Below are 230,686 nucleotides of genomic sequence, written 5' to 3'. Positions count from 1 at the left end.
GAGGCTAGAATAATATCCTCCTGTTTCACTTCCAATATTTCCGCCATTTCTGAAATGGAAGGTGAACGTCCGTTTCTCTTAAAGAAGTCATCGGTTGCGTGACGAATTTTATAGCTTAACTCACGAATGGTGCGACCTACTTTCACCATTCCATCATCACGTAAATAACGTTGAATTTCTCCGACGATCATTGGCACTGCATACGTTGAAAACTTCACCTCATAGGATAAATCGAACTTATCTATTGATTTCATCAAGCCAATGCAGCCTATTTGAAATAAATCTTCTAAATCTGCACCACGCGAAGCGAAGCGTTGAACGATGGACCACACGAGTCTTGTATTGCCTTCTACCATCATTCGTCTAGCTTCTTTGTCACCCGCTTGTGATTCTTTGATGAGTTCTCGCATTTTTTCTTGTGACAATAGAGCGTGTTGCTTCTCAACAGATGCTTCCATACGTCACCTCATTCTACTTACTTCTGTGACCGGAGAAAAATTCTTCTCAAATGTCACGATTGTCCCATTTCCAAGGGTAGAATCTACACGGATACCGTCCGAGAAACTTTCCATGATTGTAAAGCCCATACCGGAGCGCTCCATTTGTGGTTTAGTTGTGAACATCGGCTCCATCGCTTGCTCTATGTCGAAGATTCCCATTCCTTCATCTGTTACCGTCATTTTTACCGAGCGGTCATCAATCGTCGCATGGACCTTCACCATACTTTTACCGTCGCATTCGTAACCGTGGATAATGGCATTAGTGACAGCTTCCGAAACAATTGTTTTAAATTCCGAAAGTTCATCCAATGTCGGATCCAATGGTGCGATAAAACAGGTGAGCGCCATTCTGGCAAGTGCTTCATTTTGTTCTATCGCTAGAAACGACAAGGTCATTTCATTTTTCATGTACAACCCCTCCGATTTCGTCGATTGCTTCTTCGACTGTACATATTCTGACGACATCACCAAGACCCGAAAATTGGAATAGCTTCTGCATTGTCGGAGATGGATTCAATATGAGTGTTTCTCCGTTTACAGGGACTAGATCGCGCATTCTGCCGAGTATAAGTCCGATTCCTGCGCTGTCCATGAAGCCTAGTTGGTAGAGGTCCCAGATAATTGCACGCGTCTTTCCTGTAAATATAGCGGTAGATACTTCTTCTCTAATTTGATTGGCTTCGTGGTTGTCGAGTTCTCCTGCTAGCGTGATTAGGACTATGCCATTTTCCAGTTGTGTAATAGTTGCCATGTGTGGATACGCCTCCTTCATGAAGGCATTGTCGCACATTTAGAACCACTATCCTTTAGTTTTGACAAAACTAGTCAACTGTCCCTAAAACTTCTTAAGTTGTGACAGGGTTTAAAGGTGACGAAATGGTACTGTTAATCTGCATTCCAGGCGAACGCTTTCCTACAGGCACGGCTTGAGCCACTTCGCTCTAACTATCAAAGAATTGCTAATTCCGCGGGAGTCGCTGCTTGTGCCAAAGATCAATCACTTTAATGTTCTAACATGACAAATGGTAGGCAGGGCAATGAGACAGTTATGCGCACTTCCTATCTGGCTCATTGTGCTAGCCAACCATACATGCAGCAGAATAAAATACCGATACCTCTGTCGCTCTTCACTCGAGCTACACAAGAGTATGTACAGTTGAATTTGTTTTTACACATCAACAACAAAAAAGCCATGTGCTCTGAAGGAGACCAATTTCTTGGAGTACTTCAGGCACACGGCTTTTATAGATTATTAGGCAAGTATAAGCGGTGGTGCTGCTGTTTTTTCTTTTGCGATATGCATATGAGATTGTAATAGTTTAATCGAGTCGTCAACTTGTTCAGTGTTTGCATGGAGTATCGCGAGCGCTTCTCCTTTTTCTACAAAGTCACCTATTTTCTTGCGCAAGACAATCCCGACTGCAAGATCAATAACGTCTTCTTTTGTTGCACGGCCTGCGCCCAGAAGCATGGCGGCTAGACCTATTTCGTCGGCGTCGATCATGGATACATAGCCACTTTCGATAGAAGGAACTTCAATTTCATACTGTGCTTGCGGCAATAGATTTGTATTCTCTATAACTTTTTCGTTGCCGTCTTGTGCTTTGATCAACTCACCGAACAAGCGCAGTGCCTCACCGTTATCTATGACGTTCTGCAGTTGTTTACGTGCATCTTCTTCAGTTTCTGCTTTGTTTGCCGCTAACAACATCTTGCTACCAAGAACAAAGCATAACTCTGTTAAATCGGCCGGTCCTTTTCCTTGCAGCGTATCAATGGCTTCTTTTACTTCAAGAGCATTTCCAATCGCAAATCCGAGTGGTTGGCTCATATCTGAAATAACGGCACTTGTGTTTCTTCCAACTTCATTTCCAATCGCAGTCATGGCGTCTGCCAATCGCTTGGAATCTTCCAATGTTTTCATGAAGGCTCCTGCGCCTGTCTTGACGTCCAATACGATAGCGTCTGCGCCTGCCGCAAGCTTTTTACTCATAATAGAGCTTGCGATTAGTGGAATGCTATTGACTGTCGCCGTGACGTCTCGTAACGCATACAGTTTTTTATCAGCAGGCGTCAAATTACCGCTTTGACCGATTACAGCGATTTTCAAATCATTGACCTGTTGAATAAATTTTTCCGTAGAAATCTCTACGTGGAAGCCGTCAATTGCTTCAAGTTTATCCAGTGTACCGCCTGTGTGACCTAGTCCTCGACCACTCATTTTAGCAACCGGTACACCGCATGCTGCGACAAGCGGAGCTAAGATGAGTGTCGTAGTATCTCCTACTCCACCTGTTGAGTGCTTATCTACCTTCACTCCTTCAATGGCAGATAAATCAATTTGATCACCAGATTCCGCCATTGCCATTGTTAAATACCCTTGTTCTTCTGTTGTCATACCCTTAAAATAAATGGCCATTAGGAAAGCACTAGCCTGATAGTCAGGGATTGAGCCATCCGTATAACCCGTCACGAAAAACTCTATCTCTTCTTTATTTAGCTCTATTCCGTCTCGCTTATTTTCAATAATATCCACCATGCGCAACATAGAATTAATCCTCCTTAACCAATGCAGACAAGAAACTTTCACCATGTTCCGGCTGATCTACTTGGAAATTATCAGCAATTGTCGCACCGACATCAGAAAATGTTTTACGGATCGGCAACTCGCCAGCTCCTTTATTCGAAGGTGAATAGACGAGTAATGGCACATATTCTCTTGTGTGATCCGTTCCTTCATGAGTCGGGTCATTCCCGTGATCTGCTGTGATAATTAGTAAATCATCCGGTCGCAGTGCTTCCATAATCTCAGGCAAGCGTGCATCAAATTCTTCAAGTGCATTACCGTAACCAATCGGATCACGACGGTGACCATATAATGCATCAAAGTCTACTAGATTAACGAAACTGATGCCTTCAAAATCTTTTTTCATAACCGTGACAAGCTGATCCACACCGTCCATGTTCCCTGTTGTACGGACTGCTTCTGTCACGCCTTCGCCATTGTAAATATCTGCAATTTTACCGATTGCAATTACGTCATAGCCTTTATCCTGCAATTCATTCATCACTGTTTTACCAAATGGCTTCAATGCGTAATCGTGACGATTGGTTGTGCGTGTGAACGTACCGGGTTTTCCAACAAATGGACGTGCAATCACGCGCCCCACTAAAAATTCAGGTTGCAACGTAAGTTCTCGTGCGATTTCACAAATACGATATTGCTCTTCAATAGGAATGATTTCCTCATGCGCTGCAATTTGCAGTACAGGGTCTCCCGACGTGTAGACGATCAGAGCACCTGTCTTCATATGCTCTTCGCCGAGCTCTTCAATAATTTCCGTCCCACTTGCCGGCTTATTTCCGATAACTTTTCTACCCGTTTTTAATTCCAATTGTTCTATTAATTCTTTTGGAAAACCATTCGGATATACTTTAAATGCATCATCGATACGCAAGCCCATGATTTCCCAGTGGCCTGTCATCGTATCTTTACCAACAGACGCCTCTTGCATCTTTGTGTAATATCCTTGCGCTTCTTTTTGAGCTACAAGACCTTTAATTGGTGCAATATTCGCAAGACCTAGACGTTCCAAGTTTGGTAGTTTCAATCCATCCATCTCTTCGGCGATATGTCCAAGTGTATTAGATCCTACATCACCAAATGCTTCAGCGTCCGGCGCTTCGCCGATCCCTACTGAATCAAGTACGATTAAATGAATACGATTATAACGAAATTTCTCCATATGAAAACCTCCAGTAATAGTAGTTACGCTCTAGGATGAAATTGACTATAGACATCTTTCAAGCGTTTTTTGCTGACATGCGTGTAAAGTTGCGTCGTGGAAATATCAGCATGGCCGAGCATTTCCTGAACTGCGCGCAAGTCGGCTCCATTTTCGATCAAATGTGTGGCGAATGAGTGACGTAATAAATGCGGTGAAATGACTTTTGGAATTTCCGCCTTCACGCCTGCCTCTTTTAGGATCTTCCAACACCCTTGTCTTGTCAGACGTCTACCATGCATGTTGAGGAATAAGGCCTCGGTATCCCTAATGAATTTAGGACGCCCCTCATTTAAATACACAGTACAGGCATCGATCGCGGAACGTCCAAGTGGTACGATCCGTTCCTTACTGCCTTTTCCGAACACACGCACAAAACCCATAGTCAAATGAAGATCAGCCAAATCAATCGCTATTAACTCACTTACCCTCATTCCCGTGCCATATAACAATTCTAGCAGCGCAATATCACGCATTCCTTGTGAAGTATTGCCATCCACGGCATGAATCAGTCGTTCTATTTCAGGTATAGAGAGCACATCCGGCAACTGTTGTTCGATTTTAGGCAATTCGATGTGAATCGTGCAATCATGTGTCGTGACTTGCTCTCTCACTAAAAATTGATGAAACGAACGAATGGAGGAAATATGCCGAGAAAGTGTACGACTGGATTTACCACTATCTTTCAACTTCTGCAAATATTGAAGAACCATCGCACGTTCAATCGAATTAACTGTTTCCAAATTCAAACTTTCTATGAAACGTAAATAGGCAGTTAGGTCGCGTTGATACGATTTCACCGTGTTTTGAGCTAATTGTCTTTCAACTGTTAAAAAGTGCACATAATCTTCTAACGCAAATTGCGCATCTTTCATAGACTTTCCTCCTTTCTTATGTAAAAAGTAAAAAAGGACAGCGCTTAGGCCATCCCATTGTCTTTCTGTTCTTTCTCTTCGTCTTTCACCTTACAACGTTTACAAACACCATGGAACGTTAGCCAATGATCTTTGACTGTAAATCCATAACGACCTTCTACGACTTTTTCTACTTCGCCGAGTAGGTCTTCCTGAATTTCATCAACCGTTCCACATTCTAGACAAATTAAGTGATGGTGGAACCGCGCAGCGCCTTCTTCTCGCAAGTCATAGCGTGCTACACCATCGCCAAAGTTAATTTTATCGACAACTTTTAGTTCAGTTAATAATTCTAATGTACGATATACAGTCGCCAGACCAATATCTGGCGCTTTTTCTTTTACTAATAAAAATACATCTTCTGCACTTAAATGGTCTTCTTCATTTTCCAGAAGAACTGCTACAGTCGCTTCACGCTGAGGCGTCAACTTGTAGCTGGCCCCGTGCAATTGCTTCTTGATTCGTTCAATACGGCTTTCCATACGACGCCCCCCTCAAATTGTTTCCATTATACCAAACTGTCGTTCCAGATGACAATAGAAAGGAAAGGTTCATTTCATTATAGTGTGTAGTAAACATTATTTTATAAAATAGAAGATCGATAGTTCCAGTATCTGCGTGATCAACAACAGAGCAATCAATGGTGGCACAGCAGTTAGTGGACGATCTTTCTTACTAGCCGGTGTAGCGAAAAATGGCGGGCTTAACACCGAACATAAAATCAGGAACAACAAACAGCTGATTAATTGAAATGGGAACCACCAAATCGTATAGGATACCAATTTTAATCCTGTCGATAATAAATAGGTGGATGACAAACCAAAAAAAGCACATTTAATTGCGCCGAGAAACATAGTGATAAAACGGACTCTTTTATATTTAGACAGTATGATGGCTAATAGAATAAAGCTCAACATCACCACAATAGGCGACCACAGAGCCGCTTCAGATCCTTTCACTACGCGTTGGTCATATAAGCCGATAATTTGCTCTAGCGACGTGACCGGCCACTCCCTGAATAATAAAGCCCCTCCTATGTAACTGATTGCGAGTATAACGAATAAATAGACAAAAGACAATGATCGAGCCATAAATAGGACACCTCCGCATCGTTTTTATAACATATGCTTGTCCGTCCAGAAATAGCTCAATCCTTTATAGGTTTTTTACATACCAGACAGCAGCAACCGTCTTGGCATCATAAATCCTTTCATTCGCAATGAATTCCTCTGCCTCTTCAACAGTTACTTCCAGCACTTCAATGAATTCATCTTCATCCCCTACAGCAGGCTGTTCCACTTTCTCAAGCTCTTTAGCTACATATAAGTGAATGATTTCATCCGCGAAGCCTGGTGAAGTTGAGAAAGTCTGCAAATATTCGAATGAACGTGCACGGTACCCTGTCTCTTCTTCCAGTTCACGAATTGCCGTCAGTTTAGGTTCTTCGCCCAGCTCGATCTTGCCCGCAGGTATTTCTAGCATCGTTCGTTCCAAAGGCTTTCTGTACTGTTCAACTAACACGATTTTTTTATCTTCAGTCAAGGCGATAATCGCCACAGCTCCTGGATGTTTTACTAATTCTCTTTTTGCTAGTTTTCCATCAGGCAATTCTACTTCGTCGACTTGCACCGAAATGATTTTACCTGTAAAGATCCGTTCTGTCGAGAGGGTTCTTTCTTCAAACTTCATCCAGCACTCAACCCTTTCCATTGGTTTTATATCCCGTTTTCATTGTACCATGAAACGAAAGGAGTGAGGCACATGAAGAAGCGTACAATAGGTTCTAGTAATTTGCTTGTTTCCGAACTTGGATTGGGTTGCATGTCATTACCGACTGAACTGGAAGCGGCTCGTTCTGTACTCGACGAAGCGGTTGATCATGGCATTAACTATTTCGATACAGCAGATCTTTATGATAAAGGAACTAATGAAGAACTCATAGGAAAAGTGCTGAAAGAAAAACGACAAGACTTGATCATTGCGACGAAAGCCGGTAACAAGTGGGTGTCAGGAGAAGAGTCCTGGACATGGGATCCTTCCAAAGCGCATATTATGGACGCTGTCAAACAGAGTTTACGACGTTTACAACTCGATTATATCGACTTGTATCAACTTCACGGCGGTACGATGGAAGATGATACAGATGAAACGATCGAAGCTTTTGAAACATTAAAAACTGAAGGGGTCATACGTGAATACGGTATATCTAGTATTCGACCTACTGTTATTGAACGTTTCCTGAGTACTAGCAACGCGGTTTCAGTCATGATGCAGTATAACTTGCTTGATCGACGTCCTGAAGAATACTTTTCTATGATTGCAAAAAAAGGTGCATCTGTCGTCACTAGAGGTACACTGGCAAAAGGCTTACTCACGAATGAAGGTGTGGAGCGAGCGAAGAAATTGAATGGCTTCGTTTCTTATACACCTTCTGAGTTGCAGCAAACAATTCAGGTGCTTTCAAAGGAAACGGACAACTTACATGCATACGCTCTTGCTTTCGCACTTAAAGAGCCTGTAGTGGCCTCAGCTTTGATTGGTTCAAGAACACAAGAGCAACTTCGTGAATCATTGAATGCTTATGATACAAAAATCGATCCACAATTGCTTACGGCATTAACAAACAAAACAGAGCGTCATCAGTATGAACAACATCGAGTGTAAAATATAGAAAAAGAGCAACTTTTTAGCAGTTGCTCTTTTTCTTATTTATGATCAGCTGTAGCACTTACCAAGACAGAAGATGGTCCTTCTTTGATGCTAAGCGGCATAGCTTTTGCTTCATCAGCATGCTGGGCTGCTTGCTTCTTTTTTGACGGAATCATATTGAAAATGATATTCAAGAAAATGGCGGTGATACTTCCGAGCACAATGCCATTACTTGTTAAAATCTGTACACTTTCCGGCAATTCTTTAAACAGATCCGGTACAACTGAAACACCAAGACCGATACCGATGGAACACGCTACGATCATCGCGTTATCTTGAGTTTTTGAAATAACAGGACTTAACATTTTAATTCCTTGTGAAACAACCATGCCGAACATGGCAACCATCGCGCCACCAAGTACTGCTGGAGGGATAATCGTTGCAAGAGCTGCTATTTTCGGCAAGAAACCTAATGAAATTAGCATAATCGCAGTAACGAATATTACCCGACGTGACTTCACACCAGACAATTGCATCAAGCCGACGTTTTGTGAAAATGTCGTATAAGGAAATGCGTTGAAAATACCTCCAATAACAGAAGCTAACCCCTCTGCCCGATATCCTTTTTCCAGCATTTTCTGATCAATTTCTTCCTCACAAATATCACCGAGTGCAAAGTATACCCCCGTAGATTCTACGAGCGATACCATTGCCACCAATGTCATAATCGCAATCGGCAGAATATGGAATGTAGGAGTAGCTAAATAAAACGGCATGACCATATGAACATAAGAAGCATCATGTACATTCGAAAAATCTACTATACCTAGGAATATTGCTGCAATTGTACCACCCACTAATCCTAATAAAATAGCGATAGACTGCATAAAACCTGAGGTGAATCGGAACATCAAGATAATAAATAACAACGTTCCAAATGAAAGTAAAATATTAGTCAACGAACCGAAATCTTCTGCACCTTGTCCGCCACCCATATTATTGATCGCTACAGGAATCAATGTGATTCCAATAATTGTTACGACAGAACCGGTAACGATTGGCGGGAAAAACTTCACGAGACTTCCGAAGAAGTGGCTAATGAAGAAAATGATTACGCCTGAAGCAATAACCGCTCCGTAAATAGCTGAAATTCCATAATCATTACCTATCAAAATCATTGGGCCTACAGCCGTGAACGTACAACCGAGAACTACGGGCAAACCAATACCGAAATATTTATTACGTGAAATTTGTAAGATCGTTGCGACACCACACATCAAAATATCAATCGAAACAAGATAAGTTAACTGTGTGGGTGTTAACCCAATGGCATTCCCCACAATTAGCGGTACCAATACTGCGCCGGCATACATAGCTAGTAAATGCTGAAAACCTAGCAGCGTTGTTTTCATCGTTCCGTTTCCTCCCCAACAAACTGGACTTGACCATTATGTAACGACTGAAGCTCAGCTAACGATTCCAAACGGACACCCTCTTTACGGATTAATTCCCCGCCTGGCTGGAAGCATTTTTCAATAACAATTCCAACACCTGCGATAGTTGCGCCTGCTTGTTTTGCGATATCTATGAGTCCAAGTGCGGCTTGTCCATTCGCAAGGAAATCATCAATGAGTAATACCGTATCTTCATTTGAAATGAAATCTTTTGAAACCGAAATATCATTCGATTCTTTCTTAGTGAAAGAATACACTTTTGCGGAGTAAAGATGATCCGTCAATGTAAGAGATTTACGCTTTCTGGCAAATACTACCGGAACGCCTAATATCATTCCTGCCATCGTAGCTGGAGCAATACCTGAAGATTCAATCGTGACGATTTTCGTAATGTTTTGATCGCTAAATCGTCTAACAAACTCTTTTCCGATTTCTTGCATCAATAACGGATCGATTTGATGATTCAAAAATGAATCTACCTTCAGTACCTCTTCCGATAATACTTTACCTTCTTGTCGAATCTTGTTTTTTAGCAACTCCACGCTGTGATGCTCCCTTCATTTTTTCGAATAAAAAAAGCGTATATGCCATACTCCCATATAACAACTATGAGAGAGCGGCATGTACGCTTTTAAAAATGAAAAAGCATTCTCTTGTCGAACGACAAAGAAAGCTGCTTTCCATTCTCCCCATAGGCAGTCTATTTTCGGTAGACCGGTAGAAACTTACGGGCCATATCCCCGTGATTATATGAGTCTTATTTAACTGAATGGTAACAGTATAGCACGATTCGACAAATTATCAATGTGAAAATTCGCCAATTAGTTTGATAGCTTTACGCTAGGAAGCATATGGACATATTCTTGACAAGAAGTTGCGATAGATTGGGATTAAACGTAGCTTCATGGGTGTGTAGAGGGGGGCCAGGACTTAGGTCTCTTACTATAGTTAGTGTGTTAACTATTGTTGTCTTTAATCTTGTTTCAGTTCAAACGCACAACAGAATATATCATCCACTCACATTGTAGGGATTGGCGCGTAGGAGCGGCGACTCCCATAGTGCCTCCGCAAGCCCTCAGAAAAGCGTCCCCTCCGTAGCGCCAATCCCTTATCCAGCACCCATGCCAACTTCTCTGTAATCAACTGTTCGTTTCTTTATTACTTACCCGAACAATAGTGAAGAAAGATAAATTACTACGCCTACTGTAAAACTGCTAGCTACGGTGTTGAACAGGACAATTTGGGCTGCTAGCTCAGACTCGACATCGTATTCCAGTGCTAACGTGGAGCTGTTTCTTGACGTTGGGAATGAGCTGGCGATCCAGAGTGATTGAGCCGTAATCCCGTCTATCCCAAGCAGTAAAATCAACAGCAACGCCACGGTTGGTGAGATAATGAGACGGCCAATAGCGCTTAAATAGATCAAACGGTTCCAAAGTGCCTTCACCTTAATCTGCGCTAACTGTGCGCCAAGCGTAATGAGGGCGATAGCGATGAAAGCATCCGATAAATGACTGATCGGCAACTCGATAAACTGTGGCAACTGGATATTTGCTAAGTTAAGCAAAGCACCTAGCCACAAAGCATGAATAATTGGCATCCGAAGAAACTGTTTCGCAATGTCTTTTCCCGACTGAGTGGAAGATACGAGATTATACAATCCATATGAGTACGTCAGTAAATTCTGATAGATGATCAAAACAATCTGAATAGACACACCGAGCGGATTTGCATGAAAGACTAGCTGACTGACAGGTAATCCATAGTTTCCTGAGTTGATTAGAACAATACTGTTTTTCATAACAGCGGTCTGCTGGCGATTCAGACGCAAGAGTTTACTAAATAAATGTCCAGTAATTATTAAAGTGGTCGTAAATAATACGACAAACATTAATACATCGAGTAGGACTTCTATATCGATGACGGTATGGTATAAGTTCATGAACACGGCGGCAGGTATTAAACAGTATGTTAGTATATTCCCTAACGCCTTAACATTAAATGTAAACTTTATTTGTAAAACTACGCCAATTGCTAATAAAATAAGCATGGGTGTGATAACATTTATAAAGACTATGAGTAAGTACTCCACAAAGGAATCTCCTTTCTGCTGCTTCAGCTACATACTTCTCAGAACAATCTTCAAGTAATACAGGAGGCTTCACAATGGAAAAAGAACGACCAAGTAAACATTTACATTTCCCTAAGAGTCAGTGGGTATTATTAGCGGGTATTTTATTTTTAGCCGCTACTATCCGTTCCCCACTAACTTCTGTCGGACCTATTATCGGAAACATTCGTGATCAACTGCAAATCTCTAACTCGTTGGCTGGATTTCTAACAACCATCCCACTACTGGCTTTTGCTATTGTATCACCTTTTACACCACGTCTTGCGAAACGTTTCGGTATGTCGCGAACACTTTTCTATGCGATGATTATTTTATTGCTAGGAATCATCATGCGTTCTGTGGGCAATAGTCCATTGCTATTGATCGGTACATTTTTAATTGGGGTAGGAATTGCTTTTGCAAACGTCCTATTACCAAGTCTTCTTAAACTGAGCTTTCCCTTACATATTGGATTGATGACAGGACTGTATTCTGTATCTATGAGCATATCTGCAACACTTGCTTCTGGTATAGCTTCTCCAATTGCGAATGAAACAGTATATGGCTGGCAAGGGGCGCTAGGAATTTGGGGAGTCATTACATTGTTAGCTATTATTGTATGGATTCCTCAGATACGCAAAAAGAAAGAAGTCATCAAATCGGTGCAGAACAACAAGAAGACGAAACCTGCTCTGCCTATTTGGCGGTCACCACTAGCCTGGAGCATCACGGTATTCATGGGACTACAATCGTTCCTATTTTATACGACAGCATCATGGATTCCCATTGTGTTGCAAACAAATGGCATGACGGCTGATGCTGCTGGATGGATGCTAGCGCTAGTCCAGCTCGCACAATTACCTATGATGTTTATTATACCAGTGGTCGCTGATAAAGTACGTGATCAACGTGTCCTGGTCGGAGCTGTTTTCGCTTGTTATTTAATTGGCTATGGCGGCGTTCAGTTTGGAAGCGAAAGCCTGACTGCACTTTGGATGATTTTCATTGGTCTAGGAGGCGGATCGGCATTTGGACTCGCTATGATGTTCTTCACTTTACGAACCAATACACCAGACCAAGCGGCTTCAATTTCCGGAATGGCGCAGTCGATCGGCTACTTACTCGCTGCTATCGGTCCAGTGTTGTTCGGTATTCTTCATGACTATACCGGTTCATGGACGGCACCACTTTATACCTTCATAGTTGTCGCAACTATACTATTTATCAGTGGTATGTACGCAGGGAAAAAGCGTTATATTTCGCTTGAACCCAAATAGAATGCATCATAAAAAAGTGCAAATGCGTTTGGGGTTAACCTCTTTGGTTCACTGATTTGAAAATCGAATTTCAACAATTAAACGAAGAACCCCAATTCATACGAATTGGGGTTCTTCGTTTATCCAGTGTATAAACCTAGAGTATAAAAAGCCTGCAGTTTTAGGAAGAATAGCTGGAGAGATTTTACACGGTTAATTGAATTTTATTTCCTGATGGATCTTCAATTACAAACAAATCATCTTCAACCACATACGAAGAGCCTAGATTCTGTAATTGTTCAATTACTTTTGCTATCGCTTCTTCATTTGGGAAAACAAGTGTATACCAGTTTATACCGACACTGTTTTTCTGCGGTTTCGGGGCACCCACTCCTTGCCATGTATTTAAGGCAATATGATGATGATAGTCGCCGGTTGAAATAAAAATAGCTTGAGGATAATGATTCACAACCGTAAAACCAAGTCCCTTCGTGTAAAATTCTTCTGCTTTCTGAAGATCGGCCACATGCAAATGAACATGCCCCATAATTGTGTCAACAGGCAACCCATCCCATTCCATATCGCTTACCCCTAAAAGACTTTCTACATCTAATGGGTCAGAAACCATCTTGACTTCCCCATTAGACCAGGTCCATTCAATAGCTGGTCGATCTATATACACTTCAATGCCGTTTCCGTCTGGATCTGTAATGTAGAGTGCTTCACTTACAAGATGATCTGATGCTCCGAATCGAAAGCCTGTCTCAGATAAATGGCGTAAAAAGACAGATAAGTCAGCCCGTGTTGGTAACAAAAGTGCAAAGTGAAATAAACCGGATTTCCTTTCCTCTTTTGGTAATACATCCACAGGTTGTTCAATCGTTAATAATCCTATTTTACCATCCGCTGTTAAAACGGCTTTTCGATCTGTTTGCTCCAATACTTGAAATCCTATTACCTTTTGGTAAAATTCAAGCGATGAATTAAGATTTGTTACATTTATATTAACCTGTCCAACAAATATATTAGGTCTTTGATGAAAGTTTCTCATTTTTGCAATCAGCCTCACTTATAATTTGTATTTTTTTACTGTCCGTGATATGAGTTTTCTTATTTTTATTAAATATAACTTGGTCAACTGCCCAAATCTTACTTCCATTTACCGTTAAAAATATGGCGATTACTAAAAGTACAAGGTCTAGTTCGTAGCCAACCTTGTCCGCTGTCCCTAAGAATCCTGCGGAGAGTTTAACCTTTAGTATCGCACCAACCATGATTATAGCGAGCAATGCAGAAACAACTCTCGTCCCTAGGCCTAAAATGAGTGCTATACCGCCTATTACTTCCACAGCTCCTACAAAGTATGCTAAAAATCCTGGAATTCCGATACTCTCAAACCAACCTGCGGTATTTTCTATTCTATCTTGAAATTTCACGAACCCGTGTACAAAAAAACTAATCCCTAACATTATTCTTAATAAAAATATGCTTATCTCTATTTTCTTCATCTTCATTTCCTCCTAGTTTTTATTACTTTATTCAGTTACATTATTTCACAACGTGTTCACATCAATATAATTCCCGTTAGAAACATGTCGATCTGATAATTTTCAATCGAATATTCAATTGAGCTTACTAATCCCTTTATAGCTCCGTCATCCATATCGCGATGGGATTTAGCGTATCCTACCACCATAAACAAATAAGCAGCTGTTCTAAAGTTCATCTTATACTTATAACAAACAGTTATTTTCTGATTAATAATAAAGGAAACATATTCTATTTATTAAGTAAATCACTGCTTCATTCTTTCCACATTCATTGAGTTCCGGGCTTCGAAGATCAAAAAAGCTGTTCTGTCATCATTTCAATCTTGTATATCCCAGAAAGGATATTATTTCTATATAGGTGAACATTGGTTGTAAAAAAATAATTAACCTTTGCTTTTCAATTGATTCCCAGTAGAATATACAGTTTTCCGGAAACTAATAAACCAAAATATGGATAGACTTCTAATGGAATGTTCAATTATTTTAACAGCTCTGTCTATCTGCATCGTTAAATATCTGACTAATCAATTTCTCCTCCTTTCTCAAACACTAATATATCCCTAGGATTATTTTTGCTTTCTAAAACTTAATTTATCTTCGTGAAAAACATCAATAGATTTATTGTTATTATATAATTCAACATTAAGTATCTCTAGGTGAATATTAATTCTCTATAGAATAACATTTAATGAAAGATAACGTCAATATATTTGTGTTATTATATAATCAAACAACTATATTCTTGGAGGGATTAAAGTGGAAATCGGATCAAAAATACGAGATATTCGGAAAAGAAAGAAAATAACAATTGCACAGATGAGCGAACAAATAGGACTCTCAAAAGGGTTCATAAGCAACATCGAAAACGATAACACATCCCCCTCCCTAAATACGTTGCAAGAAATCGCCAGCTTTCTGGACGTTCCACTACCCTATTTGCTGCTAGAAAAAAAGAAGCATATGAAAGTTATTAGGAAAGCTGAACGGGTATATACAACGTTTAACGGCATAAAAATTGAACATATTACTACTCAAAGCGGCCTTCGGATGATGCACGTTGAATTACCCCCAGGTACATCCACTGGCCAAGCGATTGCCCACGAAGGTGAAGAGAGCCATGTCGTACTTAAAGGCACGGTCCTTGCTGAACAAGGTGAAGATTCTGTCATTGCAAAAGAAGGCGATTCATTCAGTTGGAATGCTAGTGTGCCCCACTTTGTAAAAAACATCGGAGAAGATGAGGCTGTCTTACTTATCGCCGTCTACTCCGAGGATAAAAACGTATGACGCCTCCCTGTTCCCTCTCCAACACAATTCTCTTCATTCAGTATTTTTCAGGCAACTAGAATTGATTCAATTAAAAAACCGCAACACAAGTCAAACTTGTGTTGCGATTTTTACTTTTCAGCTTTAGTATCACTCAACTAAACAGATTAAATTCAGGTGTACTTGCTCTTATTATTATATTTCTAACTCTGCAGAAATCGGGCAATGATCACTGCCCATAATTTCTGAATGAATAGCTGTTGTTTTCAGGGCTGACTGGAGACGCGTTGAAATAATAACGTAATCGATACGCCAGCCGATATTTCGTGCACGTACGTCGCGCATATAAGACCACCACGTATAGCTTTCTTTTAGATCCGGATTCATAAAGCGAAATGTATCAATGAACCCAGTGTCTAATAACCGCGTCATTTTGCCGCGTTCTTCATTCGTAAATCCTGAATTGCCAATATTGGATTTAACGTTACGAATATCAATTTCTTCATGTGCTACGTTCAGGTCACCGCAATAGATGACTGGCTTGATAGCATCTAAAGACTGTAAGTGCTTGAGTAATTCATCTTCCCATGCCAGTCGAAATGATAATCGCGCTAAGTCCCGTTGTGAATTGGGCGTATAACAATTGACGAGAAAGAACTCTTCAAATTCCAGCGTCAGCACTCGACCTTCTGATTCGTGATCTAGATCATTCAATCCATAGCGTACAGAAAGAGGTGTTTTCTTCGTAAACACGGCCGTACCGGAATAGCCTTTTTTCTCAGCATAGTTCCAATAGGATTCATACCCATCGAAAGAAAGATCGATTTGTCCTTCTTGACATTTGATCTCCTGGACACAGAAAATATCTGCCTGTACTTGTTCAAAAAAGTCACTGAAACCTTTTTTCACACATGCTCTAATACCGTTCACGTTCCAAGATACTACTTTCAATTCTACACAACCTATCTCTATTAATTACCGTTAAAACTCACTGCCAATTTTGCGGCAAGTTCAGCGTTTGACTTTACCAGCGCAATATTGGCTTTCAAACTTTTGCCGCCTGTCATTTCCTGAACTCTTTTTAACATATGTGGCGTGAGATTCTTTCCACTAATGCCCATTTTTTCAGCTTCTTTAAGTGCATCTGAAACCAATCCATCCATATACTCTTGATCCATGGCATATTCTTCAGGGATTGGATTGGCAATAATCGCACTGCCTTCCAAGCCTAGATTCCATTTAACGCGTAACATTTCTGCCATCATGTCGATTTCATCTACTCGATAATCTACATGATGTGCACTGTTTCTTGTATAAAAGGCAGGGAATATATCTGTCTGATACCCTAACACCGGCACACCTTTCGTTTCCAAATACTCGAGTGTTTTTCCGAGATCCAAAATGGATTTCGCTCCCGAACAAACAACCGCTACACTTGTGCGTGCGAATTCTTCCAGATCGGCAGAAATATCCATCGTCTGTTCCACGCCCCTGTGCACACCGCCAATGGCCCCAGTCGTGAACACGCGGATTCTCGCCAAGTCGGCAAAGAACATCGATGCAGCAACCGTCGTGGCACCCGGTTTTTTAGTAGCAATTAAATAACTGATATCGCGTCTAGATGCTTTAATAACACCCTTGCTGTCTCCAAATCGTTCCAACTCATCATCAGTTAGCCCGATTTTTATTTTACCGTCCATAATCGCAATAGTTGCTGGAACAGCTCCATGATCCCGCACAATCTGCTGAACTTCACGTGCGGCTTTCACATTTTCAGGATACGGCATGCCATACGTAATAATTGTAGATTCCAATGCGACTAGCGGCTTGCCGTATTTCATCGCTTCTTTAACTTCTTCTGAATACGAAACATATCTTCTCATTATGAATCTTCCCCTTTACCGTTCAATCGCTATATATTCATAATAGTCATTATACGCACTTTATTCAATGTTCACAGGCAATTATTTGATCAATAGAGTAGCTTTCCAAATCCCATCCAGTCTCATGGTCAAGCACTAACTGGGATAATAGCTTGCCGAGAAGAGGTCCTACTGTTAAACCAGATGAACCAAGACCATTGGCAATCCAAACCTGCGGGTGATCAGGCAGCTGACCAATTACGGGCATAAAATTCGGTGTATGTGGACGGATGCCCACACGAACCTCAGCCAATTCCGCCTTATTCAGTGCAGGTGCAACGGGTAGAACATTTGATAATACTTCCAATATCCCACCAGCTGTCGGTTGAATATCAAAATCATCTGTATCTTCGTGTGTTGCACCCGCCACGAATCTGCCATCTTGGAACGGTACCAGGTACTGAGTGCTCGGTGGCATGATGACAGGCCACTCACCTGACGTAATATGCTTGGATTGTAAATGAAGTATTTGCGCTTTCTGTCCTGCTACTTGTAGCTTCTTACCTAATGGTTCTGTAAAATCACTAGCCCATGCACCTGCCGCTACGACGATTTGATCACCTTCAATAATTTGTCCATCAACAACAACACCACAGACTTTTCCTTCTTTTATATACGGTGTAGCGGAGCCATTAATACTTTGCACACCACGTGTAACTGCCACACGTTTCAACGCATCGAGTAGTTGTTCGCCTTCGACTTTGGCTGCGCCAGAAATACGGACAGCTGAGTATTCATCAGATAACTCTGGAAAATAACTAGCCACCTGCTCTGGAGATAGTAATTCCACTTCTCCGATCTCGGGAGCGTGTTCTTTTCTTTTATTCAATAACTCGACTTTCTTCTCTAAACGAATTAAATCGGTATGAATCGCCAAGGCACCGACTTTCTTGTATCCTGTTTCCAGCTCGCCCTGCTCTTCCAATGAACGAATGAATTCGGGATAATAGGCAGCTCCAGCTGACGCTAATGCATACCAAGCTTTATTACGGCGCTGAGATGCCCATGGACAAATAATGCCTGCTGCAGCTTTTGTGGCCTGTCCCGGCTCCTGTCTATCGATTAGCACGACTTCTGCATATTTCGTAGACAAATGATAAGCAGCGGAAGCACCAACGATTCCAGCGCCTACAATCACTATTTTTTTCATGAAAATCTGCTCCTTTATACAATAGTTTTGAATATCGACAAACTTTCTACTTTATTTTTTCTGAAAAAGCAGTATAATTACATTATTCGGAATTAAAGTTTCGGAATATTCTATATCTTAAGGGGTTTGATGATTATGACGAGATTACCTATGCAAATTCAACTTGCACAAAATAAAAAAGAAAAGCCAGATCCTAGCACTTTAGTTTTCGGGAAATCATTTACAGACCACATGCTCATTATAGACTATGAGGAAGGCAAAGGTTGGCATAATCATCGCATTACTCCTTACGCTCCTTTAACACTCGATCCCGCTGCAATCGTTTTGCATTACGGACAAACGGTTTTTGAAGGAATGAAGGCGTATCGATCTGAAGATGGAACGATTCGTTTGTTCCGACCCGATCAAAATATGAAGCGCCTGAATTACTCACTTGACCGTCTATGTATGCCACGGATTGATGAAGAGAACGCATTGTACGCACTGAATCAGTTGCTGCAAATTGAGCAGGATTGGATTCCTACACTAGAAGGAACCTCATTATATATCCGCCCATTTGTCATTGCAACAGAAGCATTCCTAGGTGTAGCACCAGCAAAGAGTTATCAGTTTTACATGATCCTGTCCCCTGTTGGCTCGTACTACAAGGAGGGAATTCATCCAGTAAAGATTCTCGTAGAAAATGAATTCGTCCGCGCTGCAAAAGGCGGAACGGGTAGCGCTAAAACTGCCGGTAACTACGCATCCGCTTTAAAGGCGCAAGAGACAGCAGACAAACAAGGCTACTCCCAAGTTTTATGGCTCGATAGCGTCGAGCGTAAATATGTCGAAGAAGTTGGTAGTATGAATATCTTCTTCAAAATCAATGGTGAAGTCGTGACACCCGCAATCAACGGTAGCATTCTCGAAGGTATTACACGAAAATCAATCTTGCAGTTGCTACGACACTGGAATATGCCAGTAGCAGAGCGTCAAATCTCGATGGATGAAATTCGATCTGCCTATGAAAGCGGAGAACTGGAAGAAGTATTCGGCACAGGTACAGCTGCTGTTATTTCCCCCGTCGGTGAACTAAATTGGGATGGTTATAAAATGATTATCGCTAACGGCGAAACAGGCGAACTATCCACTCGTCTTTATAACACGTTAACGAATATCCAAACAGGTAAAGAAGAAGATCCATTTGATTGGGTATATGAAATCAAGAAACATATAGCAAAGCTTGCCTAAGACGACGAAAAATCCCCTGTTTTCCATAACCGGAAAACAGGGGATTTTGTTTATACAGAAAGTAAAGCTGCATCGCTAGTAAGTTGTTCTCCACGAATGCGTTGGAATTCATCCATCAATTTTGCAATCGTCAAGTGCTGTTTCTGCTCTTCTTCCACCTCTAGAATGATTTGTCCTTTATCCATCATGATCAAGCGATTACCAAGATCGAGCGCCTGTTGCATGTTATGCGTTACCATCAACGTCGTCAGTTGATCTTTCTCAACTAAACGTTTTGTTAAATTGGTGATCAGCTCCGCGCGAGACGGATCAAGTGCAGCCGTATGCTCGTCCAGCAATAATATAGAAGGCTGCGTAAAAGTTGCCATCAACAATGACAACGCTTGACGCTCACCACCTGACAGCAATCCTACATTCGCTGTCATACGATTTTCGAGATTTAAGTGCAATGTTTCAAGCGATGTGCGGAATAAATCTTTCCGTTTCTTATCTACTCCGCGATGCAATGAACGACGACGGTTGCGAGAATACGCCATCGCCAAATTCTCCTCAATTGTCATAGTAGGTGCTGTACCTGACATTGGATCTTGGAATACTCGCCCGATCATTTTAGAACGTTTGAATTCTGCTAAACGTGTGACGTCCTTGTTATCGATATAAATTGAACCAAAATCCGGTGTCAATGCGCCTGATATCATATTCATCATAGTGGATTTTCCTGCACCGTTACTACCGATTACTGTTACAAAATCACCCGGTTGTAAATGCAAGTTAATCTGGTCGAGCGCTACTTTTTCATCGGGAGTCGATTCATTAAATATTTTATTGACTTGATCCAGCTTCAACAACGCTATGACCTCCTTGTGATGACTTCATCGCCATTCGTTTAGCTTGTCTTTTCGCTTTACGTGTCTTTTCCCGTCTCTTTTCGAGAATCTGCGGAATAATCAATGCCGCGATGACGATGACTGCAGTGATCAATTTCATATCCCCTGAATCGAGAATTTTCACGCGTAGCGATAGACCGAGTACGATACGATAGATGACTGCACCGATAACTACTGCTAATGTGGTGCGGAAAATAGTTTTCGTTCCGAAGATTGCTTCACCGATAATAACAGAAGCCAACCCGATAATGATCATACCAATTCCCATGCCGTTATCTGCGAATTTTCCATACTGTGCAATCAAAGAACCTGCGAAAGCTACCAGCGCGTTAGAAATTCCTAGTCCAAGGATGACAAGAGTATCTGTATTGGCAGAGAAACTGCGAATCATTTTTTTATTATCGCCAGTTGCACGGATAGCCAAACCAACTTCGGTTTGCAAGAACCAGTCCGCAATGAATTTAATGATCACCACAACTAGAATCATCAAAACTACTGTTCCCCAAGTCGATGGTAAATGCTCTAAGCCTAGTCCTGCTAAGAAGCCATTTATTGTTTCATCAATTCCAAGATTACTCCAGAAACCTTGGAACTTACTGAAAATCGTTTCTGAATTTAAAAGCGGAATATTTGGACGGCCTACTGAGTTTTCAGAAGTCAGTCCCATTATCCGAAGGTTTATCGAGTAAAGAGCTATCATCATGAGAATTCCGGATAGAAGTGGATTGATTTTTCCTTTGGTATGTAATAAACCCGTTATACACCCAGCAAAAAAGCCGACCAAGATCGCGGTAAGTGTTGCAACAAGTGGATGATAGTCAAATACAATCATCGTAGCCGCTACTGCTGCACCTGTTACAAAACTGCCGTCCACTGTTAAATCTGGAAAATCAAGCACCCGGAATGTTAGATACACTCCGAGTGCCATAATCGCATAGATGATACCCTGCTCAACTGAGCCAAATACAGCTGAAAACATGCAAGATCATCTCCTAGTTTTATTTATTCTGCAATCTCTGCATTCCAATCATCTTGAATCTTTAAGCCGATTGCGTTAGCAGTCTCTTCATTCATCACTAACTTTAAGTTCTGTGGTAATTGAACAGGTAAAGATTCAGGCGTTTCTTCACCCTTTAGAATCTTTACTGCCATTTCACCCGCTTCATAGCCGATATCGTAGTACTCAAAGCCGTATGCTCCAAGTCCACCACGTTTCACAGAATCGAATTCACCAACCATCATTGGAATCTTATTGTCGTTCGCAACAGAGATGACTGATTCCAGTGCGGATACTACTGTGTTATCCGTAATGATATAGAATGAATCTACTGAACCGATTAATGATTCAGCTGCTTGTTTTACATCGGCTGAAGTCGCAACTGATGCTTCTACCACTTCCATATCCATATCTGCTAAAATTTCTTTCACATGATCCACTTGTAAGCGAGAGTTTTGCTCTCCTGAGTTGAAGATCATTCCAACTTTTTTCGCACCTACATTTTCTTTCAAGAATTTCATTGTGTTCGGAATCGCATCCGGATGATTGTCGGTTGTTCCAGTAACATTCCCACCTGGCTCTTCATTAGATGCAACAAGTTCTGCAGCTACTGCATCTGTAACAGACGTAAAGATGATTGGAATATCTTGTGTCGCGCTAGCTGCTGCCTGTGCGCTTGGTGTAGAGTTAGCAAATATTAAATCTACGCCTGCGCCTGCCAAGTTGTTCGCAATTGTTGAGTTGGAGCTATTATCATTTTGTGCATTTTGTTCATCATATTCTACATTCAATCCTGCATCTTCAATCGCCTTTTGGAACCCTTCAAACGCCGCATCCAAAGACGGGTGTTCAACAATTTGTGTAACACCAATTGTATAATTTTCATCAGTGCTTGCTTTGTCATCATTTTTATCATCTGCTGCCGGATCAGATGACTCCTCTTTTCCACTACACGCAGCTAGAATGAGCACGATACTGAATAGTGCAGCTACATAAGTCACCCAATGTTTCTTCATGTAAATCCCCCTCAACTATTATCTATTACCCGTTCCATATATTCAGAAAGGATAAGAATTATACGTAATCGTACCCTTTACTAAGTTATTCGTCAATGCATTATTCAATATTTTGCGTGAATTCTCACAAGTTAATGAACTATTAGATGGAATATTTCATATATTACAACAATTTAGTTGAAAATTGTGCAATCTATATAAAAAAATAGCGATGCGAGTATTACATTCGCATCACTATTTTTAGTTATTTACTTAACTCGTAATTCAGGAATCTTTTTGTGCGTATTTCTTTCGGTGATTTGATTACTTCATCTGGAGTACCTGATTCGACGATCATTCCATCGTCCATGAAGATCACATGATTTGCGACATTACTTGCAAATTCCATTTCATGCGTCACGACAATCATCGTCATATGCTCTTCCGCAAGATTTCTCATTACTTGTAATACTTCTTTCGTCAATTGCGGATCCAAAGCGGAAGTCGGTTCATCGAATAATAATATATCTGGATCCATCATCAACGCTCTCGCAATTGCTACACGTTGTTTCTGGCCACCCGATAGTCTAGAAGGTAATTCATCTGCTTTTGAAGCCAATCCGACCTTTTCAAGTAACTCGATACTTCTATGCCCATAATCGCCAGCTTTTTCTTTCTTCACAAGTTTCGGTGCTAGTTCCAAGTTCTGCTTTACCGTTAAATGAGGAAATAGGTTAAATTGTTGAAATACCATTCCCATCTTAGAATTGATTATTTTACTATCGGTAGGGTTTGTATATATACCATCTTTCACAAGGTAATCCCCGTCAACTCTAATACTTCCGCCACCAACTTGCTCCAATTGAATCAAACTTCTTAACATCGTACTTTTTCCAGAACCCGAAGGTCCGATAATTGCCATTACATCATTTTTTTGAACATCAAACGATATATCCTTTAATACTTCCAATGGACCGAATGATTTCTGTAAGTTGCGTACTTCAATGAAAGACATAGTTTTCTCTCCTCAATCGTATTGCAGCTTTCTCTCTAAATACTTGAACACTACAGTCAATCCGAACGCTATTAGCAGGTAGATTCCCGCTGCAATGAAGAACGGAATGATTGTAAAGTCCCTGTTCACGACTGTTTGCGCATAGTGCAACAGTTCAGGAACAGCTACCGCATATAAAAGCGCCGTATCTTTTACTAAAGATACCGATTCATTTGCAATAGGTGGTAGCGTTACACGAAACATCTGCGGCAAGATAACTCGCACAGTCGTTTGCCATTTCGATAAGCCGAGGACTTGAGATGCCTCATATTGCCCTTTATCGATAGAGAGCAATCCACCACGGAATATTTCAGCAAAATACGCAGAATAGTTCAAAATGAATGCTATTGTAGCGGCGACAAAACGGTCAAAAACTAAATACTCACCAATTACCGGCAGAAGTGGTAAACCAAATACAAAGAACAATAGCTGTAATAACAAAGGGGTCCCACGCATGACGTATATAAAGGTCTGCGCCAAATAAGAAATTGGTTTAATACTACTTCTTACGGCAAGTGTCAGCAAAAATCCGAGTGGAATGGATGAGACAATCGCTATTACAAATAATAGGACAGTCGCTTTAGCTCCTTCCAACATGGGAATCAGCATGGACATAAAATATTCATAACTCATTAGTAAATTCCTCCAAAAAACCATCCAAGGTTTTATGTACTTCTCTTACAATACAAATACCAACGGAAGTCACAATAGCAACTTCCGTTGACATCATTTATTCTACTACTCAGCGAAGAACTTTGTCTTCTCCGAACCATTCTGTGGAGATTTCAGCGGAAGTACCATCTTCATTCATAGTATCCAACGCCTTTTGAAGTTTTTCAAGTAATTTTTCATTGCCTTTCTTCACTCCAACGCCATACTCTTCGACTGCCAATGATCCGTCAAGTTTCGTAAAGACGCCTTCTTCAGTTGTCATATAGTAATCAATGACGACTTCATCCAGTACAACTGCATCTAGACGACCTGTTTTTAAATCTGTTAACGCTAGAACATTGTCCGCGAATTCTGTAATATTTTTTATTTTTTCATGGATCGGGTGGCTCTCTAGTGCTGGTCCAGCAGATGATAATGCTTGCACGCCAACCGTTTTTCCATCTAGATCTTCAATTGCTTTCACATCAGAATCTACTAACGTCACGACGACTTGATTATTATCCAAATAAGGCTTCGTGAATAACACTTTCTCTTGACGCTCTTTTGTGATTGTATAGCCATTCCAAATTAAATCGATTCGTCCACTGCTAAGTTCTGTTTCTTTCGTCTTCCAATCGATCGGTTGAAATTTTGCCGTAGCACCCATATGCTCAGCCGCTGCTGTTGCCATGTCAATATCGAAACCGACTAAATTGTTTTTATCGTCACGAAATCCCATGGGTGCAAATTTGTCATCTACACCGATAATGATTTCCTTCGTTACTTCTTTACCTGTGTCCGCTGTAGATTTTCCCCCGTCAGAAGACTTGTCTGAACAGCCGGTCAACACTAGGAATAATGCTGCAAATAATAAAGCAATAGTCGTCTTTTTCATTGATTTTCCTCTTTTCTCTACTCTTTAGTACGTTAATGAGTTAGTATACTATAAAAATAACATTAGATGCACGAAATGAAAAGTAGCAAAATGAAAAAACTGAAGGCAATCTCCATATTACTGGAGTTGTCTTCAGTCCAAAAATAAGCTGTGTCTATTGTCTTTCGTTATTTACTTCTCCTAAACACTTTGTGTCCATCGTATGAAAAGACTAGAGGTTTATTCTCGAGTACCGTTTCGATATGCACAATACGTCCCCAGAGTTGATGGATATGGGGTAAAACATGTTCCAAATACAGCAAATCAAGTTCAGTGTCTTCGTAGCGGTGAATAAGATACAGTTCACCATTACGCATGTAGTCACCATCGTCTACTACTATATAAGGAAAGCCACCGTTCACTCGCTGTCCAATTAGTTGATTCCGAACAGCGTCGGTCTGTTTGTCAGAAACTTTGTATTGGTCTTCCTGCTTTTGAAATACGTACAGATCCTCTTGTTTGATCAGATCATCCGTCAAGTAATTGCGGATGAAGGATGTGTCATTTTCAATTTCACGTGCTTCGAATATTTTTTCCCGTCCGGTCATCGCTTCCTCGCCACGTCCACTAGCTTCTTTAGCCAGTATGTCATAACGTTTCTCTATATCTTCATACATTTTAACACCGAGATAATATGGATTAATTGAGGTCTTGGAAGGCTGCAGCACGCTGGCATTAAGTTTTGCGAACTCAATTGTCTCAGAAGGTGTTAAATCCATTTGGCGGAGGATAGTTTGATGCCAATAAGATGCCCAACCTTCATTCATAATTTTTGTCTCTAGCTGCGGCCAGAAATAGAGCATTTCCTCACGCAACATCGTCAAGATGTCTGCTTGCCATTCCGTTAGATTGCGACTGTTTTCAAGAATAAACAATAAGATATCTTTTTCCGGTTCTTTCGGATTCTTTTGGTGCATTTCAATCGCTTGCTGCCCAGGAATTGTTCGTTGATCTAGATCCCATAAATCTTCGTATGCGGATCTTCGAGGTGGTCGGACAATAGAAGGTGATGGAATAATGTCCCGCATCATACTAGGATCCACATGTTCTTGAATGGCTAATACCGCATCAAGAAATGTTTCCACACATTTCTTACCATAGCGTACCTCATAGTCTACAATCCGTTCCGCTGTAGCTGCCATGCTTTCCACCATGTCTTTACGCGTCTTGGAGAAATAGATATTATTTTTGAAGAAATCACAATGCGCCAACACATGCGCGATGATTAATTTATTTTGAATCAAACTATTTGTATTCAATAAAAATGCATAACACGGATTTGAATTTATCACTAACTCATAAATCTTGCTCAATCCGATATCATATTGCAGCTTCATCTTATGAAATTGTTTCCCAAAACTCCAATGTGTGAAGCGTGTAGGCATTCCATAGGCACCAAACGTATACAGTATGTCTGCCGGGCAAATCTCATAACGCATCTGATAAAAATCGAGTCCAAATCCACTGGCAATCTCCGTAATCTCATCAATTGCATAAGATAGTGCCTGTTGATCAGTCAGCGTAATCCCTCCGTTCGCTTTTCGAAGAACTTCTTGAGAGCAAAGTAGACATCGCGATTTTTTTGCAAAATATAATAATTGAATTTGGGATGTTCAATTGATTTATACGCAGACATCAACGTAGACATTCTACGATGTTCATTGACTTCGGCATATCCAAACATGTTCGATATCGCCAATAATTCATCCACGTGTTCTAAGCATTTCTTATTATCACTCGTCATATTCTCTCCGTCCGAAAAATGTACTGGATAGATATTATAACTAGTTGGTGGATAGAATTCTTTAATAACTTCGAGCGCTTTACTGTAAGCAGATGAACACCTAGTTCCACCACTTTCTCCTTTGTTGAAGAAATTTTCCTCTGACACTACTTTCGCTTCCGTATGATGCGCAATGAACTCAATTTCTACCGTTTCATACTTTGTCCGTAAAAACTTCGTCATCCAAAAGAAGAAACTTCGTGCCATATACTTCTCAAATTTCCCCATCGAACCACTCGTGTCCATCATGGCGATGACAACGGCTTTTGATTGTGGTTTTTCCACAGGATTCCATGTTTTAAAGCGTAGATCATCTTCCAGAATCGGTGCGACCTCGGCTTTCCCATTCATCGCATTACGTTTAATCGCAGATAATAGAGTTCGTTTTTTATCAATATTACCGATTAACCCCTTTTTACGGATGTCCGTGAAATCAATGTTTTCAATCGTTGTTACGGATTGCTCTTTTTGTTCCAAGTCTGGTAGTTCCAATTCTTTAAAGAACATCTCTTCCAACTCTTCAATCGAGACTTCAGTTTCATAGATATCCTGCCCTGGCTGATCACCTGCTTCTTTTCCTTTGCCTGGTTGCGCCTTCTTTTCTCCTTGCGCCACAACGTCTCCTACCGCACTATCCCCTTCACCTTGACCAACGTGCTTGGACTTTTCATGGTTGTAGCGAATTTTAAATTCATCTAATGAGCGAATCGGTATTTTGACCATGTCTTTTCCATTTGAAAGTATAATGTTTTCTTCACTAATTAAGTCGGGTAAGTTACTTTTTAACACTTCGTTTATTTTGTCTAAGTGGCGTTGCTGGTCCTGGTGGCCTTTGCGATGGAGAGACCAATTTTCTTCAGTGACAACGAATCGACTTTTCTGGTTTTCTTCCACTCGTATCCCCGCCTATCTTTCGAACAATTTGTTTCCTTATCATATGCGATAGCTGATTGAATATTGACAAAACGGCAACAAAACTAAAAAGAGACCTCGTGATTTGAGGTCTCTTAGTATTAAATTTGATCTAAAATACATTAAATCACAATACTAGTGCACATTGCATAACTACGTAGAAAATGCGTTAGCTAGGCGGGAGTCGCCATCCCATCGTAGACACCAATTCTATTCACATTTCTAATCTGATTTAACGATTTAACAAACTTCCTACGTAACGCAGCAGGTCGTTTGCCGAGACGGAGTTGTAGCCATGTTCGTCTACTAGCCGTGCTACGACTTCATTCATTTTCTTCAGTTGTGTCTCGTCTGGTGTGGTAGAAGTTGTAGTGATCTTCACAACGTCTTTTAGATCGGTGAATAGTTTTTTCTGGATTGCTTCACGCAAGCGGTCGTGGGAACGATAGTCGAAGCGTTGATGTTTTCTTGCGTATGCGGAAATGCGGATTAGGATTTCTTCTCGGAATGCCTTTTTCGCATTCTCTGAAATTCCTATCTGTTCTTCTAGCGAACGCATCAATTTTTCATCAGGATTGACTTCTTCCCCTGTTAGCGCGTCGCGTAATTTATTTTTATTGCAGTACGCTTCAACGTTATCCAAGTAATTATCCATTAATGTTTTTGCAGACTCTTCATAGGAATAGACGAAAGCTTTCTGGACTTCTTTTTTCGCAATTTCATCATACTCTTTTCGCGCCATAGAAATATAGTTCATATACGTATCACGGTCTTCACTCGAAATGGAAGCGTGTTGATCAAAGCCGTCTTTTAACGAACGCAATACATCCAGTGCATTGATGCTTGGTACTTCTTTTCGAATAATTGCAGAAGAAATACGGTTGATGACGTAGCGTGGATCGATTCCGTCCATACCTTCATCTATAAATTCGTTCTTCAGTTCTTCTGCATCTGCATCGTTAAACCCTTCAACATTCTGTCCATCATACAAGCGTAATTTCTTCAAGCGATCGACACCCTGTTTTTTGGATGCTTTCAAGCGTGTCAAAACAGAAAAAATAGCGGCCACTCGCAATGCATGCGGCGCAATGTGGACATGAGCCATATCACTGTCACGAATCATTTTTTCATAGATCTTTTCTTCCGCACTTACTTTCAGATTATATGGAACTGGAATAACAATTAATCTTGAGTGAAGCGCTTCGTTCTTTTTATTACTAATAAATGATCGATATTCCGTTTCATTCGTATGTGCAACAATTAGTTCATCTGCACTAATTAGCGCAAACCTTCCTGCTTTGAAATTTCCTTCTTGTGTCAAAGACAACAAATGCCAAAGAAACTTTTCGTCAAGCTTCAGCATTTCTTGGAATTCCATCATGCCACGATTGGCCTTATTCAATTCCCCATCAAACCGGTATGCACGTGGATCGGACTCTGAACCATATTCAGCAATAGTGGAGAAGTCTATGCTTCCTGTCAAATCAGCAATGTCTTGTGACTTCGGATCGGATGGTGTAAATGTTCCAATCCCAACACGGCGGTCTTCTGAGAACAGAATGCGTTCCACTACTACATCTTCAATCTTCCCTTCAAATTCTTCTTCAAGACGCAATTGATTTAGAGGCGATAAGCTACCTTCAATTCGTATTCCATACTCTTCAAAGAATGACTTCCTTAATGATTCCGGAATCAAGTGCAATGGGTCCTCATGCATTGGACACCCCTTGATAGCATACACCGCTCCTTCATCCGTACGAGAATAAGCTTCTAGCCCACGTTTCAACATTGTAACGATAGTAGATTTACCACCACTAACAGGTCCCATCAATAGTAATACGCGCTTCTTTACATCCAAACGCTTTGCTGCTGGATGAAAATACTCTTCTACTAAACGTTCTATAGACTCTTCCAGACCAAATAACTCTTCATCAAAGAAATTATAGATTTTCTTGCCGTCTTTCTTTTCAATTCCTGCGCTTTTTATCATCTCATAAATACGGGAATGAGCGGTTTGTGCCACTTCTTTACGCTCTTTTATTAATTCTAGATACTCCAAAAATGTACCTTCCCACTTCAACTCGTTTTCTTCTTTGCGATAATTATGCAACTGACGAATGATATCCAACATATCTCCTCCAATTAGGCTATGATGTTTTATTTTATGTTAGTGAAGAGTAAAAGATTCATCACGCACTTCCGAAGAAAAATTGAAAACCTTACATTCCTACTACTTTCTTTTTTAAAATTCCGTTAAGATAGAATAAATATGTTTTCAAAAGGGGAGTTTTATGAGAAAACAACATAAAAAAGAAACCGTAGGGCATTTACTAAGACGCTATTTATTCATTTCAATTGGTGTTGTCATTACAGCAGTTGCGTTAGATTTATTTCTAATCCCTAACTCCGTAATTGATGGAGGCATCATCGGGATTGCACTTATATTAAATTTCATTTCAGGAGTACCTTTTGGGATTTTAATTTTGATGTTAAACTTGCCGTTCCTGTTCTTTGGGTATAAACATATCGGCAAGAACTTCTTTTTCTCCTCTTCTTATGCGATTGCTTTGCTGGCCATTGTGGAATTCCCACTAAAAAAACTAGGTCCATTTGTAACAGACTCGTTGCTAGCTACAGTCTTCGGGGGATTGTTATTAGGGGCGGGGGTCGGAACCATCATACGTAATGGCGGGGCGCTGGATGGGACGGAGATTCTTGGTATTTTACTGACAAAAAAAATCCCATACAGTGTCGGAGAATTCGTCATGTTCTTCAACCTCTTCATCTTCGGATGGGCAGGCTTTGTTCTAGGACCTGAAAAAGCGATGTACTCGATTATTACATACTATATCGCCTCAAAAGCGATCGACATTGTGATTCAAGGCCTAGACGAGACCAAGGCCGTCTTTATTATCTCCGATGAATACGAAGAACTTGGTGAAGCGATTCGTCTGCGGCTCGGCCGGAGTATTACGAAGTTGCACGGCCGCGGTGGGTACACAGATAACGAAAAAGACGTCATTTATGTAGTCGTGACAAGGCTGGAAATTTCAAAGCTAAAGCAAATCACTACCGACATAGATCCGTCTGCATTTTTGACCATCATGAACACACAAGAAACACACGGAGCGACTTTCAAATCACCTATACATTAAAAAAACCGCCACTCATTCGGGTGGCGGTTTCGTGTCTCTTATTGGAAGACAATGGTTTTATTATTCTCTACAATAACTCGATCCTCAAGATGCCACTTCACTGCACGTGCAAGAACACGTCGTTCGATAGTGCGACCAATCTTCTTCAATTGAACAATATCGTCACGGTGATCCACGCGCTCGATGTCCTGTTCAATGATCGGACCTTCATCCAAATCGTTCGTTACATAGTGTGACGTTGCACCAATCAATTTAACACCGCGTCCAAATGCTCTTTCGTAAGGACGCGCACCGATGAAGGCCGGTAAGAATGAATGATGAATATTAATGATTTGATTCGGGAAGTGACTGACGAATTCAGGTGTCAGTATTTGCATATACCGTGCCAACACAAGTACATCCACATCGTATTCTTCCATTAACTTCACCTGCTGCTTCTCCACTTCTTGGCGAATATCTTTGTTCGCCGGAATGTAGTGGAAAGGAATACCGAGTGCTTCGACCATTCCGCGGGCATCTTCATGGTTACTGATAACCACAACGATGTCAGTATTTAAATCACCATTCTGCCACTCCCATAGCAATTCCATTAAGCAATACGGTTCTTTGGAAACAAAGATCGCCGTACGTTTTAGTTCTACTGCGTAGGAAAAGTGATAGTCCATTTCATATTGTTCCGCAATGTCATTAAAATCTTGTTCCATTTCTTCTTTTTTATCCAATAGGTTGTCTAAATGGAATGCGATACGTAAATAGAACATGCCACCTTCTGGATCAGTTGAGTATTGGCTAGATTCAACGATATTTGCTTCATATTGCAGCAAAAATGTTGAAACTGCCGATACGATTCCCGGTTTATCCGAGCATTTCACAAGTAGTCTTCCGATGTTTCTCTGTGCTGTAGATTGTTCTTCTAGATGTGTTGCGATTTTACTTTGGGCCGACATGTTTTCATCTCCTACAAATAATGTTTCTTCATGAATAAGTTCCCCAGCCAGTAAGGCTAGGGAACGTGTGAACTCTTCTCATACAGTATGAAGCAAAGTGACGTTTTTCGCAAAAATCTTACTCCGCGGGTTTTTCTAAACCTCTCCCCATCCCTTTCAGGAAGTTCATACCGAATGTTAACGCACGATTGATATCAGGATCATTAATGGATTTCATCAGTTGAAGAAGGCCTGTTTTCTGCCCTTCTTCATTCCCTTGCTCCGCTTCAGATAATCCTGTTTGAACACTTTTTGAGAGCTGCTGAATCGTTGCTGGGTCTAATGCGGTTAGAATTCCAGCTCCTGCCATTAAATTATTGAGCAGATTGGTAACAGGTTCTCTTGATACTTGACCTAACGCTATGCCGGTAATCTTTTCTTTTGAATGAAGCATTGCTTGTAATGCGTCTAACGCGCCAATCTTATGCAATTCACCTGTGATCTCCATGATTTTTTGCAAAGACTCTTCCTGTTCAGCAATTTGTTTCTGTAGTTCAGCCAACTTATCCTGCTGAATTTCCAGTTCGGATCGTTCTGTTCTTTTAATAGAAGTTATCGGTGCCGCCATTGATATTCACCTCACTAATTATTGATCTGTTAATTGGACATATCCTGGTCGATTCCATTTACGCTCTACTTCTACACCATTTTGAGGGTGGCGTTTCTTGTCTCGGTGGTTGCTCCTAGGTAGTGGATTATCTCCTTGCTTCTCGAGCACTTCCATGCGAACCTTCGTCTGCTTGTAAGCGGGTGTATTCGTTCGTTCATCAGTAGCAGGTCCTGTCAGGAAGTTGATAGCAGTTTGCTTATCAACTGAATTCATTGGTAAAAATAATTCATTTTTCCGTACTCTATCTGTTACCAGTGCAGGTAGTTTTAATGCTCCATATGGAGAAATGAGTCTTACATAAGTACCTGTGACTACACCACGTTCTTTTGCCAACTCAGGTGAAATCTCTACAAATATATTGGGAACTTTTTCTTGGATACCTTCAGATTTATTCGTCATATTTCCTTCATGGAAATGTTCAAGCATACGGCCATTGTTGATATGAAGATCAAATTCATCAGGGAACTTTACTGGTTCAACCCAATCCGATAATGCAAAGCGTGCTTTCTTGTCTGGGAAGTTAAATCCATCTGTATACAGAAGTGGTGTATTTTTCCCTTCTAGACTTCCCCAAAGGAAACTACCCCAACCTTCCAACATCTCGTAAGAAGCTTCTCCGAACATAGGACTTAAACTTGTCATCTCAGCGAATATGTCACCTGGATGTGTGTAATTCCAGTTAGCGCCTAATCGATTGGCAACTTCTTGAATGATCCACCAATCTTGGCGGGAGTTACCTTTATTCGGCAACGCTTTATAAAGTCGTTGTACTCGGCGCTCCGTATTTGTGAATGTACCGTCTTTTTCAAGTGATGGCACTGCAGGTAAAATGACGTCTGCGTATTGTGCTGTGCGTGAGAAGAAGATATCTTGTACAACAAGGAAGTCGAGCTTTGACAGTACGTCATGAACATAGTTTGCATTGGAATCCACCAGTGCCATATCTTCCCCTACAATGTACATCCCCTTCATAACACCTTCATCAATCGAATGAAGCATTTGAATATTATCAAGACCCGGTTTACCTTCTATCTCTACACCATAAGCACGTTCAAATTTCTCTCGTGCTGCGTCGTCTGTAATGTGCTGATAGCCAGGCAGCCAACCAGGCAAACTTCCCATGTCACAGGCACCTTGTACGTTGTTATGCCCGCGTAATGGATAAGCACCTGCGCCTGGACGACGGTAATTTCCTGATGCTAGCAACAGATTGGAAATTGCCGCTGATGTATCGGAACCACCTGTATTTTGCGTAACACCCATTCCCCATAAGATACATGTACCATCTGCATCACGGATCATTTCAGCTGTTTGAATCAGCACTTCTTTTGAAACACCTGTTACTTTTTCTGCATATTCAAGTGTATAGCGATTTAATACTTCATTAAAATCATCAAAGTGAAGAACATTTTCGTCAATGAACTGCTGATCATGCCAGCCTCGGTCGATTAAGTATTTTGTCACCGCCATTAGCCATACTTGGTCCGTTCCTTGCTGAGGTGTCATAAAGATATCTGCGCGTTCAGCCATTTCATGCTTTCTGAGGTCAGCTACAATTAACTTTTGACCGTGTAGCTTATGTGCGCGCTTTACACGTGTCGCAAGAACTGGATGACCTTCTGCAGGATTTGCACCTACAATGATGACCAAGCCTGCTTCGGCAATATCTTTAATCGTTCCAGCGTCGCCACCCATTCCTACCGTACGGAATAATCCGTCTGTCGCGGGAGACTGGCAGTAACGAGAACAATTATCTACGTTATTTGTACCAAATACTTGTCGAGCAAATTTTTGAATGACATAGTTCTCTTCATTCGTGATTTTTGACGAAGAGATGACGCCAATTCCGTCTTTGCCATGCTCGTCACGGATTTGACCTAGATTTTTCGCAACTAAATCCAACGCTTCTTCCCATGATGCTTCAACAAAGTCGTCACCTTTACGAATAAGAGGCGTTGTGATTCGTTCTTCACTATTCACAAAGTCCCAACCAAATTTCCCTTTGACACAAGTAGAAATCTGGTTGACAGGTGCATCGGAAACCGGTTGAATTTTTAATATGGTACGATCTTTTGTCCATACTTCGAATGAACAACCTACTCCACAAAATGTGCAGACAGTTTTCGTTTTATCGATTGTGGATTCTCTCATCGCGGATTCTACATCGGATATTGCCATGATACTGCTGTAACCTGGTTCTACATCCTTGATCAAATCAACCATAGGCTCCATCAGCTCGTCACTCATATTCGTCATAAATCCAGCTTCACCCAGCATCGTTTTTTCCATCAGGGCATTACATGGACAAACCGTAATACAATGGCCACAGCCTACACAAGATGAATCATTAATCTTCGCTCCGCCATCCCATAGAACAATTGGACGATCACGTTCCCAGTCGATTGAAAGAGTTTCATTAACTTGTAAGTTTTGACACACTTCCACGCACTGACCGCAAGCTATACATTGATTCGGATCGTAACGATAGAACGGATGAGTGAAATCCACCGCATCTTTTGAACATTTCGGCTCGTATGGATATTTTTGTTCTTCCACTTCCATAAGTGCCACGGTATTATGTACTTTACAGTTTCCGTTATTGTTATCACAAACGGTACAATATAGTAAATGATTTTCTAAAATTCGATCCATTGCTTCCGTTTGTGCTTCCTTTGCACGCGGGGACGCTAATTTTACATCCATGCCGTCGACAGCTTGTGTTGAACAAGCACGTGTTAATTCACCATTTACTTCGACAATACATGTATCACATGTCTGTATCGGATCGACTTCTGGCAAATAACATATTTGTGGGTGCTCAATCTTATTTGCATTGATGATTTGAATGAGTGTCGACCCTGGTTCGAAGTTAAAAATCTTATCATTAATTGAAATTGACATACAGGCGTCCTCCTTCTCAAATAAAAAATCCACCATAAAAAAACCGTCATGACGGTATTTTTTTATGGTGGAATAGCTTCTTAACAGGACTTGCTAAAGAACCAATCCATACTTACTATTACATGTAGGTGGATGAACTCCTAGCAATCACATACTAGATTTTCATCTGTTATGTATTTAGTATAAAGTAATAAAGCGTATAATACAATGCCTATTCTTAAATAATTAGACTATTCTGTAAATAATTAAAGGAAGTGTCCTATGAAGAAAATTCATGAATTTAATGATATCATCCGTAAATTACGAAAAGACTTATTTGGCAAAGGTCCCGAACGAATTCATACACTATTTATTGATAATATGGTGGTCTCTACACTCTATGGCAATTTGACTCCGACAGAAAAGTTCATAGCAAGAACACCAGAGGGAAAAGAAATGGTACATCGCGCACGAACTAGCATGATTCAGGCAGTCTATGCAAAAGAGCCGCCGGAAGGGTTGGAACAATTAGTCGATGCGAAGTTTCTGCATTTATTCAGCGATTTTAAAATCGATGATGATATTGCGGTTTCAGTATTTTTATTCGATCGACCGATTGACTAAAAGGGAGGAAGAATTATGAAACAGCAACACCAACGTTCCATTATTCGATATCAGGATGGGACAGCCTTTGAAAAAGAAGATCCGGTCGCAGTTGAATATGCAATCACAATTAAACTAAACAATAAAGAATTTGCGACGATTGTATGTACACCAGAATATATCGAGGATATGACAGTAGGATTCTTGGCTTCAGAAGGAATCGTACCGAAGTGGGAACAAATCAAAGACATTCGACTTGATCTGGAAAATGGCTTCATTTACGTCGATACTGACAAAGCCTATCCTTTCTTTGAACAATTGCAAAATAAGCGGTATATCACATCTTGTTGCGGCATGAGCAGACAAGGATTTATCTTTGCAAACGATGCACTGACAGCGAAAAAGATGGATAGTATTTCTGTTGAACTGACACCCGTACAAATATTTTGCTTGATGAATCAAATGGAAGATCAGGCAGAAATGTTCCGACATACTGGTGGCGTTCACAATGCTGCTTTATGCGCGCCTAATCAATTGCTATTATCTCGAATGGATATCGGCCGTCATAATGCATTAGATAAAATTTATGGTCACTGTTTGAAAAACAATATTTCTGTGCGAGATAAGATCATTGTATTTAGCGGACGGATCTCCTCCGAAATTTTGCTTAAAGTCGCTAAGATCGGTTGTGAAATTGTATTATCAAAATCTGCACCTACTGAATTAGCTTTGAGCTTAGCAGACGATTTAGGAATAACGACGGTCGGTTTCATACGCGGAGGATCTTTTAACGTGTACACACATCCTGAAAGAATCGTTATGGGTGACACTACTCTTTTTCCGACTACAGGAAAAAATAATATTGACAATTCTGTGAATTGATAATACTATACTCCTTAATCCTATGTTGCATTCCAGTAATTGCATAATTACATTCCTTTTCTTGCCACTTTATGGCTTAGTGATGTGTCAACTATCCATTTACGATACCGACTAGTCATGGGGTTAATTACTGGAATTAGAGCTGTGAAAGGGTTTGGTTAAAAAGGAGGGCTACGAATGAAAAAAACGAAGAACAGATGGCTGATCGCGTTATCTGCAGTAGGTATCCACATTTCCATCGGATCTGTTTATGCCTGGAGTAATTTCACTAATCCACTCATTGAAGAGTTTGGATGGACCACAAGCCAAGTACAGCTGACGTTTAGTATAGCCATTTTATTTCTTGGTTTATCAGCTGCTTTTTTAGGTCATTTTGTAGAAAAATACGGTCCAAGAAAAGCAGGATTACTTGCGGCTGTGTTCTTCGGAGTGGGAGTGACGGGTTCCGGACTCGCAGTAGGAATGTCTTCATTACCTATGCTGTATGTCTTTTACGGTATGCTCGGTGGAATTGGCTTAGGTGTAGGATATATTGCACCTGTTTCTACACTCGTCAAATGGTTCCCTGACCGCAGAGGTCTGGCTACGGGACTGGCTATCATGGGCTTTGGATTCGCGGCAGCTATCAGTAGTCCAATCATGGAATACTTGATCGTCAACGTAGGATTACAAAACACTTTTTATATTCTTGGTGTATCGTATTTCCTTATCATGTTGCTTTCTTCTCTTTATCTAGAAAAGCCGGAAGAAGGGTGGGCACCGCCTGGATTTATTGAAAAAGTTCGTTCAGGTAAAACTGATGTTAAAGAAGATCTTGCTCAATTAACAGCAAATCAAGCAGTCAAAACGAAACGTTTTTATTATTTATGGCTAATGCTCTTTATTAACGTCACGTGCGGTATTGCGATTCTATCTGCCGCCAAACCTATGGCGATTGACAGTATTGGTATGACGACTATTCAAGCAGCTGCACTAGTTGGTGTACTAGGTATCTTTAACGGGGCCGGAAGACTTGGCTGGGCTGCGATTTCGGATTATATCGGGCGCCCGAATACGTATACCACCTTCTTCGTCGTTCAGCTTATTCTGTTCGCTGTTTTACCGTTCACTACAAACGCAATTATTTTCCAAGTCATACTAGCCGTAATCTATACATGCTATGGAGGAGGTTTCGCTTCTATACCAGCGTATATTGGTGATATTTTTGGAACGAGACAACTTGGGGCTATCCACGGCTACATTTTGACAGCTTGGTCTGCTGCTGGTGTGGCAGGGCCGATGTTTGCCGCTTGGATGAAAGATACTACAGGTAGTTATGAAAGCAGCTTACTGTTCTTCGCTGGCTTATTCGCAGTCGCTCTAGTAATTTCCTTACTCATTCGTGTGGACATTAAAAGACTACGCAATGAAAAAGAAGAAATTATTCCAGCAGAACCTGCTATAGCCGCAACAAAATAAAAGATCGCGAACGTCATTTTAAAAACAAAATGATGTTCGCGACCTTTATTTTTCGGTTTGCTTAAATGTGTCTCCACCATCAATCGTACCTAATTCAAAGCCATGTTCAAACCAATAAATTCGTTGTTTTGCTGTACCGTGTGTGAAACTCTCTGGAACAACATACCCTCTTGCACGTTTTTGGATCGTGTCGTCACCAACCGCACCCGCGGCAGTAATCGCTTCTTGCAAATCTCCTTGCTCCAAGTAGCCCCGTCCTTTCGCGTGATGTGCCCATACTCCTGCAAAATAATCTGCCTGCAACTCAAATCTCACTAAATATTTATTAAATTCCTCTTCACTCATTTTTTGACGTAACGGCATCACTTGATCCGAAATACCAAGTAGCGTCTGCACATGGTGTCCTACTTCGTGCGCTACTACATAGGCCATAGCAAAATCACCGGGTGCTTTAAATGTACTCTTTAACTCATTATAAAATGCTAAGTCAATATACAATTTTTGATCGCCCGGACAATAAAATGGCCCTGCAGCAGCACTTCCGTATCCACAGGCTGTATTCACTTGTCCTGAATAAAGAACTAGTGTAGGATTCTCATACTGAATTCCTTGTTGAGCAAATAACTCGGACCAAATATCTTCTGTATCCGCGAGCACAACCGAAACAAAATCCGCCAATTCTTTGTCTTGTTCGGTTTCCACGTACGGCTGATCGGGTACTGCTGAACTATTATCTAATAAATCAGTTGGATTTCCACCTAAAATGAGAAATAATATAATACCGACAATTCCAAGACCACCACCGCCTAATGCGATCGCACCTCCGCCTCTACCACTCCTCCCTCTTTGATCCTCTACATTTGAACTTTTTCTGCGTCCATCTGTTTTCATACTATCTCCCTCGTTTCGACTTTATCTGAGCTGATCTTTACATAATTATGTACATACTGCTTGATTACAATTTACCCATTTTCTTAACGAAACAAACAAGACGAACATCTTATTGGTTGAGCGATTTATTGCGAATTGGCAGATAGCTATTCCCCATGTAGAGTTTTTCCTATATACTTTACTTTAGGTTTGTAAACTAATGAAGGAGTGATTTTGTTGAGTAATCAAAAGTCTGTCTATAATTTTAACGCAGGGCCATCCGCTCTTCCACGCGAAGTTCTAGAAAAAGCACAATCTGAACTAGTAGATTTCAAAGAATCAGGAATGTCTATTATGGAAATGAGTCACCGCAGTGCTACTTATGAACAAGTACATAATCAAGCAATTGAACGTTTGCGTTCGTTATTCGCAATTCCTGAAAACTATGAAGTACTATTCTTGCAAGGTGGAGCCAGTTTACAATTTGCAATGGTACCGATGAACTTCTTAGCAGAAGGTAAAAAAGCGAGCTATATCATGTCAGGCGCATGGTCAGACAAAGCAATTAAAGAAGCAAAAGCAATCGGTGAAGTATACGAAGCAGCTTCTACAAAAGATGTGAATTATAATCGCGTCCCATCTTCCGAAGAAATTACATTTGAGGAAACGGATGCATACGTGCATATTACATCAAATAACACAATTTTCGGCACACAATTCCACGATTTCCCTTCCACTGAAAATGTTCCGTTGATCGCGGATATGTCAAGTGATATTCTGTCAAGACCAATCGATGTAAGTAAATTCGGAATGATCTATGCTGGCGCACAAAAAAACCTTGGGCCTTCAGGTGTTACAGTTGCAATTATTCGCAAAGACTTGTTGGAACATGCGAATAGCGGAATTCCGGCTATTTTGAAATATAGTACACATTCGTCAAGTAACTCTTTATATAACACACCACCGTCTTTCGGTATTTATATGTTGGGTGAAGTTCTTGGTTGGATGCAACAACAAGGCGGCTTGGAAAAGATCGCAAAGCGCAATGAAGAAAAAGCGAACTTAATCTATGACGTGATTGACAACAGCAATGGTTTCTATACAGGACATGCTGAAAAAGGCAGTCGTTCATTGATGAACATCACGTTCCGTGTAGCAGATGAAGAATTGGAAAAACAATTCTTACAAGAAGCCAAAGAGGCAGGATTCGTCGGGCTGAACGGCCACCGTTCCGTAGGCGGATGTCGTGCCTCAGCTTACAATGCAGTACCAGTTGAAGCATGTCAGGCCTTGCAGAAATTCATGCTCGATTTCCAAGAAAAATGTAAATAAATCATAAAAACCAAGTCACCTCATAAGTGACTTGGTTTTTACTGTTCCATAATTAGAAATTCTTTCGTGAATGCTAATTGCAAGGAACTAAATGTTTGGATATTCGTGAAATCTAAACCAAGCTCTGTCGAAGCTTGAGCAATTGCTGGCAAGATACCTGTGATCGTGCATTTTGTTCCTAATAAAGATAACACTTTTGTCACCTGAAAAATTTGTTGGGCTACCAGTGTATCAATTACGGTCACTCCCGATAAATCAATGAATAAATGTTCAATGTCAGCCTCTAAACTTTTTTCGGGAATACTTTCCAACAAAATGCGTGCTCGCAGTTCATCCATTTCTCCAATTAGCGGTACTACTCCAATTTTATCGGTAATTTTGATGACTGGTGAGCTCAATTCATTAATCAAACTTTGTTGAACATCGAACTTGCTATTGATATATTCATTATAGGTTTCTGCAAAACTGATATAAATCTGATCAAATGCATTATTAAGCGTTTCACTCCACCGCATATAATCTTCGAGTTTAATCTCATCTGCATTCACTAACTGAAATTTCTTTATTAAGCGCCAGTAAGTTATACGAAGCTTACTCAAAGCCTTTATTACTTCTTCTATGGGTGTATTGCTGTTCACTCTACTTAGAGCGACAACGGCTGCCCATTCTATTTTATTTTTTTCAAAGATTTCAGGATCATCAAGCAAACTACTAATGACTGTCAAATTCGTGAATTTATTTTGTTCCCGAAGTGTTTCTTCCATTTCAGGATGGGCACTAAGCGAATAAATTGAATCTTTTTCCACTTTTCTCATCGCTAGCCAGGAAGTAGTAATTTCAGGGAGTTTTCCTAGTAAATACTCATAAAGTTTAACATCGAGCTTTTTCATTTTATATCCTCCTGAACACGTTCTTCATTTCTATTGAATAAATACAATTAATTGTTTATCTTGAAAGTCAAAGATATTTAATATGACCCCAAAAACCGTTATGTACTTGTATAAAGATTCGTAATACGTGATACCATATTCTTTTTCATAGTGCGCAATTGGATAAATATACTGTTCTTCTGTTGGGATGGGCAAGTATTTCCAAGGTCTTGGAGAGGTCTTGGATTTTTCTGCATGTGCATCTAATAAAGTACTATAAAAATTCTCTACCTTTTCTTTTGATAGATCATAATATATAACAGAATCCAGTATTTGAATCGTTTCTAGATTCCTTTGCACCCAATGAACAATTGGATGCTCAATGGGTGCTAAATGAACACGTTTTAAATTATTTTGGGATGTAAGTTCGTTTTGAATATTTAGCTTCTCACGATACATAATATACAAAAACTTCATTAATTCCTCTCCTTTATAAAAGGTCTTTTAATAAAGCACTTACTTAATTAGTATACGTAACCCCACACCTATTTATATAGTCTTCTTAATACTTTGTTCCATCATACCCATACTCATCTAGTAATTCTTCAAAACTTTTATTTTTTTCACGTTCTTTTCGCTCTTGAATACGCTTTTCTTTTTCCTGTTCCAATTTTATTTCTTCTTCCGCCTTCATTTCTTGTTTCATTCCTTTTAATTTAGCTAACACATCATCGCTCATTAGATCCGAAAGTGAAGTTGCAGAATCATCTACTGTATTGCTCTTTTGGTTAGTTGATGCTTTTCGTTGTTTTTTTGACATATTTTCACTACTTTCTATTTAATAAATAATTTGCATTTCATTGTTATTATCCAGTTAATTGTCAAGGGTTTTACATTGCCCTTACTCGCTTACATTACGTACAATAGATGGAGGGGGATGTTTATGTATAGTTTACCAAAAAACGTGACGTTAATCGAGGTTGGACCGCGCGATGGTTTACAAAATGAAAAAAACAGTATTCCTACTGATCAAAAATTAGCTTTTATACATTCTTTACAGCAAGCCGGCATACAAGAAATGGAAGTGACTTCTTTCGTATCGGCTAAGTGGGTTCCGCAAATGTCTGATTCTAAAGAAATTATGGACCGGGTATGTAAAACAGGCAGGCAACTTGTCCTCACACCGAACGCACATGGTGTTGAGAATGCCTTAAAAGCTGGCGCAGATAGTGTGGCGGTCTTTGTGGGTGTAAGTGACACATTCAATCGACATAATATTAATCGCTCCACTGCGGGAAGCGTGGAGACGCTACGACCTATTGTCAATCAGCTCAAAATAGATCATCACTTTGTTAGAGCCTGTATCTCCACAGCATTTCACTGTCCGTATGAAGGAGTTATTCCACCTGAACAAACTCTGGCCCTTTGCGAAAAATTTGTCGATATGGGTGTAGATGAATTAAGTGTGACCGACACTGACGGTATGGCAAACCCTTTGGGAAGTTTTACTTTATTTAAAACACTAAAGACAAAGTTCCCAAATATTTTGATTACAGCACATTTCCATGATACGCGTAAATTAGGATTGGCTAATATTTATGCCTCTTTACAAGCAGGGGTTGATCGATTCGATACTTCTGCAGGTGGTCTTGGTGGCTGTCCTTTTGCGCCTGGTGCTACAGGCAATGTTGCAACGGAAGATGTGTTATATCTATTGCAGTCTGTCGGGATAGAAACAGGGGTTGATATGGATAAAATATGTGCTTCAGTAGATGAAGTTGCACCTTATTTGTCACGTCCTATCGATACCGCAATGTATAACTTATATAAAAGACAATAGAAAATAGAAGGGAGGATTTTGGTGAAACGTAGAGTAATGTATATTGTCGGTATTGCATCAAGTATTATTACAGCGTTTTTAACAATTTTCGGGATTCTTGTCACGAATCGACTGATGTATTTAAAAATAAAGGACTCTGAATTTATTTTGCAGCGCGAGATGATTGCTAAACGTTTTGATCATCAGTGGTTTGAAACTGTAAGAAAAGATGATATTTGGATTCCATCACCTAACGGCTATAACTTACGTGCAATTTTCTTGCGACCTTTAGATACAACGCGAACGGTTGTTATTTGCCATGGTGTAACGGAAAACAAAGTAAATTCCATCAAATATGCACGTTTGTTTGAACGCTTAGGATTTAATTCCGTTATTTTTGACCATCGGCGGCATGGTGATTCGGGTGGAAAAACAACGAGTTTTGGATTTTATGAAAAAATGGATTTGAAAGAAATCGTGACAGCTGTTCGTAAACGTGTAGGTAAGCGCGCTTTGATTGGCATTCACGGAGAATCTATGGGTGCTGCCACTACGCTGTTATACGCAGGTACGTATGAGGATGAAGCAGATTTCTATATATCAGATTGTCCATTTTCGGATTTCTCAGAGCAACTATTGCATATCATTCGTACAGAGATGCCATTTAAGACTTCCATGAGCTTGCGAATCGCCAATTTATTTTTAAAGATACGTGATGGCTATACTTCTGCAGCTGTGTCTCCCCGCGAAGTGATGAAGTTTATCGATAAACCCGTATTATTCATACACAGTATGGAAGATACTTTCATTTTGCCTCATATGACGGAAGAGTTATACGAATTAAAAGAAGGCGATAAAATGATGAAGCTTTTCACAAAAGGGGCACATGCCAAATCTTACAATGATAATCCCGATGAATATCTACAAACGGTTCATAGGTTTTTAAATCGATTCCGTTTATATTAATGACAATATTAGACAGTAAAAAATAAAAAAGCTCCGTGTTAGCAAATTTGCTGATCACGGAGTTTTACTTATTTTTTTTTAGCAGGCTTATCTTGAACTTTGTTCATCTGAGCCATCATTTGATTAATTTTCTTTTGAGAAGGTTTCTGTCCCATTTGCATCATCATCATACGTAACATTTGTTCATTAATTGGCGGATTTTCCTTCAAATAATTCATCATATATTTACGTGCTATGAAAAAGCCGAGTGCTACTCCGCCGATCAAAGCGACGACGATCAATAAAATTGCTATCCATAAAGTCATTACTGCCAAACCTCCCTCATAAAAATAGTTCGATTACATACTACCAAGAAGGATTATACAACATAGCAGCAGTGAATAGCAATGACTGTACGCAAATTGTGCGGAAGTTTTTACATCATTGTATTTTCTAGAATCATGCGTTCAGAGTGTTTAAGTGGTTTGAGCCACCCACATTCTTCCTGTTCATTCATGACTGCAAAAAAACGATCTGTAGAAGATGATAGTGCTACAAATAAATCTAAGTCTAACATTCTTGAACCTTGGCAGTACACTTCTATACTGTGTGTACCCATTTTGATGAAGACCTCTCCCTTGATTAAGTGTGTCAATCGATATTCATTATGATATGAATCCAGTTCATCAAAATTTTTCCTTAAGGTATTCTGAATGATGCTATCCAGTTCCCTTTGATTCAACCGATCACATAAATATTCAATTTCTTGATAGCTTGTAGAAGGGCCTACTGTTAGCATCTCAAATAATAAACGTTCACGCCCCATTATGAAGGATTGATACGCTGACTTGATTTTAAAAATTTCATACTTCCTCATAACGAACACCTCCTACTATCTATCATAGAACTTGTCCTAAGTAAATCGTGTCAGTTTGCGGAAAACTTCATCACTATTATTGTCGTAAAGCTGCGCAAAAAAATACACGGCTCTTTAATAATAAGAGCCGTGCGTTGTGTATACTTATTTATTTAATAGATTTGTCATTTCTTTTACAACATTTTCTACAGTAAAGCCATACTTTTCAATGACTAACTCGCCTGGAGCACTTGCACCGAAAGTATCAATTGCCATGACAGTTCCTTCATCACCTGAGTATTTATGCCACCCAAGTGAAGCTCCCATCTCAATCGCTACTCTCTTCTTAATGTTCTTTGGAAGAACAGAATCTTTATACGCTTGATCCTGCTTCTCAAATAGGTCCCATGAAGGCATTGAGACGACACTGACGTCGATATCATGCTCTTTTAGAGCTTTCTGTGCTTCAACCGCTAGACTTACTTCCGAGCCACTTGCAAGCAGTAAACCGTCCGCTTGTTCTTTAGTAGCAGGTGATACGACATAAGCACCTTTTGGTACATATTCCATCGCAAGTTCTTGTGATTTAGGCAATACTTCAAGATTTTGTCTAGACAATACTAAGACAGTTGGCGTGTCTTTTGAAGTGGCAGCTATATGCCATGCTGCTGATGTTTCGTTTCCATCAGCTGGACGGATGATAGACAATCCAGGCATTGCACGTAAAGAAGCCAATTGCTCAACAGGTTCATGTGTAGGTCCGTCTTCTCCGACCGCTACGCTATCATGTGTGAAGACATATGTTACAGGTAGGCCCATTAATGCAGACAATCGAATAGCAGGACGTACATAGTCACTAAACACGAAGAAAGTCCCACCAAATACTTTCACTCCACCGTGAAGAGACATGCCGTTTAGAGCAGTCCCCATTGCGAATTCACGTACACCAAACCATATATTACGTCCAGCATAGTCATCAGCAGTGAAATCGCCCGCGTTCTTGATCGTCGTCTTGTTTGAACCCGCAAGGTCCGCACTACCGCCGAATAAAGCTGGAACTGCATTCGCTAACGCATTGATTGACTCACCAGATGCTGAACGAGTCGCTACAGAAGCACCTGCTTCATAAACCGGCATTTGTTCTTTTAAATCGCCAGGAAGTTCATTTGCAATTGCTTGTTTAAACTGTGCAGCCAATTCTTTATGTTCATTTTCATAGCTTGCGAACAAATCATTCCATTGTTGCTCTGATTGAACACCAAGTTTGTCCGTTGCCGAATTAAAACGGTCATAGACTTCTTCAGGAACGTGGAAGTCCTCTTCGAATGTCCACTTATAATACTCTTTCGTAAGTGCCATTTCATCTTCACCTAATGGTGCACCGTGTGCATCTGCTTTACCAGACTTGTTTGGTGAACCATAGCCGATCACAGTTTTCACTTCAATGATTGTCGGTCCGCCTGTATTGCCTTTTGCTTTTTCAATTGCATCAGAAACGGATCTTGTATCATTTCCATCTTCAACACGGGCATAGTTCCAGCCATATGATTCAAAGCGCTTTCTAATGTTTTCAGAGAATGACATATCCAAATCGCCATCTAAAGAGATGTCGTTACTGTCATATAGCACGATTAGTTTATTTAATTGAAGGTGGCCAGCCATGGAAATTGCCTCTGCTGCTACACCTTCCATCAAATCTCCATCTCCGCACAGTGCATATGTGTAGTGATCGACAATATCGAAACCGGGTTTGTTATATGTTGCTGCAAGATGTTTTTCAGCCATTGCCATACCTACAGACATACCAATTCCTTGTCCAAGCGGCCCTGTCGTTGCTTCAACTCCTACTGTATGTCCATACTCTGGATGTCCAGGGGTCTTGGAATCCCATTGTCTGAAATTCTTTATGTCCTCAATAGTCAAGCCGTAACCGCTTAGATGCAACAAGCTGTAGAGTAACATCGAGCCGTGTCCTGCTGAAAGTACAAAACGGTCACGATTGAACCATTGAGGGTTTGATGGATTATGGTGTAAATGTTGCGTCCATAGTGTGTAAGCCATCGGTGCTGCACCCATCGGTAATCCCGGGTGACCAGAATTCGCTTTTTCAATTGCATCGATTGATAATGTTCGGATTGTCGTTATTGCCAGTTGATCGATTTTTTCGGTCATGCTGTACATCCTTTCCATCCTGTCTCATATGAGTGTTTTATAGTACATATTCCTTCTCTAGTGTAGTCAATTCTAGAGTTAATTACAATGTTAATCCTTTACCTATCATCAATTTAACGGTTTTTGATTCGCTCTTGCTTGTTTAACTTTATCTGGTGTTACATCATTTCCTTCTGGATCTACTACTTTGACCGATTCGATCGTTTCACGCATGCTTGTACGGAATGATTCCAAGTATTCCTTTCTCAACCGCGTCTGTTCTTTTGCCTCTTCAATCGATAATCCTGTTGTTTTCTTTTTATTTGCCAATTCATTAATACGTTTTATTTTCTTTTCTGATAGCATCTTTAAAACCCTCCAAAAGTTAGTCGTTTAATAAAATGTAAACAACCTGAAGGAAAAGTGCAACCTATTAGTGTTCTTGCGCTATAAACTCTTTATATCTTCTATGAACTGTAGCTTTACTGACCGCATGGCCTAATCCATTTAATACTGTTGCAATTTCTTCATATGTGAGACCTTTGTTACGAAGTGAGACAATTTCTTCTATTGGAAGTTCAAGTCTTTCACGCCCCGGTCCCTGGTCAATATTTCGCAGATTCTTTGATGGATCATAACCTCTGTCAACAGCACGCTTCATTCCTCTACGTATTTTTGCATTATGTAGTTTTCGTTGATATTCTTCTACGATTGCGAGAATTTCTAGTAACATGGAATCCATTTCATTCAGTTCAATCGTACCGTTTGAATGATTGGTAATCACAGTCGTTTCACTTTTAGCAATTACATGCAAAATCGCAACCCTAGCATTCCCACGTCCTAATCGTGTTTCATCTTGAATAAATACTGCATCCACTGTATCGTTTTGGATTTGATCCAACATGGATAGAAGACCTTCACGATCCATATCATATCCACTCTGCCGATCCGTATAGATTCCAACACAATCATAGGTTAGCTCAGCAGCTAATTTTTCAAGCTCCTCTTGCTGTCTCACAATAGATTGTTCTTGTGTTTCTTTTTCCGTACTCACACGGCAGTATATTACACATTTCTTTTCTGTCATTTAGATCCTACTCCTATTTCAGCTACCCGGATATCTGTTTGTTTATTAATTTTAACAGGCACACGGAGTAATTCACCTGAAACGATTTGGTCAGTAGGTAATTCATTTAGTGAACGCACCTGTTCAATCCATTGGTTTGTGGGTATATCTTCTGAGTAGTTAGAAGCCAGCTGCCAAAGTGTATCCCCTTCATTAATAACAATTTCTATGTAGTGATCTTCCTCGGCTATTTTATCAAATTGAACCCAGGCAAAAGATACACAAATTGCCAATAATACTGCGAAATAATAATTATTTTTGATAAATTCTTTAATAAAATCCATTATAACTCCTCCTCGAATTTGCGCATTTAGAATGCATGTTCGGAATACTTGTTCTTAATTATAAGAGAACATATGATTCCATGTCAAGCAAAATTAGAACCTTTGTTTGATTAGTAATCGAACACATGTTATACTATATTCAAAATAATGGTTGAGTATACCATTGCTCGCAAACTAGTAGAAGAGGTGAATCTGTTGAAGAAAATATCAAAGAGACAAGAAGAAATACTTGCTTTCATAAAAGATGAAGTGCGTTTAAAAGGTTATCCCCCTTCCGTTCGTGAAATTGGAGAAGCTGTAGGTCTTGCATCAAGTTCCACGGTTCACGGTCACTTATCACGACTCGAAAGTAAAGGTTTCATACGCAGGGACCCGACAAAACCCCGAGCTATTGAAATTTTAGATCCAGAAGGACTAGATGAACTAAAAAATGGCGTTATGCATGTGCCGTTGATTGGTAAAGTTACAGCAGGCAATCCAATTACGACGATTGAAAATATTGAAGAGTACTTCCCATTGCCGGATACATTTGGTTCCTCAGAGGATGAAATCTTTATGTTGGAGATTGTAGGAGACAGCATGATTGAAGCCGGCATCCTAAACGGAGACCGTGTAATTGTCAGACAAACGCACTCTGCAAGCAATGGTGAAATTGTGGTAGCTATGACAGAAGAAGATGAAGCAACCGTTAAACGTTTCTTTAAAGAAAAAGATTATTTTCGACTCCAACCAGAAAACTCTTCCATGGAGCCGATCATTGTAGATCAAGTTTCCATTCTTGGAAAAGTGATCGGTGTATTTCGGATGATTCATTAATGATAAAAAAAGTGTATCGAGAAACCTCAAGAGGTTTTCGATACACTTTTTTCTTTATACCAACTTCTTTTCAAGCAATTGTTCCATCGAATCTAGTATTGCAGATTTTACATGTTCATAAGTCAATCCACCTTGAATATATGCTGTGTATGGCGGTCTGATCGGACCGTCAGCTGTCAACTCAATACTGGAACCTTGAATGAACGTACCCGCGGCCATGATGACGTCATCAGCATAACCTGGCATGTAAGATGGCTCTGGGGCATATTGAGCATTAATCGGTGAGTTTTGCTGGATCATCTGACAAAACGCAATCATTTGTTCAGCGTTCAAAAAGTTTACCGATTGAATTAAATCCGTTCGAAGCTCACTGTAATGCGGTGTTGTATCCATACCGAAGCTTGCGAAAAATGCCGATGTGAATAACGCGCCTTTAACCGCCTGACTGACTACGTGTGGCGCTAAGAAGAATCCTTGGTACATCTCAAGTAACGTATCGAGTGAAGCCCCTGCTTCAGCTCCAAGGCCTGGAGAAGTCATACGATAAGCACACTTCTCAACCAAGTCTTTTCTGCCTGCAATGTAACCACCTGTTCTAGCAAGTCCACCGCCTGGATTTTTTATGAGCGAGCCTGCCATTAGATCTGCTCCAACTTCTACAGGCTCTTTCATTTCCACAAATTCTCCATAGCAATTATCTACAAAGACCACGACATCTTCTTTCATTTTGCGGATTTCTTTAATAATCGCTTCAATTTCATGGATTCTGAATGATGGATTACTTGAATAGCCTTTCGAACGTTGGATCGCTACGATTTTCGTCTTCTCTGAAATCGTCTCTTTTGCTTTCTCATAATCAACAGAACCATCCTCGTTCAAATCAATATGCTGATAAGAAATCTGAAAGTCCTCAAGTGAACCCGTATCTTTGCCGTTGCCGGAAATGATAGATTCCAACGTGTCGTATGGTTTACCTGTAATATAAAGAAGTTCGTCACCTGGGCGCAATATCCCGAACAAGCTGATTGTAATGGCATGCGTGCCCGAGATAATTTGATTTCTTACAAGACAGTCTTCCGATCCGAATACATCCGAATACACTTGTTCCAATACATCACGGCCACTGTCGTCATAGCCATAACCTGTTGAGCCTGATAAATGAAAGTCGCTTACTTGATTTTTCTTGAATGCCTGTAAGACTTTTCTTTGGTTAAAAAACGCAATTTCTTCTACTTTCTTCACATGCGGAGCGATTAGTTCTTCCGCTTCTTGTGATTTTGTTAGTAATTCTTCATTAATGGGTGTAATTTGCATATGTAGTACCTCATTTCATTTGATCATATTCTATTTTACCAGATGAAGTCTATATACCAAATGAAAGACAACAAAAAAACAGGCAAGCGCCTGTTTATTGTTCGTCTTTTAAAATAACTGGTTTTGCAGGAGCATACGTAGAAATAGCATGCTTATAAATAAGCTGTTGTTTACCATCTGTTTCTAATAGAACCGTATAATTATCATATGACTTGATGAGACCTTTCAATTGAAAACCATTTAGTAAAAAAATTGTAACGAATGTGTTGTTCTTACGTAAGGAATTTAAAAATGTATCTTGCATATTTCCTTGTGCCATTCAATTGCCTCCTTGTCCCTGTTATTTAGTTATTCCATACTCACTTCTGAAATTCCTTTATTATCTTACAAGTTGTTTGAAAAACTTCTTCCCCCGACTGATTCGCATCTACCCACTGGACAGGCAATTTATTGCGGAAGTAGGTCAGCTGTCTTTTTGCATAATTGCGTGTGTTTTTCATTACCGCTTCTATTGCCTGCTCTTTTGTCAATAGTCCATCAAAATAGGAGATCAGTTCTTTATAGCCTATTGCTTGTACTGATTGATTTTGACGAATTCCTTTATTCCAGAGTTGCTGTACCTCATTAAATAATCCCGCTTGAACCATTTGTTCTACACGCAGATTGATTCGCTCATATAGTAATTCTCTAGGAAGATCTAATCCAATAATTAAGGAATGATACATAGGCTGATTCCCTTGTTGTTGTTCATGGTCTTGCTTTGTTTGACCCGTCACTTCGAGGATCTCAAGCGCACGCACTAGACGTCTATAATTATTTGGATGAATTTTCTCTGCACTTTTCGGATCCAATTTTGCTAGTCTTGCGTGCAATACATCTGCGCCTTCTGATTCAAGCTCTCGCTCTAAACGCGCTCGCACTTTCGGATCAGCTGCTTGTTCTGTAAATCGATAATCGAATAATACCGACTGAACATACATTCCACTGCCACCGACAATAATAGGTAATTTTCCGCGAGATTGAATATCGGCAATCCATTGCCTGACTGCTAGTTGATATTCCGCTACAGAAAATGATTCTGTTGGTTCTTTTACATCAAAGAAATGATGTGGAATCCCTTGCATCTCAGAGCAATGAATCTTTGCCGTACCGATATCCAATTCTTTATATACTTGCATCGCATCACCATTAATGATTTCCCCATTTAATAGTTTTGCAAGTGCCACGCTAAGCGCTGTTTTCCCTGAAGCAGTCGGCCCTACTACTGCTAGTACCTCAACGGGTAGGTTCATGTCGCTTCATCCATTCCACGATAGTTGTATACACTTGTTTATAGTTAGTTTCCTGAAGCATCTCATGTCTTCCACCTTCATAGAGCTGAACAGTGACTCGCTGTTGATTAGCTTTATCGAATTGTTTGGCTACTTTCCACACACCTTTAGCACGGTCTCCTACTAAGTCATCTGTACCTGAAAGTAATAAAATTGGTAATTCATTCGGAATATTCAACAAGAATTCAGGCACTTCCAATGAATTCATTCCTTCAATTAAGACACGAAACAGTTGAGCAGTCGGCACAAATCCACATGCCTCATCCTCTTTGTAATCAACTACACTTTCTACATCGCGTGATAGCCAAGCAAATTCACCTTCCCCAGGAAATTGTTTTGAATATTCGCCAAACACCAAACCGTTTAAAATTTTATCCGGTTGCTCTTTAGGGAATTTATTTTCTCTATACGCGGCGAATGTAATCGCAGCATGTGCAGTGAGCTTAGAATTGGTTCCAGTACCCGATAGAATGACTTTGCTTAGCGTAGAACTGTATAGCTGGATATAGCGCCTTGCAACGAAGGAACCCATACTATGTCCGAATAGTACTGCCGGCAGCTCTTTGTATTGTAGTTGATATGCTTGATTCACTTCAAACGCATCATCCACCAATTGGTCAAATGTGGCAGACCTACCTATATAGCCGTATACATGACCGTTTTCTGTAGCCGTCTTACCGTGCCCCCTTTGGTCATGCAACGTAACGACATACCCTTGTGACTGTAAGTACTCTGCGAATCGTTTATAACGACCGCTATGTTCAGCCAATCCGTGAATGATATGCACACGAGCAACTGGCTTAGTTTCAGGTGTATAACTTGTACTATACACTTTAGTACCGTCACGCATTTCTATCCACTGGTCTGTCATGAACTTGCACTTCCTTTCGCTTCCGCAATCGCATTTTTCAAGTCATTTTCATGAATAGATTTCTCACTGTCCGTGTAACGCAACAACTTTGCCATATAGTCGGTTACTTTTGTTGCCAATGACTCCACCACATCGATTTGGAAATATAAATCCCCTTTTCTACGAATAAAGAAATCACTTGGTGATGTGACCATTTCATGATGTATTCCGTATAAGATTTCTGCACGTAAACTAATTGGCAAATTGTTCTCCTCTGCTGAAATCGCGTGGGCGAATTGGAAAATCTCATCACTATTTCTTCCATAAAACGCAGCAAGACGCGCTCCTTGCTGTGGAGTTAAGCCGAACTGAGGTGCTCGTTCCGCCTGTAGATCAATAAATTGCTTCAACGCTGCATCGTCTATAAAGTCACTTCCTGAAACGGCGATATTCTTCGTTTCACATTGCTTGATAGATGGCTTTTCTAGCTGTTCATTAATTCGATCCACTACGATTTCCGCCATCTGCCGGTAGCCTGTTAACTTCCCTCCTGCAATCGTCAGCAATCCAGGAACTGTTTCCCACACTTCATCTCTTCTTGAAATTTCAGATGCATCCTTACCTTCTTGCGCAATCAATGGACGAATTCCTGCCCACGTAGATTCCACATGTTTTCGTTGAAGATGAATGCTTGGGAATATTTCGCGTACCGCATCAATGATGTAGTGTATATCATCTTCTGTCGCTGTAGGATGCTGTTTATTATCCGAATAAAATGTATCAGTCGTACCAATATACGTTTTATTATCTCGTGGAATGGCGAATAACATTCTCCCATCCGAGTTATCAAAATAAATTGCTTGCTGCAACGGGAAGATAGATTGATCTACTACGATATGGACACCTTTCGTAATATGCAATTGTTTTTTGGGTTTGCTGCTGATTCTCTTCTGCAACTCGTCAACCCACGGACCTGACGCGTTGATCACCATAGAAGCCCCTACGGAAAATCGGTCGCCGGTTAGTTGATCACTTAAGACTGCCCCAACGATACGATCTTTCTCAAAGTTGAATTGTTCGCACTTCATATAATTTAGGCAAAGCGCACCTTTTTCTGCTGCTTTCTTCAGTACTTCAATCGTCAAACGTGCATCATCGGTCTGATACTCCACATAATGCCCGCCACCTTGTAACCGTTCCTTTTTCAGTAATGGTTCAAGTTCAACCGTTTCTTCTTTCGTCAACATCTCACGTCGTTCTGCAGGCTTTACACCTGCTAGTAAATCATAGATGAGAAGTCCAGCCGAAGTAGAGTACTTGCCATACGTTCCTTTTTGATAGATCGGCAATAGCATAGGTCTTGATTTCGTGATATTTCGAGAATTACGGAAAACGATTTCTCGTTCCTTTCCCGTTTCTGCCACTATTTTCACTTCCAATTGTTTTAAATAGCGCAAGCCACCATGTATCAGTTTTGTTGAACGGCTAGATGTTCCCGCCGCAAAATCTTGCATATCAATAAGGGCAACCGAAAATCCTCTCGCAGCCGCATCCAATGCGATACCCGCACCTGTAATCCCTCCACCGACAACTAAAACATCGAATGAAAAGTTTCTCAAGTCCTGAATTCTGCTTGATCTTTCTAATGTAGAAAACATATAATCGCTCCTTTCTGATGTGCTCTGTTACATCACTCGTTTAAACATTTTCTCTAATTCATACGTTGTAAAATGGATCAATACCGGACGACCATGCGGACATGTATAAGGATTATGACAAGCCCCTAGATCAGTTAGTAATCGTTCCATATCTTCTTGCCTTAAGTAATAGTTTGCTTTAATAGATTTTTTACAACTCATCATAATGGCGCTTTCTTCACGCAATTTCTCGACATCGACTTTGCGTTTCTCAAGTACTTGCTCAATCATCTCTTCTATAATCGAGGTAGCTTGTCCTTCAGGAAACCATGAAGGATACTCTTTCACGGTATACGTCGCTGGCCCGAACGCTTCTAAAAATACACCAACTTCTTCCAATGCGTCTTTACACTCTTCAATCTTTACTTGCTCATCAGCTGAGTAATGAAAAACCAAGGGTAAAAGCAATTGCTGACGTTCACCTGCATCCACCTGACCAAGTTTCACTTTAAAATATTCATATTTAATTCGTTCTTGCGCTGCGTGCTGATCAATCAAATAAAAGCCATCTTCATTTTGGGCCACTATATATGTCCCGTGAACTTGTCCAATCGGTGCAATTGAAGGGAAATGATTTATTTCCTGCTTTTCCTGCTCATAGATACAAGGCTCTTGCGGCACGGGTTCTTCCTGCGTTTCAAAAATAGCTTCTGGGAAGACCGGTGTTGCTTGCTCTATAATAGGCTCTTCCACGTGTGCAATGGATGGCTGTATTTCTTGTCCTTCTAACGGGACCGTCACTTCCGGCCGGCGATAAGAAGGTGTCCAAATCGTCTGTTGTTCTGAGTCTCTTTTAACAGGCTTCTCTTTCTTTACAGCGTCGGGGATAATAGTGACTCCTTGAATAGCCTCTCTGATTGCTCCCTTTATTAAAGAGAGTAACTCCCCTTCTTTACTGATACGGATATGTCGCTTCGCAGGATGGACGTTGACATCTGTCAAAATGGGATCTGCTGTAATATCAATGACCGCAATGGGAAACCTACCAATAGGTAAGTACGTATGCAACGCATCGATAGCTGCTTGCGTTCCCGCATAGCTTTTAATCCAACGACCATTCATTAGAAGTGAAATATAATTTTTAGATGCGCGTGTCATCTCAGGAAGTGTAATAAAACCCTTCACCTTGAAATCAGCATCTTCTTTTTGAAACGGTATCATTTTCCGCGCAACTCCGACACCGTATATATCTGATAATACCCGTAATATGTCTCCCGAACCCGATGTTCTAAGAACTTCATGATGATCGTGAGTTAGTGTAAAGGAAATGTCAGGATGACTCAGCGCTAATCGATTCAATAAATCTATCGTATGTCCGAGTTCCGTCTGAATGGTTTTCATATATTTTAAACGTGCTGGCGTATTGAAGAATAGATGTTGTATGAGAAAGTCTGTACCTTTTCGTAAAGCCCCCGCTTGATGTTTCAGTACTTTACCGCCCTCAATCTCTACAACTGCACCTTCTACGCCATCTGAAGTCCATAATGATACTTTTGATACTGCCGCGATACTTGCTAATGCCTCTCCGCGAAACCCGAGCGTACGTATTCGAAACAAGTCATACTCATTAGTTATTTTACTAGTAGCATGCCTTTCGAAACAGCGGATTGCATCCTCTTCGGACATACCCTTGCCGTTATCGGTCACCCGAATCGAAGACAAACCTGCCTCTACTAGAGTTACTTCGATTTTAGTACTTTGCGCATCAATCGCATTTTCCACTAGTTCCTTGACGATGGAAGCAGGACGTTCCACCACTTCTCCCGCCGCAATTTTATTGGCTAGTGTGTCTTCCATGATGTGAATTTGATTCATCCGCTTCACCCCTTCTTATCTACCGTCAGGCGTTCTTTCCATTCCATCATTTTTTGCATCGTTTGCATCGGTGTCATATTCATCAAATCTATCGCTTCAATTTCGTCGAGCAATTTTTGTGTATCTACTGAAACAATCGGTTCGCTATCCGTATCAAACAAAGCGAGCTGCTCCGAAACAGAAGAAACGCCTTTCGTTGTACTATCCTCTTCAAATCGCTGTAATAAGGTTTTCGCACGTCCCACTACGTCTGCAGGAAGACCTGCTAGTTCAGCTACATGAATCCCGTAGCTTCGATCGGCTGCACCGGGTAATACTTTGTGTAGGAATACGACTTTACCATTTTGCTCCTTGGCAGCGACATGGACATTAAGTAAGCGATCTAATACATCCTCCAATTGTGTTAATTCATGATAATGGGTAGAAAATAGTGTGTTGGCTCCGATTTCCTCATGAATATACTCCATCATCGCTTGTGCGAGTGCCATCCCGTCATATGTTGAAGTTCCGCGCCCGATTTCGTCAAACAACAATAGGCTGTGGGACGACGCATGAGCCAATGCATATTGAGACTCCATCATTTCCATCATGAATGTACTCTGTCCAGAGGCTACGTCATCTGCGGCTCCTATTCGTGTAAAGATTTGATCTGTAATAGGCAGTGTAGCCTCTTCACAAGGGACGAAACAACCGATTTGAGCCATCACTACAGTCAAAGCTACTTGACGCATATACGTACTTTTACCGGACATGTTCGGACCTGTAATCAGCAACATATTTTCTTCTTCAGCAAGCGTACAAGAATTTGGGATATATAGTGAATGATTCATCATTTTTTCAACGACTGGATGTCGGCCGTTTTGAATGTCGACAGCCTTCCCTGTATGGAATTCTGGTCGGACATATTGATTCTTTTCGGATACCTTAGCAAATGAAAGTAAGACGTCCAGTTCACTGATCACTGAAGCTAATTGTTGAATCCGTTGTACATCGTCCTTCACTTGATCGCGAATCGACTGGAATAAGTCCAGTTCCAATGTCTGGCTGTCCGCTTCCGCGTTTAGGATTAGTTCTTCTTTTTCTTTCAGTTCCGTCGTTATATATCGCTCCGCATTTGCGAGTGTCTGTTTACGTTCGTAGCGAGACAAGTCGGCTAAATGAATATTGGATTTAGTAATTTCAATATAATAGCCAAAGATCCGATTATAGCCGATTTTCAATGTTTTTATCCCTGTCAGTTGCCGCTCTTTCTGCTCAAGCTGTGCTAGCCATGTCTTTCCGTTACGGGATGCACTTCGAAGCTCATCTAGTTTTTCATGATAGCCATCCAAAATCAATCCACCGTCTTTACTAGATATCGGTGGGTTTTCTGCAATAGCATCCGTTAACAGTTGGAATGTTTCCCCGCAAGGATCCATTCGATCAGCAAAACGCTGTAACATAGGACGTTTCGATTCTTCAAGCAACTGTTTTAATTTCGGTATATGTGACAAGGAATTTCGTAGCTGCGCAAGATCACGTGCACTAGCACTGCCCATAGAAATTCTTCCTGCAAGGCGTTCCACATCATAAACGTCATGTAACTCCTCTAATAATTCTTCACGCAAGAAATACTCATCAACTAAGTTATTTACAGTTTCCAGACGTTCTTCAATCGCTTGGCGCTGTGCCAGAGGTTGATGAATCCACATCCGTAACTTCCTCGCGCCCATCGCCGTAACGGTTTCATCAAGTACCCAGAATAATGTTCCTTCCTTTTTGCCGGTACGAATAGTTTGTACGAGCTCTAAATTCCGCATCGAGTTCGCATCAATTGATAACTTTGCATCTTTCTCTAAATAGATGAAAGGTCGAATATGACCAAACACCATTTTTTGCATACGGAGTAGATACGATTGCAATTTACGGCAAGCTTCTTGCAACTCATCTGGGAGATGGTCATATGTATCATGACCAATTGATCCTGAATGCTCCGTATCTTCAATTGAAAGCATAATCTCGCGACTTTCAAACAGTTCTGCCAAAATAACATGAAGTTGTTGATCAACGACAATTTCCTTCATGCTAAGAGCTTCGATTTCTGCAAGTAGCGTTCGCTCACTTCCTTCAATCAGCTCTACTTTTCCTTCTCCAGTACCTACATCAAGATACGCTAATGCATAACATTGATTTCCTAAGCTATCGATGGCACCGATGAAATGATTGGCTTCGACATCAATTGTTTTACCTTCCGTTAATGTGCCAGGTGTAATAACTTTAACGACTTCACGTTTAACAATTCCCTTAACGTTTCGCGGGTCTTCCATTTGTTCACAGATCGCTACTTTATGACCTTTATGGATTAATGTTTCAATATATCCGGTCGCGGAATGATAAGGTATGCCGCACATTGGTATACGTTCCCGTGCACCTGAATCCCTGCTCGTTAACGTGATTTCTAATAAAGCAGATGCGTTAACGGCATCCTCAAAAAACATTTCATAGAAGTCCCCCAAACGGAAGAATAGAAATGCGTCTGTATATTGCTCTTTAATTTTCAAATATTGTTGCATCATTGGTGTATGTTCAGACATGGTAAACCCTCTTTTTCTCGCTCATTTTCTATTCATTATACCAAACACCTTAAGGGTTAACGAATCAAAAGGGGTTGATATAGTTCTAAAAGGAAGATAGACATAGATAATTAAATAAATAATTCTGTAGAAGACAAATCAAAACCATCCCCGCATTTGATTTGCTAGAATGGTTTATAACTTTGTTTCCATTATGCTAGCCCATGTTTAGAAGTCACTGTAAATGGAACAGTGAGTATTACTCTGTAATAAGGAGCTACAGGTGTCAAAAATATTTTCACTAAGCGATACTTGCCGGGTACGAGTATTATTACAAGAGTTTCTATAGAAAAAGATTGTTGTATATTTTTACCCAGTACGGAGAAATAACCCACATTGGTAAAATGTGGATTCTCATAAATCACGGTATCAGAATGCGTCAGAGTGTACCACTCGTCATTTTTGAATGCTTCTATTTATTAGTATTCACCATATCCATACATGGCTTGACTGTCATTCTTCAATATCGTGTGGAATATCGGCATACCTTCCTCGTATTATGTTAAGAGATCAAGAATTTAGACCTTGCTCATTCGATTCTACTTCCTGTTCGGGTGAGGGACTGTAAGAGTTTGTATTTCACTTCCTATCTCGTATGATGTCAGCAGTGTCAAGGCAAATAAAACGATAAGCCATTTTAACTTTACCATAGGTCTCTCCTATATATAGACTACATCTACTATTGGAAAATTAACTTGACCTGCATCATTTCTTCTACTTAATGCAAAAAATCAAACAAAAAAAGCCGGTGAATACCCGGCTTTTAAAATGGTGAATCTTTACGTTGTGGTGGCTGGTGAGGCCTCTCTTGATTCGGCACTTCTTTATTCTTTTTATCTTCCATCACAACAGAAGAAGATTCTGCTTCTAGTATCGGCCATTCTTCATCATATGGATCTGGATGAATGGTTACAGAAACTTTTGTTTCGCCAATCATCTCAACTAATAATTCTCTTTCAATGGAAATGGAGAAGTTTTGGCCACATTCAGAAATACTGGCCTCTGTGCAGTTGGGATGCTGCAGTACCGTGACAATCGTTTCTTCTTTAGCGGATGTCGGCTCATCTCGGTAATGCAATGAGATCTTATCCTTATAAGGAATCGATTCAGTAAAGACAGACGTTTTGGAATGATCATGATGCGAGTACCAAACATTCACGTCAAAACTACCTGTCACTTCTACATACGCGCCGACTTTCTTTGCTTGTTGCGTGTGATTGATCACCCAGCAACCCAATATGCTGGAAGGACGATTGGGTGGCTTCAGCAACTCAGTAGTTTCCGATCGATGCTTCCCTTTGGCAATAACAGCTTTCGTCACAATTTGTCGTAAGTTTTTCAGTTTTCTTCCTCCTTCTTTGGCTTCTATCCATCCTATGCAACAGCAGCCCAGAAATTGAAAAAAATCGGCAAGGAATTTTCTCCTTAGCCGATTTTTTATTTAAGAAAGGGATTTTTTTTGCGTATTCTCTACGTATGACCCTGTTTCACCGCGTAATAGATCGCCGCCAGTAGACTCAATAATTTCATCTGTCACACTGTTTGCAATTGTATTGGAAACTAATTGAAGTAAGTTATTCACTTCGTCTTGAGACTGTTTAAATTCTTGTACCAATGGAATCGCATCAATTTCACCTTGAACTTGCTCGATTTTCTTTTCGATTGCTTTTAATGCACGTTCTTTTTCGTAGTTTTGGAAATTCACTGCCTGTGTTTGAAGAGATTTCATACTAGCGATTTTTTCGCGTACTTTTTGATTTTCATTAATTTGTGCTTCTGCACGTTTATAAAATTCTACTTCTTCTGTGTTTGCCAACATATGTGCCAAATCGCGTGCTTTTTCTATGATTTCATCTTTCGTAAACTTCTTTTCCATTATCCCATCACCTTTTCTTGTTGGACTACTCCAATGAATTCACCATTGAGTGACCATGATTTTGCTTCTTTAATACGAACTTCTACGATCTCACCAATTACAGAACGTGGTGCTACAAAATTCACTAATTTACTTTTTTCTGTGTAGCCTGCCAGTACATCAGGATTTCTCTTACTTTCACCTTCAACTAGCACTTTAACAGTTTGTCCCTCGTATGGCTTCATTGCTTCTGCAGACATGTCGTTCACTAGTTTGAGCAGGCGTTGCAAGCGTTCTTTCTTCACTTCCATCGGTATATTGTCTTGCATTTTCGCAGCCGGTGTTCCTTCACGTGGCGAATAAATATATGTGAATGCCATATCAAACCCAACTTCACGATAGAGTGACAACGTTTCCTCGAATTGTTCTTCCGTTTCATTTGGGAATCCTACAATAATATCCGTTGTGAGCGATAGATTAGGAATTGCAGTTCTAATTTTATCAACTAGTTCCAAATAGCTTTCCCGTGTATATTTGCGAGCCATGATCTTCAGTATATCAGTTGAACCTGATTGTACCGGCAAATGAATATGGTCAACCAAGTTCCCACCTTTGGCAAGCACTTCTATCAAGTGATCATCAAAATCGCGAGGATGACTCGTAGTGAAACGTATTCTCGGTATATCAATTAATCGTAACTCATCCATCAAATCACCAAGACGGTACGTAATATCATCAAAATCTTTTCCGTACGCATTCACATTTTGCCCTAGTAAGGTGATTTCTTTATACCCTTGGGCAGCTAACTGGCGAACTTCTTGAATGATATCTGCTGGTCGTCTGCTGCGTTCTTTACCACGCGTATACGGCACGATACAGTACGTACAGAACTTATCACACCCATACATGATATTAACCCATGCTTTGATCTTACCATGCCGGACTTTTGGCAAGTCCTCAATTACGTCGCCTTCTTTGGACCATACTTCAATGACCATTTCTTTTGACATATATGCTTCATGTAAAATGTTTGGCAAGCGATGGATGTTATGTGTTCCGAAAATCATATCCACTTGATCATACGTTTTTAAAATTTTATTTACAACGGATTCCTCTTGTGACATGCATCCACATACTCCGATTAATAAATCAGGGTTCGTCAGTTTGAGTGGTTTATAATGACCTAATTCACCAAATACTTTATTCTCGGCATTTTCACGGATTGCGCATGTGTTGAGCAATATAACGTCTGCTTCTTTAACATTGTCAGTAGCATCATATCCCAATGCCATAAGAATCCCTGCAATCACTTCCGTATCATGTTCGTTCATTTGACAGCCAAATGTTCGAATAAAGAATTTCCGACCTTGTCCCATTCCTTTAAAGTGTTGTTCTATTTGAAAGTTATCGTGATATTCCACTTCTTCTTTCCCGCGTTTTTTTGCGTCTTTTAGAGAAGGCCCGCTATACACAGACTCGAAATATTTGCTATAGTCTTTTTCTATGATGTCTGGTTTCGATTGATCTTTCGTTGCGAGTCCAGCTTGCAAGCGCTGTTCTTCATTCATTGCAGAAGCCCCTTTCTATTACTTATCGGGAAATAAGCATACCTGATGTTATTATACTGAACTTTTGTCTGATATGACAGCAAAGCGGGAAAATGTCGCTGGTTTGTCATGAAAAAAAGACCACGAATAATCGTGGTCTTTTATATTCTACTTACGATCTTTTTTTTCAACGAAAAGTTTGAGCGCCGTTCTAGCTTCCCCGTTGATTTCGATATCGGTGAAGGCGGGCGCGCAAATTAGGTCGCCTCCGCTTGGTGCTACGAATCCTCTTGCGATTGCAATTGCTTTCACTGCTTGATTTAATGCTCCAGCACCGACTGCCTGGATCTCGGCATATCCTTGTTCACGAATAACTGCAACCAATGCTCCTGCTACTGAGTTCGGATTTGAGCGAGATGATACTTTTAAGGGACTCACGATATTTCCTCCTTATTTTGCAATGTCTATGGAACGTGTATATTCCATACAACATCCTATGATAGGCAAGGAGGATTTAGACACCTAGATAATTAGTTTTTGAACGGATGATCTTCATTAATTCGAATTCGCTCAATTTTGAGTGCCTTGCCGGTTTTGTCATCCAATTCTACGAACATACCGTTTAGCTGTGGTCTTCCACTTTTCGGTACCTCAAAGCGCGTTGGCAAATTAGTATAAAAACGATATAATACGTCTTCTTTTCTCATTCCTAATATTTCATCATATGGGCCTGTCATGCCTGCATCTGTTAAATATGCAGTGCCTCCTGGTAAAATTCGATCGTCAGCAGTTTGTACATGTGTATGTGTTCCTACGACAACGGATACTTTTCCGTCTAAGTGCCAGCCCATTGCAATCTTTTCACTTGTTGCTTCTGCATGGAAATCTACAAAGACTAACGGTGATGTTTGCAATGCTTCTTCCACTAATTCATCTGCTTTTGCGAATGGATCGTCATGTGGCGGCAAGAATGTGCGTCCATGTAAATTAATTACGGAAAGAGTAACACCATTTTTTGTTATTGATGTCATGCCTTTACCTGGTGCTTGTTCTGAGAAGTTAGCAGGACGAATCAAGTAATCTACCTCATCAATGAAATCATAAATTTCCCGTTGATCCCATGTATGGTTTCCCATCGTGATGACATCTACACCAGCATGCAATAAATCATGATAGATGGATTTTGTAATTCCTCTGCCTGAAGCAGCATTTTCACCATTGGCGATAATCACGTCTGCTTGATATTTGCGTTTCAAGCGCGATAAATAATCAATTACCATTTCTCTTCCCATCGATCCTACGATATCTCCAATAAATAGTACTTTCATTTGTAACAACCTCTTTCCAAAATGAAAACAGCTTCCAAACGAACCGGAAGCTGTTTTTTGTTAGGTATTATTTTGCATACTCTACTGCGCGGGTCTCCCGTATGACCGTCACTTTGATATGCCCTGGGTAGTTCAATTCTTCCTCGATTTGTTTTCGTATATCACGTGCTAAGCGATGTGCGGTAATATCATCGATCTGTTCGGGGCGAACAATGATTCGCACTTCCCGTCCTGCCTGAATGGCAAATGACTTCTCTACACCTTCGTATGATTCCGAAATTTCTTCGAGTTTTTGCAGACGTTTTATATAGTTTTCCAATGTTTCACTACGAGCACCTGGTCTCGCTGCAGATAATGCATCTGCCGCTGCTACAAGTACTGCTATAACAGAAGTAGCTTCTTCGTCACCGTGGTGGGAAGCAATACTGTTAATGACAACTGGATGTTCTTTATATTTCACTGCCAACTCTTTACCAATTTGCACGTGACTACCTTCTACCTCATGGTCGATCGCTTTACCAATATCATGAAGTAAACCGGCACGTCTAGCAAGTGTCACGTCTTCTCCAAGCTCTGCTGCCAGTAAGCCAGTTAAATAGGCTACTTCAATAGAGTGTTTCAAGACGTTCTGTCCGTAACTCGTACGGAAATGCAAACGACCAAGAATTTTAATCATATCCGGATGCAAGTTGTGAACACCTACATCGAATGTAGTTTGTTCTCCTTTTTCTCGGATTAACTCGTCCACTTCTCTTCTGGATTTGTCGACCATTTCTTCAATACGCGCAGGGTGGATTCGTCCATCCTGAACTAATTTCTCCAGAGCCAATCTTGCTGTCTCTCTTCGAACTGGATCAAAACCGGAAAGAATGACAGCTTCTGGCGTATCATCAATAATCAGATCAATCCCTGTAAGCGTCTCAAGTGTACGAATATTTCGTCCTTCACGACCAATGATGCGACCTTTCATCTCATCATTCGGTAAATTAACGACGGAAACTGTAGTTTCTGCCACATGATCTGCCGCAAACCGTTGCAATGCTAATGATAGGATCTCGCGTGCTTTACGCTCAGATTCCTCTTTAGCTCGTTGCTCGGATTCTTTTGTCATGACAGCAATGTCAGTAGAAAGCTCTTCTTCTACTTCTTCCAAGATAATGTGCTTTGCTTCATCTCTTGTTAACGAAGAGATTCTTTCCAATTCAGTCTTCTGTGTAGTAACGAGTTGTTCCGCTTTGCGTTCCATCTCTTCAATATGCTGTTGTCTTTCTAATAGCGCATCTTCTTTGCGCTCTAGACCTGCTTCTCTTTTATTGAGCGCATCATCCTTGCGATCAAGGTTTTCTTCACGTTGTAAGAGACGGTTTTCCTGTTTCTGTAATTCCGCCCTTCTCTCACGGACTTCTGTTTCTGCTTCAATCCGCAGTTCGTGAGTTTCATCTTTCGCTTCTAACAGTGCCTCTTTCTTCACTGACTCCGCTTCACGCTTCGCCTCTTCGACGAGTTGGTTGGCAGTATGCTTGGCACCAGTTACTTTTGAATCATTCACATTTTTCAATATAAAAAAGCTAACAACTGCACCGACGATGAGACTTAGCAAAACGGAGATGAGTATTTCAATACCCATTGAGGTCACCTCCTTCTGCTTATTCTTTTCTTTTCAGTCGGCTCGTATAATCAATTTTGCCACGGCGAATATATTCACTTTACTTGTTACCGGAGCTTCCCGGTAACGTCCCGACGATCTGTGAAAACGCCGAAGGCTTAACTTAATCCAACGGGTAGTAGAAAACCTGTTGTTTCGGGACTAAATTTCTATTGATGTCACTACTTTTTACTTAATTTTTCATATTGCTGAATTAAGTTAAAATCAATATACCGCCAAAAACAATTGATTGGTTTGTTAAATATAGGACGTATATAATACGCCACTTTAATTGTATAGTTGTATTTTTATTGTGTCAAGGAATGATAATGGAAAAATGATACTACTGAAGCTTTTTGTTTGGTTTGGTCGAGTATTCCCACTTTCTACTTCACATATTTATTTATTTGGAATTTTAGTTCCATGACAAGGCAAAGTACGTCATACTTATGCATGTTAATTACTTCAAAATAAAGCTCTTTTTATAAAAAAACCGCCAATCGAAAATTGGCGGTTTTACATGAATAGCTTACTTGTCTTCAGAAAGTGTTAGTAAGTCATCAAGCTCATCTTCTTCATCATGCGCTGCGATTACATAGTTTGTAGCATTTAAACCGTATGATTCACGAATCTTGGCTGCGATTTCATCACGCATTTTCAAGTTTTCCTTCAAGAATTGCTTCGCGTTTTCACGACCTTGTCCTAAACGCTCGCCTTCATAAGAATACCAAGCACCACTCTTTTGGACAACTTCTAACTCTGAGCCTAGATCCAGAATTTCACCCTCTTTTGAAATTCCTTCACCATACATGATATCTACTTCTGCTGTACGGAATGGAGGAGCTACCTTATTTTTCACGACACGAATTCTTGTTTTGTTACCCATAATATCATTAGCTTGTTTGATCGCTTCACCTCTTCGTACTTCAAGTCGAACAGAAGCATAGAACTTCAATGCACGTCCACCAGGCGTTACTTCTGGATTACCAAACATGACGCCTACTTTTTCACGAATCTGGTTAATGAATACAGCAATAGTATTTGATTTATTTATTGCACCAGAAAGTTTACGCAACGCTTGAGACATCAAACGAGCTTGCAAACCAACGTGTGCGTCTCCCATTTCGCCTTCGATTTCTGCTTTCGGAACAAGTGCTGCTACCGAGTCCACTACGACAATATCTACAGCGCCTGAACGAACAAGTGCTTCTGCGATTTCCAATGCTTGCTCACCCGTATCTGGCTGTGATAATAGTAAATCATCGATATTAACACCTAGTTTTTTTGCATAAACAGGGTCTAATGCGTGTTCCGCATCAATAAAAGCCGCAGTACCACCGCTTGCTTGCACTTCTGCAATTGCATGCAACGAAACAGTTGTTTTACCAGAACTCTCTGGTCCATATATTTCAATAACTCGTCCACGTGGATATCCGCCTATTCCTAATGCGGCATCCAAAGCCAGTGAACCGGATGAAGATGTATCAATTTGAAGATCTGTTTTTTCTCCCATTTTCATGACAGAACCTTTACCAAACTGTTTCTCTATTTGTTTTAATGCCATATCTAATGCCGCTTTACGATTGCTCAATTATAATTCCTCCTCAAACTCTTTTTCTACTCTTAGTATACCTTTTCTCAACGTAATACACAAGAATTAAACGAACGGGCATTCGATGAATTGGATATAGAAATTGAAAAACAAGCACAAAAAGCTGGGATGAATTGATTTTTGATAGCTAATTCAATAGCAAAATTCAATACTTCAGTTCTTTTTTCTCTTTTATTGTTTGAATGAGATAATGTAAAGCAAATTGAACGGAACGTTTACGATTTGAATTACGAGAACTTGATAGCTGTAGTTTGTAAGATGCTGTCTTCATACCTTCTGCTGCAATACCGATCCAAACTGTACCAGGTGGCTGTCCATCATGTGGTTCTGGGCCCGCTGCACCTGTCAGACTCACTCCAAATGTCGTGGTAAATCGTTCTCTAACACTTTCAGCCATAGCTTCAGCGCACTCTCCACTGACTATCCCATGGTAATCAAGCAATGAAGGTAAGATGCCTAATTGCTCGATTTTCATCTCTTTATTATACACCACAACGCCACCTTTTAGCGCGTTGCCGATTCCTGCTTCTGAACCAAGTTCCGCCATAAACATTCCGGTAGTTAGACTTTCTGCCGCAGAAATAGTCCAGTCATTTTGAAGCAAAAGTTCAGTTGTTTTGGAAGCAAGCGTATCCTCATCTACACCATAAATAAACTCCCCAACAATAGAGCGAATTTCTTGTTCTACAGGTAATATTAATTTCTGTGCTTCTTCTTCCGTTTTGGCTTTTGCGGTAATGCGTAGCTTGACCATGCCTGGTGAAGCCAGTGGTGCGATTGTAGGGTTCGTTTGCTTCTCAAGAACGGACTGGATACGGACTTCCAATTCCGATTCGCCAATTCCTTGCAACTTCAATACCTTAGAAGAAATTACATCCTGTTTTCCGTATACACCAAGTAAATATGGAATCGCTTCGTGTTCAAACATGGGCTCCATTTCATGAGGTGGGCCTGGCAATAAAATGTACTGTTTATCTTCTTTGCCTATTGCTATACCAGGTGCCATGCCATTTCGATTTGGCAATACCGTAGCTCCTTTTAATACAAGAGCTTGCTGTTTATTATTTTCTGTCATCACTTTGCCTACGTGAGTAAAATAATCTTCGATAGTCTTCATCGCCTCGTCATCAGTTACAAGCTCACAATCCAATTCACGAGCAATAGTTTGTTTTGTAAGGTCATCTTTTGTCGGTCCGAGGCCTCCACTAAAGATGAGAATATCTGCACGCTGCTGAGCTAATTGGATTGTTTGTGACAAACGTTTAGGATTATCCCCTACAACCGTGTGGCAATACACATCAATCCCAACTTCAGCCAATTTAGCCGATATGAATCTTGCGTTAGTATTGGTGATTTGCCCCAATAGAAGTTCAGATCCGACCGCAATTATTTCTGCTTTCATGAATACCGTTCCCCCTCACATTGACTCGACTAAAATTTTACGATTCTTAATGAAGTAATCAACACCTGACCAGATTGTAAACACTAGTGCTATGTATAACATAATCGTTCCGAATGGAATGCCAATCGCTTCGAAGAAAATATTATGCAATAAAAGAAATGTAATCGCTAGAATTTGCGCAACTGTTTTAATTTTACCTAATTGGTTGGCTGCTACTACTTCACCACCACCTGCTAAAATTAAACGTAATCCTGTAACCGCAAATTCTCTACTAATAATGATGATGACAATCCATGCAGGAGCCGTCCCTAATTCCACTAATAAGATAAATGCTGCTGAGACTAATAATTTATCGGCTAACGGATCCAAAAACTTCCCCATATTTGTCACTAAATTGTTTTTTCTGGCTAAGTAACCATCTAGCCAGTCAGTTGTAGAAGCTATGATGAAGATGATCGCACCCACCAAATGTTCAATAGGCATTTCTACTCCACCTAACTGAATCATGCCCCATCCAAAGTCCACTGTAAGAAACAGGATGAAAATAGGGATCATAAATACTCTAGAGAGCGTAATCTTATTTGGTAAATTCATTACATGTCCACCTTCCTAACGGTACATTCTATTTGTAAAGAATAAAATAGTCACCTTTTTAGATGACTATTTTTCTATGGCTTTTTTAACACGATGTTTTGTGGAATGAGTTCTGTTGGGTAATCTACGCGTTGACCGTTAACAGTCAGTTCTGCGTTTTCGTAATTACCAACTCGTATTCTCAAACTTTCTGCATCGTTTGCTTCAATTTCAATTGTTTCGCCTTCTTGTACTACCCGGGCACCGCTTGGTTCAGGCATCCGTTCTACGCCGTCTTGGTCTGTTACTGAAATCCACGATTTTCCTGTCGCCTTGACAATCAATGTGATTTTATCAGCATCAGTCAATTTAAATATAGATGTTTCACCCACAGTCGAAGCGTGTTCAAATGGCTGCTTAGGTTTATCGACTCCCACTGAACCTTGTTCATCAGTCACAACTGAAGAACCGGGTTCCGATGACTCCTGATCTATATCTGGTTCTGTCGCTTTGTCTCTTAATAAAGTATAAACAATAACAAAAATCATCAAGATAAATAGTGCAACAATTATTTTTGGCATTGCTTCTCTTAACTGGTTATTCTGCTTTGAACCTGCACTACGTTGCATAGTAGCTGGTACAACGCTTTCCTGTTTCTCCTGCACTGCAGGTTCATACTCATCTTGATACAGACTCAGTATTTCATCCGCGTCCAAGTCCACCGCTTCTGCATACTGTTTAATAAAAACACGAACGTAGAAAGCGCCAGGTATAACTTGAAACTCTTCATTTTCAATTGCCGACAGATAACGTTGTTGAATTTTCGTACTGTCTTGCAAGTCTTCTAACGTCAATCCTTTTGAAATCCTCGCTTCTTTTAAACGAGCGCCAATTCCGATCAAACTTAACACCCACCTAACTCATTTCAATCAATTAAACATATTAAAACCGCCCATAGAATTACGGTTGGTTATCGGATCATTCTTTTCTAGAATGTCGTAACTGATTTCTTGATCCACAGTTGTACGTAACTCTATGATAATATCAAAATCTTCAATTGTATATTCAGATTGCTTCACGAACATATCCGGATGCTCGACTACTTTAATTGTCGGCAAGCCCATGATTTCCCGTACTAATTGCATATGACGTTCGTCAGAGGTTTTTCGTGTCACGATCCCATCAAGTATAAAGATGTTATCGTCTGAGAACTCATCCCCCATCATACTCGTTCTGATCGTTTGTTTAATCATTGTAGAAGACAAAAAGACCCATTTTTTATTGGCACAAACACTTGCTGCTACTACGGATTCTGTTTTGCCAACTCGTGGCATCCCGCGAACACCAATTAGCTTATGACCATCTTGTTTAAAAATCTCGGCTAAAAAGTCCACTAAAATTCCAAGCTCACTTCTAATGAATTGATAGGTTCTTCGGTCATCAGTACCGCGCTGAATATAGTGTCCATGACGAACAGCCAATACATCACGCAATTTAGGTTCCCTGATCTTATGGATGACAATCGCATCCATAGTAGAAGCGATTAACTCGAAACGTTTAATTTGCTGATCATGATCGGTGTGAACGAGCATACCACGGTATCTGCCATCCACCCCATTAATGGTCACGATATCAACTCGTAACATACCAAGCAAGGAAGCAATATCGCCTAGCAACCCAGGCCGATTGACTTGCAACTCATATTCGACATACCATTCTCCCATTCAACACACTCCTTCATAAAACTACTTTTTTCCAGAATGCACAAGTATGCACTTAGTTCTATAATAGCGGATAGCGAAAGCGAATAAAAGAAAAAAAGAAAAGGACAACAGGCATTGTCCTTTTCCCAAGGCCTTAAATATACCAGCCACCATTGATTTGAATTATTTCACCAGTCATATAGTCTGCTTTGCCACTCAGCATAAATTCGACCATATTCGCTATTTCCTGGGGAGTTCCGACTGACAAAAGCGGAATCTGATCAAGTACCATTTGACGCTCCTCCGTAGAAAACTCCTGATTCATGCGGGTGTCAATCCAACCTGGCGCAATGGCATTGACCCGTATGCCTGAATAGGCAGATTCCTTTGCATAGGCTTTAACGAAGGCATGCTGGGCACCTTTCACTGCCGAATACATTACCTCACCCGCAGCTCCCGCACTGCCCCATATCGATCCTATAAATGTAATATAGGAAACATCATACTTGCGTAGATTTTCGGATAACAGCGCGATTAACCGGGCTGGATTCTGCATATGGACCTGCCACAATTCCGACATGTCCATTGCACTTGTATCCGATAATAGTTTTACGACTGCCTGACCGTTGGCTACCACAATTGCTTGAACGCTTTGAATGCTAGCCGCCAATTGTTCTGCTGCTTGCTCCACTCTAAAATCAGCTTGCACACTACGGAATTGCTGGGTAGGATACGTCTTTTCTAACTCCAAACGCAATAGATCAAGATGAGTTTTATTCGCATTATAATGCAAATACAAAGACCATCCTGCTTCCGCTAGTTGTTTACAGACTGCTTCCCCAATTCCTCCAGATGCCCCTAAAACAAGAGCAAAACGCGTCATACTCATTGTGTTTTCGGTGGCAGTACTTTGAAGATTGTATAGCTGCTGTCATCGGAGAACGTGGCAAATGCTTGTTTTAATTTATCCATTGATAATTTTTCCAAAGTCGGTACGACATCGAATAAATTCATATTGTTAAAATCATATCGTGTATATTGATTAGCGATAAATTCAATGGAGTTCAATGAACGCATAAATTGACCGATTTTCTTTCTACGCATTCTGTCTAAATCTTCTTCTTGCACCGGCCAATTGGTTTTTGCATCTTTAATCGTATGACGAATTAATTCTTCTAAGCGCTCCGGCTCATCAGTATCGGAACCAACCATCGCAAAACCGTAGCCTTCTTCCATGGAGAACTCATAAGAGAACGATTCATCAACTAAGCCTTCTGCATTCGCTTTTTCATAAAATGCAGATGTGCGACCGAATAGACTGTCTAGTACGAGGTTTGCTGACAACTCCGTTTCAAGCATTTCTTGGCCCTGTAGATCTGTCTCGGTACATTTCATACCGATATTCAATTTCGGTTTCGATACATCCATCGTCAATGTACGTCCAGGCACATCCACTTCTTTTGACTCAGACGGGAATTGGCGTTCGATCGCTTGAGGTTTATCGAATGATTTTTTTGCTTGATCTTCTTTAACAAATGCCATCATTTCCTCCGGCTTCACTGCTCCAACAATAAACAGTAGCATATTGGACGGATGATAGAACGTCTCATAGCATGTATATAAATGTTCAGCTGTAATATCTTGAATAGACTCTACTGTTCCCGCAATATCGATTTTCACTGGGTGGTTTTCATAAAGATTTTCAATTGTGCCGAAATATAGTCGCCAGTCGGGCTGGTCGTCATACATGGTAATTTCCTGGGCAATGATCCCTTTTTCTTTATCCACAGTTTGCTTTGTAAAATATGGCTGTTGAACGAAGTCGAGTAATACTTTTGTATTTTCTTTTAGTTTATTAGTTGCAGAAAAAAGATATGCCGTTCTACCAAATGTTGTATACGCATTTGCAGAAGCGCCATTTAAACTAAATTTCTGAAACACATCCCCGTCTTCTTTCTCGAACATTTTGTGCTCAAGAAAATGGGCAATACCGTCAGGCACTGTGATGAATTCATCTTTGCCGTGCGGTTTGAACGTACGATCAATGGAGCCGTATTTCGTTGTAAATGTTACAAATGTTTTAGAAAAACCACGTTTAGGCAAAATAACAACTTTCAGTCCGTTATCTAGTGTTTCAGTATAAATCTTCTCTTGTAGTTGATCAAAATTTATTTCTTTCATTTGGAAACATCCTCCTTACCTGACAGCAAATACACAATTTCCAATTGAATTGTATTCGCCATTTCCTTTATGTCTTCCAATGTGACCGATTCCCACTTTTCAATTAATCGTTCAGCAGTGAAGCTCTCGTCTAACTCTTTATATTGATCATATATTTCAATCTGACTACGCGCTGAATCATTTGCACTCAAAATACTGTTTTCTAGAAGTGCGATTGTCTGACTCAACTCGACCTCTGTACTCTCACCATTTTGTAATGCTGTCAGTTGTTCAAGAATTAGCTTAACAGCTTTCTCTTCTAAATCCGCATCGATACCCGCTGTCACGTAGACGATACCGTAATGCGAAGCAAACGCACTATTGGCATAGTATGCCATACTTTCTTTTTCTCGCACATTCATGAATAGTTTACTGTGGGCAAAACCACCGAAAACACCATTCGTTATTTGCATTTTATGGTAATCGGGATGACGGAATGATACCGGTGTATGGAAACCAAGATGAAGTTTACCTTGTTTCATGTCTTGTTTTTCTCTAACTGTATTCACAGAATCTGACACTTTTACATCCTGCAAGTCATTTTGTTTCGCTGCATCTCTTGCTTCAAACGGTAAGAACTGCTTGATTTGCTCAATGATTTCCTTTTCATCTACATCACCTACTACATAAATATCAATCAAATCATTATTGATCATATCTTCGTATGTAGCATAAAGACTTTCATTCGTAATTTCAGACACAGCAGCTTCTGTACCGTAAGCAGAAATGGATGCCGGATGATCTGGTCTCATAATTTCAAGCATACGTTTTTGTGCGAAACGTGTTTTATCGTCATAAATAGAACGTATTCGATCACGGACATTACGTTTTTCCCTTTCTGTAACATCTGGATCAAATGCTTTATTCGTTACATTGGGATCAAACACTACAGAACGAATCAATTGCCATAACTGTTTAAAAATATCTTCGCCTTCAAAAAACTCATCGTTCACACACTCCGTATATAGCGAAACCATATGTTGGGAGCTTCTTTTCGAAACGTCCGTAAATAATACCGTACCGTACAACTCGTCAAGCGCCTTGCGCATTGAACTTAATGTCGGATACTGCTTCGTTGAATTTTCCATCACGTTCGCCAACACCGTACGTTCAGAAGCTTTTTTCTGATCCAGTGGCGCTTTCCACTTAATTGTCACGTTCACTGTTTTAAACTGTTTCGTTTTCCGTATATACAAATGAACACCATTTTGTAATTTTGTTTTATTGAACATACAAACACCTCGTTTACCTTATTATATGTATTCCTAGTCTCACTATACATTTTAGCCTGTCATTTGGAAAATGATACAACTTTCAAGTGCTGAAGGTAGAGTTTAGCGGCGACTGATGCTAAATACGAACGAAAACCTCAACTTAGTATTGCTACAACCTTAGAAAAGCTACCTGAAGAGTATGTATCTCCAGATAGCTTTTATAACTTTTATCTATTTCCTTTAACGTAAGGTTTACCAAGTGCTTTTGGTGCTTTTGCTTTTCCAAGGAATCCGGCAAGGGCTAGGATAGTTAAAACGTAAGGGAAGATATGGAAATACACTGCTGGGATATCCTCTAAGAATTTAATACTAGAAGAACTAATTGCTAGCGCCTGTGCAAAACCGAAGAATAACGCGGCTCCCATAGCTCCTAATGGATGCCATTTACCAAAGATCATCGCCGCTAGCGCCATAAACCCTTGTCCATTAATGGTCGCATGTCCGAAATCATTTGTGATAGTTTGAGAATAAACTGCTCCACCTATTCCGGCAAGTCCTCCAGAAATAAGAACCGCGATATAACGGGTTTTTGTTACTTTAATTCCCATTGTGTCTGCCGCCATCGGATGTTCTCCTACTGAGCGAAGACGTAAACCAAATGGCGTCTTGTAAATAACAAACCATGCGATAAACGCAACGGCGATCGCCATAATAGAAGAGCCATAGACTAACTTAAAGAACATAGGGCCGATAACTGGAATATCCTCCAAAAAAGGTACATTGAATCTCGGAATTTTTTGTTGAATGAAATCGGTTTGACCTTTGCCGAAAATCATTTTTACCGAGAATAATGCAACAGCAAGACCTAACATGTTAATCGCGACACCTGATACTACTTGATCAGCTCGGAACGAGATAGATGCTATGGCGTGAAGTGTTGCAAACAATGCTGAAACGAGCATTGCCACAATTAATGCTATCCAAGGTGTCCAGGCCCCAAAGGTATCCGCGAAAAATAAATTGAATAGGATACCGATGAATGCACCCATAATCATGAGGCCTTCCAATCCGATATTAATGACTCCAGATCGTTCAGAGAACACACCGCCAATTGCTGTGAAAATAAGAGGAGCTGCAGAAGCAATTGTTATAGGTATGATGAAGTATAATACATCTAACATGTCACTTTGCCTCCTTCTTATTACGCAAACGTATGAGTCCTACACGGATGATGTATCCACAAGCAACGAAGAAAATAACCAACGCAATAATGATGGAAACAATTTCTACTGGAATTCCTGCTTCATTCGGCATATTATTCGCACCATATTTCAATGAGCCGAATAACGTTGCACCGAAGATCACCCCAAGTGGCGTATTCGCGCCAAGCAAGGCTACAGCGATTCCGTCAAAACCGATCCCTGTAAAGCCACCCATGGAAGACATGTTACCAAACGTACCAAGTGCCTCCATCGCGCCTCCAAGTCCAGCGAACGCACCTGAGATGACCATTGCGAGAATAATATTCTTGTTAGCGCTCATTCCTGCATAGCTAGCTGCATTATCGTTATACCCAACAGACTTCAATTCAAATCCTGTCTTCGTTTTCTCTAATATGAACCACATAACGACAACCATAGCTAATGCAACGAATATTCCGTAGTGCAATGTGGAGTAATCCGTTAGATTAGATAAGAACTCTGACCGAAGTGAGGCTGATTCATGGATACGCTCCAATTTGAATCCACCACCGGAAAGTGTTTTTATTAATGCGTTAACTACATGTAAGGCAATGTAGTTCATCATAATGGTGACTATAACTTCGTGTACTTTCAATGTTGCTTTTAAAATACCAGGTACGAGTCCCCATAGCGCCCCAGCTGCAGCAGCTGCTATGAGTGCGAAAGGCAAGTGAATAATTTTCGGAAGATCGAATGCCATCCCTACGTAAGCTGCAGCAAACCAGCCAACGATTAGTTGTCCCTCTACCCCAATATTGAAAAGTCCAGTTCTAAATGCGAATGCTACTGCAAGTCCCGCAAGTAAGTATGGACTGATTTGACGAATGGTTTCACCGATTGCATAAGAATCACCAAAAATACCATTCCATAATGCCATATAGCCTGTGATTGGATTATAGTCACTGATCAGCATCACAATCGCGCCTACTAAGAGCCCTAAAAAGATCGAAATCATCGGGACCAGTACATTGATCATTCTATTCGACATGCTGTTCATCACCATCCTTTTCAGCAGCTAGTACTTTTTTCTCAGCAACATCTTTTGAATGGCCTGCCATCATTAACCCTAGTGCTTGTTCAGTTGTTTCTTGCGGAATTACCGTACCTACAATAGTTCCATCATAAATAACTGCAATTCTATCTGAAACGTTCATGACTTCATCCAATTCAAACGTTATGAGTAAAACCGCTTTTCCACTGTCACGTTGTTCAATCAGACGCCGATGAATAAACTCGATTGCTCCGACGTCCAAACCACGTGTAGGTAATGCCGCAATCAGTAAATCCGGATTTCTCAAGATTTCTCTTCCGATGATCAGCTTTTGCTGATTTCCTCCGGATAATGCTCTCGCTAATTCATGCGTACCTTGTGTTCTAACATCGTATTCTTTGATCAGTTCTTCCGCTCTTTCATTGATTACTTTATAATTCATGATTCCACCTTTAGATAATGGTTCATGATAATACGATTGAAGAGCGGTATTATATGCAACTGAAAAATCTAGAATAAGTCCATGCTTATGGCGGTCTTGTGGAATATGTCCAATACCGGTTTCAGTAATCTTTCTCGGTTTTTTATTTGTAACATCTTCATCATTAATAAAAATCTTACCGCTCTTCACTTTAGTCAAACCAGTGATGGCTTCAATTAATTCGGATTGACCGTTACCATCGATGCCGGCAATTCCAACTATTTCACCGCGACGCACAGAAAGATTGAGTCCTTTTAATTTAGCAACGCCCCGATAGTCATTCACTTGTAGATTTTCTATCTTCAACACTTCTTCAGTCGGGTGTGATGGACCTTTTTCGGTTTTAAATGTGACTTGACGTCCAACCATCAACGTCGCCAATTCTTCGGGATTCGTTTCCGATGTGATAACAGTACCGATTCCTTTACCTTTGCGGATGACAGTTACTTTGTCTGAAACGTTCATAATTTCCGCCAGTTTATGGGTGATCAAGATGATTGATTTTCCTTCTGCAACGAGTTTTTTCATAATATTCAACAATTCATCAATTTCCTGAGGAGTTAAGGATGCAGTGGGTTCATCAAATATTAGGATATCTGCTCCACGATAAAGAGTCTTAAGAATCTCGACACGTTGTTGCATACCTACAGAAATATCTTCTATTTTCGCGTACGGATCTACATCTAGTCCATACATCTTTGATATTTCCGCAACTTTTTTCGCAGAATCTTTAATGTTAATCATTCCAGATTTCGTTGGCTCACTACCTAAAATAATATTCTCGGTAACCGTTAGATTCTCCACCAACATAAAATGCTGATGCACCATCCCAATTCCTAGATCATTTGCTACGTTCGGGTCAGTGATTGCTACATGTTCGCCTCGCACACGAATTTCTCCACCATCTGGTTGATATAAACCAAATAATACGTTCATTAAGGTAGATTTCCCAGCACCGTTTTCACCTAGCAGTGCGTGAATCTCGCCTTTCTTCAGTTGTAATGTAATATGATCATTCGCATAGAAATTTCCGAATTTTTTTGAAACATCTAGCATTTCAATTACATAATCCATCCCAATCACTTCCTTGCCCATAATTGAATTCCGTAGAATTAAGCAGTATAGCTTTCATCTTCAATAATACGTCATAAAGCTCCCGTATGAAAAGTTGAAAGCTTTTCCATTTCACTTTAAATAGCCTGCTAATACTTTTTATTATATTTAATTTATTAATCTTAGAAATTAATAAAATAAAAGTTCCAAATCAACCACCCAGGAACCTTTATTTTAGTAATTTAATGAAATAAAGGCCGGATATGAAAACCGGCCTCCAACTGTTTACCGACCTTATTTTTTCTTCTCTACAAACTCAGGTACTTCAATTTCGCCATTTGCAATTTTTTGTGCATATTCATCAATTTGATCCAATACATCTTGTGGAATTGCGCCACGTGAATCAGCAAGACCTAAACCATCATCTTGAAGACCATATACTTTTGTTTCCCCGCCAGGGAAGTTCCCATTCATTGACAAGTCAGCAATATCTTTAACTGCTACATCAACACGCTTCAACATAGATGTAAGCGTAACGTTGTCATCTCCAACTTTACCTTCTTCATATTGGTCAGAGTCAACACCAATTACCCAAACATATGCATCTTTATCTGCTTGCTTACGTTCTTTCGCTTCTGAGAATACACCGTTACCCGTACCGCCAGCAGCGTGGAAAATAATATCTACACCTGAAGAGTACATACGGCCTGCCTCAGCTTTACCAAGTTCTGCTTTATCAAATGCACCTACATATTTTGAGTCTACTTTGATTTCAGGCTTAACTGCCTTGACACCTTCAAGGAATCCAGCTTCAAAACGCTCGATGACAGGGTTGTCCATACCACCGATGAAACCAACCTTATCTGATTTTGTCATTAGCCCAGCTGCTACTCCGGCTAAATATCCGCCTTCTTGTTCTTTAAAGAGGATGCTAGCTACGTTTGGAGCATCTACTTCACCATCAATAATAGAGAATTGAGTGTCTTTTTGTTGTGCTGCAATATCTTCAATTGCATCTTCCATTAAGAAACCTACTCCGTATATTAAGTTGAAGTCACGACGAGCCAAGTTGTTAAGATTTGTTGTATAATCTTCCGGACCAGTTGACTGCAGGTAATCGTATCCGCCAGTTCCTTTTTCCCATCCTTGATCTTCTCCGAATTCTTTAACGCCTTTCCATGCAGATTGGTTGAATGATTTATCATCAATCCCTCCAACGTCAGTTACCATAGCAAGTGAGAATCCGCCTTTCTCACCGCTGTCACCTGTCGCTGGCTTTTCCCCTGCATTGTCTTTATTATCAGAGCCACATGCTGCTAACATCGTACCTGCGGCTAACACTAAAGACATTGCTAGTCCAAACTTTCTTTTCGTCATCGATAATGACCTCCCCTAATTAATTTTGGTATTATGTTAGGACGTTATACGTCTTATACCTTTACTCACACTACTTTACAGCTTGAATCTTTACTCTTAAAAAAGGTCACTGTTAATAGATTATTTGAAAATTCGTTACCTCGTACGTGATGACGTTCGTGATAACAGTGGATGTGTCGCTTTGCATGATAGCGCTTTCTGCTCTGCTAAATATTGGATGACACACTCAATTTCCATAGCCTGAAATGATAATTTCCTTCTACCTTCACTATAACATTTACTTAGGTAGAAGGAAATATCTAGCTGAAATCACGGATAACTTCGACTTATCAAAATAACAGCGAATAATGTTTTACATTTCTAGTTCTGATTTAGTGAGTAGTACGTGCCTTGGCTTACTACCTTCAGGTGGTCCAACCACGCCACGCGCTTCCATTTGATCTACTATACGTGCGGCTCTGGCATATCCAACGCGGAAACGACGCTGAATCATCGAAACGGAAGCAGTCTGCATGTCCACTACCATTTGTACCGCTTCATCGTATAATTCATCGGTTTCTTCATGCGGTGCTACTACCTCTACTTCAGTAGGAATCATTTCTTCTTGATATTGAGCTTTTTGCTGCTCGATAACAAAGTTCACTACCGCTTCCACTTCCTCATCTGAAACAAATGCCCCTTGAATACGTGTCGGTTTTGAAGCGCCAGCAGGAAGGAATAACATATCTCCTCGCCCCAATAATTTCTCTGCGCCGGCACCATCCAGAATAGTCCGCGAGTCAATTGCAGAAGATACGGCAAACGCAATTCGAGAAGGAATATTCGCCTTAATAATACCTGTGATCACGTCAACGCTTGGACGCTGTGTCGCGATAATTAGATGAATACCCGCAGCTCTCGCCATCTGTGCCAGACGTGTGATGGAATCTTCTACGTCACTTGATGCCACCATCATTAAGTCGGCCAGCTCATCGACAATGACAACTATATACGGCATGCGTGGATGCTTCTCATCATGATCTTCATTCCATTGTTCAATGTGGTTATTATATCCTTCAATATTCCGTGTGCCTGTATGGGAGAATAACTCATATCTGCGCTCCATCTCCGACACAACTCGTTGCAGTGCTTGCGCCGCTTTTCTCGGATCTGTGACAACAGGTGCCAATAAATGCGGGATGCCATTAAATACATTTAACTCTACCATTTTCGGATCGATCATCATCATTTTCACTTCGTGTGGTTTCGCCCGCATGATGATACTCATAATAATACCGTTAACACAGACACTTTTACCGCTACCCGTAGCACCCGCAATTAATACGTGGGGCATTTTATTGAGTTCTGTCATCATGGCTTGTCCAGTCACATCACGACCTAAACCTACTAGTAACTTGGCCTCGGGTGGATTGTTTTCCTTAGATTCAAGCACTTCACGTAAACTTACCATCGCCACCGCATTGTTCGGGACTTCGATTCCAACTGCCGATTTACCAGGAATCGGCGCTTCAATTCGAATCCCACTAGCTGCCAATGCCAATGCTATATCATCCGCCAAACTAACGATGCGACTTACTTTCACGCCCGTATCAGGCAGGATTTCATATTTAGTGACTGCTGGTCCCAAATGGACTTGTGTCACTCTCGTTTTAACTCCAAAACTCAGGAACGTTTTCTCTAGCTTCTTAGCGTTTGCCTGGATTAAATCATATTCTCCAGATTGATCACTTGCTACAGGTGGTTCCAATAGTTTGGCTGATGGCAAAACATACGATTCGTTTTCTTGTTCTCCGCCCATTACAGGATAATCAGTCACAGGATCTTTAGGATCGAGTGTTGAATCCTCTTGAGCCTTCGACTGCTTTTCCTGTACAATTTCTGGTTGCGTAGCCTGTTCAATTTTTGCCGTGAAGCTAGAAATAATCGGTTCACTAGCGGGCTCCGGATTTTCTTGTACCGCTTCCATTTCAGAAGTGTCTACAGGTTTCGGCTTACTCTTTCTATTACTGCGCGCACTTTCTTTACGTTTTTCTTCAGGAGACTTGACTGATTTCTTTTCCCTCGCTGCCCACTTCTTCTTTATATCATTCATCAAGATAGGTGTTTGCTCTACTAGGAACGGAATCAAAGCCTTACCTGTCAACAGGATGATACCAATGAGCAGTAACAGCACACCAGCTACTGTAGCGCCCGATGAATCAACTAATGAATAAAACATCGCGAACAACACAGCACCTAGCATACCGCCCCCCAGAGTCCCTGTTTGGTCATGTATTCCATCATTTGTGATGAGTACTTTCCACGTTTCCTTAAGTGCAGAATTTGACATCAAAACTTTGCTTTCATATAATGTTTGAAATAAATGAACATGACTGAACAGTAGCATACTGCCTAAAATGAATAAACAACCGATTACGATCCGGTGTTTATATCCGCCAATCTGTCTCTTAATCATGAAAATCAACGCTTGCACAATTATTAAAAATGGCAACGCAACATACCAGTTACCTAATAAGAATCGAGAGAATGCCGATAAACCCCGACCAATGATACCGAATTCAAAGATCATAATTATTGCGATACCGATTAAGACGACACCTAGAATTTCAAACCAGAGCGGTTGCATTTGACTTTGCTGTTTTTTCTGTTGTCTTTTCTTCGCTGGCGCTCTCTTTTTAGCACGTTTCTTTGCCATTTGCCAACCCCCTTTCTGAAAAAAAGATTTCCAGCCGTAAAGGCATGGAAATCCAATTGTTTTTTAATTCGCCAACAAACGGTATGGATCAGTATTCCATAATGATCGGAATAATCATCGGGCGACGTTTTGTTTGCTGATATAAATACGAACTCAATGTCTCACGGATCTCTTGTTTAATGTTTGTCCATTCAAACGTTTCTTTATTCACATACTTCTCGACAATTTTAGTAATCAGTTTTGTCGCTTCTTCAAACAGTTCCTCCGATTCGCGTACATAAACAAAGCCTCTTGAGACAACTTCAGGACCCGCCGCAATTCGTTTTTGCTTTCTGTTCAATGTCACAACGACTGTAAAGATTCCATCTTGGGATAATAGCTTACGGTCACGCAACACGATGTTTCCAACATCACCCACACCAATACCGTCGATCAAGACGTTACCAGCCTGTACTCTACCTGCCATACGAAGCTTTTCATTCTTGAATTCAACAATGTCGCCTTTGTCCGCAATGAAGATACGGTTTTTAGGCAGACCAACTTCTTGAGCGAGCTTGGAGTGTGCAATCAGCATACGATATTCCCCTTGAATCGGAATAAAGTATTTAGGTTGCATCAAGTTTAACATCATTTTCAAGTCTTCAGCGGAACCGTGACCGGATACGTGTACATTTCGTGTGGACGTCAGTACAGTTGCTCCAGCCTTTGCTAGTTCATTCATCATCTTGTACATGGAAATTTCCATAACAGGTGATGGTGTAAATGTTATCAATACTGTATCTGAACTTTTGATATTAATTTCTCTATGATGTTTACGGACGATTTTCTCCAATGCTTCTAGTGGCTCACCTTGGTTACCCGTTACAATAATTACGATATCTTGATCGTCATAGCGCTCCATGTCTTTTACTGGAATCACAATATCGTCTTCCACTTGTAAATAACCTAGTTTTAACCCGACTTCAAAGTAGCTCTCCAAACTTTTACCAACAACTGCGACTTTCTTTTTCTTTGCTGCTGCTTGGTCTAGTACTTGCTGAATTCGAATGAAGTTTGATGCATACAACGCTACTAGAATTCTTCCTTGTGCTTCGTGAAAAGTTTTAAAAAGACGTTTCTCGATTACAGACTCAGACGTCGTATAACCTGGACGCTCTGCTTCTGTAGAATCGGACATCAAGATAAAGACTCCCTCTTCACCAATTGTAGCCATTTTTGCAAAATCAGGGCGATATTTGCCTTTTGCTGCTTGGTCGAATTTGAACTCTCCTGTATTAACGATCGCACCTTCGCTTGTATGGAAGACAATTCCTAGAGAATCTGGAATACTGTGTGTCGTGTAAAAGAATGTCACATGCGTGCGCTTGAAGTTCATACGGCTTTTGCTTGTCACTTCAAAGAAGCGGACATTAGATGGTGCCGGCATTTTCTTCAAATGTTCTTTCGCTAACGCTAATGTCAACTTTGTACCATAGACAGGAGCTTGTACTTTCTGTAGTAAATAAGCGATTGCCCCAATTGCATCTTCATGACCATGCGTTAAGAAGATTCCTTTGATCCGATCTTTATTTTCTTCTAGATAGGTCATATCAGGTATTACAAAATCAATACCTAGCATTTCCGTTTCAGGGAACATTAAGCCTGAATCCATAACAAATAATTCATCATCGATTTCAACGACATACATAGACTTCCCGATTTCCCCTACTCCACCTAGTGGAATCACTCTAATTAATTCATTTTGTATTTTCGTCACATTGTTTCCTCCTATATTCTATTCCCGCCCACAACGACTAAACACCATTATACGAGATAGTAGGCGTTCAGTACAAACAAAAAAAGCCGGATTGGTCGTCCGGCTTTTGTTTATTACAGAATCCGTGTTCTTTCTCCAAATTTTTCAAGCGCTTTATCGATAATCTCAGCTTCACTTTCGTCCATTTCTATAAGTGGTAAACGAACGCAGCCCATTGGTATGCCTGCTTTTTCTAGCGCATATTTCACAGGCACGGGATTCGGCTTCGAGAACAACGCTCTGAATACCGGCACTAATGAACGATGGAGGTCAGCGGCTTCTTTTATGTTACCATTTTGGAACGCTTGAATCATTTTTTGCATTTCATTGCCTACTACGTGTGCAGAAACTGAAATGATTCCTCTACCGCCAATTGCAAGTAATGGCAATGTCAATGCGTCATCTCCACTGTATACTTCAAAATCATCAGCGGTTCCTTCAATGATTTCTGCCATCTGCTCCAAATTACCACTTGCTTCTTTGATCGCTTTAATATTATCAATTTTCGATAATGCAATAACGGTTTCAGGAAGCAAGTTGACGATGGAACGACTTGGAATATTATATAGCAATATCGGTAATGCCGTAACGTTAGCAATTTTCGAGAAGTGTGCATACATTCCTTTTTGGTCTGGCTTATTATAGTAAGGTGTCACGAGCATAATTCCGTCTGCCCCTGATCGCTCAGCAGCCTTAGTCAGCTCTATGGATTCCGCAGTATTGTTTGTCCCTGTGCCTGCAATCACTGGAATACGCTTATTCACAACCTTTACTACAAAGTCCAGTAATTCCTTCTTCTCTGTAACAGTAAGCGTCGGTGATTCACCAGTCGTACCGCTGACGATGACAGAATCTGTCCCATTCGCGATCAAATGCTCAAGCAAGACCGTTGTTTGGGCGTAGTCGATCGTGCCGTCAGGAGAAAAAGGAGTGACCATTGCTGTCCCTACATTTCCAAGTTGCACATAGATCATTCCTTTTCGTTATCATTCTAAACTCTACCTACACAAGTTATTTTATAAGCGCCTCGGCGATTTGCACAGAGTTCAATGCAGCACCTTTTAATAAGTTATCGGACACAATCCAAAGATGGAATCCTTTTGGATTATCCAGATCTTTACGGATTCTACCTACAAACACTTCATCTTTATCTTCTGCATAAAGCGGCATTGGATATAGTTGTGAAGCCGGATCATCCTGCAAAACAATTCCTGGTGCATTTTCCATTAAAGACTGGATATCTTTAACTGTAACGTCGTCATGATCGATTTCGATGTAAACAGATTCTGAATGTCCGGATACAACAGGTAATCTGACACATGTAGCCGCTACCGACATGTTTTGATCGCTGAATATTTTCTTCGTTTCATTGATCATTTTTAATTCTTCCAATGTATAGCCCGACTCACCAAATGAATCAATTTGTGGAATCGCGTTGAATGCGATTGGATAATGACGTTTTGCAGAAGCGGATGGTAATACTTCTGCTTCTATTTCACTACGATTCGCGAATTGCTTGCTTTGTTCTGCTAGTTCATCAATCGCTTCTACGCCAGCACCTGAAACTGCTTGGTAAGTGGATACGATTAGCTTGTTAAGTCCGTATTGATCTTTAATAGGTTTCAATGCTGCTACCATCTGAATTGTAGAACAGTTTGGATTTGCAATGATTCCTGAATGGTTTTTCAACTCTTGTGGATTTACTTCCGGAACAACGAGTGGTGTGTTAGGGTCCATACGGAATGCACTTGTATTATCAATTACAACCGCCCCGCTTTTCACTGCATCTTGTGCGAACTTCTCTGAGATACTCCCACCTGCACTAAAGAATGCAATGTCGATACCTTCAAAAGCTTCTGGGGTTGTTTCTTGTACAATGTACGTATTTCCACCCGCTTCGATTTCATTGCCCGCAGAACGTTTGGATGCAAGTAACTTTATGGAAGTAGCAGGGAAATTACGTTCCACCAATTTCTCAAGTATTTTTGTTCCTACCGCTCCAGTAGCGCCGACAATTGCAACATTCACATTCTTCATCTATATCTTCCTTTCAATTATTAACAAGTACTATTAAGGAGAGTTAGTACTATCCTCGTCTCGTTAATTGTTATTGAACGAATTATAACATATTTTGCAGAATTTAAAAATCTATTATCATGCATTGTTATGAATTATCAGTAACGGCTGCAATTGCTTACTTTCAATTGCGGATGCAACAGTAGCGGGTAGTAATGAGAAATCCGAAATTAAGGAGTTCGGTTTTTTTATACAATCATCTTGACCGAACGGAATAAAGAACACATGTTTCATATTCAATAACTTCATAAGATTCATACCGTTAAGGCCTAGTGCATCATTAGTAGAAATACCAAGTACTACTGGTTTGCCATTACGCAATGTGGCTTTGGCCGCCATCAAAACAGGTGAGTCAGTAGCAGCATTAGCAAACCTACTCATAGAGTTACCTGTAAGCGGCGAAATCACCATGCAGTCAAGCGGATTGGATGGGCCGAATGGTTCTGCTTCGACAATACTTGCTACTACCTTCTCGCCTGTCGCCTCTTCTATTCGTTTAATCCACTCCTCACCAGTACCAAAACGCGTGGCGGCATGAAGAACTGAATGTGTAATGATAGGAACGACAATCGCACCTTCTTTTTGTAGCGAAGCGATCATCGGAAGCAATTGGTCATATGTGCAATGCGAAGCCGTGATGCCTAATCCGATTCGTTTTCCTTTGAGCATTTAGTTCCCCTTTCGTCTATACTCATTCTCAAAACCGCGTCAACCAAAACCGCTGCCGCGTCCTCGGGAAAGTGCTTCCCGGGCAATTTGAGGTGTATGGTATAGTATTCAGAGGAATCTGCATGCTTTAGGCACCCAGGTACTGAAGAGACATCAAAAACGTGAACAGCACCACTTTGATTTGGATTGAGCCATTGCGCTGGTATAGTGTTCACCAAGTAACCATGAGTGAATTTTGTTGTTTCATCGAGCAGCAATGTGTTATAGCCTAATACTCCTGCTTCTGCTAGTTGCTCATCCGCACGTGCAACTATAGTGACAGTAGCCTGCAACTGATGCAATGTATGTGCAATCGCTTTTCCCACTCTGCCAAATCCTGCAATGTAAAAATGCTTACCTGCAATCTGTCGTTTGGTTTGCTCATAAAAGACATGAACGAACGCTTCTGCAGTTAATTGAGCATTTCTCCAAATGAATTGCTCATTTTCCAAATAATTCGTATGCGAAATACCTTTCTTAGCAAGCTCTTGTCTCCAATCAGCTGAAGTATTACCGGAATAGACAGAAGAGCCTTCTTGCAAATAGTCGACCGGAATGCTTTGTTCCATTAACAATAAAGGTAGTAGAAGGTAGTCTGGCTTTGTATTCATCAGAGTGTTTTTTAACTGTTCATTAAACGTATCAGAACATACATACTCACTGTCAATCCCTGATTTTACTAATAGTTCATTCGCTATTCGTAGGCGTTGATCAGTCCCTACTACAAGCCATTTAGTCATACCCTTCTACTTCCTTTCTGTTCAATTCATGTGTTTTGCCAAATAAAATTCGGTCTTCTCCCACCAGTACAATTTCATGCCATGGAATATATTCAATAATATCCTGGTCTTTTTGACGAAAAAGTGTTTTCCCTAACTTCTTCCGAATTTCAAATCCAATGATCGCTCCTGTTTTGCGGTCGAACAGCAAGTCTGTTTCTGCCAAAAAGCCATATCTCATACCTTCTTCTACTTGAATCAGCTCTTTTTGTGCCAGTTCTGATAATCGCATGGAAGCCCTCCCTCATTTTAGATCTCTTTCATCATATGTATGAGAGGCCGGAAGTCGACTAGTTCTGCAGTTTTTTTAATTGTTGAATATTTGATTTAGGCGCGATAATGGATGTTGCACGATCACTTGCCAACATTTGCTGTCCAAGTCGATAGACACTTCGTTTTTCAACGCTTTCAATATGTTTGACTACTTCATCAATTGTCTGATGTTTGCCAAGCACTAATTCATTGCGACCATTTCTATACATACGCGATTCAGAGCCTTCCAAACCAAGAACAAAACTGCCTTTAAGTTGCTCTTTAGCATTTCGCAATTCTTTATCTGTTAGACCGTCATTTAGCACTTCAGCAATGACCTGGTCAATTGTACGATATGTCTCTTGAAAGTTTTCAGGAGAGGTTCCACAATAAATCACAAAGGATCCAGCATTTTTATACGCAGCATAATACGTATAGACCGAATACGCTAGTCCCCGGTTTTCTCGAACTTCCTGAAACAACCTAGAAGACATTGTTCCGCCGAGGATACTATCGAATAAGCTTAACTCGTAAATCTTATCGTGAGTTGAAGGCAAGGAAGGATAACCAAAACATACATGGGCTTGTTCAATATCTTTTGCTTTGATGATTTGTTGTGCCGTAAAATTCGGCACACTTTCATCTATTATTGAAGCAGAAGCCTGTTGTTTACTTTGATAGCTTCCGAAGTTTGCTTCGATCAACTTGATTAAACGTTCATCATAGCTTCCTGCAATCGAAATAACCAAATTTTCAGGGCGGTAATGTTTCACCATGAATTCTTCGACCATTTCTTTTGTAAATGACTTAATCGTTTCAATCCGTCCTCCTACAGGCTTTCCAATTGCATCTTCAGGGAACATTCCTGCCCATAACCTTTCATCTACATCTTCATCGGGCATGTCTTCAACAGAGGATATTTCATCCAGAATGACAGATTTCTCTTTTTCCATCTCCTCTTCTTTGAATTGGGAATGGAAAAACATATCGGATAAAACTGTCAACGCGTACGAGGCGTGATGACTTAATACTGTAGTGTAATAGCATGTCATTTCTTTGGAAGTAAAGGCATTCAGATCGCCTCCAATCTGATCGAACTGCTCGGCAATCATTCGTGCACTTCGTGTATTGGTTCCCTTGAACAGCATATGTTCAATAAAGTGGGCAATACCTTCTTGTTCTTTTGTTTCATTTGCTGAACCTGCATGCACCCAGATTCCGATCGCAACAGACTGTAAATGTGGCATTTTTTCATGGATAATACGTACACCATTTGAACAATTATATTTTTGAATCATAGACTTCACTCCTTAAATAAAGTACAAAAAGCCTCCTTCGCCGCAACTTGTGCAGGAAGAGGCTTTTTTGACGGATTAATTAATTACTCTTTGCTAGCTTGTTCTTGTTCTCGTTTTTGCTCTTTTTCTTTTTCTTCTAGAATAACTACTTTTCGTGAAAGATTGACTCGACCTTGTCTGTCAATTTCAATTACTTTTACAAATAGCTCATCTTCTAATTTTAATACGTCTTCCACTTCTTTAGTACGTGCTTCCTGAATTTCAGAAATATGAAGCAAGCCATCTTTGCCTGGGAAGATTTCCAAGAATGCACCGAATTTCTCAATACGCTTAACTTTTGCTAAGTAGTACTCGCCTACTTTTGCTTCGCGTACAATATTTTCGATCATGTTCTTAGCTTTTTCGTTCATTTCAGAGTTTGGTGATGAAATATAAATTGTTCCATCTTGCTCTGTATCAATTTTAACTTGAGTTTCCTCAATAATTTTATTAATTACTTTTCCACCAGGTCCGATTACGTCGCGAATCTTGTCCGGTTTGATATGGATTACTATAATTTTCGGAGCGTACGCAGATAATTCTTCACGAGTCGAAGAAATGGTTGTCAACATATGATTAAGAATTTTGATACGGCCGATTTTTGCTTGTGCTAGAGACTCTTCTAAAATCTGACGAGATAAACCGTCTATTTTGATATCCATTTGAAGTGCAGTAATACCATTGTTAGTACCAGCTACTTTAAAGTCCATATCGCCTAAGTGGTCTTCCATTCCTTGAATATCGGACAGAATAGAATAATCTTCATCTTTTTTAATCAATCCCATAGCAATTCCTGCTACTGGCGCCTTAAGTGGTACACCAGCGTCCATCATAGCCATTGTAGAGGCACAGATCGATGCTTGTGAAGAGGAACCATTAGACTCCAATACTTCTGCAACTAGACGCATTGTGTAAGGAAATTCCACTTCATCCGGTAGCATAGGCAGCAATGCACGCTCTCCTAATGCACCGTGACCAATTTCACGACGGCCTGGACCACGAATGGGGCCTGTTTCACCGACACTGAAGTTCGGGAAGTTATAATGATGCATGAAGCGCTTGGATTCATCTGAACCTAAACCATCAATAATTTGATTTTCACCAAGCGCACCTAATGTACATACACTTAGTACTTGTGTTTGTCCACGTGTGAATAGTGAAGAACCGTGAGTGCGTGGCAATAGACCTGTTTCAGATGATAATGGACGGATTTCGTCAAGTCCACGGCCATCAGGACGAACTTTGTCGATTGTAATCAGTCGACGTACCTCATCTTTTACCATTTGCTCTAGAACAGCTTTCACTTGCTTAAATGTAGCTTCATCAGCTTCAGCTTCTGTGTAATGCTCAAGAACAGCCGCTTTCACTTCGTTGATAGCTTCTTCACGCGCATGCTTTTCTTCAGTTTGAATTGCCGCTATTAGTTCATTTTCACAACGATCTTCTACTTCTTTACGAATGTCAGCATCCAGTTCGAATAATTCAATTTCGAACTTTGGTTTACCAATTTCAGCTGTAATTTTTTCTTGGAATTCGACTAATTTCTTGATTTGATCGTGACCGAACATAATCGCTTCTAACATAATTTCTTCAGAAACCTCTTTAGCTCCTGCCTCTACCATGTTGATTGCATGTTTTGTTCCAGCAACAACTAAATCAATTTCCGATGTTTCAAGCTGACTCGGCGTAGGATTGACGATGAATTCTCCATCTATACGACCTACTTGAACGCCTGCGATTGGGCCATCAAACGGAATATCCGAGATAGATAAAGCCAAAGAAGAGCCGATCATTGCTGAAATCTCAGATGAACAATCCTGATCAACAGACATAACAAGTGAAATGACTTGCACATCGTTACGGAAGCCATCAGGGAATAAAGGTCTGATTGGACGGTCAATCAAGCGACTAGTCAATACTGCATTTTCTGAAGGACGTCCTTCCCGCTTGATAAATCCTCCTGGAATCTTACCAACTGAGTACATGCGTTCTTCATAATTCACTGTAAGTGGAAAGAAATCTAGAGGTTTTGGTTTCTTGGAAGCTGTAACCGTGGAAAGTACTGTTGTTTCGCCATACCGAACGAGCACCGCACCATTAGCTTGCTTTGCAAGTTGGCCGGCTTCGATTGTAAGCGTACGTCCAGCCCAATCGAGTGTATAAACTTTTTTCTGTTCTGACATTGTAGAACTCCTCTCTATTGTAAACCTGTATACATCTAGTATGTAATTAGTAATAGTGTATCAAACGTGATACATGTATGCGAAATATTTTATCTTAATTCCATAGAAAAAAGCGGGCAAAGCCCGCTTCTCAGTCTTATTAACGGCGTAAGCCAAGTGATGCAATAAGATCACGGTAACGTTGAACGTTAGTTTCACGTAGATATCTCAATAGACGACGACGTGTACCAACCATTTTGTACAAACCACGACGTGAGTGGTGATCTTTCTTGTGAGTACGTAAGTGGCCGTTCAGGTTATTGATCTCTTCAGTAAGGATAGCAATCTGAACATCAGCCGATCCAGTATCATTTTCATGAGTCTTGAATTCGTTAATCAATTCAGCTTTGCGCTCTTGTGTAATAGCCATCCTTTTCACCTCCTAAATAAAAGTATCCCCGTCTCCCGAGCAAACGTTGGTGACTCGTGTTGCCAAGAAGAGGTTCGTGTATTGAACACTATTGTATCATATCACGGCATTATGTCAGTTGCAACAACCAACTAGTCGCTTAATAAATCCTTTGCTGTCTGCTTGTCTTTTCCAATTTGTGTTTTCAACGCATCCAGCGAATCAAATTTTTGTTCAGAACGTATACGGTGCAACCATTCAATTGCCATTTTCTTGCCATAGAGATCTATATTCACGTCCAGCAGATGAACCTCAGCTGTAGGAATCCGATGTTCTGGATCATGGAATGTTGGCTTTACGCCCATATTGCAAACACCTCGGTACCATGTATCTTCGATCAGGCAACGCACAGCATAGACACCATTAGCAGGAACTATATGTTCTTCAGCAGTTTGGATGTTAGCTGTAGGGAAACCTAACTGGCGGCCCCGTTTTTCTCCATGTATCACTTCGCCCGTTGTACGGAATGGACGACCGAGAAGTTCTGCTGCTGCTTCAACGTCACCCTTAGATAACAGTTGGCGAATTGCCGTCGAAGATACTTTATTCTCTTGATCAAAGGTCACTTTAGAAACGATCGTTGTTTCATACTTACCTTCCGATAGCTCTTGCATATCTTTCATCGTTCCCGAACCTTTTGAACCAAATGTAAAATCAAAGCCTGCAGTAACATGCTTGACGCCAAGCTTTTTGATGAAGATGTCGATGAATCTTTGCGGTGAAAGACTAGCCAGTTCCCAATCAAAGCTGACAATGAAAAGCGTATCCACACCAAGAGATTCGAGTACTCTGACCTTTTCTTCAATCGGCGTAATATACCCAACGTTTTTCCCTGAAAATAACTGTGACGGATGGGGATCGAATGTCATAACAGCTGTCTCGATCGATAAATCATGCGCAACTTTTTGTGCACTGCGAATGACTTCTTGATGTCCTTTATGTACACCGTCAAAAAATCCAATAGCTAACGAAGAAGCATCAAGTTGTCGAATATTTACCGAATCAGGATATCGTAATCTATAGATTTTCATTTCTATCTCTCCTTACTCACTAGCTAGCAACATTTTTTCTGGTTTCATTAACCCCGGCTTTGTTGGATGGTTTTGATAAATTGCCAGCACACGACCTTCGAACATCATCATGATGGAAGCGTGGTCAGTTAGCAATGGTACCGCAGGAAGCACTTGACCATTTCGTATGGATTCCAATGATGCCTCTTCGATTTCAAGGCGTGGAAAATCCGTCAATACGTCTTCGATAGGACGCAATATTGTTTGTACTTGATCTTGTTCCATCACTTGTGCCACTTCTGCTAGCGTTTTACAATGCGATTCATCAAAATTTCCTGAAACAGTACGGACTAATGAATCCATATGTGCTGGATATCCAAGAAGTTCACCAATTTGCACAGCTAACGTCCGGATATAAGTTCCTTTACCACATTGCACTCTAATGGAAAATGTTACTTCTTCACCACTAAAAATTTGATCTCCATTTAATAATTCTATTTTATCGATCTGTACTTTACGAACTGGCCTTTCTACTTCGATGCCTTTACGCGCATATTCATACAAACGTCTGCCGTTAACTTTTACTGCTGAATACATAGGTGGTATTTGTGTGATTTCTCCTGTTAACTGCTCCAAAGCGTCTATAATTTGGTTTCTTGTGAATTCCTTATGCGTCAAATCACTCGTTACGGTCTCACCTTGCGCGTCTTCAGTTTCCGTTGAGCGGCCTATAGATACCGTAGCAACATATTCTTTACCCGCATCCGTAATATAAGAAGCCACTTTCGTAGCTCTGCCTATACAGATAGGCAAGACACCTTCTACTTCAGGATCCAATGTACCTGTATGCCCCACTTTTTTTGTACGTAATATCTTTCGAAGCTTAAAGACACAGTCATGCGACGTCATACCTTTCTCTTTCCACAAAGGCAGAATACCGTTCATCTTACCCCTTCTTCCTAAATTCATTCAGAAAAACTTGCTCTATGTAAGAAGGGAGGAAGTCATGCCGCCTACGCGACTATGAACTTCCTCCTCGTGTTTATTGTTCGTTTTCGTCATTTACTTTGCGGATCAAGCTTTCAATCCGGTTACCGTAAGCGACTGATTCATCAATTTCGAATTCGATTTCGGGTGTTTTGCGTAAACGGATTCTTTGACCAATTTCCGATCGAATGAAGCCTTTTGCTTTGGAGAGCCCAAGTAACGAATCTTCCTTTTCTTTATCTGTACCTAGAACAGAGATAAAAATTTTCGCTTGTTGTAAATCTCCAGTTACATCTACACCAGTCACCGTCACAAATCCGATACGTGGATCTTTTAGTTTTTGACCGATAATGTCGCCCAATTCTTTCTTCATTTGCTCAGCTATACGATTAGCACGCACTGACATGGCAATTCACCTCGTTCTTTGCTCATAAGTAGTCTACTGTACACGTAGTCATTTCCCAATCAGGATTGGATTCAAACAGACGAATCGCACGTCTCACTTCTCTTTCCGCGGCATCTTTAGAGGATGCCACAGCGACTAAAGCGAATGTCGTACGTTGCCATAAATCCTGATGATCAATTTCTGCAACCGATACATTATAGGAGTTTTTCACCCGATCCCTCATTCTATTCAAGACAGCCCGTTTATCTTTTAAAGAAGCCGCTGCTGGGATGTGGAAAGAACATTCCGCGTAAACAATCATACTCTTTTAATTTCTTCCATAACGTATGCTTCAATGATATCTCCTTCTTTGACATCATTGAATTTTTTAATTGTAATACCACACTCATAACCTTTTGCAACTTCTTTTGCATCATCTTTGAAACGTTTCAGTGTATCCAGTTCGCCTTCAAAGACTACAATATTATCGCGTAAAACGCGAACGCCTGCGTCTCGTGTAATCTTACCGTCAATTACATAGCTTCCTGCTATCGTTCCGATCTTCGATACTTTAAAGGTTTCACGAACTTCCGCCTGACCTATTACCTTCTCCTCATACTCAGGATCAAGTAGGCCTGTCATAGCTGATTCGATTTCTTCAATTACTTTATATATGACACGGTGCAGACGAATGTCTACGCCTTCTGCTTCTGCAGCACGTTTTGCATTCGTATCTGGACGTACGTTAAATCCAATGACAATTGCGTTAGATGCAGCTGCTAAAGAAATATCGGACTCATTGATCGCACCCGCACCTGTGTGAATAATTTTGACGTTAACGCCTTCTACTTCAATTTTCATAAGAGAAGAAGCCATTGCCTCAACCGCACCTTGTACATCTGCTTTAACAATTAAGTTCAATTCTTTCATTTCGCCCTGTTTCATTTGATCAAACAAGTTATCAAGTGTTACACGTGTTTTCTCCACACGCTGTTCTTGAAGTGCTTCTCCAGCACGTGTTTCACCGATTTGGCGAGCAGTTTTTTCATCTTTAAAGACAACGAAACGATCTCCTGCAAATGGAACATCGCTCAACCCTGTAATTTCTACAGGGGTTGAAGGACCTGCTTCTTTTACGCGACGACCAAGGTCACTGACCATTGCCCGGACACGACCGTACGTATTTCCGACAACGATGGGATCTCCTACATGCAATGTACCATTTTGTACAAGCAATGTGGCTACAGAACCTTTCCCTTTGTCGAGCTGCGCTTCAATTACTGTACCTCTAGCTCTAATGGAAGGATCAGCTGTAAATTCGCCTACTTCAGCAATTAATAGAACCATTTCAAGTAACTGATCAATTCCTTCACCTTTTAGTGCGGAAATTGGCACGAAAATCGTATCGCCGCCCCAATCTTCTGCAACTAGGCCATGTTCAGTTAATTCTTGCATAACGCGGTCAGGATTCGCGGCAGGCTTATCCATTTTGTTAACCGCTACAATAATCGGAACTTCTGCTGCTTTCGCATGGTTGATCGCTTCAATTGTCTGTGGCATAACACCGTCATCTGCTGCTACAACTAGAATTGTCAAGTCTGTAACTTTGGCACCACGTGCTCTCATTGTTGTAAAAGCTTCGTGACCTGGTGTATCTAGGAATGTAATTTTCTTGCCACTAGCAGTAATTTGATACGCACCAATATGCTGCGTGATTCCACCCGCTTCACCTTGTGTTACTTTAGTGTTGCGAATTGAGTCAAGCAACGTCGTTTTACCATGGTCAACGTGCCCCATAATGGTTACGACTGGCGGTCTTTCTGTTAATTCACCTGGCACTTCTTCTTCCTCTTCCGGATCTTCGAAGTAGATCTCCAAGTCTGTTACGTCAATACGGACCTCTTCCTCAACTTCAACATCGTATTCCGCACAAATTAACTCAATTGCATCTTTATCTAATTCCTGGTTAATGGTTGCCATTACACCAAGCATAAACAGCTTTTTGATGATTTCAGAAGGTTCTTTACCTAGTTTTTTAGCTAGCTCCCCCACTGATAGTGACTCATAAAAAGTAATTTTATCCGGTAATGGTATTTCAACTTTTTGTACTGGTACTGCCGGACGGTATCTTCGACGCCCTTGGTTAATACCGCGTGCTGGTGGTCTTCCACCACGACCGCCGCCTGGACGTCCGCCTCCGCCAGCTGGACGAGGTGAACCTGCTCCTTGCCCTTGACGCGGTGACTGATTGCTACCTGTTTTCGGAGCTGAAGTAGATTGTCCTGAAGGACGATTTGAAGCTGGACGGTTAGTACCTTGAGCAGCAGTTGGTTTATTTGTATTACTTGGACGATCTGTTCTCTGGTTTGCCGGTTTGCTCGCTGGCTTAACAGTAGTTGTTTTCGCCTCAGGCTTTTTTAAATCTCCAAACTTCTCGTCTAATTTTGCAATAGATACTGGATCCAGTTCTTCCATATGGCTCTTTATTACAATATCACTTTTGATTAATTCCGCAGCAATATCTCTACTCGTTTTGCCTATTGATCTGGCATATTCATGTACTTTCATTTTCGTCATTAGCCCACCCCCGATTAAATTCATTGAGAAGCTCGGATAACTTTTTTGCAAACCCTTTATCTGTTAGTGCTAAGACGACTCGAGCTTCTTTTCCAATTGCATGCCCAAGTTCTTCACGGCTTCCAAATACATGCTTCTCAACGTTATACGTATTACATTTATTTGTTAATTTTTTTATTGTGTTCTTGGATGCATCACCTGATAGGATGACCAGATGCGCATCGCCAGACCGAACCGCCTGTACGACTAAATCTTCACCCGTTGCAATTTTACGTGCGCGAGCTGCCATACCAAGCAGTTGATAAATATTTGTCGGATCTTTTGTCATTTAATTGCCTCTCGACGAATTGCATGCAAAAGGTCTTCGTAGACTTGCTCCGGTACTTTGACACCCAATTGATGCTCAATCGAGTGTTGCTTACGTGCTTTTTCTACGGCATCCTCCGTTTTAGAAACATATGTACCGCGGCCTGACTTCTTTCCTGTCAAATCTACAGATACTTCGCCTTCTTTCGTACGGACAATTCGAATCATTTCTTTTTTAGGTAACATGTCACCAGTCGCTGCACATTTACGCAAAGGGATCTTCCGATTGTTCGACATCAGCATGCAATCCTTTCCAAATCAATCTTCTTTGTCTTCATCTGCGTATAAATCAAAGTCCTCAGCTGGTTCAGCTGGTGTTTCTTCTTCATACTCATAAGATTCCAAGAACTCAACTGCATCTGCATCTGGCTCTTCTACTGGAACAGCAAGAGATTCTTCGCGGGGATAGATCCCTAATTCTCTTGCATCCGTTTCACTTTTAATATCAATTTTCCAGCCCGTTAACTTAGCCGCCAACCTTGCATTTTGGCCTCTTTTTCCGATTGCCAATGAAAGTTGATAATCCGGCACAACGACAGTAGTGGAACGCTCTTCTTCATTTACTTGTACATCAATTACTTTTGAAGGGCTCAAAGCATTCGCAACGAAGATTACTGGATCTTCAGACCACTCTACGATATCTACTTTTTCGCCATTCAATTCATTTGATATAGTTTGTACTCGTGCCCCTCTTGAACCTACACAAGAACCTACTGGATCTACTTCTTCGTTTGCTGTATAAACAGAGATTTTTGAGCGGTCTCCTGCTTCACGTGCGATCGATTTAATTTCTACTGTACCGTCATAAATTTCTGGTACCTCAAGTTCAAATAAGCGTCGTAATAGGCCAGGATGCGTTCTGGATACAAACACTTGCGGTCCACGCGCTGTTCTTTCGACTTTCGTAATGTATACTTTGATACGATCATGTGGTGCATATGACTCTGTTTGAATTTGTTCACTTGACGGTAACACCGCTTCTACTTTTCCTAATCCAACGAATAAGTTTTTCGGATCCATACGCTCTACGATTCCGTTGACGATGTCTTCTTCACGATCAATATATTCTTCATAGATTAAACCGCGTTCAGCTTCACGTACACGCTGTGTTACAACTTGCTTAGCAGTCTGGGCGGCAATTCGTCCAAAGTCACGCGGTGTGACTTCTTCTTCCACGATATCCGTAAGTTCATATACTGGATTAATGAGTTGTGCATCTTCTAAAGAAATTTGCAAACGCTCATCTTCTACTTCTTCTACTACGTCCTTACGTGAATAAACAGCCATTGTACCTTTGTTTAAGTTCAAGTCTACACGCACATTTTGTGCTTGGTTAAAGTTTCGTTTGTACGCTGTTACAAGCGCTGCTTCAATTGCATCGACTATTATGTCTCTTGAAATACCTTTTTGCTGTTCAAGAGCTGTCAGTGCCTCGAGTAGCTCACTACTCATGTTCATCACTCCTACATTCCAATTGTTATTGCTCTTGATTCTTCGCTCGCTAATGCAAGGCTAGGCAGTGTTTTATGCTTACTTTAAAAGTCTATTGCCAGTCTTGCGAGCGCAATTTTTGTTTTGTCAATTTCCACTAGTACTTTTCTCGTCTTGACCCGTATTTCCACTTTTGCATGGTCTGGTCCGTATCCGAGTAAATACCCCTCGAATTCTTTCATTCCATCAATTGGTTCATACGTTTTGATGAACACATATTGGCCTACGGCTTTTTCAAAATCTTCATCTTTTTTCAAAGGTCTTTCCGCTCCGGGAGAAGACACTTCAAGGAAGTAATTTTGCGGAATCGGGTCCACAATGTCTAGTTCCTCGCTTAGTTTATTACTGACAGCCGCACATTGATCGATGTCAATGTTACCTTCAGGCGTATCGATGTAGACGCGTAGAAACCAATCGCGACCCTCTTTCAAGAACTCAACATCAACCAGTTCAAGACCCAATTCTTCTACGATCGGTCTAGCTAACTGTTCGACTTCCTCTATAATTTTACTCAAATGGTATCCCTCCCGAAATTCAAAATAACAACAGAAAAGAGCGGGAAGCCCCACTCTTTTCCGCAAGACGTATAGCAAAAGTTGTTTTAATCGTATCACAAGGCCTTTTACAATGCAACTTAAGCAACCGTCACGAGCCCATTAGAATAGGGATAGTTGGTTCGCTTCAGGCATTCCTTCCATGCAACCGAGGTTATCCAGATATTCAACAACCGTTTTAGAAACCCGGCCTCTCTTCTGGAAGTCCTCTTTCGATAAAAACTCACCGTCTTTTCTCGCTTCAACAATCGTCTTCGCTACGTTAGTCCCTAGTGAAGGAATCGAGTTAAACGGCGGGATCAGTTTATTGTCTTCAATAAGAAACTGTGTCGCATCCGATTTATAGAGATCAGGTTTCGCAAATGTAAATCCTCGCTCAACCATTTCAAGTGCAATCTCTAAAACAACCACTAAGTTCTTTTCTTTTGGAGAAGCTTCCAATCCCTTAGCATTGATCTCTTTAACTTTCGCCCGAATACTTGCAGAACCTTTACACATCGTCATCAAGTCAAAGTCGGTTGCTCGTACGGTGAAGTACGTCGCATAATACATGATTGGATGATGTACTTTGAAGTACGCGATTCGTAGAGCCATCAGTACGTATGCCGCGGCATGAGCTTTAGGGAACATGTATTTGATCTTCTTACACGATCCGATATACCAGCCCGGTACTTTATTCTCTTTCATCGCTTCTTCAAACTCAGGCGTCAACCCTTTACCTTTCCGCACAGATTCCATAATTTTAAATGCAAGAGAAGGTTCAAGTCCCTGATAGATCAAATAAACCATAATATCGTCACGACAGCCGATCACTTCTGACAGTTGACACGTTTTATTTTGGATTAATTCCTGTGCATTACCTAACCAAACATCGGTGCCGTGTGACAGTCCGGATATCTGGATCAATTCGGAGAACGTAGACGGTTTCGTTTCTTCTAACATCTGTCGTACAAATCGCGTTCCGAATTCAGGCACACCAAGAGTTCCTGTTTTGCAGTCAATTTGTTCTTCTGTGACACCTAGAGAAGACGTACCACTAAACAACTCCATAACACCTTTATCGTCAGGAGGAATAGTCATCGCATCAATGCCTGATAAGTCTTCCAACATTTTAATCATCGTCGGATCATCATGACCTAGAATATCTAGTTTCAATAAATTATTATCGATGGAATGGAAATCAAAATGTGTGGTTTTCCAACTAGATTCAAGATCATTCGCCGGGAATTGAATTGGCGTAAAGTCAAAGATGTCCATTGTATCCGGCACAACAATGATACCGCCAGGGTGCTGCCCTGTATTCCGCTTCACGCCTGAGCAACCTTGTACAAGCCGGTCAATCTCTGCGCCACGCATTTGGATATCGTTATCATTCATATACCCTCGAACATATCCATATGCAGTTTTTTCAGCTACTGTTCCTATTGTTCCTGCCCGAAACACATAGTCTTCTCCGAACAGTTCTTTCGTATAGTTATGAGCATGCGCTTGATACTCACCACTAAAGTTCAAATCGATATCTGGAACCTTATCGCCGGCAAATCCAAGGAAAGTTTCGAACGGGATATCCTGTCCATCTTTTTTAAACATCGTCTGGCAATTCGGGCATTCCTTATCTGGCAAGTCATAACCTGAACCAACTGAACCATCATCAAAAAACTCATATGTCTTACATGACGGACAAACATAATGTGGTGGCAATGGATTCACTTCTGTGATTTCCATCATGGTGGCAACGAAGGAAGAGCCGACAGACCCCCGCGAACCAACCAAGTAGCCATCATCCAATGATTTCTTTACTAGTTTATGCGAAATCAGATAAATAACTGAGAAGCCATTATCGATGATAGACGTTAATTCTTTTATTATTCGGGCTTCAACGATCTCTGGCAAGGTTTCACCGTATATTCGTTGTGCCATGGAATACGTTAGATCTCGTACTTCGTCTTCCGCACCTTCAATTGTTGGTGTATACAAGTCATCTTTAATAGGTTTCACATCACCTATACGATCTACAATTTTCAGAGGATTGTCTACTACAATTTCTTGCGCTACGTCTTCACCTAAAAACTCAAATTCTTTCAACATTTCATCTGTCGTACGGAAATGAACTTCAGGTAACGAGTGCCGATTCAATGGATTTGCCCCACCTTGTGAACGAACAAGTACTTTTCTATAGGTAGCATCGGTTTCATCAAGATAGTGGACATTCCCTGTCGCACAAACTGGTAAACCGGTTTTCTTCCCAAGCTTAATCATCTTGCGCATAATATCTTCAAGGTTCCACTCATCTCGAATTAAATCGAGTTCGAGTAAATGCGAGTACACCGGCTTAGGATGGAGTTCCAAGTAATCATAAAAACTCGCAATTTCTTCCACTTCTTCCATCGGTTTTTGCATTAATCCTTCGAATACTTCCCCTTTATCACAACCCGAACCGACTATTATTCCTTTTCGATATTTCACGAGTAACGAACGTGGTATACGGGGCACTCGATAGAAAAAGTCCATATGCGAAATTGACACGAGCTTGAATAGATTTTTCAGCCCTTCATCGTCTGTTGCAAGCAAAGTACAATGTGAAGGTCGTGAACGCTTATAGGCGTCTCCTTCACCGATATTCTTATTGAGATCATCAAGCCACTTGATGCCTTTTTCCTGTGCTTCTGATAGCAAGCGCAAAAATAGATGCGCAGTAGCTTCTGTATCGTAAATGGCACGGTGATGTTGCGTTAATTCAATATCGAATTTTTTAGCCAACGTGTTCAAACGGTGGTTTCGCAATTCGGGATAAAGGAAACGAGAAAGCTCCAATGTATCGATGACTGGATAAGCAACTGTTTCTATTTTCGCACGTTTACATGAAGCATAAAAGAAGCCCATATCAAACGAAGCATTATGTGCAATCAACACTGCATCCCCGATAAATTCTATAAACTCTGCCATGACGTCTTCAACTTCCGGTGCGTTTTCTACCATGTCATCTGTAATGCCTGTCAAATTCGTCGTAACGGAAGACAACGGATGATGCGGGTTGGCAAAGCGTTCAAATCGGTCAACGATTTCTCCATCTTTCACTCGAACAGCTGCAAGCTCGATGATCGTGTCGTATACAGCTGACAAGCCTGTGGTCTCAACGTCAAATACAACATACGTATCCGTTTCAAGCAAACGGTGTTGCTCTTCATAGACAATCGGAACACCATCATCCACCAGATTGATTTCTAAACCAAACAACACTTTAATACCATGTTTTTTACCAGCGTTATAAGCGTCAGGGAAAGACTGAACGTTCGCATGATCTGTGATTGCAATCGCAGGATGTCCCCATTTAGCTGCTTGGGCAACTAATGATGAAGCAGAAACTACCGCATCCATTTGACTCATGGAAGTGTGTGCATGTAATTCCACACGTTTCCGTCCATCAGGCGCCTTGTCTTTACGTTCAATAGTAGGAATAACGGCAATATCTTGCGCCATCATGATTAAGTCCCTAACGAATGTATCGTTCTGTATACCGCCACGAGCTCGTACCCACATACCCTTTTTGAAAGATTTCATAATCTCCGCATCTTCATTATCACGTGAAAACATTTTGACTAAAATGGAGTCCGTGTAGTCTGTTACTTTCAGTGTCAATAGTGAACGGCCACTCCGCAACTCCCGTACCTCTGCATCAAATACAAAGCCTTCAATAACCAAACGTCTTTCTTCATCTTGTATTTCATGGATTGGAATAATTGGCTCGCTAGCTTTGATCGGTGTACCAAGGGCCAATACTCTATCAGAATCACCTTGTTCACTTTTCATCGTTTCACGTTGTTGCAGCTGATGATACGCTTGCTTGGATAACAGATCTTCTTCTTGCTGTTTTTGAGAAAGAAACTGCTGGCGTTCTTCTGCTGCATTGTGATTTTCAACAATCGAAACCTCGAACATATACTTCGGAAAACCGAATTGCTGATATAGTGTCGATAATGTTTCCACATATTTATTTTTTAAAGTTTGACACTCCAAATCAGTTGAACAATTAAGTAATAATTTCTCGCCATGTACTTTGGGCTTTTGTTCCACTAGACATTGGCGCATAGGTGGAGATATATCTGCTAGCTCATCTATAATTAGCGGCCAATAATCCGTAATTAATTGTTCATTCACTTCATTTTTTCTTACTTCCATTTCAAGATGTACATTCGCTATAGCAGCAAATGATTCATGAACACGTTGTTGCATAATCTGGAATACCTCGATGGGTAACACTTCATCAAGTGTGATATTAAATTTCCACACTCTTGTTTTCTTCTGAACGGTTACACGGTTCAACTCTCCGTTTTGAAAATAGTTCATGAACTGATCACCTGTCAGTCCCGTCTGTTGCAGCAAAGTTAAAAACTTTTGGGCGGCATCCATTATATATTCCTCCGTTCTATCGCGAAAAAAAGGGAAGTACCGTTAACGGACTCCCCTTCTTGGATTAATCTGCACTAAAGAAGGATTGAAGCTTTTCCAACACTTCTTCCTTTTGCCAATCTATTGATTCACCACTGTGGCGGTACATTACTTCCACAATTCCCTCGTTAGCTCTCTTACCAATTATAATGCGGACTGGCAAACCGATCAAGTCAGCATCAGCGAATTTCACGCCCGCTCGTTCAGCACGATCGTCATACAACACATCGTATCGATAAGACTCTAGAACTGCATATAACTCATCAGCCAGCTGCGTTTGAACCTCATCCTTGACATTCATTGTAATCATATGAATATCGAATGGTGCTAAATGCTTCGGCCACTTCAAGCCTTTTTCATCATTGAACTGCTCGGCTATTGTAGCCAGTAAACGAGAGATTCCTAGGCTATAACTTCCCATAATGAAAGGCTTTGTTCTGCCATGTTCATTGAGGAATGTTCCTTTCATCTGCTCACTGAAAATGGTACCAAGTTTACGGAGATGACCTACACCTATTCCTTCAGTGAATTTAATCGTACCCATTCCGTCAGGAGAAGCATCTCCTTCTTGAACGAAACGGATATCCACATAATCATCAATAGCAAAATCACGTTCCGGATTGACGTTCAATAAGTGATAGTCGTCAATGTTTGCTCCTGCCACTACGTTGACCATTGCTTTGACTGCATGATCTGCATATACCCTTACACCAATCGGTAGTTTCACAGGACCGATCGAACCGGTATGACAGCCTAGTAATTCTTCAATTTGTTGTCCTGTTGCCAGCTCCATATGTTTTACGTTTAAAAAACGCTTCAATTTATATTCATTTACACAATGATCGCCTCGACATACTACCATGACAAAATCATTGTCCACTTTATACACCAATGATTTGATAATACGCTCAGGATTAACGGATAAAAATGAAGCAAGATCTTCAATAGTACGTTGATTCGGAGTGGAGATTTTTATCATCTCCAACTGTTTTTCTTTTGGTGTTTCGTAATCTACGTGAACTTCAGCAAACTCCATATTTGCAGCGTAGGAAGAACTATCGCTATATGCAATTCGGTCTTCCCCGTTTTCAGTTAACGCTATGAACTCATGAGAACCTGTTCCACCATCCGATATCACCATGCGGAAATGCATACCGAGACGGGTTAACATATTGGTGTATGCTTGCATGACTTCCAAATACTTTTCATCTAAACTCTCTTCCGTTGAATGGAATGAGTAGGCGTCTTTTCTTATGAATTCTCTGCTATGAAGTAAACCAGCACGCGGTTTTATTTCGTCGCGAAATTTTGTTTTGATTTGAAATATAGTTAATGGTAACTTTTTATACGATCGAACTTCATCACGCAGTAAGTCAATGATCGCTTCTTCATCACTCGAACTCAATGCCAATTGATTGGTCTGTCTGTCAGCGACGTGGAACATTTCCTTACCGTATGAATCCCACCGTTCGGTTTCTTTTAAAATACTCGAGCTTTGCAATGCCGGTAAAGAAATTTCTATCCCTTCAATGGCTTCCATTTCTTGACGGATTATCGCTTCAATTTTTCTGAACACTCTTTGTGCAAGAGTTAAATATGTGTAAACACCATTGGCATTCTGTCGGATATAACCTGCGCGCAACAACAATTGATGTGAACGCATCTCTATATCGGATGGATTTTCACGCATTGTGGGTATAAATGTTTTCGATTGTTTCATCATATACATCCACCTTTTTTAGAAGAAAAATCGTTGTATATCATTCCATGTCACAACAAGCATCAAAACCATTAATAACATGATACCTACAAAATGCACCATGCCTTCTTTTTGTTTATCAATCGGTTTACCCCGTAAGCCTTCAAATAGGAAGAACAACAGCCTTCCGCCGTCTAATGCAGGTAATGGCAGTAAGTTCATGATCCCTAGATTAATACTTAGCACAGCGCCCCAATTCATTAAATTGAAAATGCCGTGTTGAGCGACCTCTTCTGTCGCTTTATAGATACCTACAGGACCAGACAACGCGTCTATTGTGAACTGACCTGTAACTAGCATACCTAATAATTCAAAGATCTTCACAGTCCACGTGTATGTTTGTTCGGCACCGAACACTATGGATTTAATAAATCCTTTTTCCAATGGACTTGAATACATCACACCAATTTGACCGAATTCCTGTCCCGCATCTTCCACTGTATCAGGTACTACGTCTAAAATTACTTGCTTACCTGCTCGATCAACTTCTATAGACATCGGAACTCCGGCACTTTTTTGAATCGCTTCAGAAAACTTCAGCCAAGAATCAATTGACTTACCGTCAACTGCTGTGACTAAGTCATCTTTTTTCATTCCAGCCATCTCTGCAGGCGTATTCGGTTTCACTTCTGAGATGATCGGTTCATTGGTTGGTACGCCATTCATTAACCCAAGAGCTAGGAATATGAAAAATGCCAAGATGAAATTGAACAGCGGTCCTGCAAATATTGCCAACGCCCTGCTCCCCAATGACTTGGATTCAAACTGACGATCGTAGGGAGCAATTAATGTCTCTTGCCCTTTTTCGATGATCATAGCCGTTCTGGAGATTTTTAGATGAACCAATTGTCCATCTTCATCATATCCTTCAATATATAATTCTTTGTCTAGATCCGACTTCTCTACTTCCACGTTTAAAATATTCGGATTGGAAACATTTCGATTCAAGTAAATCTTTTCTATTTCGTCTTGAGCATTCAATAATAAACCTACGCGGTAACCTGGCTGTAATTCGACTGTATCGAAATCTTCACCAGCCATCCGTACATATCCTCCTAAAGGTAACAGGCGGATTGTGTATTGCGTTTCACCTTTACGAACGGCTAAAATTTTAGGTCCCATTCCGATAGCGAACTCTCGAACCATGATGCCAGCCTTCTTAGCAAACAAGAAATGGCCAAACTCATGAAATGCTACAAGTGTCCCGAATATTACTATAAACGCAATAACCGTTTCCATTCAGTAACCACCTTCACCGGCTGTAACAGCCTGAAATTAATCTTTATACTTAACTATACCATAGACTCTTTTTCGCGTATCGCGATCTGTCTCCAAAATTTCTTCCAAATTAGGATTTTGAATAGTTTGATGTTGCTGCATCATCTGTTCGATAATTTCTTCAATTTGCATGAAGGAAATATGACCTTCCATGAACAGTTGAACCGCCACTTCATTGGCCGCATTCATCGCTGTAGGCATAGTGCCCCCTTCCCTACCTGCATCATATGCAAGTGACAAGGCTTTAAATCGTTCATAATCCATTTTTTCAAAATGTAATTTGCCGATTTCATCAAGACGAAGACGTTTAGCATCAGCCATTGGAATACGATCCGGATATGTTAGTGCGTATTGAATCGGAACACGCATATCAGGTGAACCTAGTTGTGCCATGACGCTTGTATCTTCAAATTCCACCATCGAGTGGATAATACTTTCTTTATGTAGTAGACATTCTATCTGATCATATGGCATCGCAAATAAATGATGTGCTTCTATCACTTCTAACCCTTTGTTCATCATCGTTGCCGAATCAATAGTTAATTTATTACCCATCGACCAGTTGGGATGGGCGAGTGCTTGTTCCACTGTTACGTTCTGAAGTTGATCTCGCGTATAGTCCCTAAAACTCCCACCGGATGCTGTTAATATCAAGTTTGTGATACGTTTCTGATTCTCACCATTTAATGACTGGAATAATGCAGAGTGTTCACTGTCTACTGGAACAAGTGGAACATTATAACGTTGTGCCGCTTCCATGACTAAATTCCCTGCAGCTACCAGCGTTTCTTTATTAGCTATAGCAATCGTCATGCCGGCTTTAATCGCAGCGAGTGTCGGTCTCAGTCCTACACTGCCGATGACCGAGTTCAGCAAAATGTCTGCTTCCATTCCAACCGCCGCTTCAATAAGTCCTTCGTCGCCATGAACAAATTGAACTTCAGGAAACTCATTTTGTAAGCGCACAGCGTCAGCTTCTTTCAAAACAGAAACTAATTTCGGATGAAATCTTGTAATGATTTCACTTACTTTTTGAATGTTTCTTCCTGCCGACATTGCCGTTAATTCAAAGCGATCAGGATGAGCCGCAATAATGCTTAATGTCTGAGTACCTATAGAACCCGTAGCACCAAGCAAATTGATTTTCTTCATATTCTGAACTTCCTTTCCATTATCCTATGAATTGAACAAAATGAAGCAATGGGAGTACAAATAGTAAGCTGTCAAATCGGTCCATAATACCACCATGACCAGGCAACAGCTTTCCTGAATCTTTTACGTTATAGAAACGTTTCAGTGCAGATTCAACTAAGTCTCCCATTTGACCTACAATAGATGCCACTATTGTTATGATAATGAATGACACGTATGACGTAGCGATAGGGAAAAACATATTAAAAATTAGCGTAATCACGATCGCAGAAATTATCCCCCCAATAAATCCTTCAATCGTTTTATTAGGTGAGATATCCGGCCAGAGTTTTCGTTTACCAATTTTACGTCCGACAAAATACGCACCCGAATCTGTTGACCAGATGATAAGTAACGCATAGCCTATGTACTCTAAACCAAATAAACGAGTTTCAATTAAATAATAGAATCCAATACCAACATACAGCGCACTAATTGCACTGAAAGCAATATCTTCGAATGTCCATTTATTTTTCATTACTACAGTATAAACCAATAACAATAATATCAATACATAGATCATTTCAAGTTTCTCTAATCTCATAGCGCTTTCTACCTGTTCTGTCCATCTAGATGGAAGTAAAATGACGAGTAGTAGTAACCAAGAGATAAATCCACCGACAGAAAAAATGGACATATTACGCATGCGTAGTAGTTCGTATAAGCCAATCGTAGATATTGCAAAAATCATCATAATAAATGGCAATCCACCGACGATAATTAACGGCACAAAAAATGCAAGAGCTACAATTGCGGTGATGATTCTTTGCTTCATCTTTTCTGATCTCCTTCCAAGCTTCCAAAGCGTCGATCCCTTTTTTGGAAAACTTCAATTGCCTGTAAAAAGCAGTCTTCATCGTAATCTGGCCATAATACATCCGTGAAAATGAATTCTGCATAGGCTAGTTGCCATAGCATAAAATTAGACAGGCGCACTTCGCCGCTTGTGCGAATCAGTAAGTCGGGGTCTGGTAAGTGCGCGGTCATTAGTTTGGAACCAATGGAACTTTCATTCACTTCATCCACTTTTAATGTTCCAGCAGCCACTTCTTCTGCCAATTCTTTCATTGCATGAACTAGTTCCACTCTACTTCCATAATTCATCGCAAAATTCAAAACCAAACCTTTGTTATCTTTAGTTTGCTCTATTGCTTTCATAATCGCATTCTTTGTATGACTCGGAAGTGCATCCATATCTCCTATCATCTCTACTTTGATACCTTTTTCCATTAGCTCAGGTAAATACGTATTGAGGAACTCGCCCGGAAGATTCATCAAAAAGTCAATTTCTATCCTAGGCCTCTTCCAGTTTTCAGTAGAAAACGCGTAAAGAGTGAGTGCTTTCACACCCATAGCGTTTGCAAAATTGGTGATCTGACGAACAGTCTTCATTCCTTCGTGATGACCAGCAATTCGTGGCATTTTACGTTGCTTCGCCCATCTTCCGTTTCCATCCATGATAATCGCCACATGGTTAGGAATTTGTCTATTTTTAACAGCTTCCATCCGTTCGTCTAACAACTGAATGTCTGCCGTTTTTTTTCGCATTAGTTTTTTAAGCATAGCGTTCCCCCACTTGGCTCTATTCGGATACTCCTACTGACTATCCTACCAAATTGCATGGTAAATAGCATGCAAAAGAAAGAAAAGAGCGTCCTAAAAGTAGGACGCTCCTCCTTATAGAAAGTTCTGTACTCAGATTTCCAAGATTTCGTTTTCTTTATCTTTTGCTGTTTGATCGATCTTTTCGATAAACTCATCCGTCAGCTTTTGTACTTGTTCGTTATAACGGCGTAACTCATCTTCAGTAATTTCTGCATCTTTTTCAAGTTTCTTCAAGTCTTCATTGCTGTCGCGGCGGACATTTCGTATCGCTACTTTTGCATCTTCCGCTTCACGTTTTACATCTTTCACCAATTCTTTACGGCGTTCTTCTGTAAGTGCAGGTACAGCAAGACGAATAACTGATCCATCATTAGAAGGCGTAATACCGATATCTGATTTCATGATAGCCTTTTCGATTTCACTGATTGTAGTCTTATCATATGGTTGAACGACTAACAAACGTGGCTCAGGCACCGAGATTCCAGCCATTTGATTTAGTGGCGTAGGAGCTCCGTAATATATAACGGAAATTCTGTCTAATAAGCTCGCGTTAGCTCTTCCAGCACGGATAGATGCCAATTGTCTTGAATAGGCGCTATGTGCTTTATCCATACGTTCTTTCGTCTGATTCATCACTTCTTTTGTCATTGCTTATTCCTCCTGACGACCGTCCCGATTTCATCACCAAGTACGGCTTTTTTAATATTACCATTATCCATAATTGAGAATACTACGAGTGGGATATCATTGTCCATACATAGAGTCGAAGCAGTCGAATCCATTACTTCAAGCCCTTGACTTATCACTTCAAGATAGGACAGTTCTAAGTATTTTGTAGCTGTTGAATCTTTCATCGGATCGGCCGAATACACACCGTCTACGTTGTTCTTCGCCATTAAAATGACATCCGCTTCGATTTCAGCAGCACGTAAAGCGGCTGTTGTATCTGTAGAAAAATAAGGGTTACCAGTTCCTGCTGCAAATATTACGACACGCTTTTTTTCTAGATGACGAATTGCTTTCCGGCGTATGTAAGGTTCAGCAACTTGTCTCATGTCAATAGAAGACATGACTCGAGTTTCTGTTCCTAGTTTTTCAAGAGCATCTTGAAGAGCAAGAGAGTTCATAACCGTTGCAAGCATTCCCATGTAGTCAGCTGTTGTACGGTCCATTCCCATTTCACTTCCGACTTTCCCTCGCCAAATGTTACCGCCACCTACTACTACTGCTACTTCTACACCAAGCTCTACTAACTCTTCCACTTGGCTTGCAACCGATTTAACAACCTCCGGAGACAATCCGTAGCCTTGTTCTCCAGCTAATGCTTCTCCACTCAATTTTAACACGATGCGTTTATATATTGGAATACTCATGTTGGCCCTCCTGCAATTTCCTATTCTCAAAAAAGAGGAACACATGATGGATGTGCCCCTCTGTACGATTGGATTATACTTAGTTACCTTTTACTTGGCTCATTACTTCGTCAGCAAAGTTGTCTTCACGCTTTTCAATACCTTCGCCTACTTCATAACGAATAAACTCTACTAATGTTCCGCCAGTTGTCTTCACGAAATCGCGAACCTTTTGATCAGAATTCTTAACGAAAGCTTGATCTAAGACACAGATTTCCTCGAAGTATTTACCTAGACGTCCTTCTACCATTTTCGCTACGATGTTTTCTGGCTTGCCTTCATTCAAAGCTTGCTCAGTCAAAATGTTACGCTCTTTTTCCACTTCGTCAGCAGATACTTCGTCACGTGAAATGTATTTCGGGTTCATTGCTGCGATATGCATTGCTACATCTTTTGCTGCATCAGAATCTGTTGAACCTTCAAGAACAGTCAACACTGCAATTCGCCCACCCATGTGTAGGTATGGACCGAAAGCATCTTGATCTGTCTTCTCACGGATTTCAAAACGACGAAGAGTAATTTTCTCTCCAATTTTAGCTACTGCGTTTGAAATATGTTCAGACACAGTTAAACCATTTTCTAATTTCGCTACGTTAGCTTCTTCTACTGAAGCAGGTTTCGTAGCAAGTAAGAACTCAGAAATTTCCTTAACAAGTGTTTGGAAGCCTTCGTTTTTCGCTACGAAGTCTGTCTCAGCATTCACTTCAAGAATAACTGCTTCGTTACCTTGAATTAAAATGTTTGCGACACCTTCAGCTGCAATACGATCAGCTTTCTTCGCTGCACTTGAAAGACCTTTCTCACGCATAAATTCCATTGCTGCGTCCATATCTCCATCTACTTTAGTCAATGCTTTTTTGCAGTCCATCATACCTGCGCCTGTTTTTTCACGAAGTTCTTTAACCATTTGGGCTGTAATTGTTGCCATTTGACAATTCCTCCTATTAAATATCATTTGAAGTTGCTTATTGCTTTAAAAAGAGACGATAAGGGGTACGCCACTTATCGTCTCATCATTTACTCATTTCAGTCTGCAGTAACAGTTGCTGTTTCGTTTACTGTTTCAGCTACTTCGTCGTCTTCACCTTGACGGGATTCAATCAAAGCATCTGCCATTTTGCTTGTAAGTAAACGTACTGCGCGGATTGCATCGTCGTTCGCAGGAATGACATAATCGATTTCGTCCGGATCACAGTTAGTATCAACGATTCCAACGAGTGGAATATTCAATTTGATTGCTTCAGCTACCGCGATACGCTCTTTACGTGGATCCACGATAAAGATTACATCTGGCAAGCCTTTCATGTCACGGATACCGCCTAGGAATTTCACAAGACGTTCGTGTTCTTTATTTAATTGAGAAACTTCTTTTTTAGGAAGTACGTCAAACGTGCCATCCTCTTCCATTTTCTCAATAGCTTTCATACGTGCTACACGCTTTTGAATAGTACCGAAGTTAGTCAATGTTCCACCCAACCAACGTTGGTTGATGTAGTACATTCCAGCACGCTCTGCTTCTTCTTTGATAGCTTCTTGTGCTTGTTTCTTCGTACCTACGAAAAGAACTTTACCACCATCAGCACCGACTTGGCGCATGAAGTTGTAAGCTTCCTCCAATTTTTTGACCGTTTTTTGAAGGTCGATGATGTAGATGCCGTTACGCTCCACGAAGATATATTTCTTCATTTTTGGGTTCCAACGACGTGTTTGGTGTCCGAAATGTACACCAGCTTCTAGCAATTGTTTCATTGAGATTACTGACATGTTTAATTCCTCCTATTGGTTTTTTTATCCTCCGCGTACTTCCAGCGAATAAGTGACCATAATGGCACCCACTCATTCATCCGCACGCGTGTGTAGTAATACCATCTATTAAATTAACACAATCCTACGTTGTTTGCAACTACTGTGTTTAATTTCACTCAAACTTTAACAACAATTCGATTTCTGTCTTACCTTTTTTCAACTCTCTTGCAATATCCACTATTGATGTACCTTCCGCATAAAGCTGTTTCGCTATCTGTCTATCGTCAAGTGGTTTAGGTTGGATTACTGGTTTCGTTTCTTTTTCATTCTTTTCGATTTCAAGCGTCTTCTGATAAGAACGTAAAGCAAAATGTACAGGAACCGGATGTGGCTTCGGTTGTGGATCAGGCACTTCAAAACCTTCTGATACTGACTGCTCTTTTGGCTCTAAGTTTGAAGTGTGTTTCATTTGATATTCCGTTCGTTGATTCAGTTCATGAATCAAACGATCGTTTTCTTCTTTGATTTCTCCTAAGTAAGCTAATACGGATTGATCCATTTCTTTCATAAGCTGTTGTTGCTTTTTCTCCAGATTATTGAATTTCGATATTTTTAAGTACAGCAATGTCATGACCATAAATCCAATGATTTGTAAGATGAATAAGAGAGCTAGTAAAATCCCCATGATATTACCCGCTGTAATCAACAAACGAACCTTTAAACGGGTGCTTGGCTTGCTGCTGTTCTTTCTCTATTTTTTCCAGATGTCGTTGAGACTCATCGTCAGGTTGCCGACCATCTCCATCCAACTTTGCATAAGGATCAGATTTCATAACCGTTTCTCGGCTGTTTAGCGTCTGCTTTTCTGTTTGCATATTGGCAACGTCCTGAGCAAGTTGAGACTGTTGCTGCTTTTGCTCCGCTATTTTACCTGCCTCAAATGTTTTCGGGATAGCAATTTGAAGTTCGATAGCTTTCAAACTCATAAAATCCCTCCATCCGTAATTTCAGCCGCTAGTAGCGACCGTAACTTAAATAATGCTTTTGAATGTATTTGTGAGATCCTAGACGTAGAGAGACTTAATATTTCTCCGATTTCCGTCAGCGTCATGTCTTCTTGATAAAACAAACTAAGTACCAATTGTTCATTTTCATTTAGCTCTTTGATTTTCATTATCAATTCTTCAATCAATTCACCTTTAACAGCTTGTTGTTCTGGGGTTTTCGTTTGTTCGTCCTGCAATACAAAAGTCTGATCTTGGTCATCGTCATCATTCATTTTTTCATCAATGGACAGTACATTGGCAAAATACTGCTCATGCACAGTTTGATAAACTTGATCAGTTGTAATACCTAAATGATCTGCTACTTCTTCAGGAGTCACCGTTCGCAAGTAGGTTTGTTCGAGCTTACTAATTTCTTCATCCATTTTTTTAGTTTTTTCTCTCGAAGAGCGTGATAACCAATCTTCTTTTCGCAAACCGTCTATAATTGTACCTCGAATCCGAAATGATGCATATGTGTCAAATTTCAAGTCACGCGATGGGTCAAATTTTGTTAATGCATCGAAAAGCCCTTGGTAGCCAAGAGATTTGATTTCATCACGTGATACGTTTTTCGGCAGTCCAGCACTGATTCGTTGAACATGATAATTCACAAGCGGTGTATACATTCGAACTAACGTATCACCTGCATCAGGATCACGGTTTTCAATCCATAACTTCCACTGATGCCGTTCAGTTACATCTTGATTTGTCATCGAATTCACGCCTTTCCCGTCAGGTTCCTTCTACCGATTTTATCTCTTTATGTATAAGTATAACAAATTACAATAGATAAAGGCGACTAATGCATTAGCCGCCATCGTTCATACTGTTAAATTTCCTGCGTTCCAGCATTGACGGTGCGAATATACAGGGTACTCGTATCTGGATCAAATTCAATTGTACGACCACTCGATCCACCTGTATCTTCTGCAACAATTGGAATCGAATATCTTTTTAATTCTTTTTTTACCGCTTCTACATTACGCGGACCGATACGGATTGTATCATTTGAACCGAACTGAAACATTTGCGCACCGCCAGCAATTTTCGCTTTAATACTGAAAGGTCTAACTCCTTCTGATTTTAATAACTCCAACATAGCATGGATGCCCGTATCTGCGAATTTCGCCACGTTCAGTTTTGTCGATTTACCCAACTCACTGTCAGGTAACATGACATGAACCATGCCTGCTATTTTCTTCGAAGAATCATACAGTACTACACCAACACACGATCCCAGTCCTGATGTGCGAATCGTTTGAGGAGATTTTGCAATGTTCATATCTGCAATCCCTACACGCACTACTGTTTGAACGCTTGCCATCTATAAGACACCCAACGAACTGAATATCGTGCGATAAGACGGCGGATCGGGTAACAAAAAGAAGTGGCCAGCTAAGCTCGAAACACCTTGTTTCCCTGCTTGTAAAATTTCCGTCTCAATGACGATGACTTCATCACTGTATTGAGATACTTCGATCAGGCCAAAGCTCACAATAGCACCCACCATATCTATACTTAATGAAGGTACGGTTGGATATATATTTAATGAAGTAAAATCAGAAAGCGCGGATAGGTAAGAACCTGACAGGATGTTTCCCAACTCTTGTAATGCAGAAGCTCCCATACCCAAATCCTCTACATCGGTAAATGTAAACGCTACGTCCCCTGTCAATTTGCGAATAAATTGTGTAGCCGATTCAATAGTCAGTACGAAAAACATCGTGCCGGTCAAATCTCCATCGATACGGAGAAAAATACCCGCCACTACTTTTTCCGTACCACCGGCTAAATCAAACATTTCATCAAATGTAACCAGTTCAACTTTAGGTACACGCATGTCAATTTTCTGACCTAGCAACTGAGATAGTGACGTTGCAGCGTGTGCTGCTCCAATATTCCCAATTTCCTTTAAGACATCCAGGTGCATTTCGGTGATGTCGTTTTTAGAATTCATCCGCATTCCCCTTCTTGATCGGTTGTAGGACTTTTTCCAAATTCAGCATGACCAACAAACGCTTCCCTACTTTCGCCACGCCTGAAATGAATTCGGACTCGACAGATCCCACTACTTCCGGTTGAGGGCCTATTGCACTTGTCGGAACATCCATCACGTCATTCGCATCATCTACAATTAACCCGACTTCTGAACCCGCATGCGAAACGATAATAATGCAACTCGTCTCATCAAACTCTTTATATTCCATATCAAATCGTTCACGTAAGTCCACTACCGGCGTCACTACCCCACGTAAATTTAACACTCCTTTGACATAAGAAGGCATACGGGGAACACGTGTAATCGATAGTGATTTCTCGATAGATTCTACTACGTCAAGGCCAATTGCATATTCTTTATTCATCAATTGGAAGACGATCACTTTCATGTCGCTTACTTCTGTTGCTTTTGTCATGTCTCCACCTCGATTATTTAATCAATGCATTACAGTCAATAATTAATGCTACTTGACCATTTCCTAAAATCGTAGCACCAGATATCGCAAAGACACTCTGTAAATATTCGCCGAGTGATTTCAGTACAATTTCCTGTTGACCAATAAATGAATCTACGACTAAACCAGCTAAACTTTCACCCTTACGAACAATTACAATCGATTGGAACTCATCTTCATCATTACTTCTATTCTTCATTTCAAATATATCTTTTAAGTCCACCAACGGCACAATTGTTCCACGGAAATCGATCACTGGCTGATTGTGGGCATTTAAGATATCTGCCTTTTGAATAATGGCAGTTTCAATTATGGACGACAAAGGGATGGCGTAAATTTCCTTATCCAACTCTACTAACATTACCGAAATAATAGATAGAGTAAGAGGTAACTGCACCTGGAATAACGAACCTTTTCCTTCAGTGGAATCAATAGAAATATGTCCGCCAAGAGATTCGATTGTGTTTTTCACTACATCTAGACCGACACCTCGACCTGATACATCCGTAATAGAAGCCGCAGTTGAAAACCCTGAAGCTAATATCAATTCGGCTACTTGTTTATTCGTCAATGAATCGGCAGCTTCCCGACTAACAATACCCCGTTCAATTGCTTTACCTACTACGCGTTCACGGTTTACACCCGCTCCATCATCTTCGAGCTCGATAAATACATGGTTACCCGAATGATAGGCACGTAATGTTACAGTTCCAATTTCCGGCTTGCCATTCGCAATCCGTTCTTCTGGCATTTCGATACCGTGATCCAGAGCATTCCGAATCAAATGAACGAGTGGATCTCCAATTTCATCAATTACGGTACGATCCAACTCTGTCTCAGCTCCGATAATTTCCAAATCGATTTTCTTATTGAGGTCACGTGCTAATTGCCGAACCATTTTTGGAAATCTATTGAAGACTGTTTCGACAGGTACCATTCGCATATTTAAAATAATGTTTTGTAAGTCACCTGATACCCGTGTCATTCTTTCTACGGATTCATTCAATTCAGGGTTATGCAATTCACTGGCAATCGACTGAAGGCGACCACGGTCAATGACAAGCTCTTCAAATAAGTTCATCAAAATATCGAGTCGATCAATATTTACCCGGATGGTTTTATTGGAATTGGAAGATGTCGCCTTTTTAGTTTTAATAGTTTCCTTAGGTGCTTCTTTAGTTGTCATAGCTTTAGCAACAGGAATACTGGTTGTATCTATAACTTCCAGTTCAGCATCACTATTATTCAATGGGGCTTGCTTATATTTCTGCACATACTCATCTGTGATGTGTGTAATATGTACATCTTCTATTTCAGAAACTTTCAGTACTTTTGCCTTTAAATCTTCGGCGTCTTCTTGAGTCAATAACACAATCGTAAACTTCTGATCGAAATCCTCATTTTCTAATTGTTCTACTGTAGGAATCGTTTTGATAACTTCGCCTGACTTTTCCAAGATTTCAAATGTCATGAATACCCGAGCTACTTTCAATAAACAATCATCACGTAGTATAACTGTGATCTCTAATGCATTAAAGCCTTGCTCAGCAGATTGAGAAATAACCGTCAACTCAAACTCATCATAATGAATTCCCGTCGAAGTTACGACTTCAATTAAAGCTTCCTCATTTGTTGCTGCAGGTTCAGTTGCTAAATCAAGTGGTTGTCCAGCTTCAATCCGATTAAGAGTGTCCACTAACTTACTGACATCTTTTTTTCCGTCACCATCTGATTCGATGTCTTGTACCATTAGTTCGAGATCATCGACTGCTTCAAATACCACATCTAAAATTTCTGTTGTAACACTGATCTTCGAGTTTCGAATTGCATCTAGGACATTCTCCATTTTATGTGTTAAATTTGCAATGTCCTCATATCCCATTGTCGCTGACATTCCTTTAAGCGTATGTGCCGCTCTAAAAACTTCATTGACAATTGCCAGATCATCTGGATTATTCTCTAGTGCCAGCAACTGTTCGCTACAAGCTTGCAAGTGTTCTTTACTCTCTTCGATGAACATGTCCAAATACTGACTTACATCCATTGTAAAGCCCCCTAGTTACTTCAAATTTCCAATTATTGCTTTGGCGATCTGTTGTACATCTTTAATTTCGTCGCAAAGACCTGCATCAATTATCGCTTTGGGCATTCCATATACAACGGACGTGTTTTTGGATTCCGCTATAGTAATCGTCTTACATGAAGCACGTAATAATTCCATACCTTCTTTGCCGTCATATCCCATGCCTGTCATGATCGCCGTAATATATTCTAGTTCTTTATGTGTTGATGCTGATTCTAATAACACGTTTACTGCCGGGCGATGTCCAGAACGCGGCGCTTCGTCTCCGTCCAAAACAACTTGATAACCCATTCCAAATTTCTCAAACTTCAAATGCAAGCCGCCTGGCGCGATATAAGCTGTCCCATTTTCGATCGGTTCTCCGTGTTCAGCTTCTTTAACTGTAATCTCACTCAGACCATTCAGTCGTTCGGCCAAAGATTTAGTAAATCCAGGTGGCATATGCTGGACAATTAGAATTGGATATGGAAATTCTGCTGGAAACCTTGTAATAACTTCTTGCAAGGCCCTTGGTCCACCGGTCGATGTACCTATTATAACAAACTTCTTAGCAATAAGTGTCTTTTTTTTAGGTATGTTTACTGTTTTCACAGGAATTATTGGAGCTTTTCTGCTTTCATTCTCTATGTTTTGTCTGCCTGTCGTTGCTGTATGACGCTTTTGAATTGGTGTTATTTGTCGCGTCAATGTTTGAATGACTACATTTGATGCTGCAAATACTTTCTCCACAATTTCTTTTTCGATCTCATGAAGATTTAATGAAATAGCACCACCAGGTTTTGCTATCACGTCGACAGCGCCGTATTCTATCGCCAGAACTGCATTTTCTGTATTATGTTTTGTCGTACTTGATAATATCACTACAGGGATCGGCATTTGATCCATAATGAACTTTAAAGCTTCCAGTCCATTCATTACAGGCATTTCAATGTCCATCGTAATGACATCTGGTTGAAGATCACGTACTTTTTCCACTGCGTCTTTGCCATTTCTAGCAATGCCGATCACTTCCATCATGGGGTGTTTATTCAACATATCAGAAATTAACTTCCGCATAAAAGCCGAGTCATCTACAACGAGAACTCGTTTTTTCTTTGTGATGATCAAACTACACACGCCCCTTCAGAAAAACACCTTTAATTTTATCTAAGAATCCAGAGGTTTCAATAGAGGTGCACGGTTTGTTGCCGTGAATAAATGTGTCCGCAATCGCTAGCATTCGCTTGCTAACTTTTGCACTTGGATATAATTTGACGAAAGGAACTTGAGCGATTACCGCATTGCGTACATGAATGTCGTCCGGTAAAAACCCTAAAACACTAGTATCTACGGATAAAAATTTTCGCATAGCTAGCTGAAGACGTGCCACGGAATCACGTCCATCTTGCTCCTTTAGAACACGGTTACTGACTATATTAATAGTTTTGCTCGCATCTTGAAGACAGATGAACTTAATCATCGAATATGCATCCGTGATAGAAGTAGGCTCCGGTGTCGCAATTAAAACAATCTCATCCATCGCTAAAATCAAATCAATTGAACTCTTCGTTGCTCCTGCTCCCATATCGAATAATATGACATCATATTCCATCTGCAAAACAGAGAATGCCTCAATTAGTCGTTCAAACATTATGTCCGACCACTCAACCACACTTTCTAGTCCAGATCCGCCCGCAATAAATGCAAGATTTTCTTCAATTGGTGTCACGACATTCTGTAATTGTTGCTGATTAGTCAAATAATCTTTTAGATGATACGTTGGTGTAGCGCCAAATAATATATGAATATTACCCATTCCGATATCCATGTCTACAATTAATACTTTTTTGCCTTTCGCAACGAGTGCATATGCGAAATTAGCAGTAAAGTTCGATTTGCCTACCCCGCCTTTACCACTGACGATGGCAATTGCGCGAGCCACTGGTCGTTGACTTTTCATCATTTTTAGTCGCAATGCTTCCGCCTGATCATGCATTTGAATCACCTGCTAATAGAAGATCCAATATCTTCTCCAAGCTGGCTTCTGTCAAGTCCTCAGGTACTTCTTGTCCATCGGTGAAGTATGCCATCCCTAAATCGTATTTCAGCATCAGATTAATAATCGACCCGACTGAATTGGTTTCATCGGTTTTGGTAAATATGAATTTTTTGATTGGAAACTTATCAAATTGTCCAATGATAGTGTCCATATCCTGTTCCTTTGACGTAGTAGATAACACAAGAAACGTTTCCATATCTAATGAAAAATCAATGAGTTTCGATAAATCATCGACATATTTTGCTTCTTTATAATTTCGTCCTGCTGTATCGATAAATATGAGATCAAGATCTTTTAACTTTTCGATTGCGGTGCAGAAGTCTTGTTCGTTATAAGCAATTTCGACTGGTGCCTGAAGTAAATTGGCGTATGTTCGTAATTGTTCGATTGCCGCAATTCGGTACGTATCGGTCGTAATAAAACCGACTTTCTTTTTTTCTTCCAATAATGCACGTGCGGCGATTTTCGCAATAGTCGTTGTTTTCCCCACACCAGTCGGGCCTAGTACATTAATAAACTTTTTCTCATATGAGATTCCGCCGAAAGGTATGTTGCGAAGACGATCACTGAACCACGTTCTAATCAATTCCATTTGCTGTTCATTAGTAAAATCGATCTTATCTTGCTTCATTCGATTGAACACTAGATTGCCAATTTCAGTGATATATTCGCTTGCCAGACCTTGCATCTGTAACTTCTTCAATATAGGTAGTAGTTCATCAGGATACTTTTCAAATGTCTGATCAACTGGTTGTATATCTTTCAGCATTTGCTTAATCTCCCGCATTTCTCGTTGTATACGTTCAACAGACTCCGGTTCTGCAACAGCTTGCACAGAACGGACTTGTGATTCATATGTACGCTCAGCATTCGTTTTATCATAACTTGCAACCACTTCTACTGAACGTTTACGAAAAAGGCCCAAAAATCCTTTTGTTTTCGTAACGTTTGAACTTAGAATGACGGCATCGTCTCCAAAATCTTCACGGACTTTCGCCATAGCTTCGACCATAGTAGATGCTGTATACTTTTTCATTTTCATTAAATATCCACCACCCCTACACTTTGGACTTCCACTGATGCTTCCAATTCATTATAAGAGAGTATAGGTATCTGTGGGAAATACCGCTCCGTAATTTGACGTAAGTACATACGAATAGCAGGTGAACATAAAATTACAGGTGATTGGTCCAGCATAGCTACCCGTTCGACTTCTTGCGCAATTCGTTCCAAGATTAGTTGCGATTGTGATGGATCAATGGAAAGAAAGTTCCCCTGTTCAGTCTGTTGGATACTATCAGCAATGAGTTTCTCTACTTTCCCAGAGACTGTTAGTACTTTTAACGCCCCATTACCTACAACAAATTGACCAGTAATCTGCCGTGCCAGTGATTGTCGGGCGTATTCTGTCAGTACATCCACATCAGACGTGTACTTTGAATAATCTGCAAGCGTCTCAAAAATGATCGGTAAATTGCGGACGGAAACTTGTTCGTTCAATAATTTAGCAAGCACTTTTTGTATCTCGCCAATAGATAATGGAGTCGGTGTAAGTTCATCAACCAAAATCGGATATGTTTCGTGTACGTGATCTACTAATTGCTTGGTTTCCTGACGTCCGAGTAAATCGGATGCATTAGCACGAATGACTTCAGTCAAATGTGTAGATACAACACTTGGTGGATCCACGACTGTGTAGCCCATAATTTCTGCATCTTCTTTCGCTTCTTCAGTAATCCATTTCGCTGGCAATCCAAACGAAGGCTCTACAGTATCTATTCCCTCTATTAAATCTTCGCCCCCAGGACTCATAGCTAGATAATGATCTAACAATAATTCTCCCCTAGCCATTTCATTCCCTTTAATTTTGATACGATATTCATTTGGTTGTAATTGGATATTATCCCGGATACGAACAACTGGAATGACGAGTCCAAGTTCTATCGCCAACTGACGACGAATCATAACCACTCGATCCAGCAAATCTCCACCTTGCGTTGCATCTACAAGTGGAATGAGACCATAACCGAATTCAAACTCAATGGGGTCAACATTCAGGAGGTCCACAACATTTTCAGGTCTTTTTAATCCTTCAGTTTCTACATTTTCTTCCATCTCTAATAATTCATCTGGATCTTCATCTTCTTTACGTGACATCATAAACGCACCCATTGCGAGTGCACCTGCAATCGGAATGGTTAATACATCATTAATCGGCGTGGCCAGACCTAATAATAGAACGGTAATGGATGCTACATAAAGTAATTTAGGCTGTCCTAGTAACTGATTCGTTATGTCCGTACCTAAGTTTCCCTCTGATGCAGCACGTGTAACTACGATACCTGTCGCCGTTGAAATTAACAGGGCTGGTATTTGAGAAACAATTCCATCCCCGACAGTAAGTGTAGAGAATTGAAGTGCTGCTTCCGCAAACGGCAACCCCATCTGCACGACACCAATAATCATACCGACCAATAAGTTGATCATAACGATGATAATCCCGGCAATGGCATCCCCTTTAACGAATTTTGTCGCACCGTCCATTGCACCATAGAAATCGGCTTCGTTACTTACTTTTTCACGACGAGTGCGGGCTTCTATATCGGAAATCATTCCTGCGTTTAAGTCAGCATCAATACTCATTTGCTTACCCGGCATTGCATCAAGCGTAAAACGTGCTGCAACTTCGGAAACACGCTCCGAACCTTTCGTTATTACAATAAACTGAATGATAATCAAAATAACAAAAACTACTAGTCCCACAATAATATTTCCACCGGTAACGAATGTACCAAATGTGTCAACTACTCCACCTGCATTACCTTCCGACAGAATCGCACGTGTTGTAGAAACGTTAAGTCCTAGACGGAATAATGTGAGTAATAATAATAGCGAGGGAAAGATCGAGAATTGTAGTGCTTCCTGCATATTCATAGCAGTTAGTAAAACCATTAACCCAAGTGTGATATTGATAATAATCAAGAAACTTAATAACCAAGGTGGTAACGGGATGACAAGCATCGCAATGATCATAATAACCGCCGCGAGTACTCCTATATCTTTAAACTGCATGCCATCCCTACTTTCTTATATAACTTATATTTTCTTTTGAATTCGATATACATAGGCTAAAATTTCTGCGATTGCTTTAAAGAACTGTTCAGGTATTCGATCTCCAATCTCTACTTCGTCATACATAGCACGTGCTAGAGGTCGATTTTCTACCATGACAATATCGTGCTCAGCGGCAATCATTTTAATTTTTTGTGCGACAAAATCTGCACCTTTTCCAACAACGATTGGTGAATCCATTTGATCTTCATCGTACTTCAACGCAATAGCAAAATGTGTAGGATTGGTGATCACTACATCCGCTTCCGGTATCTCTTGCATCATCCGACGCATCGCCATTTCACGCTGACGCTGTCTAATACGCGATTTGATCAACGGATCACCGTCCATATTCTTACTTTCATCTTTAATATCTTGTTTAGACATTTTAAGATTTTTTTCATAATCAAATTTCTGATAAAGAAAATCCAAAATGGATATGAACAATAACACCAATGAGGCAATAATCCCCATCATTCCGACTAATTTCGCTACAGTCACCAGTGTTACTTGTGGTGTTCTAAAAGCCAAGTCGAGCACTTGTCCCAAATTGCTCCATATAATAAGTGTTGTAACGGTTCCAATAAAAGAAATTTTTAATATGGATTTCAATAACTCTACTATTGCACGAATAGAAAAAATTCGTTTTAACCCTTTGATTGGATCAATTTTCTTTAAATCAAACTTTAACGTCTCTGCAGTGAATAAGAGACCAAATTGTAGCAAGTTGGCTGCGATACTCGCAATAACTGCGATCAACATAATTGGCAATAAAATGATAGCCATTTGTTTAATAACGCTTATGTATACTAACATGACCTGTTCTTGATCCATGGATTTTATTGGAATAAAGTGCGTAAAAGATTCTCGAAAAAAAACAAAGAAATTATCCCGGATAAAACCTGCAGCAAAGAACATAAATATAAAAATTGAAAGGAGTACAATCGCAGCCGTTACGTCTTGACTCTTTAGTACTTGCCCTTTCTTTCTGGAATCTTCTCGTTTTTTCGGAGTAGCTTTTTCTGTCTTCTCACCGGCAAAAAATTGTAAATCTAGCCTTAGTAACAAGTCAGCCACCTCCGAGCAGAATCATTAGACTTCTCATTGTCACAATCATGACTTCAAAAATTTTCTTCATTACGATGATGAAGACACTGGACATCGTCACGATTACCAAGAAACTGACCCCAATCTTAATTGGAAACCCAACAACAAAAATATTCAGTTGTGGTACAGCACGTGCCGTTATACCAAGTGCTAAATCGACTAGAAATAATGTGGCTACGACTGGAATCGCCATTTGAAATGCAATTGCAAAAGATTTTGCAAACGTCAAGACAATAAATCCTGCCATGTTTGGACTACCAAAAGGAGGCCACATAGCTGTAATTGGTACAAACTCATAACTGTAAAATATTCCATCTAATAGCAAATGATGTCCATTAACTACTAGTAATAATAACATCGCCAGTGAATTAAGAAATTGTCCAAGCAATGGAGACTGTGCACCTGTTTGCGGATCTATGACGTTCGCAATGGCAAATCCCATCTGAAAGTCAATCAACCCACCAGCCACTTGAATAGCCGACATTATAATAAAAGCGGCAATGCCGATTGATAAGCCGACTACCGCTTCTTTAAGTACAAGTAATATGTATTGGCCATTGATTTCCAGTTCAGGCATTGTAATAGAATAAGACATCATCCAGGCCAATATTGCCCCGAACAGTAACCGTTGTGTAGCTGGAATGGTCTTGTATGAGAATAATGGCAGTGTTACGAAGAAAGAGGTAACACGAGTTAGGATAAGTAAAAATGCAGGTAAGGACGGAATCAGTTCATTCATTTAATCACCCGATATACCTGGAAAGATTAGAAAAAATTTCGCTCGCATAATTGGTAACATACGATAACATCCAAGGCCCAAAAAATATGATAGCAACCATAACCGCTACAATTTTCGGTACGAATGCCAAAGTTTGTTCTTGAATTTGTGTAGTTGCCTGAAAAATACTTACGGCAAGCCCTGTCACTAAAGCTACAATTAGGAGAGGTCCTGATGCAAGGAGAATAACCCAAACTGAACGTTCTGCAATGGATATAACAAATTCACTCGTCATTCAAATTCCTCCCTAAAAGCTTTGTAGCAATGACTGGATAATGAGATACCAACCGTCAACTAGTACAAATAACAAAATCTTGAACGGTAAGGAAATCATTACCGGCGGAAGCATCATCATACCCATAGACATGAGCACACTGGCAACAATCATATCGATCACGAGAAAGGGAATAAAAATCATAAAACCCATTTGAAACGCTGTCTTAATTTCACTGAGGGCAAACGCAGGTACCATCATCGTAAGCGGAATATCTTCAATCGTATCTGGTCGCTCCATCTGGTTATAGCGCATGAATAATTCTAAATCTTTCTGCCTTGTATGTTGACTCATAAATTCTTTAAATGGTACGCTTGCCCGCTCGTATGCTTCGTCCAAACTGATTTCTTCATCAAACAATGGTGTTAACGCCTCCTCGTTCACTTGAGATAACACAGGCGACATGATGAAGAATGTTAGAAATAATGCTAATCCAACCAACACTTGGTTGGGAGGCATTTGTTGCGTAGCTAGCGCTGTCCGTACAAATGACAAAACAATAATAATCCTGGCAAACGAAGTCATCAGGATTAAAATTGCAGGTGCAAGTGACAATACCGTAAGTAATAGCAACATCTTAATGGAAGTAGAGACATTGGTGGGATCACTGTCAGAAAATGTGTCCAGAAAATCAACCATCGCGGTCGCTCTCCTTCCGATTTAAACGTTTTAACTGTTCTTTACGATCAGCTTTGATTTCATCCATTTTGGAAGAAAACAATTGACTGAATGTAGCTTGTTCTGAAGCAGAATGCTCTGCCTTTGAGAAAAATCGTGAGTATAGTTGTGAAAATATACCCTTCTGAATATCATTTCCTTGATCATAACGTGCAAGTAACTCAGCAATTTCATCTGGATCTTCTATTTCCCGTAGCAGCTGTACATTTTCTCCAACACCGACCACAAAATAATGATTACCCATTTTCACTAGTTGAATAGATTTATTTTGACCTAACGGAACTCCGCCCATATTCGTCATCAGTCGATTGGAGTCGAAATTTCTATTACGTTTGTTCATGAAACGTAGTAACCACACGAGTAAACCGATTACAAATACAAACGCAAAAATAGTTCGGATATAGTCTTTTACTGTAGGACCTTTAGGCTCGTCCAATTCAGTACTAGGCACTAAATTTTGATTATTATTCTCTGCAACTGGTGCTTTTTCTTCGCAGTTTTTACCTTTTCCAATACAGTCTGATACGCTGACGTCAGGATCTGTTTCTGCATAAGCAAATGGCATGATGGCAAAACATAGAATGAGTAGTAGTACACATTGGATTACTCGTTTTACATTCATAATTTACAGTTAGCTCAACGCTTTGTCGATCGCTTCAATCACACGGTCCGCCTGGAATGGCTTAACGATAAAGTCTTTTGCTCCGGCTTGAATTGCATCGATTACCATTGCTTGTTGTCCCATTGCGGAACACATGATGATAGTTGCAGATGGATGTGTACTTTTAATTGCTTTCAGCGCAGCAATGCCGTCCATTTCAGGCATCGTGATATCCATTGTTACCAAGTCTGGCTTCAGTTCATTATACTTTTCGACGGCTTGAGCACCGTCTGCTGCCTCTCCCACTACTTCATAATCATTCTTTGTTAAAATATCCTTGATCATCATGCGCATAAATGCCGCGTCATCTACTACCAAAATTCGTTTTCCCATTCATAATCCCTCCAAGTATCTTCTATCGTAAATTATTTAATCGATCCATTTGACTTAAAATATCTGTAATGCGGACTCCAAAGTTTTCGTCAATTACGACTACTTCCCCTTTCGCAATATAGCGATTATTGACTAATATATCGACAGGCTCCCCTGCCAATTTATCTAGTTCAATAATTGAACCTCCAGACATTTCGAGAATTTCTTTAACAGAACGCTTCGTACGTCCTAATTCTACTGTTACTTGAAGAGGTATATCAAGTAGTAAATTTAAATTGTTTGATTCTTCCTTGTTTAAAGAAGGTGCTTGAAAACTGGCAAACTCTGCTTGCTGGACATGCACAGGTGCTTGAGTCTGTCGTGGTGCAGAAGGTTCCTGGACAGGTGGCGCTTGATATTGTGATTGTGGCTGTACAGGTGTAGGTTCTGGTTCATATGCAGGCTCCGGCTCAGAATATGAAGGTGCTTGCGAATTAGGTGGTACTTCCGTCACGGTTGCCGCTTCTTCTTCCCCCATTAGTGAAGATACTAACTTTTTGCCGAATTCCAGTGGGAATAATTGCATAATATCAGAATCAATCAACTCGCCAACTTTTAAATTGAAAGACACACGAATTAATAAATTATGCGCAGGAATATTTTCGGTTCCCTGGTCTATTTGGATATTCATCAAATCAATAGTAGGTGGTGAAATATCTACTTTTTTGTTGAAGATAGTAGACATCGAAGTCGCAGAAGATCCCATCATTTGATTCATCGCTTCTTGCACCGCACTCAAATGAATTTCACTTAGCTCTTGATTCGGCGCTGTCCCGTCTCCACCCAACATGAGGTCTGCAATGATTGCTGCATCACTTTGTTTGATCACCAACAGGTTGACGCCGCTTAATCCTTCGGTATATTCGACCTTGATGGCTACATATGGATGGACGAAATCATCTTCCAGATTATCACGTTGAATTAGTGAAATTTGTGGTGTTGTGATTTCTACTTTTTGCCCAAGCAAAGCGGAAAGCGCGGTTGCTGAACTGCCGAACGAGATATTTCCCACTTCACCTAATGCATCTTGCTCCATTTCGGTCAAATAGTTGCTAATATCGATAAATTTGGGTTCAGGTTCAGTTGTATCTGCAGGTTCTAATGTTTCACCCCGTAACAACGCTTCAATCTCTTCCTGTGAGAGAATATTATCACTCATCATCGTTATCCTCTCCCGTATTCAAAATTTCCAGTATTTGAACAGCCATACGATTACGTAATTTTCCTGGCTGTGCTGTGAATTTAGGCTTTTCCCCTATTCTTATCGTTAGAGGTTCCTCAATGCTAGTATCCAATGAAATTACATCACCAAGCTGCAGATGCAAGAAATCTTCGATAGATATTTGACCTTTCCCAAGGTCAGCTACTATAGGGAGTGATGCATTTTTAATACGTCTTTCCAATTCTATGCTTTGTTCAGCAGTAGGTTCTTTTTTATTCGTCTGCATCCAGTACTGCACAGAAAGGTTCGGAATAATCGGTTCCAACACAATGTGTGGAATACACATGTTGATCATGCCGCTAGATTCACCAATCATAATATTAAATGAAATAACGACCACCGTTTCGTTCGGTGAAATCATTTGAAGAAATTGAGGATTGACTTCCATCTCTGTCAGATACGGATCAATGTCAATTAGCCCTGACCAAGCTTCCCGTAAGCTGTCAAATGAACGTTCAAACAAATTGGTCAAGATCTTCGTTTCAATCTCTGTCATATTTTCCGCTTTTCCTGAACTCGACCCAAAACCACCCATTAGTCGCTCCAACATTGAATACGCGACATTCGGATTGACTTCCATCAAAATATTCCCTTCAAGCGGTGATACATCAAATATATTGATTAATGTCATATTCGGTATCGAGCTAATAAATTCTTCAAACGGAATCTGGTCTACCGACATCACATTGATTTGCACATACGTACGCAGCTGGGCCGAGAAGTACGTCGTCAGTAGTCTAGCGAAGTTCTCATGAATTCTTGTCAAACTCCGAATTTGATCTTTAGAGAAACGAAGAGCACGCTTAAAGTCATAGACACGTACTTTTCTAGTTTCTTCTTCCTTTTTCATTTCCTCTGCTGACATTTCACCCGTCGATAAAGCAGACAGCAGTGCATCTATTTCATTTTGGGACAGTACATCTGCTGACATAGGTCCACCTCCCATCGCGCATACATCTCTCGTAGATCACTCCAGCCCTCACTGGATGATATATGAAACAATATACACCTTTTGTATTTCACCATCTTGCATCAGCTCGTTTAACTTCGCTTTTATAGTGTCTTCAAATTGCTGTTTCCCCGCTTTCCCTTCAAGATCTTTTGTAGTCATTTCCGACAGCTCTTGAATAGCTAGGTTCTTCACTTGAAAATCGCGTTTCGTCAATTCCTCCGCTGCCTTTTTACTGTCTGTCTGGATTTTCAGAGATATACGGACAAAATTACGGCCAGACAAGTTCGTTGTAATTTCTTCCATATCCACTGATGACTCAATAATTTCATCAATTGACGGTGCTTTTTCTTCTCCATCACTGTCTTTATTGAAATTCAATATCAATACGACCGCCACGACACCGATCAACGTAATACTCACTAAAATGATCAATGAAATCGTCAATAGTTTATTCTTCATCTTCTTCATCACCCCGGATATGCGGATTGGATAGTAGCTGGACCGCTTGATAAAATTCAATGATTCGGCTGTTTACTTCTTCGGCTGAATCCAGAACCACGTACTTTGATCCAGTCGTCAACGTAATCGTCGTATCTGGAAACGACTCGACTCTCTCTATGTACAATGCGTTTAGTGTGAAAGTCGTTTGATTCAATCTTGTCACTTTAATCATATGTAAGGGGCCAGGCCAAGGCCGGCCCGATCCTCCTCTTCAAACTATGCTATGTTATCGTTTCAAGTTTACTAGTTCTTGTAAGATTTCATCTGACGTAGTGATAATCCGTGTATTGGCTTGGAAACCACGTTGTGCAACGATCATTTCTGTGAATTCTTCGGAAAGGTCTACGTTGGACATTTCTAGGGAGCCGGATTTGATTGCACCTCGGCCATCTATTAATGGTGCTCCCGTTCCATCTTCCGCTACTCCTGAGTTAGCACTTTCTTGATATAAGTTTCCACCAATTTTCGTCAAACCGCCTGGATTTGAAAACTTGGCTAACGCCACGACATCTTCACCTTCTAAAATTCCATCAAGTACATATTTAACTACACCATCTTGCCCAATTGAAAGTGATGTTGCTTCTAGAGGCACTTCAATTGAACCTCCGCCCTCTTTAGAAAGATATCTTCCATCTCCATCCACGATATTTCCATCTTTATCAAGATAAAAATTTCCTGCACGAGTATATAATTTTTCATCATTTCCATCCTCAACTATAAAAAAACCGTCTCCTTCAATAGCTAAATCTAGCGTGTTACCTGTAAATTGTGTAGATCCAGGACTATGCATTGTATCAATAGTTGCTAACTGCGCTCCTAATCCCACTTGCTTAGGATTCACCCCACCTCTAGTATCACCAGGACCAGTAGCCCCCGCCACAGTCTGCGAATACAAATCCTTAAATACCGTACGCCCCTTTTTAAAGCCATACGTATTCACGTTAGCAATATTGTTACCAATTACATCTAATTTCGTTTGGAAGTTCTTTAGTCCAGAAATTCCTGAGTACATTGAGCGAATCATAAATAGTTTCCCCTCTCGGTTTTAGAGTGCACCGCGTCATTCAGTCGGCGGTGCAGTTGGCATCCTGTTAAGGTCCTGCCTTATTTAGCTAAGTAGTATCGTGCCATCTATATTCGTAAACAGTTGATCTTTCGCTTCCATGCGGTTCATCGCGGTGATAACGGTTGAGTTCTTTGCACTAACAATGAGTGCGGCTTGATCAGTCAACACGAGTGAGTCACGGATTCCTTTCCTCTTCGCCTCGTCTACTTTTTCTGAGATACGCGCCCATTCTGCGTCGGTCATTTGAATGCCACGTTCTTGCAACCGGTCGTTCGCATGTTTACTAATCTTTAACTTCTCTGGCTGCGTCGCTTGCTGTAAGTGTTCAAAGAATGACTGCTTAGATTGTGCTTGTATCTGTCCTTGGCGTGTGAGTGGCGGTGATGGAATGCGATGGGCATTGATCTTGTTCATGACATCGCTCCATTCAATTATTCACTGATAGTTGTAAATTGATTGCCTTCAATCTTCGTACCGTCTTGTAATACATAATGTAGACTGCCTTCTTTATTCGTAACAGATATGACTTTCCCCGTACGTTCTTCTTCGCCTTCCATATAGCCCACTGTCTTCCCAATCAGCATACTGGCTTGTACTAGACTGTTTGGTTGACCGACTGCTCCAGAGCCTGAATTAGATCCATTGCCCATTACTTCAGAAATGTTTCCAGGTGATAATTCCTTACCATCCGCCATCGTGAAGATTACTGAACCGTCGATATACTTGATTGACTGTATGATGCCAGTTCCTTCGTTGATGATCGGCTGGTCGTCTTCACCTTTTTTATCTGATACTTCATGCCAACGTATTTCTTTTCCCACGAAACTATTGTACTGAATTAACTGACTCTGATTTTGTGAATCTGCGAACTTCTCAAATGCCTTTGCTAAGTTCATAGTTTGTTCCAATGATGAAAACTGCGCCATTTGCGCGACAAACTCTGTATCTTTCATTGGGTTCGTTGGATCTTGGTTTGCCATCTGGGCAATCAAGATTTTCATGAATGCGTCTTTCCCCATTGTATCGGGTCCCGTTTTTCGCTGATCGCGTTGCTTATTGACTAAATACATCGAGTCAGTGATCGCATTTTTCGTTGTTGCAGCATTTGTTCCTTCTGGCAATGTTTACACCTCCAGTTCAATCATGAATTCTCGGAATGTTTGTTCCTGTTCATCTTGATTTTCATGTTGTTTTGCAGCTTGATCTTTTTGTTGCTGATTTTGCTTATTGAATGCCTGTTCTCGATCACTCTTTGACGGATCTTGTAACGTTTGTGATAAATCGATTCGCTCTACTTGTAAGTTCTGTTGATTGAAGGCATGTCGCAACTGATGCATTTGGCTGTCCAGCATTTCACGTGCCATCGCAGTGGATGCTAAGATTCTCGCAGTCATTACACCATTCACTTCCAGCAATTCAATCCGGACTTGCCCGAGATGTTCTGGGTACAGCTTGATTGAAATACGGTTCATTCCATTCGTCTGACCAAAATTTGCTCGATTTAGCACGGCTTGGAATTCACGCATCAAAGCTTCACTTCGACTTTCCGGAACTTTCTCTGAAGCGTTCATTTGGAATACCGGCGTTGTACCAGTCTGTGAAGCGATTGAAACCGGAGCTACTGTTTCACTAGGCCTCGACTGTTGATCTTGTTGCATTGTGTCTGCGGAAGATTGTTCTGTCATGAACCGAATGATATGTTGCATAGCCGGTGGAATTTTTAGAGGTTGTACGGTCGTTTGTTCCAGTTGACTTGAAAATTGTGAAAGAATCGGCTGAATCGTTTTCACGAGATCTTCTTGTTTTGTATATAAATCCATTTCGGGTGCTGCTAATTCAATTGCTTTAAGTAATACCATCAATTCCACTGAGTCTTTAGGTGGTATGTTCTCTATAGCAGCTTGAATTTTTTCAGTAGGTAATTTCTGTAAAACATCGAGCGCGAACCAAATATCTTCTGTTGCGGCCATCTGATCCAGTTGTTCTTTGGACATACCGGCATCTTCTAGGACGTTTGTAATTGTTTCTATTAGTTTATCAGGTTTTTCACTAATAATATGTGCTAATTGTTGCAGACTAGGTAATTTCTCTAAGTTTGATAGATCAGTTAACTTAACTGGAGTATTTTGTAGCATCCCTGTTTCTTTTAATAATTGAGCAATAGCTGAAGATTTAACAGACTGCTCTAGCTCTCCCAAAGAATCAGCGTTAAGAACTTCACCGAGTAGTTTAGTTAACTCTTGATCCACACCTTTTATTTGCGACTTAACAGGAACAGCACTAGCAGACAGGTGATTCTGAAACACTTCCCCAAATCGCTCTCCTTCAATAGTTGCTGTTGAAGTGGATGATTTCATAAGTATGTTTGGCGAACCTACATTCTTTAGTAGCCCTAAATTCACTTTTCCACCTCCCTCAATTACTATTATACTACTTTGTAAGCATAGAAGTATATTTAGCAGCATCTTCAGGGGACATTTTCTCTAGTATAGCTGCTAAAGTAGCGGGCTTTAGACTAGATAATATTTGAACAGCTTCCGCGTCTCCCATTTTTGTAATGACAGGAGCTGAAGATTTAGCCGACATTTGCTCATACGTCGTGATAATTTCTTTAAAATCACGCTTCGATTCACTTTGCGCAAGTTTTAATTTCTCGATTTCTTCATTCAGCTTTTCTTTCTCGATCACTAGTGTTTCATTCGAATCTTTTACTTGTGTGAGCTCATCTTGAACTTCAAATAATTGCGCTTCTTTTTCTTGAATCTCCGCTTGAAGAGAAATGACTCGTTCTTCCAGTATTAGATCACCCTCGATCTTTTCATCAGGTGTTTTTTGTTCAAGTAATGGAACTTTTGATGTCCACTCTTTCGCCTGATCAAAGACGTTTACATCTGCTACTTTGGCTATAATTAGAACGACAGCCGTCGTGAACATAAGAGGGATGATAATCCATGCGAGCAATATTTGGAAAAAGCCAATAGACTTTTTACTTTGCCTGTCTATTGATACTCCAACCTCTTTTTTCTTATTTAATTTAGCCACTTTACCACCTATCTTCTCTTGAACGAAACTTCATTGTCGATAGTTCGTCAATGCGATTTATCTCTACGTGTTCCATCTCGACATTATGTTGTTGTTTCCCGATTTCTTTCATTTTTTCAAACTTCTTCACTTCGATATTTTTCTCGAGCAATTGAGATTCATACCAATTCATTTTCGAACGAGACTTCATCACTTCTTGCTGAATATGATCAATCGATAGATCAAGTGTGTTAATGAATCGGGAGTAGCTGTGCAAATCATCAATGGAAAAACCTGTAGTCATTCGTTGTTGCTGTTCTTCCAAGATATTTTCCTTCTTTTTCATCTGGTCATACAGTTGCGTTGCAATTTTTTCAAATTCTTCAATCGCTTCTTTATACGCCATTTCCGTTTCATCACGTTCTTGTTCACGTAAATTCAGCACTTTATCAAAACGATAATAGAAAGTAGTCATCTGCGCTCTCCTCCTTCAGAAGCTAACGCGATCATTTCATTTACCGTATCTTCCAATTGAATATTCTCGTTAAATTTTTGTTTTAGAAAATTGGTAATGATCGGTTCATATTCAATTGCTTCGTCAATTTCACGTGACGTCCCTTTTTTATATGCACCAATATTAATCAAATCCTCAGATTTATCGTAGGCATAATACAGTTCGCGTAATTTTGCGGCTGCTTTCAAATGTTCAGGATCTGCTATTTGATTCATCAGACGACTAACACTTTTCAAAATATTAATCGCGGGGTACTGACCCTTATTGGCAAGCGTACGGTCCAAGACTATATGACCGTCGAGAATTCCTCGAACAGCATCCGCTATCGGCTCATTCATATCGTCACCATCAACCAGCACGGTGTAAAATGCGGTAATAGCACCTTTTTCATTAGTACCACTACGTTCCAAAAGCTTAGGTAAAATAGCGAAAACGGAAGGTGTGTATCCCCGTGTTGCAGGCGGTTCCCCGACCGCTAGACCAATTTCACGCTGCGCCATAGCTACACGTGTGACTGAGTCCATCATCAACATGACGTTCAGCCCTTTATCCCGGAAGTACTCAGCAATCGCTGTCGCTGTCATAGCACCTTTAATTCGCATAAGTGCTGGCTGATCTGAAGTGGCGGCGACTACAATTGTTTTCTTTAAACCTTCTGGGCCAAGGTCTCTGTCGATAAACTCACGAACTTCACGACCACGTTCTCCTATAAGTGCAATCACGTTGATATCCGCTTCCGTATTACGGGCGATCATCCCGAGCAATGTACTTTTGCCGACACCGGAACCTGCGAAAATCCCTACACGTTGACCGCTGCCTACCGTTAACATCCCATCGATTGCTTTTACTCCTACAGCTAACTTGTCATTAATAGTAGGACGTGTCAAAACGTTTGGTGGACTGTTTTCTGTGCGAACAGTTGCCAAACCTTTAGGCAATGGACTTGAGTCAATAGGTCTTCCTAAAGAATCCAGGACTTGTCCTAGTAAATTCATACCGACTTTTACTTCAAGAGGCTTGCCCAGCGTTTCGACTAGACAGCCACTTGAAATATTGCGAATATCTGTGTAAGGCATTAGCATAACAATTTCTTCTCTAAACCCTACGACTTCTGCTTGAATGAGGGAACGTCCCCCTTCTGGAATGTTCAAATGGATGAAACATACATCCCCAATTGATGACTCAGGACCTTCTGATTCTATAAGCAATCCAACAACCCGTATTACTCGACCATACTTTTTCAGTGTGTTGATATTTGGGATAATCGGAATTAGATCTTCAGCTTTTTTCAAATTCACACACCATCTTCCATGATTTTCACCAATTGTTCTTTCAGTTCGTTCAGTTGCTCGTCTACACTCACTACGATTCGGCCATGGTTCGTTTCGATAAAGCAATCTGTTGCACTGAAATCTTCATTGACGAAAATAAGGAATGGAGTTTCTGGTGGAAAGATCGAAGCAAGCTCAGAGCGATGTGTCGTTACCATTTTAAACTGTTCAATTGAGACGAACAGTTTTATCTCTTTGCTTTCTTGCGCTTCCTTAATTCCTTTCCGCACGATCGATAAATATGTCTCATCATCTTCTTCTATCACTTTATTAATAATCCGTTCCGCCGAGCTCATACCGATATCCAAAATCACTCGTTCTTGATTGATTAAATATTGCGTAGCGTTCTCGTAAGATAATGTAGTAGTTTCGTTCGCAGCCTCTATCATTTCACGCATTTCCGCCATAGCTTTATTCCGTCCATCATCGAATCCAACTTGAAATCCCTCGTCATATGCTCGTTGCTGTAATTCTTCTTTTTCCCTTGCCCAAGCTGCATGCATTGATTCGATATCCGCTGCCGCTTGTTCCAATCGCTGTTTTATTTCGGCATCTACAATGTTTTTACGTTGCTCCATCTCCTGTAACAAACGATTGCGTTCCATGAACATCATGCCTGTACTAACCGGCTCTTCCGCTTCTTCTTCAGGTTCCAATGATTGCAAATTACGTATCGAAATTGCTTTTGTGGGACGTTGATTCATTACAGTTCGCTCGGACCGAAACAAATTAGACAATGATGTCATCTCCTCCACCACGCGCTATGATGATTTCGCCTGCATCTTCAAGTCTGCGGATGATTCCTACAATGCGGGATTGTGCTTCTTCCACGTCACGAAGTCGTACAGGTCCCATTACATCCATTTCTTCCCTGAATGACTCTGCCATTCGTTGTGACATGTTCTTGAATAAGATATCTTTCACTTCTTCACTAGATACTTTCATCGCTAAAATCAAATCTTCATTTTCACAATCACGGATGACACGTTGTATTGAACGGTTATCCAATGTGATAATATCTTCGAAAACAAACATTCTTTTACGAATCTCTTCGGCAAGCTCAGGATCTTGAATTTCAAGAGCATCCAGAATTGTTTTCTCCGTCGAACGATCTACACCATTCAATACTTCAACGACCGCGTCTACACCGCCTGTTTCAGTAAAGTCTTGGGTAACAGTAGATGATAGTTTTCGTTCAAGTACTGCTTCTATCTCACTGATTACTTCAGGCGAGGTCGATTCCATTGTCGCTATTCGTTTCGCGATATCCGCTTGCATTTCTTGCGGAAGCTGTGACAGGATTAATCCTGCCTGCTCCGCTTCCAAATATGACAAAATTAAAGCAATTGTCTGCGGGTGTTCATTTTGGATAAAATTTAGTATTTGTGATGGTTCTGCGCGTCTTGCAAAATCGAACGGTCGCACTTGAAGTGAAGATGTTAGACGGTTAATAATGGCTTGGGCATGGTCTTTTCCAAGTGCTTTTTCAAGTACTGTTTTGGCATAGCCAATACCACCTTGAGAAATATAGTCCTGCGCAAGAGCAATATTATGAAATTCTTCAATAATCTCTTCCTTTACAGAGGACTCTACTTTTTTCACACCCGAAATCTCCAACGTTAGTTGCTCAATCTCTTCTTCATTCAAATGCTTATAGATTGAAGCTGAAACTTCAGGACCCAAAGAGATAAGCAAAAGAGCAGCTTTTTGTTTTCCTGACATGTCTTTATCTTTCTTAACCAACTAAACCCCTCCGTTACTCCTTGGTGATCCATGTTCGCAATAATTTCGCAAATTCTTCTGGTTTATCTTTAGCCATCTTTTCTAGCTGTTTTCTGCGTGCTGTCGCTTCTGTCTCTTGTTCCAAGTTTATGTCATCGACCTGTACTGAATCTAATTGAGTCTGAGCATGTTCCTCAGCTAACTCTTCTTCCATTTCTGCTTCATTACGTCTCTTGCGCAAGAACAGTATAACCAGAACAATAATTGCGAGTAGCAATACGCCGCCAATCAAATATACCCACCAAGGGATAATTGTCTTAGCATCTTCAAAGACCACATTTTTCCCTTTTAATGGCTGAACGGAAACCGCAATTTTTTCGGCTAGTATTTCTTCTGTTAATTCTCCAGCTACTTCTGTATCCAATGAAGTACGTACAATGGTCTCTAAAATACGTTCAACATCCTGTCGTACTTCAGGTGCCAATGAAGTTGGATCATCCGCAGTAGGAGGTTCAATCATCACTTGAATACCGATATTACTAATTTTGTATGGGCTCTCTACTATATCTTTTCTAATTCTATTTACTTCATTATTAATCGTTTCTTCGAGCCGTTCGTAATCTCCGTCTCCGCCTTCACCTTCAACGTAGGTAGTACGATTATCAGTCGGATCCTCTCCTTCAGGTGTACCGCCCACTGCCGGGTTCGTACCTGAGAATGATTCCGTTATCCGTTGCACGCTTAATGCAATACCTTCCATGTTCTCCGAATCTACGGGTGTAACCAGATTCTCTTCACGTTGTTCTTTCTTAAAGTCGATATCTGTCGTAACGGATACAACTACTTTATCTTGTCCCATCAACGTACCGAGCATCATTTGAACTTGTCGTTGCAAGTCACGTTCAATGGTTTTTTTTACACCCATTTGATCAGTCACACTTGCTCCATAAGAATTTCCTGAATCTTTTAGATCAATGTACTCAAAATATTGGTTCTGGATGACGATATTTTCATTAGATAGATTAGGCAAGCTTTTTGAGACTAGATTATAAAGTGATGTAATTTGTTGTTCTGAAAAGTTTTGTCCGGGATTTGTCTTCAACATAATCGCTGCACTAGCTTCTGACGTCGTGTCATTTACAAAAATACCCTCTGTCGGTAATGTAAGCATTACTTTTGCGTCCTTAATACCTTCTATACCCTTTATTAGATTTGCTAATTCTGTTTGCATCGCAGCGAGCTTAATCATATTAAATTCATTATCCGTAGTACCAAAGCCAGCATTATCCGAGAAGAAGGAATAATCGATCAGACCGGAATCCGGGAAACCTTCAGCCGCTAGCGATACACGTAGATTATCCAATTGTTTTTCAGGCACTGATATTGCAGTACCTCCTGGCTCCACTAGATAAGGTACCCCCTGACCATCCAGGACTTCTTTTATCCGTCCAATTTCAGATGGTGACACTTCTGAATAAAGCGTTACATATGTAGTGCGCGACATAGTCACTGTTAAAAAAACCGCCAATATAATCATGCCGGTCGCTGTCGCTATATAAATAGTTTTTTGGTTTTTTGTTCGACTCTCCCAGAAAGCTTTGAGATCCGCTCTGAGCTTTGTCAATCTTTCTTTCATTCTAATCCCCCGGTCAGCCTCACTAGGCTTAATCACTTTCCACCTAGTGCTTTCTATCTGTTAGACAGGCATTCTAATGATTTCTTGGTATGCTTCTACCACTTTATTGCGCATTTCTACTGTTGCATTTAAAGCAACACTTGCTTTTTGTGCCGAGATCATCACATTATGCAAATCGACATCTTCACCTTTGACAAGTTTCGTCGTCATAGTATCTGAGACCCTTTGCGTTTGATCTACTTGATGAATCGCATTGTTTAACATTGCTGAGAAATTCTGCTGGGCTTCAAAAGGTGTTCTTTGTGTTTTCACTTCAGGTTGCTGAATCGACATGGCGGGCATAGCCCCTGTAATTGATTGTATGGCCATCTAGTTCACTCCTATTTAAATAGTGCTACTTTATCTTCCAATCTCTAATGCTTTCATCAACATAGATTTATTTGCATTTAACGTGGTTACATTTGCTTCATACGATCTCGTTGCAGACATTAAATCAATCATTTCACGCAAAGGATCGATATTTGGCATTTCTACATAACCTTCTTCATTCGCATCTGGATGAGAGGGATCAAATACCATTTTGAACGGCGTCTCCTGATCTTCCTTCACACGTGTTACAACCACTCCATTTCCTGCGTTACCGTGTGAGTGAACTCCTTTTGCAGCTTGCAAAAATGAAGAGAACTGTCCTTCTTTCGGTTGTAATGTGACAGTTTTCCTTCTATACGGCTGCCACTCCCCATCAACTTGCTTTCCTCGAGTTGAATCGACATTGGCCATATTGGAAGATATGACATCCATACGTAGGCGTTGAGCAGTTAATGCAGAAGCCGATACGTTCAGACTATGAAATATACTCATAATCAACGTCCTCCTTTTATAACACTTTGTAGAGAATTAAATTTCCCATTTAATCGTTCTATTAAAGCGGAGTTATATATTTGATTGGCAGCTAAATCCGCTTGTTCTTTATCCATATCAACACCATTGCGATCTTGTCGATAACGCAAATTAGATATATCAAATGTTTTACTTGCCGTGGAATGCATAAAGTCTACATGCCTCGAGTCAGTCTTGTACGCTTCTAGACCCTTACTTTTCTCATTAGAAAACACTTCTTTAAAATTGACGTTCTTAGTTTTATAGTTAGGTGTGTCTACATTCGCTATATTTTGCGAAATTGCTTTACCTTTCGCAGATGAATAATTCAATCCTTTTTCAAGCAGGTTGATGGTACCACTATAAATCTCCATCGTTTCCCCACCTTTCCCTCATTTAACCCATTTTTCGCGGTTTTTCTTAAAAATTTCTTAGGTCATACTACTCTTTAATACTATTTTTGTCTAAATAGGTCGTTTTTTAGTATTCTACTACTCTATTGTAGCTGAGACTAATGATTTTTGTCCAATGTTTTCTAAATAAAAATATAGTATAAAATAACCACCTACAGTAATTCAGATTAGTCTATACATTAACACTAATTACTTAGTATCATATAAATTTATTTATTATGTAATGAATAAGGAATTCTTTAATTTTAATATGAGTTATTTAATCAAAAATTAATATGCAGTGTAATTGAATTACTATATCGATTGCACGGTATTCTCTCACTTATATCCATCTACTTCACATTATTCCTAATATAATTAGTATTCCCTGTTTTTCATGTATATAACATAAGATTAGTTCGGCACGACCAAAAAGATATCATTTCAATAAAAAAACTGAAGAAAATCCGCAATAACGGAAGTTCCTTCAGTTTCTAAACAGTTTTGAATTTGAATAGTATTTTGTTTTATGAATTGTGTTTCTCAAGCTCTCCTAGGAATTTATCGTTCAATACTTTAATATACGTACCTTTCATTCCTAAAGAACGTGATTCAATGACACCAGCACTTTCAAGTTTACGAAGTGCATTGACGATTACTGAACGTGTAATTCCAACACGATCAGCGATTTTAGAAGCTACAAGCAAACCTTCATTTCCGTCTAACTCTTTGAAGATATGTTCGATTGCTTCATGCTCACTGTAAGATAATGAGTTAATCGCCATTTGCACAACCGCTTTACTGCGTGCTTCATGTTCAATTTCCTCTGATTTTTCACGTAAAATTTCCATACCTACTACTGTCGCACCATATTCAGCAAGGATTAGATCATCTTCTGTAAATCCTTCTTTTAGTCGTGCAAGAATTAGAGTACCTAAGCGTTCGCCACCGCCGATGATTGGAACGATTGTAGTTAAACCTTCTTGGAATAATTCTTTGTTTTCGATAGGGAATACAGTATGTTCACTCTCGATATCGATATTTGGAGACGTTTCACTAATCTGGAACAACCGGTTCGTATACTCTTCAGGGAATTTACGATCTTCGAACATTTTCTTCATGCGTTCATTGTCAATTTGATGATGGATTTCTAAACCAAGTAATTTACCTCTTCTACTTACGATAAACGCGTTACAATCAATTACTTCACTTAGCTCTTCTGCCATCTCTTTAAAGTTAACAGGACCGCCTGCACCTTCTTGTAACATTGCATTAATTTTTCTTGTTTTTACTAATAAACTCATCTTTATTGTTCCTCCTCAAGGTTTTCTTCAGACTTTAATGAATATTCTAAAGGTTTTCAATCATTAAATAAACTGTTACGACTTCCTTATAGAATAAATTGTGACAAATCTTTGTTCTTTACAATTCCATCCAGCTTTTCATCCACATATGCTGGTGTAATCTTAATTGATGCAGGTCCGATTTCTGCCGCTTCGAATGATAAATCTTCTAGCAACTTTTCTAAAATCGTATGCAATCTTCTTGCACCTATATTTTCTGTTTCATTATTAACTTCAAATGCAATTTCAGCCAGCTTACTGATTGCTTCATCCGTAAATTGAATTTCAACTTCTTCTGTCGCAAGAAGTCGTTCATATTGTTTTAATAAAGAAAAATCCGGTTCTCGCAGTATGCGCTCAAAATCATCTTTTGTCAATTTGTCTAATTCTACACGAATTGGGAATCTACCTTGTAACTCCGGAATAATATCAGACGGTTTCGACATATGGAATGCTCCTGCGGCAATGAACAAAATATAATCGGTCTTAACAGCACCATACTTTGTTGTAACCGTAGAACCTTCGACGATTGGCAGAATATCACGTTGTACACCTTCACGAGACACTTCACCTGAAGACTTTTGATTGCTACTTGCGATTTTATCCATTTCATCAAGAAAAATAATTCCCGCTTGTTCCGTTAACTCAATTCCTTTACGTGCCACTTCATCTTGATCAATTAACTTATCCGCTTCTTCCGCTTCCAGTACAATTCTCGCATCCTTGACTTTCATGCGACGCTGAACTTTCTTCTTTGGCATAAGTGAAGATAAAGCGTCTTGCATACCCGACATTTGATCCATACCAGAGCCTTGCAACGCATCGAATAAAGATGGTTGTTGCGCTTGCACGTCTACTGTCACCATCTTGTCTTCAATTTGACCATTTGCAAGTTGTTCAGCGATGTCTGAACGCTTTCGTCTAATCTCGGCTTGATCTTCTGTTTGTTCGGGTTCTGGCTGTGTCTTTTGACCGAAAAACATTTCAAAGGGATTTTGACCTTCTGTATTTTTTTTCGCTTCAGGTACTAGTAATTTTACTAAACGTTCTTCCGCTAACTTTTGAGACTGCTTTTTAACCGCTTCACGCATATCCTCTTTCACCATACGTACTCCGACTTCAGTTAAATCACGAATCATTGATTCAACATCTCGTCCTACATATCCGACTTCCGTAAACTTTGTCGCTTCTACTTTTACGAAAGGCGCATGAATCAACTTGGCAATTCTTCGTGCAATTTCTGTTTTTCCGACACCTGTAGGTCCAATCATCAAAATGTTTTTCGGAATAACTTCTTCTTGTTCTTCAGCAGTCAACTGCATACGGCGATAACGATTACGCATAGCAACAGCAACTGCCTTTTTCGCTTTTTCTTGCCCAATAATATAACGATTTAAATACGCTGTGAGCGCTTTAGGAGTCATCTCTTGCTTCATCACTTAAAGCACCTCCACGATAATATTATGATTGGTGAACACACAAATATCAGCAGCTGTCTCAAGTGAGATTTCAGCAATTTCTTTCGCTGTCAATTCACTGCTGTGCTTCTTCAGTGCACGCCCGGCCGCTAGTGCGTAATTACCTCCGGAACCGATTGCTAATACCCCGTCATCCGGCTCTATTACTTCGCCAGTACCTGAGACAAGTAATAGCGTATTTTCGTCCATAACAAGTAACAATGCTTCTAATTTACGCAGGATACGATCTCCACGCCATTCTTTAGCAAGTTCAACTGACGCTCGCTGAAGATTTCCATCGTATTCATTGAGTTTAGCTTCAAATAAGTCAAATAGCGTAAAAGCATCCGCTACAGAACCTGCAAAACCAGCTAAGACTTTGCCGTTAAATAATCTACGGACTTTCTTCGCTGTGTGCTTCATGACGACCGACTCGCCCATCGTCACTTGCCCATCACCTGACATAGCGCATTGCCCATTATGATGAATAGCAAATATCGTTGTTGCATGAAATTTCATTATAGTTCCTCCTAAGCACGAGGGTGCGTTTGTAAATAAGTCTGGCGTAAGTGTTCATTTGTGATATGGGTATAGACCTGAGTTGACGATAGATGGCTATGTCCCAGCAGTTCTTGTACGGACCGAAGATCTGCTCCGGCCCCAAGCAAATGTGTCGCAAACGTATGCCGGATCATATGTGGTGTAATATTTGTATGTAGAGACGCTTTCTCCATTAAATCATCTAATACATAGCGCACACCGCGATCCGTCAAAGGGTCTCCACGCAGATTGACGAATAATTTTGTATGCTTCTTTTGCTTCATCAATTGTGGACGACTACTGTCTATATAGTTTTGCAACGCTCCCTCTGCAAAACTCCCGAATGGCACAAATCGTTCTTTTCGTCCTTTACCCATTACTTTCACAATTCCTAAATAATGATCCACATCTTGCACTTCGATTTCTACTAATTCACCGACACGGATCCCTGTCGCATAAAGCAACTCAAGTAAAGCACGATCTCGCAAAGAGCGGAAGTCTTCCCCTATCGTGACTTCAAAAAGCTTTTCCAGTTCTTGCTGATAGAAAAAAGCAGGAAGGCGTTCTTCTTGCTTCGGATGATACAATAATCGAAATGCTTGATCTTCAATCCCGTATCGAGCATTCATGAATGTATAAAATGAGCGGATGGCTGATATTTTCCTGGAAATACTAGTTCTCGCATAAGAACGATCATATAATCGTGTAATATACAATCTAGCTACGGGGTAGTCGACGTCTTCCAATTTCTCGATTCCCTCTTGTTGTAGAAATAATAAAAAATCCCGAAGATCTTTTTCATACTCCGCGACCGTGTAGGATGAGTAGTTTTTCTCTAGTCGAATATAAGATACATATTCTTCTACCAATTTTTTTATTTCAGGAATCATTTTATCACCTCGATACGAATTTATCATCGTACAACGTGCACTTAAAGATTCGCAAGATTATTGATTACATACAGTTCGAAATAAACTATCAAAGCCGAATGTTGTCCATAAAACACTATACATTAGCAAGGAATTTTGGGCAACTTTGAAAAACTGGTTATTGATTATTTTTAGATTTATGAACTATTTCCGTCACATAACAGTCAAATTACTTTAACAGCTAAGGAATTCTTCATCCTATCCACCATTACTTCTTCCAAAATATAAGACGTTATATCTATTAGGAAGTTGCATATTGCTACTACAACTAAAAAACTGAAGATCGAACTCCGATTAGATGGAGTTCGATCTTCAGTCCGATTTCTGTCATATGTTTGTCGTTGATTTAAATTCTTGTAAAGCATCCAATGCGCGTGTCGCATGTTTGTTTGCTCGTTCCGCTTTTGTTCTATATCGCCTATTCAGCTCAGGGAATAATCCGAAATTGATGTTAATCGGCTGGAAGTTATTTGGATCAGCCTCTGTGATATAACGTGCCATGCTGCCAAGAGCTGTTTCTCTTGGAAAACGGACCGGCTTCTCGCCTTTTGCCAATTGTGCTGCATTAATACCCGCAATCAATCCTGACCCTGCTGATTCAACATAGCCTTCTACACCTGTTACTTGTCCCGCAAAAAGAATGGTCGGCTGTGATTTAAGTTGATATGTGCAGTTCAATACTCTAGGTGAGTTGATAAATGTATTACGATGCATCACACCATAGCGCACGATATCCACATTTTCCAATCCTGGTATCAGTTTCAATACTTCTTTTTGTGCTCCCCATTTTAGATGTGTCTGAAATCCTACCAGGTTGTATAATGTGCCCGCTGCGTTATCCTGTCGTAATTGTATAACCGCTTTTGGCTCTTTTCCTGTCTTCGGATCTTCAAGTCCAACCGGTTTTAACGGACCGAATAACATCGTTTTCACACCGCGCTTCGCCATTTCTTCAATCGGCATACACCCTTCAAAGTAAAGTTCTTTTTCAAAATCCTTTAAAGGAGCAACTTCAGCTGAGGTTAAGGCTTCATAAAATCGTTCGAATTCCTCGTTGTTCATGGGGCAATTTAAATATGCCGCATCACCTTTATCATAGCGTGACTTCAAATAAACTTTATCCATATCAATGGAATCAGCTTCTACGATGGGAGCTGCCGCGTCATAGAAGTATAAATAATCTTCACCAGTCAGCTGCCGTATTTCCTCGGCTAATACTGGAGATGTGAGTGGACCAGAGGCAATTACCGTAATTCCTTCCGGCACTTTCACTACTTCTTCATTGATCACTTCTATATTCGGATGATTCCGGACTTTTTCAGTGACGTTGCCTGCGAATTCGTGACGATCTACTGCAAGCGCACCGCCAGCAGGTACCGCGCAATCATCCGCGGCTTGGATAATCAATGAATTTAATTGACGCATCTCTTCTTTGATCACACCAACTGCATTCGTCAGGTTATTGGCACGTAACGAGTTGCTACATACTAACTCCGCAAATTTATCAGTATGATGGGCGGGGGTTTGCTTCACAGGACGCATTTCAAATAGTTTTACTTGAACACCCCTATTAGCTAATTGCCAAGCAGCCTCACTTCCAGCTAACCCTGCTCCGATCACATTTACAATTTGCGTCATTACAACTACCTCTTTCTCATTATGTTTAATTACATTCAAGTACTAGCCTTGTGGTTCTTCTTTATAATCACATTCAGTACATTGGATTTGAACACCTTTTTTCAGGCGTTTTTCAACCATTGTGTGCTGACATTTCGGACATGGTCTTGAGATCGGTTTATCCCATGAAACATAGTCACATTCTGGATATTGATCACAACCGAAGAAGATTCTCTTCGTCTTACTCTTACGCTCGACAACTTCGCCTTCTTTACACTTTGGACATTTCACACCGATTGGTTTGATAATGGCCTTCGTATTACGACAGTCTGGGAAGTTGGAGCAAGCCATGAATTTTCCGTAGCGCCCCATTTTATAGACCATCGGAGATTCACATTTCTCACAATCTTCACCTGCTGGTTCATCTTTGATTTCAATCTTTTCCATTTCGGCATCGGCTACTTCTACGTGCTTTTCGAAATCGCGATAGAAATCATCGATTACTGTACGCCATTCAATCGTGCCTTCTTCTACATGGTCGAGACGCTGTTCCATCTGTCTCGTAAATTCGATATCAATGATATCAGGGAAGTATTGATTCACCGCTTGATGGACGATGCCTCCAAGTTCTGTTGGAATAAACCGTTTGGCATCCAGTGTGACATAGCCACGCTTTTGAATGGTATCAAGTGTTGGTGCGTACGTAGAAGGTCTTCCTATTCCCAACTCCTCGAGTGTCTTCACTAAACGCGCCTCCGAATATCTTGGTGGCGGTTGTGTGAAGTGCTGTTTCGGATCCACCTCTGCGTATTTAATACGCTCGCCCTCTTCAAGAGGTGGTAGAATATTCTCTTTTTCTTCTTGTTGATCATCATTGCCTTCGATATAAACTTTCATAAACCCTGGGAATTTCACTTGAGATCCTGATGCTCTGAAACGGATATCTCCATTTAAGAAATCAGCAGTGACAGTATCCAAAACAGCTGGTGCCATTTGACTTGCAACAAGACGTTCCCAAATCAATTTATATAGACGATGTTGGTCTCTTGTTAAGAACGCTTTCATCGCATCGGGTGGTCGCATAGCAGATGTCGGCCTCACTGCTTCGTGTGCATCCTGTGTCTTTGCTTTAGCTTTGGTCTTCTTCGTACTAGTTGAAATGAATTCTTCACCGTACATCGTGTGAATGAAAGATCTCACTTCTTCTTTTGCGGTATCAGAGATTCTCGTCGAGTCGGTACGCATATAAGTAATCAAACCAACTGTACCTTCTTTTCCGATCGCAATTCCTTCATATAATTGTTGTGCAAGCATCATCGTTTTCCTCGCACGGAAATTCAGCTTACGTGCCGCCTCTTGCTGAAGGGATGATGTTGTGAACGGCAACGCCGGATTACGTTTACGTTCTTTTTTCACTACTTTTGATACTTCAAACTCGTCTGGCTTTATTGAATTGACGATTTTCTCCACTTGCTCTTCATTCGTCAGTTTCACTTTTTCTGCAGCATCGCCATAAAATTGCGCTTCAAAAGTTTTGTCATCTTTAGTGAACTGTGAAGTAATGGACCAGTACTCTTCTGGTTCAAATGCATTGATTTCATTTTCCCGATCAATGATCAAACGTAAAGCAACGGATTGCACACGCCCTGCGGATAGACCTTTCTTTACTTTCTTCCACAGGATCGGGCTAATGTTATAGCCTACTAATCTATCCAAGATCCTTCTCGCTTGCTGCGCGTCCACTAAATCCATGTTAATAGGACGAGGATGTTTAAATGATTCCTTTATTGCTTCTTTTGTAATTTCATTGAAGACCACGCGGCAATCAGTTTCGATATCTACACCTAATTGATGTGATAAATGCCAAGCTATTGCTTCCCCTTCGCGATCCGGGTCAGCTGCAAGAAAAATTTTCTTTGCTTTTTTTGCTTCTTTTTTTAAATCTTGAAGAATTGGTCCTTTTCCTCGGATCGTAATATACTTCGGTTCATAATTATTTTCGGTATCTACACCCATTTGACTTCGGGGTAAATCACGTAAATGACCAAGTGATGCACTAACTTTATACTTCTTTCCTAAGTAACGTTCAATCGTTTTCGCTTTAGCAGGCGATTCCACTATTACTAAGTAATCTGCCATATCGTTCCCTCCTCAGAGAGATTTCTTTATATTTATTCAGCAAAAGAATATCTGTTGCAAAATGTATAACAGTTTTCAAGATAATGCAACCTTTTAAACATCTGCCAAAAAGAGGATAGGCCGATTTATAGTAAAGAATCAATAATCTGATAACCACTCCACAACGGCTTAGCCCCTTCATCCAATAGCTTATTTGGACCCGCTGATAGAGCAGAATCTATGGAGCCAGGTACTGCAAATATTTCTTTTCCATGGTCAAGAGCATGCTCTACCGTACTCATCGTTCCACTTCTTTCGACAGACTCTGTAATGACTAGCGCATTGGACAAGCCACTGATAATCCGATTGCGCATAGGAAATGTCCATTTGGCAGGTGCAAAGTATGGTGGATACTCTGTCACAAGTAAATGATTTTCCGCAATTTCTTCAGCAATTTTTTGATTCTTTTTCGGATACATATGAGAAAATCCATGACCTAAAACGCCAATTGTCTCCCCGCCATACTTGATAGCAGCTTGATGTGCCATCGTGTCTGCTCCATCTGCTAAGCCTGAGACAATTGGGATATGATGATCGACCAGTGGTGGCACAATAAATTCCAACGCCTTTTTGGAATAGTTCGTAGCTTTACGGGAACCAATTATTCCAACCCGCGGACGTTTTTTTAATAAAAGATTATTGCCTTTAGTATAAAGAACAGCAGGCGGATCACATAATTGTTTTAATTCTTCCGGGTAATTTGAATGAAAATAAGTAATAGGGATACAATCGTTTTTTCTCAGCATTTCCACTATAGGAAGACATGAAATTTCTTGATATTTCACTGGAAACTGTTCCATTTTTTCTGCAGGTAAATTAAAAATATGTGACCATTGAAGAGCGGAGTAAGAGTGCAAATCTTCTAATGAAGGGTTCTCTTGTAATAGATTCATAAAACGATTAAAGGGTACTGGATGGATATAATGTATGTTCAGTAAATGTAGTTGCTGATTAGTATATAGCATCGAACTCTCCTCTGTTCGACACTACAAGCATGAGCACGAAAAAAGGAGCAGCAATTAAGCTACTCCTTTCAGTTTACTTCGTTTTACATTTCTCGTATAGTCCTTTTTCTTTCAGGACTTTGATTAATGTTTCACCTATGACAGAAGGTGTCTCTGCAACTTGAACGTCCGCTGCTTGTAGAGCTTCGATTTTATCAGCAGCTGTACCTTTACCTCCGGAAATTATAGCGCCTGCGTGTCCCATACGCTTACCTTCGGGTGCAGTTTGACCTCCGATAAAGCCAACTACAGGCTTCGTCATATTTTCTTTAATCCAAGTGGCTGCTTCTTCTTCTGCAGTACCACCAATCTCACCGATCATGACTACTGCATATGTCTCTGGATCTTCATTGAATGCTTTCAAGACATCGATAAAGTTCGTGCCGTTTACCGGGTCTCCACCAATTCCGACAGCCGTAGTTTGACCAATTCCTTCTTGTGTCAACTGATGAACCGCTTCATATGTTAGTGTACCTGAACGAGAAACTACGCCCACATGCCCTTTTGTATGAATATAGCCTGGCATAATACCGATCTTCGTCTCATCTGCAGTGATGACACCTGGACAGTTTGGACCGATCAAACGAGTATTTTTGCCCTCCATATAACGCTTTACTTTAATCATATCTAGAACAGGAATATGCTCTGTAATACAGATCGTCATTTCCAGTTCAGCATCTACGCCTTCCATAATTGCATCCGCTGCAAATGGTGCAGGAACATAGATAATGGAAACAGTTGCGCCTGTTTCCTTAACTGCTTCTTCCACAGTGTCAAATACCGGCACGCCTTCCACTGTCTGACCGCCTTTACCAGGCGTTACGCCAGCGACAATTTTCGTACCATATTCCAACATTTGCTGTGTATGGAACAGGGCAGTGGAACCTGTAATTCCTTGTACAATGACTTTTGTATCTTTATTTACATAAATACTCATGATTTGTACCTGCCTTTCTTATCCTATCAACTCGACGATTTTTTCCGCGCCTTCTGCCATGGAATCCGCTGCTACAATATTGATGCCGGATTCTTTCAGCAAGGCTTTCCCGCGTTCTACATTCGTTCCTTCAAGACGTACGACAAGTGGTACTTGAAGCCCTACTTCTTTAGCAGCTTCAATTACACCTTCAGCAATTACGTCACATTTCATGATTCCACCAAAGATATTAACAAAAATACCTTTTACTTTTGGATCAGATAAAATAATCTTGAAAGCAGCTGCTACTTTTTCTTTCTTTGCGCCGCCCCCAACATCCAAGAAGTTAGCGGGTTCTCCGCCATAGAAATGAATTGTGTCCATTGTCGCCATCGCTAAACCGGCTCCATTTACCATGCAACCGATATTTCCGTCTAGAGAAATATAGCTCAAGTCATGCTTGGATGCTTCAATTTCTTTCGGATCCTCTTCATCATAGTCACGTAATTCCATAATGTCTTTATGACGGAATGTAGCGTTATCGTCAAAGTTGAATTTCGCGTCCAATGCAAGTACACGATCATCTTTTGTTACGACAAGCGGATTAATTTCAACGATTGATGCATCTTTTTCACTGAATACTTTATATAAACCTAAGAAAAAGCTTACGGCTTTATTGATAAGATTGCTTGGAATCTCCATATTGAACGCCATACGACGTGCTTGGAAAGGAACCAAACCAACTACCGGATCTATTACTTCATAGAAAATCTTTTCAGGGCTATGTTCTGCCACTTCTTCGATTTCCACGCCACCTTCAGCTGAACCCATCAATGTTACACGATCTGTTGCCCGGTCAACGACAAGGCCAATATAGAATTCTTTTTCGATATCGATCCCTTCTTCAACAAGAAGACGTTTCACTTCTTGTCCTTTAGGACCGGTCTGGTGTGTTACAAGTTGCGTACCGATTAAATCAGCTGCTACTGAACGTACTTCATCAAGCGTTTTCACAATCTTGACTCCGCCTGCTTTACCACGTCCACCCGCATGTATTTGCGCTTTTACCACAATAGGCTCTGTACCGATTTCCTTCGCGATTGTCATTGCTTCTTTCGGTGAAAATGCGACACGGCCTTTCGAAACAGCCACTCCATAATCTCTCAATAGCTGCTTCCCTTGATATTCATGGATGTTCATACGTACTGCCTCCATTCGATTTACAATTGCTTGAAGTTCAACTACTGCTTTATTGTAATCAAACCGTCACACATTGTCCATGAATCGCTATTGTAAAACAAAATTCTTTAATTTCCAACAATTTAAAAGCACTCTTATTTCATACTACTTTTTTCACGATCTAAACGATATATATAAGCGAACACTTCCGATACGGCTTGGTATAGTTCTTCAGGTATCGTTTCGTTGACATTTAATTGACCAAGTAATTCCAGCAGACTTGGATCTTCCTGCACAGGAATAGCATGTTCTTGCGCTCGCTCAAGAATATTTTCAGCGATTTTCCCTTTCCCTTTGGCTATTACTTTCGGGGCATCTGATACTTCAGGGTCGTAGGACAGTGCAACGGCTTCTTTTCTTGTGAAACGTTGTTCTTTTTTCATATTCTGTAATCTACTCCTCCCTCATCCGATTGGAAGGTGCCAGCTGTTTTTTTGCTGTTTTGCTGTTTTGCTGTGAATGCTTTAAACATAACTCCTGATAGTTTGTAACCTACTCCTTCGAGGCCTTCTTTTAATACATCTTGAAAAGTTGGTCCGTTTGTTTTCAAGGAAGGTTCATCATTAAAAATCGTCAAATTTACCACTTTATTTTGCACATGCATATCAACTAATGTTGTCGACAGTGATTCCAATTCTAAATAAAATAATATCCGTGCAAAAGCCGGATCTATTTTTCCATCTTCTTTCATGCGGCTATTCCATTGCAACGTAGCATCGATATTCTTACCAAACATTTCAATTGGCAGTTGCATGATCAGCTGTTGTTGCGTGCCTGTCTCACCTGATTGGAGTAGGGTTCCATTCATGCGAAGCACCATTGTCTCCGCGGCATCACGCAGTGTCGGTGAAAGCGATGGATCTTGTAGCATGGCTAGCAATTGAGGTTTTAATGCGCTCGCCAAATTGGCTACATCAGGCTCTTTTCCTAAGAGCATGGCTTCGTAATTCACACCTAATGTACTGAATACATGTTTTATAGCTTCTTTCATGACAGCTCCATTTATCGTCTGTGATACTTGAGCTTCAGCCGTCTGAATTAGTTGTTTCACTTGACTATTATCTGACTTTTCAGCCGTTTGCATTAATACACGAATTGCCTCATTTGCTTTATCATGTGGTACTAATAGCGAAGATACTGACTGTTGTACTTCCTTCATAACAGTTTGTTGTTGCAATGCCAGATCAGCTGTTTCCTGCCTGTTCGCTTGTTGTACCCATATCTGATTAAGTTGGTCAACTAGCGCTGTGTGAGGGAGTGCTGACAGCGCAGTTGCTTGTGTTGCAGTAACTTGCGTAAATACTTTACTAAATTGTTCAACGACAGTAGCTTTAGCACGATCTGTCATCGGTTGTTGGGTTATCTGATTAATCACAGTTTGCAACGCGTTTTTTACAGGTTCCGGAAGTGTTGTATTGGGTAATTGCTGCGTAATATTTTGCACAACAGCTTTTATTGTTTGTTGATTTGCAACAGGCGTCTGACTCAATTGACTTACTAAAGACTGTATAGCCTTACTGGCGTCTGTTTGATGCGTCATGTTGCTAGTAACATTTGCAGGTAGCGTATCCACTTTTGTAATCTGCTCAGCCAATACTTGAGGCAAGTTGGCCAACGATGTTCGAGCTGGCAGTATATCGGCATTTTTTAATAACTGCAGCGCTACTAACCGATCTGCTTGACTAGCTTGCGGATTAAGTAATTGGGATACACTTTGATTAAGCAGTTCCTTCCCTACCACTTGGCTTAAAGGGGAAGACAGAGCTTGCATCGTCACCAGAAGCTGTTCACGCACCGCTGGAGGCAGGTTAGGCTCACTTTGGATGGCAGCTAGTAACGTTGTGAATTGTTGCGCAATCGTGCCCGTCTGAGCTTGTAGAAGCGATTGAAATATAGCGGGCGTGAAAGGTAGCCTTGCTTCAGCGATTTTTCCAAGCGTTGCTAGCGCCTCTGCTTTCATTCCCTCGGGCAACGTTTTCAGTAGATTGACAGCTTCAAGCATATTTTCTAATGTCATAGGAATTCTTTGCTTGATAATTGTCGCGAGTACATCTTTCATTTCTTTTGTTTTAGGTAAATTTAATGACTCCATTAACTGGGTCAGTTGAGCTGACTGGCCTTCTCCTCCACGCACTGGACCGGAAATGACTTGTAACTGTAATTCAGGTTCAGTACCGTTGACCTTGAAGTAATAATTATCTCCTGCCTGCATAGGCACTTCCAATTTTGCATACAACTGCTGATTCCCGATTTGTACTTGCGCCATTTGACCAGGAAATAATTGCGTGATCTTTCCGTGTATCATCTGTCCTTCTTTAAGTGAAAGCGGTTGAGTTTCAGTAGCTCTTGCAGATGAAGCGGATAATGAATTTAAATTCATTGTCGATTCCTCCACATCGTTTTGATCGGCTCGAATGATTTGCGATGATGTTCACAAAATCCATGCGTTTCAAGTCCTTGTAAATGTTTCGCTGTTCCATATCCCGCATTCTCATTAAATGCATACCAAGGAAATTCCTCATGCAAATCATTCATTAGCGCATCACGAGTTGTTTTAGCTAATATAGAGGCAGCTGCGATAGATAAACTTTTTTCATCACCTTTTACGATGGAGTAACACGGGCACGCCGTGTGCAGATTCATTGCATCTGCTAAAACTGCATGTGGCGCTATCTTCAGTTCACTTATAGCCATCTCCATCGACTGCTTTGTTGCTTGGTATATATTCAATTCATCTATTACTTTAGCAGGCTGCACATGTATTGCGTACGCCATAGCCTGTTCTTTAATCAGTCGAGCAAATGCTTGCCTTTTCTCTTTAGATACTTTTTTCGAATCGTCCAGTCCGATAAGGGCAGAGCAATCATCAGGTAGTATAACCGCAGCTGTAACTACCGGCCCCGCCAAAGGCCCTCTTCCCGCTTCGTCAATTCCCGCCACCAATAAAACCCGTGAGGATCCATATGAATTATCAAAAGCTATTTTCTTTTGAAATTCTTGAATAAGTGCTTGTTTTTTATCATATCGAGCACGCCATTGATTAATCGCTTGTTGGACACCTTTTCTAGTGTCAGCTTCCAGTTCCGTAAGCCACTCATTTGGTTCTTGTAACTCTAGTAATTGATCTTTTATTTGCTGGATCGTTGTCAATTTCTTCACCTGTCCATCTGAAATATGATTGTCTATGTATTATATCGGTTCCTACATGATTTTTTCGACAAAAAAGCAACGGTTCGGAAACAGAGTTCCAAACCGTTGCGTCTAGTCATTCGAATTCTTCTGGGAAATCGAATGTTAATTTGCCTACTTGCTGGTCGCGGATATCTTGTACGATCATTTCTGCTACTTTATCATAGTCAATTTCTCCGCCTACAGTATATACTTTTCGACGTTCGCCGATTTTATCGAACAATGATTGAATATTATCACCCACTGTTGTCATTTCATAGCGCTGTGCCAATCTTTCAGGATAATGCGTCTCTAAAAACTGAAGTCCATATACTGCGAGCTCCTCCATATTCAATATGGAGTCCTTGATTGCACCTGTTAACGCCAACTTATAACCTACTCGCTGGTCTTCAAACTTCGGCCACAGTACTCCTGGTGTATCCAAAAGCTCCAGTTCTTTCCCGAATTTAATCCATTGTTGCGCTTTGGTTACACCAGGCTTGTTTCCTGTTTTCGCGATGTTTTTCTTCGCTAATCGGTTAATCAGCGTAGATTTTCCGACGTTAGGAATGCCGACAATCATTGCTCGGATTGCTCCAGGACGTATTCCTCGCTGCTTCATGCGGTCAAATTTTGGCTGCAAGATTTCTTTAGCAGCTTTGGTAACTGTTTGGATACCTTTACCTTCAAATGAGTTGATCGCAACAGTGCGTAAACCTTGCTGTTCAAAATAGGCAATCCAACGTTTAGTTTGCACTTCATCCGCTAAGTCCATCTTATTCAAAATAAGCAATCTCGGTTTCTGCTGTGTAACTTCGTCTATCATAGGATTACGTGATGAAAGCGGCAGTCTAGCATCAATTAACTCGAATACTATATCCACTAACTTTAGTTTTTCTGAGACTTCTCGTCTCGCTTTCGCCATATGGCCCGGAAACCATTGAATAGCCATTCGAATCGTCTCCTTTCGTTATTTCACAAGACCGAAGTCTTTAATCGGCCAGAATACCACACTGGTACTGCCGATGACTTCATCGATTGATACTGCACCAATATGTCTAGAATCTTTACTTTTCCGACGGTTATCACCCATTACAAATATGTGATCTTCAGGCACTGTTTCCGCCTCGATTTGCGGCACATCCTGCAGTGTGAAATCTTCCGTCAGCGTACCATCCTGCACTTCCGATTTGTATTGATCGAGGTACGGCTCTTCATATGGTTCATCATTTACATAAAGTACATCATCTCTATACTCCACTGTATCTCCCGGCAGACCAATTACACGTTTAATATAATCTTTCTGCTCAGGTGCATGGAATACTACAATATCAAAACGATGTGGTTCACCAATCGTATAACCGATTTTATTCACGATCATGCGGTCTCCATGTTCCAACGTTGGCATCATGGAAATACCGTCAACGACGATTGGCGTGAATAAAAAGATACGAATAATGGCGGCTAATCCAAACGCTATTAACAATGCTTTAATCCATTCTAATCCTTCACTTCTCGTTTTTTTCTCTTCCATCAATCTAGCCTCCTGCCCTGTCTGGTATTATTGTACAGCCAATTGTCTTTCTGAGCAAAAAGAAAGGAGGCCAAGTACAAGGCCCCCTTCGTTTCTGTTTATCTTATTAGCGGAGTTCTTTAATACGTGCTGCTTTACCACGTAGTTTACGTAGGTAGTACAGCTTCGCACGACGAACTTTACCGCGACGAGTTACTTCAATTTGAGCTAGCTTAGGTGTGTGTAATGGGAATGTACGCTCTACGCCAACACCGTTTGAAATTTTACGTACAGTGAAAGTTTCGCTGATCCCGCCACCGCGACGTTTGATAACAATACCTTCGAATAACTGGATACGCTCACGAGTTCCCTCAATGATCTTCACGTGCAAGCGAAGTGTATCGCCAGGACGGAATGAAGGGTGTTCAGTGCGTAACTGATCTTTTGTAATATCTGCAATTAGTTTTTGCATGTTTTTCTCTCCTTCTTTTCTGATGCTCTTGCACGTTTTGCTTTGCAGCGGAACAACAGTAAAATAGGCGCTCTTAAAAAGCGCTTTATAAATCATAGCACAGGCTAGTTAACGAATCAAGCAAATTTAGTCTCTTTTTTGTACCCATTGCTGATAAAGTTCTTTTTGATGATCTGTTAATGGTGCTTCTTGTAATAATTCGGGACGTCGTTGTGCCGTTCGAAGGAAGGCTTGCTCTTCTCTCCACTTTTCAATCTCGGCATGATTGCCCGACAACAGCACAGGAGGCACTTCAAGGCCGTTGAAAGTTGCTGGGCGAGTGTATTGTGGATGTTCCAGTATTCCCGTTGAAAACGAGTCGTGGACAGCCGACTGGTTGTTACCTAGAACGTCAGGGAGTAACCGTACTACACTATCAATGATGGCCATCGAAGCCACTTCCCCACCCGTCAATACAAAGTCACCGAGTGAGATTTCATCCGTAACCAAATGTTCACGTATTCTCTCATCATATCCTTCATAATGACCACAGATGAAAACTAGATGTTGCTCTTTCGCAAGTTCTTCTGCTTTCCTCTGCGTGAATCGTTCGCCTTGCGGACACATTAAGATCACGCGAGGCTTACTACTACTTGTTTTAGTGACGGCTTCTACTGCCGCAAAGAGAGGTTCGGGTTTTAATACCATTCCCGCTCCGCCCCCGTATGGGTAATCATCTACTTTTTTATGTTTGTTTGTTGAGTAGTCACGAAAATCCGTGACTTTAAACGATGCAGCTTGTTGTTCTTGTGCTTTTTTCATGATAGAAGAATGAAGTACACCTTCAAACATTTCCGGAAACAAAGAGAGAACGTCGATTTTCATCATGAAAGCAATCCGTCCATTAATTCAATTTTGATGATTTGTTCGTCAATATCGATATCTTTTACAACATCTTCAATATACGGGATATAATGCGGCTTACCTTCAGCAGGCATTACCTCCCACACATCATTGGCACCTGTTTCTATAATTTCTGTAACCGTGCCGATTTCTTCACCTGTTTCTGTCATCACGCGGCAGCCAATGATTTCATGATAATAAAATTCATTTTCCCCGAGTTCTGTCAATTCTTTCTCCGATACCTTGATTACGCCGTCGCGGAACTTCTCGACGTCATTGATATTTGGGTAGCCTTCGAACATAAGTAAATCAAAGTTTTTATGCTTACGATGACTAATCACTTTCACAAACGTAGGTGCTTTGCTTTTCGGCATGAAGATCGCGAGCTCACTTCCCACTTCATATCGTTCATCCGGGAAATCTGTTTTGGACATCACACGAACTTCACCTTTTATACCATGCGTATTCACAATCGTGCCTACATTAAACCATTCCATTATTTCGCCTCCGTTTATGAATAAAAGTATTTATACGTGCAAAAAAGGAAGGAACCGGGGCTCCTTCCTTTTGGATCAATCCAAGATATCCAAATACACTTTTTTGTCGTGGTGGCTGCCTGCTGCTGAGTAAACAATCGTACGGATCGCTTTTGCCACACGACCTTGCTTCCCGATCACTTTACCCATATCCTCCGCATTCACTGATAACTGATAAACGACTCGTTGAGACTGTTCTTCAGATAACACGTTCACGTCGTCCGGGTAATCGACTAACGGTTTTACAATTGTTTCAATCAGCTGCTTCATGTCCACCCCTCCAAATTACTTGCTGTATTTAGCGTTATGGAATTTTTCCATGATACCTTGCTCTGAGAACAAGTTACGAACTGTATCAGATGGTTTAGCTCCATCTTGAAGCCATTTCAAAGCCAATTCTTCGTTGATTTCAACTGTTGCTGGCTTTGTAAGCGGGTTGTATGTACCAACCTGATCGATTTGACGGCCGTCACGTGGTGCACGTGCATCAGCTACTACAATACGATAAAAAGGAGATCTCTTAGCTCCCATACGTTTTAGACGAATTTTAACTGCCATTATTATCTACACCTCCGAATAGTTTCACACAAGATAGTATATTACCAAGTTTTTATTTGTTTGTAAAGGGTTTTTTCTTAACACCCTCTATTTTATTTGAAAAACGCATCAAAACCAGGCATTTTACCTTTCTTCTTACCTTTTTGTTGCATGTTGGTCATTTGCTTAACCATTTTCTTCATTTCCTCAAACTGCTTCAGCAAACGGTTGACTTCCTGGGTAGAAGTTCCAGAACCCGCAGCAATTCTTTTTTTGCGGCTCGCATTAATAATTTCCGGGTTTTCCCGTTCAGCAAGCGTCATAGAATAAATGACTGCTTCCACACGACCCATCTGACTCTCATCCACTTTGGCATTGTCGAGTCCTTTGATTTTGTTCGCACCCGGCATCATTTTCAAAATTTCGTCGAGTGGTCCCATCTTCTTTACTTGTTGCATTTGATCAAGAAAATCATCAAGTGTAAAGCTTTGAGTGCGCAATTTCTGCTCTAACTCTTTCGCTTTATCTTCATCCACGTTTTCCTGCGCTTTTTCAATTAATGACATGACATCGCCCATGCCAAGAATCCGTGAAGCCATACGTTCTGGATGGAATGGTTCAAGCGCATCCATCTTCTCACCCATACCGACAAATTTGATTGGTTTCTCAGTAACGGTACGAATAGATAATGCCGCACCACCACGTGTATCCCCATCAAGTTTTGTCAAAATGACGCCGGTGATTCCAATCGTATCATCGAAACTCTTCGCAACATTGACTGCATCTTGACCTGTCATTGCATCCACTACGAGGAATACTTCATCAGGATTAGTCAGCTCACGAATATCTTTCAATTCCTGCATAAGTGCTTCATCCACATGGAGTCGACCCGCGGTATCAATAATTACAACGTCATTATGCTCACGTTCCGCCTCTTCCATTGCTTGTTTGGCAATTTCAACAGGTGATTGATCGGTTCCCACAGAAAATACAGGTACCGTAATCTGTTTACCTAACGTTTCGAGTTGTTGGATCGCTGCTGGGCGATATACATCCGCTGCCACAAGCAAAGGTTTTTTATTATGTTTTTTACGTAGAACCGTGGCTAATTTACCAGTGGTTGTCGTTTTACCAGCACCCTGCAAACCTACCATCATGATGACCGTAGGCGATTTACGTGCGAACTGAATAGGATTTTGTTCTCCACCCATCAGATTTGTTAATTCGTCTTTTACGATTTTCACTACTTGCTGACCAGGTGTCAAACTTTTCATTACGTCCTGACCCACTGAGCGCTCGCTGACCGTCTTGACAAATTGTTTGACGACTTTCAAGTTAACGTCTGCCTCGATTAGTGCAAAACGCACTTCACGCATCATTTCTTTTACGTCAGCTTCGTTAATTTTACCTTTGCCTGTAATTTTATTCATAGTTCCTTGCAGGCGTTCGGCTAGACCTTCAAATGCCATAGACAATCCCCCCTATTCAAAGTCCTTTAAGGTATGTAGCAATTTCATGAAGCGATTAAAATTTTCACTAGGAGCCATTTCTTCTAACAGCTCTATAATTTCAAGTCGACCTTCATGCTTTTCAAACAGATTGAGTTTCTTCTCGTAATCTTCGAGCATAGCCTCAGTCCGTTTCACATTGTCATACACAGCCTGTCTCGATACGCCATACTGCTCAGCGATTTCACCGAGAGAAAGATCATCCAAATAATATAATTGCATATATAAACGTTGTTTGTCAGTTAATAATGATTGATAAAAATCAAAGAGGAAGTTCACTCTTGTCGTTTTTTCAAGCAAGATCACGACCTCCTTCAGTCACTATTATATAATATCGTGCACTTGTACTACTGTCAAGTATTTTTACTTGTCTTCTGCAGTTTCGTTTTCCTCGTCTTCAGCTTCTTCCATTTCCAATCCGTTTGCAAATAATCCATAGACATATTTCTCCGGATCGAAAGGTTGTAAATCATCGATGCCTTCACCGAGACCTACAAATTTCACCGGAATATCGAGCTTATTACGAATCGCTAGCACAATACCGCCTTTCGCTGTTCCATCTAGTTTCGTCAATACAATCCCTGTGACATTCGTTACTTCGTTAAATGTCTGCGCTTGAATTAATGCATTCTGTCCAGTCGTCGCATCCAACGCTAATAATACTTCGTGAGGAGCGTCTTCAATTTCACGGCCAATGACGCGATGTACTTTTTCTAGCTCATTCATCAAGTTCACTTTATTTTGCAAGCGACCTGCTGTATCACAGATTAAAACATCCACATTACGCTTTTTAGCTGCTTTCACAGCATCAAAAATAACTGCAGCCGGATCCGAACCTTCCGCCTGACGAACGACCTCTACATCCGTACGCTCTCCCCAGACAACAAGTTGTTCAATGGCACCTGCGCGGAATGTATCTCCGGCAGCCAGCATAACGGTTTTTCCTTCTTTTTTAAGGCGGGCAGCCATTTTACCGATCGTTGTGGTTTTCCCCACACCGTTCACACCGACCATCAAAATTACGTTCAGTCTACCTTCTACGATATTCAATTCACTAGAAACTTCTTCACCTGAATTGTAAATTTCTACCAGCTTTTCAGAAATCAACGATTGCATGCCCGTAGTGTCTTTAATGTTTTTGCGTTGCACTTCTTCTTTCAGTAAATCGATCAATTCCATAACCGTTTCGAATCCGACGTCTGCTTGAAGTAATAATTCTTCCAATTCTTCGAAGAATTCTTCATCGACAACGCGGAATCTAAATACCAAATCGTTGACTTTCGATGTAAATGAGTCGCGTGTCTTCGTCAGTCCATCTTTGAACTTCTCTGCTACCGCTTCGTTTGTTCCTGATATTTTATTTTTTATTTTCTTAAAGAAAGACATTCATTCCACTCCTTAGCTACTGATTTCTTCTGGCACTTCAGATAGTTTAACAGAAAGTAATTTCGAGACACCTGATTCCTGCATCGTAATCCCATATAGGACGTCCGCACCTTCCATCGTGCCTTTTCGATGTGTGATCACAATGAATTGTGTCTGATCCGAAACTTTCCTCAAATAATTACTATATCGTACTACATTCGCTTCATCCAGTGCTGCTTCCACTTCATCGAGAATGCAGAATGGCACAGGACGAACTTCTAAAATAGAGAACAGCAAGGAAATAACCGTTAATGCACGTTCCCCGCCAGATAACAGACGTAAATTCTGCAGTTTCTTCCCGGGAGGTCGTGCCATAATATCAATTCCAGTAGTAAGTAAGTTGTTTGGATCCGTTAAAACGAGATCTGCTTCCCCACCACCGAACATATCCTTAAACACACGACGAAAATGACTGCGAATCGCTTCAAATGTCGTCTCGAAGCGACTCTTCATTTCCTGATCCATTTCTGCCATAGCTTCTTGTAATGTATTTTTAGCTTCGATCAAATCATTACGCTGTGATTGTAAAAATTCATGACGCTCTGATACTTCTTGAAATTCTTGAATCGCATTCGGATTGACAGGTCCTATCGTGGCTAGTTGTTGCTTACAATCTTCCACGGTTTTGCGAAGTAGTGGAATATCCAATGCCTCAATCTGTAATTCATTCGGACGCAAGCCGTACTCTTCATCCAAACGATCTCTAACCGTTTCATACTGTGTTTCGAGTCTGGATAACTGAATCCTCATTGTGTTCAAGCGCTCAGAAATAGTGCCTACTTGTTGCCTGATTATTTTTATACGCTGTTCATGATCGTGAACACGTTTAGCTTGTTGAACACGCTTAGCTTTTTCCGTCTCGATCGTTTTTTGCAACTTTTGTTTTGCCTCATTCGCTTGTTGACTTTGCTTCTCTATTTCTTCAGGTGTTAATTCCTTGCCGATTACAAATTCCTGCACATATTGCTGTTCTTCTTGCAACTGGCTTATTGTCAGCTCCAACTCATCTAATTGAGTGACCGTTTCCAACATACTGCTTGAATGGTAGGCATTTTGCTCTTTCAATACAGCGCTTTTTTGTTGTAAGTCATGCAATCTCTTCTGCAGAGACTGTTGTTCTTCGCGCCGGTTCTCTACTAGTCTTTCTAAACTTTCCAGCTTTTCCAACGTCTCTTGAAGTTCATTTTTCAATGCTTCATGACGAGTTTGTAACTCTTGTTTTTTAGTCGATAACTGCTTTTCGGCAGAAGCTGTATCTGTACGTCCAATTTCAATTGTGGATATTTCCATTTCAACGGAACGCATTTCCATTTCAGTCTCCTGTAGAGATGACTGAATAAGAGACTTTTTCTGTTGGTTTTCTTCTAACTTTACGCGCAATTGATCACGAAGATGTAAACTCGCACCAACGAGACTACGTGTTTCAGACGTTTGTGCAGTAGCCTGTTGAATAGATTCATCCATTTGTTGTAATTGATTTGCAAGAGTCTCTAGCTCAGCCTTACGTGAAAACAGCGTGGACTGGCCTTTCGCACCGCCACCTGTCAATGAACCGCCTGCATTTATTATATCCCCGTCAAGCGTCACTATGCGATAGCGATGTCCTATTGATTTCGCTAAACCTGATGCGGCTTCTAAATCACTAGCGATAATCGTCTGACCCAATAAGTTTTTAGCTACCGACTCATATGCCGGAGATGTTTGAATGAGTTCAAATGCTGTACCGATGAAACCTTGTTGTTGCGTGAGTACTTGCCGGCTATTCATAGGAAGTTCACGCGGCTTCAAAATATCCATAGGAAGAAACGTAGCTCGACCGAAATTTTTCGTTTTCAAATAACCGATGGCCTTTCTTGCATCACGCTCAGTCGTGGTAATGATATGTTGCATGGCACCACCGAGTGCGGTTTCAATCGCTTTTGTATAGGCCGGCTCCGTCGTAATGAGTTCCACTACAGCTCCTTCGATCCCCTGAATTCGTTGTTGTTGCTTTGCATGAAGTACTTCTTTGACACCTGAATAGAACCCCGAAAAGTCCTTTTCAAGACTTTCTAGAGCACGAAGTCTTCCTTGCATTTCGGATTGTTTACGCAATGCTTTTTGCAGAAACTGCTGTTGGGTAGATAGACGTTCCTCTTCTTCTGTTAATTGTTGATGACAAGCTCTAGCTGACTTCTCCAGCTCGTCAAGCTGTTGCTGAACAGTATTTTTTTGCTCAATCTTTTCCTGTTGTTCTTTCGCAAGTTGTTGTTTGCGTTCGGAAAGCAAAGTAGTCTGAACCGTAATCTTTTCTGTGGAAGACTTTTCTCCTTGGAGTCGCTCCTCTACATGCTTGATTTCACTACGTACAGTCGCCTCTTCATTGAGACGCTCAATATAGACGGATTTCAACTGTTCAATTTGCTGTTCGGTTTCTTTTAATGAACTGTTTAACATGGCCGTGACTTGCTTACTTTCTTGCGTAACTTCTTCAAGTTCATGCTGTGCAGTTTTCTGCTTCATCTGCATGGTACTAAGTTTGTCTTTAGCTATTCGTTGTGTTTGTTCTGCAGTATGCAACTCGTGCTTAATACGCTCTACTTGCTGCTTCGTATTACGAGTCTTTTCAACGGACAGTAATCTTCTGCCTTCCCACTTTTCAGCTTCTGCTGTCTGTTTAATCAATTCGTTTTGAAATTCATCCAGTTGAAACTCTGCTTTCTTAAGGACTTTCTTGTCAAGATCCAGTTCCTGTTCATATTGTGTGAGGGCCTCGGAAGTCTTTCGCAATTCTGTTTCATCACTTTTCACAACAGCCGCTTTTTCAGAAATCTGCTGTTGTAAAGCGGACGCGTCATGATGGAGTAAACGAACATCAGCATCCCGAAGTTCTAAACGTAGATCAGAAGCTTTACGAGCCAAACCTGCTTCTTTTTCAAGAGGAACGAGTCGATCATCGATTTCTTTTAATATATCCAGTACACGATCCAAATTATCGGTCGTCTCAAATAATTTATGCTCTGCTTGCAGTTTATGTGTTTTATACTTCAATACACCTGCTGCTTCGTCAAAGACATTGCGTCTTTCATCAGCACGACTATTCAATATTTCATCAACCCGACCTTGCGAAATAATGGAGAAGGCCTCTTTCCCCAATCCTGAATCCATAAATAGCGTGGTGATGTCTTTTAACCTGCAAGTCTGACCGTTTAGTAGATACGCACTGTCTCCGGATCGAAAAACCCTTCTAGTTACACTGATTTCAGTGTAATCAAGCGGAAACAGATTTTGTGTATTATCCAATATGAGTGTGACTTCTGCAAAATTAACCGCTTTGCGGGAATCACTACCTGCAAAAATAACGTCTTCCATTTTACTACCGCGCAATGATTTTGCGGATTGTTCACCGAGCACCCAGCGAATCGCATCGATAATATTACTTTTTCCGCTTCCGTTAGGTCCTACGATGGCCGTTACTCCTGGTACGAAATCAACATGAATCTTTTCCGCGAAAGATTTAAAGCCTGCGATTTCCAGCCTTTTCAAAAACACGATTAGTTCTCCCCTTCAGTTGTCTGCATCAATAAATGCTCTATTGCACGACGGGCAGCTTCCTGTTCCGCTTCTTTCTTGGATTTGCCGATTCCTTTTCCAAGTTGTTGTTCATTGAGATTGACTACGGTAACAAACTTTTTCGCATGTGCAGGACCTTTTTCTTCAATGACTTCATATTGAAGGGGTCCGTTATTTTTTTGCTGCACCAATTCTTGCAGACGACTCTTATAATCTGTCACATGCGAAAAAGCTCCGATACTAATTTTCGGAAAAACGATTCGTTTTAGAAACTCTTCAACGACTTCCATGCCCTGATCCAAGTAGAGCGCACCGATATACGCTTCAAATACATCCGCCAGTAATGCAGGACGCATTCTTCCGCCAGTTAGTTCTTCACCCTTGCCCAGAAGAATATAATCTCCAAAGTTCAATTCATTCGAAAACTTAACAAGTGATGGCTCACAAACAATCGCTGCACGAAGTTTCGTCAGTTCCCCTTCGCTTTTTGCCGGTTCTGTACGGAATAAAAATTTAGATACCCCAAGTTCCAATACAGCGTCTCCAAGGAATTCCAATCGTTCATTATCAGAAAATTTCTTTCGGCGATGTTCATTGACATAGGATGAATGGGTAAATGCATTATACAATAAATTCTCATCCTGGAATTGAACACCTAATTCTTGCTGGAGCTTGGTAAATTTCTCGCGTACAGCTTGTGGCAATGTAGGGTGTGATGCGGTTTCTTTCGAAGTTCTTTTATTTTTCATAAACTACTCTGCCTCTCATCTATTAATAGTCTGTACACACTTGTAAAGCGAAAAGAGACGCTTTCTCCTTTTCAGATGAAAGGAAGAAAGTGTCTCACCAAAAAGGTCATTCGCCTACTTTTTCTGTAATGTACGTTACTGCATCTCCGACAGTTGCAATTTTCTCTGCATCGTCATCAGAAATTTCCGTTTCAAACTCATCTTCAAATTCCATAACAAGTTCTACTACATCTAGTGAATCAGCTCCAAGATCCTCACGGAAAGAAGCTTCAGGTTTTACTTCGCTTTCATCGACGCCTAGACGGTCGACAACTACTTTTGTTACACGCTCAAGTACTGTTGACAACATAGTCACCTCCTCTCAAGGCCATAGTCGGCTCATTAGTTACTATTGAATTATAGAGGGTAGTCCCCTCGTTACGCAACCATAAACAGCGCTTTAGGAGAAGTAGTTCATTTACATCACCATGCCGCCGTCTACATTAATGGTCTGACCGGTAATATATTTCGCTTCATCGGATAGTAAGAATGCGACGGCACCCGCTACATCTTCCGCACTTCCAAGCTTGCCTAAAGGAATCGTTGATAATAATTGCTCTTTCATATCATCGCCCAATTCATCTGTCATATCTGTTGTAATGAATCCTGGAGCGACGGCATTCACTAAAATATTACGTGCCGCTAATTCTTTTGCGGTTGTTTTCGTCAAACCAATGACGCCCGCTTTTGCCGCCACATAATTTGCTTGTCCAGCATTTCCTACAACACCTACGACCGAAGCCATATTAACAATTCTTCCTGCACGCTGACGCATCATTTGGCGCGTAACAGCTTTTGTGCATAGGAATACACCTTTTAAGTTAATCGATAATACCTCATCCCACTCGTCTTCCTTCATGCGCATCAATAAATTATCTCGCGTGATGCCAGCGTTATTAACGAGGATATCAATACTACCAAATTGCTTAATCGTCTCATCCATCATGGCTTTCACTTGATCAGCATCAGAGACATTCGCTTGAAAGACAAGTGCTTCTCCACCCGCAGAACGAATTTCCGCTGCGACCGTTTCTGCCCGATCTTGGCTACCGCTATAATTAACGACTACCTTAGCACCTTCCGAAGCTAAGCGTAAAGCGACAGTGCGCCCAATCCCTCTGGATGCCCCTGTAACTACTGCCGTTTTCCCATCGAATCTTCCCATCATGACCATCCTTTCGCTTCTTCAAGCAACTTCTCAAGCGTTTCTTCATCGTATACTGGATATACTTTTGCTGTACGGTCTATTTTACGGATTAATCCGCTCAATACTTTTCCTGGTCCACACTCTATGAAACGAGTAACACCCAATTCAAGTAATCTTTCAATAGACTCTTCCCAGCGTACAGGTGAGTACAATTGTTCAACAAGTAATTTTTTTATTTCATCCTGCTTCGTTACTTCATCTGCTGTAACGTTTGCAATGATAGGAATTTTTGCATCCTTCATATCGATGCCTTCAAGCGTCTTTTGTAATTCTCCTGCCGCTGGTTGCATGAGGACAGAGTGGAAGGGTCCACTTACATTCAATGGTAATGCACGTTTCGCACCCGCTTCCTTCAAGGCTGTACATGCTTTATCCACACCTTCCTTTGCACCCGAAATAACGATTTGGCCAGGGCAGTTTAAGTTGGCTGGTTGTACAGGATGTCCCGACTCCGTAATGTTCGCTGTAATCGACTCCAATACGTCACGATCCATTCCAAGTATGGCCGCCATGGCACCTTTACCTGCTGGTACGGCTTCATTCATATACAGACCTCTTTTATGAACAGCCACTACTGCATCTTCAAATGAAAGAACTTTGGATTCAACAAGAGCTGTATACTCACCTAGACTATGTCCTGCTGTATAGTCTGGCATAATGCCTTCTTCTTCCAAACGTGCTGCGATCATCGCACCCACCGTAAGTAGAGCCGGTTGAGCATTATAGGTCAACGTCAATTCATCTTGAGGGCCTTCGAGCATCAATGTGCTCAGTTCAAAACCAAGAGCTTCATCAGCTTTTTGCATGAATTCCTTACATGCCTCGTTCTTCTCTGTGAATACTTTCCCCATCCCTACAGCTTGTGAGCCTTGTCCCGGAAAAACAAATGCCAGTTTACTCAAGATTCCTCTTCCTCTCCGATTGTTTTTTTAATCGTTTCGCATACTTGATATTGTACCATGGTTCTTGCTTGGCGAACTGCATTAAAAAGCGCGTTGGCATTTGATGAACCATGCGCTTTGATGACCGGATGGTTCAAGCCAAATAAACCCGCTCCGCCATACTCCGAGTAATCCATCTTCTTCTTCAAACCTTTTAGATCATCTTTCACTAAGCCAGCGGCAAGTTTGGTTTTCAATGAAGACATGAACACATCTTTGATCATGGAAAACACATTCATCGCAGTACCTTCAATAGTTTTCAACACCATGTTTCCTGTAAAACCGTCCGTGACAACGACATCTGCCACGCCATTCAACAAATCACGCGACTCCACATTACCGACGAAGTTGATGGGTGCAGCTTGCAACTCTTCATAGGCGTGTTTTGTCAGCTCATTACCTTTTCCAGCTTCTGTTCCAATATTCAATAACCCTACACGGGGCTTGTCGATTCCGCGCACTTTCTCTGCATAGATACTACCCATGACGGCAAATTGTGCTAACTGTGTCGGTTTACTATCTGAGTTCGCTCCTGCATCTAACAACACGAAACCACTGCCGTCAATGGTGGGTAACGTCGGTGCCAGTGCCGGTCTTTGAATACCATCTAAGCGACCTACGATAAAGAGTCCTGCCGACATAAGAGCCCCTGTATTACCAGCTGACACACACGCCTGAGCCTCTCCATCTTTTACCGCTTGCGCCATACGGACCATGGAAGCATCTTTTTTCTTTCGAATCGCACGCACGGGCTCATCATCAGGTTCAATGACTTCAGAGCAGTGTACTACTTGGAGGCGTGGATGTGTTTCGAGGAATGGTGCCATTTTTTGCTCATCACCAAATATATGTATCGTTATGTCATCAAATGCATGAAGGCTCTGCAATACTCCTTTGACAATCTCTCCGGGTGCGTTATCTCCACCCATTGCATCTACTGCAATAATCATATGTAATTACCCGCCTTTTTTTGTTGTACGGTACATCTGAAACTCCCCCGAAAAAACAGGATCACTCTCTACTGTTGACAGGACATCGACGACCGTACTTTTATTTTTCAAGGTTTCCTTGCGCACAGTAGCACGAGACACTACACGATCACCGGCTCTTACTGGCTTTTGAAAGTGCAGTGAAGAACGAACTGTCAAAGCCAAATCATCGTCCAAGACCGCTACAGCCAATGAGTTCGCTTGCGCAAACAAATGATGACCTCTGGCTATGCCATTTCGTTTGAACACATGCACGTCTTGTACATCAAAGATTGAAATTGCTTTATCATCCAATTCCACATCAATAATTTCTCCAAATATTTCTTCTGCTTGCATAGACTTCACTGTACCTAACATTTGTTGTGACGCTACGGATTTCAACCGCTCTCGCAATTCCGGAATATGACATTCTAATCGATCCAGCCGGACGGTTTGAATACTCACAGAAAAATGCCTGGCAATGTCTTCATCTGTTAGAAAAGGATCTTCTTTAAGCAGCGTTACAAGTAATTGTTGCCTCTCCTGTTTCGGAACTCTCAATTACTACACCCCTCCAGATTAGCACTTGGTATTAATACTAAGTATATAAAGAGGTAAATCAGATTGCAAGAGGTTATCTTATATACTACGTTACACATCTATCAATCTATACGCTTATCAGTGAGTGCGCCTGACTGCTCTAGACGTTCGCGTAATGTGGCATATTCATCACTTGTCCAAAACGCATCTGAATTCAACAAGCGTTCCGCATCCTCACGCGCTATAGAGAGTGCTTTAAAATCATGAATCAAGTCTGCCATTTTGAATTCTGGCATTCCACTTTGCTTCTTGCCAAAAATATCCCCTGATCCGCGTAGCTCCAAATCTTTTTCAGCTAAAATAAATCCATCGTTCGTTTCTGTCATCGACTGCATCCGCATCTTTCCTTCTTCTGTAGACGGATTAGCGAGCAATACACAATATGACTGATCGGATCCTCGTCCTACACGTCCCCTTAATTGGTGTAACTGAGCTAGACCGAATCTTGTTGCATCATAAATCAGCATGAAAGTTGCGTTCGGCACATTGACGCCTACTTCTACAACTGTAGTGGAAACAAGGACATTTGACTGTCCTTCACTGAATTCCCGCATGACCTGATCTTTTTCAGCTGAAGGCAATCGACCGTGCATCAAACCTACCGTATACCGACCAGCGAAATAGTTACTCAATTCTGCATGTACTTCCACTGCGTTTTGGACATCCAACTTATCGGATTCTTCGATCAATGGACAAATGACATACGCCTGCCTTCCTGCACGTAACTCTTTCTCCATCTTCTGTAACACAGGTATTAAGGATTCTTCTTTTAACCAATGGGTTTCAATTTCTTTCCGTCCTGCCGGTAATTCGTCTAAAACCGAAACATCCATTTCACCAAATACCGTAATGGCTAGCGTTCTAGGAATAGGGGTCGCAGTCATGAATAATACATCCGGGTTTAAACCTTTATCACGCAAGACACGACGTTGTTGCACTCCGAAACGGTGTTGTTCATCCGTCACGACAAAGCCCAGTTTATGAAATTGTACTTCAGGTTGGATGAGCGCGTGCGTTCCGATGAGCAAGTCAATCTCCCCGACTTCTAACCGTTCCAGTAACTCTCTTCTCGCTTTCGCTTTTGTAGATCCAGCTAGAAATGCGACAGTCACACCAAACGGTTCGAACCAGTTGGCTAATAACTCGGCATGTTGTTCAGCCAATATTTCTGTTGGCGCCATCAATGCTCCCTGGAATCCTGCTGTCACCGCTGCATACAGAGCGATGGCTGCCACAGCTGTCTTGCCTGATCCCACATCCCCTTGCAGTAAACGGTTCATACGGAGTGGTGATTTCAACTCTGCACATAATTCATTCACCACACGTTTTTGCGCATTCGTTAATTCAAACGGCAACGTATGGATGAACTTTTTCAGCAAATCCAAGTCATATTGAATAACAAGTCCTTTTTCTTGCTCTTTACGCAGTTTTTTCATCCCTTGAATTTTTAACTGAAACAGTAATAATTCTTCATAAACAAAACGTCTACGAGCATGCTTGACGTCTTCAGTCTTAGTCGGGAAATGAACCATCTCTAAAGCTTGTGTAATAGACGGCAACTTGTAGACTTCGAGCATTTCCTGCGGCAGTGTCTCTTCTATAACACCAGCCGTTAAATCTATCACAGTGCGCATATAGCGCCGAAACGTTTTTTGATGCATAATTCCTTTCAAACTATAAACCGGTTCAAAATCAGTTTGCTCACCGGTATGTAGACGATTCACCGTTATTGACTGGCGGCCTCGATCCCATGCGCCAGTAACATTTATTTGCATTCCCGTAACTAGACGGTCTTTTAAATAATGTTGATTGAAAAACACTGCTTTTACTAAATGATGGCCGACCAATAAACGGACTTGCATTCTTGAACGATTTTTTCCAGAATAAAACACGGTCGGTTCGGACTCTACCCGACCTTCCACCGTGACGCGCTCACCATGTGGCGTTTCAGTCAAATCCCTCATACGAAAATCTTCATGGCGGTACGGGAAAGTGTACAACAAATCTTCAATCGTCAAAATTCCCAGTTTTTCAAATTGTTCAGTTGTTGCTTTACCGATTCCTTTTACTGTCCCTACACTATTTTCCAAGATGTTCTCCATGTAAAATTACCTCCTTTCCATATCTAGTTAGAAAACGAGTGTTCTTCTTTTCAGTTTACCATGAAAAGACAGGAAAATAAAAACGTTGCCCCTACTTGCGGGACAACGTGATGTATTTATTCAACAGAGATAATATATGGATAGAGCGGTTGTTTTCCAGCGTATAATTCTATATCTACATGCTCGAATTGCTCTTCAACATATTCACTAACTTTTTCTGCTTCTTCAGAGGTCACGTCTTCACCATAAATGATTGTGACGATCTCATCTGCTTCATCAATCATGGATGAAATAAGGTTCTTTGTCACACTTTCCAAGGAAGAATCGGAACTAGTGATTTTGCCTTGAGCGATTCCCATGAAATCATCTTTATGGATCGTTACACCATCGATCGATGTATCACGAACAGCGTAAGTGACCTGACCAGTTTTTATAGCAGAAGCCGCTTGTAACATTGCTGTGGCATTCTTCTCAACTGTTGCTTCAGGATTAAATGCCAAAATAGCCGCTAAACCTTCCGGAACGGATTTCGTCGCTACAACTGCCGCTTCAATCTCCAACACTTCAGCCGCTTGTTCAGCAGCCATGATAATGTTTTTATTATTCGGCAAGATCAATACTCTTTCTGCACCGATTTCTTGAATCGCTTTAACGATATCCTCCGTTGAAGGATTCATCGTCTGTCCACCTTCAATTACAGCTGATGCTCCAATGCTTTTCAGAAGTTCTGCGATGCCTTCGCCCATCGAAACCGTTACAATCGCGTATTTATGCTGAACCGGTTTCAATGTTGACGTTTCATCCCGATTCATAATATCACTATGTTGCTCACGCATATTATCGATCTTCATCTTCGTTAATGAACCATATTTCTGTCCATAAGACAAAGCATCTCCCGGTTCTTCAGTGTGAATATGTACTTTTACTACTTCATCATCTGAAATGACGAGTAGTGAGTCACCAAGTTCACTTAAATCTTGACGGAATGTGGCTTCATCAAATGGCTGACCATGCAACTTATCCGAATCCAATTTGACCATAAATTCCGTACAGTAGCCAAACTCAATGTCTTCTGAGTTCATGAAACTTTGTATACTGCGGTGATGCTCTGTCATAATTAAGTCATCCATTGAGTGCATCACTACCTTCTCAGGTAAGTCTTCACCTTTTAGGCATGCCAAAAATCCTTCGTATACATATACGAGACCTTGTCCACCACTGTCTACTACTCCTACTTCTTTTAACACAGGTAAAAGATCAGGCGTTCGTTTCAGCGAAGCCTTAGCTTCTTCTACAATAATTTCTAGCAATGCCGTTAAATCTGATGCATCTGCTATATGCTCAACTGCCGCGTTAGCTGCGTCTTTGGCAACGGTCAAAATGGTTCCTTCTACAGGTTTCATAACGGCTTTGTAAGCTGTATCCACACCGTATTGAAGTGCTTCCGCAAATTGCTTAACGTTGACTTCTGCTTCATTTTCAATTTGCTTGCTGAAGCCTCTGAATAACTGGGATAGGATCACACCAGAATTTCCACGAGCACCCATAAGCAACCCTTTTGAAAATGCCTGTGCCGTCAAACCGATATGTTCCTGAGCATTTCTTTCTGTTTCTTTCGCACCGGATGTCATGGATAAATTCATATTCGTTCCCGTATCACCATCTGGCACCGGGAATACATTTAAAGAATCCACATAATCCGCATTTTGATGAAGATGATGCGAACCCATTTCTACCATCTTCGCAAATTGCAATCCATTGATTGAAGTCATTGACTTAAAGGCCTCCTTTTACACGTTCGTTACACGAACTCCCTGAACAAAAATATTTATAGAACTTACTGATAGCCCCAACGTCGTTTTCACTATATATTGCACTTTAGATTGTACTTGATAGGCCACTTCAGTGATTTTCGTGCCGTAGCTCATGATGACGTAGATATCGATATGGAATGCATCGCCCTCGTTACGTACAATTACGCCACGAGAATAGTTTTCCTTGCGAAGAATTTCTGTAAGCCCATCGCGAATTTGATGCTGAGAAGCCATCCCTACAATTCCATAACACTCGACCGCAGCCTCTCCGACTACTTGTGCAATTACGTCATTTGTAATATCAATTGTACCATGCTCATTTTTCAGTTCGATTGACATTCCTCTTCTCCTCCCCCATCTCTAGACACATCATACGTACATTATACGGGAATTCATCAGGAATGAAAGTATTGAAACCGTTAAAATATAGTGTAAAGGAAAAAACCTTGAGAGTATCAAAATAAAATGTTGCATCGATTCGACGCTTATGATAAAGTACTATGGTATGCGAATTGTAACGTGAATCGCTAAATAATTCACGAGGAGGAACTAAAATGGCTAAACAATGTGTTATTACTGGACGTAAAGCTCGTTCTGGAAACACTCGTTCTCACGCTTTGAACTCTAGCAAGCGCACTTGGGGCGCTAACCTTCAAAAAGTTAGAATCCTAATCGACGGCAAACCTAAACGCGTTTGGGTATCTGCAAGAGCTTTAAAATCAGGCAAAGTACAACGAGTATAATGATCTAATGCTGAAAGCGCCGGTAAGCCTCGACAGATGTTGGAGGAATTACCATAAAGGCGCTTTTTTGCCTTTCTGGAAATTCCGAAACAATCCGAGAGGCTGGCGCTTGAAGCTGGATGTAATCGAAAGCTGAAGACGGCGTTTAGCCGCGACAGGCACTGGAGGGCTAGAAAATACAGGCTGTTTTTGCCTGTACTTTCTAGCCTGAAGTGTCCCGAGCCGCTGCCGTCTGAAGCTGATATGATTAAAAGCTGAAAGCGCCGGTTAACCTCGACAGTTGTTCGAGGAATCACCGGTGCTTTTATGCTTATCTAAAATTCAAAAAAACACAAAGCACCTTTTTAGGCGCTTTGTGATTTTTCTTTTTTGCGTTTTTTTGTCTTGGCGGCTTTTGAATTGGCAGCAACAGTCGATTTAGTACGGCTGTCCTTTTGAAAAGCTACTGCGCACTTTCTCACGATGTTACTGACAAACTTCGGAAGCGTGAATGTGTATACTCGCAAATCCCCCAACTCCTTTCAGGAATCTGAACTCCTTACCATTAAGCATATGCCTTCACGGAAAGAGATAGTACAAACATCCGCCACTGTTTCGTTACTTGTAAAACGAGTTACACCCATTTCTAATCGTTCATTCACCGTTTCATATTTGAAGCCTGTCAGCGTCAACCCTGTCACGACGGGGCCAAACGAGAAAAAGGAAGTATACGGAAAGCGTGAATCTTTCTTTACACGTCTCACGCCAGGTAGCATGACACGAATATCATTTGTAGTGTTGTGTATCTTGAATTTCACTTTAGGATTTCCTGCTTGCATACGATACAATAAATGCAAAGCAGACTGTAAGTGATCCAGGCGACCACCCGTCACGCCAGTTAATATAATATAATCGGGTTGATACGCAAGCGCTCGCTGTACAGCCAGTTCTGTGTCTGTCTCATCTTTATCTTCATTCGCACGATGGACAATTTCTACGTTCGAGTTGATCTGTTTAAATTGCTCTTCCGTCACAGAATCAAAGTCGCCAACTGCTTCATTGGGCTGGATCCCTTTTTCCAATAAATACAACGCACCACGGTCTACCCCGATATACACAGTATCTTCTTGATCGTATTCAGCTAAGTCAACTACTTCTTCTATAGGACCTGCTGCACACACGATGGCATACTTCATCTCGCCATCACACTCTCGCCTGCTGATTTAATAGCTTGAAGAGCTTTTGCGCGGTCTTCTTTTCCGTAAATTGCAGAACCTGCAACAAAAATAGTCGCACCTGCTTCCACACAAGGTTTGATGGTTTCTTCGTTAATACCGCCATCAATTTCGATTTCAATAGATAGATTACGCTCTTTGATGATATCAGAGAGTTGTTTCACTTTTGGTAGGACCGAATGGATAAACGACTGTCCGCCAAAACCTGGATTGACTGTCATGAACAATACCATATCAATATCTTCCAGGACATGCATGATATGTTCAACCGGTGTATGAGGATTTAACACAACACCTGGTTTTGCACCTGTCGATTTGATCAATTGCAATGTTCTGTGTAGGTGAGGGCATGCTTCTACGTGTACAGTAATATAATCCGCACCCGCTGACGCAAAGTCCTCAATATAAGCGTCCGGATTTTCAATCATCAAATGGACGTCAAGCGGTAACTCCGTCAATGGACGCAACGCCTCGACGACAATAGGGCCCATTGTAATATTCGGTACGAAATGTCCGTCCATTACATCAATGTGAATTAGTTCGGCTCCCGCTTTTTCTACTTCTTTCACTTCTTCACCAAGCCTTGCAAAGTCTGCTGCTAAAATAGATGGCGCAATTTTTATCATAATCAATACCTCGGCTTTCTATCCATAATTTCTTGCAAGAACAACAAATAATTCTTATAGCGACCTTCTGAAATATTTTCTTCTTCCACCTGTGCTTTAACTGCACAACCAGGTTCTTTCACATGAAGACATCCTCTAAATTTACAACCTGCACCTGCTTCAGAAATCTCCACAAAATAATCCCGCAGTTCTTCTTTTTCGATATGTTCGAAATCCAAAGAACTAAAGCCAGGTGTATCTGCTACCAAACCGCCCGCCACTTCCAGTAACTCTACATGACGTGTAGTATGTTTCCCTCGTCCAAGCGCATCCGAGATCACACCGGTTTTTAGTTGTAGTTCAGGTAGTATCGTATTCAATAACGTGGATTTTCCCACACCTGACTGACCTGCAAGGACAGTGGTTTTACCGCTAAAATACGGACGAAGTGTTTCAAGCAATGAATGTTTATTCTCTACATTGCGCAGAACCGTATATCCGATACGTTGATAATATGCGAGATTTTTTTCATTCTCTTCTAATATTTTGGGATCCGCAATATCTTCTTTAGAAATATACAAAATCGGTTCTAACTGATGTGATTCAATGACCGTTAAGAAACGGTCTAGTAAACGAAGACTCATATTTGGTTCCACAACCGAAAAGACCAGCAACACTTGATCTACATTAGCTATAGGCGGTCTGACTAACTCACTTTTCCTCTGATGAACATCTGTAATCGTCGCATCATTGGCTCCGTCAGGAACATACGTAACGAAGTCCCCCACCAAGGGACTAATTTTCTTTAATCGAAAAACACCACGGCTTTTACATTGAATTAAATCCCCATTATGCTCTACGTAATAAAACCCACTGATTGCTTTACGAATTTGGCCTTCAGCCATCGAACTCCTCCTCTATTCCAAATCTGTATAGTTGAACTTATCTTCCTCTATCACTGTTTGATCACGCATAATTTTGTATCCTCCGCGTTCTCCTTCTCGAAGTTCGATCGTAACCTTGCGTGTCGTATCTTCAGTAATCTCAAACTCCTCGATGGGATCATTCATTGTGTGCGTGCGATCCTGTACATAAATCTGGACTTTCTGAGGAACGAGTTCAGGATGAGGCTTCGGATCTATTTCTGAATCTATTTCTTCTTCCTCATCATCTTCATTTTCATCAACTGATTCTTCGGGATAGTTATATGGAATTGTCACAGTCTTCACTAACAACTTAATCGGCTTGGACGCAGGACCTTTCGAAATCACAACGTCCACCCGTTCCCCTTTTTCCAATTTTTCTCCCTTGGAAGGCTTCTGAGAAATAACATATCCTTTATCGACTTTATCCGAATGTTCTTCCCTGACAATGTGGATCTTCAGGCCGGATTTTTTCGCATACTCTTCTAGTTGTTTAGCGGACATACCCGATAAATCTTCAAGTGATTGCAACTCTTTGCCTTTACTGACAGTGAAGATCAACTCCGTTTCTTCAGGAATGACAGACTGATCTGCTTCAGGTTGTTGGCTCAGAATAGTTCCTTTTGGCTCGTCAGAATAGACTTCAACTGATTCAATGGATAAAAATCCGTAGCCATTTAAAAAGCGTTTGGTCGCTTCAAAGTTACGACCCGTATAATCACTAAGCACCATCGGATCTTTCCCGGAGCTGATAAATAATTTTACGCCGTCTCCCTCTTTACGTTTCTTTCCTGCTTGAGGTACTGTTTTAATTACTTGTCCTACTGTGTATTCATCAGACGTCTCTTCAAAACGCTCATCTATGACAAAGCCCTCTTTTTCAAGTATCTCTGTAGCGACAAGCTCTTCTTCCCCTACAACTTCAGGTACGATGATCTCCTTTGGTTTCATCATCATAACCAATAAAAATGTCAGAAACGCTAGAAGTAAAATGCCACCCACTAATACAAACGGCCATTTCTTCTTTTTCTTTTTCGTAGGTGCTACTGGTTCGGGTTTTGCAGGAGCTATTTTCATAGTATCTTCCGCAACAGTGGATTTCGGAACGTCTTTAATAGCAGGAATAGCCATTGTCTTATCATCATCAAATGGTAAGGCGAATTTACTTTCATTCAAACGCTCAGGAGATAAAACAGTTAGTAAATCATCATACATGTCATCTGTAGTCGCATAGCGATAGGTTGAATCTTTAGCTGTTGCCTTTAAAATGACATTTTCTACGCTCTGAGGTATTTCAGGATACTGATCACGGACAGATGGTGTTTCTTCTTGTAAGTGCTTTAACGCAATCGCTACCGCTGTCTCCGCTGAAAACGGTAATTCCCCTGTCAGTAATTCATAAAATACGATACCGAGTGAATATATATCTGATCGTTTCGTCGCCATACCGCCTCTAGCTTGCTCAGGAGACAGATAATGGACAGTTCCTATAACTGAGTTCGTCTTCGTATGTACCGTAGAATTCAAGGCCATCGCAATTCCAAAGTCTGTTATTTTCACATCGTCCTCGCCGTTCATCAGTACATTTTGAGGTTTAATGTCACGATGAATAATACCGTTATGATGAGCATGTGATATGGCAGATACAAGTTGCTTCATAATAGACACGGCGTGTTCTGCCGATAATGCGCCATGAGTATGAATGTAGTCTTTCAGTGTTTTGCCAGCTATGTATTCCATTACTAAGTAATGAAGTTCATCTTCTTGGCCGACATCAAAAATATTTACTATATGAGGATGTGTTAGGCTCGTAGCGGAAAGTGCCTCCCGCTGAAATCGTTTTTTTAATTCCTCTTCATTGCTAAAATCATAATGCAATACTTTGATCGCTACATCACGGTCGAGAATGATATCGTGCGCCAAGTAAACTCTTGACATACCTCCGTCACCGATCACCCGAATAATTTCGTATCGTTTACCGATTCGCTTTCCAATCATACGGGAGACACCTCAATTTCAGGAATAGCCAGTAGTATTACGGTAATATTGTCTTCTCCACCGCGCTGATTCGCCAAGTCTATAAACTCATTCGCTTTGTTTGCCAATGAATCTTCATTCAATATAATATCAAGCATTTTTTCCTTTTCGATCTTATTGCTTAAACCATCTGTACAAAGTAATAAATACGAGTGTGACAGTAAAGGAAATGTGTAGCGGTCAGGTACAATGGATTTCTCCGAGCCTACCGCTTTCATAATCCAATTACGCTGTGGATGCACTTCAGCTTCCTGTTCCGTAATTTCACCGCTATCAAGCAACACATTCACAAATGAATGGTCTTTCGTAATTTGACGAATCGCTTTGCCTGTCACTTGATAAATCCGGCTGTCTCCTACATGAAAAACAACACAGTGATTATCCAAGATCAGCGCGAGGTCTAGCGTAGTACCCATGCCTTTATACGTGTCATCTTTCTGCGCAGTTGTGTACAAAAACTGGTTAATATCTACTACTGCATCATACAGCAAGTCAATCCAATCTTGCTCCGTTACTACTTCTTTGTCAGCGGACATGAATTGCTCGCCTATCATACGCACTGCAGTGGCGCTAGCATAATCTCCGCCCTTATGGCCGCCCATTCCGTCTGCAATGACTGCGAGGATCGTACGCTTTTCAGAATGTACGAATACGGCGGCGTCATCTTCATTCACCGTACGTTTCCGTCCTGTATCTGAGCGTATTTCATATTCCATAGGCTACCCTCCATTTCAATTGGTCAGGTTAGTTGATTCTTTGTAACGTCGCTACAAAGAAACCGTCACTTTGATAGTCGTGCGGTAATATTTGCAAATGGCGTTGCTCACTGTCACTTTCAAGAATATGAAGTGGAACGAGTGCAAAGTCTGGCTGCTCTTTCAAGAACCATTCAACAATCTCCTCGTTCTCCGATTTATCAATCGTGCATGTACTATAAACTAAGATACCGTCTTTTTTAACCAACTGACAGGCAACTTCGAGTAGTTCTTTTTGAATGACTGTTAGTTTTTCAATATCTTGTATCGTTTTTTTATATTTAATCTCAGGCTTTCTGCGAATGACCCCTAATCCACTACATGGCGCATCTACTAACACTCGGTCAAAAGATTGAGGTTCATAGGTTTTCAATAACTCTCTGCTATCCCCACTATTTGTATGGATGGAAGTCAATCCGAGACGCTCTGCATTTTGATCAATTAAACGTAATTTATGAGGGTGCAGATCATGTGCTTGAATTTCTCCTTCATTTTTCATACGTTCTGCGATATGAGTGGTTTTACCGCCAGGTGCTGCACACATATCCAATACGCGCATACCTGGTTCCACTTGTAATGCGATAGCTGGAAGCATAGAGCTCTCATCCTGAATTGTCAACAAACCTTGTTTAAACACTTCTGTAGAAGCTAGGTTACCTGACTCCACTTGGATACTGCTGTCAGAAAGAGTACCGGCTATTGCAGTAATCCCTTCTTTCTTCAGCAAGCCGATTACTTCACCAATATTGGTTTTTGTTCTATTGATTCGCGCGGTTGTGATCGGAGGTTGATTGTTGACAACTGCCGCAGCCGTAGCTTCTTCCATGCCGTATTGCTCTATCCATCTTCGGATTAACCATTCAGGGTGACTTGTCTCTATAGACAAACGAGTGATAGGATCTTCAATTTCATCTAAAGAAGGTACACCTTCACGCAAAATCGAGCGTAAAATTCCATTGACCATGGATGAAACACCTTTATGTCCACGTTTATTGGCAATTTTTACCGCTTCATTGACAACGGCATGCTCAGGAATTTTAGATAAGTAAATGATTTGATAAACGGATAGTCTAAGTAGCTGACGTACCCATGGTTGTAGCTTCCCTCTAACAAATGGTGCTAAATAATAATCCAGTGTCATTTGTTGTTGTAGTGTACCGTATGTTATTTCCGTCAATAATGCGCGGTCTTTTGGCTGAAGGTCATAGATTTCAATCGTTTTATGAAGCAATAAATTACTATACGCTTGTTCTTCTTCAATTTGCATCAACATGGATAATGCTGCATCACGTACATTGCCACGCCAAATTTTCTTTTTATAATTTGTCATTCAAATTTGTCTCCCACTTGCCATTTTGACCCGATTCCATTTAAGAATACGGTAGCTGTCATTCGTTTTTTCCCAGCTGGTTGTAAATCGGTAATTGCTAGCGCGCCTTCACCTGTTTGCACAATAATACGATCCTTTTCCAGACCAATAATTTCTCCAGGCGTTGCATCCGATATTTGTTCGGTCACCTGTGTCCACCAAATTTTCACTTGATCACCAGCAAATTTTGTGTATGCGACAGGCCAAGGGTGTAACCCCCGAACTTGGTTATAGATCGAACTGGCTGAACTTGTCCAGTCAATTCGTTCCTGCTCTCTTGAGATGTTTCTAGCAAACGTCACTTGCGTCTCATCCTGAACTGTACGCTCATTCGTGCCTGCAATAATGGATGGTAACGTTTCTTTTAATAATGTAGTCCCTGCTATTGATAATTTGGTAAACATCGTTCCCGTATCGTCTGTTTCTTCAATTGGAGTGGTGACTTGTGAAATGATATCACCCGCATCCAGTTTCTCCGCCATGTACATGATCGTGACGCCCGTTTCTTTCTTGCCATCCATGACTGCCTGATGAATTGGTGCGCCACCACGATAGTTAGGTAATAAAGAAGCATGGACATTTATACAACCGAGTTTCGGAGCTTCTAGCAATTCATTCGGAAGCAATTGACCGAATGCGGCTGTCACTATTAGATCCGGCTGTAGGTCGAGAATTTCCTGCAACTCTGCAGAGCCTTTCAGCTTCTCTGGCTGAATGACAGGCAATCCTAAGCGCACCGCTTCTTCCTTTACAGGAGGAGGTGTCAGTACGCGCTTACGGCCCACTGGACGATCCGGTTGAGTCACGACAGCAAGGATTTCATATCCTTCATTATATAGCATCGTCAAAACACCTACAGAAAATTCAGGTGTTCCCATGAAAATGATTTTTGTCATTCGTCATCCTCCTCTTCATCTTCGAATTCAGATGGATCAACGACACGTTGGATCTTCTTATCGAATAATATTCCGTTCAAATGATCGATTTCATGCAGGATTGCTCGTGCTTCATAGCCTTCTGCTTCTAATTCATATAGCTTACCATCACGTTCTTGTGCTTCAATCCGCACATGGAAAGGACGCTCTACTTCTCCGAATAATCCAGGGAAGCTTAAGCAACCTTCAACTTCTACTTCGGATCCTCCTGTGGCCGTGACGACGGGATTGATCATTTCGATAATTTCTTGCTCTTCATCGAAGTCTACAATCGCTACACGAATAGATTTGCCAACTTGGGGAGCTGCAATGCCTACACCATCATGTTCAATCATCGTTTCATGCATATTATCTAGTAAGATACCCAACTCATCGTCAAATACGGTCACTTCTTCACATGGTGTTGTGAGAATAGGTGATGGGTGCGTTACGATTTTTAATATTGTCAAAATAAATTCCTCATTTCTTCGAAGGAAGGTTAAAAGATCGATGTTGGTTCACGGTTAATCGACATGACCAAACCGTCTTTTGCCCAACTTGTTTTGTAGTGTTTCAAAAGTTGCTGCAAAACCGGTATAAGTGCGGGTTCATGTTTGTATTTTATCAAACTTTGATAGCGATATCTATTGTTGAGGCGACTGATAGCAGCGGCTGTCGGTCCAATAATGACTGAACCTTGTGATAGACGCTCCGCGATAAATTCAGTACCTTTATGTGCATAGTCAGCAGCTTTTAATACATCTTCATGACTGAACTGTACAACCGTCACATAATAGTATGGAGGATAACCGAGTTGTCTTCGTCTATCCATTTCCATTTCATAAAAAGGAACATAGTTCTGCGTTTTAGATAATTCAATCGCGTAATGCTCAGGGTCATATGTCTGAATGACCACTTCACCTGGTAGTTGATCACGTCCTGCTCTACCGCTCACCTGCGTCAATAGTTGGAATGTTTTCTCGGCAGCGCGGAAGTCGGCTAAATGAAGGGATGTGTCGGCTGCCAATACGCCTACTAGAGTGATCCGTGGAAAATCCAGTCCCTTGGCTATCATTTGGGTTCCAAGTAAAATGTCTGCTTTACCTTCACCAAAATCATATAGCAAACGTTCATGAGCGCCTTTTGTATTCGTCGTATCAATATCCATTCGAATTACGCGGGCTTCAGGGACTAATTTATATAATTCTTCTTGCGCTTTTTGTGTTCCCGTCCCGAAAAACCGAATATGCTCGCTTGTACATTCCGGACATTCGGAAGGTACTCGCTCTTCATGACCGCAATAATGGCATTTCAAGCTCTCGCTTGCGCGGTGGTATGTCAATGAAATATCGCAATTTGGACATTCGACAACTGTTCCGCAATCACGACAGAGTACGAAGCTCGAAAATCCACGCTTATTAAGCAGTAGGACAATTTGTTCTTTTCGTACCAATCGTTCACGAATTCCTTCAGCAAGCGCTAAAGAAAACATTGAACGATTTCCTGTTTTAAGTTCTTCACGCATATCCACTACTTCAACACTCGGCAATGCTTGATTCTTCGCTCGTTTTGATAGCGTTAATAATGAATATACACCTTTGGAAGCCCGAGCATAAGACTCCAATGAAGGTGTCGCACTTCCTAATATAACCGGACATTGATAGTAATTAGCGCGCCAAATGGCTACATCTCGTGCATGGTATCGTGGTGATTCTTCTTGTTTATAGGTAGTCTCATGTTCTTCATCTAGAATTAGCAATCCCAAATTCGAGAAGGGAGCAAAAACTGCTGAACGTGCACCGATCGCAACTTTCACTTCGCCACGATGGATTCTACGCCATTCATCATATTTTTCGCCAGCGGATAAACCGCTATGCAAGACTGCAACTAATTCTCCAAACCGTCCTTTAAATCGGGCCGTCATTTGCGGTGTCAAGGCGATCTCAGGTACTAACACAATCGCTTCTTTCCCTTGCTTCAACACGTGATCGATAGCCTGTAAGTAAACTTCCGTCTTACCACTACCCGTAATCCCATGAAGTAAAAAAGTTTCCTGGATGTTCTTGTTACTCGACTGTTCAATAGCGGAAAGGGCCACTTGCTGTTCGTCTGTTAGTTGTTCTGGTTTACCGCTATCCTGCATTTTGGGTGATTCTAATTCACGGTACACTTCAACTTGCGATTGTTCTACTATCTCTTTATCTACAAGTGACTTCAAAACAGTAGCTGTCACGCCGGATTCATCCAGGATTTTACTCGCTTCTATGGATTCTGTCGGATGTAGCAACAACCAACGAAGTAGTTCTTGTTGTTTTTTTGCATTTGGATGTACTTCTTCCAACGCCGTTTCCAGTTGTTTCGCATCTGGCACATGAATCATTCGCACTTTTTTCATTTTGGTTTTCTGTTGGATTGCCGTATCAATTTCAACAATCCCCAGTTTATTATATTTCTTTACTTCATTTAATAAATTCGCATCTTGAAGTGCTTTCAATGTGACTTGCTGGCGATTACCCAAAAATGAGCGGAACGCGTCATCAAGCTCTTCCGGTTTGATCACAGTCATGATTTTTTCATATTTGGCACGCATTGCGGCTGGTAACATGACTTGCAGTGCATCGATTTCATAGGCAATTGTTTCCGTTGCCATCCACTTCGACAATGCTAATAATTCTGCAGATAGTACCGGCTCTAAATCTATAATTTCGGCTATCGGTTTGATTTTATTATGATCCAGTTCGCTTTCCTCTTTAATCCCCGTCACATAGCCTGCAACTTTTCGTGGACCAAAAGGAACTTTGACCCGTAACCCTGGCTCCATTACATGTTCCCAATCGATAGGAACCGCATAATCAAATGGCCGGTCAATTGGATAAGCTGCTACATCTACAATGACTTCAGCGATCATGCAGTTTACTACTTTCTTGCTGAAGAATGGTTTCAAATAACTGTTCGGCCAGTTGCACTTTTGGCATAGCAGAAAAAGGAATTGCTTCTCCTTCTCTAGAAAGCAATGTCACAACATTTGTATCACTACCAAAACCGCCACCAGGATCGGTGACATCATTGACGATGATATAATCCAGATTTTTAGATTCTAATTTCTTCTGTCCATAACCAATCGCATCTGTCGTTTCAGCTGCAAAGCCAATTAGTAACTGATTTTCTTTGCGCTTCCCAAGTGTTTTTAAGATGTCGGTCGTCCGTTCCAATTCAAGTACATCATCGCCATCTTTTTTCTTCATTTTCTGGTCATGTATGTTTTTTGGCCGATAATCCGCAACAGCTGCTGATTTTACTACAATGGATGCATCATCATACTGGCTAATTACAGCATCGAACATTTCAGCGGCACTTTCTACATGTATCACATGAACACCTGTCGGAACTGATAGTTCGACCGGTCCGGAAATTAGAACGGTATGAGCACCAAGCTTCTGTGCAGCTTCCGCCATTGCATAGCCCATCTTGCCACTTGAAAAATTGGATACATAGCGGACGGGATCTATACGTTCGCGAGTCGGTCCAGCTGTAATGACAACTTTTTTTCCCCGTAAAGGTTGATAGGACACTTTAGTAAAGTGATGGCTAATTAATTCAGTAATTTTTTCAGGCTCTTCTAAGCGCCCCTTACCTACATAACCGCAAGCTAAAAAACCTTCTGACGGTTCGATAAACTGATAGCCATCCACATGTAATTGATCAATATTACGCATAACAGCGGGATGGGCATACATATGTACATTCATTGCAGGCGCAATCCAAACGTCTGCTTGTGTTGCAAGTAAGATAGTCGTTACCATATTATCTGCAATTCCGTTTGCAAGCTTGCCGATTACGTTAGCTGTAGCGGGCGCCACGACCACCAAATCGGCCCAGTCTGCTAAATCTATATGTGCAATGACGCGGGAATTTTTTTCATCAAATGTATCAAAATATACATCATTGCGTGACATCACTTGAAAGGATAACGGCTGAACAAACTCTTTCGCTGAATCAGTCATCACGACTTTCACATTCGCGCCTGCCTGACTTAATTTGCTGACAAGTGCAACAGCTTTATAAACTGCGATACCACCTGTTACGCAGAGTAAAATATTTTTATTATCGATCTTCATGAAGCTCTCTTCCTTTCCAAAAATAATAAACTCCCTGAGAACGGTTGAATTCCAAGGGAGTTGTTTTTATTTCAAATCAAACTTCGTCTTCATAAATAATTGATTCATCTGCTGCTGCGTTGATCAAGACACCTGCCGCTACTTCTTCAAGGGCTCTACCAACACTTTTTACTGATCGGTATGAATGAAGAGTTTCGTTCTGTTTTTCTTGTAGTTCACGTGCACGCTTAGCTGCCAGTGTAACCAGTGTGTATTTAGAATCGACTTTTCCTTTTAGTGAATCAACTGATGGATATAACATAGTTTATTCTCCCTCCAACATTTGTAAGTATCTCATTTCCACACGTTCTCTTCTGCAATGCTCTGCCGTAACAATCGCATTGATCCGATCACATGCTTTGGAGACCTCGTCGTTCTCTACTACATAATCGTACAGATGCATCATTTCCAGTTCTTCTCTTGCCTTTAATACGCGATCTGCAATGATGTCAGATGCTTCTGTACCTCTTCCGATCAAACGAGTTTCCAGGTCACTTAAACTTGGAGGCGCAAGGAAAATAAACAGACCGTTTGGTACTTTTTCACGCACTTGTGCTGCACCGACTACTTCAATTTCAAGGAATACGTCACGCCCAGCATCGAGTGTTGCGTTGACATAGTCGAGGGGCGTTCCGTAGTAGTTCCCTACATACTCTGCGTATTCGAGAAGCTTTCCTTCTGCGATCATTTCTTCGAATACTTGTTTCGAACGGAAGAAGTAGTCAACGCCGTCGACTTCCCCTTCACGCGGGTTTCTTGTCGTCATGGATATAGAGTATTCGTAATTGGTGTCCGGACTTGAAAATAGTTCTTTTCGTACGGTTCCTTTTCCGACGCCGGATGGACCAGAAAGGACGATTAGGAGTCCTCGATGTTTGTACATGTAATCCCTCTTTGTTATGTATTCATTAGCACATCATACCTGTTACGCACCGTTGATTTGCGCTTCAGGCGGACGCTTTCCAGGGGGCATGGTCTTGAGCCGCTTCCCTCACTTCGTTCAGTCCAGGGTCTCAAGACGCATGCTGCTCCCCTAGGAGTCGCCTTACGCTCCAATCAACTAGTAACGCTTCCTAACATTTAACTTTAACAAGAAAGTCAAGAAAATACTAGAAATTTATCGTTAAACTGAAGAGGCCCATGTGTGCAATCTGTTCATATTATACCATAATCATACGATGAGTGCTAAAATGGAACAAAACGAAATGAAAGAGGAATCCGTATGGCATTTGATGGTTTATTTACGAAAGCAATAGTAAGCGAACTGCAACAACTGAAGACTGGTCGGATTTCGAAGATTCATCAGCCGAATTCACAGGAAATTATTTTTCAAATCCGCGCTAATAATAAAAATCATAAATTATTAGTATCGCTACATCCTTCATTTTCACGATTGCAATTGACTGATGAAGTGTTAACGAATCCTCCTGAGCCACCTTTGTTTTGTATGGTATTACGCAAACAACTTGAAGGCGGAATGATTACTTCGATTGAACAGCATGAGAATGACAGGATTGTGAATATCCACGTCCAGGCTCGAAACGAATTGGGTGATCAAATTGAACGGAAGCTAGTCATTGAAATCATGGGGCGTCACAGTAACTTAATTTTACTAGATGCTTCACGCGATATGATTATTGACAGTATGAAACATTTACCGCCTTCCGTTAACAGTTACCGTACTGTTTTACCTGGACAACCTTATATCCCGGCACCACCACAAGATAAATTGGATCCGTTCAACGTAACCGAAGTAGAATTCAATACAATAGTAGGTGCACTGCAAGAACCGAAAGATGTAGTAAAACAATTTGCAGGCTTTTCTCCAGTAACAGCTGCGGAATTATTATACCGTTTAGAGGACAACGACCTATCATTTACTGTGTGGCGAACATTTCTCGAGAGTTTCAGTCGGGATACAATGAAACCGACTGTCGTAGAAAACGATAGAAAAACTTTGTTTTCCGCCTTAGAATTAACACATGCAAAAGGAACAACACAATCGTTCTCCACTTTAGCTGAATTACTCGACAAAGTTTATTTTGCCAGAGCAGAACGGGAACGTGTAAAATCCCAGGCCGTCGATCTAGAACGTTGGTTGTCAAATGAGATTGCCAAACTGGAAAACAAAACAAAGAAATTGCAAAAAGAACAAGAAACTGCGCAAGACTTGGATACGTTGAAATTGTACGGTGAATTATTAACCGCGAACAGCTACATGCTGCATAAAGGCGATAAAGAAGTGACTGTAGAAAACTATTACGAACAAGGCACAACCGTCACCATTCCACTCGACCCAAGAAAATCACCAATTGATAACGCACAACGCTACTTCTCGCGTTACTCGAAAGCAAAGACAGCACTTATTCGGATTGCGGAACAACTTGAAAAAACCAAGGACGACATCGAATACTTCGAAATGGTCAGACAGCAAGTATACCAAGCTTCTCCAATCGATATAGAAGAAATACGTCAAGAATTAGTAGAACTAGGATTCATGCGTGCCCGTAGAGGGAAAAAGAAAGTAAAACTGAAGAAACCTAAACCGGAGGAATTTGTGTCTTCCACAGGCATTCCGATCTCAGTAGGGAAAAACAACAAACAAAATGACTATTTGACATTCAAATTGGCGGCTCGGGACCACCTATGGCTTCACACAAAAGACATACCTGGCTCACACGTCGTCATTCACGACACCGACCCAGACGCTCAAACAATCGAAGAAGCAGCCGGACTCTCTGCGTACTTCAGTAAAGCCCGTGAATCATCTTCCGTACCAGTTGATTACACACAAATTCGTCACGTCAAAAAGCCTTCAGGCGCAAAACCAGGCTTCGTCATCTACTTTGAACAGAAGACCGTGTTCGTTACACCTGAAGAGGATTTAGTACGTAAGTTACGGAAGTAAAATCAGTGCATATTTAAAATAGCTGACCACTTTCATTGTAAATGAAGTGGTCAGCTATTTTTCTTCTATAAGCAATACTTCAGCTTTCAATAGTGGAAAACGACACCAGTTGATCGTAAGTGGAAGGCGGCTCACGATGGATCAGCTCGACAGGCGAGACAACTGAAGGGAGCTTGCGACCTAGTTGGCTCACCGCGGGCCCATGCCTGGAACGTTGATTAACGTTGCCCTCCCCATACTCACTTACTTATTTACTCACAGCGTACCTAGCTTCAACTTCGTATGCCATTCCATCAATTCATTCATAGACTCTTCCTTAACTGCGCCTTCTTCTTTCGCAACCTCAGCAAGCGCCGCAAAGTTTGTCAAGCTACGATAAGAAAGATTCGCTTCCGCAAACTTCTCATCCGCTTTCTGTAATTCGTATGTAAAGATCGAGACGATTCCGCATACTTCCACGTCTTCAGCAATTAACGCATTCGCTGCATTCAAGCTGCTTCCGCCTGTCGAAATTAAATCCTCAATAATAACCGCCTTCGCATTCGGCTCGATTTTACCCTCGATTTGACGGCTCTTACCATGTGCCTTAGCAGTAGATCGGATATAGACCATCGGCAACTTCAGAATATCCGCAACCCATGCTGCGTGTGGAATACCTGCTGTCGCAGTTCCAGCAATTACTGTAGTTTCAGGATAATGAACGCGGATCAATGCCGCAAGCCCTTCTGCAATTTCTTTACGCCCTACCGGATCTGCCATTGTTAAGCGGTTATCACAGTAGATAGGTGACTCGATTCCTGAAGCCCATATGAACGGCTCTTCTGGATTGATTGCTACTGCTCCTACATTTAATAGGATGTGTGCAACTTCTTTTTCTCTTGTCATGAAGTAATTCCCTCCCACAATGTCTTTACATGTTGATATGCTTCAAGCGGATTATCCGCGCCTGTAATCGCACGGCCCACTACGATATGTGTGGAACCTTCCTGCTTTGCTTTCGCCGGAGTTGCCACTCGCTTCTGATCGTGGACATCACCTTGCGCCAAGCGAATACCAGGTGTTACTTTGAAGAAATCTTTGCCGCACACTTCTTCAATGATTTTAGCTTCCTGTACCGAACAAACCACGCCATCCAACTGTGCGGATGAAGCCAATTTCGCGTACTGCTCCACTGATTCACGAAGCGGTACACTGATTAATTGTTCTTCTTTCACTTGACGGTCGTCCGTTGATGTCAGTTGAGTCACCGCGATTAACGCGGGACGCTGAACGCCTACAGCAGTTCCCGCCTCAAGTCCTTCAAGTGCTGCTTCCATCATCGCTTTGCCGCCAGCCGCATGAACATTGACCATATCCACCTCAAGTGAAGCCAATACTTTCATTGCGGATTTAACCGTATTTGGAATATCATGCAACTTCAAGTCTAAGAAGATGGAATATCCTTCTTCTTTCAATCGGGCAATCATAGCAGGTCCTTCTTTATAATACAGCTCCATTCCTACTTTTACATTGACCGACTGATCGAATGCTTTCAGGAATTCGAATGTCTTTTCAGCTGAATTAAAATCTAACGCAATAATTGGAGAGCGGTTCATATGCGATGACTCCTTCCGACTAATTCAGATATATGATCAATTCCCAGCTCATCCAATCTTGCAGGTAACTGCTCAATAATAGTTGGACATACAAACGGATCTACGAAATTGGCAGTGCCAACTGCTACTGCACTTGCACCGGCAGACATGAAATCTACAACATCTTGTACACACGTAACGCCACCCATTCCAATGATTGGAATAGTAACGACTTGGCTTACTTCGTAGACCATGCGAATTGCGACTGGCTTAATCGCTGGGCCAGACAAGCCCCCCGTTTTATTCGCAATAACCGGTTTACCTGTTCTTTCATCCAGGCGCATGCCGACCAATGTATTAATCATCGTAATGCCATCTGCTCCACCTGCTTCTACCGCCAATGCCATCGCTTTAATATCCGTGACATTTGGTGACAGTTTCACATAAACAGGTACAGAAGAAACTGCTTTGACAGCCGCTGTTAGTTCTTTTGCTATTTCAGGATCTGTGCCAAACAAGATTCCCCCACATTTGACGTTTGGACAAGAGATATTTAATTCGAGCGCATGAACATTTGGCGCTTTTGAAATTTGTTTCGCCACTTCCACGTAATCTGCGGTTTCAGATCCTGCGACGTTCGCAATGATCGGCACATCGAACTTCTCTAACCAAGGTAATTCATTATTCAGCACGCCCTGTAGCCCAGGGTTTTGAAGACCGATAGCATTCAACATACCCGAAGATGTTTCCGCCACACGTGGTGTCGGGTTACCATAACGCGTTTCTTCTGTAGTCGCTTTAATCATGATCGCCCCGAGCTGGGACAAATCGTACAGATTACCGTACTCTTTACCAAAACCGAAACAGCCCGATGCAGGCATAATCGGATTTTTCAATTCAAGTCCTGGCAACGTCATCGCTAATCTATTCATATTTGCACCACCCCTGCTGGAAATACTGGCCCATCCGAACATACTTTGACATATGCCTGATCTGTCGCATTTTCATTCGTATGACAAACGCATGCAAAACAAGCCCCTATACCGCAACCCATACGTTGTTCAAAAGATAGGAATCCTTTTTTATGCACATACGCTTTTTGCACGGCATCAAGCATTGGCATAGGTCCACAACTGTAAAATGTTTCGAAGTCATCAGATATTTCACTCATGACGTTCGTAACAAATCCTCGTGTACCGTTACTGCCATCCACTGTAGCGATATATGTTTCGCCTAAAGCAGCAAATTCTTCTTCATAGAAAACAACTTGATCCGATTCGAAACCAAGTATGTGAATACAGTTCACTCCGTTTGCAGTTAGCTGTTTTGACAGCTCATAGAGTGGAGGCACACCGATCCCGCCACCAATCAAGACGGCTGTTTTACCAGCCGAAGTTTCTTTAACGGGGAAACCGTTGCCTAGAGGTCCTAGTACATTCACCATATCTCCCTCACGTTTTTTGGACAAAAGCGAAGTGCCTCGTCCCTCTGCGCGATAGATGATGGTCATTTCATTTTTCTCAGGATTAATTTCAGCTATTGAAATCGGACGTCGCAATAACGGTTCAAATGAATCCGACACCCTGATGTGGACAAACTGGCCCGGAGAAGTAATTTCTCCGACCAATTTGCCTGTTAACTTCATCTCAAAAATATTTTTCGCTATTTCCTGCTGCGATGCGACGGTCATCAAATCTTGGATGATCATTGAACCACCTGCAGCTTTAGCATTGCATCCGTCTGGAACGTCATGGACTCGATGACAGATAACATAGCTGCTGCTGTATCAATTGAAGTTAAGCAAGGAACACCATTCTCTACTGTTTCGCGGCGAATTCTAAAGCCATCACGTGCCGGTTGTTTCCCTTTAGTCAATGTGTTGATGACCAGTTGCGCTTGGCCTTTTTGGATAACATCGATCAACGTCGGACCATCTGTGCCAATTTTCCCTACTGTTTTCACTTCGATATTTTCTGCTTCAAGTGCTTTAGCAGTACCTTCTGTTGCCATAATGCGATATCCTGTTTCAATGAAACGTTTCGCGATATCTACAATTTCTTCTTTATCTTTATCGGAAACCGTCATTAACACGGTACCGTATTCTTTCACTTCCATTCCAGCGGCTACTAAGCCTTTGTACAACGCCTTTTCCAATGTTATATCTTTCCCCATTACTTCACCTGTTGATTTCATTTCAGGCCCGAGTGTAATGTCTACACGACGAAGCTTCGCGAAAGAGAAGACTGGTACTTTGACATAGACGCCTGCTGGTGCTTGTGCAAGTCCATCAGCATAGCCTTGTTCCAAAATAGATTTACCTAAGATCGCTTGAGTTGCGACATTTGCCATCGGGATATTCGTGATTTTGCTCAAGAATGGTACCGTACGGCTTGAACGTGGGTTCACTTCGATTACATAAACCTGTCCTTCTGAAATAACGAACTGAATATTCATTAACCCACGAATTTTGAGACCAAGTGCTAAACGTTTCGTATAGTCAGCAATCGTTTCGATCATGGACTGTGACAGGTTTTGTGGAGGATAGACCGCAATCGAGTCACCCGAGTGAACGCCTGCACGCTCGATATGCTCCATGATGCCAGGTATTAATACTGTTTCTCCGTCACAAATTGCATCAACTTCGATTTCCGTTCCTGTTAAGTAACGGTCGATCAGTACCGGATGTTCAGGGCTAGCTTTTACCGCGTTTTCCATGTATTGAAGTAATTCCTCTTCATAGTAGACGATTTCCATTGCACGGCCACCTAATACATACGATGGACGGACTAGGACTGGATAGCCAATTTCTGTTGCGATAACGACTGCTTCTGGAACTGATAAAGCGGTCTTTCCAAGTGGCTGTGGTACACCGATTTCATGCAAAGCACTCTCGAACTTATCACGATTTTCCGCACGGTCGATATCATCAAGTGATGTACCAAGAATTTTCACTCCGCGTGCTTCCAATTCATCCGCTAAGTTGATCGCTGTCTGGCCACCAAACTGGACGATAACTCCTTCTGGTTGCTCAAGGTCCACTATATGCATAACATCTTCGATGGTTAACGGTTCGAAGTACAACTTATCAGATATTGAAAAGTCGGTCGAAACTGTTTCAGGATTGTTATTGACGATGATTGCTTCATAACCTGATTGCTGTATAGCCCATACACAGTGTACTGTTGCATAATCGAACTCTACCCCTTGTCCAATGCGGATTGGGCCTGAACCTAGGACGATCACACTCTTCTTATCCGTTCTTACAGATTCATTTTCGTCTTCATACGTACCGTAGAAGTATGGAGTATCGGATTCATATTCACCTGCACACGTATCCACTTTCTTATACACTGGAACCAATCCTTGCTCTTGTCTCCACTCATATACTTCACGATCGGTTGTATTCCAAAGCTTGGCAATCGTAGCATCCGGGAATCCAAGACGTTTTGCTTTATAACCGATTGCTTTATCATATGGATGGTCTTTCAATGTTTCTTCATACCGAACGATATTTTCAAATTTGCGCAAGAAGAATAAATCAATGGCGCTCCATGCATGTAGAGTTTCGATTGTCACACCACGACGCAGTGCTTCTCCGATGAAGAACAATCGCTCATCGCCTGCTTTGCGAATACGTTTTTCGATCCACTCGTCGGACATTTCACTACCACCAGGAAGTGACAAATCGAATTGTCCTGTTTCCAATGAACGAACAGCCTTCATGATGGACTCTTCAAATGTACGGCCCATTGCCATTACTTCACCTGTTGCTTTCATCTGTGTACCCAAGTTACGCTTCGCCGATTCGAACTTATCGAAAGGCCAACGGGGAATTTTCGTTACTACATAGTCCAGTGTCGGCTCGAAGCAAGCATACGTATTACCTGTTACCGGATTCATCATTTCATCTAGCGTCAAACCGACAGCAATTTTTGCTGCAAGTTTCGCGATTGGATAACCCGTTGCTTTGGAAGCTAATGCAGATGATCGACTGACACGCGGATTTACTTCGATAATGTAATAATCAAAGCTATGTGGATCCAGTGCTAACTGTACGTTACAGCCACCTTCGATTTTCAACTCACGAATGATGTTTAATGAAACATTACGTAGCATCTGGTTTTCACGGTCTGTCAATGTTTGGCATGGTGCCGTTACGATAGAGTCACCTGTATGGATACCTACAGCATCCACGTTTTCCATATTACACACGACGATCGCATTATCCGCAGAGTCACGCATTACTTCATATTCGATTTCTTTGAAACCTGCGATGGATTTCTCTAGAAGACACTGTGTAACAGGGCTGTATTTCAAACCACTTGCTACAATTTCTTCTAAGTCTTCATCATTGTGGCATATTCCCCCTCCCGTTCCACCTAGCGTGAACGCAGGTCGGACGATAACGGGATAACCAATCTTATTAACGAACGCGTAGGCCTCATCAATATTATGGATGATATCACTGTCCGGAACAGGTTCACCCATTTCATTCATTAGTGTACGGAATAAATCACGGTCTTCTGCTTTATGGATTGCGTCCAGCTTTGTACCCAAAATCTCAATTCCTAGTTCATCCAGAATCCCTGATTCATGCAATTCAATCGCCATGTTTAAACCAGTTTGTCCACCTAATGTCGCAAGTAGTGCATCCGGTCGTTCTTTACGAATAATACGGCTAACGAATTCAAGTGTGATGGGCTCAATATACACTTTATCTGCCATCTCAGTATCCGTCATAATAGTTGCAGGGTTTGAGTTGATCAGAATAACTCGGTAACCTTCTTCTTTAAGGGATAAACAGGCTTGTGTACCTGCATAGTCAAATTCTGCTGCTTGTCCAATTACAATAGGACCTGAACCGATCACGAGGATGGATTTTATGTCAGTACGTTTAGGCATTAGTATTCTCCTTTCTGTTGCTTGCAGTCATCAATTGAATGAAACGTTCGAATATATAGCTAGAATCTTGTGGTCCTGGTGATGCTTCCGGGTGGAACTGAACAGTGAATGCTTCCAATTTCTCACTTCGAAGCCCTTCAATACAATTGTCATTCAATGCTATATGTGTCACTTCAAGACCTGTTCCCGCTAAAGAGTCTTCAAGTACTTCATATCCATGACTTTGTGATGTCAGATCAGTACGATTCGTATTCAAGTCTTTTACCGGATAATTTCCACCAATATGGCTGTTCTTCATCTTTGCCGTTTTAGCACCGCATGCGAGTGCGAATAATTGATGACCTAGTCCGATACCGAAGATAGGCTTCTTACCCATTAACTCCTTTATTGTTTCAACTGCACCTTCTACGTCTTCAGGATTTCCTGGTCCGTTTGATAATAAAATACCGTCTGGGAACAACGCTAAAATTTCTTTCGCTGATGTATCATGAGGTACGACTATAACGTCGCAGTCCTTCTTATTTAATTCACGCAAAATGCCATGTTTAATGCCATAGTCGATGACGACGACACGCTTGCCTAAGCCCGGGCTTGGATATGGGCGTTTGGTAGATACTTTCGCTACTAAATCCGTTGGCAATTCATATTGTTGAAGTTCTGCAACCGTTGCATCGGTATCGATGTCATCTCCAGCAGCAGTTAATTTACCTCGTAAAGAACCTTTATCACGTAATAGACGTGTTAGTTTGCGAGTATCAATCTCCTGAATTCCTGGTATCCCTTTTAATATAAGCAAGTCTCCTAGTGACATGCCACTACGGAAATTTGAAGGCTCTTCCGCTAATTCTCTAACGACTAAGCCATTGATTGCTAAATCTATGGACTCATAATCATCTCGGTTAATTCCGTAATTACCGATCAGCGGATAGGTCATCACGACAATTTGTCCACAACCCGAAGGATTTGAAATCGTCTCCTGATATCCTGTCATACCGGTTGCAAATACTGCTTCTCCTATTGAAGCACTATTTGCTCCAAATGCTTTCCCTTCAAAAACAGAGCCATCTTCCAATACTAAGTATCTCTTTGTCATCATTGACCATCCTTCCATACGATGTTTCCACCGAAAATTGTCATTACAGGCCATCCGGCGCATTCTACTCCGTCAAATGGTGTGTTCTTACCTTTTGAAACAAATGTAGTACGGTCGATTGTTTGTTGCTTTTCCAGATCAAGTAATACTAAATCTGCTTCAGCACCTACTTCAAGCTTACCGTAAGGCAAGTTAAAGACTTCTGCAGGCTTTACTGTCATCCAGTCAAGAAGTTGTTTGAGCGTCCAGTATCCTGGCTTGACGAAGTTTGTATATAGTAAAGGAAATGCTGTTTCAAATCCTGTGATACCAAATGGTGCTTTTGCAATACCAACTGCTTTTTCATCTGCTGTATGCGGTGCGTGGTCAGTTGCGATACAATCCAATGTGCCGTCCAGTAAGCCTTCACGCAGTGCCTCGCGATCTTCGATGGCACGTAGCGGAGGATTCATCTTCCAGTCCGCATCGTCTCCAGGCACATCATCTTCTGTCAACAACAAGTGATGAGGGCTGACTTCTCCTGTTACATGAATACCAGCTCTTTTTGCGTCGCGGATTACGCGAACCGATTCTTTCGTGCTGACGTGACATACGTGATAATGCGCGCCCGCGGCTTCCGCTAGTAAAATATCACGTGCAATATGTACAGATTCTGCAATGGAAGGAATGCCTGGTAAGCCAAGTTCTTTATTACGTTTTCCTTCGTGCATTGCGCCTCCATAGATTAATGTATTGTCTTCGCAGTGCGCCACTATAGCCATATCGATCTTCGCTGCATCTTGCATCGCTTCGTACATCATACCTGCTTCTTGTACACCTACACCGTCGTCAGTGAACGCGAATGCACCGTGTTCTTTTAATTCAGATAGATTAGTGCGTTCTTTTCCCGCTTCTCTGATCGTGATCGACGCATAAGGGAGTACACGAATTTTAGCATTGGCTTTAATTAATGTGTTGATCTTTTCAAGGTTTTCTTTTGTATCGGGTACTGGACGCGTATTCGGCATTGGACAAATGGTCGTATATCCGCCTTTCGCTGCCGAATGAGTACCTGTTTCAATTGTTTCTTTATGCTCTCCGCCCGGCTCGCGCAAATGTACGTGTACATCGATGAACCCAGGTGATACTAGTAAGCCTTTTCCTTCAATTATTTCAAATCCTTCTGTTGCTAGTTGGTTACCAATTTCCGCAATCTTTCCATCTGCAAGTTTAATATCCGTTTCGACGATCTTGCCTTCTTCGTTTACCATTTGCACTTGTTGAATTAACATGTTCATATTACTTCCGCCCCTTCAATATAAGTTCTAGAACAGCTGCCCGAATGTAGACACCGTTTTCTACTTGTTTAAAAATTCGCGATTGCGGACTTTCTATTAAACAATCCGCTATTTCCACATCACGATTCACTGGAGCTGGATGCATGATGATTGCACCTTTTTTCATTTTAGCTGCCCGTTCTATAGTTAGACCGTATTGCTTGTGATAAGCAGCTTTCGTATAAGCCATCTCTGTATTATGACGTTCGTGCTGTACTCGAAGGAGCATGACAACATCACTCGTTTCAATTACTTCATCCCAGTTGTCGACACTGTCAAATTCTCCTGCCCATTCAGGTGGGCAAAGGAACGTGACCTCAGCTCCCAGCTTCCGCAAAGCTTCTGCATTTGAGCGAGCGACCCGACTGTGGGCGATATCTCCCGCAATCAATACTTTCAGTCCTTCAAAATGACCAAATTCCTCTTGAATCGTGAAGATATCGAGCAAGGATTGTGTCGGATGCTGACCCGATCCATCTCCTGCATTAATGATTGCCACATTTGTTCGTTTTACTAATTCCTCATAGAATCCATCAGCTGGATGGCGGATGATTAACGCATCCAAACCTATTGCCTCCAACGTCCTAATCGTATCATACAAAGATTCTCCTTTTAAGGTGCTCGAGAAACTTGTCTCAAAGGGGATAATTTGCGCGCCTACTTTACGTTCCGCCATCTCAAAACTTGTTTTCGTTCTCGTACTAGGTTCAAAAAACAAGTTGCTGACGGTATATGTTCCAGGCAGTTCTCTGAAGCCCAATCGCTTAAAAATCGCTGCCCGATCGAGTATGAGCATGATTTCTTCCACTGTCAGGTCTTTCATTGAAACTAAATGTTCCATCAGATATTCCTCCTTCACGAAATGCAAGTACGTCATGCACGAAATGTTCGTTGTTTTCTATTCTTCCTTATCCATCAAAGTATCATCTGTTTTACCTGGCAATACTAGGTTCAACAGAACACCGACAATTGCAGCCAGAGCCATACCACCGATTTGGAATGTTTCACTTATGTTGATCGTTGCCCCACCGATTCCGATTACTAGGATGATGGATGCGATCACTAGATTTCGTTGATTATCAAAGTCGATCTTGTGGTCGATGAGCATGCGCATTCCTGATGAAGCGATGATACCAAACAGCAGAATAGATATTCCGCCAAGTACTGCCGTAGGAATCGTAGCAATCAACGCCATAATTTTACCTATGAAGGAGAAGAATATCGCAAATACTGCAGCCCCCATGATCACATACACACTGTAGACTCGCGTAATAGCAAGTACGCCAATGTTTTCTCCGTATGTAGTTTTAGGTGGTCCTCCGACTAGTCCGCTCATAAGTGTTCCCAGTCCATCACCAAGCAACGATCTGTGTAATCCAGGACTTTCAATATAATTCCTGTCTACTACTTTGCCTAGTACAAGCTGGTGTCCAATGTGCTCAGAGATAGTGACTATCGCGATTGGCACCATAATGATTAGCAGTGTCGGTGTTACGACGAATTCGTAATCAACACCCGGGATCAGCATTTCCGGTACTGCAAACCACTTGGCTTCTACTACTTTGCTGAAATCTAGAATACCGATGAAAGCAGAATAGATATACCCAACTACGATGCCAATAAGTACCGGCATCAAGCTGATAATTCCTTTAAAGAACATCAAGCAGAATACTGCAGAAGCAAGTGTTACTAGAGCCGCCGAAAAGTGTAAGCCACTGTAAACATCCGCTCCATCCACATTGATCGTGCTCGCCATATTAATAGCTGTAGGTGCAATTGCCAATCCAATTACCATAATGACGGGTCCCACTACGATAGGTGGTAATAACTTCATAATCCAGTTATAGCCGGTTTTATAAATTAGTAACGATATGATCGCATAGACCAATGCTACGAACATACTACCTATCATTGCGCTACCGATACCGCCCGATTGTGTCGCCATCTGAATCGGTACAATAAAAGCGAATGAAGAGCCTAGATAGGCTGGAACTTGAAACTTCGTCACGATAATAAATACGATCGTTGCGATCCCACTCGTTAAGAGCGCGATAGCTGGGCTTAAGCCTACTAGTTGTGGTACTAAAATTGTTGCGCCAAACATGGCGAACATATGCTGTAAGCTTAGTGCAAGCCAGCGAATAGGTTGCGGCTTTTCATGTACATCCAATACTTTTACGCTCATCTATCATTTCTCCCAGCTGCTTATAATGTACGTGTGTGAATGGTGACTCCATCCGTTCCGTCTTTTTCAATCATACTAACTACTACTCGTTCTTCATTTGAAGTCGGGATGTTCTTTCCGACAAAGTCCGGACGAATCGGTAGTTCTCGATGACCTCGATCTACTAATACAGCCAGCTGTATAGAAGAAGGTCTTCCTAAGTCCATAATGGCATCTAATGCAGCCCGAACCGTCCTACCTGTATAAAGAACATCATCTACTAGGATGACTTTTTGATTCGCTACATCGTGTTCGATATCGACCTGTTGTACGTATGCTTCTCCTTGTTCATTCTTTAATTGAAGGTCATCTCGGTACAATGTGATATCCAATTCACCTGTTTTGATTGGCTTACCTTCAATTATTTCAATCTTATCTGCTAAGCGTTTCGCCAATATAGCACCTCTTGTCTTGATACCAACTAAGATGCATTGATCAATTCCTCGGTTCTTTTCGATAATTTCATGGGCAATACGTGTGACCGCCCGCGTGATAGCTTGTTCATCTAGTATTGCTGCTTTTTCGGCCATATCAATGGTCCCCTTTCTATTTCACCTTTTGTCTATAAAAAAAGCCCTCCAGTCAGAGAAGACTGGAGGGCAGACGTGCAGAAAAAAGCATACATCGATGCTTACCGCAGTAAGCTGTCATGTAATTCCGTGCAACCTTCCCAGCCTCACAGGACTGACGTTAAAGGTATCGCTATTCAATTTCTTAATAGAGTATACATCTCATTACAAGCATTTGTCAACGCTTATTAAGAGCGTAATTCATTTAGTAACTGTTGGAAATTTTCAGGCAACGGAGCAGTGAACTCCATATATTCATCCGTCGTCGGGTGATCAAAACCAATAGTTCCTGCATGCAGTACTTGACCGCCAAAATCGATTGTTTTTCTCTGACCGTATTTTGGGTCTCCTACAAGTGGATACCCGATGTATTTCATATGCACACGAATCTGGTGAGTTCTTCCTGTTTCCAGTCGGCATTCAACCAATGTATATGCGCCAAAACGTTCAAGAACCTTAAAGTGTGTAACAGCATTTTTCCCCTCATCCACAACCGCCATCCGTTGACGATCGCGCTTGTCACGCCCAATTGGTGCATCTATTGTGCCGTTATCATGTGGAATATGTCCGTGAACTAATGCCGTATACACACGATTAACTGACTTAGCGACGAGCTGATTAACTAATGAAACATGTGCTTTATCATTTTTGGCTACCATCAATAACCCGGAAGTATCTTTATCGATACGGTGTACGATACCAGGTCGCATAATACCATTGATGCCTGATAAATCCGTCACTTGATACATTAATCCATTGACTAAAGTTCCACTCACATGACCAGCTGATGGATGAACAACCATCCCCACTGGTTTGTTGACAACCAACACGTCTTGGTCTTCATAAACAATTTCAAGGTTTAGATTTTCAGCTTCTACATCATATTCTTCCATTGCCGGCTGCTCGACAGTGACCTGATCATCCGTCTTAACTTTATAGTTCTGCTTAACTACACTGTTATTTACTTTAATATGTTCCTCTTTTACCCATTGCTGGATTTGCGTGCGTGACCAGTCCGGTTGAAGAGTAGCCAATGCTTTGTCTATTCGACTTCCTTTAAGTTCTTCTGTTATTTCATATTCTAATCTTTCCATTACGACACCTTTTTCTTTTTCTTTTTTTCATCTAACACTACGTGTAGCAAAATCAGTATGACAGCAATCGTCAATGCGGCATCCGCCACATTAAATATCGGAAAATCATAATGTATAACAGGTATCAAGACGCTGATGAAATCTACTACTTCTCCTCTTACTAGTCGATCGATAAAGTTCCCAATCGCACCGCCTAGCAATAACATTAGACTCACACCTAGCAGTCGATCCTTTTTACCTTCTGTATGGAAGAAGTAAATAATAGCTACAACGACTACAATGGTCACAATAAAAAATAGCCACATCTTTCCTTCAAGCATTCCCCATGCAGCTCCACGGTTACGATGAGATAGCAATGCAATATAAGGATCCAGGATAGCAATATGTTCACCTAGCTCCATATTTTTTACGATTAGCCATTTCGTCAACTGATCCAAGCCAATGACCAGTGCAGCGATTGCATAATAAAATATCACTTCATTACCCTCCGTCCAGCTAATTTCTTCTTTAGTTTACCATAAAAACACGTCTTCTATTACGTTTGTTAGTTCCGCTATGCAAAAAAGCCATCATCATCCACGAATGAATGATGATGGCTGTGACATCAAAATTGCTTACGCATAGTTTTCTTTCACAACAGTCGCGCATCGTGTACATAGTGTCGAATGTTCTGCGTCTTCTCCAACTGTTTTGGAGATTGTCCAGCATCGTTCGCATTTTTCACCTTCAGCTGGTTCTACCAAAACCGTTGCATGATCTAATTTCAATGCATTCGATAACTTTTCATCTGTACTCTCTTCAAATTCCGAGACAATGAAGAATTGTGCAAAATCAATATCCTCTGCTTGCAAAATACCACGTTGATCTTCTGGCAACACAACAGTAACTTTTGCCTCCAAAGATTTTCCGATTACTTTCGCGTTTCTTGCTTCTTCCAGAGCTTTCAAGATATCATCTCGGATATCCATCAAGTTATCGAAGCGCTCACGAAGTTTGTCCGCTCCTTCGCCTTTATGATCTGCTTCAGGCATATCCGTCAATTGGACACTATCTTCTTCAACGTACTGAATATTTTTCCACATTTCATCTGCAGTGTGTGGCAAGATTGGCGTGATGAGCTTCACCAGTGTGATCAATGTATCATGCATCACCGACTGCATTGCACGACGATCTGGATGATTCGCAGCTTCGATATAGACTACATCTTTCGCAATATCCAAGTACAGCGAGCTCAATACACCTGTACAGAAATTATTGATTGCGTGGTAGACGGTAGGGAACGCATACTGCTCATAAGCTGTAAGGACTTCCTCAATCAAATCCTGCAACTTCACATAGACGTACTGATCAACTGCACGCATATCATCAAATGCTACACGATCTGTAGCTGGATTAAAGTCAGCTACGTTACCATGCAAGAAACGAATCGTATTACGGATCTTACGATAGACTTCCGAGACTTGCTTAAAGTTTGAATCAGATACACGAACATCGGCTGTATAATCTACAGACGATACCCATAGACGCACGATGTCTGCACCAAGTTGATTGATGACTTTCGAAGGGACGATAACATTCCCTAAAGACTTACTCATCTTACGGCCATTTTTGTCCAGTGTGAAACCATGGCTCAAAATACCTTTGTAAGGTGCAATCCCGTTGATAGCTACGCTAGTTGTCAATGAAGAGTTGAACCAACCGCGATATTGATCGGAACCTTCAAGATACAAGTCTGCCGGGTAACGAAGATCATCACGTTCTTCAAGTACACCTTGATGTGTTGTACCAGAGTCAAACCAGACATCCATAATGTCCGTTTCTTTCGTGAATTCACCATTCGGACTTCCTTCATGAGTGAAGCCCTCTGGCAATAATTCTTTCGCAGAACGTTCGAACCAGATATTTGATCCATTCTCACGGAATAAATCGGCTACATGACTGACCGTTTCATCGGTAAGGATTACTTCTCCATTTTCAGCATAGAATACCGGAATCGGAACGCCCCATACGCGCTGACGGGAAATACACCAGTCGCCACGGTCACGGACCATATTGAATAAACGTGTTTCACCCCAAGATGGCGTGAATGTAGTAGTACGGATTGCGTCGAGTAAATCATTTCTAAATGATTCAATAGAAGCAAACCATTGTGCAGTCGCACGGTAGATGACGGGCTTCTTCGTGCGCCAATCATGCGGGTACGAGTGAGTAAAGAATGACAACTTTTGAAGGGCTCCGACTTCTTCTAGCTTTTCAGTTACCGCTTTATTCGCATCTTCGTAGAACAAGCCTGAGAAAAACGGTGCTTCTTCTGTCATGACACCACGGTCATCAATTGGAGATAATGCATCGATTCCATATTGCTTACTCACATAGAAGTCATCTTCACCGTGACCTGGTGCTGTATGAACACAGCCTGTACCGGCATCTGCTGTAACATGCTCACCTAGCATAACTAATGAATCACGATCATAAATTGGATGGCTCGCAACGATCCGATCAAGGTCTACACCTTGAATTTCTTTTTCGATTGAGTACTCTTCCCATTCCAGTTCATTCGCCAAGAACTCGACTAAGTCTTTCGCTACTATAAATTTCTCATCCTGTACTTTTACTACTGCGTACGTAAATTTAGGATGAACAGAAATCCCCAAGTTCGCTGGAATTGTCCAAGGTGTTGTTGTCCAGATCAGGAACTTCACATCATGATCCAGTACACCTTTCCCATCTTTGATAGGGAAACTTACATATATGGATGGTGATTTTTTATCTTGATACTCGATTTCCGCTTCTGCCAATGCAGTTTCACTCGAAGGAGACCAGTAGACAGGCTTCAACCCTTTATAGATATATCCTTTTTTCGCCATCTCGCCGAACACTTGAATTTGACGTGATTCGAATTCAGGCTTTAGCGTGATATATGGGTTGTCCCAATCTCCGCGAACACCGAGACGCTTGAATTGCGTACGCTGATTATCAATTTGTTGTAGTGCATACTCTTCACACATTTTACGGAATTCAGCCGTGCTCATTTTCTTGCGATCGACTTTTTTATTTACAAGTGCTTGCTCAATCGGCAAACCGTGTGTATCCCAACCCGGTACATAAGGAGCATGGAATCCAGACATCGATTTATAACGAACGATAAAGTCTTTTAATACTTTGTTAAGTGCGTGCCCCATGTGTAAATCACCGTTCGCATAGGGTGGTCCATCATGCAATATGAACCACGGGCGATTTGCAGTACGTTCCTGCACTTGCTGATAGATATTCTTCTCATTCCACTCTTCTTGCATTTTCGGCTCATTATTTGGCAGATTTCCGCGCATAGGGAAATCAGTTTTTGGCATAAGCAATGTATCTTTATATTCCATTATAATTCCTCCTTAAAATATATGTAACTCATTTTTTCTTTAGAAATGAAATCATCTAGCTCCAAGCGCTCTTTCGTTTAAGAAATCAGAAAAACCCCATCCCAAAAAGGGACGAGGCTTATTCTCGCGGTACCACCCTACTTGCAATTGCCCATAGAGCAATTGCCGCTTAGACACTAATAACGGCAGTGTGAGACCGAGAACCAAAATCTACATAAAGGTTCTAGCTCAGGAGTGATTTTCGTTTCTGATTTACCACCGGGCTTACACCGCCCCCGGCTCGCTATAGGTGAAATTAGAAAGTACTCTTTCCGTCAACGCTTCTTCGTTTCATTTTACTTTTCATTATAAAAATGTGTTCGAGTGTTGTCAAGCTTCTTACGGCTTCTTAACTAGTTCTTCATCTAAACTATCTACATTTGGAATATCCAATTCCTTCTCAGCTACATTTTCTACGCTGGATGTATCCAACTCATACTTCAACAGGTCGTCCCAGTCTTCAGTATTGATCATGTCGAGCTGTGCTTCTACCATCATCTTGAAGCGGCTTTTGAATACTTTTGACTGTTTCTTCAACACTTCAACTTCTAGTGCGATCTTTCTAGCCTGCGCGAGTGCATCATTCACAAGACGGTCTGCATTCTTTTCTGCTTCGGAAATGATTAACTTAGATTCTTGAACAGCATTTTTACGAACATCTTCTGCGGCTTCTTGCGCGATTAGAATAGATTTTTGCATCGTTTCTTCTATTAAATTAAAGTGAGTAATCTTTGCTTCATTATCAGAAACCGTTTTTTCAAGCTTTTCATTTTTCTTCAGGACGTTTTCATAGTCTTTCATCAGCTGTTCTAAAAATCCATTTACTTCATCTTCATCATAGCCACGAAATTTCGTATTAAACGTTTTGTTATGTATATCCGTAGGGGTTAAAGCCATAATACGCTTTCTCCTTTCAGTATGCTTACATAGTTTACAGTGTGATTGTGTTTACTACTTGATTAAACACTACTTTTCTTAATTTATCAAGGATTCAATTTAGACAAGTGCACCAATCATCACTCGAATCTTATCTTTCTTTGTGCGCCCTTCGATGCTCATGATTCTAAAGCGACCATACCCTCTAATTGATAGAACATCATATTCCTCTACTTCAAATGCTTGTTGATCAATCATTGCCCAGTTCACTTTTACTTTCTCCGCCTTAATAAGAGAAGAAGCTTTGGCTCTCGAACTGTTCGTTAATGCTGCAATAACTACATCCAGACGCAATGAACTAACAATATGTAATTCTTCCGTCCACTCTTCTTTTACATCAATAAAATCTTCCATATTCAGAACTGGCTCTACAGAAACTTTCACTTTTCCGACTTGCGTAAAATGGACGTGGATATATTCAGACACTTCTTGAGCAACTGCAAATTGTACTGCTTCTTCAGTTAGTTGAATATCTCCAAATCGTGAACGCTCAATTCCAACAGACAGTAGAGACCCAAGTAATTGTGAATGTTTCATTGTAACGAATTTTTGTGGGTAGTTCACCTTATAAATCCTAATTTGAAAATCCTCTTTAGTCGGGGTGTAGTAATCAGGATAGATTAGCACACGCTGGCGTTCTGCATCGTGAAAGCCTCCTTCAGCTGTCAATGTAAGGTCTGAATTCCTCACAATGGATTCTGTTATGAAGCGCTGACGTGGATCCATAAACTCTGTTAGCTTGGGTGCATACGTATCTTCCACGTCTTTCACCCAACTATTCACTTTTTCAATAAATGGTTGTTCTTCTTTTCGAAAATGTTGAAATATCGAATCCATTCTATTCCTTCTCCTTATATAAAAAAATCCTCACCTTGTGAGGATTTCCAATTTCAGTTAAGGTTATACTTAATTTACTAATGCTTGGAAAATCATCAAATAAATCTGACCTATTCCTCTGCTGATTAATTGTAATGACAGCAATGCGACAATCGGGGAAAAATCAATCATACCAAATGGCGGTATGAACTTACGGAAAAACCCTAAATATGGCTCTGCTATTTTTGCTATAAGTTGACCAAATTTTGTTTCTCTAGTAGAAGGAACCCATGACATTAAAATATAAATGACTAACAGAATAGAATATAATTGTAAGGCTCCAGAGATCAATAAATATGAATTGTTTAATAATGCGATCATAATAACATGTACACCTCATTCAAATTGTTCGACTTTCATTAGGCGAAAGTTCTAAGTTGTGTAGCCTATCGTTCTTGTTGTTCAGATAGAAATTCCGTAATTTTACCGGCTACTTCCACGTTGTCGGGTGCACATAGAAATATATCTGCGCCAATTCGTTGAATGTCACCACCGAGGGCATAAACTGTACCACTTAGAAAATCAATAATACGAAATCCCTGATCTCGTTCTATCTGCTGTAAGTTCACTACGACAGAACGGCGATTCTTTAAATGTTCTGCAATGTCCTCTACTTCTGCATAAGAACGCGGCTCGAGTAGAATGACTTTTGATGATTTTTGAAGACTTTGTAAGCTAATCACTGGAGCTTGTGTGGAGGAAGCTTGTTGCTGAGAGGCTTGAAGACGACTATTAACAGCTCGTTTCTTACCTCCTAGCTTCTTCATCTCTTTGCGGGCCATTGCTTGTTCACCTTTAGTTGGTTTACTTTGAGGTTTTGGTTGTTGAACTAAGTCTTCTTCTTGTACCCAAAACATTTTTTCCAATCGTTTTTTGAGGCTCATTCAGTTTCCTCGCTTTCTGATCCGGCCAATGCAGTGCCGATGCGTATATGAGTTGCACCTTCTTCTATTGCGATTGTAAAGTCATTAGACATACCCATGGACAGTTTTGTACACGGTGCATAGGATAATCCTTTCGCTGCGATTTTGTCCCGTAGTTTACGTAAGGAACGGAATGTGTTGCGAACTATAGATTCATCATCTGTATTTGGCGCCATCGTCATGAGTCCTATTACATGAATGTTTTCGTAAGCTGCCAATTGATCAAAGAATACATCTACTTCACCGGGAGTAATGCCCGATTTGGATTCTTCGCCTGAAACATTGACTTGTACAAAACAATCAAGCGGCTTACTTGCCCGCTTATGCACTTCTTTCGCAAGGCTCATACGGTCAAGCGAATGAAGGCAGTCAATAGTGTCGACTAATTCTTTTACTTTGCGTGTCTGCAAGTTACCAATGAAGTGCCAATTTACCGGATCTTCAATCGTTTCTTGCTTTTCTAGCAATCCTTCAAGTCGATTTTCCCCTAAGTCCTTAATCCCAACATCTAGTAAGGATTGCGCTCTAGCGGAAGACACTTGCTTCGTGACAGCTATTAACGTGATATCATCCGAGCTACGATTTACCTTTTCACATGCATCATGTATTTGTTTTTGTATAGTTACTAGTCGTTGTTCTACTTGTTCCATATTATCACTACTTTTCATCATCTTTATTTCATTGTATCAATTAGGACACTATATATCAACGATAAGTCATTTATTGAGCCGTTTATTCTCAATCAAGATAATATCTTTTCCAATCGTCATGACGTCTTTGTACTGGATTTTTTGGACACCTTTTGACTTGCTGTCTGAGAAGAAGGAGCGCTCAAGTTCACCTATATGAAGTTGCGCAATTTCACCTTTTTCGATGTCGATTGTAGCGTCTTGAACAAAACCTATGAACGACCCTTTTTTCAGTTCAATCACTTCTTTTTTCTGCAAGCTGGAAAAACGCATAGTTTCCCCTCCTTCTTTCATACTATGCATAGTGAGTTTTAATGAGAACGTGGGAAATTGCTTTACCAATCAGGAAATATATAGAAGGAGGAAGCATTAGATAAGGTTTTTGATTTGCGTTAGGATGAAATTGCTTTTAGCTTTTATTGTAATTAACACGCTTTTTCACTTTTCTAATTTCAAATACGGTAAAGAGAAATGCTTAATGAGCGGTTATGGAGCAAGTTTGATCGCTTAATGGCTTTTATGAGCGTTCATCCACTGATTATGATCGCTTATGGAGATTAATGAGCGGTTGTGTAGAAACTATGATCACTTAGGCAAATTATTGAGCGCTTGCGTGATAGTTTTGGCATTTAGGCGCGACTAGAACTCACCACATGAATTTCCGAAACAACACAAGAGTGGAGCGCACAGATACGATTCTATCTCGTTGCCCACTCATTCGCTAAAAAAAGAAAAACCGCCCTTCACAAATTAATGTGTGAAGGACAGTCTTATATACATTCAGTCGATATCTAGTATTTCTTCTGTTCAATCCCAAGCCGAATCTGTTCCATCGCATGCTTCTCAATTCTCGAGATTTGTGCCTGTGAAATCCCTAGCTCCTTAGCGATTTCGGTTTGCGTCTGCCCGAGGTAAAATCGTTTGGAGACGATGAGCTGTTGACGTTCGTCCAGTTCGCCCATCTTATCTTTAATGGACACATAGTTCATCCAGCGGTCTTCTGATACTCTTTGGTCATGTAGCTGATCCATCATATAAATCGGGTCACCGCCATCGCTGTTCATTGGCTCATGCAACGACATAGGGTCCTGTATGGCATCTAAGGCGAATAGGATATCTTCTTCCGGTATGCCCGTTATCTTTTCTAGATCTGATATTTTTGGTTCGTGTTGATGTTCGTTGACATATTGTTCTTTTGCTCTGATGGCTTTATACGCGATATCACGTAACGATCGAGATACACGAACAGCATGATGATCACGAAGATGTCGCTTAATTTCTCCAATGATCATCGGCACAGCATAGGTAGAAAACCGGACATTATGTTTTAAATCGAAATTGTCTATGGCTTTCAACAGCCCAATACAACCAACTTGGAATAAATCATCAGCCTGCTCTCCACGATAGTTAAAGCGTTGAACAAGGCTAAGTACGAGACGCAAATTCGCAAATACCAATTCATCTCTGGCAAATTCGTCACCGCTTTGCAAACGGATGAATGTCTCTTTCATCACATCTGCAGTTAATAAAGGCAGCTCGGACGTATTGATCCCACAAATTTCTACTCTTGTACGTACCATTGGCTCTTCCTCCGCATTCTATAGGTGAGTGTACAGAGTAGTCTGTCCTCAACTCTTTAGAATATGCGAATTCACGAATCGCCAATTTCTACCGATAAGTCCAGTTATGAAATGGGCTGATTTAGTCGATCACGTAGCTCAGAGATTATTTTCTTTTCCAATCTAGATATATAAGACTGTGAAATACCAAGAAGATCCGCTACTTCTTTTTGTGTCATTTCATTTGTTCCCATCAGTCCGAATCGTTGTTCCATAATATAACGTTCTCTTTCATCCAAAATGGAAATGGCATCGATCATATATTGTCGCTCCAACTTTTTCTCTACGTCGTCTGTAATAATATCTTCATCTGTACCTAGAATATCCGATAGAAGCAACTCATTACCATCGGCATCTGAATTCAACGGTTCATCGAATGAAATCTCTGAACGAATTCGATTCGTTTTACGCAAGTGCATTAAAATTTCATTTTCAATACAACGAGAAGCGTATGTCGCAAGCTTAATATTTTTATCTGCTTTAAAAGTTTCAATTGCTTTGATCAATCCAATAGTTCCAATACTAATGAGATCTTCAATATTTGTGTTCGTATTATCGAAGCGTCTTGCGATATAGACGACGAGACGTAAATTCTTTTCGATCAATGTATCACGTGCAGCAGGATCTCCCTTCATTAATGCTGCAATCATTTTGGCTTCCTGCTCCTTATCGAGAGGCTTAGGAAGAGATTCATGTCCTCCGATATAAAATATGCCGCCTTTTCGTCTGAAGAATCCTGCAATATATGAAACCCATTTTTTTACTTCTGTCAACATATAGCCGTTCTCCCTTCTTCTTTTAGTACATCCATCGCGCTCATTTGCAAAATAGCTGCTGCACCTTGAGGGTATTGACGCTGTTCTCTCGTCAAGACGATATATCCCACAGGCAATAACTCTCCTTCGAGCGACCAACAATCATACTTGATTCCGACAGCCCATGAAGCTCCCTGAACAGTCTGCAATCGTATTAACCGAAGACTTCTTTGATAAGTAGCAGGGAAACTAGCCAAGTCTGGTGATTGGTCAGGATTCCAGGACTCTAATGCTGAAGCGAAGTCGACTGGCAGCTGTTCTTTAACTGCTTGATAGCCAATAAAATGTACAGGATCTCCTGATAAAGGTTCTACACAATGATTACCCGTATCGATGAATACTTTAAGTGGTATCGATTTTCCCCATAAACTTAATTCTGAATCGAGCGTAAAACTCATTAACTTATTCATCATGCGTGTATCAATCCATTTATGTTTCACAATGTATAACGATAGATAGGTTAGACCAATCGCTACGAATAAAAAGCTCTGATTTACGCTAATACTAATCTGTGCATAGACCAAGGTCAACATTCCCCCCGCGAAGAAAGACGCGATCAGTACAGCGAGGATAGAGTTCTTCCAACTACCGAACGTTTGTCCAAATGCAATATACGTCATTCCTAAGAAAGTCAAAATCATCGCTGGCACAGAATACGGGAACAACGTAATAAAGAAGGCTCCGAGAAATGCTGCACTCCATAACCTCCTCCTGCTCGTTTGATGATTTCCAACTTTATTAGTGAATGATAGGATGGCGTAGTTAAAGAGCATGTTGATTCCTATCATCAGTTCTCCATACATATGCCGGCCTCCTTACAAACAGATTATCACGGCTATAATGAAAATACTGTCGGGCTTTGGATGGTTTCAGAAAAAAACTTCGACATATTTTTAAGTGCGTAGAGTAATCGCTAATATGAAAACACAAAAAAGCTTCCCGTATGAAAAACTCATCTCATGCGGGAAGCTTGTTCTATTTATTATTTACGACGCGTACGATTACGTAAGAACGTTGGGATGTCCAATTGTTCTTCGTGCTGATGCTGATTAACCTGTGGTTGTCTCGGCTCAGATTGTTGCTCGTAACGTGGTTGCTCTTCATATCTGCTTTGTGTCGGTGGTTGCTGTTGAGTAGGTCGTTGTGGACGAGCGCCACCCGTTACACCAGCACCTCTTTGTCTTGACGGAGCTAATTGTTCTTCGTTAAATCCTGTCGCGATAACTGTAACGATGATTTCATCTTTCAAGTCGTCGTTGATGACAGAACCGAAAATCATGTTGACGTTTTCGTCTGATGCAGTGGCAACAATGTCAGCTGCTTCTTGCACTTCAAACAAGCTCAAGTTCGAGCCGCCTGTAATATTCATTAGTACACCTTTTGCTCCATCGATGGATGTTTCAAGCAGTGGACTGGAAATCGCTTTTTTTGCTGCTTCCGCTGCACGATTTTCACCAGTAGACATACCGATACCCATCAACGCAGAACCTTTGTTGTACATGATTGTTTTGACGTCAGCAAAGTCGAGGTTGATCAATCCAGGCACTGCGATTAAATCAGAGATACCTTGTACACCTTGACGCAATACATTGTCAGCTTCTCTGAACGCTTCAAGCATCGGAGTGTTCTTATCTACAATTTCAAGCAATTTGTCATTAGGAATAACAATTAGCGTATCGATTGCTTCTTTCATGCTTGCGATACCGCCAGCTGCTGAAGTAGATCTCTTTCTTCCTTCAAAAGTGAACGGACGTGTAACCACACCTACAGTCAATGCCCCAATATCTTTAGCGATTTGAGCAATAACTGGTGCTGCACCCGTACCAGTTCCGCCTCCCATACCAGCTGTAACGAAGACCATATCCGCTCCACGTAGAGCTTCTTCGATCTGCTCTTTACTTTCCTCAGCTGCTTTTTTACCTACTTCAGGGTTAGCACCTGCGCCTAGTCCTCTAGTAAGCTTCTCACCGATTTGTAGTTTGATTTCAGCCGATGATAATTTCAATGCTTGAGCATCTGTGTTTACCGCGATAAACTCTACGCCTTGCACTCCATGTTCAATCATACGGTTGACCGCATTGTTTCCGCCGCCGCCTACTCCAATAACTTTAATTACCGCTAATGCATCTATGTTCGTCTCAAATTCAAGCATTGATTTTCCTCCTCTAAATTATCTGCAATTCCCCATCCAACACAATGTTTTACTCAAAGAAATTGTCGAATACTTTTTTAGCGCGTTTCATGAATCCTTGACCTTTTTCTTTTTTCGGTTTAACTGGTCTAGCTGAAGCTTCCGCGACTTCATAAATGGATTCTGTTGATTGAGGTGAACCAACTGGCTCTTCTTCATAGCCAAAGAACACATCTTCCATATACGCATAGCGAATCAAGCCAACCGCAGTAGAATACATCGGCTCACGGACACCAATATATTCTGGTGTGTATAATCTAGCTCTTGTTTTAAAGACATCACGAGCTAACTGTAATATTCCATCTAGTTTAGCTGTACCGCCTGTGATCACGATACCGCCAGGCAAGTCACGGATACCTGTTGCATACAAATCTTCGAGAATCAATTCGAACAATTCTTCAAGACGTGAACCGATAACATCAGAGATATAACGCTGGCTGTATTGATCTTTTGCATCTGACCCTACTACCGGCACTTCAAATAATTCCTCATCGGAAGCATCATCATAATAGGCATGGCCATACTGATGTTTAATCATTCTTGCTTGTTCTGTAGGTGTCTTTAAGACGATGGATAAGTCTTTTGTAATATGATCTCCACCAACAGGTAATACAGACGTGCTGATTAAACGATTTTCGGCAAATACCGATACCGTAGTTGACCCTCCGCCAATATCGATAAAGGCAGTTCCATGATACATTTCATCTTCAGATAATGCGAAAGTACCTGCCGCTAATGGTTGCAAATAAATTTCACGAATTTGTAAACCAGCTTTTTCTACACAGCGTAAAATGTTATGTAGTTGAGTTTTGGACGTCGTAATTAACGTGGCGTCCATTTCCAATCTTACTCCCATCATACCACGGGGATCTGTGATTTCATCATAATCATCGACAATAAATTGCTTTGGCACTAAATTGACGAATTCTCTTTCGGGTGGAACATTCATTACTTGTGATGATTTCATAACTCTTTCAAGATCATCATCGGTGATTTCACGATTTTCAGAGTTCACTGCCACAACGCCTTTGACGTTTTGGAATTGGACACCATTTGCCGGGATGCCAAGAACTACTTCTTCAATTTTCAAACCTGTCATTCTTTCAGCCTGTTCAATCGCTTTACGGATTGACTGTACAGTGGCATCAATATCAATAATTGTTCCTTTGCGAATTCCAGCAGATTGTACATTTCCTACACCAATTACATGCAGGGCATTTTGATCCATCTCCCCAATCAAGACTTTAATTGTGGATGATCCTATATCAAGTGATACGTAATGATTTGATTTACTCAATTATTGACACCTCCTTAATGTAACTAGTAACTTCCATTCTATTGTATTATGACTGCTTTGTCTAAATATTTTCAACACCCTCTTCTAAAAACATTTAATATTACGCATTTGTATCGGGATTTTTGTTTCTACTCGTCCATTTTGCAAGCAGGATTCTCCTCATGACCGCGATGTTTTGGAATAATCTTACGCCAAACGCGAAAACTGCTGCCAAGTATAAATCTACACCAAGGTGTACACCGATAAACGCGAGTGCTGCTGCTAATAGTATATTGAAGAAAAATCCGCTGACGAATATTCGATCGTCATACACTTGCTGAAGATAGGCTCTGATTCCACCAAATAGTGTATCAAATGCAGCGAGAATCGCAATAGTTAAATAGTTATCATATACTTGCGGGATTTGTATATCCGAGAGCAAACCTAGTGAAACGCCAAGGAGGAGCCCAAGTAAGGGTAGCCACATATTGTCATTACTCCTTTGTTTGTTCTTTTAAAAATCGATTTTCAAAACCACCCGTCCAGCCTTGTAACGTAATACGTTCCTCTGGTTCACTAATTGTCAAAACGAAGTCGTCCAAATAAAATTCATCTTGGATGGCAGTAGTTAATAATTGATTATACAATTTTTCACTTGCTTCCTTTGAAGGAGAAACGACTTTAATATTGAACGGTGGTGTGGAAACCACTTCCCCACTGACTGTTAGATTGCCATTAATATCCCGAATCCAACTCAACGTAGTGAAGCGCTTGCCGTCAATCTCCAACTCATTTCCTTGTTGTTGATTCACCACATTAATAAACCAAGCCAGCAGTTCAGATGATACTGGCTTTATTTCATAACCGAACGCAATACTTTCTGGGGATGGAGCAACCTCTATTACAAATCCTGGACCAGTGGTCGGCATGAACCCCGCTTGTTTATACAACTTATCCAACGTATCTTGCAACACACTTGCTGCATTTGCTTCGGGTGATGCATTATACGCTACAAGTGTCTGGTCAATCTCTCTGATTTCTTCTAAGAGTTCAGAATGAATTTTCTTTTCACTCGATAATTCTTTACGAATAGCCCATAAATCCCGTGTGTCTCGTGGAGATGCTGTATTCATCGAGTTATATTGTAAAGCCAATACAAATCCCACTATACCGAGAATCAACGTGAATTTCCAGTGTGTTTTTCGCTTCACTCTACCCCCCCACAATCCATCATACTTCGTCACGAATCGCAGGCAGTTGAACTTCCTTCATTTCTTCTAGTGTGACGACAATATTATCTCGCAACAAGCCATCTATGACACTGCCTTTTAAATGTAATGCCGGAGATAGCACTTTCGGATCTCCTACTGCTTCTATAATAAAAGGTGCTGGAAACGTTCTACCATCAACCATAATAACAGGGCCTGTACATTTTATATACGAATTTGAATTAATCCGTTGCCCGTTGATCGTCATTCCTTGCGCACCTGCGATTTTCAATTCATTGATTACACGTAAAACATGACTTTCATGGACGATATAATCATTCGGATTCTGTACTGAAGGATCATATTCCGCATCTTCCAGTGTCACTTTGACCCCCGCACCTTTTGACGGAATATCTCCAAGCAATAACCTTAAATCTCGTGCTTTTTCTACAAGAATCGCATGATTTTTTTCTTTATCGGAGAAGACTTGTTCAAACGACCGCACATCTTTTTGTTTCTCGAGTAATTCATTTGTCAACTCTTTATTTCTTTCTTGCTGATCGATTAGCTCTGCACGATACTGTTCTTCTTGCTGAAATAAATCGGATTGCTCTGGATCTAGCACTTTTTCCTTACTGCCAATTGTTCTATAGGAAAACGCAAGCATGAAGCCCAATACTAGAAATACGATGGACAGCACTAATTGCTTGCCGCGCTTTTCTCTAGTTTTATTCAGTTTCTTGCTCACTCTTTTCCTCCTTATTAATTTCTACTTCTGCCGGTTTGCCTTTTGTTACGTTTGACTCTTCAACAGGCTGCGGGATCTTCACATCTACCGGTACTGGTTCTTTGTAGAAATCTGTATATGTTTTAAAGTACACACCAATTTCGATATCCAACACACCTTTTTCTTCTTTAGGCAATTGCGCAATAATATCGGGATAGTAGGACATTTTATCAGCAAAACCTAAAATTAACGCATGTACTTCATATCCATCACTCATGAATACGTCAATTTTATCTTCTCCTTCATAACGAAGCTCGGAGAGGAGTTCAAAAACTGTACTATCCATCTTTTGTAGTTGTTTGATCATTCGTTCCGTCACATCTGGCTCGGTAAAACCAGATAAGATGGGTGCATGTGAAAGGATATCAGGATCGGTTGCTTCTAAGCGATCACCATTTTCCAACAATAGGTCATATTGAGTTTGATTCTCTATATAAGCAACCGGTTCCCATTCCGTAACATTGATGGAAACATCATTATAAAAATCACGTTTCACTTTAGCTTCTTTCACACCAGGAATTTTTTCAAGATTATTTTCTATATCTTTTGCACGGAACCCCCACAGTGATTGCCCCTTATACAATCCACTCTGACCCTTATAGTACTCACTTTCTTGTAGTACAGTCTCATTAATGGATATCTTCGAAACATCGCTTAATGACGATTGGAAATACAACAAGGCAAGAAGAACAAGGACGAATATCACGACGAGCAGAAGAAAACTCATGTTGGCCCTTCTTCTGCGTTTTTTACGCATGGATGGAATCCGATCTTCAATATCTATTACTTTTTCCACATCCTGTTCTCCCTTCAACCTGCCCTTTTATTCGCAGAGTAGTGTAGAATCGTTCCGACAGCTAGCCACGTAGTCAACAGCGAGGATCCTCCATAACTAATGAAAGGTAACGTCACCCCTGTCACAGGCAGCAAACCTGAGACGACTCCCATATTTAAAAACGTTTGGAAAGTGATCATAGACACCATACCGGTGACAATTAAAAACGAATTCCAGTTGTTCAGCCGTATCGCTATACCGAATGCAGATGCGAATAACAAAATAAACAGCAGCACGATAGATGCGGCACCTATAAACCCAATTTCTTCTGCAATGATCGAAAAGATAAAATCATTTTGAGGTTCAGGCAAGTACAAAAACTTTTGACGACTATTCCCGAAACCATGACCAAATAATCCACCTGGGGCAATTGCGAATAAAGATTGTATACTTTGAAACCCCGTACCGAGAGGATCGTTCCACGGATCAACGTAGGATTTAATTCGATCTAAACGATACGGTGCAGCTAGAATGAGTGCAATAAAAGCACCGAGACCTGAGACGAAAAGAAAAATAAAGAATGACAATGGATAGCCTGCTAAGAAAAGAATAACAAAGGCAGACACTATCATGATGACGGCAGAGCCGAGGTCAGGTTGCAACATGATTAACGTTGCGGGTAATAAAATCCATGCAAAGTGCTGCCATTGCCAGGACTTCTCTTTATGTTTCTTCATACCGCTTGCTAATTTCCCTAGTAATGCAACCTTCACGAATTCAGCCGGTTGCAAACTGATGGGACCGAGAGCGATCCAGCTTTGAGAACCGTTTCGCACCGCTCCAACACCTGGTATCAATACCGCTACCAACATCAAAGTCGAAGCGATATAGCAGTAGGTCCAGAATTTAGGATGAGATGTTAGTGGGCTCTTAACCAGTACATACGCAACAGCTAAGGAAATAACCATGTAAATACCTTGCTTGACGATAAATGGAGAAGAATCTTGATAATGTACTTCTCCCCAATAAGATCCTGCCGATTGCACAAATACTAATCCAATCAGCGACAATAGTAAGGCGGTTGTCAAAAAGATTATTCGGTAGGTTCTTTCCAGCGTTCGCATCCTTCCTCAAGTTATTCAGTCACTTCTTCAGTTTACTTTCCAACTATTGCAATGAATTTACAACTTCATTACGGCCTCGACAAATTGGTCACCACGATTTTCAAAGCTCTCATATTGATCCCAACTTGCACAGCTTGGCGACAATAAAATCACATCGTCTTCACAGCTACATGCGTATGCCTTTTCAACAGCCTCATGCATAGTAGATGCCCGGGTCGCCTCTGTCACACCACAAGACTTCGCAAATTCTGCAAAACGCTCTGCTGTCTCCCCTATCGTCACGACAGCACGGACATTTTTCATATGAGGTCGTAATTCTTCAAATGAATGACCTCTGTCAAGTCCGCCTGCAATCAAGACGATTGGCATCTTAAATGAAGAAAGTGCACTTTTTGTTGCTAATGTATTGGTCGCTTTTGAATCATTGTATATTGTACGGCTATTCGCTTCGCGAACAAATTGCATGCGGTGGCGAACACCAGTGAAAGAACTTAAGACATTTTCTATCGCCGTTTTTTCACACCCTGACAATATGGCTGCAGCTGTTGCTGATAAGATATTTTCTAAATTGTGACGGCCCGGTAATTTGATATGCTTAATTTCTATGAAAGGTTCACCTTGCCAATAAATCCATTCGCCATCCGCTGAAATACCTTCTCTAGCTTTTCCAAGTACAGAGAATGGAATTTTTTCAGATTTGAATGATTCTATTCCTTCTTTGATTAACCTTTGATCCGCATTAAAAATCAAATACTCTTCCGAAGTTTGATTGCGAGCCACTTGCAACTTCGCATCTAAGTATTCTTGCATCGATCCATGGTAATCCAAATGCGCTTCATATAAATTCGTGAAAATCGCTATACGCGGAGTAAAGCTTTCTGTTCCAGCTAACTGAAATGAAGAGGCTTCAAGTACAATCACTTCATTCGCCTGAGCTTTTTCCGCCACTGTACAAGCAACAGTTCCAATATTGCCGGCAATCAACGGATTTTTCTTTGCCATATTGAGCATATGATAAAGCAATGTGGTGGTTGTCGTTTTACCGTTCGAACCCGTAATAGCAATGATCGGTGCTTCACTTAGAATACCTGCTAATTCCACTTCGGTCCAAATCGGGATTTTTCGTTCAACAGCACTAGCAATTAACGAATTGCTATAAGGAATCCCCGGATTTTTCACAATAAAGTCAAAGTTTCGCTCTAGTAAATCAATTGGATGCCCCCCACCAATGACTTCAATTCCTTGAGTTTGTAGCTCTATTGCCTCTTCATTGCCTTCTAGCGACTTAGAGTCATTGACTAACACTTCCGCACCTAGACGATGAAGCAAACCTGCTGCTGCCACTCCACTCTTCGCAAGGCCGACTACAAGTACTTTTTTCCCTATGAATTGTTCTGTATTCTTCATCTACATGACCTCCAAGAAGACTGGAACGAGGGCAGCAAGCAATGCCACACCCCAGAACACAATCACTACTTTCCATTCAGACCAGCCTGATAATTCAAAGTGATGATGAATGGGACTCATTTTAAAGACGCGTTTTCCTGTCATTTTAAAACTAATGACTTGAATAATAACGGAAAGTGTTTCTACTACAAATACAATTCCAATGATCAACAACAATAATTCTTGTTTGATTAATACTGAAATCATAGCGAGCGCGCCGCCTAATGCCAATGAACCTGTGTCTCCCATGAATACTTTCGCTGGTTTGATATTGAATAATAAAAATCCAAGCATCGCACCCGCTACTACGAATGCGAATAACGCGATATCGTTTTGCTCATATACTAACGCCAATACACCGAATGCAGTGAATGCTATAGTCGATGTACCACCAACGAGACCATCCAATCCATCCGTTAAGTTAACTGCGTTAGAAAAACCTACGAGCCAAAAGACCAAAAAGGCCACATAAAATACACCAAGATCTATTCCAAGTTCCGTGAAAGGAATCTTTACCGCAGTTTCGAATGGTCCGAGTTTCAGTAAGAAAAAGGCAACAATCGCAATGATGATCTGTCCAATTAATTTCTGAAGTGATGTCAATCCTAAGTTGCGCTTCGCCACTATGATGATAAAGTCATCTAGGAAGCCGATGATTCCGAAACCGGTCAGCACGATCAATAACACAATCGTATGAGTAGTTAATGTGTCGTTTATGTAAGATAAAGCGAGTGTTGAAATCGATATGGAAAGAAGGAAGATGAGCCCGCCCATTGTGGGCGTGCCCGCTTTCTTCAAATGCGCTTTCGGACCCTCTTCCCGTATGCTTTGACCAAATTTCAACCTTCTAAGTAATGGGATGATGATCACCCCGATAATCGCTGATACAAAAAATGCGACAGTGATTATCGTAACTGTGGTGCCGAGTGTCATGTTAAGTTCTCCTTCTACTATCAATTGCCTGTCAGTGAAGCATTGCTTATTCCGTGTACAAATGAATCGTGTCTTCCACGGTCATCAAAGTATGGGGAGCGGGTAACTGTCGAATCACTTTCTTACCTTTTCCATGCCATTTAACTTTGAACGTGTAATTTTGAGACAGCAATTCTTTTTCATTCATTCCAAGTAAATCGGGTGAACGGAATGTGATCGCGTCTCCCCATCGGTATTCTTTCTCTAACTGCTCTTTTCTTCTTTCAATATTAGCAATCGGAGCAATTTCTTCAATGATACGTCCTACGATTGGTGCAGCGATAACTCCTCCGAATTGAATGGAGTTCTTTGGACTATCGATAGCTAGATAAACGAGTAATTCGGGATCGTCTGCAGGCGCGAAACCAATGAAGGAGACGATATAATCGCCATCTTTATAACGACCATTCTCTACTTTCTGTGCCGTCCCCGTTTTACCACCTATTCGAAGACCATCTGCAAACGCATTACGACCCGATCCGTTAGCTACAACAGATTCAAGCGCATGCCGCACTTTAGCTGATGTTTCTTCACTGATTACTTGTCTTTTTAATTCTGGTTCAAATTCTTTTAACGTCTTACCTTCAGAGTCTTTTATTGACTTCACAATATATGGCTTATAGAGTTTGCCGCCATTAATAGCTGCAGCGACTGCTTGCACTTGTTGGATTGGGGTGACAGAGATTCCTTGCCCGAACGAAGTAGTTGCCTGTTCCACCGGTCCAAATGCTTCTTTGGAAAACAGAATACCTTTCGATTCACCAGCAATGCCTGATTCTGTTGAGCTACCGAAGCCGAATTCACGAATATAACGATCTAATCTTTCACTTCCAAGTCGCTGTCCCATCGTAATGAATCCAGGGTTACATGAATTTTCTACAACTTCCAAAAATGTTTGATCTTTATGACCTTCTCGCTTCCAGCACCGTAACCTAGCGTTTGCAACGACTTTATAACCAGGATCATAAAAATTTTCATTCTCCAAATCGATGACGTCTTCTTCCAAACTAGCTGCCAATGTAAGAATTTTGAATGTGGAACCTGGCTCGTACGTCATCCATACAGGCAAATTCCGATTATAGATAGTGGAATCGGCTGATTGATATTCTCGTGGATCAAAACCTGGTACAGAAGCCAGTGACAATAATTCTCCTGTTTTTGGATTCATGATGATAGCCAGTGCCTGTGTTGCATCATATTTTTCCATTGCTTGGATCAGTTCGCGTTCCACAATTTGATGCATTTTCAGATCGATAGTCAACTCCAAGTTCGAACCATCTTTCCCATGTTCGAAACTATCTTCTACGTGTGGCAATGCAATTCCTTTAGCATCAGTGAACAGTCGTACTTTGTCTCCTGTTCCGTTTAGAATTTCATCATATGCATACTCAATACCTGCCAACCCATCACCATCATAGCCGGTAAAGCCAATCAAACGCGCTAACAGATCATCATATGGATAATGTCGGACGAAATCTACTCCTACATACAAGCCGGCTACTTGTAGTTTAGTAATTTCATCCCCTTGCTCCTTCGTAATATTTTTTCCTTCTGGAGCTAATTTCACCATATATGTTTTTTTGTTCAGCTTTTCTTCCAAAGTTTCTGGTGGCATGTTAAGGATTTTTGCAATTGCAGGTATGTCGCTAGAAATGTCGGGATTTTGAGCCGGCATGAAATACAGTGTAGGTGCTAGTTTATTACCGACAATCAACTTACCACTTCGATCCGTAATATTTCCACGCATAGCACCAAAAGGAATTTCAATGTCCCAATTTTCTTCTGCTTTTTCTTTCAACCATTCATGCTTGATGATTTGGACATGAAATAGTTTTCCTATTACGAGTAGTAGACAGATAAGAAAGCATAAGAAGGCTACACGTAAACGTTTTTTGGACTGCATATCAATAAATGAACGCAATGACTCACTACCTTTTTTCTATTAAGGTATGCTGGGAAATCGCGCGCTATACATTAGCCACCCATGATTTGCTCCTCTTCGTTTTCTTCTTTATCTTCATTACTCTTCTTTTTATTATACTGCTGCCTTGGCGTCCGAAGTTCAACGACAACTGGATCATTCTTGTTTACTGACGTTCCTTCCGTTACGCTTTGTCCAACAACATAACCTTCACCGTTGATTCGAATATCCAGCTTTGAAAGGTTCATAAAAGAAAGTACCATCTTTTTAGACCAACCTGTCATGTCTGGGAATGTTGTATCTCCTTTTGTTTCCAACAAAATCATTGAGTCCTCCGTTAATTTCGTGTCAGCTTTTGGTATTTGTTTAGTTACCTTGCCACCTTCTCCGATTAATACGGTTTGGAAGCCATCCTCTGCTGCCAATGAAGCTGCTGTTTCCGCATCTTCCCCTTCATAATCCCCAACTTTTTTCACAGGTATCAGTTGTTCATCGTCAGGAGCAATGTTCAAATATTTCAAGCTGTTTTCCATAATCGGATTAAAGACTTTCGATACAGGATCGGACCCTTGTTCTCCTGCTTTTAATTTAGGTTGCTGAACGGTTACATAGATTAGAAGCTGCGGGTCATCAATCGGCGCCATTCCAAGGAACGAGTATAGGTAGTTACCGTAGCCAGACATATACCCTTTTCCATCTGTTTTGGGAAGTTCTGCTGTACCGGTTTTACCACCTACTGCGTAATTTTCCAGATGATACTTTTGTGCAGTACCTTTTTCTGAAGTTACTGTTGTTGCAAGAATTTCACGCACTTCTTTAGCAGTTGCTGCGGAAATTGGTGTTCCGCTTTCTTCAGGTTCGTGATTCTCCAGCACTTCATTCGTATTCGGGTCTATGATTTGGTCGATTACATATGGTTTCATCATGACACCGTTATTGGCGATAGCAGAAGCAGCCTGTATCATTTGTAGTGGTGTAACTGTAGAACCTTGCCCATAAGAAGTCGTCAATCGTTCAGCAGGATAATTATCTAGTACAACGCCCGACGCTTCATTCGGCAAATCAATCCCAGTTTTTTTACCAAAGCCAAATTTGTGAACGTACTCAATGAATTTCTGATCACCGATTCTTTCCAGTAAGTATGCCATTCCCACGTTAGAGGAACGTTGTAAACCTTCCATAAAAGTAATCGTTCCCCAACCTTCCACGTTCACATCACGTATCACTCTGTCGTAGATCCGGTAAGATCCAGATCTGAAGTAATCATCTGGCTCCCATTTATCTTCTTCCACCGCCGCTGCCAATGTGAACATCTTCATTGGAGAACCTGGTTCAATAGTCTGCTCGACTGCATCATTCAACCAGTTTTCTGTTAAACCTTCTCGTGTCATCGGATTAAACGTCGGTCGCTGACTCATTGCTAGGATTTCACCCGTTTTAGGATTCGACACAAGAACAAGCATTTTCTTCGGAGAATACTCTTCTTCTACTTGATCCATCGCTTCTTCAACGAAATTACTGATCGTCTTATCCAATGTAAGTTTAATCGTCTGACCGTCCTGTGGTTCTTCAATTTGTTTGCTTGCAGTGGGCAATAAATATCCCCAACCATCAGATTGATAATTCACTTTTCCATCTACACCTGTTAGTTGCTTGTTATACGTTTTTTCAAGCCCCATTTTCCCTTTGGTGACGGTTAGATTGTTTTCCATTTCTTCTTTTTGGGCAAAGCCCACTAAGTAAGAAGCGAAGCGACCGTTAGGATAGAATCGTTTTTTACCTTCTACAAACAAAACACCCGATAATTTTTTTCTATCGAGTTCTTCCTTCATCTTCATCATCGTTTCGCGGTTCAGATCTTTTCCCGCACGACCAAACTCAATTTGCCATGTGCCTTCTCTAGCATTTTTCATTTTATCGTAAATTTCACGTTCTTTTAAAGGTAAATACTTGGCCAGTACTTTAGCCGTCCCCTTATAATCCACCACATGATATTTTCTTTTGCTGTTTTTACTAGCAGCTTCATTAAGGACAGCAACTACATTATAACTTAATGTATCCGATGCAATCGGTTCATCGTTTCGATCTACAATTGCCCCACGGTTTGCTTGTAAAACTGCATGTTTTTCATATTGGTTAGAAGCGATCTTCGCTAATTCCTTACCATCTACTTGGCCCGTCATCTGAATAAAAAGAATTCTGCCGAATAATATGAAAAAGAGCCCTCCGAATACTACAAACATTAGAAAGGCTCCCCATTGAAAGCGAAACTTCTTCATCGTCCAGGTACGACCTTTACGTTACCTTCGTTAAGGTTCAAACCATTCTCTTGTGCTTTTTTCCAAATACGTTCGTAAGTGGATTTGTCACTCACTTGAATGGACAATTCATTATTCTGTTTTGCAGTATTTTCAATTTCAGTATTCATCAACTGCACTTCTTTATTTACAGTGTTTATATCAGAATGTGTCTGTAAAAGCATGGAAGATGATCCGATTGTAAATGCTGCAAATAAAGTGAACAATATCTTTTCACCCTTAGAAAAACGCTTTTTTACACGGCGGACAACCTGCGGCTGATTTTGGTCAGTATGTTGTTCGATCTCCGGTGTATATGGCGTATTTAAGTTCCGTTGTTCTAGTCCCATGGCTCAATTCCCCTTTTCTATTTTCTCTCTATAATTCGTAATTTCGCTGATCTGGCACGTTTATTATGCTCTATTTCTTCATCTGTAGGGATGATCGGCTTTCGCGTAATAAGACGGAAATCCGGATCCATGCCCTCAGGTATAATAGGTAAGTTTGGCGGCAACTCCGGCATGGAAGAAGCCTCCTTAAAAATCGTTTTACATAAGCGGTCTTCAAGCGAATGGAAGGTAATTACGCTAATCCGACCATCCTCACGTAATAACGTAAGGGCATCGGTTATAGATTGTTCAGCTGCTCCTAGCTCATCATTTACCGCAATTCGTATAGCCTGGAAAACACGTTTCGCAGGATGGCCTCCAGTTCTTCTGGCAGCTGCTGGTATTCCTGTTTTAATAATCTCAGCTAGTTCTCCTGTTGTACGTATAGGCGCATCAGCGCGTGCTTCTTCAATTTTACGAACGATTTGCTTAGAGAACTTTTCTTCACCATAGCGGAAGAATATTCTGACCAAATCTGAATATGACCATTCATTGACTACTTCATAAGCCGTCAATGGCGCAGATGTATCCATACGCATGTCCAGTGGAGCGTCATGATGGTAACTGAAGCCACGCTCAGGTGTATCCAATTGCGGAGATGAAACTCCAAGGTCATATAAAATCCCATCTACATGAGAGATTCCCAATTTTGCTAATTCATTTTTCAAGTCTTTAAAGTTTGCATGGACAAAGTGTACTTGTGCTGTATAGTTCGATAGTTTTTTTTGCGCCGCTTCAATAGCTGTCATATCTTGGTCGAAGCAGATTAGTTGTCCCTCAGATGAAAGGAGTTTAATAATTTCTTCACTGTGACCTGCACCACCAAGTGTGCAATCCACGTAAATGCCATCTTCTTTTACATTTAAGCCTTCGACGGCTTCATGAAGTAATACTGTTGTGTGGTTAAACATGGTTATTCCGCCTGCTTTCAAAATTCAAAATCAATAAGGTTTTCTGCAATGTCATTGAATGATTCCTCAGATTCCTCGTAATACGCTTCCCAGAGTTCTGCAGACCAGATCTCAATCCGGCTGGATACACCGATAATCATACAGTCCTTTTCAATCTTCGCGAATTGTAGTAAGTTTGCAGGTATATTTACTCTCCCCTGCTTATCTAGACTGGCTTCGCTTGCTCCTGAGAAGAAAAAACGAGTGAATGCACGAGCATCTTTTTTTGTAACCGGCAACGCTTTCAATTTTTCTTCAAGCTTTTGCCATTCATCCAGTGGATATCCAAACAAGCAATTATCCAGTCCACGGGTTAAAATAAAGCCTTCTGCTAATAGCTCCCGAAATTTCGAAGGAACGATCAGTCGACCTTTCATATCAATTGAATGCTGATACTCACCCATGAACATATAATTCACCCCACTGTATGAAATAATGTACCACATCCCCCCACTTTCCTCCACCCACTATGCTGTTTTTCTTCGCATAATTTTTAAAATGTGTCAATAGTACTTCTTTCTGATTTACATTCCTGCCCGTATCCCGAAAAAACTACTTTTTTCGCAATTTTCATTCGTTATCACCATTGAATAACGTTTAGTTTCAATTGAGACTTGTTTAGTGTGTGAGATAGGCCGGAAGCTCCAATTAGAGATGCTTAAGGTATGCAGAGAAAGCGGGGTGGGCAACAAACCACATACTAGAATTAGTATGGGACACAGTGTTGTATTTAAACTTATTTAAGTTCAAGTTTAGATTTAGTTCATCCACAAAAAGATATCAGCCATTACTTCAATTCACCACACGAAGTGACTATATTTTTTACACAGGAACTGAAACGTAAGAAGTGCGGCACTAAGAGGATCTACTCTCTCCGAATCCCCCGGAATATGACTTTTCTAAATTGACAACCCCACTACAACAAATTCACATTCTTTTACACGCATACTAAACCCGCCATTCATAGAACGAATGACGGGTTTAAGTGGTTTCTTATAAATAGACTAGTTGATGTGATCCATTAAACGTATAAGGTTGTTTCAGTAACTCATCAATCAATCCTTCACCGAACTGGTTCAAGTAAAAGTATGGCGAGTAGAGACGCTCTTGCAGGGAACCTTCCGGAAATAGCTGTTCCGAAATAACGTGATAGCGCTCGTATTGTACGTGATGCTTCAGTAAAATGGATTGCTCTTTTTTCTTCTGTAAATAATCAAACTGACTCTTATGGAATTGTAAATTTTTATCGAGAAGTTGTAGTAGTCCTGGATCTGACGTTTCGAGATGCGACTGCAACTGTTCATACTGCGTTTGTAATTGACTCTGGGTTTCCGTCAACAAACGATCGAATTGCTCATCTCGTTGTTGTTCTAGCCACTTTTCCAGAAGTTCCGGTAATTCGTGATTCATTACTTGGGTCATTGTAATTTCCGTCAGCTTTAGCGCTTCCTGGACTTGTCTGTTGACCAACGTAATAGAAAGCCTTGGTACAATTACCGGCATATTGATACCCATGAGATGAAAAGCTTCTTTCAATAAAGACCAATAGGCAATTTCACCAGGTCCGCCGACAAATGCCAATACAGGAAATACGAGATCTTGCATAATAGGTCTTGTGGCTACGTTGTTACTTAGCAACCAAGGCTCATTTTTTGCAAGTTGATGCATTTCTTGTGCTGTAAAACTGATCCCCGCTTGTTCATTGACGAATTTCCCATCTTTTCTTCGGAGTAGTACCCTCCCCGTGTCATGAACATAAAATAGATTAGCGTCTTGCTCATCCGATTCAATTGGCTTTGCATACCCATCTGCTTGAAGCAGTTGTTCTGTATAGTAAATGCTCTTCGCCATTGCTTCAGTGTTCTCAATCATCTTTGAGAAGTAAGGCGATTCCAGTTGGCGCAATGGTTTATAAGCTGCATCCATAAATAACAATCCATGCGCAGTAAATAGTTCATTCATCAGTGAAGTGAAGAAATCTGTGAAATTCTGTTGTTGCTCTACAGTTTGCAGCACATCATTCAACAATTTTTGCGTATAAGATGTCTCTCCATAGCTTTTAAAAATCTTTTTAATATACGCGGTCATTTCTTTTTGATCATAACGTGTGTCTGAAGCCATCGTTTTTAAAATGGTCTGTTGTTTAAACTGCCGCTTGATCGCTTTTCCTGCCTTCGCAGTGTATGTATGATTGATTTCGTTAATATCATGATCTTCTCCAGCAACCCAAAAAACAGGAACTACAGGTTTCTCTAGTATTTCTCGTTGTTTTTGTGCCAATAAAATCACGGATATAGCTTTGTGAACAGAATATAAAGGACCTGTCAAAATCCCTGCTTGCTGCCCGCCAATAACTACTAACGCGTCTTCTGAAAGCTCTTGTATATACTGAGCAGCCAAATTGGATATTCCAAATGGCTTCATATAACTTTCTACCGCAGCAGCTAGCTGTTCTCTCTGAAAAGATCGTTGCTGTAATTCTTCCGCTCTTTCTTCATACCCTACTGGTGTCATTTCATATTCAAAATATCTATGGAAAAATTGTGGGTCATGACGATACGATTCCATCAATTTATTCTTCTTCGGTAACTCCATTGTGTCCAAGTCCATTCCACAAACCCCTTTATGTACTATACTACCGCAAGTATATCATCTGATCCAATTAGGTTGAATTCATACGCTTACGAGGACCCTTTAGTTCAAGTAGCGGATGATCTGCACCGTAATTCCAATAATGAACAGTAAAAAGTATGCTACTGTTAAGAGTAGAAAATACGCTCGCCATGTTCTGCGTAACACCCAAGATGACCGAAACTCTTTTTCCCTAGACCGTTCTATAACTGCAAATCCGATAGCAATTAAACACACTACTCCGATTAACAAAATGGGTAGCCAAACATCCCAAATCGCACGAATCAAAATCAAAACGGTCAGTACCATAAACGGCGTAGTCCAATCTACCGCCCATCCAATTCTCTTTTTTTTAGGTAACCCTATTTTCTTCGCAACAATAATTAATACTACTAAAATTATAAAAGGGAACAATAATAACGCTCCAAGTATATTCGTCAACATCCGCCACATTCACTCCTGTTTATTCCAAGCAGTGCAGTCTCAAGCATTTGTAAAAAAGGAGCTGTGCCACCTTTTTGATTAATTTCCTTCAACACTGCTGTCAAAATAGTCTCGATTTCCATGTTCCGTCCTTTTATTCTATCTACAAGCATAGAAGATTGATTATCGGCTGTTTTTCGGCAAACTTCTTCTATATCACTATAGCTCAATAAATCACTATACTCTTTAAAGTTACTGAGCAACTCTTCACACAACTGGCGGAATAACACATGGAAGTGAGGGTTTTCTAACAACAGTCCATTCCTGATTTCCAATAATGCCGTTAGTGGGTTGATCGCACAATTGATCAGTACTTTACGAAACAATAACTGTTCAGCATTTTGTTGCGTAGTAATCGGAAAGTTTTGTGGGTCTATGTCTTGCATCCACTGTATGATCGGAGCAATCCGGTCATTTTCGACGATGTTAATAGGTCCAATACCGTTATGTGAAACTGTTCGGTCATCTATTCTTGCAGCACCATGCTCGACTGTCGCGAACGACACATACCCAAGTGAATGTTGCTTAATTAGCGACAGATGTCCAATTCCATTTTGAATGAACAATAAATCCGGTTGTACCGGTAGAGCGCTGATTTCAGACAATACAACGGGTAACGCATCATACTTCACAGCAATAATCCATAACGCATCTGTTGGCAACTCTTCAATATGTATGGTTGAATCTACTTCATATGTAAAGTTTTCTGGCCTTCTCACCAGACCACTACGTAAATGCCCTGCTTGTTCCTCTCGTCTTACCCAAAAGGTTACATTTGCCTGATGTTGAGCTAAATAGGACCCAATTAATAATCCTATAGATCCCGCTCCTACCACTACAAATCGCATAGCTTTCCTCCTTAAAAAAGAGACCCAGTGAAGGCGTCTCTGTTGATATGTTTTATTATACA

The 230,686-nt window shown here is 40.9% G+C and carries 226 protein-coding genes, 1 riboswitch and 1 other annotated feature (2 of these 228 only partly in view); of the genes, 14 read left to right on the top strand and 212 right to left on the bottom strand.

Annotation, left to right across the window (positions count from 1 at the left end; genetic code table 11):
* From CSV74_RS02260 to CSV74_RS02220, 9 genes are all read right to left on the bottom strand, one after another.
* Positions 1-458, bottom strand: the 5' portion of a protein-coding gene (locus CSV74_RS02260) for a SigF/SigG family RNA polymerase sporulation sigma factor (RefSeq protein WP_029053082.1). 331 nt of this gene lie to the left of the window's left edge; the window shows 458 of its 789 coding nt (coding positions 1-458); the start codon lies at positions 456-458; its stop codon lies beyond the left edge, outside the window.
* Positions 459-461: 3 nt separating this feature from the next.
* Positions 462-908: an anti-sigma F factor gene (gene spoIIAB / locus CSV74_RS02255; RefSeq protein ID WP_029053083.1), complete on the bottom strand. Its 447-nt coding sequence runs from the start codon at positions 906-908 to the stop codon at positions 462-464.
* Positions 898-1,251: an STAS domain-containing protein gene (locus CSV74_RS02250; protein WP_167693452.1), complete on the bottom strand. Its 354-nt coding sequence runs from the start codon at positions 1,249-1,251 to the stop codon at positions 898-900. Before CSV74_RS02250 ends, spoIIAB begins: the two co-directional genes overlap by 11 nt.
* 501 nt (positions 1,252-1,752) lie before the next feature.
* A complete protein-coding gene (locus tag CSV74_RS02245; protein ID WP_099690566.1) occupies positions 1,753-3,045 on the bottom strand; it encodes a pyrimidine-nucleoside phosphorylase in 1,293 nt (430 codons plus the stop codon).
* 7 nt (positions 3,046-3,052) lie between these two features.
* The gene (gene deoB / locus CSV74_RS02240; RefSeq protein WP_099690414.1) at positions 3,053-4,246 is read right to left on the bottom strand and encodes a phosphopentomutase; all 1,194 of its coding nucleotides are present in this window, start codon (positions 4,244-4,246) and stop codon (positions 3,053-3,055) included.
* Positions 4,247-4,269: 23 nt separating this feature from the next.
* Entirely contained in the window at positions 4,270-5,160 is an 891-nt protein-coding gene (xerD, locus tag CSV74_RS02235) for a site-specific tyrosine recombinase XerD (protein WP_099690413.1), read from the bottom strand.
* A gap of 44 nt (positions 5,161-5,204) precedes the next feature.
* Positions 5,205-5,681 carry a ferric iron uptake transcriptional regulator gene (gene fur, locus CSV74_RS02230; protein WP_099690412.1) on the bottom strand — a complete coding sequence of 159 codons (477 nt, stop codon included), beginning with the start codon at positions 5,679-5,681 and terminating at the stop codon, positions 5,205-5,207.
* 96 nt (positions 5,682-5,777) lie between these two features.
* Positions 5,778-6,290: a hypothetical protein gene (locus CSV74_RS02225; RefSeq protein WP_099671069.1), complete on the bottom strand. Its 513-nt coding sequence runs from the start codon at positions 6,288-6,290 to the stop codon at positions 5,778-5,780.
* A 64-nt stretch (positions 6,291-6,354) separates the two neighbouring features.
* Positions 6,355-6,888, bottom strand: a complete 534-nt coding sequence (locus tag CSV74_RS02220) for an NUDIX hydrolase (RefSeq protein ID WP_099690411.1) — start codon at positions 6,886-6,888, stop codon at positions 6,355-6,357.
* Between the two features lie 72 nt (positions 6,889-6,960).
* On the opposite strand from CSV74_RS02220, the gene CSV74_RS02215 reads away from it, so the two are divergent.
* Positions 6,961-7,863 (top strand): aldo/keto reductase, encoded by a 903-nt coding sequence (locus CSV74_RS02215; protein WP_099690410.1) that lies wholly within the window; start codon positions 6,961-6,963, stop codon positions 7,861-7,863.
* Between the two features lie 41 nt (positions 7,864-7,904).
* Here CSV74_RS02215 and CSV74_RS02210 read toward each other — a convergent pair whose 3' ends face one another.
* The 3 genes from CSV74_RS02210 to CSV74_RS02200 form a co-directional block, all read right to left on the bottom strand.
* Positions 7,905-9,260 (bottom strand): nucleobase:cation symporter-2 family protein, encoded by a 1,356-nt coding sequence (locus CSV74_RS02210; protein WP_099671066.1) that lies wholly within the window; start codon positions 9,258-9,260, stop codon positions 7,905-7,907.
* The gene (locus tag CSV74_RS02205) at positions 9,257-9,844 is read right to left on the bottom strand and encodes a xanthine phosphoribosyltransferase (RefSeq protein WP_099690409.1); all 588 of its coding nucleotides are present in this window, start codon (positions 9,842-9,844) and stop codon (positions 9,257-9,259) included. The genes CSV74_RS02210 and CSV74_RS02205 overlap by 4 nt, the downstream gene beginning before the upstream one ends.
* Before the next feature lie 130 nt (positions 9,845-9,974).
* A riboswitch (purine riboswitch) is annotated at positions 9,975-10,076 on the bottom strand.
* A gap of 388 nt (positions 10,077-10,464) precedes the next feature.
* On the bottom strand, positions 10,465-11,394 hold the full coding sequence (locus CSV74_RS02200) for an AEC family transporter (RefSeq protein WP_099690408.1): 930 nt from the start codon (positions 11,392-11,394) through the stop codon (positions 10,465-10,467).
* A 74-nt stretch (positions 11,395-11,468) separates the two neighbouring features.
* On the opposite strand from CSV74_RS02200, the gene CSV74_RS02195 reads away from it, so the two are divergent.
* Complete coding sequence (locus tag CSV74_RS02195; protein ID WP_099690407.1) at positions 11,469-12,689, top strand: CynX/NimT family MFS transporter; 1,221 nt, start codon at positions 11,469-11,471, stop codon at positions 12,687-12,689.
* A gap of 184 nt (positions 12,690-12,873) precedes the next feature.
* Here CSV74_RS02195 and CSV74_RS02190 read toward each other — a convergent pair whose 3' ends face one another.
* Positions 12,874-13,719 carry a VOC family protein gene (locus tag CSV74_RS02190; RefSeq protein ID WP_099690406.1) on the bottom strand — a complete coding sequence of 282 codons (846 nt, stop codon included), beginning with the start codon at positions 13,717-13,719 and terminating at the stop codon, positions 12,874-12,876.
* Positions 13,694-14,176, bottom strand: coding sequence for a DoxX family protein (locus CSV74_RS02185; RefSeq protein ID WP_099690405.1), 483 nt, complete (start codon positions 14,174-14,176; stop codon positions 13,694-13,696). Before CSV74_RS02185 ends, CSV74_RS02190 begins: the two co-directional genes overlap by 26 nt.
* A 798-nt stretch (positions 14,177-14,974) precedes the next feature.
* On the opposite strand from CSV74_RS02185, the gene CSV74_RS02180 reads away from it, so the two are divergent.
* On the top strand, positions 14,975-15,505 hold the full coding sequence (locus CSV74_RS02180; protein WP_099690404.1) for a helix-turn-helix domain-containing protein: 531 nt from the start codon (positions 14,975-14,977) through the stop codon (positions 15,503-15,505).
* A 174-nt stretch (positions 15,506-15,679) separates the two neighbouring features.
* Here the strand turns inward: CSV74_RS02180 and CSV74_RS02175 are convergent, their stop codons facing one another.
* From CSV74_RS02175 to CSV74_RS02165, 3 genes are all read right to left on the bottom strand, one after another.
* Positions 15,680-16,435, bottom strand: coding sequence for an exodeoxyribonuclease III (locus CSV74_RS02175; RefSeq protein WP_099690403.1), 756 nt, complete (start codon positions 16,433-16,435; stop codon positions 15,680-15,682).
* A 20-nt stretch (positions 16,436-16,455) separates the two neighbouring features.
* A complete protein-coding gene (locus CSV74_RS02170) occupies positions 16,456-17,367 on the bottom strand; it encodes a pseudouridine-5'-phosphate glycosidase (protein WP_099690402.1) in 912 nt (303 codons plus the stop codon).
* 64 nt (positions 17,368-17,431) lie between these two features.
* Positions 17,432-18,556, bottom strand: coding sequence for an NAD(P)/FAD-dependent oxidoreductase (locus CSV74_RS02165; RefSeq protein ID WP_099690401.1), 1,125 nt, complete (start codon positions 18,554-18,556; stop codon positions 17,432-17,434).
* 129 nt (positions 18,557-18,685) lie between these two features.
* Here CSV74_RS02165 and CSV74_RS02160 point away from each other — a divergent pair, with 129 nt between their 5' ends.
* Positions 18,686-19,786 carry a branched-chain amino acid aminotransferase gene (locus CSV74_RS02160; RefSeq protein WP_369823675.1) on the top strand — a complete coding sequence of 367 codons (1,101 nt, stop codon included), beginning with the start codon at positions 18,686-18,688 and terminating at the stop codon, positions 19,784-19,786.
* Positions 19,787-19,836: 50 nt separating this feature from the next.
* Here the strand turns inward: CSV74_RS02160 and CSV74_RS02155 are convergent, their stop codons facing one another.
* The 9 genes from CSV74_RS02155 to CSV74_RS02115 form a co-directional block, all read right to left on the bottom strand.
* Positions 19,837-20,634, bottom strand: coding sequence for an ABC transporter ATP-binding protein (locus CSV74_RS02155; RefSeq protein ID WP_099690399.1), 798 nt, complete (start codon positions 20,632-20,634; stop codon positions 19,837-19,839).
* Positions 20,609-21,652 carry an ABC transporter permease gene (locus CSV74_RS02150; protein ID WP_099690398.1) on the bottom strand — a complete coding sequence of 348 codons (1,044 nt, stop codon included), beginning with the start codon at positions 21,650-21,652 and terminating at the stop codon, positions 20,609-20,611. Before CSV74_RS02150 ends, CSV74_RS02155 begins: the two co-directional genes overlap by 26 nt.
* Positions 21,653-21,675: 23 nt before the next feature.
* Complete coding sequence (locus CSV74_RS02145; RefSeq protein ID WP_099690397.1) at positions 21,676-22,686, bottom strand: ABC transporter substrate-binding protein; 1,011 nt, start codon at positions 22,684-22,686, stop codon at positions 21,676-21,678.
* Positions 22,687-22,930: 244 nt separating this feature from the next.
* Complete coding sequence (locus CSV74_RS02140) at positions 22,931-23,680, bottom strand: amino acid ABC transporter ATP-binding protein (RefSeq protein ID WP_099690396.1); 750 nt, start codon at positions 23,678-23,680, stop codon at positions 22,931-22,933.
* A gap of 12 nt (positions 23,681-23,692) precedes the next feature.
* Positions 23,693-24,352 carry an amino acid ABC transporter permease gene (locus CSV74_RS02135; RefSeq protein WP_029053106.1) on the bottom strand — a complete coding sequence of 220 codons (660 nt, stop codon included), beginning with the start codon at positions 24,350-24,352 and terminating at the stop codon, positions 23,693-23,695.
* A gap of 109 nt (positions 24,353-24,461) precedes the next feature.
* Positions 24,462-25,265, bottom strand: coding sequence for an amino acid ABC transporter substrate-binding protein (locus CSV74_RS02130; protein WP_099690395.1), 804 nt, complete (start codon positions 25,263-25,265; stop codon positions 24,462-24,464).
* 167 nt (positions 25,266-25,432) lie between these two features.
* Positions 25,433-26,824, bottom strand: coding sequence for a SpoVR family protein (locus tag CSV74_RS02125; protein ID WP_369823679.1), 1,392 nt, complete (start codon positions 26,822-26,824; stop codon positions 25,433-25,435).
* Entirely contained in the window at positions 26,821-27,981 is a 1,161-nt protein-coding gene (gene yhbH / locus CSV74_RS02120; RefSeq protein ID WP_029053109.1) for a sporulation protein YhbH, read from the bottom strand. Before yhbH ends, CSV74_RS02125 begins: the two co-directional genes overlap by 4 nt.
* 250 nt (positions 27,982-28,231) lie before the next feature.
* Positions 28,232-30,130, bottom strand: a complete 1,899-nt coding sequence (locus CSV74_RS02115; RefSeq protein WP_369802797.1) for a PrkA family serine protein kinase — start codon at positions 30,128-30,130, stop codon at positions 28,232-28,234.
* A 160-nt stretch (positions 30,131-30,290) separates the two neighbouring features.
* Between CSV74_RS02115 and CSV74_RS02110 the strand changes: the two genes are divergently transcribed.
* Positions 30,291-31,154, top strand: coding sequence for a YitT family protein (locus CSV74_RS02110; protein WP_099690394.1), 864 nt, complete (start codon positions 30,291-30,293; stop codon positions 31,152-31,154).
* A gap of 38 nt (positions 31,155-31,192) precedes the next feature.
* Here the strand turns inward: CSV74_RS02110 and purU are convergent, their stop codons facing one another.
* From purU to fdhF, 3 genes are all read right to left on the bottom strand, one after another.
* Positions 31,193-32,101: a formyltetrahydrofolate deformylase gene (gene purU / locus CSV74_RS02105; protein ID WP_099690393.1), complete on the bottom strand. Its 909-nt coding sequence runs from the start codon at positions 32,099-32,101 to the stop codon at positions 31,193-31,195.
* Between the two features lie 118 nt (positions 32,102-32,219).
* Positions 32,220-32,708, bottom strand: a complete 489-nt coding sequence (locus tag CSV74_RS02100; protein WP_029053112.1) for a helical membrane plugin domain-containing protein — start codon at positions 32,706-32,708, stop codon at positions 32,220-32,222.
* Between the two features lie 18 nt (positions 32,709-32,726).
* Positions 32,727-35,651, bottom strand: a complete 2,925-nt coding sequence (gene fdhF, locus CSV74_RS02095; RefSeq protein WP_099690391.1) for a formate dehydrogenase subunit alpha — start codon at positions 35,649-35,651, stop codon at positions 32,727-32,729.
* 261 nt (positions 35,652-35,912) lie between these two features.
* Here fdhF and CSV74_RS02090 point away from each other — a divergent pair, with 261 nt between their 5' ends.
* The 3 genes from CSV74_RS02090 to CSV74_RS02080 all read left to right on the top strand — a co-directional run bounded on the left by CSV74_RS02090 (position 35,913) and on the right by CSV74_RS02080 (position 38,573).
* Positions 35,913-36,254: a Na-translocating system protein MpsC family protein gene (locus CSV74_RS02090; protein WP_099690390.1), complete on the top strand. Its 342-nt coding sequence runs from the start codon at positions 35,913-35,915 to the stop codon at positions 36,252-36,254.
* A gap of 15 nt (positions 36,255-36,269) precedes the next feature.
* Entirely contained in the window at positions 36,270-37,115 is an 846-nt protein-coding gene (gene fdhD / locus CSV74_RS02085) for a formate dehydrogenase accessory sulfurtransferase FdhD (protein WP_099690389.1), read from the top strand.
* A 177-nt stretch (positions 37,116-37,292) separates the two neighbouring features.
* Positions 37,293-38,573 carry an L-lactate MFS transporter gene (locus CSV74_RS02080; RefSeq protein WP_029053115.1) on the top strand — a complete coding sequence of 427 codons (1,281 nt, stop codon included), beginning with the start codon at positions 37,293-37,295 and terminating at the stop codon, positions 38,571-38,573.
* Between the two features lie 45 nt (positions 38,574-38,618).
* Here the strand turns inward: CSV74_RS02080 and ypfJ are convergent, their stop codons facing one another.
* Positions 38,619-39,464 (bottom strand): KPN_02809 family neutral zinc metallopeptidase, encoded by an 846-nt coding sequence (gene ypfJ / locus CSV74_RS02075; RefSeq protein WP_099690388.1) that lies wholly within the window; start codon positions 39,462-39,464, stop codon positions 38,619-38,621.
* Positions 39,465-39,680: 216 nt separating this feature from the next.
* Here ypfJ and serC point away from each other — a divergent pair, with 216 nt between their 5' ends.
* On the top strand, positions 39,681-40,775 hold the full coding sequence (gene serC / locus CSV74_RS02070; protein ID WP_199170299.1) for a 3-phosphoserine/phosphohydroxythreonine transaminase: 1,095 nt from the start codon (positions 39,681-39,683) through the stop codon (positions 40,773-40,775).
* A 38-nt stretch (positions 40,776-40,813) separates the two neighbouring features.
* Here the strand turns inward: serC and CSV74_RS02065 are convergent, their stop codons facing one another.
* The 3 genes from CSV74_RS02065 to CSV74_RS02055 form a co-directional block, all read right to left on the bottom strand.
* On the bottom strand, positions 40,814-41,665 hold the full coding sequence (locus CSV74_RS02065; protein WP_099690386.1) for an STAS domain-containing protein: 852 nt from the start codon (positions 41,663-41,665) through the stop codon (positions 40,814-40,816).
* A 30-nt stretch (positions 41,666-41,695) separates the two neighbouring features.
* On the bottom strand, positions 41,696-42,121 hold the full coding sequence (locus CSV74_RS02060; RefSeq protein ID WP_099690385.1) for a hypothetical protein: 426 nt from the start codon (positions 42,119-42,121) through the stop codon (positions 41,696-41,698).
* Positions 42,122-42,206: 85 nt separating this feature from the next.
* Positions 42,207-42,464: a YqkE family protein gene (locus CSV74_RS02055; RefSeq protein ID WP_029053120.1), complete on the bottom strand. Its 258-nt coding sequence runs from the start codon at positions 42,462-42,464 to the stop codon at positions 42,207-42,209.
* Positions 42,465-42,587: 123 nt separating this feature from the next.
* Between CSV74_RS02055 and CSV74_RS02050 the strand changes: the two genes are divergently transcribed.
* The gene (locus tag CSV74_RS02050) at positions 42,588-43,484 is read left to right on the top strand and encodes a hydroxymethylglutaryl-CoA lyase (protein WP_099690384.1); all 897 of its coding nucleotides are present in this window, start codon (positions 42,588-42,590) and stop codon (positions 43,482-43,484) included.
* A gap of 21 nt (positions 43,485-43,505) precedes the next feature.
* The gene (locus tag CSV74_RS02045; RefSeq protein ID WP_029053122.1) at positions 43,506-44,429 is read left to right on the top strand and encodes an alpha/beta hydrolase; all 924 of its coding nucleotides are present in this window, start codon (positions 43,506-43,508) and stop codon (positions 44,427-44,429) included.
* Positions 44,430-44,497: 68 nt separating this feature from the next.
* Here CSV74_RS02045 and CSV74_RS02040 read toward each other — a convergent pair whose 3' ends face one another.
* The 6 genes from CSV74_RS02040 to yneA all read right to left on the bottom strand — a co-directional run bounded on the left by CSV74_RS02040 (position 44,498) and on the right by yneA (position 48,825).
* Positions 44,498-44,734 carry a YneF family protein gene (locus CSV74_RS02040; protein WP_083035511.1) on the bottom strand — a complete coding sequence of 79 codons (237 nt, stop codon included), beginning with the start codon at positions 44,732-44,734 and terminating at the stop codon, positions 44,498-44,500.
* A gap of 110 nt (positions 44,735-44,844) precedes the next feature.
* The gene (sirA, locus tag CSV74_RS02035) at positions 44,845-45,285 is read right to left on the bottom strand and encodes a sporulation inhibitor of replication protein SirA (protein WP_029053124.1); all 441 of its coding nucleotides are present in this window, start codon (positions 45,283-45,285) and stop codon (positions 44,845-44,847) included.
* 144 nt (positions 45,286-45,429) lie between these two features.
* Positions 45,430-47,436: a transketolase gene (gene tkt, locus CSV74_RS02030; RefSeq protein WP_099690383.1), complete on the bottom strand. Its 2,007-nt coding sequence runs from the start codon at positions 47,434-47,436 to the stop codon at positions 45,430-45,432.
* A gap of 108 nt (positions 47,437-47,544) precedes the next feature.
* Positions 47,545-47,781 (bottom strand): DUF896 domain-containing protein, encoded by a 237-nt coding sequence (locus tag CSV74_RS02025; protein WP_099669335.1) that lies wholly within the window; start codon positions 47,779-47,781, stop codon positions 47,545-47,547.
* Positions 47,782-47,848: 67 nt separating this feature from the next.
* Entirely contained in the window at positions 47,849-48,502 is a 654-nt protein-coding gene (locus CSV74_RS02020; RefSeq protein WP_099690382.1) for a YneB family resolvase-like protein, read from the bottom strand.
* Positions 48,499-48,825 (bottom strand): cell division suppressor protein YneA, encoded by a 327-nt coding sequence (yneA, locus tag CSV74_RS02015; protein ID WP_099690381.1) that lies wholly within the window; start codon positions 48,823-48,825, stop codon positions 48,499-48,501. The genes CSV74_RS02020 and yneA overlap by 4 nt, the downstream gene beginning before the upstream one ends.
* 195 nt (positions 48,826-49,020) lie before the next feature.
* On the opposite strand from yneA, the gene lexA reads away from it, so the two are divergent.
* Positions 49,021-49,641 carry a transcriptional repressor LexA gene (lexA, locus tag CSV74_RS02010; RefSeq protein WP_029053128.1) on the top strand — a complete coding sequence of 207 codons (621 nt, stop codon included), beginning with the start codon at positions 49,021-49,023 and terminating at the stop codon, positions 49,639-49,641.
* Between the two features lie 54 nt (positions 49,642-49,695).
* On the opposite strand, the gene CSV74_RS02005 is transcribed toward lexA, so the two are convergent.
* From CSV74_RS02005 to CSV74_RS01410, 120 genes are all read right to left on the bottom strand, one after another.
* On the bottom strand, positions 49,696-50,955 hold the full coding sequence (locus CSV74_RS02005) for a methionine gamma-lyase family protein (protein WP_099690380.1): 1,260 nt from the start codon (positions 50,953-50,955) through the stop codon (positions 49,696-49,698).
* A 94-nt stretch (positions 50,956-51,049) separates the two neighbouring features.
* On the bottom strand, positions 51,050-51,274 hold the full coding sequence (gene hfq, locus CSV74_RS02000; RefSeq protein WP_029053130.1) for an RNA chaperone Hfq: 225 nt from the start codon (positions 51,272-51,274) through the stop codon (positions 51,050-51,052).
* A 40-nt stretch (positions 51,275-51,314) separates the two neighbouring features.
* Positions 51,315-52,247: a tRNA (adenosine(37)-N6)-dimethylallyltransferase MiaA gene (gene miaA / locus CSV74_RS01995; protein ID WP_099690379.1), complete on the bottom strand. Its 933-nt coding sequence runs from the start codon at positions 52,245-52,247 to the stop codon at positions 51,315-51,317.
* Positions 52,231-53,157 (bottom strand): alpha/beta hydrolase, encoded by a 927-nt coding sequence (locus CSV74_RS01990; RefSeq protein WP_099690378.1) that lies wholly within the window; start codon positions 53,155-53,157, stop codon positions 52,231-52,233. The genes miaA and CSV74_RS01990 overlap by 17 nt, the downstream gene beginning before the upstream one ends.
* Complete coding sequence (locus CSV74_RS01985; protein ID WP_099690377.1) at positions 53,154-54,794, bottom strand: glycerol-3-phosphate dehydrogenase/oxidase; 1,641 nt, start codon at positions 54,792-54,794, stop codon at positions 53,154-53,156. Before CSV74_RS01985 ends, CSV74_RS01990 begins: the two co-directional genes overlap by 4 nt.
* 27 nt (positions 54,795-54,821) lie before the next feature.
* Positions 54,822-56,648: a DNA mismatch repair endonuclease MutL gene (mutL, locus tag CSV74_RS01980; RefSeq protein WP_099690376.1), complete on the bottom strand. Its 1,827-nt coding sequence runs from the start codon at positions 56,646-56,648 to the stop codon at positions 54,822-54,824.
* A gap of 5 nt (positions 56,649-56,653) precedes the next feature.
* The gene (mutS, locus tag CSV74_RS01975; RefSeq protein WP_099690375.1) at positions 56,654-59,221 is read right to left on the bottom strand and encodes a DNA mismatch repair protein MutS; all 2,568 of its coding nucleotides are present in this window, start codon (positions 59,219-59,221) and stop codon (positions 56,654-56,656) included.
* A gap of 802 nt (positions 59,222-60,023) precedes the next feature.
* Positions 60,024-60,581, bottom strand: a complete 558-nt coding sequence (gene cotE, locus CSV74_RS01970) for an outer spore coat protein CotE (RefSeq protein WP_029053136.1) — start codon at positions 60,579-60,581, stop codon at positions 60,024-60,026.
* A gap of 120 nt (positions 60,582-60,701) precedes the next feature.
* Positions 60,702-61,136, bottom strand: a complete 435-nt coding sequence (locus CSV74_RS01965) for a YlbF/YmcA family competence regulator (protein ID WP_029053137.1) — start codon at positions 61,134-61,136, stop codon at positions 60,702-60,704.
* On the bottom strand, positions 61,136-62,683 hold the full coding sequence (gene miaB, locus CSV74_RS01960) for a tRNA (N6-isopentenyl adenosine(37)-C2)-methylthiotransferase MiaB (protein ID WP_099690374.1): 1,548 nt from the start codon (positions 62,681-62,683) through the stop codon (positions 61,136-61,138). The genes CSV74_RS01965 and miaB overlap by 1 nt, the downstream gene beginning before the upstream one ends.
* Positions 62,684-62,830: 147 nt before the next feature.
* Complete coding sequence (locus CSV74_RS01955; RefSeq protein WP_029053139.1) at positions 62,831-63,100, bottom strand: stage V sporulation protein S; 270 nt, start codon at positions 63,098-63,100, stop codon at positions 62,831-62,833.
* Between the two features lie 92 nt (positions 63,101-63,192).
* Positions 63,193-63,990, bottom strand: a complete 798-nt coding sequence (locus CSV74_RS01950; RefSeq protein WP_099669344.1) for a TIGR00282 family metallophosphoesterase — start codon at positions 63,988-63,990, stop codon at positions 63,193-63,195.
* Positions 63,991-64,057: 67 nt separating this feature from the next.
* Positions 64,058-65,617 (bottom strand): ribonuclease Y, encoded by a 1,560-nt coding sequence (gene rny / locus CSV74_RS01945; RefSeq protein WP_029053141.1) that lies wholly within the window; start codon positions 65,615-65,617, stop codon positions 64,058-64,060.
* Positions 65,618-66,164: 547 nt separating this feature from the next.
* Positions 66,165-67,226: a recombinase RecA gene (gene recA / locus CSV74_RS01940; RefSeq protein ID WP_029053142.1), complete on the bottom strand. Its 1,062-nt coding sequence runs from the start codon at positions 67,224-67,226 to the stop codon at positions 66,165-66,167.
* 166 nt (positions 67,227-67,392) lie between these two features.
* Positions 67,393-68,649, bottom strand: a complete 1,257-nt coding sequence (locus CSV74_RS01935; protein WP_099690373.1) for a competence/damage-inducible protein A — start codon at positions 68,647-68,649, stop codon at positions 67,393-67,395.
* Positions 68,650-68,664: 15 nt separating this feature from the next.
* Entirely contained in the window at positions 68,665-69,243 is a 579-nt protein-coding gene (gene pgsA / locus CSV74_RS01930; RefSeq protein WP_029053144.1) for a CDP-diacylglycerol--glycerol-3-phosphate 3-phosphatidyltransferase, read from the bottom strand.
* A gap of 74 nt (positions 69,244-69,317) precedes the next feature.
* The gene (locus tag CSV74_RS01925) at positions 69,318-70,124 is read right to left on the bottom strand and encodes a helix-turn-helix domain-containing protein (RefSeq protein WP_051210466.1); all 807 of its coding nucleotides are present in this window, start codon (positions 70,122-70,124) and stop codon (positions 69,318-69,320) included.
* Between the two features lie 27 nt (positions 70,125-70,151).
* Positions 70,152-70,946 (bottom strand): DUF3388 domain-containing protein, encoded by a 795-nt coding sequence (locus CSV74_RS01920; RefSeq protein WP_029053145.1) that lies wholly within the window; start codon positions 70,944-70,946, stop codon positions 70,152-70,154.
* Between the two features lie 133 nt (positions 70,947-71,079).
* Positions 71,080-71,808, bottom strand: coding sequence for an elongation factor P 5-aminopentanone reductase (ymfI, locus tag CSV74_RS01915; protein ID WP_099690372.1), 729 nt, complete (start codon positions 71,806-71,808; stop codon positions 71,080-71,082).
* Positions 71,809-71,810: 2 nt separating this feature from the next.
* A complete protein-coding gene (gene yfmH / locus CSV74_RS01910) occupies positions 71,811-73,106 on the bottom strand; it encodes an EF-P 5-aminopentanol modification-associated protein YfmH (RefSeq protein ID WP_029053147.1) in 1,296 nt (431 codons plus the stop codon).
* The gene (gene yfmF, locus CSV74_RS01905) at positions 73,103-74,377 is read right to left on the bottom strand and encodes an EF-P 5-aminopentanol modification-associated protein YfmF (protein ID WP_029053148.1); all 1,275 of its coding nucleotides are present in this window, start codon (positions 74,375-74,377) and stop codon (positions 73,103-73,105) included. Before yfmF ends, yfmH begins: the two co-directional genes overlap by 4 nt.
* A gap of 209 nt (positions 74,378-74,586) precedes the next feature.
* Entirely contained in the window at positions 74,587-75,540 is a 954-nt protein-coding gene (locus CSV74_RS01900) for an ABC transporter permease (protein ID WP_099690371.1), read from the bottom strand.
* A 1-nt stretch (position 75,541) separates the two neighbouring features.
* Positions 75,542-76,588: an ABC transporter permease gene (locus CSV74_RS01895; RefSeq protein WP_099690370.1), complete on the bottom strand. Its 1,047-nt coding sequence runs from the start codon at positions 76,586-76,588 to the stop codon at positions 75,542-75,544.
* Positions 76,578-78,146, bottom strand: coding sequence for an ABC transporter ATP-binding protein (locus CSV74_RS01890; protein ID WP_099690369.1), 1,569 nt, complete (start codon positions 78,144-78,146; stop codon positions 76,578-76,580). Before CSV74_RS01890 ends, CSV74_RS01895 begins: the two co-directional genes overlap by 11 nt.
* A gap of 273 nt (positions 78,147-78,419) precedes the next feature.
* Positions 78,420-79,502 (bottom strand): BMP family lipoprotein, encoded by a 1,083-nt coding sequence (locus CSV74_RS01885; RefSeq protein WP_029053152.1) that lies wholly within the window; start codon positions 79,500-79,502, stop codon positions 78,420-78,422.
* A 352-nt stretch (positions 79,503-79,854) separates the two neighbouring features.
* Positions 79,855-82,197 (bottom strand): DNA translocase FtsK, encoded by a 2,343-nt coding sequence (locus CSV74_RS01880; protein ID WP_099690368.1) that lies wholly within the window; start codon positions 82,195-82,197, stop codon positions 79,855-79,857.
* Positions 82,198-82,285: 88 nt separating this feature from the next.
* The gene (locus tag CSV74_RS01875; protein WP_099690367.1) at positions 82,286-83,953 is read right to left on the bottom strand and encodes a ribonuclease J; all 1,668 of its coding nucleotides are present in this window, start codon (positions 83,951-83,953) and stop codon (positions 82,286-82,288) included.
* Positions 83,954-84,066: 113 nt separating this feature from the next.
* Positions 84,067-84,957, bottom strand: coding sequence for a 4-hydroxy-tetrahydrodipicolinate synthase (gene dapA, locus CSV74_RS01870; protein WP_483315647.1), 891 nt, complete (start codon positions 84,955-84,957; stop codon positions 84,067-84,069).
* Between the two features lie 46 nt (positions 84,958-85,003).
* On the bottom strand, positions 85,004-86,029 hold the full coding sequence (gene asd / locus CSV74_RS01865) for an aspartate-semialdehyde dehydrogenase (protein ID WP_029053156.1): 1,026 nt from the start codon (positions 86,027-86,029) through the stop codon (positions 85,004-85,006).
* 117 nt (positions 86,030-86,146) lie between these two features.
* On the bottom strand, positions 86,147-86,737 hold the full coding sequence (locus CSV74_RS01860) for a dipicolinate synthase subunit B (protein ID WP_099669361.1): 591 nt from the start codon (positions 86,735-86,737) through the stop codon (positions 86,147-86,149).
* Complete coding sequence (locus tag CSV74_RS01855) at positions 86,710-87,516, bottom strand: NAD-binding protein (RefSeq protein ID WP_099690365.1); 807 nt, start codon at positions 87,514-87,516, stop codon at positions 86,710-86,712. The genes CSV74_RS01860 and CSV74_RS01855 overlap by 28 nt, the downstream gene beginning before the upstream one ends.
* Positions 87,509-87,787, bottom strand: coding sequence for a YlmC/YmxH family sporulation protein (locus CSV74_RS01850; protein WP_029053159.1), 279 nt, complete (start codon positions 87,785-87,787; stop codon positions 87,509-87,511). Before CSV74_RS01850 ends, CSV74_RS01855 begins: the two co-directional genes overlap by 8 nt.
* A gap of 58 nt (positions 87,788-87,845) precedes the next feature.
* Positions 87,846-89,105: a M16 family metallopeptidase gene (locus CSV74_RS01845; RefSeq protein ID WP_099690364.1), complete on the bottom strand. Its 1,260-nt coding sequence runs from the start codon at positions 89,103-89,105 to the stop codon at positions 87,846-87,848.
* Between the two features lie 83 nt (positions 89,106-89,188).
* A complete protein-coding gene (pnp, locus tag CSV74_RS01840) occupies positions 89,189-91,327 on the bottom strand; it encodes a polyribonucleotide nucleotidyltransferase (RefSeq protein ID WP_099690363.1) in 2,139 nt (712 codons plus the stop codon).
* Between the two features lie 139 nt (positions 91,328-91,466).
* On the bottom strand, positions 91,467-91,736 hold the full coding sequence (rpsO, locus tag CSV74_RS01835) for a 30S ribosomal protein S15 (protein ID WP_029053162.1): 270 nt from the start codon (positions 91,734-91,736) through the stop codon (positions 91,467-91,469).
* Between the two features lie 131 nt (positions 91,737-91,867).
* Positions 91,868-92,806: a bifunctional riboflavin kinase/FAD synthetase gene (locus CSV74_RS01830; protein ID WP_099690362.1), complete on the bottom strand. Its 939-nt coding sequence runs from the start codon at positions 92,804-92,806 to the stop codon at positions 91,868-91,870.
* Between the two features lie 12 nt (positions 92,807-92,818).
* The gene (gene truB / locus CSV74_RS01825; protein WP_099690361.1) at positions 92,819-93,730 is read right to left on the bottom strand and encodes a tRNA pseudouridine(55) synthase TruB; all 912 of its coding nucleotides are present in this window, start codon (positions 93,728-93,730) and stop codon (positions 92,819-92,821) included.
* Positions 93,731-93,827: 97 nt separating this feature from the next.
* Positions 93,828-94,178, bottom strand: coding sequence for a 30S ribosome-binding factor RbfA (rbfA, locus tag CSV74_RS01820; RefSeq protein ID WP_029053165.1), 351 nt, complete (start codon positions 94,176-94,178; stop codon positions 93,828-93,830).
* Between the two features lie 22 nt (positions 94,179-94,200).
* On the bottom strand, positions 94,201-94,479 hold the full coding sequence (locus CSV74_RS01815) for a DUF503 domain-containing protein (RefSeq protein ID WP_029053166.1): 279 nt from the start codon (positions 94,477-94,479) through the stop codon (positions 94,201-94,203).
* Positions 94,476-96,734, bottom strand: a complete 2,259-nt coding sequence (infB, locus tag CSV74_RS01810) for a translation initiation factor IF-2 (RefSeq protein ID WP_099690360.1) — start codon at positions 96,732-96,734, stop codon at positions 94,476-94,478. The genes CSV74_RS01815 and infB overlap by 4 nt, the downstream gene beginning before the upstream one ends.
* Positions 96,712-97,062 (bottom strand): YlxQ family RNA-binding protein, encoded by a 351-nt coding sequence (locus CSV74_RS01805; protein WP_029053168.1) that lies wholly within the window; start codon positions 97,060-97,062, stop codon positions 96,712-96,714. Before CSV74_RS01805 ends, infB begins: the two co-directional genes overlap by 23 nt.
* Positions 97,059-97,337 carry an RNase P modulator RnpM gene (rnpM, locus tag CSV74_RS01800; protein ID WP_099669370.1) on the bottom strand — a complete coding sequence of 93 codons (279 nt, stop codon included), beginning with the start codon at positions 97,335-97,337 and terminating at the stop codon, positions 97,059-97,061. Before rnpM ends, CSV74_RS01805 begins: the two co-directional genes overlap by 4 nt.
* Before the next feature lie 21 nt (positions 97,338-97,358).
* Positions 97,359-98,552, bottom strand: a complete 1,194-nt coding sequence (gene nusA, locus CSV74_RS01795) for a transcription termination factor NusA (protein ID WP_099669371.1) — start codon at positions 98,550-98,552, stop codon at positions 97,359-97,361.
* 83 nt (positions 98,553-98,635) lie between these two features.
* Positions 98,636-99,106 (bottom strand): ribosome maturation factor RimP, encoded by a 471-nt coding sequence (rimP, locus tag CSV74_RS01790; RefSeq protein WP_029053171.1) that lies wholly within the window; start codon positions 99,104-99,106, stop codon positions 98,636-98,638.
* A 141-nt stretch (positions 99,107-99,247) separates the two neighbouring features.
* Positions 99,248-103,555 carry a PolC-type DNA polymerase III gene (locus tag CSV74_RS01785; protein WP_099690359.1) on the bottom strand — a complete coding sequence of 1,436 codons (4,308 nt, stop codon included), beginning with the start codon at positions 103,553-103,555 and terminating at the stop codon, positions 99,248-99,250.
* Positions 103,556-103,619: 64 nt separating this feature from the next.
* Positions 103,620-105,314, bottom strand: a complete 1,695-nt coding sequence (locus CSV74_RS01780; RefSeq protein WP_029053173.1) for a proline--tRNA ligase — start codon at positions 105,312-105,314, stop codon at positions 103,620-103,622.
* A gap of 18 nt (positions 105,315-105,332) precedes the next feature.
* Positions 105,333-106,592 (bottom strand): RIP metalloprotease RseP, encoded by a 1,260-nt coding sequence (gene rseP, locus CSV74_RS01775; protein ID WP_099690358.1) that lies wholly within the window; start codon positions 106,590-106,592, stop codon positions 105,333-105,335.
* A gap of 36 nt (positions 106,593-106,628) precedes the next feature.
* The gene (gene dxr / locus CSV74_RS01770) at positions 106,629-107,783 is read right to left on the bottom strand and encodes a 1-deoxy-D-xylulose-5-phosphate reductoisomerase (RefSeq protein ID WP_099690357.1); all 1,155 of its coding nucleotides are present in this window, start codon (positions 107,781-107,783) and stop codon (positions 106,629-106,631) included.
* Positions 107,784-107,802: 19 nt separating this feature from the next.
* Positions 107,803-108,597 carry a phosphatidate cytidylyltransferase gene (locus CSV74_RS01765; protein WP_099690356.1) on the bottom strand — a complete coding sequence of 265 codons (795 nt, stop codon included), beginning with the start codon at positions 108,595-108,597 and terminating at the stop codon, positions 107,803-107,805.
* Positions 108,594-109,385 (bottom strand): undecaprenyl pyrophosphate synthase, encoded by a 792-nt coding sequence (locus tag CSV74_RS01760; protein WP_029053177.1) that lies wholly within the window; start codon positions 109,383-109,385, stop codon positions 108,594-108,596. The genes CSV74_RS01765 and CSV74_RS01760 overlap by 4 nt, the downstream gene beginning before the upstream one ends.
* Before the next feature lie 132 nt (positions 109,386-109,517).
* A complete protein-coding gene (gene frr, locus CSV74_RS01755; protein ID WP_099669375.1) occupies positions 109,518-110,075 on the bottom strand; it encodes a ribosome recycling factor in 558 nt (185 codons plus the stop codon).
* Entirely contained in the window at positions 110,072-110,800 is a 729-nt protein-coding gene (gene pyrH, locus CSV74_RS01750) for a UMP kinase (RefSeq protein ID WP_029053179.1), read from the bottom strand. Before pyrH ends, frr begins: the two co-directional genes overlap by 4 nt.
* 79 nt (positions 110,801-110,879) lie before the next feature.
* Positions 110,880-111,767, bottom strand: a complete 888-nt coding sequence (gene tsf, locus CSV74_RS01745) for a translation elongation factor Ts (RefSeq protein ID WP_099690355.1) — start codon at positions 111,765-111,767, stop codon at positions 110,880-110,882.
* 98 nt (positions 111,768-111,865) lie between these two features.
* Positions 111,866-112,603 carry a 30S ribosomal protein S2 gene (rpsB, locus tag CSV74_RS01740; protein ID WP_029053181.1) on the bottom strand — a complete coding sequence of 246 codons (738 nt, stop codon included), beginning with the start codon at positions 112,601-112,603 and terminating at the stop codon, positions 111,866-111,868.
* Positions 112,604-112,757: 154 nt separating this feature from the next.
* Entirely contained in the window at positions 112,758-113,270 is a 513-nt protein-coding gene (locus CSV74_RS01735; RefSeq protein WP_099690354.1) for a helix-turn-helix domain-containing protein, read from the bottom strand.
* 4 nt (positions 113,271-113,274) lie between these two features.
* Positions 113,275-113,571, bottom strand: a complete 297-nt coding sequence (locus CSV74_RS16850) for an RNA polymerase subunit sigma (RefSeq protein ID WP_233190726.1) — start codon at positions 113,569-113,571, stop codon at positions 113,275-113,277.
* The gene (locus CSV74_RS01725; RefSeq protein ID WP_099690353.1) at positions 113,568-114,344 is read right to left on the bottom strand and encodes a FliA/WhiG family RNA polymerase sigma factor; all 777 of its coding nucleotides are present in this window, start codon (positions 114,342-114,344) and stop codon (positions 113,568-113,570) included. Before CSV74_RS01725 ends, CSV74_RS16850 begins: the two co-directional genes overlap by 4 nt.
* Before the next feature lie 116 nt (positions 114,345-114,460).
* Positions 114,461-114,955, bottom strand: coding sequence for a chemotaxis protein CheD (locus CSV74_RS01720; protein ID WP_029053185.1), 495 nt, complete (start codon positions 114,953-114,955; stop codon positions 114,461-114,463).
* Entirely contained in the window at positions 114,956-115,588 is a 633-nt protein-coding gene (locus CSV74_RS01715; protein ID WP_029053186.1) for a chemotaxis protein CheC, read from the bottom strand.
* A complete protein-coding gene (locus CSV74_RS01710; protein WP_099669378.1) occupies positions 115,578-116,045 on the bottom strand; it encodes a chemotaxis protein CheW in 468 nt (155 codons plus the stop codon). Before CSV74_RS01710 ends, CSV74_RS01715 begins: the two co-directional genes overlap by 11 nt.
* Positions 116,046-116,058: 13 nt before the next feature.
* Positions 116,059-118,128, bottom strand: a complete 2,070-nt coding sequence (locus tag CSV74_RS01705; protein WP_099690352.1) for a chemotaxis protein CheA — start codon at positions 118,126-118,128, stop codon at positions 116,059-116,061.
* 15 nt (positions 118,129-118,143) lie between these two features.
* Complete coding sequence (locus CSV74_RS01700) at positions 118,144-119,274, bottom strand: protein-glutamate methylesterase/protein-glutamine glutaminase (RefSeq protein WP_099690351.1); 1,131 nt, start codon at positions 119,272-119,274, stop codon at positions 118,144-118,146.
* Between the two features lies 1 nt (position 119,275).
* The gene (locus CSV74_RS01695) at positions 119,276-120,142 is read right to left on the bottom strand and encodes a MinD/ParA family protein (RefSeq protein ID WP_099690350.1); all 867 of its coding nucleotides are present in this window, start codon (positions 120,140-120,142) and stop codon (positions 119,276-119,278) included.
* On the bottom strand, positions 120,135-121,247 hold the full coding sequence (gene flhF / locus CSV74_RS01690; RefSeq protein WP_099690349.1) for a flagellar biosynthesis GTPase FlhF: 1,113 nt from the start codon (positions 121,245-121,247) through the stop codon (positions 120,135-120,137). The genes CSV74_RS01695 and flhF overlap by 8 nt, the downstream gene beginning before the upstream one ends.
* Complete coding sequence (gene flhA / locus CSV74_RS01685; RefSeq protein ID WP_099669383.1) at positions 121,247-123,277, bottom strand: flagellar biosynthesis protein FlhA; 2,031 nt, start codon at positions 123,275-123,277, stop codon at positions 121,247-121,249. The genes flhF and flhA overlap by 1 nt, the downstream gene beginning before the upstream one ends.
* A 24-nt stretch (positions 123,278-123,301) precedes the next feature.
* Positions 123,302-124,393: a flagellar biosynthesis protein FlhB gene (flhB, locus tag CSV74_RS01680; RefSeq protein WP_029053192.1), complete on the bottom strand. Its 1,092-nt coding sequence runs from the start codon at positions 124,391-124,393 to the stop codon at positions 123,302-123,304.
* Complete coding sequence (gene fliR, locus CSV74_RS01675; RefSeq protein ID WP_099690348.1) at positions 124,386-125,162, bottom strand: flagellar biosynthetic protein FliR; 777 nt, start codon at positions 125,160-125,162, stop codon at positions 124,386-124,388. Before fliR ends, flhB begins: the two co-directional genes overlap by 8 nt.
* Before the next feature lie 4 nt (positions 125,163-125,166).
* Complete coding sequence (fliQ, locus tag CSV74_RS01670; RefSeq protein ID WP_083035439.1) at positions 125,167-125,436, bottom strand: flagellar biosynthesis protein FliQ; 270 nt, start codon at positions 125,434-125,436, stop codon at positions 125,167-125,169.
* A 12-nt stretch (positions 125,437-125,448) separates the two neighbouring features.
* Positions 125,449-126,114 carry a flagellar type III secretion system pore protein FliP gene (gene fliP, locus CSV74_RS01665; protein ID WP_029053195.1) on the bottom strand — a complete coding sequence of 222 codons (666 nt, stop codon included), beginning with the start codon at positions 126,112-126,114 and terminating at the stop codon, positions 125,449-125,451.
* Positions 126,107-126,775, bottom strand: coding sequence for a flagellar biosynthetic protein FliO (locus CSV74_RS01660; protein ID WP_029053196.1), 669 nt, complete (start codon positions 126,773-126,775; stop codon positions 126,107-126,109). Before CSV74_RS01660 ends, fliP begins: the two co-directional genes overlap by 8 nt.
* A gap of 9 nt (positions 126,776-126,784) precedes the next feature.
* Positions 126,785-127,147, bottom strand: a complete 363-nt coding sequence (locus CSV74_RS01655; protein ID WP_029053197.1) for a response regulator — start codon at positions 127,145-127,147, stop codon at positions 126,785-126,787.
* A 22-nt stretch (positions 127,148-127,169) separates the two neighbouring features.
* Complete coding sequence (gene fliY / locus CSV74_RS01650) at positions 127,170-128,345, bottom strand: flagellar motor switch phosphatase FliY (protein WP_029053198.1); 1,176 nt, start codon at positions 128,343-128,345, stop codon at positions 127,170-127,172.
* Positions 128,338-129,339, bottom strand: a complete 1,002-nt coding sequence (fliM, locus tag CSV74_RS01645; RefSeq protein WP_029053199.1) for a flagellar motor switch protein FliM — start codon at positions 129,337-129,339, stop codon at positions 128,338-128,340. The genes fliY and fliM overlap by 8 nt, the downstream gene beginning before the upstream one ends.
* A gap of 48 nt (positions 129,340-129,387) precedes the next feature.
* Positions 129,388-129,819: a flagellar basal body-associated protein FliL gene (gene fliL, locus CSV74_RS01640; protein ID WP_029053200.1), complete on the bottom strand. Its 432-nt coding sequence runs from the start codon at positions 129,817-129,819 to the stop codon at positions 129,388-129,390.
* Entirely contained in the window at positions 129,809-130,033 is a 225-nt protein-coding gene (locus tag CSV74_RS01635; protein ID WP_029053201.1) for a flagellar FlbD family protein, read from the bottom strand. Before CSV74_RS01635 ends, fliL begins: the two co-directional genes overlap by 11 nt.
* Positions 130,034-130,087: 54 nt before the next feature.
* Positions 130,088-130,885 carry a flagellar basal body rod protein FlgG gene (flgG, locus tag CSV74_RS01630; RefSeq protein WP_029053202.1) on the bottom strand — a complete coding sequence of 266 codons (798 nt, stop codon included), beginning with the start codon at positions 130,883-130,885 and terminating at the stop codon, positions 130,088-130,090.
* 84 nt (positions 130,886-130,969) lie between these two features.
* Positions 130,970-131,341 carry a TIGR02530 family flagellar biosynthesis protein gene (locus tag CSV74_RS01625; protein WP_099690347.1) on the bottom strand — a complete coding sequence of 124 codons (372 nt, stop codon included), beginning with the start codon at positions 131,339-131,341 and terminating at the stop codon, positions 130,970-130,972.
* A gap of 17 nt (positions 131,342-131,358) precedes the next feature.
* On the bottom strand, positions 131,359-132,048 hold the full coding sequence (gene flgD, locus CSV74_RS01620) for a flagellar hook assembly protein FlgD (protein ID WP_029053204.1): 690 nt from the start codon (positions 132,046-132,048) through the stop codon (positions 131,359-131,361).
* A 3-nt stretch (positions 132,049-132,051) separates the two neighbouring features.
* On the bottom strand, positions 132,052-133,329 hold the full coding sequence (locus CSV74_RS01615; protein ID WP_158231728.1) for a flagellar hook-length control protein FliK: 1,278 nt from the start codon (positions 133,327-133,329) through the stop codon (positions 132,052-132,054).
* Positions 133,330-133,357: 28 nt separating this feature from the next.
* On the bottom strand, positions 133,358-133,969 hold the full coding sequence (locus CSV74_RS01610; protein ID WP_099690345.1) for a MotE family protein: 612 nt from the start codon (positions 133,967-133,969) through the stop codon (positions 133,358-133,360).
* A gap of 1 nt (position 133,970) precedes the next feature.
* Positions 133,971-134,423 (bottom strand): flagellar export protein FliJ, encoded by a 453-nt coding sequence (gene fliJ / locus CSV74_RS01605; RefSeq protein WP_099690344.1) that lies wholly within the window; start codon positions 134,421-134,423, stop codon positions 133,971-133,973.
* The gene (gene fliI, locus CSV74_RS01600; RefSeq protein ID WP_099690343.1) at positions 134,420-135,760 is read right to left on the bottom strand and encodes a flagellar protein export ATPase FliI; all 1,341 of its coding nucleotides are present in this window, start codon (positions 135,758-135,760) and stop codon (positions 134,420-134,422) included. Before fliI ends, fliJ begins: the two co-directional genes overlap by 4 nt.
* Complete coding sequence (fliH, locus tag CSV74_RS01595; protein ID WP_158231727.1) at positions 135,757-136,530, bottom strand: flagellar assembly protein FliH; 774 nt, start codon at positions 136,528-136,530, stop codon at positions 135,757-135,759. Before fliH ends, fliI begins: the two co-directional genes overlap by 4 nt.
* On the bottom strand, positions 136,523-137,536 hold the full coding sequence (fliG, locus tag CSV74_RS01590) for a flagellar motor switch protein FliG (RefSeq protein WP_029053210.1): 1,014 nt from the start codon (positions 137,534-137,536) through the stop codon (positions 136,523-136,525). The genes fliH and fliG overlap by 8 nt, the downstream gene beginning before the upstream one ends.
* 13 nt (positions 137,537-137,549) lie before the next feature.
* The gene (fliF, locus tag CSV74_RS01585) at positions 137,550-139,151 is read right to left on the bottom strand and encodes a flagellar basal-body MS-ring/collar protein FliF (RefSeq protein ID WP_099690342.1); all 1,602 of its coding nucleotides are present in this window, start codon (positions 139,149-139,151) and stop codon (positions 137,550-137,552) included.
* 60 nt (positions 139,152-139,211) lie between these two features.
* Complete coding sequence (fliE, locus tag CSV74_RS01580) at positions 139,212-139,520, bottom strand: flagellar hook-basal body complex protein FliE (RefSeq protein ID WP_099690341.1); 309 nt, start codon at positions 139,518-139,520, stop codon at positions 139,212-139,214.
* A 30-nt stretch (positions 139,521-139,550) separates the two neighbouring features.
* Positions 139,551-140,012, bottom strand: a complete 462-nt coding sequence (flgC, locus tag CSV74_RS01575; protein ID WP_099690340.1) for a flagellar basal body rod protein FlgC — start codon at positions 140,010-140,012, stop codon at positions 139,551-139,553.
* Positions 140,013-140,014: 2 nt separating this feature from the next.
* Positions 140,015-140,404, bottom strand: a complete 390-nt coding sequence (flgB, locus tag CSV74_RS01570; protein ID WP_099690339.1) for a flagellar basal body rod protein FlgB — start codon at positions 140,402-140,404, stop codon at positions 140,015-140,017.
* 545 nt (positions 140,405-140,949) lie between these two features.
* Positions 140,950-141,726, bottom strand: coding sequence for a GTP-sensing pleiotropic transcriptional regulator CodY (gene codY / locus CSV74_RS01565; protein ID WP_099690338.1), 777 nt, complete (start codon positions 141,724-141,726; stop codon positions 140,950-140,952).
* Positions 141,727-141,812: 86 nt separating this feature from the next.
* The gene (gene hslU, locus CSV74_RS01560) at positions 141,813-143,201 is read right to left on the bottom strand and encodes an ATP-dependent protease ATPase subunit HslU (RefSeq protein ID WP_099690565.1); all 1,389 of its coding nucleotides are present in this window, start codon (positions 143,199-143,201) and stop codon (positions 141,813-141,815) included.
* Positions 143,202-143,204: 3 nt separating this feature from the next.
* Positions 143,205-143,744, bottom strand: a complete 540-nt coding sequence (gene hslV, locus CSV74_RS01555) for an ATP-dependent protease subunit HslV (protein WP_029052304.1) — start codon at positions 143,742-143,744, stop codon at positions 143,205-143,207.
* An 8-nt stretch (positions 143,745-143,752) separates the two neighbouring features.
* The gene (gene xerC / locus CSV74_RS01550; RefSeq protein WP_099690337.1) at positions 143,753-144,652 is read right to left on the bottom strand and encodes a tyrosine recombinase XerC; all 900 of its coding nucleotides are present in this window, start codon (positions 144,650-144,652) and stop codon (positions 143,753-143,755) included.
* 366 nt (positions 144,653-145,018) lie between these two features.
* The gene (gene trmFO, locus CSV74_RS01545) at positions 145,019-146,329 is read right to left on the bottom strand and encodes an FADH(2)-oxidizing methylenetetrahydrofolate--tRNA-(uracil(54)-C(5))-methyltransferase TrmFO (RefSeq protein WP_099690336.1); all 1,311 of its coding nucleotides are present in this window, start codon (positions 146,327-146,329) and stop codon (positions 145,019-145,021) included.
* A 42-nt stretch (positions 146,330-146,371) separates the two neighbouring features.
* Complete coding sequence (topA, locus tag CSV74_RS01540; RefSeq protein ID WP_099690335.1) at positions 146,372-148,447, bottom strand: type I DNA topoisomerase; 2,076 nt, start codon at positions 148,445-148,447, stop codon at positions 146,372-146,374.
* Between the two features lie 125 nt (positions 148,448-148,572).
* Positions 148,573-149,451, bottom strand: coding sequence for a DNA-processing protein DprA (gene dprA, locus CSV74_RS01535; protein ID WP_099690334.1), 879 nt, complete (start codon positions 149,449-149,451; stop codon positions 148,573-148,575).
* 73 nt (positions 149,452-149,524) lie between these two features.
* Entirely contained in the window at positions 149,525-150,427 is a 903-nt protein-coding gene (gene sucD / locus CSV74_RS01530; protein WP_029052309.1) for a succinate--CoA ligase subunit alpha, read from the bottom strand.
* 18 nt (positions 150,428-150,445) lie between these two features.
* Positions 150,446-151,606: an ADP-forming succinate--CoA ligase subunit beta gene (gene sucC, locus CSV74_RS01525; RefSeq protein ID WP_029052310.1), complete on the bottom strand. Its 1,161-nt coding sequence runs from the start codon at positions 151,604-151,606 to the stop codon at positions 150,446-150,448.
* 134 nt (positions 151,607-151,740) lie between these two features.
* A complete protein-coding gene (locus CSV74_RS01520) occupies positions 151,741-152,028 on the bottom strand; it encodes an EscU/YscU/HrcU family type III secretion system export apparatus switch protein (protein ID WP_029052311.1) in 288 nt (95 codons plus the stop codon).
* On the bottom strand, positions 152,025-154,025 hold the full coding sequence (locus tag CSV74_RS01515; protein WP_099690333.1) for a hypothetical protein: 2,001 nt from the start codon (positions 154,023-154,025) through the stop codon (positions 152,025-152,027). Before CSV74_RS01515 ends, CSV74_RS01520 begins: the two co-directional genes overlap by 4 nt.
* Positions 154,022-154,795 (bottom strand): ribonuclease HII, encoded by a 774-nt coding sequence (locus tag CSV74_RS01510; RefSeq protein ID WP_099690332.1) that lies wholly within the window; start codon positions 154,793-154,795, stop codon positions 154,022-154,024. The genes CSV74_RS01515 and CSV74_RS01510 overlap by 4 nt, the downstream gene beginning before the upstream one ends.
* A gap of 115 nt (positions 154,796-154,910) precedes the next feature.
* Positions 154,911-155,765: a ribosome biogenesis GTPase YlqF gene (ylqF, locus tag CSV74_RS01505; protein WP_029052314.1), complete on the bottom strand. Its 855-nt coding sequence runs from the start codon at positions 155,763-155,765 to the stop codon at positions 154,911-154,913.
* 18 nt (positions 155,766-155,783) lie between these two features.
* A complete protein-coding gene (gene lepB, locus CSV74_RS01500; RefSeq protein ID WP_029052315.1) occupies positions 155,784-156,350 on the bottom strand; it encodes a signal peptidase I in 567 nt (188 codons plus the stop codon).
* A gap of 103 nt (positions 156,351-156,453) precedes the next feature.
* The gene (gene rplS, locus CSV74_RS01495) at positions 156,454-156,798 is read right to left on the bottom strand and encodes a 50S ribosomal protein L19 (protein WP_085133217.1); all 345 of its coding nucleotides are present in this window, start codon (positions 156,796-156,798) and stop codon (positions 156,454-156,456) included.
* Positions 156,799-156,924: 126 nt separating this feature from the next.
* Positions 156,925-157,662 carry a tRNA (guanosine(37)-N1)-methyltransferase TrmD gene (gene trmD, locus CSV74_RS01490; protein WP_099690564.1) on the bottom strand — a complete coding sequence of 246 codons (738 nt, stop codon included), beginning with the start codon at positions 157,660-157,662 and terminating at the stop codon, positions 156,925-156,927.
* Entirely contained in the window at positions 157,662-158,177 is a 516-nt protein-coding gene (gene rimM, locus CSV74_RS01485) for a ribosome maturation factor RimM (RefSeq protein ID WP_099690331.1), read from the bottom strand. The genes trmD and rimM overlap by 1 nt, the downstream gene beginning before the upstream one ends.
* Positions 158,178-158,252: 75 nt before the next feature.
* Positions 158,253-158,486 carry a KH domain-containing protein gene (locus tag CSV74_RS01480; protein ID WP_099690330.1) on the bottom strand — a complete coding sequence of 78 codons (234 nt, stop codon included), beginning with the start codon at positions 158,484-158,486 and terminating at the stop codon, positions 158,253-158,255.
* 15 nt (positions 158,487-158,501) lie between these two features.
* Positions 158,502-158,774 (bottom strand): 30S ribosomal protein S16, encoded by a 273-nt coding sequence (rpsP, locus tag CSV74_RS01475; protein WP_029052320.1) that lies wholly within the window; start codon positions 158,772-158,774, stop codon positions 158,502-158,504.
* A gap of 92 nt (positions 158,775-158,866) precedes the next feature.
* On the bottom strand, positions 158,867-160,222 hold the full coding sequence (gene ffh, locus CSV74_RS01470) for a signal recognition particle protein (protein ID WP_099690329.1): 1,356 nt from the start codon (positions 160,220-160,222) through the stop codon (positions 158,867-158,869).
* Between the two features lie 12 nt (positions 160,223-160,234).
* On the bottom strand, positions 160,235-160,561 hold the full coding sequence (locus CSV74_RS01465) for a putative DNA-binding protein (protein ID WP_037561306.1): 327 nt from the start codon (positions 160,559-160,561) through the stop codon (positions 160,235-160,237).
* A 63-nt stretch (positions 160,562-160,624) separates the two neighbouring features.
* Positions 160,625-161,647: a signal recognition particle-docking protein FtsY gene (gene ftsY, locus CSV74_RS01460; protein WP_099690328.1), complete on the bottom strand. Its 1,023-nt coding sequence runs from the start codon at positions 161,645-161,647 to the stop codon at positions 160,625-160,627.
* Between the two features lie 12 nt (positions 161,648-161,659).
* Positions 161,660-165,217 (bottom strand): chromosome segregation protein SMC, encoded by a 3,558-nt coding sequence (gene smc / locus CSV74_RS01455; protein WP_158231726.1) that lies wholly within the window; start codon positions 165,215-165,217, stop codon positions 161,660-161,662.
* Positions 165,218-165,219: 2 nt separating this feature from the next.
* The gene (gene rnc, locus CSV74_RS01450; RefSeq protein ID WP_029052325.1) at positions 165,220-165,987 is read right to left on the bottom strand and encodes a ribonuclease III; all 768 of its coding nucleotides are present in this window, start codon (positions 165,985-165,987) and stop codon (positions 165,220-165,222) included.
* A gap of 106 nt (positions 165,988-166,093) precedes the next feature.
* On the bottom strand, positions 166,094-166,333 hold the full coding sequence (locus CSV74_RS01445; protein ID WP_029052326.1) for an acyl carrier protein: 240 nt from the start codon (positions 166,331-166,333) through the stop codon (positions 166,094-166,096).
* Between the two features lie 111 nt (positions 166,334-166,444).
* A complete protein-coding gene (fabG, locus tag CSV74_RS01440) occupies positions 166,445-167,191 on the bottom strand; it encodes a 3-oxoacyl-[acyl-carrier-protein] reductase (RefSeq protein WP_029052327.1) in 747 nt (248 codons plus the stop codon).
* The gene (gene fabD / locus CSV74_RS01435) at positions 167,191-168,135 is read right to left on the bottom strand and encodes an ACP S-malonyltransferase (RefSeq protein WP_099690326.1); all 945 of its coding nucleotides are present in this window, start codon (positions 168,133-168,135) and stop codon (positions 167,191-167,193) included. The genes fabG and fabD overlap by 1 nt, the downstream gene beginning before the upstream one ends.
* Positions 168,132-169,124 (bottom strand): phosphate acyltransferase PlsX, encoded by a 993-nt coding sequence (gene plsX, locus CSV74_RS01430; RefSeq protein WP_029052329.1) that lies wholly within the window; start codon positions 169,122-169,124, stop codon positions 168,132-168,134. Before plsX ends, fabD begins: the two co-directional genes overlap by 4 nt.
* A 6-nt stretch (positions 169,125-169,130) precedes the next feature.
* Positions 169,131-169,703: a transcription factor FapR gene (fapR, locus tag CSV74_RS01425; protein ID WP_029052330.1), complete on the bottom strand. Its 573-nt coding sequence runs from the start codon at positions 169,701-169,703 to the stop codon at positions 169,131-169,133.
* A gap of 101 nt (positions 169,704-169,804) precedes the next feature.
* Positions 169,805-171,844: an ATP-dependent DNA helicase RecG gene (gene recG / locus CSV74_RS01420; protein WP_099690325.1), complete on the bottom strand. Its 2,040-nt coding sequence runs from the start codon at positions 171,842-171,844 to the stop codon at positions 169,805-169,807.
* 116 nt (positions 171,845-171,960) lie between these two features.
* Complete coding sequence (locus tag CSV74_RS01415; protein WP_099690324.1) at positions 171,961-173,616, bottom strand: DAK2 domain-containing protein; 1,656 nt, start codon at positions 173,614-173,616, stop codon at positions 171,961-171,963.
* Between the two features lie 18 nt (positions 173,617-173,634).
* Positions 173,635-173,997, bottom strand: coding sequence for an Asp23/Gls24 family envelope stress response protein (locus tag CSV74_RS01410; protein ID WP_029052333.1), 363 nt, complete (start codon positions 173,995-173,997; stop codon positions 173,635-173,637).
* 215 nt (positions 173,998-174,212) lie between these two features.
* Here CSV74_RS01410 and rpmB point away from each other — a divergent pair, with 215 nt between their 5' ends.
* Positions 174,213-174,401 carry a 50S ribosomal protein L28 gene (gene rpmB, locus CSV74_RS01405; protein ID WP_029052334.1) on the top strand — a complete coding sequence of 63 codons (189 nt, stop codon included), beginning with the start codon at positions 174,213-174,215 and terminating at the stop codon, positions 174,399-174,401.
* Between the two features lie 344 nt (positions 174,402-174,745).
* Here rpmB and spoVM read toward each other — a convergent pair whose 3' ends face one another.
* From spoVM to gmk, 13 genes are all read right to left on the bottom strand, one after another.
* Positions 174,746-174,907 (bottom strand): stage V sporulation protein SpoVM, encoded by a 162-nt coding sequence (gene spoVM, locus CSV74_RS01400; RefSeq protein WP_099690323.1) that lies wholly within the window; start codon positions 174,905-174,907, stop codon positions 174,746-174,748.
* A gap of 15 nt (positions 174,908-174,922) precedes the next feature.
* Positions 174,923-175,576, bottom strand: coding sequence for a thiamine diphosphokinase (locus CSV74_RS01395; RefSeq protein ID WP_099690322.1), 654 nt, complete (start codon positions 175,574-175,576; stop codon positions 174,923-174,925).
* Positions 175,573-176,241 carry a ribulose-phosphate 3-epimerase gene (gene rpe, locus CSV74_RS01390; protein ID WP_099690321.1) on the bottom strand — a complete coding sequence of 223 codons (669 nt, stop codon included), beginning with the start codon at positions 176,239-176,241 and terminating at the stop codon, positions 175,573-175,575. The genes CSV74_RS01395 and rpe overlap by 4 nt, the downstream gene beginning before the upstream one ends.
* A gap of 2 nt (positions 176,242-176,243) precedes the next feature.
* A complete protein-coding gene (gene rsgA / locus CSV74_RS01385) occupies positions 176,244-177,125 on the bottom strand; it encodes a ribosome small subunit-dependent GTPase A (protein WP_099690320.1) in 882 nt (293 codons plus the stop codon).
* Between the two features lie 12 nt (positions 177,126-177,137).
* On the bottom strand, positions 177,138-179,141 hold the full coding sequence (pknB, locus tag CSV74_RS01380; RefSeq protein ID WP_099690319.1) for a Stk1 family PASTA domain-containing Ser/Thr kinase: 2,004 nt from the start codon (positions 179,139-179,141) through the stop codon (positions 177,138-177,140).
* Positions 179,138-179,896 (bottom strand): Stp1/IreP family PP2C-type Ser/Thr phosphatase, encoded by a 759-nt coding sequence (locus CSV74_RS01375; RefSeq protein ID WP_099690318.1) that lies wholly within the window; start codon positions 179,894-179,896, stop codon positions 179,138-179,140. Before CSV74_RS01375 ends, pknB begins: the two co-directional genes overlap by 4 nt.
* A 28-nt stretch (positions 179,897-179,924) precedes the next feature.
* Positions 179,925-181,265: a 16S rRNA (cytosine(967)-C(5))-methyltransferase RsmB gene (rsmB, locus tag CSV74_RS01370; protein WP_029052340.1), complete on the bottom strand. Its 1,341-nt coding sequence runs from the start codon at positions 181,263-181,265 to the stop codon at positions 179,925-179,927.
* Positions 181,262-182,200, bottom strand: a complete 939-nt coding sequence (gene fmt / locus CSV74_RS01365; RefSeq protein WP_099690317.1) for a methionyl-tRNA formyltransferase — start codon at positions 182,198-182,200, stop codon at positions 181,262-181,264. Before fmt ends, rsmB begins: the two co-directional genes overlap by 4 nt.
* On the bottom strand, positions 182,197-182,688 hold the full coding sequence (gene def, locus CSV74_RS01360) for a peptide deformylase (protein ID WP_099690316.1): 492 nt from the start codon (positions 182,686-182,688) through the stop codon (positions 182,197-182,199). The genes fmt and def overlap by 4 nt, the downstream gene beginning before the upstream one ends.
* A gap of 29 nt (positions 182,689-182,717) precedes the next feature.
* Positions 182,718-185,126 (bottom strand): primosomal protein N', encoded by a 2,409-nt coding sequence (priA, locus tag CSV74_RS01355; protein WP_099690315.1) that lies wholly within the window; start codon positions 185,124-185,126, stop codon positions 182,718-182,720.
* Positions 185,116-186,336 carry a bifunctional phosphopantothenoylcysteine decarboxylase/phosphopantothenate--cysteine ligase CoaBC gene (gene coaBC / locus CSV74_RS01350; protein ID WP_099690314.1) on the bottom strand — a complete coding sequence of 407 codons (1,221 nt, stop codon included), beginning with the start codon at positions 186,334-186,336 and terminating at the stop codon, positions 185,116-185,118. Before coaBC ends, priA begins: the two co-directional genes overlap by 11 nt.
* A gap of 76 nt (positions 186,337-186,412) precedes the next feature.
* Positions 186,413-186,637, bottom strand: coding sequence for a DNA-directed RNA polymerase subunit omega (rpoZ, locus tag CSV74_RS01345; RefSeq protein WP_029052345.1), 225 nt, complete (start codon positions 186,635-186,637; stop codon positions 186,413-186,415).
* 3 nt (positions 186,638-186,640) lie between these two features.
* Positions 186,641-187,258, bottom strand: a complete 618-nt coding sequence (gmk, locus tag CSV74_RS01340) for a guanylate kinase (RefSeq protein ID WP_029052346.1) — start codon at positions 187,256-187,258, stop codon at positions 186,641-186,643.
* A gap of 339 nt (positions 187,259-187,597) precedes the next feature.
* Between gmk and CSV74_RS01335 the strand changes: the two genes are divergently transcribed.
* Entirely contained in the window at positions 187,598-189,283 is a 1,686-nt protein-coding gene (locus CSV74_RS01335; RefSeq protein ID WP_099690313.1) for an Rqc2 family fibronectin-binding protein, read from the top strand.
* A gap of 255 nt (positions 189,284-189,538) precedes the next feature.
* Here the strand turns inward: CSV74_RS01335 and pyrE are convergent, their stop codons facing one another.
* The 40 genes from pyrE to CSV74_RS01135 form a co-directional block, all read right to left on the bottom strand.
* Positions 189,539-190,168, bottom strand: a complete 630-nt coding sequence (gene pyrE, locus CSV74_RS01330; RefSeq protein WP_099690312.1) for an orotate phosphoribosyltransferase — start codon at positions 190,166-190,168, stop codon at positions 189,539-189,541.
* Positions 190,165-190,878, bottom strand: coding sequence for an orotidine-5'-phosphate decarboxylase (pyrF, locus tag CSV74_RS01325; protein WP_099690311.1), 714 nt, complete (start codon positions 190,876-190,878; stop codon positions 190,165-190,167). Before pyrF ends, pyrE begins: the two co-directional genes overlap by 4 nt.
* The gene (locus tag CSV74_RS01320) at positions 190,875-191,789 is read right to left on the bottom strand and encodes a dihydroorotate dehydrogenase (RefSeq protein WP_029052350.1); all 915 of its coding nucleotides are present in this window, start codon (positions 191,787-191,789) and stop codon (positions 190,875-190,877) included. The genes pyrF and CSV74_RS01320 overlap by 4 nt, the downstream gene beginning before the upstream one ends.
* On the bottom strand, positions 191,786-192,565 hold the full coding sequence (locus CSV74_RS01315; protein ID WP_099690310.1) for a dihydroorotate dehydrogenase electron transfer subunit: 780 nt from the start codon (positions 192,563-192,565) through the stop codon (positions 191,786-191,788). The genes CSV74_RS01320 and CSV74_RS01315 overlap by 4 nt, the downstream gene beginning before the upstream one ends.
* Positions 192,562-195,759, bottom strand: coding sequence for a carbamoyl-phosphate synthase large subunit (carB, locus tag CSV74_RS01310; RefSeq protein WP_099690309.1), 3,198 nt, complete (start codon positions 195,757-195,759; stop codon positions 192,562-192,564). The genes CSV74_RS01315 and carB overlap by 4 nt, the downstream gene beginning before the upstream one ends.
* Positions 195,752-196,852: a carbamoyl phosphate synthase small subunit gene (locus CSV74_RS01305; RefSeq protein WP_099690308.1), complete on the bottom strand. Its 1,101-nt coding sequence runs from the start codon at positions 196,850-196,852 to the stop codon at positions 195,752-195,754. Before CSV74_RS01305 ends, carB begins: the two co-directional genes overlap by 8 nt.
* On the bottom strand, positions 196,852-198,129 hold the full coding sequence (locus CSV74_RS01300; RefSeq protein ID WP_099690307.1) for a dihydroorotase: 1,278 nt from the start codon (positions 198,127-198,129) through the stop codon (positions 196,852-196,854). The genes CSV74_RS01305 and CSV74_RS01300 overlap by 1 nt, the downstream gene beginning before the upstream one ends.
* Position 198,130: 1 nt before the next feature.
* Entirely contained in the window at positions 198,131-199,009 is an 879-nt protein-coding gene (locus CSV74_RS01295; protein WP_099690306.1) for an aspartate carbamoyltransferase catalytic subunit, read from the bottom strand.
* Between the two features lie 57 nt (positions 199,010-199,066).
* A complete protein-coding gene (locus CSV74_RS01290) occupies positions 199,067-200,353 on the bottom strand; it encodes a uracil-xanthine permease family protein (RefSeq protein ID WP_029052356.1) in 1,287 nt (428 codons plus the stop codon).
* 20 nt (positions 200,354-200,373) lie between these two features.
* The gene (pyrR, locus tag CSV74_RS01285; protein WP_029052357.1) at positions 200,374-200,922 is read right to left on the bottom strand and encodes a bifunctional pyr operon transcriptional regulator/uracil phosphoribosyltransferase PyrR; all 549 of its coding nucleotides are present in this window, start codon (positions 200,920-200,922) and stop codon (positions 200,374-200,376) included.
* Positions 200,923-201,149: 227 nt separating this feature from the next.
* Positions 201,150-202,055, bottom strand: coding sequence for an RluA family pseudouridine synthase (locus CSV74_RS01280; RefSeq protein ID WP_099690305.1), 906 nt, complete (start codon positions 202,053-202,055; stop codon positions 201,150-201,152).
* Positions 202,055-202,531: a signal peptidase II gene (lspA, locus tag CSV74_RS01275; protein WP_099690304.1), complete on the bottom strand. Its 477-nt coding sequence runs from the start codon at positions 202,529-202,531 to the stop codon at positions 202,055-202,057. The genes CSV74_RS01280 and lspA overlap by 1 nt, the downstream gene beginning before the upstream one ends.
* 138 nt (positions 202,532-202,669) lie before the next feature.
* Entirely contained in the window at positions 202,670-205,429 is a 2,760-nt protein-coding gene (gene ileS / locus CSV74_RS01270; RefSeq protein ID WP_099690303.1) for an isoleucine--tRNA ligase, read from the bottom strand.
* A 104-nt stretch (positions 205,430-205,533) separates the two neighbouring features.
* Positions 205,534-205,756, bottom strand: a binding site (T-box leader).
* A gap of 51 nt (positions 205,757-205,807) precedes the next feature.
* Complete coding sequence (locus CSV74_RS01265; RefSeq protein WP_051210409.1) at positions 205,808-206,365, bottom strand: DivIVA domain-containing protein; 558 nt, start codon at positions 206,363-206,365, stop codon at positions 205,808-205,810.
* A gap of 99 nt (positions 206,366-206,464) precedes the next feature.
* Entirely contained in the window at positions 206,465-207,241 is a 777-nt protein-coding gene (locus tag CSV74_RS01260; protein ID WP_099690302.1) for a YlmH family RNA-binding protein, read from the bottom strand.
* A 69-nt stretch (positions 207,242-207,310) separates the two neighbouring features.
* On the bottom strand, positions 207,311-207,601 hold the full coding sequence (locus tag CSV74_RS01255) for a YggT family protein (protein ID WP_029052362.1): 291 nt from the start codon (positions 207,599-207,601) through the stop codon (positions 207,311-207,313).
* Between the two features lie 65 nt (positions 207,602-207,666).
* The gene (locus CSV74_RS01250; protein WP_029052363.1) at positions 207,667-208,164 is read right to left on the bottom strand and encodes a cell division protein SepF; all 498 of its coding nucleotides are present in this window, start codon (positions 208,162-208,164) and stop codon (positions 207,667-207,669) included.
* A complete protein-coding gene (locus CSV74_RS01245) occupies positions 208,161-208,853 on the bottom strand; it encodes a YggS family pyridoxal phosphate-dependent enzyme (RefSeq protein WP_199170298.1) in 693 nt (230 codons plus the stop codon). The genes CSV74_RS01250 and CSV74_RS01245 overlap by 4 nt, the downstream gene beginning before the upstream one ends.
* Before the next feature lie 66 nt (positions 208,854-208,919).
* A complete protein-coding gene (locus tag CSV74_RS01240; RefSeq protein WP_158231725.1) occupies positions 208,920-209,165 on the bottom strand; it encodes a PRC-barrel domain-containing protein in 246 nt (81 codons plus the stop codon).
* A gap of 518 nt (positions 209,166-209,683) precedes the next feature.
* The gene (gene sigG, locus CSV74_RS01235; protein ID WP_029052366.1) at positions 209,684-210,472 is read right to left on the bottom strand and encodes an RNA polymerase sporulation sigma factor SigG; all 789 of its coding nucleotides are present in this window, start codon (positions 210,470-210,472) and stop codon (positions 209,684-209,686) included.
* 104 nt (positions 210,473-210,576) lie between these two features.
* A complete protein-coding gene (gene sigE, locus CSV74_RS01230) occupies positions 210,577-211,287 on the bottom strand; it encodes an RNA polymerase sporulation sigma factor SigE (RefSeq protein WP_081657792.1) in 711 nt (236 codons plus the stop codon).
* Entirely contained in the window at positions 211,281-212,129 is an 849-nt protein-coding gene (locus CSV74_RS01225; RefSeq protein WP_099690299.1) for a sigma-E processing peptidase SpoIIGA, read from the bottom strand. The genes sigE and CSV74_RS01225 overlap by 7 nt, the downstream gene beginning before the upstream one ends.
* A gap of 179 nt (positions 212,130-212,308) precedes the next feature.
* The gene (ftsZ, locus tag CSV74_RS01220; protein ID WP_029052369.1) at positions 212,309-213,478 is read right to left on the bottom strand and encodes a cell division protein FtsZ; all 1,170 of its coding nucleotides are present in this window, start codon (positions 213,476-213,478) and stop codon (positions 212,309-212,311) included.
* Positions 213,479-213,527: 49 nt separating this feature from the next.
* Positions 213,528-214,814, bottom strand: a complete 1,287-nt coding sequence (gene ftsA / locus CSV74_RS01215; protein WP_029052370.1) for a cell division protein FtsA — start codon at positions 214,812-214,814, stop codon at positions 213,528-213,530.
* A 100-nt stretch (positions 214,815-214,914) separates the two neighbouring features.
* The gene (locus tag CSV74_RS01210; RefSeq protein WP_099690298.1) at positions 214,915-215,280 is read right to left on the bottom strand and encodes a small basic family protein; all 366 of its coding nucleotides are present in this window, start codon (positions 215,278-215,280) and stop codon (positions 214,915-214,917) included.
* Between the two features lie 7 nt (positions 215,281-215,287).
* Positions 215,288-216,004, bottom strand: coding sequence for a DUF881 domain-containing protein (locus CSV74_RS01205; RefSeq protein WP_029052372.1), 717 nt, complete (start codon positions 216,002-216,004; stop codon positions 215,288-215,290).
* Positions 216,005-216,023: 19 nt separating this feature from the next.
* Positions 216,024-216,749: a DUF881 domain-containing protein gene (locus CSV74_RS01200; protein WP_051210410.1), complete on the bottom strand. Its 726-nt coding sequence runs from the start codon at positions 216,747-216,749 to the stop codon at positions 216,024-216,026.
* Positions 216,730-217,584 carry a cell division protein FtsQ/DivIB gene (locus CSV74_RS01195; protein ID WP_051210411.1) on the bottom strand — a complete coding sequence of 285 codons (855 nt, stop codon included), beginning with the start codon at positions 217,582-217,584 and terminating at the stop codon, positions 216,730-216,732. The genes CSV74_RS01200 and CSV74_RS01195 overlap by 20 nt, the downstream gene beginning before the upstream one ends.
* Before the next feature lie 14 nt (positions 217,585-217,598).
* Positions 217,599-218,687, bottom strand: a complete 1,089-nt coding sequence (gene ftsW / locus CSV74_RS01190; RefSeq protein ID WP_029052374.1) for a putative lipid II flippase FtsW — start codon at positions 218,685-218,687, stop codon at positions 217,599-217,601.
* 57 nt (positions 218,688-218,744) lie between these two features.
* Positions 218,745-220,094, bottom strand: a complete 1,350-nt coding sequence (murD, locus tag CSV74_RS01185; protein WP_099690297.1) for a UDP-N-acetylmuramoyl-L-alanine--D-glutamate ligase — start codon at positions 220,092-220,094, stop codon at positions 218,745-218,747.
* The gene (gene mraY / locus CSV74_RS01180; protein ID WP_029052376.1) at positions 220,095-221,066 is read right to left on the bottom strand and encodes a phospho-N-acetylmuramoyl-pentapeptide-transferase; all 972 of its coding nucleotides are present in this window, start codon (positions 221,064-221,066) and stop codon (positions 220,095-220,097) included.
* Positions 221,067-221,112: 46 nt separating this feature from the next.
* Positions 221,113-223,008, bottom strand: a complete 1,896-nt coding sequence (locus tag CSV74_RS01175) for a penicillin-binding transpeptidase domain-containing protein (protein WP_099690563.1) — start codon at positions 223,006-223,008, stop codon at positions 221,113-221,115.
* A 71-nt stretch (positions 223,009-223,079) separates the two neighbouring features.
* The gene (locus tag CSV74_RS01170) at positions 223,080-225,269 is read right to left on the bottom strand and encodes a penicillin-binding protein (RefSeq protein ID WP_233190722.1); all 2,190 of its coding nucleotides are present in this window, start codon (positions 225,267-225,269) and stop codon (positions 223,080-223,082) included.
* 32 nt (positions 225,270-225,301) lie between these two features.
* The gene (gene ftsL / locus CSV74_RS01165; protein WP_099669451.1) at positions 225,302-225,673 is read right to left on the bottom strand and encodes a cell division protein FtsL; all 372 of its coding nucleotides are present in this window, start codon (positions 225,671-225,673) and stop codon (positions 225,302-225,304) included.
* A 17-nt stretch (positions 225,674-225,690) separates the two neighbouring features.
* Positions 225,691-226,623, bottom strand: coding sequence for a 16S rRNA (cytosine(1402)-N(4))-methyltransferase RsmH (gene rsmH / locus CSV74_RS01160; RefSeq protein WP_099669452.1), 933 nt, complete (start codon positions 226,621-226,623; stop codon positions 225,691-225,693).
* A 17-nt stretch (positions 226,624-226,640) separates the two neighbouring features.
* Complete coding sequence (gene mraZ, locus CSV74_RS01155) at positions 226,641-227,072, bottom strand: division/cell wall cluster transcriptional repressor MraZ (RefSeq protein WP_029052380.1); 432 nt, start codon at positions 227,070-227,072, stop codon at positions 226,641-226,643.
* A 583-nt stretch (positions 227,073-227,655) separates the two neighbouring features.
* The gene (bshC, locus tag CSV74_RS01150) at positions 227,656-229,272 is read right to left on the bottom strand and encodes a bacillithiol biosynthesis cysteine-adding enzyme BshC (RefSeq protein WP_099690295.1); all 1,617 of its coding nucleotides are present in this window, start codon (positions 229,270-229,272) and stop codon (positions 227,656-227,658) included.
* Positions 229,273-229,356: 84 nt separating this feature from the next.
* Positions 229,357-229,737 carry a DUF3397 family protein gene (locus CSV74_RS01145; protein WP_029052382.1) on the bottom strand — a complete coding sequence of 127 codons (381 nt, stop codon included), beginning with the start codon at positions 229,735-229,737 and terminating at the stop codon, positions 229,357-229,359.
* Positions 229,731-230,624, bottom strand: a complete 894-nt coding sequence (locus CSV74_RS01140; protein WP_099690294.1) for a ketopantoate reductase family protein — start codon at positions 230,622-230,624, stop codon at positions 229,731-229,733. Before CSV74_RS01140 ends, CSV74_RS01145 begins: the two co-directional genes overlap by 7 nt.
* Positions 230,625-230,679: 55 nt before the next feature.
* A protein-coding gene (locus CSV74_RS01135) for an acyl-CoA carboxylase subunit beta (RefSeq protein ID WP_099690562.1) crosses the window boundary here: on the bottom strand, positions 230,680-230,686 show its 3' end. 1,481 nt of this gene lie beyond the right edge of the window; only the last 7 of its 1,488 coding nucleotides appear in the window; the start codon falls outside the window, past its right edge; its stop codon occupies positions 230,680-230,682.

It is taken from the genome of Sporosarcina sp. P19 (assembly GCF_002743165.1).
Lineage (GTDB): Bacteria > Bacillota > Bacilli > Bacillales_A > Planococcaceae > Sporosarcina > Sporosarcina ureae.
Note: the sequence above shows the minus strand (reverse complement) of the source record. Positions and strands in the feature narration are given on the sequence as shown.

Bases quoted from the DNA above. Each gene is read 5' to 3' on its own strand.
- spoIIAB (WP_029053083.1), bottom strand. From the start codon at position 908: ATGAAAAATGAAATGACCTTGTCGTTTCTAGCGATAGAACAAAATGAA.
- CSV74_RS02250 (WP_167693452.1), bottom strand. From the start codon at position 1,251: ATGGCAACTATTACACAACTGGAAAATGGCATAGTCCTAATCACGCTA.
- deoB (WP_099690414.1), bottom strand. From the start codon at position 4,246: ATGGAGAAATTTCGTTATAATCGTATTCATTTAATCGTACTTGATTCA.
- xerD (WP_099690413.1), bottom strand. From the start codon at position 5,160: ATGAAAGATGCGCAATTTGCGTTAGAAGATTATGTGCACTTTTTAACA.
- fur (WP_099690412.1), bottom strand. From the start codon at position 5,681: ATGGAAAGCCGTATTGAACGAATCAAGAAGCAATTGCACGGGGCCAGC.
- CSV74_RS02225 (WP_099671069.1), bottom strand. From the start codon at position 6,290: ATGGCTCGATCATTGTCTTTTGTCTATTTATTCGTTATACTCGCAATC.
- CSV74_RS02220 (WP_099690411.1), bottom strand. From the start codon at position 6,888: ATGAAGTTTGAAGAAAGAACCCTCTCGACAGAACGGATCTTTACAGGT.
- CSV74_RS02215 (WP_099690410.1), top strand. From the start codon at position 6,961: ATGAAGAAGCGTACAATAGGTTCTAGTAATTTGCTTGTTTCCGAACTT.
- CSV74_RS02210 (WP_099671066.1), bottom strand. From the start codon at position 9,260: ATGAAAACAACGCTGCTAGGTTTTCAGCATTTACTAGCTATGTATGCC.
- CSV74_RS02195 (WP_099690407.1), top strand. From the start codon at position 11,469: ATGGAAAAAGAACGACCAAGTAAACATTTACATTTCCCTAAGAGTCAG.
- CSV74_RS02190 (WP_099690406.1), bottom strand. From the start codon at position 13,719: ATGAGAAACTTTCATCAAAGACCTAATATATTTGTTGGACAGGTTAAT.
- CSV74_RS02185 (WP_099690405.1), bottom strand. From the start codon at position 14,176: ATGAAGAAAATAGAGATAAGCATATTTTTATTAAGAATAATGTTAGGG.
- CSV74_RS02170 (WP_099690402.1), bottom strand. From the start codon at position 17,367: ATGAGAAGATATGTTTCGTATTCAGAAGAAGTTAAAGAAGCGATGAAA.
- CSV74_RS02165 (WP_099690401.1), bottom strand. From the start codon at position 18,556: ATGAAAAAAATAGTGATTGTAGGCGCTGGAATCGTTGGTGCTTCCGCT.
- CSV74_RS02160 (WP_369823675.1), top strand. From the start codon at position 18,686: ATGATTATGACGAGATTACCTATGCAAATTCAACTTGCACAAAATAAA.
- CSV74_RS02150 (WP_099690398.1), bottom strand. From the start codon at position 21,652: ATGTTTTCAGCTGTATTTGGCTCAGTTGAGCAGGGTATCATCTATGCG.
- CSV74_RS02145 (WP_099690397.1), bottom strand. From the start codon at position 22,686: ATGAAGAAACATTGGGTGACTTATGTAGCTGCACTATTCAGTATCGTG.
- CSV74_RS02140 (WP_099690396.1), bottom strand. From the start codon at position 23,680: ATGTCTTTCATTGAAGTACGCAACTTACAGAAATCATTCGGTCCATTG.
- CSV74_RS02135 (WP_029053106.1), bottom strand. From the start codon at position 24,352: ATGAGTTATGAATATTTTATGTCCATGCTGATTCCCATGTTGGAAGGA.
- CSV74_RS02130 (WP_099690395.1), bottom strand. From the start codon at position 25,265: ATGAAAAAGACGACTATTGCTTTATTATTTGCAGCATTATTCCTAGTG.
- CSV74_RS02115 (WP_369802797.1), bottom strand. From the start codon at position 30,130: ATGTTGGATATCATTCGTCAGTTGCATAATTATCGCAAAGAAGAAAAC.
- CSV74_RS02110 (WP_099690394.1), top strand. From the start codon at position 30,291: ATGAGAAAACAACATAAAAAAGAAACCGTAGGGCATTTACTAAGACGC.
- purU (WP_099690393.1), bottom strand. From the start codon at position 32,101: ATGTCGGCCCAAAGTAAAATCGCAACACATCTAGAAGAACAATCTACA.
- CSV74_RS02100 (WP_029053112.1), bottom strand. From the start codon at position 32,708: ATGGCGGCACCGATAACTTCTATTAAAAGAACAGAACGATCCGAACTG.
- fdhF (WP_099690391.1), bottom strand. From the start codon at position 35,651: ATGTCAATTTCAATTAATGATAAGATTTTTAACTTCGAACCAGGGTCG.
- CSV74_RS02090 (WP_099690390.1), top strand. From the start codon at position 35,913: ATGAAGAAAATTCATGAATTTAATGATATCATCCGTAAATTACGAAAA.
- fdhD (WP_099690389.1), top strand. From the start codon at position 36,270: ATGAAACAGCAACACCAACGTTCCATTATTCGATATCAGGATGGGACA.
- CSV74_RS02080 (WP_029053115.1), top strand. From the start codon at position 37,293: ATGAAAAAAACGAAGAACAGATGGCTGATCGCGTTATCTGCAGTAGGT.
- ypfJ (WP_099690388.1), bottom strand. From the start codon at position 39,464: ATGAAAACAGATGGACGCAGAAAAAGTTCAAATGTAGAGGATCAAAGA.
- CSV74_RS02065 (WP_099690386.1), bottom strand. From the start codon at position 41,665: ATGAAAAAGCTCGATGTTAAACTTTATGAGTATTTACTAGGAAAACTC.
- CSV74_RS02060 (WP_099690385.1), bottom strand. From the start codon at position 42,121: ATGAAGTTTTTGTATATTATGTATCGTGAGAAGCTAAATATTCAAAAC.
- CSV74_RS02055 (WP_029053120.1), bottom strand. From the start codon at position 42,464: ATGTCAAAAAAACAACGAAAAGCATCAACTAACCAAAAGAGCAATACA.
- CSV74_RS02050 (WP_099690384.1), top strand. From the start codon at position 42,588: ATGTATAGTTTACCAAAAAACGTGACGTTAATCGAGGTTGGACCGCGC.
- CSV74_RS02040 (WP_083035511.1), bottom strand. From the start codon at position 44,734: ATGACTTTATGGATAGCAATTTTATTGATCGTCGTCGCTTTGATCGGC.
- sirA (WP_029053124.1), bottom strand. From the start codon at position 45,285: ATGAGGAAGTATGAAATTTTTAAAATCAAGTCAGCGTATCAATCCTTC.
- tkt (WP_099690383.1), bottom strand. From the start codon at position 47,436: ATGACCGAAAAAATCGATCAACTGGCAATAACGACAATCCGAACATTA.
- CSV74_RS02025 (WP_099669335.1), bottom strand. From the start codon at position 47,781: ATGCTATCAGAAAAGAAAATAAAACGTATTAATGAATTGGCAAATAAA.
- CSV74_RS02020 (WP_099690382.1), bottom strand. From the start codon at position 48,502: ATGACAGAAAAGAAATGTGTAATATACTGCCGTGTGAGTACGGAAAAA.
- yneA (WP_099690381.1), bottom strand. From the start codon at position 48,825: ATGGATTTTATTAAAGAATTTATCAAAAATAATTATTATTTCGCAGTA.
- CSV74_RS02005 (WP_099690380.1), bottom strand. From the start codon at position 50,955: ATGCAAATTACACCCATTAATGAAGAATTACTAACAAAATCACAAGAA.
- hfq (WP_029053130.1), bottom strand. From the start codon at position 51,274: ATGGCACAAGGAAATATGCAAGATACATTTTTAAATTCCTTACGTAAG.
- miaA (WP_099690379.1), bottom strand. From the start codon at position 52,247: ATGAACCTACCCGTTGAGGTACTAGCAGTAGTAGGGCCGACTGCTTCA.
- CSV74_RS01990 (WP_099690378.1), bottom strand. From the start codon at position 53,157: ATGACAGACCAGTGGATAGAAATGCGTGACGGTACTAAAGTGTATAGT.
- CSV74_RS01985 (WP_099690377.1), bottom strand. From the start codon at position 54,794: ATGTTTTCTACATTAGAAAGATCAAGCAGAATTCAGGACTTGAGAAAC.
- mutL (WP_099690376.1), bottom strand. From the start codon at position 56,648: ATGAATCAAATTCACATCATGGAAGACACACTAGCCAATAAAATTGCG.
- mutS (WP_099690375.1), bottom strand. From the start codon at position 59,221: ATGTCTGAACATACACCAATGATGCAACAATATTTGAAAATTAAAGAG.
- CSV74_RS01965 (WP_029053137.1), bottom strand. From the start codon at position 61,136: ATGGAAAAGAAGTTTACGAAAGATGAAATCATAGAAAAAGCACGCGAT.
- miaB (WP_099690374.1), bottom strand. From the start codon at position 62,683: ATGAATGAAGAACAGCGCTTGCAAGCTGGACTCGCAACGAAAGATCAA.
- CSV74_RS01950 (WP_099669344.1), bottom strand. From the start codon at position 63,990: ATGAAAGTACTATTTATTGGAGATATCGTAGGATCGATGGGAAGAGAA.
- rny (WP_029053141.1), bottom strand. From the start codon at position 65,617: ATGGGTATTGAAATACTCATCTCCGTTTTGCTAAGTCTCATCGTCGGT.
- CSV74_RS01935 (WP_099690373.1), bottom strand. From the start codon at position 68,649: ATGAAAGCAGAAATAATTGCGGTCGGATCTGAACTTCTATTGGGGCAA.
- pgsA (WP_029053144.1), bottom strand. From the start codon at position 69,243: ATGAATTTACCAAATAAGATTACGCTCTCTAGAGTATTTATGATCCCT.
- CSV74_RS01920 (WP_029053145.1), bottom strand. From the start codon at position 70,946: ATGGGAGAATGGTATGTCGAATATGAGTTGCAAGTCAATCGGCCTGGG.
- ymfI (WP_099690372.1), bottom strand. From the start codon at position 71,808: ATGACGCGTTTTGCTCTTGTTTTAGGGGCATCTGGAGGAATTGGGGAA.
- yfmH (WP_029053147.1), bottom strand. From the start codon at position 73,106: ATGAAAGAAATAAATTTTGATCAACTACAAGAGAAGATTTATACTGAA.
- yfmF (WP_029053148.1), bottom strand. From the start codon at position 74,377: ATGTTCAATAAAACAAAATTACAAAATGGTGTTCATTTGTATATACGG.
- CSV74_RS01900 (WP_099690371.1), bottom strand. From the start codon at position 75,540: ATGTTAGATGTATTATACTTCATCATACCTATAACAATTGCTTCTGCA.
- CSV74_RS01895 (WP_099690370.1), bottom strand. From the start codon at position 76,588: ATGTCGAATAGAATGATCAATGTACTGGTCCCGATGATTTCGATCTTT.
- CSV74_RS01890 (WP_099690369.1), bottom strand. From the start codon at position 78,146: ATGGATTATGTAATTGAAATGCTAGATGTTTCAAAAAAATTCGGAAAT.
- CSV74_RS01885 (WP_029053152.1), bottom strand. From the start codon at position 79,502: ATGACGAAAAGAAAGTTTGGACTAGCAATGTCTTTAGTGTTAGCCGCA.
- CSV74_RS01880 (WP_099690368.1), bottom strand. From the start codon at position 82,197: ATGGCAAAGAAACGTGCTAAAAAGAGAGCGCCAGCGAAGAAAAGACAA.
- asd (WP_029053156.1), bottom strand. From the start codon at position 86,029: ATGAAGAATGTGAATGTTGCAATTGTCGGCGCTACTGGAGCGGTAGGA.
- CSV74_RS01860 (WP_099669361.1), bottom strand. From the start codon at position 86,737: ATGCTCAAAGGAAAACGAATCGGATTAGGCATCACGGCTTCGCATTGC.
- CSV74_RS01855 (WP_099690365.1), bottom strand. From the start codon at position 87,516: ATGACTAAATGGCTTGTAGTAGGGACTGATCAACGCCTACGAATAGCG.
- CSV74_RS01850 (WP_029053159.1), bottom strand. From the start codon at position 87,787: ATGCGATTATCAGAACTGGCACAAAAAGAGCTGATTCAAGTAGAAGAA.
- CSV74_RS01845 (WP_099690364.1), bottom strand. From the start codon at position 89,105: ATGATTCAAAAATATAATTGTTCAAATGGTGTACGTATTATCCATGAA.
- pnp (WP_099690363.1), bottom strand. From the start codon at position 91,327: ATGTCAGAACAGAAAAAAGTTTATACACTCGATTGGGCTGGACGTACG.
- rpsO (WP_029053162.1), bottom strand. From the start codon at position 91,736: ATGGCTATTACACAAGAGCGCAAAGCTGAATTGATTAACGAATTCAAG.
- CSV74_RS01830 (WP_099690362.1), bottom strand. From the start codon at position 92,806: ATGAAAATCTATAGATTACGATATCCTGATTCGGTAAATATTCGACAA.
- truB (WP_099690361.1), bottom strand. From the start codon at position 93,730: ATGAACGGTATTCTGCCTTTGTGGAAAGAGAAAGGTATGACGTCGCAT.
- rbfA (WP_029053165.1), bottom strand. From the start codon at position 94,178: ATGTCAGTGCGTGCTAATCGTATAGCTGAGCAAATGAAGAAAGAATTG.
- CSV74_RS01815 (WP_029053166.1), bottom strand. From the start codon at position 94,479: ATGATTGTTTACGCGGAATGTTCTTTCCACATCCCAGCAGCGGCTTCT.
- infB (WP_099690360.1), bottom strand. From the start codon at position 96,734: ATGACGAAAATGAAAGTACATGAATATGCCAGATCAATAGGCAAAACG.
- CSV74_RS01805 (WP_029053168.1), bottom strand. From the start codon at position 97,062: ATGACAAAAGATCCGACAAATATTTATCAACTGCTTGGTATGGCAGCT.
- rnpM (WP_099669370.1), bottom strand. From the start codon at position 97,337: ATGTCGAACAATCGGAAGATCCCTTTGCGTAAATGTGCAGCGACTGGT.
- nusA (WP_099669371.1), bottom strand. From the start codon at position 98,552: ATGAGTAGTGAGCTACTCGAGGCACTGACAGCTCTTGAACAGCAAAAA.
- CSV74_RS01785 (WP_099690359.1), bottom strand. From the start codon at position 103,555: ATGGATGCCGCCCAAAAGTTTTTAACTTTGCTGCAACAGACGGGACTG.
- CSV74_RS01780 (WP_029053173.1), bottom strand. From the start codon at position 105,314: ATGAAACAATCGAAAACATTTATACCCACAATGCGTGAAAATCCATCC.
- rseP (WP_099690358.1), bottom strand. From the start codon at position 106,592: ATGGAAACGGTTATTGCGTTTATAGTAATATTCGGGACACTTGTAGCA.
- dxr (WP_099690357.1), bottom strand. From the start codon at position 107,783: ATGAAGAAAATCAATTTGCTTGGTGCTACGGGTTCTATAGGTACTCAG.
- CSV74_RS01765 (WP_099690356.1), bottom strand. From the start codon at position 108,597: ATGAAGCAAAGAATCATCACCGCAATTGTAGCTCTTGCATTTTTTGTG.
- CSV74_RS01760 (WP_029053177.1), bottom strand. From the start codon at position 109,385: ATGCTTAAAAAACTAATGCGAAAAAAAACGGCAGACATTCAGTTGTTA.
- frr (WP_099669375.1), bottom strand. From the start codon at position 110,075: ATGACAAAAGAAGTGATGAATCAGACGAAAGAACGTATGGATAAAGCA.
- pyrH (WP_029053179.1), bottom strand. From the start codon at position 110,800: ATGAGTATTCCAATATATAAACGCATCGTGTTAAAATTGAGTGGAGAA.
- tsf (WP_099690355.1), bottom strand. From the start codon at position 111,767: ATGGCAACAATTACAGCCCAAATGGTTAAAGAACTTCGTGAAAAAACA.
- rpsB (WP_029053181.1), bottom strand. From the start codon at position 112,603: ATGTCAGTAATCTCAATGAAACAATTGCTAGAAGCTGGTGTACATTTC.
- CSV74_RS01735 (WP_099690354.1), bottom strand. From the start codon at position 113,270: ATGGGGATTTTACTAGCTCTCTTATTCATCTTACAAATCATTGGATTT.
- CSV74_RS16850 (WP_233190726.1), bottom strand. From the start codon at position 113,571: ATGAGTTTGAAAGCTATCGAACTTCAAATTGCTATCCCGAAAACATTT.
- CSV74_RS01725 (WP_099690353.1), bottom strand. From the start codon at position 114,344: ATGACAAATCAAGATGTAACTGAACGGCATCAGTGGAAGTTATGGATT.
- CSV74_RS01720 (WP_029053185.1), bottom strand. From the start codon at position 114,955: ATGGCAAGCGTTCAAACAGTAGTGCGTGTAGGGATTGCAGATATGAAC.
- CSV74_RS01715 (WP_029053186.1), bottom strand. From the start codon at position 115,588: ATGAATTCTAAAAACGACATCACCGAAATGCACCTGGATGTCTTAAAG.
- CSV74_RS01710 (WP_099669378.1), bottom strand. From the start codon at position 116,045: ATGACAAAAGCAACAGAAGTAAGCGACATGAAAGTGATCGTCTTCCAA.
- CSV74_RS01705 (WP_099690352.1), bottom strand. From the start codon at position 118,128: ATGGATGTAAGTCAGTATTTGGACATGTTCATCGAAGAGAGTAAAGAA.
- CSV74_RS01695 (WP_099690350.1), bottom strand. From the start codon at position 120,142: ATGCATGATCAGGCGGAAGCATTGCGACTAAAAATGATGAAAAGTCAA.
- flhF (WP_099690349.1), bottom strand. From the start codon at position 121,247: ATGAAAATGAAAAAGTATACAGCATCTACTATGGTCGAAGCTATGGCG.
- flhA (WP_099669383.1), bottom strand. From the start codon at position 123,277: ATGCAGTTTAAAGATATAGGAGTACTCGCGGCGGTTATTATGATCATT.
- fliR (WP_099690348.1), bottom strand. From the start codon at position 125,162: ATGAATGAACTGATTCCGTCCTTACCTGCATTTTTACTTATCCTAACT.
- fliQ (WP_083035439.1), bottom strand. From the start codon at position 125,436: ATGACGAGTGAATTTGTTATATCCATTGCAGAACGTTCAGTTTGGGTT.
- fliP (WP_029053195.1), bottom strand. From the start codon at position 126,114: ATGGTTGATTTTCTGGACACATTTTCTGACAGTGATCCCACCAATGTC.
- CSV74_RS01660 (WP_029053196.1), bottom strand. From the start codon at position 126,775: ATGAATGTAAAACGAGTAATCCAATGTGTACTACTACTCATTCTATGT.
- CSV74_RS01655 (WP_029053197.1), bottom strand. From the start codon at position 127,147: ATGGGAAAACGAATTTTGGTAGTAGATGACGCGGCATTTATGCGCATG.
- fliY (WP_029053198.1), bottom strand. From the start codon at position 128,345: ATGAGTGATAATATTCTCTCACAGGAAGAGATTGAAGCGTTGTTACGG.
- fliM (WP_029053199.1), bottom strand. From the start codon at position 129,339: ATGTCAGCAGATGTACTGTCCCAAAATGAAATAGATGCACTGCTGTCT.
- fliL (WP_029053200.1), bottom strand. From the start codon at position 129,819: ATGAAGAATAAACTATTGACGATTTCATTGATCATTTTAGTGAGTATT.
- CSV74_RS01635 (WP_029053201.1), bottom strand. From the start codon at position 130,033: ATGATTAAAGTGACAAGATTGAATCAAACGACTTTCACACTAAACGCA.
- flgG (WP_029053202.1), bottom strand. From the start codon at position 130,885: ATGATTCGCTCAATGTACTCAGGAATTTCTGGACTAAAGAACTTCCAA.
- CSV74_RS01625 (WP_099690347.1), bottom strand. From the start codon at position 131,341: ATGAACAAGATCAATGCCCATCGCATTCCATCACCGCCACTCACACGC.
- fliJ (WP_099690344.1), bottom strand. From the start codon at position 134,423: ATGACTACTTTCTATTATCGTTTTGATAAAGTGCTGAATTTACGTGAA.
- fliF (WP_099690342.1), bottom strand. From the start codon at position 139,151: ATGAAAGAAAGATTGACAAAGCTCAGAGCGGATCTCAAAGCTTTCTGG.
- fliE (WP_099690341.1), bottom strand. From the start codon at position 139,520: ATGGCCATACAATCAATTACAGGGGCTATGCCCGCCATGTCGATTCAG.
- flgC (WP_099690340.1), bottom strand. From the start codon at position 140,012: ATGAGTATATTTCATAGTCTGAACGTATCGGCTTCTGCATTAACTGCT.
- flgB (WP_099690339.1), bottom strand. From the start codon at position 140,404: ATGGAGATTTATAGTGGTACCATCAACCTGCTTGAAAAAGGATTGAAT.
- codY (WP_099690338.1), bottom strand. From the start codon at position 141,726: ATGAGTTTATTAGTAAAAACAAGAAAAATTAATGCAATGTTACAAGAA.
- hslU (WP_099690565.1), bottom strand. From the start codon at position 143,201: ATGAAGCAAGAGATGACTCCTAAAGCGCTCACAGCGTATTTAAATCGT.
- xerC (WP_099690337.1), bottom strand. From the start codon at position 144,652: ATGATTCCTGAAATAAAAAAATTGGTAGAAGAATATGTATCTTATATT.
- trmFO (WP_099690336.1), bottom strand. From the start codon at position 146,329: ATGACGCAAATTGTAAATGTGATCGGAGCAGGGTTAGCTGGAAGTGAG.
- topA (WP_099690335.1), bottom strand. From the start codon at position 148,447: ATGGCAGATTACTTAGTAATAGTGGAATCGCCTGCTAAAGCGAAAACG.
- dprA (WP_099690334.1), bottom strand. From the start codon at position 149,451: ATGCTATATACTAATCAGCAACTACATTTACTGAACATACATTATATC.
- sucD (WP_029052309.1), bottom strand. From the start codon at position 150,427: ATGAGTATTTATGTAAATAAAGATACAAAAGTCATTGTACAAGGAATT.
- sucC (WP_029052310.1), bottom strand. From the start codon at position 151,606: ATGAACATCCATGAATATCAAGGGAAGCAGCTATTGAGAGATTATGGA.
- CSV74_RS01520 (WP_029052311.1), bottom strand. From the start codon at position 152,028: ATGAAAAAAGAACAACGTTTCACAAGAAAAGAAGCCGTTGCACTGTCC.
- CSV74_RS01515 (WP_099690333.1), bottom strand. From the start codon at position 154,025: ATGAATTTAAATTCATTATCCGCTTCATCTGCAAGAGCTACTGAAACT.
- ylqF (WP_029052314.1), bottom strand. From the start codon at position 155,765: ATGGCTATTCAATGGTTTCCGGGCCATATGGCGAAAGCGAGACGAGAA.
- rplS (WP_085133217.1), bottom strand. From the start codon at position 156,798: ATGCAAAAACTAATTGCAGATATTACAAAAGATCAGTTACGCACTGAA.
- trmD (WP_099690564.1), bottom strand. From the start codon at position 157,662: ATGAAAATCGACGTTCTCTCTTTGTTTCCGGAAATGTTTGAAGGTGTA.
- rimM (WP_099690331.1), bottom strand. From the start codon at position 158,177: ATGGAATGGTTTAATGTAGGCACGATTGTGAATACGCATGGTATAAAA.
- CSV74_RS01480 (WP_099690330.1), bottom strand. From the start codon at position 158,486: ATGAAGCAGCTGATTGAAACAATTGTAAAACCGTTAGTCGATTACCCG.
- rpsP (WP_029052320.1), bottom strand. From the start codon at position 158,774: ATGGCAGTTAAAATTCGTCTAAAACGTATGGGAGCTAAGAGATCTCCT.
- ffh (WP_099690329.1), bottom strand. From the start codon at position 160,222: ATGGCATTTGAAGGTCTAGCCGAACGCCTGCAAGGAACTATGAATAAA.
- ftsY (WP_099690328.1), bottom strand. From the start codon at position 161,647: ATGTCTTTCTTTAAGAAAATAAAAAATAAAATATCAGGAACAAACGAA.
- rnc (WP_029052325.1), bottom strand. From the start codon at position 165,987: ATGAAAAATAAAAGAACTTCGAAAGAAACCGCATCACACCCTACATTG.
- fabG (WP_029052327.1), bottom strand. From the start codon at position 167,191: ATGGGAAGATTCGATGGGAAAACGGCAGTAGTTACAGGGGCATCCAGA.
- plsX (WP_029052329.1), bottom strand. From the start codon at position 169,124: ATGATTATTGCAGTAGATGCAATGGGTGGAGATAACGCACCCGGAGAG.
- recG (WP_099690325.1), bottom strand. From the start codon at position 171,844: ATGGAGAACATCTTGGAAAATAGTGTAGGGACAGTAAAAGGAATCGGT.
- CSV74_RS01415 (WP_099690324.1), bottom strand. From the start codon at position 173,616: ATGACTTCAATCAATGGATTGCAATTTGCGAAGATGGTAGAAATGGGT.
- CSV74_RS01410 (WP_029052333.1), bottom strand. From the start codon at position 173,997: ATGTCAATCGAACTGAAAAATGAGCATGGTACAATTGATATTACAAAT.
- rpmB (WP_029052334.1), top strand. From the start codon at position 174,213: ATGGCTAAACAATGTGTTATTACTGGACGTAAAGCTCGTTCTGGAAAC.
- CSV74_RS01395 (WP_099690322.1), bottom strand. From the start codon at position 175,576: ATGAAGTATGCCATCGTGTGTGCAGCAGGTCCTATAGAAGAAGTAGTT.
- rpe (WP_099690321.1), bottom strand. From the start codon at position 176,241: ATGATAAAAATTGCGCCATCTATTTTAGCAGCAGACTTTGCAAGGCTT.
- rsgA (WP_099690320.1), bottom strand. From the start codon at position 177,125: ATGGCTGAAGGCCAAATTCGTAAAGCAATCAGTGGGTTTTATTACGTA.
- pknB (WP_099690319.1), bottom strand. From the start codon at position 179,141: ATGATTGGAAAGCGAATCGGTAAACGATACGAAATTATTCGGGTGATC.
- CSV74_RS01375 (WP_099690318.1), bottom strand. From the start codon at position 179,896: ATGGAATATGAAATACGCTCAGATACAGGACGGAAACGTACGGTGAAT.
- rsmB (WP_029052340.1), bottom strand. From the start codon at position 181,265: ATGACAAATTATAAAAAGAAAATTTGGCGTGGCAATGTACGTGATGCA.
- fmt (WP_099690317.1), bottom strand. From the start codon at position 182,200: ATGACAAAAATCATTTTCATGGGAACACCTGAATTTTCTGTAGGTGTT.
- priA (WP_099690315.1), bottom strand. From the start codon at position 185,126: ATGATCGCTGAAGTCATTGTAGATGTAGCAGCTTATCCAATTGACCGG.
- coaBC (WP_099690314.1), bottom strand. From the start codon at position 186,336: ATGAAGATCGATAATAAAAATATTTTACTCTGCGTAACAGGTGGTATC.
- rpoZ (WP_029052345.1), bottom strand. From the start codon at position 186,637: ATGTTATATCCATCAGTTGATTCACTAAAAGGAAAAGTCGATTCTAAA.
- gmk (WP_029052346.1), bottom strand. From the start codon at position 187,258: ATGTACAAACATCGAGGACTCCTAATCGTCCTTTCTGGTCCATCCGGC.
- CSV74_RS01335 (WP_099690313.1), top strand. From the start codon at position 187,598: ATGGCATTTGATGGTTTATTTACGAAAGCAATAGTAAGCGAACTGCAA.
- pyrE (WP_099690312.1), bottom strand. From the start codon at position 190,168: ATGACAAGAGAAAAAGAAGTTGCACACATCCTATTAAATGTAGGAGCA.
- pyrF (WP_099690311.1), bottom strand. From the start codon at position 190,878: ATGAACCGCTCTCCAATTATTGCGTTAGATTTTAATTCAGCTGAAAAG.
- CSV74_RS01320 (WP_029052350.1), bottom strand. From the start codon at position 191,789: ATGAATAGATTAGCGATGACGTTGCCAGGACTTGAATTGAAAAATCCG.
- CSV74_RS01315 (WP_099690310.1), bottom strand. From the start codon at position 192,565: ATGATCATCCAAGATTTGATGACCGTCGCATCGCAGCAGGAAATAGCG.
- carB (WP_099690309.1), bottom strand. From the start codon at position 195,759: ATGCCTAAACGTACTGACATAAAATCCATCCTCGTGATCGGTTCAGGT.
- CSV74_RS01305 (WP_099690308.1), bottom strand. From the start codon at position 196,852: ATGACAAAGAGATACTTAGTATTGGAAGATGGCTCTGTTTTTGAAGGG.
- CSV74_RS01300 (WP_099690307.1), bottom strand. From the start codon at position 198,129: ATGAACATGTTAATTCAACAAGTGCAAATGGTAAACGAAGAAGGCAAG.
- CSV74_RS01295 (WP_099690306.1), bottom strand. From the start codon at position 199,009: ATGGAACATTTAGTTTCAATGAAAGACCTGACAGTGGAAGAAATCATG.
- CSV74_RS01290 (WP_029052356.1), bottom strand. From the start codon at position 200,353: ATGAGCGTAAAAGTATTGGATGTACATGAAAAGCCGCAACCTATTCGC.
- pyrR (WP_029052357.1), bottom strand. From the start codon at position 200,922: ATGGCCGAAAAAGCAGCAATACTAGATGAACAAGCTATCACGCGGGCG.
- CSV74_RS01280 (WP_099690305.1), bottom strand. From the start codon at position 202,055: ATGGAAAGATTAGAATATGAAATAACAGAAGAACTTAAAGGAAGTCGA.
- ileS (WP_099690303.1), bottom strand. From the start codon at position 205,429: ATGGAATATAAAGATACATTGCTTATGCCAAAAACTGATTTCCCTATG.
- CSV74_RS01265 (WP_051210409.1), bottom strand. From the start codon at position 206,365: ATGGCTTTAACCCCTACGGATATACATAACAAAACGTTTAATACGAAA.
- CSV74_RS01260 (WP_099690302.1), bottom strand. From the start codon at position 207,241: ATGGATTCGATATTTCAACATTTTCGAAAAGAAGAACAACCATTTATT.
- CSV74_RS01255 (WP_029052362.1), bottom strand. From the start codon at position 207,601: ATGATCGCATTATTAAACAATTCATATTTATTGATCTCTGGAGCCTTA.
- CSV74_RS01250 (WP_029052363.1), bottom strand. From the start codon at position 208,164: ATGAGCCTCAAAAAACGATTGGAAAAAATGTTTTGGGTACAAGAAGAA.
- CSV74_RS01245 (WP_199170298.1), bottom strand. From the start codon at position 208,853: ATGGAACAAGTAGAACAACGACTAGTAACTATACAAAAACAAATACAT.
- CSV74_RS01240 (WP_158231725.1), bottom strand. From the start codon at position 209,165: ATGCGTTTTTCCAGCTTGCAGAAAAAAGAAGTGATTGAACTGAAAAAA.
- sigG (WP_029052366.1), bottom strand. From the start codon at position 210,472: ATGGTACGTACAAGAGTAGAAATTTGTGGGATCAATACGTCCGAGCTG.
- sigE (WP_081657792.1), bottom strand. From the start codon at position 211,287: ATGTTGACAGAAGTAAAAAAATGGGTTTCATATATTGCAGGATTCTTC.
- CSV74_RS01225 (WP_099690299.1), bottom strand. From the start codon at position 212,129: ATGTATGGAGAACTGATGATAGGAATCAACATGCTCTTTAACTACGCC.
- ftsZ (WP_029052369.1), bottom strand. From the start codon at position 213,478: ATGCTTGAATTTGAGACGAACATAGATGCATTAGCGGTAATTAAAGTT.
- CSV74_RS01210 (WP_099690298.1), bottom strand. From the start codon at position 215,280: ATGTGGCTACCCTTACTTGGGCTCCTCCTTGGCGTTTCACTAGGTTTG.
- ftsW (WP_029052374.1), bottom strand. From the start codon at position 218,687: ATGCGAACGCTGGAAAGAACCTACCGAATAATCTTTTTGACAACCGCC.
- murD (WP_099690297.1), bottom strand. From the start codon at position 220,094: ATGAAGAATACAGAACAATTCATAGGGAAAAAAGTACTTGTAGTCGGC.
- mraY (WP_029052376.1), bottom strand. From the start codon at position 221,066: ATGACACTCGGCACCACAGTTACGATAATCACTGTCGCATTTTTTGTA.
- CSV74_RS01175 (WP_099690563.1), bottom strand. From the start codon at position 223,008: ATGCAGTCCAAAAAACGTTTACGTGTAGCCTTCTTATGCTTTCTTATC.
- CSV74_RS01170 (WP_233190722.1), bottom strand. From the start codon at position 225,269: ATGTTTGTAGTATTCGGAGGGCTCTTTTTCATATTATTCGGCAGAATT.
- ftsL (WP_099669451.1), bottom strand. From the start codon at position 225,673: ATGGGACTAGAACAACGGAACTTAAATACGCCATATACACCGGAGATC.
- rsmH (WP_099669452.1), bottom strand. From the start codon at position 226,623: ATGTTTAACCACACAACAGTATTACTTCATGAAGCCGTCGAAGGCTTA.
- mraZ (WP_029052380.1), bottom strand. From the start codon at position 227,072: ATGTTCATGGGTGAGTATCAGCATTCAATTGATATGAAAGGTCGACTG.
- bshC (WP_099690295.1), bottom strand. From the start codon at position 229,272: ATGGACTTGGACACAATGGAGTTACCGAAGAAGAATAAATTGATGGAA.
- CSV74_RS01145 (WP_029052382.1), bottom strand. From the start codon at position 229,737: ATGTTGACGAATATACTTGGAGCGTTATTATTGTTCCCTTTTATAATT.
- CSV74_RS01140 (WP_099690294.1), bottom strand. From the start codon at position 230,624: ATGCGATTTGTAGTGGTAGGAGCGGGATCTATAGGATTATTAATTGGG.